We start from the raw sequence: 230686 nt of genomic DNA, 5'->3' as shown, positions 1-230686 counted from the left end.
GTGGTCGGCGACCCCGGCCCGTTCGTCGCGTTCGACGACGTGGCGGGCGACCCGGCGGCGCTCGCCGACCTGCCCCCGGTCGACCCGTCCGACGTGGCGGTGCTGCTGATCTCCGGCGGCACCACCGGCCGGCCCAAGCTGATCACCCGCACCCACGACGACTACGCCTACAACGCGCGGGCCAGCGCCGAGGTCTGCGGCCTCACCGCCGACGACCGCTACCTGGTCAGCCTGCCCGTGGCGCACAACTTCCCGCTGGCCTGCCCCGGCCTGCTCGGCGTCCTCGGGGTCGGCGGCACCGCCGTGCTGGCCCCCGCGCCGAGCCCGGACGTGGCGTTCGAGCTGGTCGAGCGGGAGCGGATCACGGTCACCGCGCTGGTCCCGCCGATGGCCCGGATGTGGGTGGACGCCGCGCCCTGGGCCCGGGCCGACCGGTCGAGCCTGCGCCTGGTCCAGGTCGGCGGGTCCAAGATGGACGCCGACCTGGCCCGGGAGATCCCGGCGGCGCTCGGTTGCCGCGCCCAGCAGGTCTTCGGCATGGCCGAGGGGCTGCTCAACTTCACCCGCGACGACGACCCCGCCGAGCTGGTGGAGACCACCCAGGGCCGGCCGCTGAGCCCGCACGACGAGATCCGGGTGGTGGACGAGGACGGGCACGACGTCGAGCCCGGCACCGTCGGCGAACTGCTCACCCGTGGCCCGTACACGCCGCGCGGCTACTACCGCGCCGACGCGTACAACGCCACGGTCTTCACCCCGGACGGCTTCTTCCGCACCGGCGACCTGGTGCGCGCGCTGCCCAGCGGCCACCTGGTCGTGGAGGGGCGGATCAAGGACGTGGTCAACCGGGGCGGCGAGAAGGTGCCCGCCACCGAGCTGGAAGACCTGCTGCTGGCCCACCCGGCGGTGGCGCAGGCGGCGGTGATCGGCCTGCCGGACGACCTGCTCGGCGAACAGGTGTGCGCGGTCATCGTCGCCGGCGAGCAGGGGCCGCCGAAGCTCAAGGCGCTCAAGGCGCACCTGACCGCGCTCGGCGTGGCCCGGTTCAAGCTCCCGGACCGGCTCGTCGTGCTCGACGAGTTCCCGCTGACCGCCGTCGGGAAGATCAGCAAGCGCGAGCTGGTCGACCGGCTGTCCGGCGACTGACCACCCCCTCCCCAGCACTCCGGCCGGGTTCCGCGCTGCGCGGAACCGGTCGCACGACCGAAAGGCACCCAGCGTGGCCACCCAGGACGGGCGAGCGGACATCGGCACACTGCGGCGCGAGCTGTTGCGGCGCAGGCTCGCCGAACGCGACCTGGCGGAGTCCCCGGTCGCGCTGCGGCGAGAGCGGTCGCTGTCCGCCGGGCAGCGGCGGATGTGGTCGTTGCAGCAGCTGGACCCGGCCACGGTCGGCTACAACGTGCGCATCGCGGTCGACCTGACCGGGCCGCTCGACCCGGCCGGGATCGCCCGCGCGGCGCGCACCGTCGTGGCGCGGCACGAAGCCCTGCGCACCACCTACCGGCTGGCCGAGGACGGCGAGGTGGCGCACGTCGTGCACGCCGACCTGCCGCCCGAGGTGGACCTGCACGACCTCGGCGGGCTGCCCGCCGACGCGCGGGAGGCCGAGGTGGACCGGCTGTGCCGGGAGCTGGGCAGCCGGCCGTTCGACCTGGCCGCCGACTCGCCGCTGCGCGTCGGCGTGCTCACCACCGGGCCGGCCGCCACGACGCTCGTCGTGGTCGCGCACCACATCGCGTGGGACGACGCCACCTCCGCCATCTTCTTCGGCGAGCTGATGGCGGTCTACGCGCGGCCGGACGCCGTGCTGCCGCCCGCCCGCCAGTTGGCCGACCTCGCGCCGCAGCCCGCGGGCGAGGCGGGGCTCGCGTTCTGGCGCGACACCCTGGGCACCCCGCCCGAACCGCTGGAACTGCCGCTGCCGCGCACCGCCGACGCCGGCGTCGACCAGCAGCGCGCGTTCACGCCGGGCGCGGCGGGGCGGGTGCGGGACCTGGCCAAGCTCGACGGCGCGTCGACGTTCATGGTGCTGCTGGCCGCCGTCGCCGCCCTGCTGCACCGCTACACCGGGTCCCGCGACCTGGTGATCGGCGCGCCGGTGGTCAACCGCGACCTGCCCGGCGGCGACGAGGTGATCGGCTACCTGGGCAACACCATCCCGCTGCGGGTCCGGGTCGACCCGACCGACACGTTCGCGGAGCTGTTGTCCCGCACCAAGCGCGCGTGCCTCGACGCCTACGCCCACCAGGACGTCGACTTGGACGACGTGGCCCGCGCGGTGGACCCGGGCCGTCGGCGCGGCGACGCCGGGCTGTTCGACGTGGTGCTGTCGCTGCGCACGCCCGTGCTGGAACCGTTGCGCGGCAACGGGTTCACGGCCACGCGCCGGCACGTGCCCGGCCCGGACGCCCGGTTCGCGCTGACCCTGGCCGTGGAGACCGACGGCGACGACCTGACCGTGGAGGCCAACCACCCGGCCGTGCCGCACGGCGTCGAGCTGGTCGCCCGCCTGCTGGGTCACCTGGACCTGCTGCTCGACGCCGCCGTCGCGGCCCCCGGCACGCCGGTCGCCGACCTGCCCGTGCTCACCGCCGACGAGCACGCGCGGCTGGCCGGGTGGAACGACACCGCCGCCGAGGTCGCCCCGCCGCTGCTGCCCGAGCTGTTCGCCCGCCAGGTCGCGGCGACCCCGGACGCCCGCGCGGTGCTGGCCGCCGGCCGCGAACTGACCTACCGCGAACTGGACGGGCGGGCGTCCGCGCTGGCCCGGCTGCTGGTGCGGCGGGGCGTCGGGCCGGAATCGGTGGTGGCGCTGGCCGTGCCGCGCTCGGCGGACCTGGTGGTCGCGGTCCTCGCGGTGGTGAAGGCGGGCGCGGCGTACGTGCCGGTCGACCCCGGGTACCCCGCCGACCGGGTCCGCTTCATGCTCGCCGACGCCCGCCCCGGCCTGCTGCTGACCACCCGGGACACCCGGTTGCCGGTCCCGCCCGGCCTGCCGACCGTGCTGGTGGACGAACCGGGCCTGCCCGCCGGCCACCCGGCCGGCGACCCGGAGGTCGCGCTGCGGCCCGGGCACCCGGCCTACGTCATCTACACCTCGGGCTCGACGGGCGTGCCCAAGGGCGTGGTCGTGTCGCACGGCGCGCTGCGCAACCACCTGGCGTGGTCGGTGCGCCGGTTCCACGGGCTGTCCGGGCACACCCTGGTGCACTCGTCCATCTCGTTCGACTTCACCGTCACGCCGCTGTTCGGCCCGCTGATCACCGGCGGCTGCCTGGAGCTGTGCGCGGACTCGCCGGACGCGATCGCCGACGCGGTCGGCGCGGCGACGTTCCTCAAGATCACGCCGAGCCACCTGCCGCTGCTGCCGTCGGTGCGGTTCGCCGACACCGGGCCGCGCACGCTGGTGATCGCGGGCGAGGAGCTGCGCGGTGAGGCGCTCGACGGGTGGCGCGCCCCCGAGGGCCTGGACGTGATCAACGAGTACGGTCCGACCGAGACCACCGTGGGCTGCCTGCTGCACCCGGTGGAGTCGGCGGACGGCGTCGTCGCGCCCGGCCCGGTGCCGGTGGGGTCGCCGGTCGACAACGTCACCTGCCACGTCCTGGACGACCGGCTGCGGCCGGTTCCGGTCGGCGTGGACGGGGAGCTGTACGTCGGCGGCGCGCAGGACGCGCGCGGCTACCTCGACCGGCCCGGCCTCACCGCGACGCGGTTCGTCGCCGACCCGTTCGGCGACGGCCGGCTCTACCGCACCGGCGACCGGGTCCGCCGGCTGCCGTCGGGCGCGCTGGAGTTCCGCGGCCGAACGGACGACCAGGTCAAGATCCGGGGCCACCGGGTGGAACCCGGCGAGGTCGAGGCCGTGCTGCGGGCGCACCCGGACGTCGACCGGGCCGCGGTGGTCGCCCGCTCGGACGGCCCCGGCGGCACGTACCTGGCGGCCTACGTGGTCGGCCGGCCGGTGGACGCCGCCGCGCTGCGCGCCCACGTCGCCGCGTCGCTGCCCGAGCACCTGGTGCCCGCCGCGTTCGTGCCGCTGGCGCGGCTTCCGCTGTCCCCGTCCGGGAAGCTCGACCGCCGCGCGCTGCCCGCGCCCGACTTCGCCGCCGCCCCGACCGCCCGGACCGCGTCGGGCGGGCTGGAGGCCGTGTTCGCCGGGCTGTTCGCCGAGGCGCTCAAGCGCGACTCGGTGGGTGTGGAGGAGTCGTTCTTCGAGTTGGGCGGGGACAGCATCGTCGCGATCCGGTTGGTGGCGCGGGCGCGCAAGGCGGGCGTGAAGATCACGCCCCGGGACGTGTTCGCGCACCCGACGCCGGCGAAGCTGGCCGCGCTGCCCGGTGTCCGGCCCGCCCCGGACGGCGTCGAGTCCCGGCTGGCCGGGTTGTTCGCCGAGGTGCTGGGGCGCGATTCGGTGGGTGTGGAGGAGTCGTTCTTCGAGTTGGGCGGGGACAGCATCGTCGCGATCCGGTTGGTGGCGCGGGCGCGCAAGGCCGGCCTGAAGATCACCCCGCGCGAGGTGTTCGCCCACCCCACGGCCGCCGAGCTGGCCCGGGTCGCGGCGGTCCAGGAGGTCGCCGCCCCGGCCGGGGACGGGGTCGGCCCGGTCGAGTCCACGCCCATCATGCGGTCGTTCGCCGCGCGCGGGCCGTTCGGCGACGGGCACCGGATGTCGGTGCTGCTGGACGGGCCCGAGGCCCTGGCCGAGGACCGCCTCCTCGTGGCCCTGCAGGCGGTCCTGGACCGCCACGACGCCCTGCGCGCCCGGCTGACCGGTGCCGGGCTGGAGTTCCGGCCGGTCGGGTCGGTCCGCGCGGCCGACGTGCTGCGCCGCGCCGGGGCCGGGGCGGACGAGCTGGAGGCCGCCGCGGCCCGCCTCGCGCCGCGCGAGGGCGTGGTGCTGCAAGCGGTGTGGTTCCCCGGCACGCCCCGGCTGCTGGTCGTCGCCCACCACCTGGTGGTGGACGGGGTGTCGTGGCGGGTGTTCGTGGAAGACCTCGCCGCCGCCTACCGCGACGAGCCGGTCCCGCCCGTGCCGACGTCGTTCCGGGCGTGGGCGCAGGGCCTGCGCGACCGGGCCGCCGACCGGGTGGGCGAACTCGCGACGTGGCGGGACGTGCTCGACGGCCCCGATCCGTTGCCCGCGTTGGGGGAGCAGACCTGGTCGGATGTCCGCACGGTCACCGTCCGGCTCGACCCGGAGACCACCGAGGCGGTCCTGACGACCGTCCCCGCGCTGTTCTTCGCCGGGGTGGACGACGTGCTGCTGACCGCGCTCGGGATCGCGGTCGGGTCGTGGCGCGGCGACGCGCGTTCGTTCAGCGTGCTGCTGGAGGGCCACGGCCGGCAGGAGGCCGCCGTGCCCGGCGTCGACCTGTCGCGCACCATCGGCTGGTTCACCAGCCAGCACCCCGTGCGGCTGGACACGACCGGTGTCGACCTGGCCGACGCGCTCGCCGGCGGGCCCGCTGCGGGCACGTTGGTCAAACGGGTCAAGGAACACCTGCGGTCGCTGCCCGACCACGGCATCGGTTACGGCGTGCTGCGCCACCTGCGCGGCGAACCGGAGGTGGCGGGGGCGCCCGAACCCCGCGTCGGGTTCAACTACCTGGGCCGGTTCGACGCGGCCGGCGAGGCGGGCTGGACCGTCCCGGCCGGCGGGCTGTCCGCCGCCTACGACCCGGACATGCCGCTGTTCGCGGGCCTGGTGGTCAACGCCGTCACCGAGACCGCCGCCGGTGGCCCGGAGCTGGTCGCGCACTGGATGCTCGCCGACGGCGTGTTCGACCCGGCCGAGGTCGCCGACCTCGCCGAGCTGTGGTGCGCGGCCGTGCGCGGCCTGGCCCGGCACGCGGCCGGCGGCGGCGCGGGCGGGCGCACCCCGTCCGACGTCCCGCTGATCTCCCTGGACCAGAGCCAGCTCGACGCCCTCGAAGCGAAATGGAAGCGTGCATGAGCCCCTCGGCGATCGAGGACATCCTTCCGCTGTCCCCGTTGCAGCAGGGCCTGCTGTTCCACTCGACGCTGGACGAGGACGGGACGGACGTCTACCTCGCGCAGCTCGTGGTCGACCTCGACGGCCCGTTCGACACCGCCCGGATGCGTCGGGCGGTGGCCGCCCTGGTCCGCCGGCACACCGCGCTGCGCAGCGCGTTCGTCCGGGACGTCGGCGACCCCGTGCAGGTGGTGCTGCGCGAGGTCGAGGTGCCGTGGACCGAGGTCGACGTGACCGGCGACGACCTCCGGGCCGCCGAACTCGTGGCGGCCGACCGGCGGACCCGGTTCGACCTGTCCACCCCGCCGCTGCTGCGGGCCATGGCGTTGAGGCTGGGCCCGAGCCGCCACCGCCTGGTGCTGACCAACCACCACCTGGTGCTGGACGGCTGGTCCACCCCGCTGCTCATGCGCGACCTGTTCGCCCTCTACGCGGCGGACGGCGGCGACCCGGGCCTGCCGGCCGCCCGGCCGTTCCGCGACCACCTGACGTGGCTGGCCGGACGGGACGCCGAGGCGTCCCGCCGGGCCTGGGAGCACGCCCTGGACGGCGTCGAGGACGCCACGCTGCTCGTGCCCGCCGCGCTCGGCCGCGAGGCCGTCCTGCCGCACGAGGTCGTGCAGACCATCCCCGCCGACCCGCCGGCGGCCGCCGCCCGCAAGCTCGGCGTCACGGTGAACACGCTGGTCCAGCTGTCGTGGGCGCTGCTCACCCGGCGGCTGACCGGCCGCGACGACGTGGTGTTCGGCGCGACGGTGTCCGGCCGGCCCGCCGACCTGCCCGGCGTCGAGGACATGATCGGCCTGTTCATCAACACCGTCCCGGTCCGGGTCGCGGTGCGCCCGGCCGAGTCGGTCGCCGACCTGGCCCGCCGCCTCCAGGGCGCGCAGGCCGACCTGCTCGACCACCAGCACGTCGGCCTGGCCGACACCCAGCGCGCCGCCACGTCCTGGTCGGGTTCGGGCGAGCTGTTCGACAGCCTGGTGGTGTTCGAGTCGTTCCCGTTCGACGCCGCCGCCATCGACACCGCGCTGGCCGCGTGCGGTCTGCGCGCCGCCCGGCCCGAACGCCCGATCTCCACGCACTACCCGCTGACGCTCATGGTGATGCCGTCCGCGACCGGCCTGGAGCTGACCCTCAAGCACCGCCCGGACGTCGTGGACGAGCGCGCGGCCCGGCTGCTGCTGGCCCGGTTCCGGCGGGTGCTCGACGCCGTCACGACCGACCCCGGCGTCGCGGTGGCGTCGGTGGACGTGCTCTCCGGCGACGAGTCGGCGCTCCTGCTCGACCGCTGCGCCGCGACCGCGCTGGACGTGCCCGCCGTGACGCTGGTCGACCTGGTCGAAGCCCAGGTGGCGCGCACCCCGGACGCCGTCGCCGTGGTGGCCGGCGACACCGCGCTGACCTACGCCGACCTGGACGCCCGCGCCGAGGCCCTGGCGGGCGCCCTCGCCGCGCTCGGCGCCGGGCCCGGCGACCTGGTCGGGATCGCCCTGCCGCGCTCGGCGGACCTCGCCGTGGCCGCGCTCGCCGTGCTCAAGACCGGCGCGGGCTACCTGCCGCTCGACCCCGACTACCCGGCCGAGCGGCTGCGGTTCGTGCTCGACGACGCCCGCCCGGTCGCCGTCGTGGCGCACGACCTCGCCGCGGACCTGCCGGTGCTGCGCCCCGACGGGCACACCGGGACCGGACCGCGCCGCCGGGCGGCCCCCGACGACACCGCCTACGTCATCTACACCTCCGGCTCGACCGGCCTGCCCAAGGGCGCGATCGTGCCGCACCGCGCCGTGGTCGCCCTGTTCGCCGCCGCGCGCGAGCGGTTCGACTTCGGCCCGGACGACGTGTGGACGCTGTTCCACTCCTTCGCGTTCGACTTCTCCGTCTGGGAGCTGTGGGGGCCGCTGCTGCACGGCGGCACGCTCGTCGTGGTGCCGCACGACGTGTCCCGCTCGCCCGAGGACTTCCTGGCCCTGCTCGAACGGCACCGCGTCACGGTGCTCAACCAGACGCCGTCGGCGTTCTACCAGCTCGCCGCCGCCGACCACGGCCGGCCGCTCGCGCTGCGCACCGTCGTGTTCGGCGGCGAGGCGCTCGACCCGGCGCGGCTGGCCGACTGGCGCGCGCGCCGTCCGGACGGCCCGGCGCTGGTGAACATGTACGGCATCACCGAGACCACCGTGCACGTCACCCACCGGGTGCTCGACGCCGCCGCCGTGGCCGGCCGGTCCAGCGTGATCGGCCACGGCCTGCCCGGCTTCGCGGTGCACCTGCTCGACAGCGGCCTGCGGCCGGTGCCCGACGGCGTGCCGGGCGAGCTGTACCTGGGCGGCCCGCAGGTCGCGCACGGCTACCTCGGCCGCCCCGCGCTGACCGCGACCCGCTTCGTCGCCGACCCGTTCGGCGGGCCGGGCGGGCGGCTCTACCGCTCCGGCGACCTCGCCCGCCGCACCCCGGCCGGGGAGCTGGAGTTCCTGGGCCGCGCGGACGACCAGGTCAAGATCCGGGGTTTCCGGATCGAGCCCGGCGAGGTCGAGTCCGCACTGGCGGGCGCGCCCGGCGTGACCGGTGCCGCCGTCGTGGTCCGCACCGACGGCCCGGCCGGCGCCCACCTGGCCGGCTACGTCGTGGGCGCGACCGCCGACGACGTGCGCCGCCACCTGGCGAGCACGCTGCCCGCGCACCTGGTGCCCGCCACGATCACCGCGCTGGACGCGCTCCCGTTGACCGCCAACGGAAAGCTCGACCGCCGCGCGCTGCCCGCGCCGGTCGTCGCCCGGCGTGCCGGGCGCCCGCCCCGCGACGACGCCGAACGCCTGCTGGCCGACCTGTTCGCGCAGGTGCTCAAGCGCGACCGGGTCGGCGTGGACGACTCGTTCTTCGAGCTGGGCGGCGACAGCATCGTGGCCATCCAGCTCGTCGGGCGGGCCCGCGCGGCGGGGCTGGCGCTCACCCCGCGCCAGGTGTTCGAGCTGCGCACGGTGGCGGAACTCGCCGCGCTCGCCCGATCCGCCGCCGAGGACGCGCGCCCGGCCGGTCCGGACGCGGTCGGCGCGGTCGGCGCGGTCGGCGCGACCCCGATCATGCGGGCGTTCCTGGCGCGCGGCGGGCCGTTCGAACGGTTCTCGCAGGCGGTGTTCGTGCCCACCCGCGCAACCTTCGCCGACGTGGTCCGCGCCGTGCAGACCTTGCTGGACCACCACGACGTGCTGCGCGCCCGGATGCCCGACACGACCGGCCTGGAGGTGCGGCCGGTCGGCGCGGTGCGGGCCGAGGACGTGGTGGCGCGGGCGGTCGGCGAGCTGCCCGAGGAGCACGCGGCGGCCGTGGCCCGGCTCGACCGCGCGGCCGGCGTCATGGTGCGGGCCACCTGGTTCGACGGGGTCGGCGTGCTGCTGACCTGCCACCACGTCGTCACCGACGGGTACTCGTGCCGCATCCTGGCCGAAGACCTCGCCGCCGCGCTGGCCGGCGAGCCGCTGCCCGCCGTGCGGACCTCGTTCCGGGGTTGGGCGCTCGGGCTGGCGCGGGTCGACCGGGGGGCGGAACTGCCGCTGTGGCAGGACGTCCTGGCCGGTGCCGACCCGGTGCTCGGCACCCGCAGGCTCGACCCCGTCCGCGACACCCGGGCGACGGTCCGGGAGACCGCGCTCACCGTGCCGGTACCGGGACTCGACGAGGTGACCGCCGCGTTCCACGCCGGTCCGGACGAGATCCTGCTGACCGCGCTCGGCCTGGCCGTCGCGCGCTGGCGCGACATCACCTCCGCGGTGGTCGCGATCGAGGCGCACGGCCGCGAGGAGCACCTGGTGCCCGGCGCGGACCTGTCCCGCACGGTCGGCTGGTTCAACACCCAGTACCCGGTTAGGCTGGACGTCTCCGGCGTCGACCTGGCCGACGCGTTCGCGGGCGGCGAGGCCGTGGGGACGATCGTCAAGCGGGTCAAGCAACACCTGCGCCGCATCCCCGACCGGGGCATCGGCTACGGCCTGCTGAGGTTCGGCCGGGACGGGGCTCCCGGCGGCGCGGTGCCGGCCGCCCCCGAACCGCAGATCCTGGTGAACTACCTCGGGCACGTCGAGCCGCGCGCCGACGACACCGGGTTCGGCGCGATCTCCTTCGGCGGCATCGCCCCGGCCGCCGACCCCGGGCTGCCCGCGGCGGCCGCGCTGGTGGCCAACATCGCGATCCGTCCCGGGAGCGAACTGGACCTGTCGCTGCGCTACCCGTCCGGCGTGTTCGCCGACGACGAGGTGGCCGGGCTGGGCCGGCTGTGGGCCGAGGCGCTGGCCGCCGTGGCCGAGCACGTCCGGCGCGGCGGCGGCGGGCGCACCCCGGCCGACCTGCCGCTGGTCCGCGTCACCCAGGACGACGTGCAGCGGTGGGAGCGCCGCTACCCGGGCCTGCACGACGTGCTGCCGCTCTCGCCGTTGCAGGAGGGCCTGCTGTTCCACGCCCGGTTCGACGCCGGCGCGGTGGACTTCTACTCCGTGCAACTGGTGGTCGACCTGCGCGGACCGCTGGACGTCGACCGGCTGCGCGCCGCCGCCGGCGAACTGGTGGCCCGGCACCCCGTGCTGCGCACCGCCTTCACCGACGACGGCGGCGATCCCGTGCAGATCGTGCTGTCCGACGTCCAGCCGGTGATCACCACCCTCGACCTCGCGGGCGCGACGGCGCTGGAGGAGTTCCTCGAAGCCGACCGGCGAGCGGGTTTCGACCTCGCCGCCCCGCCGCTGCTGCGGCTCACCCTGGTGCGGCTGGGGGAGCGGGACCACCGGTTGGTCGTCACCAACCACCACCTGGTGCTGGACGGGTGGTCGACGCCGCTGGTCGTGCGCGACCTGTTCGCCCTGTACGAGAACACCTCCGAGCCCGAACGCCCCCGCCCCTACCGGGACTTCCTGGCCTGGCTCGCGCGGCGCGACCGGCCCGGGTCACTGGCCGCGTGGGCCGAGGTGCTCGACGGGGTGGACGAGGCGACGCTGCTGGCCGGCCCCGACCGGCCGGACGGCTCGGCGCTGCCCGCCGAGGTGGTCGACGTGGTGCCGGCCGACCTCGCCGCCCGCCTCGCCGCCGTCGCCCGCGACTGCGGGGTCACCCTGAACACGGTGCTGAGCACCGCGTGGGGCCTGGTCCTGGGGCACCTGACCGGCCGCTCGGACGTGGTCTTCGGCATCACCGTCTCCGGCCGCCCGCCCGAGCTGACCGGCGTGGAAGCCATGGTGGGCCTGTTCATCAACACCGTGCCGGTGCGGGTCCGCTGGTCGCCCGCCGAGTCCGCGCGCACCGTGCTCGCCCGGCTGCACGCCGCGCAGGCCGCCGTGCTGGACCACCAGCACCTCGGGTTGACCGAACTCCAGCGGGTCACCGGGGTCGACACCGGTCGGCTGTTCGACACGCTGATGGTCTTCGAGACCTTCCCGCTGGATCACGCCGGGCTGCTCGACCCCGCCCGCAGCGGCGGACTGACCGCCGAGGTCGGCTGGTCGCGCGGCTACACGCACTACCCGATGACCCTGATGCTGATGCCCGACGACGACGTCCTGCGCATCAAGCTGGAGTACCGCACCGACCTGTTCGACCGGGCGGCCGTGGAAGTGCTGCTGCGCAAGGTCTTCACCGCGCTCGGCGCGCTGGCCTCCCGGCCGGACGCGGCGATCGCGGGCATCGACCTGCTCGACGCAGCCGAGCGCGTGCCCGCCGCTTCCGTGGCGAGCGTCCCGGACCTGGTGATCCCGGACCTCCTCGCCTCGCATGATCCGGCTGCTGTGGCGGTGGTGTGTGGTGGTGTGTCGTTGACGTTTGGTGGGTTGTCGGGGTTGTCGGATCGGTTGGCGGCGCATTTGGTGTCGTTGGGTGTGGGGTCTGAGGTGCCGGTTGCGGTGGTGTTGCCGCGTTCGGTGGATGTCGTGGTGGCGATGCTGGCGGTGTGGAAGGCCGGGGGAGTGGTCGTCCCGGTCGACCCGGCCTATCCGGCGGAGCGGATCGCGATGGTGCTGGCCGAGGCGGCTCCCGTCGTGGCCGTGACATCGCGTGACGACCTCGACGTGCCCGTGGTGCGGCCGGATCCGTTGTCGTGGAACGGGACCGGTGTTCTCCGTGGCCCGGTGGGTCCTGGTTCGGCGGCGTACGTGGTGTTCACGTCCGGGTCGTTGGGTCGCCCGAAGGGCGTCGTCGCGACTCACGGTGGCCTGGTGAATCTCGCGGTTGCGCATCGTCGTGCGGTGATGGATCCGTTGGGGCGCGCTGTTCGTGTGTTGAATGTGTTGTCGTTTGCGTTTGATGGTTCGTTGGATCCGTTGGTGTGGATGTTGGCGGGGAACGAGATGCACGTGCTGCCGGACGATCTGATGGGTGATTCGGTCGGGATCGTGGGGTACGTGCGGGCGAACCGTATCGATTTCGTGGATGTGCCGCCGTCGTTGTTGGAGTTGTTGGTGGCGGACGGGTTGTTGACCGGGACGCACCGTCCGGCGGTTGTGGCGACGGGTGCGGAGGCGGTGGGGTCGGTGTTGTGGGGGGACCTGGCCGCTGCCGCTGATGTGGTGGGGTTGAATTTCTATGGTCCTACGGAGGCGACGGTCGATGCGTTGTGGACGCGGATCGAACCCGGAACGGCTCCGCACATCGGTCGTCCGGTCGCGAATACCACGGCGTATGTGCTGGATTCGGCGTTGAACCCGGTACCGCCGGGCGTGCCGGGGGAGCTGTACGTGGGTGGCCACGGCGTCGCCCGTGGATACCTCGGGCGTCCCGGCGAGACCGCTTCGCGGTTCGTGGCCGACCCGTTCGGCTCCGGCGGGCGGCTCTACCGGACCGGTGACCTGGTCCGCCGCACGACCGCCGGCACCGTCGAATTCCTGGGGCGGATGGACCAGCAGGTGAAGATCCGCGGCCACCGGGTCGAACCGGGCGAGGTCGAGACCGTCCTGAGTGGACTGGACGGGGTCGCCCAGGCCGTCGTGGTGGCGCGCGAGGGCAGCGGCGGCGTGCGGCTGGTCGCCTATGTGACCGGCGAGGCGTCCCCGGACGTGCTGCGGGCCGCGTTGGCCGAGCGGCTGCCCGACCACCTGGTGCCGGCCGCCGTCGTGGCGCTGGAGTCCTTCCCGCGCCTGCCCAACGGCAAGCTCGACCGCCGCGCCCTGCCCGCCCCGGACTTCGCGGCCGACACCTCGCGCGCGCCGGCCACGCCGACCGAGCGCCTGCTGTGCGGGCTGTTCGCCGACGTCCTGGGCCTGCCGGAGGTCGGCGCGGAGGGCTCGTTCTTCGCCCTGGGCGGCCACTCGCTGCTGGCCACCAGGCTGATCTCCCGCATCCGCGCCGAGTTCGGCGGCGGCCTGTCGATCCGCGCGGTGTTCGACCACCCGGACGTGGCCGGTCTCGCCGCCCACCTCGACGCGCTCGCGCCGGCCGCCGCGCCCGCGCTGTCCACGATGGACCGACCGGCGCGCGTCCCGCTGTCCCCGGCGCAGCGCCGGCTGTGGTTCCTGCACCGGTTCGACGGCCCGTCGGACGCCTACCACCTGCCGTTCGCGGCCCGGCTGACCGGGGAGCTGGACGTCCCGGCGCTGCGCGCGGCGTTCGGTGACGTCGTGGCACGGCACGAGAGCCTGCGCACGGTGTTCCCGGAGTCCGACGGAACCCCGGAGCAGCGCGTGCTGCACGCCGTGACGCCCCCGTTCACCGAGGCCGTCACCACCGAGGACACCCTGGCGCACGACTTGGCGGCGGCCACCGCCCGCCCGTTCGACCTGGAGTCGGAGGTCCCGATCCGGGCGACGCTGCTGAAGCTGGGCCAGGACCACGTGCTGTCGCTCGTGGTGCACCACATCGCGGGCGACGACTGGTCCACCGGTCCGTTGCTGCGCGACCTGTCCACGGCCTACGCGGCACGCCGTGCCGGGCACGCGCCCGAGTGGCCGCCGCTGCCGGTCCAGTACGCCGACTACACGCTGTGGCAACGGGATCTGCTCGGTGACGTCTCGGACCCGGGCAGTGCGCTGGCCCGCCAGGTGGCCCACTGGACCGACGTGCTCGCCGACCTCCCGGAAGCCGTGCCGCTGCCCGTCGACCGACCTCGTCCCGCCCGGCCCGCACCGGCCGGCCGGGTCCGGACGAAGGTCCCGGCCGACGCGGTGGCCGGCCTGCGGAGCCTGCTGGCCGACACCGGCGCGAGCGAACTCATGCTCGCCCACGCCGCCGTCGCCACCCTGCTGCACAAGCTCGGCGCGGGCCACGACATCCCGTTGGGCGCGCTGGTCGCCGGGCGCTCCGACCCGGCGCTGGACCTGCTGGTCGGGTTCTTCGTCAACACCGTCGTGCTGCGGGTCGACCTGACCGGCGACCCGACCCCGCGCGAGCTGCTGCGCCGGGTCCGGGACACCGCCCTGGACGCCTACGCGCACGCCGACGCGCCGTTCGACAGCGTCGTGGAGGCGGTGAACCCGGACCGGTCGGCCGGTCACCCGCTGTTCCGGACCCTGGTCGACTACTGGAACCCGGCCTCGGACGACATGGGCCTGGCGGGCCTCGCGGTGACCGTGGTCGAGTCGGACGCGACCGCCGCCGCCAAGTTCGACCTCGGGTTCGGCTTCACCGCCGACCGCGACGGTGGCCTGCTCGGCTCGCTGGAGTACGACACCGGCCTGTTCGACCGCGCCACCGCCGAATCGCTGCTCGACCGGCTCGGCCGGGTGTTCGCCGCGCTGGCCGGCGCGCCCGACCGGCCGCTGTCCACTGTGGACGTGATGGGTCCCGGTGAGCGGGAGGGCCTGCTGGAGCGGTGGAACCGGCCGGCCGCCGCGTTCCCGGCGGTGACCCTGGTCGACCTGTTCGCCGAGCAGGTGGCCCGCGTCCCGGACGCCGCAGCGGTCGTCTGCGGTGCCGAGCGGCTCACCTTCGCCGAGCTGGACGCCCGCTCCGGGGTGCTGGCCGCGCGGCTGGCGGCGTCGGGCATCGGGGCGGAGGACCGGGTCGGGATCGTGCTGCCCCGGTCGGTCGACGTCGTGGTCGCGCTGCTCGCGGTGTGGAAGGCGGGCGGGGTGGCCGTCCCGGTCGACCCGAGGCACCCGGCCGACCGGGTCGCGACCGTGCTGGCCGAGGCCGCCCCGGCGCTCGTGCTGACCACCCGGGACACCGCCGTCGACGGCCGGGTCCTGGTCGTGGGCGAACCGTGGTCGGGCACCGGCCGGCCGACCCCGCCCCGGCCCGCGTCCGGCGCGTACCTGGTGTTCACGTCGGGGTCGACCGGGCGGCCGAAGGGCGTGCTGGCCACCCACGGGGGCGCGGCGAACCTGGCCCTGGCGCACCGCCGCGAGGTGATGGCCCCGCTGGGCCGCGCGCTGCGGGTGCTCAACGTGATGTCGTTCGCGTTCGACGGTTCCGTCGACCCGCTGCTGTGGATGCTGGCCGGGCACACCATGCACGTGCTGCCGGAGTCGCTGATGGGCGACCCGGCGGGGATCGTCGACCACGTCCGCGAACACCGGATCGACTACGTGGACGCACCACCGTCGCTGCTGGAGCCGATGGTCGCCGAAGGGCTGCTGGACGCCCCGCCCGCCGTGATCGGCACCGGGGCCGAAGCGGTCGGCGCGGCGCTGTGGTCCCGCCTCGCCGAGACCCCGGACGTGACCGCGCTGAACTTCTACGGCCCCACGGAGTGCACGGTCGACGCGCTGTGGACGCGGATCACGTCCGACGCGGCACCGCACATCGGCTGGCCCGTGCTCAACACCAGGGTCTACGTCCTGGACACCGCGCTGTCCCCGGTGCCCGTGGGCGTGCCCGGAGAGCTGTACGTGGCGGGCGCCGGCCTGGCACGCGGGTACGTGGACCGGCCCGGCGAGACCGCCGCGCGGTTCGTCGCCGACCCGTTCGGCTCCGGCGGGCGGCTCTACCGCACCGGGGACCTGGTGCGCTGGACCGCGCGCGGCACCGTGGAGTTCCTGGGCCGGGTGGACGAGCAGGTCAAGATCCGGGGCCACCGGGTCGAGCCGGGCGAGGTCGAGGCCGCGCTGACCGCGTTCCCGGAGATCTCCCGGGCCGTCGTGCTGCTGCGGGACGGCCGGTTGGTCGGCTACGTGACCGGGTCCGGGGTCGACGCGGAGCACGTCCGGGCCGGGCTGGCGAAATCCCTGCCCGACTACCTGGTGCCCGCCGCGCTCGTGGTGCTCGACGCGTTCCCGTCGACCCCCAACGGCAAGCTCGACCGCCGCGCCCTGCCCGCGCCGGGGTTCACCGGCTCGGGCCGGGCACCCCGCACCTCGGCCGAACGGCTGGTGGCCGGGCTGTTCGCCGAGGTGCTGGGCGTGCCGGGGGTCGGCGTGGACGACTCGTTCTTCGCGCTGGGCGGCCACTCGCTGCTCGCCGCGCGGCTGATCTCCCGGCTGCGCGCCGAACACGGCGGCGACGTGCCGGTCCGGCTGGTGTTCGACGCGCCCACCGTCGCCGGTCTGGCCGCGCGGCTGGAGGCGGACGGCCCGCGCCCGGCCAGGCCCGCGCCGACCCGCCGGGAACGCCCGGAGCGCGTGCCGCTGTCGCCCGCGCAGCTGCGCCTGTGGTTCCTGCACCGGCTCGACGGGCCGACCGGCACCTACAACGTGCCGTTCGTGGTCCGCCTGACCGGCCCGCTGGACACCGGGGCCCTGCGCGCCGCGCTGCACGACGTGGTGGCCCGTCACGAGATCCTGCGCACGACCTACCCGGACGACGCCGGCACCCCGTACCAGCACGTCGCCGACGAGGTGGCGGTCCCGTTCGAGGTGGTCGACGGCGGCGACCCGGCGGAGTTCGCCGCCCGGCCGTTCGCCCTGGACGCGCAGCCGCCGATCCGGCTCGCCCTGTTCCGGCAGGCCCCGGACGAGCACGTGCTCGCCCTGGTCGTGCACCACATCGCGGGCGACGAGTGGTCCAGCGGCCCGCTGCTGGGCGACCTCGCCGCCGCCTACGCCGCCCGGCTGGCCGGGCACGCGCCGGACTGGTCGCCGCTGCCCGTCCAGTACGCCGACTACACGCTGTGGCAACGGGACCTGCTCGGTGCCGCGGACGATCCGGACAGCCTGCTCGCGACCCGCCTGCGCTGGTGGGCCGGCACGCTCGCCGGGCTGCCGGAGGCCGTGCCGCTGCCCACCGACCGGCCGAGGTCGGCCGGTGGCGGCGGACGGGGCGGCGCGGTGCGGTTCACCGTGCCCGCGGACGTGGTCGCCGGGCTGCGCGCGCTTGGCCGCGACACCGGGGCCACCGACTTCATGACCGCCCAGGCGGCGGTGGCCGTGCTGCTGCACAAACTCGGCGCGGGCACGGACATCCCGCTCGGCGCGCTGGTCGCGGGCCGGGACGACGAAGCCGTCCACGACCTGGTCGGGTTCTTCGTCAACACCGTCGTGCTGCGCACCGACCTGACCGGCGACCCGACCGTGCGGGACCTCCTCGCCCGGGTCCGGGAGGCCGCGCTGGAGGTCTACGCGCACGCCGAAGCGCCGTTCGACCGGGTCGTGGAGGCGGTGAACCCGGAACGCGTCGCGGGCCGGCACCCGCTGTTCCAGACCATGGTGGACTTCCGGGCCGCCGACGCCGGGCAGCCGGGCCTGCCCGGCGTGACCGCCACCCCGGTGTCCGGCGACCGGGCGACCGGCGCGAAGTTCGACCTGGCGGTGAACTTCACGCCCCGGCCGGACGGCACGTTCGACGGTTCCGTCGAGTACGACGCCGACCTGTTCGACCAGTCCACAGTGGACACCCTGGCGGTGCGGCTGGTGCGGGTGCTGCGCACCCTGGCGTCCGCGCCCGGCACCCGGCTGTCCCGCGTCGACGTGCTCGACCCGGTCGAGCGGCACCGGCTCGTGGCGGGCTGGAACGACACCGCCGCCCCGGTCCCCGACGTCACCGTGCCCGGCCTGTTCGCCGAGCAGGCCGCCCGCACCCCGGACGCGCTCGCCGTGGTGGACGGCGGGATCCGGCTGACCTACGCCGAACTCGACCGCCGGGCCGACGTCGTGGCGCGCGTCCTGACCGCGCACGGCATCGGCGGCGAGGACGTCGTGGGCGTGCACCTCGACCGGTCCGCCGAGCTGGTCGCCGCGCTGATCGGCGTCCAACGGGTGGGGGCGGCGTTCGTGCCGCTCGAACCCGCCTGGCCCGCCAGGCGCATCGCCGACATCCACGCCACGGCCCGGCTGCGCGCCGTGCTCAGCGCGACCGGCGAGGGACTGCCCGAGCTGGACGTGCCGGTGCTCGTCGGCGAGCTGCCCGAGCCCGCCGCGCCGGCCGCCGCTCCGGCGTTGCACGGCGACGGCCTCGCCTACGTCATCTACACCTCGGGGTCGACCGGCACGCCCAAGGGCGCGATGATCCTGCACCGGGCGATCGCCGCACGGCTGTTGTGGCAGCGGGAGATGCTCGGCTTCGGGCCCGGCGACGCCGCGCTGTTCAAGGCACCGCTGGGCTTCGACATCTCCATCAACGAGGTCTTCCTGCCGCTGGTCACCGGAGCGACCCTGGTCGTGGCCGAGCCCGGCGGCGAACGCGACGTCGAGTACCTGCTGGCGCAGATCACCCGGCACCGGGTCAGCTTCACCTACCTGGTCGCCTCGATGCTGGACCTGATGCTGCAACTGCCCGGCATCGACGCCGTGCGCGGCACGCTCAAGCACGTCTGGTGCGGCGGCGAGGCGCTCACCCCGGAGCTGTTCGACCGGTTCCGCGCCAAACTGGACGCGGTGATGTACCACGGGTACGGACCGGCGGAGGCGACCATCGGCGTCAGCCACGAGTTCTACCGGGCCGGCGAGCAGCGGCACGGCATCAGCATCGGCCGCCCCAACCCCAACACCCGCATCCACGTGCTGGACGCGGCGCTGAACCCGGTGCCCGCCGGGGTGCAGGGCGAGCTGTACACCGGCGGCCTGCCGCTGGGCCGGGGCTACGTCGGCGACCCCCGGCAGACCGCGGCCCGGTTCGTCGCCGACCCGTGGACTCCCGGGCAGCGCCTGTACCGCACCGGCGACCTCGCCCGCTGGACCGCCGACGGCACGCTGGAGTTCCTGGGCCGGGTCGACCACCAGGTCAAGATCCGGGGCATGCGGGTCGAACTCCAGGAGATCGAGGCCGCGCTGGGCGAGCACGACGCGGTCCGCCAGGCCGTCGTCACCACCGTGCGCGGGCCTGGCGGCACGACGCTGCTCGCGGCCTACCTGGTGGCCCACCCCGGCCACGACCCGGCGGGCGTGGCGTCCTGGCTGGGCGACCGGCTGCCCGACCACATGGTGCCCACCTCGTTCACCCACCTCGACGCGTTCCCGCTGATGCCCTCGGGCAAGGTCGACCGCCGGGCGCTGCCCGCACCCGAGCTGATCTCCGGGACGCCCGCGCGGGCACCGGGCAGCGCGGCCGAAGCCCGGTTCTGCGCGGTCTTCGCGGAAGTGCTGGGGCGCGACGCGGTCGCGCCGGACGACTCGTTCTTCGCGCTGGGCGGCGACAGCATCGTGTCCATCCAACTGGTCGCCAAGGCCCGTGCCGCCGGCCTCCCGGTGTCGCCGCGCGACGTGTTCGAGCACCGCACGCCCGCCGCGCTCGCCGTGGTGGTCGGATCCCGGTCCGCCGACACCGCCGCGGAGCGGCTGCCCGGGGTCGGCGACGTCCCGCTCACCCCGATCATGCGGGCCGTGCTGGCGCGCGACGGGCTGCGCCGCCGGTTCGCCCAGTCCGCGGTGCTCGACGTCCCCGGAGTGGACTTCGACCGGCTGGTCCGCGCCGTCGACGTGCTGGTGCGCACGCACGACGTGCTGCGCGCCACGGTGACGCGCAACGGAGACGGGTGGGCGATGACCGTGCCGCCCGCCGGCGAGACCGCCGGTCTGGTGCGGCGCGGCGGCGGCGACATCCGGGCCGAACTCGACGCCGCCGCCGACCGCCTGGACCCCGACCACGGCGTGATGCTCCAGGTCGTCGCGTTCGACGACCGGGTGCTGGTCGTCGTGCACCACCTCGTCGTCGACGGCGTGTCCTGGCGCATCCTCGTGCCAGACCTCGCCGAGGCGTACCGGACCGGGCGGCTCGCACCGCCCGCCACGTCGTTCCGGCACTGGGCCCGCGGCCTGGTCGCCGCGGCCCGGCAGCGCGCCGCGGAGTTGCCGCTCTGGCAGTCGGTCGAGCCGTCGGACGACGTGCTCGACCCGGTGCGCGACACCATCGCCACCGTGCGGTCGGCGCGCGTCGACATCCCCGTCGACGTGTCCCGGGCGGTGCTCACCACCGTGCCCGAGGCGTTCTACGCCGGGGTCGAGGACGTGCTGCTGACCGCGCTGGCCCTGGCCGTCGCGTCCGGGCGCGGCCGGCCGGTGGTGCGGGTCGACCTGGAGGGCCACGGCCGGGAGGAGCACGTCGTCCCCGGTGCCGAACTCTCCCGCACGGTCGGCTGGTTCACCACCCAGTACCCGGTGCGGCTCGACCTGACGGCGGTCGACCTGGCCGACGCGCTCGCGGGCGGCGCGCCGGCGGGCGACGCGGTCAAGCTGGTCAAGGAGTCGCTGCGCGCGCTGCCCGACCGGGGCATCGGCCACGGGCTGCTCCGCCACCTCGCCCCCGGGGCCGACCTGCCGGACGCGGCCCCGGCGATCCTGTTCAACTACCTGGGCCGCTACGGCACCTCGGGCCGCTCCGGGCCGTGGACGCAGTCCGCCGAGTTCGCCGACCTGGCCGGTGTCGCCGATCCGGACGCGCCCGCGCCCGCGTGCCTGGAGGTGACCGCGCTGACCGAGGACACCGCCGACGGGCCCGTGCTGCGCGCGACCTGGTCGTACCCGCAGGCGCTGGCCGGCGACGACGACGTGCGGGAGCTGGCCGAGCGGTGGCGGACCGCGCTGGGCGCCCTGGTCGACCACACGCGACGGGCGGGCGGCGGGCACACGCCGTCCGACATGCCGCTGGTGTCGATCGACCAGAGCCGGCTCGACGCCTTCGAGGCCAAGTGGGGTGCGCGGTGAGTTCCAACGTCGAAGAAGTCCTGCCGCTCGCGCCGTTGCAGGAAGGGCTGCTGTTCCACGCCACGCTCGACGGCGAGGACGTCTACACCGTGCGGACCGCCGTGGACCTCGACGGCCCGCTGGACAGCGCCCGGCTGCGCGCGGCGGCGGAGGCGCTGGTGGCCCGGCACGCCGTGCTGCGCACCGCGTTCGTCCCCGATCCGGCGGGCGCGGTGCAGGTGGTGCTGCGCCGGGTGAGCGTGCCGTGGACCGAGGTGTCGGCGGAGGACGCGGTCGACGCGGCCGTCCCGTTCGTGATGGACGAACCGCCGCTCATCCGCTTCCTGCTGGTCCGGACCGGGCCGGGCCGCCACCGGCTGGTGATCTCCAGCCACCACATCCTGCTGGACGGCTGGTCCGCCCCGCTGCTGCTGCGCGACCTGTTCGCCCTCTACGCGGGCACGCCGCTGCCCGCCGCGCGGCCGTTCCGGGACTTCCTGGCCTGGCTGGCGCGCCGGGACCGGGCCGCGTCGCTGGAGGTGTGGCGGGGCGTGCTGGACGGGCTGACCGAACCGACGCTGCTCGCCGCCCCCGCGACGGCGACCGCGCCGCGCACCGGCCGGCTGCGGGTTCCGTTCCACGGCACCGACCTGGCCGGGTGCGCCCGCGCCGCCGGCGTCACGTTCAGCACCCTCGTGCACGCCGCGTGGGGGATCACCCTGGGCCGGCTCACCGGGCGCGACGACGTGGTGTTCGGCTCGACGGTGTCCGGCCGGCCCGCCGACCTGCCCGGCGTCGAGACGATGGTGGGCCTGTTCATCAACACCGTCCCGGTGCGGGTCGGGCTGCGGCCCGCCGACCCGGCGACCGCCCTGCTGCGCCGCCTGCACGACACCCAGGCCGCCACCCTCGAACACCACCACCTCGGCCTGGCCGAGGTGCAGGCGCTCGCCGGGATCGGGCCGCTGTTCGACACCCTCGTGGTGGTCGAGTCCTACCCCGTGGACGACGACGCGATCGACCGCGTGCGCGACGCGCTGGACCTGCGGGTGTCCGCCGTCGACACCGAGGACGCCACGCACTACCCGGTGACGCTGACCGCCGTGCCGGGCGAGCCGTTCGAGCTGGAGTTCCGCGCGGACCTCATCACGCCCCGGCGGGCCGCCGAGGTCGCCGAGCGGTTCGCGGAGGTGCTCGCCGCGCTCGCCGCCGACCCGGATCGGCCGGTCGGGCGGATCGGCCGCACCTCCCCGGACCGCCAGATCCGCTGGAACGACCACGCCACACCGTTCCCGTGCGTGCTCGCACCGGACCTCCTCGTCTCGCATGATCCGGCTGCTGTGGCGGTGGTGTGTGGTGGTGTGTCGTTGACGTTTGGTGGGTTGTCGGGGTTGTCGGATCGGTTGGCGGCGCATTTGGTGTCGTTGGGTGTTGGGTTTGAGGTTCCGGTTGCGGTGGTGTTGCCGCGTTCGGTGGATGTCGTGGTGGCGATGGTGGCGGTGTGGAAGGCCGGGGGAGTGGTGGTCCCCGTCGACCCCGCCTACCCGGCCCGCCGGATCGCCGACGTCCTGACCGCCGCCGCGCCGGCCGTCGTGATCACGACCCGGGATGACCTCGACGTGCCCGTGGTGCGGCCGGATCCGTTGTCGTGGAACGGGGCGGGCGTCCCGAGCGGGCCGATAGGGGCAGACTCGGCGGCGTACGTGGTGTTCACGTCCGGGTCGACCGGACGGCCCAAGGGCGTCGTCGCGACCCACGGAGGTCTGGCCAACCTGGCCGCTGCGCATCGTCGTGCGGTGATGGATCCGTTGGGGCGCAGTGTCCGTGTGCTCAACGTGTTGTCGTTTGCGTTTGATGGTTCGTTGGATCCGTTGGTGTGGATGTTGGCGGGGCACGAGATGCACGTGCTGCCGGACGATCTGATGGGTGATTCGGTCGCGATCGTCGAGTACGTGCGGGCGAACCGTATCGATTTCGTGGATGTGCCGCCGTCGTTGTTGGAGTTGTTGGTGGCGGACGGGTTGTTGACCGGGACGCACCGTCCGGCGGTTGTGGCGACGGGTGCGGAGGCTGTGGGGTCGGCGTTGTGGGGGGACCTGGCCGCTGCCGCTGATGTGGTGGGGTTGAATTTCTATGGTCCTACGGAGGCGACGGTCGATGCGTTGTGGACGCGGATCGAGGCGGGCACGGCTCCGCACATCGGTCGTCCGGTCGCGAATACCACGGCGTATGTGCTGGATTCGGCGTTGAACCCGGTACCGCCGGGCGTGCCGGGGGAGCTGTACGTCGGTGGCACGGGCGTGGCGCGCGGGTACCTGGACCGGCCCGCTGAGACCGCTTCGCGGTTCGTCGCGGACCCGTTCACGCCCGGCGGGCGGCTGTACCGGACCGGGGACCTGGTGCGGCACAACGCGTTCGGGACCGTCGAGTTCCTGGGCCGGGTGGACGAGCAGGTGAAGATCCGGGGCCACCGGGTCGAACCGGGCGAGGTGGAGGCGGTGCTGACCGGCCTGGCCGACGTCGCCAGGGCCGCCGTGGTGGCCAGGGACGGCCGGCTCGTCGCCTACGTCGTCCCGGCACCGGGGGAGACCGCGGCCGACCTGCGGCCACGCCTGGCCGGGCTGCTGCCCGACCACCTGGTGCCGGCCGCCGTCGTGGTGCTGGAGTCCTTCCCGCGCCTGCCCAACGGCAAGCTCGACCGCCGCGCCCTGCCCGCCCCCGACTTCGCCGCCACGTCGTCGCGGGCACCCGCCACCCCGGCCGAGAAGGCGCTGTGCGAGCTGTTCGCCGAGGTGCTGGGGGTGCCCGAGGTCGGCCCCGACGACTCGTTCCCGGCCCTGGGCGGGCACTCGCTGCTCGCCGCCCGGCTCGCGTCCCGGGTCCGGGCCGAACTCGGCGTGCCGCTGGGCGTCCGCGCGGTGCTGGAGGCGCAGACCCCGGCGGCGCTCGCGGCGCGCTTGGCGGAGCCGGGCGGTCGGCCCGACGCGGCGCTGGACACCGTGCTGCCGCTGCGGCGGACCGGTGGGGCACCGCCGCTGTTCTGCGTGCACCCGGCGCTGGGCCTGGGCTGGCGCTACGCCGGCCTGCTGCCGCACCTGCCGGACCGCCCGGTGTTCGCCCTGCAGGGCACCGGCTTCACCGGCCGGCCGACGCTGCGGGACGTGGCCGGGCGCTACGCCGCCGCGATCGCGGAGACCGCGCCGACCGGCCCGGTGTGCCTGCTCGGCTGGTCGCTGGGCGGGGTGATCGCGCACGCCGTCGCGGTCCTGCTGGCACGCGCCGGTCGCGAGGTCCGCGCGCTCGTGCTGCTCGACAGCTACCCGACCGGCGTCGAGGAACCCGGTGAGGACACCGTCCCGGCCGAGGTCCTGGCGGGCCTCACCCCGGCACGGGCGGGCGACCTCGCGCACAGCCTCCGCGCGGTGTCCACAGTGGACAGAGATGGTCCGCTGGGGCGCCACGCCGGAGACGTCACGCTGGTCCGCGCGGCCTCCGCCGACGAGCTGCCCGACTGGACCCCGTACGTCGGCGGACGCGTCACCGTGCGCGAAGTCGACTGGCCGCACGAAGACCTGATGACCGAAGCGGCCCTGCGCGACGTCGGCCCGATCGCGGCCGCCGCGCTCACCGACCGGCAGTACCCGGAATGAACGCAAGAGAGGTTCGCAACGACATGGTGCAACACATCGGGAATGGCGCCGCGCGCCCGCTGTCCCGGAGGTTCTTCCTGACCGCGACCGGAATCGGCGCGCTCACCGCGGGCCTCGCGGCCTGCGGGGGTGGTTCGACCGGCTCGCCGTCCACCACCTCGGCGGCGGGCGGCGGCGGGTTCCCCGTGACGCTGGACGGCGCGGAGGGCAAGGCGGTCATCCCCGCCCAGCCGCGCAAGGTCGTCACGGTCGGTTTCATGCGCGACCTGGACGAGGCGGTGGCGCTCGGCGTCAACCCGGCCGCGACCACCCCGGCCACCAACTTCGACTCCGGCCTGCCGCCGTGGGTCGAGGCCAAGCTCGGCGGCGCGAAGGTCGAGCAGCTCGACTACGAGGACAACCTGCCGTTCGAGAAGATCGCCGCGCTCGGCCCGGACCTGATCCTCGCCACGGACAGCTACACCCTGGCCGACGACTACGCGAACCTCACCGCCGTCGCGCCCACCCTGTCCTACGAGAAGGACGTGGCCGAGGACACCTGGCAGACCCGGGTCACCCGGATCGGCGCCGCGCTGGGCCGCGCCGACGAGGCCGCCAAGCTGGTCTCCGACGTGACCGCGAAGATCGACGCGGCCAAGTCCCAGCACCAGAAGGCGTTGCAGGGCAAGACGTTCACCTTCAGCCTGCTCAACGCGGAGGGCTCGCTGGCCACCATCATCCTGCCCACCGACGCCTCCGCCGCGTTCATCGCGCAGTTGGGCCTGAAGCTGTCGGACAAGGTGACCGGGCTGCCGCAGGCCGGGCCCGCCGGGCGCGCGGTCGTGGCGCAGGAGAACACCGACCTGCTCGACGCCGACGTGGTCCTGTTCTCCTTCCGCACCCCCGAGGAGCGCGCCAAGGTCGAAGGCGACCGGCTGTTCCAGGGGCTGCCGGCGGTCAAGCGGGGCGCGTACATCCCGCTGGACGTGGAAACCGCGCTGTCGCTGGCGTTCCCGTCGACCTTGAGCATCCCCTACGCGCTGGAGAAGGTCGTGCCGCTGCTCGTGCAGGCGGCGGGCAAGGCGTGATCCACCTCCACCCCCGGAAGGACCGACGATGACCGCACCGACCCTGGCCGAGCTGATCGAGGGCGACGGCCCCGTCGTCGACCGCCTGCGCCGCGACCGCGCCGCGATCCGCGACCTCCTGCACACCGAGGGGGCCGTGCTGCTGCGCGGGTTCGACATCGGCGGCGCGGACGGGCTCGCGGAGGCGGTGCGCGCGGTGTCCGGCGAACCGCTGACCTACACCGAGCAGTCGTCGCCGCGCAGCGTCATCAAGGGCAACGTCTACACCTCCACCGAGTACCCGCAGCAGGCGGAGATCCCGCTGCACAACGAGATGTCCTACCAGGCGGTGTGGCCGCTCACGCTGTTCTTCCACTGCGTCGAGCCGCCGCTGACGCAGGGTGCCACGCCGCTGGCGTCGGTCCGCGCGGTGTACGAGGCGATCGACCCCGCCGTGCGCGAGGAGTTCGAGCGCCGCCGGTGGCAGGTGGTGCGCAACTACGGCGAGGACATCGGCCTGCGCTGGTGGACGGTGTTCGGCACGGACCGCCGCGAGGAGGTCGAACGGCAGTGCCGCGCCGGCGGGCTCACCGCCGAGTGGACGGCCGACGACGGCCTGCGCACCACGGCGGTCCGCGACGCCGTGCACCGGCACCCCGTGACCGGGCTCCCGGTGTGGTTCAACCACATCGTGATCTTCCACGAGAGCAGCCTGCCCGAGGACGTCCGGGAAGGGCTGCTGGAGGTCTACGGCCGCGAGGGCCTGCCCAACAACACCTACTACGGCGACGGCGGCGTGATCCCCGACGACGTGGTGGCGCACCTGCGGGCGTGCTTCAAGGCGGCCTCGACCCGGTTCGACTACCAGCGCGACGACCTGCTGCTGGTGGACAACATGTCGGTGGCGCACGGGCGCGAGCCGTTCACCGGACCGCGCAAGATCGCCGTGGCGATGGGCGAGGCGTCGGCGTGACCGCTGCGGCCGGGGTCGGCCCCGCCGGGCCGGCCCCGGACCGGTTGGATGGACACGCGTGGAGAACTATGCCTAACCTGACTTCAGTCACCGGTCGGTGATCGTGAAACCGGTGGAGGTCTCGACGATGGCGGTGGGCACGTCGCCGCGCGCCCGACCACGGGTGCGCCGGGTGCCCGCGAAACTCGCGGCCGGGCTCGTCGTCGCGGCGGTCGTGCTGGTGGTGCTCTCGGCGTGGTCGTTGACCGTGGGGGCCAAGGACATCGGCCTCGGCACGGCGCTGCGGCTGCTCCGCCACGACGACGGCTCCGAGATCGCCTACATCGTGCGGGAACTGCGCCTGCCCCGGGTGCTGCTCGGGCTCCTGGTCGGCGCGGCCCTCGGGCTGGCCGGCGCGCTGATGCAGTCGTTGACCCGAAACCCCCTGGCCGATCCCGGACTGCTGGGCGTGGAGATCGGGGCGTCCGCGGCGGTCGTGGTCGCGATCTCGCTGCTGGGCGTCACCGCGCCCGGCGGGTACGTGTGGTTCGCGCTGGTCGGCGCGGGCGTCGTGGCGGTCCTGGTCTACCTGCTGGGTTCCCGGGGCCGGGGCTCGACGCCGGAGCGGATGGTGCTGGCGGGGGCGGCGGTCACCGCCGTGCTCAGCGCGTTCGTCGGCATCCTGCTGCTGCTCGACGGCCAGGCGTTCGACCGGTACCGGTTCTGGGTCATCGGCTCGCTGGCCGGGCGCGGGTTCGACGTGCTGTGGGAGACCGGCCCGCTGATCGTCGCCGGGACGACCGCCGCGCTCGCCCTGGGCCCCGGCCTCAACGCGCTGGCGCTGGGCGACGAGACGGGGCGGGCGCTGGGGGTGCGGGTCGAGCGGATCCGGACCGGCGGTGCCGTCGCGGTCACCCTGCTGTGCGGCGCGGCCACCGCGGCGGCCGGCCCCATCGGCTTCGTCGGGCTCGCCGTGCCGCACGTGGCCCGGCTGGTCACCGGCCCGGACAACCGCTGGGTGCTGCCCTACTCGGCGCTGCTCGCCCCGATCCTGGTGGTGGGCGCGGACATCGTCGGCCGGATCGTGTCCGCGCCGGGGGAACTGGAGGTCGGGATCGTGATGGCCTTTGTCGGCGCGCCGGTGTTCATCGCGCTGGCCCGACGACGCCGGATCGCCCAGCTGTGACCAAGGCGCTGCGTTCCCCGTCCGGCGCGTTCTCGGTGCGCCTGCGGCCCCGTGCCCTGGCGGTCGGCGTCGTGCTCGCGGCGGCCGTCGTCGCGCTCGGCCTGCTCGCCCTGACCACCGGCGACTACCCGGCGACCGTGCCGGAGGTCGTCCAGGTCCTGTTCGGCGACGGTCCGCACGGCCTGGAGGTCGTGGTCAACCGGTTCCGGCTGCCCCGGCTGCTGGTCGGCATCGCGGTCGGCGCGGCGCTCGGCGCGGCCGGGTCGATCTTCCAGAGCGTCTCCAAGAACCCGTTGGGCAGCCCGGACGTCATCGGCTTCACCACCGGCTCGGCGACCGGCGCGCTGCTGGTGCTGCTCGTGGCGCGGGACAGCGTGATCGGCGTCCCGGCCGGCGCGATCCTCGGCGGTGTGGCCTCCGCGCTGGTGGTGTACGCGCTCGCGTTCCGCCGGGGCGTGCAGGGTTTCCGGCTGATCCTGGTGGGCATCGGGGTGAGCGCGGTGCTGGCCGCGGTCAACGCCTACCTGCTCAGCCGGGCGTCGCTGAAAGACGCCCAGGGTGCCCAGCAGTGGTTGGTGGGCAGCCTCAACGGCCGCAGCTGGGACCACGCGATCCCGGTCTGGATCGCCCTGGCCGTCCTGCTGCCGCTCGTGGTCGGCCTGTCCACCCGGATGTCGTTGCTGGAGATGGGCGACGAGGCCGCGACCGCGCGCGGCGTCCCGGTCGAACGGACCAGGCTCACGCTGGTGGTGGCGGGCGTGGCGCTGACCGCCGTGGCCACCGCGGCGGCCGGCCCGATCGCGTTCGTCGCGCTGGCCGCACCCCAGCTCGCGCACCGCCTGGTCCGGACCGGGGGAGCGGGCCCGCTCGCGGCCGCCCTGACCGGGGCCGTCCTGCTGGTGGCCGCCGACCTCGTGGGCCAACGCCTGCTGCCGGTGCAGCTCCCGGTCGGCCTGGGCACGGGCGCGGTGGGCGGCCTGTACCTCGTGTGGCTGCTGGCGCGGGAATGGCGCAGGGAAGGGTGACGTCGGAGGTGGTCGAGTGCCGGGTGGGGACCGGTCGGTTCAGGGTGCGGTTGTTCCGTTCAGCCTCCCCGGCGGGTCAGTCGTGCGAGCCCGACGACCGGGTGGCCGGCACGGGGTGGTCGACGCGGGCCAGGCCGTTGACCGGGCGCAGCGACCGGTACACCGGGTCGTGCAGCGCCTCGACCGCCGTGCACCAGGTGTCGAGGTCGTGGCTCGCGTCCAGTTCCGCGGACCTGACCTTGGCGCGCTGGGACGCCTCGGCCCAGTTCGCCGGGTCGCGCAGCACACGCAGGGCGTTCTTCCACGCGTCGAGGTCGTCCCGGTAGGCGAAGATCCCGGCTCCTCCCAGGGATTCCACCAGACCCGGCGTCGGGTGGGCGATCACCGGGATGCCCGACGCCAGCGCCTCCACCGCCACCCGACCCCACGACTCGTACAGGCTGGGCATGAGGACCACCCGCGACCGGGCGTAGACGTGGGTGCGCATCCGGTCGCCCGTGACCCCGTCCACGACCTCGCAGTTGGGCAGGGTGACGGGCGGGGAGACCTGTTCGCCGTACGCGCCGCGCACCCCGAGGAACTGCCAGTCCGGCGTCCACGCCGCGATCTGCCAGAAGACCTCGCCGCCCTTGTCCCGGTTGAGGTTGACCAGGGTCGCGCGGTCGCCCGGTTCCGTGCGGTAGTCCTCCGCGATCACCGGCGGCCGGATCACGGCCGTCCGTCGCGGCTGGAACTCCGGCGGGTAGTGCGCGTAGTAGACCTCGCCGTCGCGGCGGATCCACTCGCTGTTGTAGACCACCAGGTCGGCGCCGGCCGCGTTGTGGAACGTGGTGGCGAAGTTGTCGTGGCACAGCACCACCAGCGGGAGGCCGTACGCCCGCGCCAACCCCGCCACCAGCGGCACGTTCTCGAAGTGGGAGAGCACCACGTCCGCGTGCCGCACCTCGGCCGCGAACGCGGAGCCCTCCTGCTGCGGGACCACCCGCACGCCGTCGATCTCGTAGGCGCGGTCCATCGTGCCGGGGTGCGACAGCCACACCGTCACCCGGTGGCCGCGCGCCGCCAGCGGCCGCAGCATCGAGTGCAGCATCCACTCCGAACCGGCGTTGTGCGCCGGCGGGTAGCCGTACACCCTGGCCGCGATCGACATCGGTCGCCGTGCGGGCAACTGCTGCGGGAGCCGACCGGCGTTGTCCACGCGTGGTCCTTCCTGGTCCGGGGTGGGTTCACTTCTCCACGACGGTGATGGTCGCCGAATCCGACGGCACCGGACCGACCTTGTAGGCCAGTTGGGCGTCACCGAGCGTCGCGTCCGGCCGGGCCTTGATCGCCACCCACACGTTCACCTTCGTCCCCGGGCCCGCCAGGCCGAGCGTCACCGCTTTGAACGCCAGCGTCTCGCCGTCCGGCAGCAGTTCGCCCGAGTAGTACTTGGAGGTCTTGCCGTCCGACACGGTCAGCGTGTAGGACGGGTGCCCTTCGAGGTCCGGGTCCAGCCCGCGCCCCGGCGGGATGACCACGTAGACGGCGTAGGCGTCCTGCGGTTGGACGTCGCTGCCCTCCAACGCGGTCACCTCCACCCCGGCGTAGGCGGTCGAGTCCCGCTTGAGCTGCACCGGGGCCGCCGGCGTCACCCGGTACGCGGTGTCGTCGACGACGTCGATCTCCGAGGACGGCGACGACACCGGCCCGATCTGGAACTTCAACGCGGTCTTGCCGAGGGGAGCTTCGGGACTCGCGTCCACCGCCACCCACGCGTAGCTCTTCGCGCCCTGCTCCGCCAACAAGAGGTCGACGCCGGGGAAGACCAGGGTGTGGCCGTCGGGCAGCAGGACGCCGGGCGCGGTGTGCGTCGCGTGCGTCGTCCCGTCCTGCACGGTGATCAGGTAGGTGGGGTTGCCCTCCTTGTTGGGAGCCAGGCCCGCGCCGCGCGGGATCGTCACGTAGACGTTCTGGGGCGGCACGGCCTCGAAGGCGGACAGCTGCACGCCGGGGTAGCGCGTGCCGTTGCCCCGGGTCACCCGGACGGGGGTCGAGGGCGCCAGCGCGAACTGCGCGGTGTTCAGCAGGTCGAAGTGGACCAGGGTGTCTGTCATGGCGGACTCCTTTTCCTGTTTCGGCGTGGGCACGCGGATCGCGCCCACGAGTTCGGGGGAATCGTGGCTAGTGCGGCAGGACGCGCAGGTCGCGCAAGTACGCGATCGCGCCTTGCCCGGCCGGGCTCCAGGTGGCGGTGGCGTGGCACGCGCCGGGGGCGGCACCGGCGGTGAGCGCGGGGGACACCGCGACACCGTCCGCGCCGGTCCACGCGGTCGCCTGCGCCTTCCCGCCGGGGAAGGTCGCCGGACCGGTCACCGCGAACACCACGGTCTGCCCGGCCTGCGGCACGCCGCCGGTCACCGCGCGCACTTTCAGCGCGGACGGGAACGCCTGCCCCGGCGGGACGGCCTGGTGCTCACCGGCCACCACCTCCAGCCGGTGGTCGAGCCGGACGAGGCGGCCGGTCGTCCGCAGCGCGACCCAGCACCGGCCGTCCACCAGCGCGAGCCCGGTCGGCGAGGTGCCCTTGCCCAGCGGGAAGGCGGAGACCGCCCGGCCGGCGTCGACGTGCACCACGGCGTCGGCGGCGGTCGCGGTGAACCACACGCCGCCGTCCGGCGCGACGGTCAGCCTGCTGGCCGGGAACGGCACCTCCACGGCGGAGAACTCGTTGCCGGACAACGAGTACGCGAACAGCGACGACGGGCCGCTGTCCGGTGTCGCGGCCACCCACAGGGTCTCGCCGGTCGCGTCGAACGCGATCCGCCCCGCCCGGTGCCCGGCGGGCAGCGACGCCCGCGCGGTGACCTTCCCACCGGACTCGTAGGTCGCCAGACGCCGTTGCGGACCGGGGTCGGACAGCCAGCACGTGCCGCGGTCGCGCGGGTGCACGGCCAGGCCGAACGGGGCGAAGCCGAGGTCGTCGGACAGCGTGACGACCTTGTCCCGGGCGAAGAAGTACAGCACGTCGGCCTGTTCCGGCGCGGCCGTCAACGCCTCCGCGCCGCGCGCGTCGACGGTCACGACGACGGTGTGCGCCCGTGCGCCCGCGTACCCGGCCTGGCCCTGGCTCGCCGTGTACGAGCCCTCCGGTCCACAGGAGACGAACACCGCGTTGCCGCCGTTGGAGGTGAACGTCCACACCCGGTCGCCCGGCGGCCACGTGGTGAGGCAGTCGACCGGACCGGTGTACCCCAACGACTTGGGGTGGCTTCGCACCAGGTGCTCGTCCACGTGGAAGCTGCCGAACGAGCCCTGCGCGTCGACGTGCCACAGCAGCCTGGCGGTCGGCTCGAAGACCAGGTCCACGGGTTGGGAGCCGGGGGCGAGCGGGAAGGTGTTCCCGGGCTCGTCGAGAGCCGTCACGGGGTGACCCGCAGCACGACGGACACCGGGTCTTCCACGTCGCCCAGCCCCGCCCGCACCACCACCTGCTCGGCGACGCCACCGGCCCGCACCGGCGGCACGACGACCCGGCCCAGGGCGTCGGTGATGACCACGGCCTCGGTCGAGCCGTCGGCGAACGTCGCCTGCTCGGCGTCCAGGGAGACGGTCAGCGGGATGCCGGGAACGGTGGTCCCGTCGGCGACGTACTCCACCTGCATCAGGTCGACCGTGGTGCCGCCCACGCGCACCGACCGGTCTCCCCGGTCCACGACCTGGGTGCGCCCCCGCACCCCGCCGGCACCACCGCCGCCATCACCGGGCGCGGGCACCAGGTAGCGGCCGATGCTCTTGTTCGTCGGGTCGGTGTACCAGATCTGGGTGCCCTTGGCGTCGAGCACGAGGCCCTTGGCGGAACCGTTGTTGGGCACCTGGACCCGGTTCAGCACGTCGAGGCTCTGCTTGTCGAGGCGGTAGATCCGCGCCCCGGCGGCCACCCAGAGGTCCCGGTCCGCGCCGAAGACCAACTGGCCCGGCACGTCCTCGGTGGCGATCTTGCCCTCGGTCCACTTCTGGTCGTTGAAGTCCCACCGGGCGACCATGTTCGGGTTGGTCAGCGACACCCAGAGCGACGTCTCGTCCGCCAGCACCCACAGCGGGGACTGGCCGGGCAGCCGCGTGCCCTTGCGCTGCCAGCCCTTGCCGTCCGTGTCGAGGTAGTAGAGGCCGTGGTCGGTGAAGCTCCCGGTCGCCTGCCCGGCCACCCAGTAGACGTACGACCGGCCCGAGTCCACCGTGCGGGCCGCGACCACCACCGGCCACGTGTTGAACGTCGGGCGGATCGCGTCCCCGCGCGTCTGGACCTTGCTGCCGTCCACGAGGTCGAGCGACCCGAGGTAGCCGTTGACCGGCTCGGCGAAGACGAGTTCGTACCGCGTCTCCGCCGGCTTCACCCCGGGGTGCGGCACCACCACGATGTTCTCGGCGCGGGCGTTGTTCTCCAACGCCCAGCTGTGCAGGGTGTCGTTGCGGACGTCCATGCTGTAGATCGGGTCGACCTTCTCCGGCTTGGCGGGCGAGGCGAACCAGACGTACGGCTGCGGCCGGCCGTCCGCGCCCAGCCGGGGATCGGGGACGATCCCGGCGGACAGCTCCGGCACCGTGGAGGTCTTCGGGACGGCCGACCCCGGGTCGTTCGGGTCCACCACGAGGATGGTGCTGTTCGACGTGGTGACGTACAGCTTGAGGCCCCGGCTGCTCGGTCCGTACGTGATCGAGTGCGGCACCACGCCGTTGGGCGTCGGCCATTCCTTCGGGTTGTCGTCAGCCATTGTCCCTCCCTGGGAACGAGATCCACGTGGTTGGGCGGTGCGGGACCGGACGGCCCTCCCCGGCCCGTTGCGGGACGTCCGGTGCGCGCTCATCGGACGTCGACCCCGGACGGCGCCCGCTGCCCGCCCACGGTGAACTCCAGTTCGCAGCGCCCGGCCGTGGCGTCCGCGTCGGCGGCGACCGCGACCCAGGCGCGGGTCGACGTGCCCGGTCCCGACAGGGCGAGGTCGACCGACCCGTAGGCGACGGTCCGGTGGTCCTCGGACAGTTGCCCGGTGTACTGCCTGATCCGCTTGTCCCCGCTGTCCGCCTGGACGTAGAGCGGGTACGCCAGAGCGCTCTCCGCGAAGCGCAGCCCGTGCTCCTGCGGCAGCCGGACGGCGACCGCGCGGCAGGCCGTTCCGGCGTCCGCCGGGTACAGGACCACGCCGGGATACCCGGCCGGGCCGCCGCGTTCCGCCGGTGCGGGCGCGGCCGGCTCCACCCGGAACGCACCCTGGTCCACCACGACCAGCGGGGTCGACGCCGACCCGCGACCGCCGATGGCGAAGGACAGCGCGGTCGGGCCGGTCCGGGCGTCGGCCGACGCCCGGACGGCGACCCACAGGCAGACCGTCGAACCGCTGCCGGACAGACCGAGGTCGACATCGGTGAACACGAGCGTCGACGCGTCCAGGGTGCCGGTGGCGTAACGCGTCCCGCCGGACTGGTCCTCGATGGTGAGCTGGTAGGTCCCTTCGGAACCCTCCGCGACGAACTCGATCCCGTCGCCGGGCAGGACGGCGGTGACCCGCTGCCGGGCGATCGCGGCGTCGCCCTCGGCGGTCACCAGGACGCCGGGGTAGCGCACCCCGCAGCCCTTGGCCAGGGCGACCGGCCCGAGGCCCGGTCGGACGGTGAACCCGCCGGACGCGCCGGTCACCGCCCGCACGCGGTGGTGGTCGGTGTCGCCGACGACGAGCGCGCCGTCCGGGGCGATGGCCACGCCGTGCGGGCGGGCCACCGAGAACCGGTCGGCGGGCGTGCCGTCGCCGTGCCAGTCGACCGTGCCGTCGCCCGCGACCGTGGAGATGAGCCCGGTCGCCAGGTCGACCACCCGCAGCCGGTGGTTGTCGGCGTCGGCGATGAACACGTTGCCCACGTGGTCGACGGCGAGGCCGCGCGGCCGGTCGAGCCGCGCCTTGACGGCGGGCACGTCGTCGTCGAAACCCGCCTGGTCCGTGCCCGCGACGGCGTGGACGAACCCGGACGCCCGGTCCACCACCCGGACCCGGTCGCCGTCGGCGAGGTAGACGTTGCCGGCGGTGTCCAGGGCGAGGGCGTTCGGCGTGTCGAGCTTGGCGGTGCGCGCGTCCTTGTCGTCGCCGTCGTAACCCCGGACGCGGGTCCCGGCCACCGTGCCGATCTTGTCGTCCTCCACCTTGCGCAGCAGGTAGTTGCCGGTGTCCGCGATGTAGAGGCGGCCGTCGGCGTCGATCGCCACGCCGTTGGGCTCGTTGAGCCGCGACCGGCGCGGATCGGGCTCCGCGTCGTAGCCGGGATCGCCGGTGCCGGCCACGGTGGTGAGCGTGCGGCTGCCCGCGTCGACCCGGACCACCCGGTGGTTGAGGGCGTCGGCGATGTAGAGGTTCCCGGCGGTGTCCAGGGCGAGGCCCAGCGGGTTGTTCAGCGGGGACTCGTCGGCGGGCGCGCCGTCGGGGCCCCGGCCGGGGTGGTCGGTGCCGGCAACGGTGGTGATCGTCCGGGTGGCCGCGTCGATCCGCCGCACCCGGTGGTTGGCGCAGTCGGAGAGGTAGATGTCGCCCGACGGGGCCACGACGACGTCGCACGGTCGGTTCAGCCGGGAGGTGGCGGCCTCCCCGTCGCCGGAGCAGCCGGGTTCACCGGTGCCCGCGATGGTCGTGATGGTCCAGCCGGGCCGTGCGTCGTCGCCCGCTGTGGTCATGCCCGATCCCTCCCGTACGGGGGTGTGGAAGCCAGGAATGGTGTGGGGCGGTCACGTCGTACCCCGGATGACCCGAGTCTGGAGGCCCTGGTCGGGCGGAGGAACCTGCTGTCCACCGTTCGAGGTACGGCGTCACCCCGGCAGGTGGCGGTTGGCCCGTGCAGGCCGCAGTTTGCGGAGTCCGGCCGGTGAACGCCCGGGAATTCCGACCGATCCTCATGATTTCGGAGGTCCGCGGCGTCGGTCGGGCGGCTCCGGCCGCGCGCGACTGTCGCATGTGGACAGACGGCGGGCGGGGTTCCGGGAGCTGTAGTGACTGGTTGGGTTGTCGGCGGCGTGTCGAGTTGAGGGTGGGAGGACTTCCGGGCGGGCGGCCGTTCCTCGCGGCCGCACCACAGCCCCCGCCGCACCCCCGGTCGAGGACCGCATGCCGGCCGTCCGACGGCGGGCGCGGCGGGGTCCGGCACACCTGGCCGTCCTGCTCGCCTCCGCCGTCGGCAGGGTACCGCGCCGCCGGGCACGCCCCGACCGCCGCCCCGACCGGGGGAGGCTTGCGGATGCACGGAGGCGGCGCAAAGGGTGGTGTCGCGGGTGTCCGCCGACAACGCCGAGGCCTGCCGCGTCGGCGGCACCCGGCGCGCGGTCCGCACCGCCCTCGGAATCCGCCGCCGCTTCACAGCTAGCGGGGGAAGTTGGCCACCAGGTAGTCCCGCAGCACGGCGACGCGCAGTGGCAGGTGACGGTCCGACGGGACGGCCAGGTGCAGGGGCTGGCCGGCCGCGTGGTGGTCGGGCAGCACGGGGGTGAGCAGGCCCGCGCGCACGGCCGGCGCGGAGGCCGGGTCCGGCAGCAGGGCGATGCCCGCGCCGGCGATCGCGGCCCTCCTGACGAAGGTCAGGTCGTCGGCGGTCAGCGGGCCCGTCACGGTCACGGCGGACTCGCCGTGCGGACCGTGCAGCAGCCAGCGGTCGACGTCGCGGAAGCCCAGGCACAGGTGGTCCGCCAGATCGGCGGGCCGGTGCGGGGTGCCCCGGCGCGCCAGGTAGACCGGCGAGGCGTGCAGCCGGAACCGGGTGTCCTGCAGCCGGGTCGCGCCGGGGCCGCCCGGACCGCTGCGCAGGGCTAGGTCGACCCCGTCCTCCACCAGGTCGGCCTCGGTGGACAGCACGACCTCCAGCCGCACCTGCGGGTAGAGCGCCAGGAACGCGGCGAGCAGGTCGGGCAGGACCTCCGCGCCGACGTCGGGCCGCGCGGCGAACCTGATCACGCCGTGCGGCGCCTCCCGGGCCTCGGCGGCGACGCCCGCCGCCGCGTCCAGCTCGGTCAGCGCGGCGGACACCCTGGCGTGGTAGGCGCGCCCGGCGTCGGTGAGCGCGAGCGACCGGGTGGTGCGGTGCAGCAGGCGGACGCCGAGCCGGTTCTCCAGCCGGGCCACCCGGCGGCTCACCGACGACTTGGGCATCCACAGCGACCGCGCGGCGGCGGAGAAGCTGCCGGTCGCCACGACCCGGACGAACACCGCCACGTCACCGAGTTCTTCCACCCCGCGATTGTTCCACAGGTGGAACAGTCTGTTCGGATTCTGCCCACTAGTGCGTTCGGGGCAACGCTCATAGCGTTCGGGATGTCCCCAGAAGTCCGACCGAGGAGCGCACCCGTGCCCCGAACAGCGCGAATCCTGGCCAACGTCGTCCCGGCCTACGTGATGCCCGCCGTGATGAGCTACGCCAGCGCGCTGGTGCTGGCCGACCACCGGCTGGCGGCCGCGGCGTTCGGCGCGATCGCCGTCCCGTCCGCGCTGGCGGCGCTGGCCGTCACGCTGTGGCCCGTGCGACGCGGACGGCTGGTCCGCGTGCTCGTCGCCGCCGTGTCCTGCGCGGCGGTGGCGTTCGCGGCCACCTGGGCGGCCGTCCACAGTGGACTGGCCGAACCCGCGCTGATCCTGGACGCCGTGCCGTCGGCCGTGCTGGGCGGCGTGATCACGGCCCTGCGCACCCCCAACGGAAAGAAGAACACCCCATGATCCTCGTCATCGGAGCGACCGGCACCACCGGCAGCGCGGTCCTGCGCGGTCTGCGCGATCGGGACGTGCCGGTCCGCGTCCTGGTCCGCGCGCCGATCCCCGACCAGGTCGACCAGGTGGTCGGCGACGCCGCCGACCCGGCGGCGGTGCGGTCGGCGCTGTCCGGCGCGACCGGGCTGTTCCTGTCCATGGGCAACGGCCCGAGGCAGGAGGAGATCGAACTCGGCGTGGTGGCCGAGGCCGCCCGGCAGGGCGTCGGCCACCTGGTCAAGCTGTCCGCGCCCTCGGCCGCCCCGGACTCGCCGGTCGCGGTCGCCCGCCTGCACCACCGCGTGGAGCGGGCCGTCGAGCGGTCCGGTGTGGAGCACACGTTCCTGCGGCCGTACGCGTTCTTCCAGAACCTCCTCTTCCACGCCGACCGGGTGCGCCACACCGGGTGGTTCCCGGCGGCGACCGGCGACACCCCGTTGAACATGGTGGACGCCCGTGACGTCGCGGACGTCGCCGTGGCCGCCCTGACCCGACCGGAGGCACGCGGCACCCACCTGCTGACCGGGCCGGAGGCGGTGTCCTACCCGGAGATCGCGGCCCGGCTGACGGCGCTCGGCCGACCGACCCGCTGCGTGCCGGTCACCCCGGACGAACTGCGCGCGGACCTGCGCGGCGCGCCGGACTGGCTGGTCGACCACGTGCTGGAGATCCAGGCCCTGGCCACGACCCACCCCGAACACCCCAACAACACGGTGGCCGAGGTGCTCGGCCGCGCACCCCGCCGGCTGGACGACTTCCTGCGCGACCACGTGGCGATCTTCGGCGCACCCGTCGCCGGGTGACCCGACCCGACCCGACCCGGCCCGACCCGGCCCGGCACCGCGCCGGCCGGGTCGGGCGGTGCCGAAACGTCCACAGTGGACAATCCGGTGGAATGATCTCGCCGCGCCGGCCTCGCCGCCGGGCCGGTGGATCCCGGTGCTGCCGGACGATCTGCCGGACTCCTCCGCGCCAGCGGGCCGGACTCCGGACCCAGGCCGACACCGGCGGGCACGGACGGGTTCGTCGGCGTCGCGGTGGACGGCGTGCGCTTCGCGGTGCGGGGCGTGCGGACCGTCCGTCAGTCCTGGGCCACGCGGTGCGCCAGGCCCACGAGGATCAGCGCCAACCCTGACTCGAACGCCGACTCGTGGTCGATCACGGGCAGCTCGGGCCCGTCGTCGTCGGGCCCGGTGTCGGCCTGCTCCTCCAGCACGCTGCCGACGGTGAAGCGGCTCGCGGCGAGCATCGCCATCTGCGCGTCCCGCTCGGGCACGCCCGAATCGACCAGGAACGCCAGCTTCCGGGTGATCCGGTCGAGGTCGGCCGTGGGGACGAGCCCGGCGTGCAGGCGCGCGCCGTCGCGGCGCATCAGCAGCGTTCGCCGGAAGCCGCGCGTGTTCTCCAGGAACCACTCGCGCCAGTCGTCGCCGGGTGCCGGCAGCGGGGTTCGGGCGTGCGGTGCCATCGCCGCTTCGGCCATCGCCCGCAGCAGCGCTTCCTTGTTGCGGAAGTGCCAGTACAGCGAAGGCTGCTCGACGCCGAGCCGCTTGGCCAGGCGTCTGGTGCTGACGGCGTCGAGGCCGACCTCGTCGAGCAGGTCGAGTCCTTCGGCGACGGCGGTGTCGCGGTCGAGCTTGGGCACCTTGACAGTCTATCAGTGATAGAGGAGGGTGGGCGTCAACCTATCGGTGATAGATTCGGAGGGGTGGCATGGCACTGGGAGCGGGAGGCCCGTCCTTGAAGGTCCTCGTCTGCGGCGGCGGGATCGCCGGGCCGGCGTTGGCGTACTGGCTCGCCCGAGGCGGGCACCGGGTGACCGTGGTGGAGCGCTTCCCCGCGCTGCGCGCCGAGGGGGCGCAGGTCGACCTGCGCGGTCAGGGCATCGACGTCGTGCGCCGGATGGGCCTGCTCGACGCGGTCAGGGGCAGGCTCGTGGACGAAGCCGGCGTCGCGTTCGTGGACGCGAAGGGCAGGGCGCGGGCCACGATCATGGCGAACACGTCCGGCCAGGGCCGGCAGAGCCTGACCTCGGAGTACGAGATCATGCGCGGCGACCTGGTGCGCATCCTCCACGACGCCACCAAGGACGACGTCGACTACGTGTTCGGCACGAGCGTGGACCGCTTCGAGCAGGACGACGACCGCGTCGTGGCGCACTTCTCCGACGGCACCTCCGAGGAGTTCGACCTCCTGGTCGGCGCGGACGGGCAGGGGTCGCGCATCCGCCGCGCCGTCCTGCCCGCCGGCGCGCCCGAGCCGTACCGGCGGGTCGGGGTGCACATGGCCTACTGGTTCATCCCGCGCATCGGTTCGGACGGCAACATCCGCGACACCTACATGGTCCCGGGCGGCCGGCAGATCATGCGGCGCAGCCACAACCCGGAGGAGACCCAGGTGTACTTCGTGCTGCGCGAGGACTCCGCGGCGGCCTCGGCGATCCACCGCGAACCCGTCGAACGGCAGAAGCGGTTCTGGGCCGAGCGGTTCCGCGACGCGGGCTGGCAGACCGGCCGGTTCGTCGACGGGATGCGGGACGCGCCGTTCTTCTACTCGCAGGAGGTGGTGCAGGTCCGCACCGACACCTGGTCGAAGGGGCGCGTGGTCCTGGTCGGGGACGCCGCCCACTGCGCGTCCCCGTACAGCGGCATGGGCGTGTCCGGCGGCTTGGTCGGCGCGTACGTCCTGGCCGGGGAGATCAACCGCAGCCCGCACGACCTCGCCGCGGCGTTCGCGAACTACGACGCGGTGCTCCGCCCCTTCGTCGAGGAGATCCAGTCCACCGTGAAGCCCGGGTTCTTCCGGATCTTCCTGCCCGGGAGCAGGTTCGTGATCGAGGCCCTGCGCTCGGTCGCGGCGCTCGCCTCGGCGCTGCACGTCCCCGATCTCGTCGCCCGCCGCTCGACCTCGGACCGCGGTGGCGACTGGCGGCTCCCGGACTACCCGCGACTGGTCGCGGGGTAGTGCGATCGCGCTCAGCAGACCGGCACGCCGCTGTCCACGCTCGTGAGGTACGGCCCTTCCGGCGGATCGCCGTTGCGGAAGGAGTTGGCAGGGGAGTAGTACTGCCGGTTCCACGGCGGGCTCGCGATGAGGTACCACCAGCCCGGCTGCACGCTCGGCGGCGCGTCGGGGTCGTGGAACCGGCACACCACCTGCACGAGTTGGCCGGGGGTGAGCTTCTCGCCCGCTCCCTTGAACGCCCTCGGGTCGCGGAAGGTCCGGGCGGCGGACTTGCTCGCGTACTCGGGGAAGGTGACGTTCGACGTGCAGGTCGCGCACGTGGGCAGCGGCATCTCCGGCGGCGGGCGCGGTGCCGACGGCGTCGAGGACGACGGCGTCGCGCCGGACAGCTTGTCGACGATCGTCATGCCGTCCGCGGTGAAGCTGACCAGCCCGCCGAGCAGCGCCGCGACGGCCACCCCCAGCGTGATCCAGGCGATCTTGTCGGCGGTCTTCTGCCGCGTCCACCAGCCTCGTCGGCCGGGTGCGGCGGTGGCGTGACGGCTTCGTTTCCGGGCCCCCTGGCTGCGTCCCACGTGACCAAGTGTCCCAAAACGATCACGGATTGTGACTGCCCCGAGTGGGTGGTGCTGAGCCATTCGGCGTCGCGCAATCCGTCGAATGGCGGTCTCCGGCGCTGCCGGCGACGGGGGAGCGCCGCACCCGGTCCGGTCCGCGACACCGCCCGGGACGTCGGGATATTCCGTGGCGTCGGCCAAGTGGGGTGAAATACGGTCCGCCGCATGCGCGAAGAGTCCACCTCCCTCACGTGGCGACCGCTCACCCGTGAGGACGCCAGGGTGTCGGCGGATCTCCTCAACGCCATCGAGACCGTCGACCGGATCGGCGAGAACTACACCGAGGAGGACACCCTCCAGGAACTGGTCGACCCCTACGCGGACCTGGACCGGGCGAGCCTGGCGGCCTTCGACGGCGAGGTGCTGGTCGGGTTCATGAAGGTCCGCCACAAGCCGGTCGCGGCGCAGGTGCACCGGGTCTTCCTGGACGGCGGGGTCCACCCCGACCACCGCCGCCGGGGCATCGGCACGGTGCTGGTGGAGGCCGGGGTGGCGGCGGCGAAGGTGGTGCACGCGCTGCACCACCCGGCGTCGAAGCTCGTGGTCGACGTCCACAAGGCCGAGCACATCGCCGGCGTGCCGGAACTCGCGCGCTCGCAGGGCTTCCGGCCGGCCCGCTACTTCCAGCGGATGGAACGCCCGCTCGGCGGCGGCCTCGCCGACCCGGTGATCCCCGAGGGGCTGCGGGTCGAGGCGTGGTCGGAGGACAACGACGAGGACTTCCGGTCGGTGCGCAACCAGGCGTACCAGGACTACTGGGGCGCCGCGCCGATGCCCGTCGACGCCTGGCGCAACAAGATCACCAACCAGACGTTCCGGCCGGAGACCAGTTTCCTGCTGCGGGAGGTGGCGGACGGGACTCCGGTGGGCGTGCTGGTGACCATGTCCTGGGAGGCGGACACCGCGGCGACGGGCATCCGCGACGCGCACTTCATGGTGATCGGAACGGTCCGGGAGTACCGCGGGCGCGGCGTCGCGAGCTGCCTCGTCGGGCACGCGCTGCGGACGGCCGCCGAGCAGGGCTACGACCGCGCCGGCCTGAGCGCGGACTCGGCGGACCCCTCGGGTGCGTCCGGGATCTTCGAGCGGGCCGGCTTCGAGCCCGGCATGCGGTACGTGCGCTGGGCTCTCGAAGTCTGACGCGGCACGGGGTTCCCGGCGGCGACCGGGAACCCCGCCGGGCGCCTCCGGGTGTGCGGGTGGTCGTCCCCGAGGTCGGACCAGGTCAAGATCGACTGCCGGGGCAGGTCGCGCAGGCGCTCGACCACTCCGTTCCGGCTCGCGGACTCGGCGAAGGCACCGACCCGCCCTTCCGGAGTACGCGTCAGTGGGCGGCGCGGTAGACGCGCATGGCCGCTCGGATGTGGTCTTCCGCGGCTTGGCGCGCGGCGTGCTCGTCGCCGTCGACGATGGCCTGGCAGATCTGCCGGTGCTGGTCCAGGACCGTCGTCGCCCAGTCCGCCTCGGACAGGTTGGAGACGGTCGAGACCGCGATCCGGTCCCACACGCGGTGCAGGGCGTCTTCGAGGAAGGTGTTGCCGGGGATCTGGCCGAACGCCCGGTGGAACGCCATGTTGGCGCGGGCGGAGCGCTTCGGGTCGCCGGCGGCCACGGCGTCCGCCACCTCGTCGGCGGCGTCCTGGACGGCGCGGATGACGGCGGGTGCGATCCGGCCGGCCGCCTGGGCGCGGGCCGCCTGCGCCGCCGCGAGCCCTTCGAGGACGGCGCGCACCTCGTAGATGTGCTCGATCTCGTCGGTGCCCAGCGTCGCGACGGCGACGCCGCGCGTGGTCGGCACGACCAGCTTGTCCGCCTGGAGACGGCCCAGCGCCTCGCGCACGGGTGTGCGGCTCACGCCCAGCTCTTGCGCGAGGGCGGCCTCCATCAGTCGTTCGCCCGGTGCCAGGTCGCCGTCGGCGAAGCGACCGCGCAACGTGGCGTACACGGAGTCTGCGCTGCTCGACGCTGCGTCACGAGTTCCCACGCAGTCAGCATACAGTGCATGCAAAACCGTCGGACCAGCCTTGACCATGCAGTGCATGCAATGCATGCTTTGTCCCGGCCGGGTGCCCCCGGCCGTCGAGGAGGTGGTGATCGGTGGGCGGGCTGTGGACCTGGGTGGTGCTGTCGGTGGTCGGGCTGCTCGCCGGGGCCGCCAACGCGGTCGCCGGCGGCGGCTCGATGATCTCGTTCCCGGTGCTGCTGGCCATGGGCATCCCGCCGGTCACCGCGAACGTCACCAACTCGGTGGCGGCGGTGCCCGGCTACCTCGGCGGTGCGCTGGGCTACCGGCGGGAACTGGCCGGCCAGCGCGCGCGGGTCGGGCGGCTCGCCCCGGTCAGCGTCGTCGGCGCGGTCGGGGGCGCGGCCACCCTGCTGACCGTGAGCGCGGAGGTCTTCCGGGCCGTCGTGCCGTGGCTGCTGTTCGCCGCCGCGCTGCTGCTGGCCGCGCAGCCCCGGATCGTCGCCCGGTCGGCCCGCCGGACCGGGCCGCCCGGTCGGCCGGTGGTGCTGTGCGCCCAGTTCGCGGTGGCGTTCTACGGCGGGTTCTTCGTCGCGGGGCTCGGCATCGTCATGCTCGCCGCGCTCGGGTTGCTGCTGGACGACACGACGCAGCGGCTCAACGCGCTCAAGAGCGTGCTGTCGCTGGTCGTCGGCACGGTGTCGGCCGCCGCGTTCGCGGTCTTCACCGCCGTGGCCTGGGGCCCGGCGGCGGTGCTGGCCGTGACGGGACTGGTCGGCGGGCGGCTCGGCGTGCTGGCGGCCCGCCGCATCCCGCCGGACGCACTCCGCTGGACGGTCGCCGCCTGGGGCGGGGCCGCCGCCATCGCACTGGAGGTAAGCAGGCATGTTTCCTGAACCCGATCTGCCCGCGCGCGCGGACCTGGTCGTCACCGGCCTCACCGCGGTGACGATGGATCCCGGCCTGGGAGACCTCGCGGACGCCACCGTCGTGGTCGAGTCCGGCGTGATCACCGCCGTCACGACCGGACCGGTGCCGGAGGTCCCGCCCGGCGCGCGGGTGGTCGACGGACGCGGGCTGATCGCGTTGCCCGGCTTCGTGGACACGCACTGGCACCTGTGGAACAGCCTGCTGCGCGGCACCGTCGGCGACGCGCCCGGCCGCGACTACTTCGCCGTCAAGCGCGGGCTCGGGCCCCACCACGACGTCGAGGACTTCTACTGGGCGGCGCGGTTCGCACTCGCCGAGGCGGTGACGGCGGGCATCACCACCGTGCACAACTGGGACCACAACGTCCGGTCGCCCGAGGACGCCGACGTCAACGTCCGCGCGCAGCTCGACGCCGGCGTGCGCGGCCGGTTCTCCTACGGCCCGCGCGATTCCACGCCCGCCGCCGAGCCGATGGACCTGGCCGACCTGCACCGGATCGCCGAGCGCTGGCCCGCCGACCGGTTGGACGGCCTGCTGGACTTCGGCGTGGCGTTGCGCGGCCCGTACCGCACGCCCGAGCCGGTCTACCGCCGGGAGTGGGCGACCGCGCGCGGGCTGGGCCTGCCGATCACCATGCACTGCGACCGCTGCCTGCGCGAGGACGGCTGCCGCTCGTGCGGCCTGACCCGGCTGGCCGACGAAGGTCTGCTGGGGCCGGACGTGCAGGTGGTGCACGCCGTGCACGCCTCGGCCGACGACGTCGCCGCGCTCGCCGCCACCGGCACCCGCGTCTCGCTGAGCCCGATCACCGAGCTGCGGACGATGGGCTTCCCGCTGGTGGGCGAGTTGCTGGAGGCCGGGGTCGCGGTCTCGCTGTCCACCGACACCTTGGCGATGCCCACCGCGCCCGACGTGCTCACCACGCTGCGGGCCGTGGAAGCCGTCGAAGCCGCCCGCCGCCGGTCCGCGCCCACGCCGCGCCGGCTGCTGGAGATGGCGACCATCGACGGCGCGCGCGACCTGGGGATCGACCGGGTCACCGGCTCGATCACCCCCGGCAAGCGGGCCGACCTGCTGCTGTTCGACGCCGCCGCGGCCAACCTCCGCCCGGCCGGCGACCTCGCCGAGGCGCTCGTCCGGCAGGGCCGCGCCACCGACCTCGCCACCGTCGTGGTCGACGGCCGCGTGCTGTTCGAGGACGGCCGGCTCGTCCAGCCGTCGGCCCGCGCCGCGGTGGCCGGGGCCGACGAGCGCCGTGACGCACTCGTCGCCCGCGCCCGCGCGGCGGGCGCGTGGGACTGACCCCCTCCGACCCCGGTTCGACGAAGAATGGGCGTGAAGAGATGACCACCAGCTCCGCACGGACGGGCCCCGCCGCGGGACCCGTCGCACCCCGCGCCGCGATCGCGATGTTCGGGCTGCTCCTGCTGGCCTACTCGGTGAACGCGATGGACCGCATGGTCTTCCCCGTGCTGCTGCCCGAGATCAGGGCCGAGTACGGGTTCGACCTCGACCTGTCCGGGCTCCAGGCGACGATGTTCGCGCTGGGCATGGGGATCACCGGCATCCCCGCCGGGATCGCGCTGGCCCGCTTCGGCCGCAAGGTCCCGATCGTCGTGGGCACGGTGGCCTTCTCCGTCGCGACGATCATGACGGTGGCGAGTTCCGGGTTCGCCGACATGCTGTTCTGGCGGGTGCTCTCCGGCGTGGGGGAGGCGTTGCAGCTCGCCGCGATCATCACCGTGGCGGCCGGGGCGTTCCCCCGGCACCGGGGGCTGGCGATCGGCTCGGTGAACATGGCCTTCGCGCTGGGGTCGGTCGTGGGGCCGGTGGTCGCGGCGAACCTGTTGGTGGAGCACGGGACCTGGCGCTCCCCGATGATCGTGTTCGGGGTGCTCGGCCTGGCCGTGACGGTCGCCGTCGGGCTGGCCGTGCCCCGCCGGTTCACCGAGGCCAGGAGCGTGCGGACCGAGGTGCACCACGTCGGCGGCGCGCCGTCGCTGCTGCGCCGCAACCCGGTGCTGCTGGCCTCGGTGACCGTCCTTTTCGGACTCGCCGACTTCGCCTACATCGGCCTGTACGCGACCTACCTGCGCGAGGAGGTCGGTTTCACGCCCGGCCAGGCGGGGCTCGCGGTCGGCCTGTCCGGCCTGGCCGCGTTCGCCTCCCCGCTCGGCGGGTACCTCACCGACCGGCTCGACCCCCGGCTGTGCCTGGGACTGGTCAGCGCGCTCACCGCCGGGGCCGGCGCGGCGCTGTTCCTCGGCCCGCCGGAACCGGCCTGGCACGCGGCGTTCTCGTTCCTGTTCGGCCTCTTCGCCAGCAGCGGCTGCTACGTCGTGCTCGCCGGGCTGCTGGTCAAGTCGGTGCACCCGGACGTCGCCGCGCACGCCTCCGGCGCGTTCATCACCTGCGTCTACCTCGCCGCGGGCGTCGCCGGGTACGTGTTCAGCCGGTTCGTCGGGGCGCTCGGCTGGACCGGCGCCGGCCTCGTGCAGATCGTCGGCTTCTCGGCGGCGGGCGCGCTGCTGGCGATGTTCCTGCGCCCCTCCCTGTTCAGCGCCACCGCCGCGAAGGAGATCCCGTGACACTGCTGTTCGCCCCACCGACCGCGTCGCTGCCGGTGGTCGGCTCCGCCGACCGGTTCCCGGTGCGCCGGGTCTACTGCGTCGGGCGCAACTACGTCGACCACATCCGGGAGATGAAGGAGGGCAGCGAACGCGACGACCCGTTCTTCTTCCAGAAACCCGCCGACGCGGTCGTCGGCGACGGGGCGCGGGTGCCCTACCCGCCCCGCACCGCCGACCTCCAGTTCGAGGGCGAACTGGTCGTCGCGATCGGCGCGGAAGGAGCGGACGTCCCGGTCGCCCGCGCGCCGGACCTCGTGCTCGGCTACGCCGCCGGGATCGACCTGACCCGCCGCGACCGGCAGCGCGACTGCCGCGAGCGGCAGATCTCCTGGGAGGCGGGCAAGGCGTTCGACGCCTCCGCGCCGTGCGGGCCGATCACCCGCCGCGAGGACGCCGGCGACGTCGCCGGGGCGAGCCTGCGGCTGTCGGTCAACGGCGGGATCCGCCAGCACACCCGGATCGCGCTGCTGATCTGGGACGTCGCCGAGATCATCGCCCACCTGTCCGCCGACTACCGGCTCATGCCCGGCGACCTGGTCTACACCGGCACCCCGGCGGGCGTCGGCGCGATCGGCCCCGGCGACGTCGTCCGCGTCGACGTGGACGGCCTGGCACCCCTGTCCGTCACCATCACCGAGAGCGGGAACCGTGAAACCCACTGAGCGCATCGACTACGACCCGATCGAAGGACGCCCGGCGCTGCGGCTGCCGGGCGGGGCCCGGGTCGCCGTGTGGCTGATCGTCAACGTCGAGGAGTGGTCGGACGTCGAACCGATGCCGCGCACCGTGCTCACCCCGCCCGCCGGCGGCGTGCCGACGCCCGACGTGCCGAACTGGGCGTGGCACGAGTACGGCAACCGGGTCGGGTTCTGGCGGGTGCTGCGCGTCCTGGACCGGCACGAGGTGCCCGTCGTGTTCGCCGTCAACGGCTCGGCCATCGCCGCCTACCCGCAGATCACCGAGGCGGCGCGGCGCAGGCGGTGGGAGTTCATCGGCCACGGCTTCACCCAGAAGAACATGCAGAAGGTGCCCGACGAGCGGCACGACGTCCGACGCACCCGCGACGCGATCACCGCCGCGACCGGCCACCCGCCCCGGGGCTGGCTCGGTCCGGGCCTGACCGAGACGTGGGAGACCCCCGACCTCCTGGTGGAGGAGGGCTACGAGTACGTCTGCGACTGGGTGCTCGACGACCAGCCCACCCGCCTGCGCACCCGCACCGGCCCGATCGTGAACGTGCCGTACACCCAGGAGTGCAACGACGTGGCGATGATGCTGATCCAGCACCACACCGCCGAGGAGTACCGGCGGCGCGCGGTCGACCAGTTCGACCAGCTCCTCGCCGACGCGCGGGCCGACGACTCCGCGCGGGTCATGGCGCTGGTCGTGCACCCCTACATCATGGGCGCCCCGCACCGGCTCAAGTACCTGGACCAGGCGCTCGACCACATCCGGGGGCACGACGAGGCGCTGTTCTGCACCGGCGGGCAGATCCTCGACTGGTACACCGCCGCACAGCCGGTCGAGCCGTCCGGGAGCGGGGGGTGAGCGCGGCTCGGGCGGTCACCGCCCCTGCTTTCACGATCGGGTGACACCGGGCCGGTCGGGCGTGCGGGGGCGTCCGACCGGCCTGTCCGGTCTGGTGGACCTGCCCCGGTGTGGTCGGTTTTCGGCCCCTGTCGGCGAATCGCGCGAGGTCGGTGTCCTGGAGTAGCTTCGTCGGCACTCGCGGCGACCAGGCGCGGGCACCGGACGACGAGTGGTGGCGCGATGCGGCGAGGTGCGGTGGGGGCCGGGCGGGTGCCCGGGAGCGGGCGGCCGGCGGGCGGTGGCCGTTGAGCGGGCAGCAGGCCCCGTCCGGCCTGCCGCAGGGCCCGCCGCCCGACCGCGCGATCAAGGCCCGGGTCCAGGTCGGGGTGGCGATCGCGGCCGGGGCGCTGGTCGGCGTCCTGTCCGCCTTCACCGGCTGGTCCGAACTCGCCCCGCTGATCGGCTGGGACGTCGCGACGCTGGTCTACCTGACGTGGGTGTGGGCGTCCATCCGGCACGCCGACCCCGAGCGGACCGCCCAGCGCGCGGTGAACATCGACCCCAACCGGCCGGTGACCGACGTCCTGCTGCTGACGGCGTCCGTGGCGAGCCTGGGCGCGGTGGCCCTCGTGCTGGCGCGCGCCGGGCAGAGCACCGGCGCCGAGCAGAACCTCCAAGTGGGCCTGGGCGTGCTGTCGGTCGTCCTGTCGTGGGCGGTGGTGCACACGATCTTCACGTTGCAGTACGCCCGGCTCTACTACGCCGACGACGACGGCGGCGTGGACTTCAACCAGCCCGAACCCCCGGACTACGGCGACTTCGCCTACCTGGCCTTCACCATCGGCATGACGTTCCAGGTGTCGGACACGACGTTGACCTCCAAGGACTTCCGCCGCACGGCGCTGCGGCACGCCCTGCTGTCCTACCTGTTCGGCACCGGGCTGCTCGCCACCACGATCAACCTGGTGGCCGGCATCACCAGCAGGTGACGCCGCGCCCGGCCCCGGTCGACGCGCCAACGGGCGGCTCCCGCTCGGGAAGCCGCCCGTCGTGCCCTTGAGGCCAGGTCGCGGTGCGCCTGGCGCGGGCCGCGTCAGCAGAGCTGGTCAGTCGTGGTCGTGGCCACCGTCGTGACCGTCGTGGCCCGGCGCGTGGGCGTGGGTGTGCTCCACCCAGTCCACGTCGACGTCCACTGTGGAGATCTGGTTGAAGGAGTCGTCGATCCAGGTGAGGTTGTTGGTCGTGTGCGTGTTGGTGACCGTGTTCTCGTCGCCGAAGACGACGGTGCCGGTGTCGGCCTGCGCGGCCGTGCCGGACAGCGCGAACGCGGCGAGGGACGCCGGGACGATCAGCAGGGCTCGACGGATGATCGACATACTGTGCTCCTTGTGAGATCGGGGCGCTCCACTGGCGCCTGACCTCGACGTTAGGCCGCTGCCCGATCACTATCAGGTACTCCGCGACCCACATACAGGGGTAACCCGCAGTCGCCGCCGACGGTGGTCGCGGACGCCTCCGGGGCGGTGATCGGGTGCCGCGCCCGGCCCGTCCGGACCTCCTGGACCGCCGCCGCGCGAACGCCTCTGACCTGCGGTTCGTCCCGGCGGCCGTGAGGCGGCGGCGCGGCGGTCCAGAGTGGACTCCGAGCGCCGCGCGCGGCCGGCCGGGGCGGTCGGGCGGCGGTTAAACGCGAATCGGGGACATCCCCGCTGCCAGGTGACCGGGCCGGGGGATCCGGGCACCACCGGTAGTCGCCGCCGTCCGGTCGCGCCGGCCCGGTCCGGCCTCCGGTCTCAGCCCCGGTCGGTGCCGTCGTCCGCCCGGTCCCGCTGTCGCCGCAGGCGGACCGAGGTGATCGCGTGGTGCGCCACGGCCAGCACCTCGATCCGCCAGCCCGACACGGTCACCGCCTCGCCCGGCCGGTCGGGGATCTCGCCGAGCACCGCCAGCACGAGGCCGGCGATCGTGGCGTAGTCGACCTCCGGCGCGTCCGGCAGCTCCACGCCCAGGTCGACCAGGTTGTGCACCGGGAAGGTGCCCGGCAGCAGCAGCGAGCCGTCCGCCGCCGTCCGCACGGCCGCCACGTCCCGATCGGTCTCGTCGTAGATCTCGCCGACGATCTCCTCCAGCAGGTCCTCCAAGGTCACGATGCCGGCGACCGCGCCGTGCTCGTCGACCACCAGCGCCAGCTGCTCGCGCTCCGCCTTGAACCGGCGCAGCGCGTCGGAGACCCGCACCGAGTCGGGCAGCATCATCGCCGGCCGCGCCCGCCCGGCGACGGTCCCCGCGTCGCCGAGCAGGTCGCGCAGGTGGACCACGCCCACCACGTCGTCCAGGTGCCCGCCCCGGGCGACGGGAGCGCGGGAGTGGCCCGACCGCGCCAGCTCGGCCCGCGCCGAGGCCACGTCCGACTCGGCGGTCAGCGTCTCCACCGCGCGCCTGGGCACGAGCACCTCGCGCAACCGCCGCTCGTGGATCTCCAGCGCGCCGTTGATGATCAGGCGCTGCTCGGCGTTGAGGCCGCGCTGCGCCGAGACCAGCTCGCGGAGTTCCTCCGGCGTCATCTCTCCCGACTGGGCCTCGGGTTTCCCGCCGAACAGGCGCACCACCACGTCCGTCGACGCGCTCAACGCCCACACGACCGGGCGCGAGACCACCGACACCACGTCCAGCGGCCGGGCGACCAGCCGCGCCCACCGCTGCGGGTGCCGCATCGCCAGCCGCTTGGGGGCCAGCTCCCCGAACACCAGGGTCACGAACGTCAGCACGACGGTGACCAGCGCGACCGCCGTCGCGTCGGCCGCGCCGTCGAGGAAGGACAGCAGCGGCGTGATCGGCGCGGCCAGCGACACCGCGGCCGTCGCCGAGGCCAGGAAGCCGGCCAGCGTGATGCCGATCTGGATGGTCGCCAGGAACCGGTTCGGGTCGCGGGCCAGCCGGACCAGGGTCCGCGCCCGCCCGTCGCGCTCCAGCGCCCGCAACTGCCCTTCCCGCAGCGAGATCAGCGCCATCTCGCTGCCCGAGAACACCGCGTTGACCAGCACCAGCACCGCGACCAGCGCGAGGTTGAACCCGTACCCGTCCACACCCGTCTCCGCATCCCCGACCGGACCACCACCGGACGAACCACACCCGCGCCGGGCGGTCCCGGCCCGCCGTCAGCGCGCGGGCGACGGCCCGCGAGATCGCGCGAAGCCGGGTCGGCGCACGTCCGGGCGGTCCCCGCCGGCCGTCGCGGCACCGTCCACATCGGTCACTGCGCCGTCTGGCGGCGCGGGCGCGCGGCGGTCCGCGACGGGTGCGGTGATCTCCCCGGGGTACGAGTCGTCGCTCATGCGCCCGGGTTACCCGAGCCGGTCGCCGCCACACCCCGCCGCCCTCGGCCGGCGGGCGGTCGGGTTGCGGCACCGCAGCGGGTCGGTAGTGTCGGGTCCGCACGGTTCAGCCAGCAGCCGCTGCCTTTTCTCTCGGAGAAAGGTGCGCGAATGCGGATCGCCATGGTCACCTCCAACGAGTACGACCTGCCCGTCGTCGATCTCTCCGACGCTCTCGTCCATTCCGGCCACCGGGTCGTCGTGCACCGCGCGCGGACCCCGTCGGACGAAGGAGGCCCGCAGCGCCAGTTGGAGTCGTTCGCGGCCGTCCTGCGCGAGACGTGGGCCGCCGAGCCGCCGGACGTCGTGCACGCCCACCGCTGGACCTCGGGGCTGGCCGCGTTGTTCGCCGCGCGCCCGTTGGGCATCCCGGTGGTGCACACGTTCCAGGAGGCCGCCCACGGGCCGGCCGAGCGGATCGACGTCGAGCGCGCCGTCTGCCGCAGCGCCGCCCGGGTGGTCGCCACCTCGGGCGACGAGCTGCCGGCCTTGCTGCGCCTGGGCGTGCAGCGGGCCAAGATCGCGGTGGTGCCCTACGGCGTGGACTGGCAGCGCTTCACACCGGACGGGGCACGTGCGCCGCGCGGCGCGGCCCACCGGATCGTCACCGCGGCGGCCAACGGGGTGCCCCGGGAACTCGTCGCCGCCCTGGGCGCGTTGCCGGACGCGGAGTTGGTGGTGCTCGACGGCAGGGCGCAGGTCGACGAGCACGCCACCCGGGCGGGTGTGGCCGACCGGGTGGTGCGGCTGACCGCGGTTCCCGACGACCTGCCCGCGTTGCTGCGGTCGGCCGACATCGTCGTGTGCGGGCCGTGGTGCGACCGGCCGACGATCCTGGCCATGCAGGCGATGGCCTGCGGGGTGGCGGTGGTCTCCACCACCGGCGGCGCGGGCCCGTCGGACGTCGTCGTGCACCGCGTCACCGGGTTGATCCCCGTGCAGCGCGCGCCCGGCGGGCTGGTCCGCGTGCTGCACGGGCTCCTGGCCGACCACGCCCGGAGGGAGTCCTACGCCCACGCCGGGATCGACCGGGTCCAGGCCCAGTACGGCCTCGACCGCGTCGCCGACGACATCGCCGACGTGTACGCCTCGGCGATCCGCCGCGACCTGTCCTGAGCCCGCCGGCCGCGCGGCGGGTCAGTGCTCGGCGGCGAGCGCGCGGCCGATGTAGTGCGCGCTGAGCGTGGCGAAGATGTGGGCCTGGAGCACCTGGATCAGCGCCTCCAGCAGGGTGATCCCGATGGCCGGCGCGAAGCTGATCAGCGAAACGGGTTTCAGCAGCGGTCCGGCCTGGAGGAGCAGGAATTCCCCGCCGAGCACGAACACGACCACCAGCAGGTGGCCCGCGAACATCGCGGCGAACACCCGGACGGCCAGGTCGACCGGGTCGAAGAAGAACTTGAGGATGATCTCGGTCGGGATCAGCAGGAACCAGAGCACCGGTTTCGGCTCGCCCGGGTAGATGGACTGGTTGCGCAGGTAGCCGCGCAGACCGTGCCGCCGATCTGCTCCCGCGCGATGGTGTTCCGGATCGGCCGCCGGCCGCGCGTTCCTGCCGGCGGCGCACCAGCCACCGGCCGGGCGCGACGCCGTTGCCGCCGTGCTCCGGGTGCACCAGGTAGGCGGGCGCGGTGTTCTCGAAGATCACCACGCCGAGGGCGAGCGGGTCGTGGACGTTGCCGGTCCACCGGCACGTGCCGGGGTCGGCGACGAGGGTGTGCGGGTTGTTGCCCGCGTTGCCGCGCACCAGTTCCACGCCCTCGGGCGGGACGTCCTGCCAGGGGTTCGAGCCCCAGGGGGCCACGGACACGGTGGGCACCGGCGCGAGCGGGACGATGATCAGGTCCCCCCTGGGCCTGGAGGCCGTCGACCACCGGGATGGCGATCGAGCGTTCCAGGTGGTCGAGGGCGTCCAGTCGGGTGCGGTCGAGCAGTTCTGCGAGGTTCACGGAGTCACCTGTGGTGTGTGGGGGAGCGGGGGTCAGGTCCGGCGGAGCAGCCCGGCGTACTGGGCTCCGGTGAGCCCGTACGTCCAGCCGGCGGCGTCCACCGGGTCTTCGAACCAGGGCGGCACGCGCAGGCCGTAGCGGCGGCGGGTGCCGTCGCGCTCCGGCGAGCCGTTCAGCGCGACCAGCAGCCTGCTCTGCGCGCCGCGCCACCCGGACAGGTCGTAGAGGCGCAGCTCGCCGCCGGGGTTGCCGGGGTCGGGTGCGCGGGCCGACAGGGCGAGCCCGGCCCGGTCGAGGTAGGCGTCCCAACCGATGCGCGCGATCGCGCACCGCCGCACCTCGACGTTGCCCTCGGCCGCGATGAGTTCCGGCGTGGGGTCGTCGATCACCCACGACGGCACGCGGGTGCCGTGCCACACGTGCACCGACCACCCGTCCCGGAACACGGCGGCCGGCCCGGTGTCGTGGTGCAGCCGGACGCCGTCGTCCAGCGGTTCGGTGTGCGGCTCGGCGGGCCGTTCGACCATCACGCACACGTCGTCGCGCGGCCACCACCAGCCGCACGACCGCGTGATGGCGGCCCACAGGTCCAGTTCCGCGCCGTCGACCGGGCGGTACCGGACCCGGTGGCGGTGCACGTCGTAGTGCGCCACCCAGGCGGCTTCCTGCCGGCCGTAGCAGGGTGTGCCGATCCGGTCGGGCAGCGCGCCGCGCAGGTGCCCGGCGACCGACCCCACCACCGACCGGTGCAGCGGGTGGTAGACCGGCAGGTGTTCCCGGCGGGGGTCGTCGGTGGCGCGGTCGAGCCGGGCGCGCAGCGCGGAGACCCGGTTGGCGAGGTCGTGCTGCGCGGACCGCCACGCCGGGTCCGGCGGCGGGGTGTCGGCCAGGGCCGCCACGCCCAGCGCGGGCGAGTCGACCCGGACGAAGGTCGGCGGTGGCCGGTCGAGCAGCGCGTAGAGGCCGGTGACGGCGGCTTCGGCGGTGGCGCGGTCGGCGGGATCGGTGCGCAGGGCGTGGCCGAGCAACTCGGTGCGCAGCGCGAACACGGGATCGGGTTCCGGGGAGACGCGGGGTCGAGGCCCGCGGGGAGCGCTCACCGCGCGAGGGCGTCGATGCCCTTTCGTCCTGACATGGTCGGGATGATCGCAGCCGGACGGGTGGTCCCGCAAGCCTCGCCGCGCGTTCTAGTGCTGCGTCACGCAGCCATGGTCGGGTAATCGGTCCAGGTGTGGATGGGTGAGTCGGTGGGGAAGCCGGTCTTGGGTTTCGCGGATCGCCCGACGCAACCGCACCGGGTCCTTCGCGGTCCGACCGATCCGGGCCGACTTCCGGCCCTCCTCCATGGACAACGGCCGGACGAACACCTCCGGACGACGACCCACGACCACCTCCCGCACTCGACATGGAGGACCGGCCTGGCCGGTCGGACGACCAAGCCGATTGCCGGGTCGACGTTCCGCGATGCAGCACTAGGGTGGGTGGCATGGACGCCGACAGACCGGCCCGGATCACCGAGGGCTACCGGTCGTTCTTCGCCGACGACCGGGTGGAGGGGTCCGTGCTGGACCTGTTCCACCGGGTCGCCACGACCGTGCCCGCCTACCGGGACTTCCTGGCGGGGCACGGGATCGACCCGGCGGGGGTGGTGACGGTGGAGGACTTCCGCCGGCTGCCGCTGACCGACAAGGACAACTACCACCGCCGGTACCCGCTGCCCGACCTGTGCCGCGACGGGCGGCTCGACGGGTGCGACCTGGTGGCCGTGTCGTCCGGGTCCAGCGGCCGGCCGACGGTGTGGCCGCGTTCCCTGGTGGACGAACTCGCCGTCGCCCGCCGCTTCGAGCAGGTGTTCCGCGACGCGTTCCGGGCCCACGAGCGCAGCACGCTGGCCGTGGTGTGCTTCCCGCTCGGCACGTGGGTCGGCGGTCTGTTCACCACGGCGTGCGTGCGGCACCTGGCCGCGAAGGGCTACCCGATCACGGCGGTCGCGCCGGGCAACAACAAGGCCGAGATCCTGCGGGTGCTGCCGGAGTTGGCCGGGCACTTCGAGCAGGTGGTGCTGCTGGGCTACCCGCCGTTCGTCAAGGACGTGGTCGACTCCGCCGGGTTCGACTGGGCGCCGCTGCGGGTGAAGCTGGTGCTGGCGGGGGAGGTGTTCAGCGAGGACTGGCGGACCCTGGTCGCCGGGCGGCTGGGCATCGCCGACCCGGTGCGCGACACGGCCTCGCTGTACGGCACGGCGGACGCCGGCGTGCTGGGCAACGAGACGCCGCTGTCGGTGGCGGTGCGCCGGTTCCTGGCCGCCCGGCCGGACCTGGCGCGCGAGCTGTTCGGCGGGTCGCGGCTGCCCACGCTGGTCCAGTACGACCCGGCGAGCCGGTTCTTCGAGGTGTCGGACGGGACCCTGCTGTTCTCCGGCGACAACGGGGTGCCGCTGATCCGCTACCACATCGCCGACGAGGGCGGGATCGTGTCCTCCGCGGACATGCGGGAGTTCTTGGCGCGCAACGGTTGCACGATCCCGTTCGACAACGACCAGCCGTTCGTCTTCGTGTTCGGGCGGTCGCTGTTCACGGTGTCGTACTTCGGGGCGAACGTGTACCCGGAGAACGTCTCGGTCGGCTTGGAGCAGCCGGGCGTCAGCGACCGGGTGACGGGGAAGTTCGTGCTGGAGACGGTGTCCGACGAGGACGAGAACCTCGCGTTGCGGGTGACCGTGGAACTCGCGCCCGACCGCACCGCCGACCCGGGCGTCGTCGCCGAGTCGATCCGCGCGCACCTGGTGCGGCTCAACAGCGAGTTCGCGCACTACGTCCCGGCGGAACGTCAACTGCCGCAGGTGGTCCTGCGCCCGGCGGGCGACCCGGAGCACTTCCCGGTCGGTGTGAAGCACCGCTACACCCGGCCCCGGTAGCCGTCCGACCGTCCCGGTCCGACGGTGCCGCGCCCGGTCGTCCACAGTGGTCGGTGGGATCCGCGCGCCTCGGGAGACCGGTCGACGTAGAGTCGGGGGCGGGATCGGGGCAGAGGAGGACGTGGTGGAGATCCGTCGAGGTGGACCGGCCGACCGGGCCGTGCTGCTGGCGATGCTGGACGGCGCGGTGGCGTGGCTGGCCGAGTCCGGGCGCACCGGGCAGTGGGGCAGCGAGCCGTGGTCGGCGGACGAGAAGCGGGCCGCGCGGGTCGGCGACCGGGTCCGCGAGGACGTGGTGTGGGTCGCCGAGGTGGACGGCGAGCCCGCCGGCGTGCTCACCCACTCGCCCCGGGCGCCCGAGTACGTGCCCGCCGCCGACGAGCCGGAGCTGTACGTCCGGATCCTGGTCACCTCGCGGGAGTTCGCCGGGCTCGGGGTCGGCGGCGCGCTGCTCGACCACGCCCGGGAGCAGGCCCGCGCGCAGGGCGTCGAGCTGGTGCGGGTCGACTGCTACGCGGGCGGTGACGGACAGTTGGTGCGCTACTACGAGCGCAACGGCTTCCGGCAGGTGGCGAGGTTCCTGGTGGAGGACTGGCCGGGGCAACTCCTGGCGGACCGGGTCGAGCCGGCGCCCGACACCGCGTCGGCGGGCTGAGCCGCCGACGCGCCGGTCGGGGTGCGGCGAACCCGTTGTCCGCCAACGGGACCACCTCGCCGCGTGGGACGAATCCCCTTGCGGCCACGGAAGACCGATCAAGGGCGAACACCGCGTGACGGCCCGGACCCGGTGGGTGACCGGCCCGGGGCCGTTGGGGGACTTCGGTTTGCCCGGCGCACCGCCCAGTGTGGATCCCGCCCCGCGCCGCCCGTCGTCGGGGCTCCCCCCGATCCGCCGCAGGGCGTCGGACCGGATCGGCCTCGGCGGTTGAGCCGGTTGGACGTGCCCCGCGGCGTTGTGCTTCGTCAGACCGCAGCAACCCGGGCCCGCCCCGTTCCCGTCCGGACCCGCGACGCGCATCGTCGCAGGTCGGAAAGTCCTCGCGGGCAGGGGAGTTGGTCGGCATGGCGGTTCTGGTGCTGGGACGGCCGGCGGTCCGGGTCGGCGGGGTGGTCCGCCACCCGGCGCGGCGGATGGTGCGGATCCTGCTGGGCGTGCTGGCGGTGCGGGCCAACCGGGCGCTCCCGCTGGAGCTGATCATCGACGCCCTGTGGCCGGTGCGCCCGCCCGCGTCGGCCGCCGCGAACGTGCGCAACCACCTCGCCGAGCTGCGCCGGCTGCTGGGCAAGGTCGATCCGGACGGACCGGGCATCGTCACCTCGCGCAACGGTTACGTGCTCGCCGCCGACCCGGACGTGGTGGACGTGACGCGGTTCCAACGGCTGCTCGACGAGGGCCGCGAGTTGCGCGCGTGCGGCGCGGACGCGGCGGCGGCGCGCTGCCTGACCCGCGCGGTGGGCCTGTGGCGTGGCCCGGTGATGGCCGGCGCGCCGGTGCCGGACGTGGTGCGGCCGGACGTGACCGTGCTGGACGAACAGCGGCTGTGCGCGATCGAGGACCTGGCGGAGGTGCGCCTCGCGCTGGGCTGCGCGCCCGACCTGGTGCCCGCGCTGGCCGGTCTGGTGGTGGAGCACCCGTTGCGGGAGCGGTTGTGGCACAACCTGGTCGGCGCGCTCGCGGCGGCCGGGCGGCGCACCGAGGCGCTCGCGGTCTACCACCGGCTGGTGCGGGTGCTGGACGCCGAACTCGGCGTGGCCCCGAGCGCGGCGACCGCCGAGCTGTACGAGGCCGTTCGGCGCGACGGGCGCGACTGAACGCCGGAAGGCCACTTCGCCGTGTGCGCTCCCGTGTGCACCGCATTTCTACACTCGCCGCTCCTGCTGAGGAAGGAGTACGGATGACTGCCGCACTGCTGCTCGACGCCGAGGAGATGGTGGCCCGCTGGCGGGCCGGTCTCGACGAGCCGGGCAACCCGGCCGGCCCGCTGTTCGCCAACGGCGAGTTCGCCGAGGGCGACATCGTGGCGTGCAACCCGCCGGGCAGCCGCTGCTCGTCGTGCACGGCGTCCCGCCCGGTTTACTGCTGCTGACCCCGCGATGACCCGCGACGAGGTCGGCGAACTCGACCGAACCCTGCAATGGCTGCTCGGCCCGGCGACGGACCGGCTGTCCCGGTGTCTGGCCGAGGTCGCCGGCCTCGGCGCGGCCGAGGCGCGCGTCCTGCTCGACGCCGCCCGCGAGGTACTGCTGGACGTGGTGCGGCGCAAGGTGATCCGCGTGCTGGTGCTGGAGCTGAACGCCGCCCGCGTCACCGGTGCGCTCACCGCCGGCGACCCGGCCGGCCGGTGGTCGGAGTTCCTGGCGCGCGCCGCCGACGAGTCCTACTGGCACGAGCTGACCCGGCACTACCCGCACCTGGTGACCCGGCTGCGGGCGACCGCGGCCAACCGGGTGGCCGCGATCGCGACCATGGCCCGCCGCTTCGCCGAGGACCGCCACCGGCTGGCCGCGCTGCTCGGCGCGGACGCGGGCGAGCTGCGCGCGGTCGGGTTCGGCGCGGGCGACAGCCACCGCGGCGGCCACTGCGTGACGCTGGTGCACTGCACGGGCGGCACGGTGGTCTACAAGCCGCGCCCGATGGAGGTGGACGAACGGCTGGCGGGCCTGCTCGACGTGCTGACCGCCGGCGACCGCCACCCGATCCGGGTGCCGCGCGCGATCGCCCTGGCCGACCACGGCTGGGCCGAGCACGTCGACCACCGGTACTGCGCGACCGAGGGCGAGCTGGCCGCGTTCTACACCAACCTGGGCCACTGGCTGGCCGTGATGCGCCTGGTGTCCGGGACCGACCTGCACGCCGAGAACATCATCGCCTGCGGCCCGGTGCCGGTCGTGGTGGACTGCGAGAGCGTCTTCACGCCCCGCCCGCCGCACCCGCCGACCGGCGCGGGCGAGGCCACCGACCTGGTCGCCGAGCAGCTCAACCGGACCGTGCTGCGCACCGGCCTGCTGCCCGGTCGCGGCGCGGGGCTGGGCTGGCGCGGCGTGGACGGCTCGGCGATGGGCGGCCTGCCCGGCGAGCAGCCCGACATCGGCCTGCCGGACCTGGTCGGCGCGGGCACCGACACCGCGCGGGTGGCGATCGTGCCGCAGCAGCTCCCGCCGACCCGCAACCTGCCCGACCCGCACCCCCGGCTGGCCCGCCACTGGCCGCGCGTGGTCGCCGGGTTCGACGCGATGGCCGAGCGGATCACCCGGCTGGACCGGGCGGGCGCGCTGGAGCCGCTGCTGGCGACCTTCGCCGACTGCGTGGTCCGGGTGATCGTGCGGGACACCGAGTCCTACACCGAGCTGGCCCGGATGCTGTGGCACCCGGCGGGCCTGCACGACCCGGAGGCCGCCGAGCGCAGGGCCCGCGCCCTGCTGGCCCGGCACTCGCTCAACACCAGGGGGCCCGGCGACCCGGACGTGCACGCGGCCGAGGTCGCCGAACTGCTGGTGGGCGACATCCCGGTGTTCACCACGACCCCGGCGGAGGGCTGGCTGCACACCCCCGGCGGGCTGGTCTGCGGCCCCCAGGTGGACCAGGTGGCGCTGGCCCTGGCGGACTGGCGCACCGCGGACCTCGGACTGGAACGCCGGGTCACGCACGCCGCGCTGGTCAGCGCGTACCTCAACCAGGGCGCGGAACCCGAGCTGGGCCGGCTGCCCGCGCCGGCGCCGGACCGGTCCGGGCTGGACGCGCGGCGGCGGGCGCTGGCCGCCGGCCTGGTGGGCGAGCTGATCGGCGAGGCGGTCCGGGGCGGCGACGGCACGGCCACCTGGTTCGCGCCGATCCTGGACCGCTCCGGCTGGCAGACCACCCCGCTGACGCCCGACCTGTACGGCGGGACGCTCGGCGTGGCCGTGCTGCTGGCGGGCTACCGGCACGAGGTCGCGGCGGGCCGCGCGGACGCCGTGCCCGGCGTGGCCGACCTGCTGGCCGAGACCGTGCGCACCGCGCGGCTGACCCAGCGGTGGTGGGCCGAGCAGGCCGAGCACACCCGCCGCCGCCCCGACCCGACCGGCGGCTACATCGGCCTGGGCTCGCAGATCTGGTGCTGGCTCACCCTGCACCGGCTCGGCCTCGACGACGGCTCGGGCGAGGCCGTGGCGGACGCGCTGTTCCTGGCCCGGCAGATGCCCGCCGCGCTCGCCGCGAGCGAGGGCCCGGACCTGGTCGTCGGCACGGCCGGCGCGATCGTGCCGCTGCTCCTGCTCGCCGAGCGGACCGCCGAGGACCGGTGGACCGACCTGGCCGTGCACGCCGGCCGCAAGCTCGCCGACGACGCCGTGGTGGCCGGCGGGCGGGCCCGCTGGGCGGCGCCGAACTGGCCGGACGGCATCGGCGGCTTCGCGCACGGCGCGACCGGCATCGGGTGGGCGCTGGCGCGGCTGGCCGAGGTGACCGGCGAACGCCGGTTCGCCGACCTGGCGCGCGGTGCCGCCGCCTACGAGGAGGGCTGCTACAGCGCGCGACGCCGGGCGTGGATGGACCCGCGCGAACCCGACACGATCGCCGCGGCCTGGTGCCACGGCGCGATCGGCGTCGGCCTGGCCACCGACGACCCGGAGGTGCTGCGCCGGGCGGCGGCCTCCGCGCTGCGCGACGGCATCGGCTGGACGCACACCCTGTGCCACGGCGACCTGGGCACCTGGGAGCTGCTGGCGACGGCGCTGGCGGCCGGCGTGGCACCGGACGGGCTGGACCGGGCGGGGTTGGACGCGATGGTGCTGGGCAGCGTGGAGGCCAACGGGCCGACCACGGGCCTGGCCCGCGAGGTGTACTCGCCGAGCATGATGTCCGGTTCCGGCGGCATCGCCTACCAGCTGCTGCGGATGCACCCCGCGTGCGACCTGCCCTCGGTGCTGCTGCCGGACGGCGGGCCGGTCCGGTGACCGGGGAGCCCGACCCGCGCGACGGCGCGCTGGTCACCCCGCACTGGCAGCTCGACGACGCGGACCGCGCGCCGCGCCGCACGCTGCGCGGCCTGCCCGCCGCCACGTGGCCGGTGCTGGCGCTGATCCGCCGCGCCGCGCCCGGTCCGGCGCTCGCCGTCGCGGCCATGCAGCTGGTGTCGGGGCTCGCGGCGGCGTTCGGCCTGTTCGCGACGACCGGTGTGCTCACCGGGCTGCTGGCGTCCGGGCCGACCGCCGACCGGGTCCTGGCCGCGTTGCCGCAGCTGCTGGTGGTGGGCGCGGCGTTCGGGCTGCGCGGTGCGATGGAGGTCGGAGTCTCGCTGGCCCACGCCCGGATCACCCCCGCGGTGCGGCGGCTGGCCGAGGAGCGGCTGTACGCGGCCGGCCTCGGCGCGGACCTGGCGTCGTTCGACGACGCCCGGTTCTACGACCGGATGCACCGCGCCCGCGACCGCGGCCTGTTCTTCCTGGAACGCGCCGCGGACGACCTGGTCGAGCTGATCGGCTCGCTGCTGGGCATCGCGGCGGCGGCCGGCAGCCTCGCCGTGCTGCACCCCGTCCTGCTCCCGGTGCTGCTGCTGGCGGTGCTCCCGGACGGGTGGGCGGTGCAGCGGGCCGCGCGGCTGGCGTACGCCAGCGTCGGCCGCACGGTGGCGCTGGACCGGCGGGTGCAGATGGTGTCGGACCTGGCCACCGGGCGCGAACCGGCGGCCGAGATCCGGGCGTACCGGGCGGAGCCGTTCGTGCTGCACGAGTACCGGGTGGCGGCGGATCCCCTGCGGGACGAGGAGGTCCGGCTGGCCACGGCGCAGGCGCGGGTGCGCGGGATCGGGCGCGGACTGGCCGGCGCGGGCCTCGCGGTGACCTACGCGGTGCTGGGCCTGCTGGTCGGCCGGGGCTGGGTGCCGCTGGCCGTCGCGGGCACGGCGGTGATCGCGATCCGGGTCGCCACCACCGCCCTGAACCGGCTGGTGCTGGCCGCGAACCAGTTGGTGGAGCAGGGCATGTACGTCGCGGACTACCAGGACTTCCTGGCCGCCGCGAGCACTCCCGGCGCGCAGGTCCCCGGCCCGCCGCAGGCGCTGGACCCCGGCCGGGTGGTGCTCGACCACGTCACCTTCAGCTACCCGGACAGCGCCCGGACCGCCGTCCGCGACGTCACGGTGACCATCGAGCCGGGCGAGACCGTCGCGCTGGTCGGCGAGAACGGCTCGGGCAAGACCACGCTGGCCAAGCTGATCGCGGGCCTGTACCCGCCGACCTCCGGCCGGGTCCGGTGGAGCGGGTGCGACCTGGCCGACGTGGACCGGAGGCAGGCCGCCGACCGGGTGATGATGGTGCTCCAGGACCCGATCCGCTGGCCGCACACCGCGCGGGTCAACGTCCGGGTCGGCCGGCACGAGCGCCCCGACCCGGCGGGCGCGGCGGTGCGGGCGGCGGCCGGGCAGGCCGGGGCCGACGAGGTGGTGGCGGGCCTGCCCGACGAGTGGGAGACGTTGCTGTCCAAGCAGTTCCGGGGCGGCGTGGAGCTGTCCGGCGGGCAGTGGCAGCGGCTGGCCGTGGCGCGCGGGCTCTACCGCGACGCGCCGCTGCTGATCTGGGACGAGCCGACCGCGCCGCTGGACGCCAAGGCCGAGTTCGCGGTGTACGAGTCGCTGCGCGCGCTGGCCGCCGACCGCACCGTCGTGCTGATCACCCACCGGCTGGCCAGCGTGCGGCACGCGGACCGGATCCTCCTGCTGCACCAGGGAGAACTCGTCGAGCAGGGCACGCACTCGGCGTTGCTGGCGGCCGGGGGCCGGTACGCGGAGCTGTACGAGTTGCAGAGCCGGATGTACGCCGATGCTTGACCTCGCCACCCCGGACGACGCGCGCTACGCGTTGTCCCGCAACCAGTTCATCGGCCGCCCGGTCGAGGTGCTGCCCCGGGCGGTGGCCCGCTGCGGTTCGGCGTCGGAGGTGGCCGAGGCGTTGGCGTACGCGCGGTCGCGCGGGCTGCCGTTCGCGGTGCGGGGCGGCGGGCACAGCAACGCCGGCCACTCCAGCACGCCCGGGCTGCTGATCGACGTGACGCCGGCCGACCGGATCGACGTGGCGGGCGACCTGGTCACGGTCGGCGGCGGCGTCCGGATCGGCCGGCTGGCGGCGGCGCTGGCCCCGCTGGGGCGACTGGTGCCGACCGGGTCGTGCCCGTCGGTCGGGGTGGTCGGCGCGGCGCTGGGCGGCGGGTTCGGCAGCCACGGCCGGCTGCACGGGCTGACCTGCGACGCGCTGGTGTCGGCGGAGGTCGTGCTGGCCGACGGGCGGGTGGTCGCGACGGCCGGCGAACCGGACCTGCTGTGGGCGTTGCGCGGCGCGGGCGGCGGGCTCGGCGTGGTCGTCTCGGCGGTGTTCCGCACGGTGGAAGCCCTGCCCCGCACGCACTTCCGCCTGGAGTGGGGGATCGGGCACGCGGCGGACCTGGTCGCGTGGTGGCAGCGGTGGGCGCCGGACGCCGAGGACGGGGTGTCGGCCGAACTGGTCCTGTTCGGCCCGCAGTTCCCCGACGAACCGCCGGTGGCGGTGGTGGTCGGCGCGGCACCGGACCGGGCGGCGGTGGAGGCGTTCGCGGGCGACTTCGGCCGGCCCGCCGTCGCGGAGATCGCGGACCTGTCGGCCGCCGACGCGGCGCTGCTGCACGCGACCCCGTATTCGGCCGTCGCGCACGACCCGTCGGACATCCCGCTGGTGCACGAACGTCCGGGGATGTCGACCGCGACCACCGGGTTCTTCGCCCGGCCGCTGCCCGGCGCGGCGGTGGCGGCGCTGCTGGCGCACTTCACCGCCGACCGGGTGGTGGGGGAGCTGCGGGAGGTCGCGTTCACGCCGTGGCGCGGCGGGTACGCCCGGACGCCCGGCGACGCCACCGCGTTCGCCCACCGCGACCCGCGATTCCTGGTCAAGCACACCGTCCTGGTCGGACCGGGCGGCGCTGCTCGCCGGGGCGACGCCGTGCTGGCGAGGGTCCGGCGGGGCCGGGAACTGCTGCGCCCGTGGGGCACGGGAGGTGCGTACGTCAACTTCCCCGACCCGGACCTGCCCGAGAGCGCCTACCACGGGGCGAACGCGGCGCGGGTGCGCGCGGTGCGCGCGCACTACGACCCGGACGGCGCGTTCCGCACCGGGTGAGCGGGACGGGTCCCGCCCACCCGGATCGGCTCACCTGCGGCCGGGCACCCGGTCCGCGACGATCATCAGGTAGTGGAAGCTTCCTTCGCGGTACGCGGTGAGGAACGACGACTCGACGCCCGTCGCCACCGACGACTTCTCCCGCAGCTCCCAGTACGGGATGGTGTGCGGGGTCAGGTCGACCACCTCGATCGGCACCAGGTTGTTCGCCGCCATCGCCTTGAAGTACGCGCTGCGCGGGTGGACGCTGCACGTGTACCGCTCGTCGATCTGGCTGACCGCCTTCGACCGGCCGCCGGTCAGGTCGTTGTAACAGCCGGTGATGCAGACGTAGCGACCGCCCGGCGCGACCAGTCGGGAGAATTCACCGAACAGGTCGAACAGGTCGACGTACATGGTCGTCTCATTCGTCCACACACCGCGGAAACCACCGGTCTCGAATCCGGTGTCCAACATGTTCCGGAAGTGGAACCGGACCTTGTCCGACACCCCCCACTTGGCCGCCTGGTTGTTGGCGAATTCGACCTGCTTCTCCGAGATGGAGACGCCGTCGACCCGGCAGCCGTACCGCTGGTTGGTCATGATGCTGGTGCCGCCGCGCCCCGAACCGCCGTCCAGCAGCCGGTCGTCCGGGCCGACGCCCGCGAACCGGTCGATCAGGAAGTCGGCCTGCGCGGTCTCCAGCCGGTGCAGCTCGGCGATCACCCGGGCGTCGCGGGTCTCCTCGGGCCCGGCCAGCACGGACTCGTCGTACGGACCGATCCCGTAGTGGTGGTGGTAGATCCCGTCGACCTCGCCGAGCCGGATGTTCACCGGGTCGCGTTCGGCGTTCCAGTACGCCGCGACGGACCGCTGGTAGTCGGTGCGCAGCACACCGGGAGCGACAGTGGTCATGGGCGGGTGTTCTCCTTTTTCGTTCGCGCCGATGCGCAAACACGATTGCCGGCGAATGCAATTGCGGGGTATTGCTGGAAAGGGTGGTTTATTCCTCCGGGTCGCGACCGGGGTCGACGCTAGCATCGGCTATTTGACCGTGTACAGTCACCCGAATGGGTAAGCCGGTGGGCCGAACAGGTCGACTGCTCCGGTTGGTGCGCCCGGTTTACCCGGTTCGGCCAACGGGGCCATTCCCCGGGACGCACGGTATTCGACCGGACCGGTTCGGCGGGTGCGGGAAGACCGCGACGGCGGACGACCGGACCAGTGCGGCCCGGTAGGCGGCACCGACCGTCACCCCGAGTGCTCGGCGACACCGCTGCGGCGGTCCGGACGGGACCATTCCGGCCACGCCCACTTGTCGTATCGGTTTGGCCCGCCGGCTGCCGCCCACCAGCCCGTACCCGCGCAACGCGCCGATCGCGGCCGTGGCGGGGCGCGCCGGCCGCCGCAGCCGCCGTGCGGCCGGCGCGCGCCCCGCGTTCCTGCGGGATCCCGACGTGGTCAGGCCGGCGCGGCGGCGGTGAGGAGGAAGGCGGGCGAGGACCAGTAGTCGAACAGCGGCGTGATCGTCACGTCGGTGAACCCGGCACGGGCCACCTGCGCGGCCCACGCGGAGGCGGGCTGCTCCCAGGTGGAGCGGACCGCGCCCGGCAGCAGCTGGCCGGTGAGCACCGGCATCAGGAACCCCTGCGCCACCAGGTCCCGGTCGTCGTCGTACTCCGCGAGCCCGCGTTCGTAGGTCTCCGCGAGGAACTCCAGCCGTCGACCGGGGGAGAGGTCCGGCACGTCGAACTCGACCACGGCCAACGTCCCGACGTGCGGCGCGAGCGCGGCCAGGACGCCGTCGCGCACGTCGTGCGGCAGCGCGTGCAGGGCGAAGGTCGACTGGGCCACGTCGTGCCGCCCGGGGTCGGCGAGGAACTCCTCGACCCGGGTGTTCCGCGCGTCCACCACCGACCCGCCGGGCAGGCGCTCGACCGCCGCGCCCAACAACGCCGCCGACGGCTCGACCAGCGTGAGCCGAGGGCGGTGCCCGTGCAGCGCGGGCACCAACGCCCGCCCGTCGCCACACCCGACGTCCAGCAGCGCGCCGGGCCGCACCCGGTCGTAGAGGGCGTTCAACGCCGCGCCGACCGCCTCGTACAAGCCGACGTTCCCGCCGCCGTCGATGAATGCCCGGAAAGCCGCCGGCCGGTCGTACACGGTTCCGTCCGCGCCGCTGCCCAGATATCCGGCCAATGCCCGCCCGAGCGTCGAATCGACCCCGGCCGCCAACTCGCGCGCCCGGTCCGGCTCGCCGGCCGTGAGCGCTTCCAACGCGTGGATGATCGTCACCCGTCCAGCTTCGCAAACCGGCCCCCGGCGGGCACCGCCGGTGAAGGGGTGCGCGAAGTGCGGCCGCGCGGTCGTGCGAAGAAACGACCGGTGTTCCCGCCGGCCGCTCGTCCGAGAGACCCTCGAATTCCCGGGTTCCGCGCGAACCGCGCGGAACGGTCCGGAGTGGATCAGACCGGGGTGTCCGCCGGGTGAACGCGACAATCCGATCATGCGACTCGTGGGCTTCTCCTCACCCGATCCCGGCCCGATACGGGCGCTTGTCGTCGCAGACCGCAGTTCGGCGTTCTCCGTGCTGTTGCGGACATCCCGCCCCACCTGCGGTTCGTCGTGCCGGGTTCACCCGGGTGGCGGCGGAATGGGGCTGTAGGGGGTAGTGCGCACTGGGGCGGGTGGTCCTGCGGGCCACCGGGGGAATGGCGGAAGTTGTTGTGCCGCAAGTGTTCCCGTGACGTGCTGTCCTTTGGTCCAATCGACGCCCCCGGTAACGGCCCGCTGCGCGCCACCGATGCCCGGCGTGGAACCGGGGCCGCGTGGCCTTGGGGGAGAGGCAGGAAAAAGCCATGTCCTTATCCGGTGCCTTCCGGCACAGATCCAACGCGGCGTGGACGCGGCTGCTCGTGGCCGTCGTCCTCGCCGCTCTCCTGGTCCCGGCGGTGGCGGGGCCGCGCGCGGTGGCGGAGCCGGTGGCGGCGGCGGCTCCGGCGGTCGGGTTCACCGACGTTCCCCCCGGCGCGACGGTGGGCAAGCCCTTCACGTTCTCCGGCTCGGTCGGCGAGCCCGCGTCGGTCGCCTCGGTCGAGGTGTCCACGGACGGCGGTTCGCTGTGGCGGCCCGCCGGGTGGTCGACCGGGGCGACCTCCTGGACCGCCACCTACACGCCCGCCGCGTCCGGCCCGGCGCAACTGCGGGTCCGGGCGCTCGACGCCGCGCAGAACACGTTGAGCACCGCGTCGGCCACGCCCGCCGTCGCGCCGCGCACCTGCCCGTGCGGGCTGTGGGGTGACGCCGACACGCCCCGGGTCGCGGACCTCAGCGACGGCTCGGCCCTCGAACTGGGGCTCAAGTGGCGCTCCTCCTCATCCGGGTTCGTGCGCGGAGTCCGGTTCTACAAGGGGCCGGGCAACACCGGCACGCACACCGGCAGCCTGTGGAGCACCACCGGCACCCGGCTGGCCACCGGCACGTTCGCCGGCGAGTCGGCCGCGGGCTGGCAGACGCTGCTGTTCCCGTCGCCGGTCGCGGTCGGCGCGGACCAGACCTACGTGGTGTCCTACCTGTCGCCCACCGGGCACTTCTCCGCCGACACGGGCTACTTCGCCCAGTCCGCCCGCTACCTGGAGCCGTTGACCGGTGAGCGGTCCGCCCCGGAGAACGGCAACGGCGTGTTCCGCACCGGCGGCGGCTTCCCGGACCAGACCGCGCAGAACGCCAACTATTGGGTCGACGTGGTGTGGGCGACCGAACCCGGCGTCGACACCCGCGCGCCGGCGCTGACCGGCACCGGCCCGGTCGCCGGCGCGGGCAGCGTCGCGCTGTCCACGCCGCTGACCGCCACCTACGACGAGGTGGTCGACCCGGCGACGGTCGAGTTCGCGCTGAACGGCCCCGCCGGCGCGGTCACCGGCACCACGTCGGTCGGCGCGGGCGGCCTCACGGCCCGGTTCACGCCGTCCGCCGCGCTCGCCGCCGGCACGACCTACACGGCGCGGGTGCGCGCCCGCGACGCGGCGGGCAACCAGACCGAGTCGCACACCTGGGCGTTCACCACCGGAGCGGTCCGCGCCGCGGGCTGCCCCTGCACGGTCTGGGACGACTTCGCCACCCCGGTCGACCCCGCCGTCGGTGACGCCGACGCCGTCGAACTCGGCGTGAAGGTCCAGTTCAACGGCCGGGGCGAGGTGTTGGGCGTCCGGTTCTACAAGGGCGTGGGCAACACCGGCACGCACACCGGTTCGTTCTGGTCGTCCACCGGCCTGCTGCTGGCCACCGGCACGTTCGCCGACGAGTCCACCACCGGCTGGCAGACCCTGAAGTTCCTCAACCCGGTGACCGTCCAGGCGAACACGACCTACATCGTGTCGTACTACGCGCCCCACGGGCACTACGCGGCGGACGCGGACTTCTTCCGCGACCAGGCGGGCTACGGCGGCATCCGCGCGCTGTCGACCGGCGTGGACGGGGCCAACGGCGTCTTCCGCTACGGCGGCGGCTTCCCGACCGCCAGCCACAACCAGAACAACTACTGGGTCGACGTGATCTACCGCAACGGCCTCAACGGCGACCAGAACCCGCCGACCCTGGTCTCCGCGACCCCCGCCGCGAACGCCACGGGCGTGCCGGTCGGCCGGTCGGTGTCGCTGACCTACAGCGAACCCATCGACCCGGCGTCGCCGCAGGTCTGGCTGATCGACCCGGGCGGCGCGAAGCTGTACGGCACGTCGAGGCTGTCGGAAGACCAGAAGACGGTCGTGTGGACGCCCAACGGACGGCTGGCACCGGGCACGGCGTACACCGTGAGCGCGCTCGCGGCGGACGTCAACGGCAACACCACGGCCACCGCGTCGTCGTGGTCGTTCACCACGCAGACCCAGGTCGACTGCCCGTGCTCGCTGTTCAGCACCGCGACCGTGCCGACCGTGCCGGCCGCCGTGGGCGGCACGTCGTCGGAGCTGGGCGTGCGGTTCAAGGCGTCCTACAACGGCAAGGTGTCGGGCGTCCGGTTCTACAAGAGCGCGAGCAACGACGGCACGCACACCGGCACCCTGTGGGCCGCCAACGGCACCAGGCTGGCCTCCGGCACGTTCGTGGACGAGACCAGGGCGGGCTGGCAGACGCTGGTGTTCCCGACCCCGGTGGACGTCCGGGCCGGGCAGGTCTACGTGGCGTCCTACACCGCGCCGCACGGCGGGTACTCCCTGGACACGGGCTACTTCCAGCCGCGAGGGGTCACCTCGCCGCCGCTGACGGCCGACCGGAACAACTGGGACAGCCCCAACGGCGTCTACGCCACGGCCGGCGCGTTCCCGACCACGAGCTACGGCGGCAACCAGTACTGGGTGGACGTGGTCTTCACGTTCAGCGGCGACACCGTGGCCCCGGTTCACCACAGCCACACGCCGCTCGACGACGCCACCGAGGTCGACCTCGACGGTTCGATCACCGCGTCGTTCGACGAGCCGATCGACCTGACCAACACCACTTTCACGGTCACCGACGGCGGCGGGGCGCGCATCGCCGGCAAGCTCACCCGCACCCCGGACGGCCAAACCGTCGTGTGGACGCCCGACGCCCGTCTGGCCGCCAACACCCGGCACACGGTCACCGTGCGCGCCGCCGACGAGACGGCGAACTACGAGCCCGAGGCCACCACGTGGCGGTTCACCACGACGGCGACGCGGAGTTGCCCGTGTTCGCTGTTCAGCGAGGCGGCACTGCCCGATCTCGCGTGGGAGCCGTTCGTGTCCTTCCAGCACGTCGGGATCAGGTTCGCGCCGACCGTCGACGGGACGGTGACCGGCGTGAGGTTCCACAAGACCGGGTACAACGAGGGCACGCACACCGGCTCGCTGTGGTCGACGGACGGCACCCGCCTGGCTACGGGCACGTTCGCCGGCGAGACCGCGACCGGGTGGCAGACCCTCACGTTCGAGAACCCGGTGCCGGTGACCGCCGGGACCGAGTACGTCGCGAGCTACACGCCGCGCGCCCACCCGTCGCGGAGCAAGACCTACTTCGAGGGGTACCGCGTGGACTCCCCGCCGCTCACCACCCCGACGACCGGGCCGACCTCGTACGTCGGTGCCGCCGACGCGATGCCGGCCACCCCGGCGGGGACGGTGAACTTCTGGGTGGACGTGGTGTTCCGGCCCGCCGCCCGCTGACCGGGTGAGGGGTCGCCGACCCCGTGACGTGCGGCGGCCCCGGAGGGCATCGTCCTCCGGGGCCGCTGTCGTGCCCGGGGTCAGGCGTCGACGCGGGACGGACCGCGCTGCGCCCGTTCCACCAGCACGGACGCCCCGGCCACGGCGAGCCCGGCGAGGCTCAGGGCGACCCCGACCCACGCGGTGGAGGAGTAGCCCCACCCGGCGGCGATCGCCAGGCCGCCCAGCCACGCGCCGGCGCCGTTGGCGATGTTGAGCGCCGAGTGGTTCGAGGACGAGGCCAGCGACGGCGCGTCCGGCGAGGCGTCCATCAGCCGCAGCTGGAGCGCCGAGGCGAGGATCTGCGACACGAACCCGAGCAGGAACACCAGCGCGAACGCCAGGACCGCGTTCGCCGCGGTGAGCCCGAACAGGGCCAGCACCGCGGTGACCGAGATCAGCGCGCCGAACACCGTGCCCATCACCGAGCGGTCCACGAACCGGCCGCCGATCGTCGCGCCGACCGTCATGCCCAGCCCGAACACCGCCAGCATCCACGGCACCGCGCCGCCCGGCAGCCCGGTGACCTCGGTGGTCAGCGGTGCGATGTAGGAGTAGACGGCGAACATCCCGCCGAACCCGACCATGCCCGTGACCAGCGCGAACCACACCTGGGGGCGGCGGAAGGCGCGCAGCTCGGCACCCACGCCCGCGTTGCGCGCGGCCGGCACCCGGGGCAGCCACCGGGCCAGCGCGAGCGTCGTCACGACCGCCACCACGGCCACCGCCACGTACGCCGCGCGCCACCCGATCTCGCGCCCGGCGGCGGTCGCCACCGGCACGCCGAGCAGGTTGGCCGAGGTCAGGCCGACCATCACCCGCGCGACCGCGGTGCCGCGCCGCTGCGGCGGGACCAGGCCGGTGGCCACGACCGCGGCGATGCCGAAGTACGCGCCGTGCGGCAGGCCCGCGACGAACCGGGCCACCATGAGCAGGCCCGCGTTCGGGGCGACGGCGGACAGCGCGTTGCCGGCGGCGAGCGCGACGGTCAGCGCGATCAGCAGGCCCTTGCGGGGCAGTTTCGCGCCCAGCGAGGCGATCAGCGGCGCGCCCACGACGACGCCCAGCGCGTACAGGCTGATGGCGTGCGCGGCGGTCGGGATCGTGAGTTCGAACGTCGCGGCCATCTGCGGCAGCAGGCCCATGGTCGCGAACTCGGTGGTGCCGATGGCGAAGCCGCCCAGTGCCAGGGCGGCCATCGCTGGTGCCCCGCCGCGGACGGCGGGCGCGACGGGCCCGGCGGTGGTGGCGGTCATCTCGCTCCCGTGGACAAGTCCCGTGTCGGCAGTGACCGCGACCGAATCGATTGATTGCTGCTGAAACGATTCTACCGGCTCGTTCGCGGTTTTTGGCGGTGCCGGTGCTCACAGGCCCGGCGTTCGGGTGACAGGACGGCCGGCGCACCCGAACGGGCGTCGAACGACGTCGCGGGCGGTGCCAATCTGGTCCACCCGGGACCGGGCGCGCACGGGTGCCCCCGAGGTCGGCCGGGACCGGAGGAGGGCTCATGAACCGCGCCGCCGCGACCTCGATCCCCGTCGCCCGGGGAGCCGTGCCCTTCCTCGGCCACTCGCTGTCCGTGCTGCGCGGCCCGCTCGGGTTCCTGGCGTCGCTGGTCGGGCAGGGCGACCTGGTGCGGGTCTCGTTCGGCCCGGTCGAGGCGGTCATGGTGGGCGACCCCGACCTGGCGCACCGGATGTTCCTGGACGACCGGACGTTCGACAAGGGCGGCCCGTTCAGCGACCGCGCCCGCGAGGTGGTGGGCGACAACGTCGTGGTCTGCCTGCACGCCCGGCACCGCAGGCTGCGCCGGCTGCTCCAGCCCGCGTTCGGCGTCGACCGGATCCCCGGCTACGCGCGGATCATGACCGAGCGCATCGCCGACCGCGTCCACGGCTGGCGCGACGGCGAGGTGCTGGACGTCCCCGCGCAGATGTCCCTGCTCACCACGAGCGTGCTGACCGCCACGCTGTTCTCCGACACCCTGCCGCCGGCCGAGCTGCGCCAATCCCAGCGCGACGCGGACACGCTCGCCGCCGACTTCATGTTCCGGGTGGTCATGCCCGACGCGGTGCTGCGCCTGCCGCTGCCGGTGAACCGGCGGTTCGAGCGCGCCAACGAGCGGATGCACCGCCTGCTGCGGCAGGTCGTGGCCGACCGCCGGGCCGAGGGCGTCGACCGGGGCGACCTGCTGTCCGCGCTGCTCGCGGCCTACGACAGCGAGTCCGCCGCCGCGGACCGCACGCTGTCCGACGAGGAGATCGTGAACGAGGTGATGACCTTCCACCTGGCCGGCAGCGAGACCACGGCGTCCGCGCTGGCGTGGGCGTTGCACCTGGTCGCCCGCCACCCGGAGGTCGAACGCCGCCTGCACGCCGAGGTGGACGCCGTGCTCGGCGGGCGTGCCGCCGACTACGACGACCTGCCCGCGCTGGAGTACACCGGGCGGGTCCTCACCGAGACGCTGCGGCTGTACGCGCCCGTGTGGCTGCTGACCCGGCGGGTCTCCGCCGACACCGAGCTGGGCGGCCGGCCGCTGCCCGCCGGCACCGTGGTGGCGTTCAGCCCGTACCTGGTGCACCACCGCGCCGACCTCTACCCGGAACCGACGCGGTTCGACCCCGACCGGTGGGACCCCGCCCGGCGACCCGCGCCGCCGCGCACCGCGTTCGTGCCGTTCGCGCACGGCGCGCGCAAGTGCATCGGCGACCGGTTCAGCCTCATCGAGGCCACGCTGGCGCTCGCCACGATCGCGGCGCGGTGGCGGCTGACGGACCTGTCGGCCGCCCGGGACCTGCGGTCGGGCCTGTCCGTGGTGGTCCGCCCGCGCCGGCTGCGGATGAGGGCCACCGCCCGCGCCGCCGGGTAGTCCACCGACCCGGGCAGTCCACCAATAGGGTCTGGGGTGTGCCCATCGCATTCGACACGACCGGCCTCCAACCGCAGGACCCGACCACCTGGCTCGACCCCGTCACCGGCGACCGGGTGAGCCTGCAGTACTTCGACCTGGTCCCGGACCTGCCCGCGGCGTTGGAGGACCTGCCCAGGCTCAGGCACGACCTGGCGGTGATCTACGGCGAGTCGGGTTGCCTGATCGAGGCGCACACGCTGCTGCTCGGCGGGGTGCCGGCGCTGTTCCAGGTGCTCAAGCTGCCCATCCCGAACCAGCAGAGCGGCCAGGTGTTCGTCGCGTCGTTCACCGTGCCGCGCGCCGGGTCGAGCGCGGTGCTGATGACGCAGGCGGTGGAGCGCGGGATGACCGGCGTGCGGGAGGCCGTGCTGGCGGACCGGATCGGCTTCGACCGGTGGCTGATGCCGCACCCGTACGCGCCGGAGGTGAAGGGCCGGCTGCCGTTCCACGCGGGCGACGACCCCCGGTTCGACCAGGAGTTCGCGGAGCACCCGCTGACCCGGGTCCGGGCGTGGGCGCACCACGTGATCCGGACCGGCACCGTGGACCCGCGCTTCGCCGCCCTCCCGCCGTTCCCGGGCCCCGCAGCCCAGCCACCGCCCGTCCAGCCACCACAGGCTCAGCCTCCGGTTGCCCAGCCGCCCGCAGCGGCTCCTCCCGTGCAGCAGCCGCCCGCGCCGCCGCAGCCCGTCCAGCAGCAGCCCGTCCAGCAGCAGCCCGTCCAGCAGCAGCCCGTCCAGCAGCCGCCCGTTCAGCAGCAGCCGGTGCGGCAACAGCCCGTGCCGCAGCCTGCCGTGCCGCAGCAGCCGGTCCAGCAGGCCGGTCCGGGGCCCGCTGTCGGGTCGACCCTGACCACGGTGGTGCCGGGCATCCCGATCGGCGGCTACCTGCCGCTGTGGGTCGGCGCGGAGTGCACGTTCTGGCGGATGCACAACCCGGCCGACGTGCTCGCCCTGCTCGGCCGGGGCCTGCTGGCGCGCAGCCCGCAGGGGGAGAGCCGGTTCCGCGACCTGGTCGCGCTCGACCCGGACTCCTCCAGCATCGTGCTGCTCAACCGCTACCGCTCCGACGACGGCGACATCGCGGCGGGCGTGGCCGAGCTGAGCCGGGTCAGCGGCCAGGAGGCCAGCGACGGGATGAACCAGACCACGCTGGTCGACGCGTTCCAGTGGGTCGGCCAGGTCAGCGCGGCGGCGGCCGAGCGCGGCGAGTGCGTCGCGGTCGAACCCGGTCAGCACGACGGCGAACTCCAGGAGCCTTACGTGCTGCTGGTCGTGCAGGAGTACGAGGGCCGCAAGCTGTCGGTCGTGCAGACCGCGCCCGCGCCGCCCGCCGACCTGCCGATGTGGGAGGGCCGGACGTCGATGAGCGGCCCGGCCACGCCCGAGTCGATCGTGTCCGGCGGCCTGCTCGCGATGTACGCGATGGACACCTGGGGCGTGCACCCGCTGCACCTGTGCCTGACCTTCGCGCCGGTGCCGAACCTGGTGCGCGGCGGCGGGTGATCACGAACTGGGCGGGCACCCTCGCCTTCACCCCGCAGCGGGTCGAGTCGCCGGACTCGGTGGACGCGCTGCGCCGGGTGGTGGCCGGGTCCGCCGCCGTGCGGGTGATCGGCGCGGGGCACTCGTTCAGCCCGCTCGTGGTCACCGACGGCACCCTGGTCCGCCTCGACGCCCTGCCGGACGCGTTCGCGGCGGGTCCGGGCACGGTCCGCGTCGGCGCGGGCGTCCGGCTCGCCGACCTCGCCGTCCGGCTGCACGCCCAAGGGCTCGCGCTGCCCGCGATGCCGTCCCTGCCGCACGTCACGGTGGCGGGCGCGGTCGCCACCGCCACGCACGGCTCCGGCGACGCGGTGGGCCCGCTGTCGGACCTGGTCGAGTCGCTGGACCTGGTCACGGCGGACGGCGGGCGGGCCACGTTGCGCCGGGGCGACCCGGATTTCGCGGGCGCGGTGGTGTCGCTGGGCGAACTGGGCGTGGTGGTGGCGCTGGAACTCGCGGTGGTCCCGACGTTCGACGTCGAGCAGCGGGTCCACGAGGACGTCCCGTTCGCGACCCTGGTGGACCGGTTCGACGAGCTGTTCGCGAGCGCCTGCAGCGTCAGCGCGTTCACCACGTGGCGCGGCGACGCCCGGGTCTGGGTGAAGCGCCGGGTGACGGACCCGCCCGTCGACCTGTCGTGGGCCGGGCGGCCGGCGCGCGAGCCCCGGCACCCGGTGGCCGGTCGGCCCGCCCGGCACTGCACGGCCCAGCTGGGGGAGCGGGGACCGTGGCACGAACGGCTGCCGCACTTCCGCGCCGACTTCACCCCGAGCGTCGGCCGGGAACTGCAGTCCGAGTGGTTCGTGGCGCGCGAACACGCCGCCGAGGCGCTGACGGCCGTCGCCGCGCTCGGCATCGGCGACCTGCTGCTCACCTCCGAGATCCGCACGGTCGCGGCGGACGGGCAGTGGCTGAGCCCGGCCTACCGGCGGCCGAGCGTCGCCGTGCACTTCACCTGGCGGCCGGAGGACGCGGTGCGCGCGGAGGTGGAGCGGGTCGAGGACGCCCTGGCACCGTGGTCGCCCCGCCCGCACCGGGCGAAGCTGCACCACCGGCCGGTCGCGACCCCGGAGCGGTTCGCCGCCCTGCGGGCCCGCCTGGACCCGGCCGGGAAGTTCCGCGCGCTCGCCTGAAGGCCGACGCGCACACCACCCTCCCCGCCCTGGCCGCACCGCCCGGCCTCCGGGATCAGGCGTCGAGGACGGTCAGGTCGAGGTGCCCGAGCCGGGAGGGGTCGGCGAGGATGTCCATCGCCACGATCCGGCCGCCGACGATGGTCAGGCTCATCACCGACATCGGCGTCCCGTCCGGCGCGCCGACCAGCCCCAGCGCGCCGTTGACCAGCGCCGGGCGGGCGTACTGGGAGAGCTTCGCGAACATCAGCGCCCGGCCCGCGACCTCGGGCGCGCCGCGCACCACGGACGCCATGTCGGGCTTGAGCGCGCCGAAGTCGACCCGCAGCACCACGTCCGGGTCCAGCACGGCCAGCAGGGCGTCGAAGTCGCCGCCCCGCGAGGCCGCCAGGAACGCGTCGACCACCTCGCGCTGGCGGCTCAGGTCGTCCGGCACCGGCGCGCCGGTCCGCACCCGCCGCCGCGCCCGGCTGGCGAGCTGGCGCGCGGCGGTCGGGGTGCGGCCGACGATCGGCGCGATCTCGTCGAAGGACACGCCGAACAGGTCGTGCAGCACGAAGGCGAGCCGCTCGGCCGGTTGCAGCGTCTCCAGCACGACCAGCAGGGCGAGCCCGACCGAGTCCGCCACGACCGCCTCGTGCTCGGGGTCGTCGGCACTGGCGATGACCGGGTCGGGCAGGTGCACGTCCAGCGGGTCCTCCCGCCTGGACGTGCGCGACCGCAGCATGTCCAGGCACACCCGGCCGACCACCGTGGTCAGCCAGCCGCCCAGGTTCGCGATGTCGTCGCGCTCGGAGCGCCGCAACCGCAGCCACGCCTCCTGGACCGCGTCCTCGGCCTCGCTCACCGAGCCCAGCATCCGGTAGGCCACGGCCCGCAGGTGGGGCCGGTTGGACTCGAAGCGCTCCGCCAGGAATGTGGTGTCGTCCACGGTGGTCTTCCTCCGATCGCAGTGCCGTCACCCCCCTTGACGGACGGCACCGCCCGGATGTGACCGGAGGGGATCAGATCACGTGAGTCGGGCGAACCTCCGCAGGTGGTCGAGATCCGGAACCAGGACGTCTCGGCGGTAGTGGCTGACCACCACGCCCGCCTTGCGCAGGTCGCTGAACGCCTTCTCGGCGGTGCGCGGCTTCATCCCGGCCATCGAGGCCAGCTCGACCTTGGTCAGCGGGATGCCCAGCGTCCACCCGCCGCGCTCCTCGCGCCCGTAGGAGCCGACCAGCTCGGCCAGCACGCGCGCGACGCGTTCGGCTGCGGTGTGCGACAGGAAGTCCCGGCGGCGCTTGTTGGCCCACCGCAGCTGGTCGTCGATGACGCTGATCAGCTCGACGAACATGTCGTTGCGGCGGTGCAGGAACGCGACCAGCTCGGCGCTGGTGATCAGCTTGGCCACGACGTCGCCGCAGGTCACGACGGTCGCCGAGCGCGGCTTGTGGTCCAGCGCGGCCATCTCGCCGACCAGGTCGCCCGCGACCCGGATGGCCAGCACGGCGGTGTCCCCGGCCTCGTCGGTGACCTGGACCTTCACCACGCCGTCGAGCAGCAGGAAGGCGTGCGTGTCGTGCGCGTCCTGCTCGATCAGCTCGCGGTCGGCGGCGTAGCGCACGACCGTGCCGACGGTCAGCAGCTCCTGCCGGGTGTGGTCGCGCAGCCGCCCGAGCAGGCTGTGCTCGGGCCACTGGGGGTCGGTGGCCAGGCCCGAGCCGGGCGTGAGCAGCCGCGGCGGGTACTGGCGCGGCACCGCGCCCCGGGTCAGCGGGATGGCGGGCTTGGACCGGGCGAGCAGCCGGGCGGCCTCCTCGACCGGCACGTGCACGTCCTCCAGCGCCCGCCGGGCGCCGAACTCGCCGGCCTGGGCCTCGCACGCCCGCAGCTGGCGGGCCAGCAGCCGGGCCGCCGGGTGCGACGTGCCGTGGATCGCGCAGGCCCGGCCGGCCGCGGTGCGCACGGTGTCCAGCGCGCGCCTGGCCTGGGCCGGGGCGCCTTCGACCCGGGCCACCTCCAGCTCGGCGGCGGCCAGGTTGGACTGGGCGACCAGGGCGTTGGGGTGGTCCGGGCCGAGCTTGGCGACCGCGAGGTCGGCCGCGCCGCGCAGGCTGGGCAGCACGAGCTGGGCCTGCGCCGCGGACCGCCGCACGCGGGCCAGCTCGAACTCGGCGGAGGCCAGGTTGGCGCGGGCGACGAGGGACTGCGGGTGGTGCGGGCCCAGCGCGGAGGTCGTCCGGTCGGTGGCTTCGCGCAGGTCGGCCAGCGCTTCGCCGACGCGGTCGGCCCCGCCCTGGTCCCGGGCGATCTGGAACCGCGCGGAGCGGAGGTTGATCAGCACGGTCAGCGTCTGCGGGTGGTCCGCGCCGAGCGTGGCGGTGGTGCGGCGGAGGTCGTCTTCGAGGGTGTCCGGGTCGTCCCCGAGGTCGGCGAGCAGGTCCGGCGAGGCCGGGATGTGCTCGCCCACGGCGGTGGGCATCCGCTCCGCGTGGGCGCGCGCGACGCCGACGCCGATCGCGGCCGCGAGCGGGGCGGCGGCGGGCTCGCCGGACCACTTGCCGCTCTCGGCCAGTACGTGCGTGGTGGCCATGGTGGCGGCACCGCCGGTCCACGGCCCGGCGATGTGCCGGCCGACCAGGTCGGACCGGCCGCGCGCGACCGCGACCAGCGCGCGCTGGTCGCGCACCTTGGCGGCTTCGTCGCTGCCGGGGTCGACCAGGTCGAGCATCGCGTCCAGCAGTTCCTCGCCGGCGTCGGCGGAGCCGATCCGGGTCAGCGCGGCCACGCAGCGCAGCAGCCGGTCGACGTGGCGACGGGCGGTGATGGCGTCGAGCGTGTCGGCCAACTCGACGGCCAGGTGGCGCGCCTCCCGCCGGTCCGGTGCGGATCGGGCCAGGACGGTTTCGAGTTCGACCACTCGGCTGTTCATTCCGGCACTCCAGGTGGCTGGTGGTTTGCATCCGGGGGCATGGGGGCCGAGTCGTACTGCCGGCGTGGAATCGGTCCCCATAGCGCGGATATCGCGGCGTATGACGCTTCGTTAGCCCGACCGGTGACATCGTTACGGTAAGAATGGTCGGACGTTCGTCGGGGGCCGCAATAATGCGGACGTGATCCGTCGTTATTCGTCGTCGGGGTCTGATATGGGCGATCGGGTCGAATGACACGGTCCGCATTGGTAGCGCTCCCACACAGTCTGCCCTGCGGGGCGTCGAACGCCCAGCGTCGTGGACGTCGGCCGGGTCGGGGGAATGGCGAATGGATTCGCCGGCGCTGTCACTGTCCGTGAACCGGGTCGCCGGGAGTCGGGGCCTCCGACCTCTTACCGATAGGTACTCATGAATTCTTCACCTCTTCGACGTGCGTGCATCACCCCTTCTGCCGCTGCGCCCCGTGATCGCCGGCGACCACCCCGACGGGGCATCGCGCGCCCTCGTGGCACAGTTGCCCCATGCGGGTGGGGGTGTTGGGGCCGTTGGCGGTCACCGTCGACGGCGCGCCGGTCGAGATAGGCGGCTCGCGGGTGCGCGCGCTGCTCGTCCGGCTTGCGCTCGGCGCGGGGCGGACGGTCACCGTGGAGGAACTGGCCGACGCGCTCTGGCCGGAGGACAAGCCCGCCGACGAGGTGGGCGCGGTGCGCTCGCTGGTCTCCCGGCTGCGCCGCGCCCTGCCCGACCCGGCCGCGCTGCGCTCGGCGCACGGCGGCTACCTGCTCGACCTCCCGGCGGACGCGGTCGACGCCCACCGGTTCGACCGGCTGGCCCGCGAGGCCCGGCGCGCGCTGGCCGCGGGCGACCACCCGACGGCCCGCCGGCTCGGTCGGGAGGCCCTGGACCTGTGGCGCGGGCCCGCGCTGGCCGACGTCGCGGGCCTGCCGTTCGCGATCGGCCACGTCGCCGGGCTGGACGAGGCCCGGCTGGCCGCGTTCGAGGACGTCGCCGCCGCCGACCTGGCCGCCGGCGACGGGCGGCACCTGGTCGCCGAGCTGACCGACCTGGCCGCCCGGCACCCGCTGCGCGAGCGCCTCCAGGCCCTGCTGCTGCGCGCCCTGTTCGCCGCCGGCCGCCCGGCCGAGGCGCTGGCCGGGTACGAGGAGGTCCGCCGCCGGCTCGCCGACGAGCTGGGCGCGGACCCCGGCCCCGAGCTGCGCGAGACCCACCAGGAGATCCTCCGGGCCGAACCGCCCGACCAGCCCCGCGCGGGCAACCTGCGGATGCCGCTGAGCAGCTTCCTGGGCCGCGTGGGCGACCTGGAGCGGGTCGGCGACCTGCTCGGCCGGCACCGGCTGGTCACCCTGGTCGGCCCCGGCGGCGCGGGCAAGACCCGGCTGGCGACCACCGTCGCGGGCCGGCTGCCGCAGGTGGTGTGGCTGGTCGAGCTGGCCCCGGTGACCGACCAGGGCGACCTCGCGATGGCCGTGCTCGGCGCGCTGGGCCAGCGCGAGCTGCGCACCGTGGAACGGCCGGCGCTGCGGCTGGACACCATGGGCCGGCTGGTGGAGGCGCTGGCCCGCACCGAGGCCGTGATCGTGCTGGACAACTGCGAGCACCTGGTGGACGCCGCCGCCCGGTTCGCCGACGAGCTGCTGGGCCGCTGCCCGCTGCTGCGCGTGCTGGCCACCAGCCGCGAGCCGCTGGGCGTGTTCGGCGAGGCGATCGTCCCGGTGCCGCCGCTGGACGACACCACCGCCGTGCGGCTGCTGGCCGAGCGCGCCGCGACCGTGCGGCCGGGTTTCGAGGTCACCGACGCGAACGCGCCGGCGCTCGCCGAGATCTGCCGCCGGCTCGACGGCCTGCCGCTGGCCATCGAACTGGCCGCCGCCCGGCTGCGGTCGCTCTCGCCCGACCAGCTCGCCGCCCGCCTGGACGACCGGTTCCGGCTGCTCACCGGCGGCAGCCGGACCGCGATGCCGCGCCACCAGACCCTGCGCGCGGTGGTCGCGTGGAGCTGGGACCTGCTCGACGACGCCGAACGCGACTTCGCCGAGCGCCTCGCGGTGTTCCCGGCGGGCATCGACCTGGAGGCCGCCGAGCGCCTGGTCGGCGAGGACGCGTTCGACCTGCTCACCACCCTGGTCGACAAATCGCTGCTGCACCCGGTCGACGGCGGGCGCTACCGGATGCTGGAGACGATCCGCGAGTACGGCCTGGAGCGGCTCGGCGAGCGCGGCGGGATCGGCGCGGCGCGCACCGCCCACGCCGAGTACTACCGCGACCTCGCCGAGATCGCCGAACCGCACATCCGGGGCAAGGAGCAGCTGACCTGGATCACCCGGCTGGACGCCGAGCGGGACAACGTGCTGGCCGCCCTGCACTTCGCGGCCGACCGCGGCGACGCGGACACCGCCGTGCGCATCGCGGCGGCGATGAGCATGTTCTGGACGGTGCGCGGCAACCGCTCGGAGTCGGTGGGCTGGTTCCGGCTGGCGCTGGACGTGCCGGGGGAGGCGCGGCCGGTGGCGCGCGACATCGTGTCGGCGTTCCTGCTGCTCAACAACGTGATCTCGGGCGGCTTCCAGCAGCTCGACGAGCAGGTGCCGCAGATGGTCGAGCTGGCGGCGCGGGCCCGGCCCGACCACCCCGTGCTGGTGCTGCTGGAACCGATGGTCGGGCTGTTCCTGGACCGGACCGAGGAGACGCTGGCGGCGATCGACGCCCGGCTGGACAACCCGGACCCGTGGACCCGGGCGATGCTGTGGGCGGTGCGCGGCGCGGTGCGCGAGAACACCGGCGACATGGCGGGCGCGCGCGAGGACATCGAGGTGGCGATCACCGGCTTCCGCGAGGTCGGCGACCGCTTCGGCCTGGCCCAGGCGCTGACCGGGCTGGCCGAGGCGCGGCTGGCGTTCGGCGACGCCGAGGGCTCGGAGGAGGCGTTGACGGAATCGCTGCGGATGGTCCGCGAACTCGACCCCGAGGACGACGCCACGCACGAACGCATCCAGCTCGCGTGGGCCCGCGCGCTGCGCGGCGACCTGGCGGGGGCCAAGGCCGAGGCGCTGCTGCTCACCCGGCCGTCACCGGGCCCGTGGTCGGCGCGCGGCGCGGCGTTCGCGCGGGTGATGCTGGGTGACGTGGCCCGCTACGAGGACGACCTGGCGGAGGCCGCCCGGCAGTACGAGACGGCGTCGGTGCTGCTGGCCGAGGCGCCGTTCGTGATCCCGCAGTTCATGGCGCTGATGCGGGCCGCGCAGGCCCAGCTGGCGGTGGCCCGGGGCGAACCGGCCCGGGAGCTGGTCCGCGAGGGCGCGGTGCTGGCCCGGGGCTCGCAGGACATGCCGGTGCTCGCGCGGGTGACGGTGGCCGGGGCGGCGGTGCTGTCCGCCGAGGGCGACTCGACCGGGGCGGCCAGGATGCTCGGCGCGGCCGAACGGCTGCGCGGCGCGCCGGACGGGCTGCACCCGGACGTGGTGCGGCTGTCCGGGAACCTGCGCGCGGACCTCGGCGACGCCGCGTTCGACCTGGCCTACGCCTCCGGCCGGGCACTGTCCCGCGAGGACGCGCTCGCGCTGTCCCAGCTGCCCGACTGACCGCCCGCGCGCCGGCGGACGCGTCCGATGTGGAGCGGCCGCGTCGATCCGTGGTGCCCGGGAAGGCACCGGCCGGGGTCCGTGTCCGATGTGGAGCGCGGTGCCCGGACGCGTCCGAGCCGGCCTCCCCCCGGAAGGCCGGCGCGGACGCGACGACGGTCAGGCGCGGCGGCGGTACGCGCGGACCGCGAGCGGGGCGAACACGGCCACGAACCCGGCCGACCACACCAGCGTCCACCACACCGGGCCGGCCGTCGGGCCGCCGATCATCAGGCCGCGCGCCGCGTCCATCACGTGCGTGACCGGGTTGACCTCCACCCACGACTTGAGCCACGACGGCAGCGTGCTGGTCGGCGCGATCATGCTGGTGCCGAAGGTCAGCGGGAACAGCACCAGGAACGCGATGCCCTGCACCGCCCCCGGCTCCCGGACCAGCATCCCGACCAGGACGAACGCCCAGCTCAGGCTGAACGCGAACAGGATCACCAGCAGGCACGCGGCCAGCGCCGGCAGGAACCCGGTCTCCACCCGGAACCCGATGACCGTGCCGAACACCAGCAGCGACACCACCGCGACCACGTACCGGATCAGGTCGCCCAGCACCGACCCGATCAGCGGCGCGGAGCGCCCGATCGGCAGGCTCCGGAACCGGTCGAACACGCCCTTGCCGATGTCGGTGTTGAGGTTCACGCCGGTCGCCATGCCGCCGAACAGCGTGGTCTGCACCATGATCGCGGGCAGCAGCGTCTGGAGGTAGTCGTGCGTGGAGCCCGCCACCGCGCCACCCAGCAGGTACACGAACATCACCACGAAGATGATGGGTTGCAGGGTCACGTCGAGCAGCTGCTCGGGCGTGCGCATGGTCTTGATCAGGCTCCGCTTGGCCAGCGCCAGGCTGTGCCGGGCCAGCCCGAACGGCCGGTGCTCGATCCGCGCCGGGACCGCCTGTCGTTGCGCGGTCAGCGTCATGCCGCGGCCTCCTCTTCGGTGTGGCGCCCGGTGAGCGCGAAGAAAACCTCGTCCAGGCTCGGCAGCCGCAGCGACAGCTCGGTCACCGAGATCCCCAGCACGTCCAGCCGCTTGACCACCTCGGTGAAGGCGGCGTCGCCGTCCACCGGCACGGTCACCACGCCCCGGCTGGGCGATTCCGGCTGGTGCCCGGACACCGCGGCCAGCACGGCGGCGGCGTCGGCGAGCCGGTCGGGGTCGGCCGGGCGGACCAGGATCGTCTGGCCGCCGACCACGCCCTTGAGCGACGCCGGCGTGCCGTGCGCGATGACCTTGCCGTGGTCGATCACCGAGATCTCGTCGGCCAGCGCGTCGGCCTCCTCCAGGTACTGGGTGGTCAGCAGCACGGTCGCGCCGTCGGCGACCAGCGTGCGCACCACGTTCCAGATGTCGTCGCGCTTGGCCGGGTCCAGGCCCGTGGTGGGCTCGTCCAGGTAGATCACGTCCGGCCGGCCGACCAGGCTCGCGGCCAGGTCCAGCCGCCTCCGCATCCCGCCGGAGTAGGTCTTGGCGGGCCGCCCGGCGGCGTCGGTCAGGTCGAAGTCGGCGAGCAGCTCGGCGGCCCGCGCCTTGGCCTCGGCGGTGCGCAGGTTGAGCAGCTGCCCGATCAGCACCAGGTTCTGGGTGCCGGTCAGGTCTTCGTCCACCGAGGCGTACTGACCGGTCAGCCCGATCATCCGGCGGACCTGCGCGGCGTTCTTGACCACGTCGAGCCCGCCGACGGCGGCCCGGCCCCCGTCCGGACGCAGCAGCGTCGCGAGGATCCGGACCGCCGTCGTCTTGCCCGCCCCGTTGGGCCCCAGCACCCCCAGGACCGTGCCCGTCCGGGCGGCCAAGTCGATCCCGGCCAGCGCGGTGGTCTTGCCGTACCGCTTGACCAGGCCCTCCGCCTCGAAGGCGTAGTTCATCTCTCCTCCACGTCATCTCGTCGTGGCAGAGCTTGCGCGGCGGGCATGTCATCGGGCGGGCAGGAGCATGTCAAGCCCCCGTGCGGCGTTGCCCGCTCGCCGGCACGTCCCGCCCGGCGGCGCCGGGCCCCGGGGTCCACAGTGGATGCCCGCGACCCGGTCGGGCCAGGTCACCCCGGCCGGCCGGCCGGTCGCGCCCGTCCGGGAGGTCCACATCGGCCGGATGCCGGGTGTCCCCGGAGCCCGCCGGCACTACCGTGGTGCCCGCCCGGAACCTCTCGCAGAGAAGGTGAATCGTGCTCACCACCAACTACACCCCCGGCGTGCCCAACTGGATCGACCTCGGCAGTCCCGACATCGACGGGACGGTCGCCTTCTACACCGGGGTGTTCGGCTGGGACTTCCTGTCCCTGGGGCCGGACGCCGGCGGCTACGGCTTCTTCCAGCACGGCGGGAAGACCGTCGCCGCGCTCGGCCCGCTGGCCGACGAGGGCGCCTCGTCGGCCTGGACGGTCTACTTCCAGACCCCGGACGCGGACGCCACCGCGCGCGCCGTGGCCGAGGCGGGCGGCAAGGTGCGGGTGGACCCGTTCGACGTGTTCACCAACGGCCGGATGGCCCAGCTGACCGACCCCGGCGAGGCCGAGTTCGCCATCTGGCAGCCCGGCGACACCGACGGCCTGGACCTGGTCACCGAGCCCGGCTCGCTGAGCTGGGTCGAGTTGCAGAGCCCGGACGTCGACGCGGCGCGGGCGTTCTACCGCGACGTGCTCGGCTGGACCTCGGCCGACGTGCCGGTCGGGGACGGCCAGTACACCGTGTTCAGCCCGGCGGGCGGCGGCGCGGGCAGCGAGATCGCCGGCGTGGCCGAGGTGCCGGAGGGGCACCCGCCGCACTGGCTGCCCTACTTCGAGGTCACCGACGTCGACGCGGCGGCGGCGAAGGCGGCCGACCTGGGCGGCACGGTCGTGCTGCCGGCGGTCGACCTGCCGGGCGTGGGCCGGCTGGCGTGGCTGGCCGACCAGCACAGCGCCAAGTTCGCGGTCATCACCAGCGAACCGGCCTGACCGGACGGCCGGGGACCCGCCGCCGGGGTCCCCGGGCGACCGGCGGGGCGCGGGATCCCGCGCCCGGCCCACGGCGTTGCTCCGAGCGGCGATCCGAGACACGCTCACTACTCTGCGTGTCCGCAATTCCAGGGTAGTGCGTTCAGGGGAAGTTTCTTGGTGGTCGAGACCACGCGTTGCTAGCGTGCCGACGTCGCTGCCCGGCCGGGATGGACACCAGGGTGCCGTGGCCCCCACTGGGGAGGTGCCACCGCCCTCTCCCCGACGTGTCCCGTCGGGGTGCTCTCGACCACCGCATGGAGGCAGTCGATGACCGTTGCGCACGACGACCCGCACGTGACCAGGCTGTTCGAGCAGATGGCCGCCCTGGTCACCGACGAGGTCGGCGACCCGGCGGCGATCCACGAGCAGCTCACCGAACTGGCCGCGGCGAACGCGCCGGACGTGGCGCGGTACTGGAAGCAGGTCGGCACCGGGGTGGGGGTGCCCGACACCGCGTACAAGGACGGCGGGCCGCACCTGTTCCCGGACGAGCCGCCGGTGCGGGTGTTCCGGACCAGCGGGACCACCGGGACCGTCCGGGGCACCGTCCGCTACTCCCGGCTGGGCCTCGCGCTCAAGGGCCTGACCGTGAAGGCCACCGCCCGCCGCCACCTGGTGGTCGACGGGGTCAGACCGGTGGTGGTCCGGTTCGCGCCGACCGAGCGGGCCGCGCCGGACATGGCGATCGCGTTCGACATGGCCCGCATCCAGGAGGAGTGCGGCGACCCGGAGCTGAGCACGGCGGTGCTGGGCCCGTCCGGCGTGGACTACCCGCTGCTGGCCCGGACGCTGGACGCGGCCGTCGCCGAGGGCCGGCCGGTGGTGCTGATCGGCGCGACCTTCGCCTTCGTCAACATCTGCGACCGGCTGGAGGCCGAGGGCCGGCGCTGGCAGCTGCCGGCCGGTTCCGGGCTCTACGACGGCGGCGGGTTCAAGGGCCGGTCCCGGGTGGTGTCGGTGGCCGACCTGCGCGCGGCCGGCCGCCGGGTGTTCGGCGTCGAGCGCTTCGGCAACATCTTCGGCATGACGGAGCTGGCCAACCAGCACTTCGACGCGGCCGACGTGCCGGTGGGGCCGCTGGGGGAGCGGCCCAAGGCGTGGCGGCTGGTCGGCGGGCCCAGGGTGCGCGATCCGCGCACCCGCGAGTACCGCGCGGACGGGCCCGGACTGCTGGAGATCACCGACCTGTCGCTGCTCGACCGCCCGCACGTGCTGCTGACCGGCGACCTCGGCATCGCCACGGCCGACGGCGTGGCGATCGCCGGGCGCGTCGCCGGCAGCACCAGCCGGGGTTGCTCGCTGTCGCTGGACGAGATGACCTCGGGAGTGCCGCGATGAGCGTGTCCTGGATCCCCGAGCACGTCACCGGCCCGACCGAGCCGTTCACCCTGACGTCCGGACCGCACGAGTGGCCCGGCCTGCGCCCCACCGACTGGGCCGCCGCCGGCGACGACCTGCGCCGGGCGCACGAACGCCTGCGCGAACTGCCCGTGCGCCGGATCGTCGACGCGATCGACGCCGCCGCCGGGCGCTGGGCCGACCGCGGCTTCCCGCAGCGGCGCGCGGCGGTGGCCGCCGCGACCGCGGTGACCGGGATGTCCGCCGAGACCGTGGACCGCGCGCTGGACGTCGAGGTGGGCAACCTGCGCGCCCCGTCGCTGATCGCCGCCCTGGAGCGGGAGCTGGGCGACCCCGAGGTGCTCGACGGCTTCCGGGGCGGCACCACCGCCATCGGCCCGCGCGTGGTGCTCGCGGTGTTCTCCGGCAACGTGCCCGGCCTGCCCGCCCGGTCCCTGGTGCGCGCGCTGCTGGTCAAGGCCGCGGTGATCGCGAAGATCCCGGCCAAGGAACCGAACTTCACCGCCGCGTTCGTGCGCACCCTGCACGACGTGGAGCCGGTCCTGGCCGACGCCGTGCTGGCGACCTACTGGAGCCGTGAGGACGACGTCACGATGACCGCCGCGCTGGAGCAGGCCGACGCCGTCGTCGCCTACGGCAGCGACCAGGCGTGCGCGGCGATCCGGGCGAAGGTCGCGCCGCACCAGATCTACGAGGAGCACGGCCACAAGCTGTCCTTCGGCGTGATCGGCGAGGAGTACTTCCGGCTGCACGGCCCGGTCGAGGTGGCCCGCCGGATCGCCGCCGACTGCAGCGACTTCGACCAGCACGCCTGCCTCTCGCCGCAGGTGTACCTGGTGGCGGCGGCGCACGCCCGCGCGGTCGCCGAGCACGTGGCGCACGCCATGCGCCGCGCCGCCGCCGACTGTCCACCCGGCACGGTCGGCGACCAGGACGCGACCGCGCTGCAGCACCGCAGGCTGGTCGCCGAGTGGCGGGCGGCCGGCACGCCGTCGAGCGAGGTGTGGGCGGCCGACGGTCTGGAGTGGACGGTCGTGCTGGACGACGAGCTGCTGCCGCTCAGCGGCGCGGGCAACCGGGTGGCGCGGATCGTCGCGGTGCCCGACGTGGCCGCCGCGGTGGACGTGATGCGGCCTTATGCCCGGTACCTCCAGAACGTCGGATTGGGTGCGGTGGGCGAGGAATTCCGGTACGCCGCCGGGGAACTGGCCCGCCTCGGCGCGAGCCGGCTGGCCGAGCCGGGCAGCATGAGTCGAGCCGGCATGGAATGGCGGCACGACGGCCGGCCGCGCATCGCGGGACTGCTGCGCTGGTGCGACGTCGAGCGCGGCGACTGGTCCACCGCGCCCTCGGCGGGCGTCGTACGCTGACCCCGCAATCGCGCCGGGGATTCCGGTCGCGGACGGGTCCCCGCCCGGCACGGGCGGGGACCCGGTCATCGCTGGGGGAAGGGACGAGAATGTCCACATCGGGCACCGGCGCGCGGTTCGCGCTGGGAGAGCGGGACATCCGCCGGATCGCGGAGACCGCTCAGTTCATCCGGGCGACCTCGACCGGGGACGCGCTGGAGGCCGTCGTGCCGGGCACGGACCTGGCTCGCCACCTCGATTTCGCGCACGGCGCCTTACTCGTCGCGGCTCCGTCCGCCGAGGACGTGTCGGCGGCGCTGCCGGCGCTGGGCGTGACGCCGCGCGAGCCGGGGCCCAGCGTCGTGGTGCGCGACCGGTTGGCGCGCAGGCTCGGCCGTGCCGACCTCGACGTGCGGATCGTGCGCGGCGAGGTCGGCACGGGGTCGCGCGAGCTGGAGTTGTTCGTGCTGTGCGGTGATTTCCCTGAGGTGGCGGGCGACGAGGACGAGTCGCACCTGGCGTTCCGGGCGCTCAGCGACGACGACGTGGTGCTGCGCGGGGTGTACGAGTCGCTGGTCGACGCCGGGCTGGTCGCGGACGGCGGCGGGTACAACAAGCACGAGGACGTGACGGTCCTGTACTTCCGCGGCGGGCGCCGGATGGAGCTGACCGCGCCGGGGCAGCGGGAGGCGTTGCTGCGCCGCCACCTCGGTCGGCCGGACCAGGCCAAGCGGGACATGCTCAACCTGATGAGCGGCGCGTGGCGGACCCGGTCGCTGGCGGTGGCGGCCGAACTGGGCGTCGCGGACCTGATGGCGGACCGGCCGCGCACGACCGCCGAACTCGCGGCGGAAACCGGGTCGGTGCCGGACAACCTGCGGCGGGTGCTGCGGTTCCTGGCCGCGCTCGGGGTGTTCGACGTCGACGGCGACTCGTGGTCGCTGACGCCGTTGGGCGCGATGCTGCGCAGCGACGTCGACGGGTCGCAGCGCGACCTGGCCCGCTTGTACGGCGGGATGTTCTACCGCTCGTTCAGCGCGCTGGAGCACACCGTGCGGACGGGGGAGTCGGCGTTCACGCACGTGTTCGGCGCGGACCCGTTCGACCACTTCGCGGCGAACCCGGCGGACGCGCGGCTGTTCGAGACCGCGATGGCCTCCGCCACGGCGTTCCTCAAGATCGTGCCGGCGGCGCTGGACCTGCCCGCCGAGGGGACCGTGGTCGACGTGGCGGGCGGTGACGGGCACCTGCTGGGGTTCGTGCTCCAGGCGGTGCCGGGGCTGCGCGGCGTGCTGTTCGACCGGCCGCACGTGATGGACTCGGCGCGGGCGGTGCTCGCCGGCTACGGCTGCGGCGAGCGGGTCGGCCTGGTGCCGGGGGACTTCTTCGTCGACCGGGTGCCCTCGGGCGGTGCGGTGTACCTGCTGTCGCGGATCCTGCACGACTGGGACGACGAGCGGTGCGCGGTGATCCTGGCCAACGTCCGGGCGGCGGCCGAGCCGGGCACGCCGCTGGTGATCGTGGAGCGGCCGATCCCGGAATCGCACCTCGAACTGCTGCCGCTGGCGTGGGACGTGCACATGATGGTCAACAACGTCCACGGCCGCGAGCGGACCCTGGGGGAGTACCGACAACTGTTGTGCGCCAACGGGTTCGAGCTGGAGGAGAGCCGGCCGCTGCCGTTGGACATGGCGGTCCTGGTGGCCCGCGCGGTCTGACCTTTTATTCTCTTAATGATTTCAGTGTGGAATAAAAACAACTAGTTGTCGTCCTCGGTCCGCTCACTGGCGAGCACCTCGTCCGAGACGATGAGCAGCCCCTCGTCCGCCCGCACGACGCCGTGCCGGTGCGTCTCGGTGACCCGCTGGTCGCCGGTGGTGTACTCGACGGTCACGGTGACCGCGGTCCCGTCGGCCTCCGGCGGCCCGGTGACCTTGAGCCGGTCGACGTCCTTCCAGAACCGGCGGTACTCCGACCGGCCGCCGGTCCGCAGGTCCGGGCCGAGCAGGTCCCACGCCTTGTCGCTGTGCTTGGGGAGCAGGTCGTAGTACTCGGCCACGACCCGTTCCAGCTCCTGCGGCGGCACCGGCGGCTCGGTGGTGGTCGTCGGGTCCTCAGCGGTCGTGGTCGTCGTGGGCCCCGCCGTCGACGAACCCGCCGGCGAGGCGGCCGGGTCCTCGGGGGCGAGCAGCACGGCGGCCAGCGCCGCCAGGCCGACCACGGTGACGGCGGCGATCGCGATGGCGAGCGGTCTCCGCCCGCGCGGCGGGGCCGCGCCGACCCGGGTCGGCGGCTGGTCGAGGTGCCGCGTGGCGTGGCGCTGCGGGACCGGCGGCCCGGCGGTGTCGGCGGACCCGTCGGGGGAGCGGAGCCGTTGGGCGGCCTGCGCCATGGTCGGCCGGGCCTCGGGTTCGGTGCGCAGCATCTCCAGCAGCACGTCGGTGAGCGCTCCGGCCCGCGTCGGCGGCCGGAACCGGCCGGAGGCCACGGTGTGCAGCAGGGCGATCGCGTTGTCGTCGTCGCCGAACGGCGGCGTGCCCTCGACCGCCGCGTACAGCGTCGCGCCGAGCGAGAAGACGTCGGAGGCCGGTCCGGGCCGGTCGCCGCGGGCGGCCTCCGGGGACAGGAACGCGGGCGTGCCGGCGAGCAGGCCGGTCCGGGTGACCTTCACGTCGTCGGCGGCGCGGGCGATGCCGAAGTCGGTGATCTTCGCGGTGCCGTCGTCGGCGAGCAGCACGTTGCCGGGTTTGACGTCCCGGTGGACCACGCCGACCTCGTGCGCGGCGGCCAGGGCGGCGGCGATCTGCGCCCCGACCCGCCGGACCAGGTCGGGCGGCAGGGTGCCGTGCTCGGCGAGGGTGCGGGCCGCGACGTACTCCATGACCAGGACCGGCCGGCCGTGCTCCTCGACCACGTCGTGCACGGTGACCGCGTTGGGGTGCCGGACGCGGGCCGCGACGCGGGCTTCGCGGGTGGCGCGCCGGACGGTCTCGGCGTCGTGCGCGGAGTCGCCGTCGGTGGCCGGGCGGAGTTCCTTGAGGGCCACGACCCGGTCGAGCCGTTCGTCATGGGCTGCCCAGACGATGCCCATCGCGCCGGCGCCGATGCGCCTGGTGGTGCGGTAGCGGCCGGCGATCAGGCGTCCCTCGGTCACCGGTGCTCCGTTCCTCCACGTCCGGTGGTGAGGCCACCCTACTGGTCGTCGTGGCCGCCGTGCGGGCGTTCGAGGCGGGAGCCGCGAGTTCTGCGCAGGGACTCGAAGTGGCCGTGGTTGCGCGCGGCGGTGAGCCGGTCGCGCAGCCGGGCGACGGCCAGGCGGAGCTTGGACTCGACCTCCACCGGGTCTACTTCGTGCTCGGGTTCGGTGCCTCGATGGTTCACGCGTGTGCTCTACCCGGCACGGCCGGTCGCCAAACAGACGCCGGCGTTGGTCCGTGTGACAGCGCTCACCGCCCAACCGCCGGGAATGGATTTCGCCGGGGTGGGCCTCGGTGAGCAGTATTGGGGTTGTGGTCGTCGTGACTGAATCCCTTGCCCCGTCCCGTTCCCGCCCGTTGCCGCCGTTGTTGGCGGTGGGGCTGCTGACCGGGGTCGGGTACGCCCTGGCCGGGCCGTTCCTGTCGCTGTTCCTGATCAAGGAGCTGGTGGCGGGCCCGTTCGCGGTGGGGGCGTTCCTGCTGGCCATGTCGTTGGCGGCGGTGGCGGTGAGCACCGCGGTCGGCCGGTGGTCGGACGGCCGCGCGGTGCGGCGGAACCTGATCGTGTCCGCGTCGCTGGCCGGCGCGGCGGCGTTCGGGCTGTTCGCGGTGCTGCGGAACTACTGGCTGCTGCTGGTGGTGGCGTTGTCGTTGTCGGCGGTGGCCTCCTGCCTGATGCCGCAGACGTTCGCCTACGCGCGGCAGGCGCTGGAGCGGTCGGGGTCGGCGCGTGCGTCGTTCGCGATCAGCGCGGTGCGGACGATGGTGTCGGTGTCGTGGGTGGCGGGTCCGCCGGTCGCGGCGCTGCTGATCGACGCGAGTGGGTTCACCGGGCTGTTCGCGGTGGCGGCGGGCGTGTACCTGGTGACCGCGCTGGTGACGGGGTTGCTGCTGCCGGAGTTGGGTGACGGCGAGGTGGAGGCGCGTCCGGCGGCGGGGTCGGGGGTGCGGCGGGAGGTCGTGTTCGCGGCGGTGGCGTTCGTGCTGTTGCAGGGTGCGACGTCGGTCGGTGTGTACGCGCTGCCGTTGTACCTGACGGACGTGCTGCACGGGACGACGGCGGACGCGGGCTTGGTGCTGGGGTTGTGCGCGGCGCTGGAGATCCCGTTCATGCTGGGGTTCGGGGCGTTGTCGCTGCGGATCAACCACCGGCGGCTGGTGCTGGCCGGCGGCGCGGTGGCGTTGGCGTACTACGCGGTCATGCTGGTGACGGCGCAGACGTGGCAGGTGGCGGCGGCGCAGGTGTTGCACGCGGTGGTGATCGCGGCGGTGATGGGCGTGGGGATCTCGTACTTCCAGGATCTGGTGCCGGATCGGCCGGGGTACGCGACGACGATGTTCACCAACACGGCGAAGGTCAGCGCGATGCTCGCGGGCCCGTTGTTGGCGTTGTCGCAGGTGCTGGGGTACCGGAGCGCGTACGCGATCGGGTTGGTGCTGTCGGTGCTGGGCCTGGGTTTGCTGGTGCTGGCCCGGCGCCGGCCGGTGTGACCGGCAGGACGACGGAGCGGAGGCGGCCGGCGGGCGGTGGGGTGGTCCCGGTCCTGGCGTGAATCCGGTTGTCGGCTGTCGGCGGCCGGCAATACCGTGCCGTGGTGGATCTCTTCTCGCACTCGTGGACGGCGTTGCTCGCGGCGGTCGCCGCGACTCCGGACGAGGACTTCGGGCTGCGCTGCGGCTGTGCCGGCTGGCTCGTGCGGGACCTGGTGTGCCACCTGGTGATCGACGCGCAGGACGTGCTGATCACGCTGGCCACTCCGGTCGACGCGGAGCCCACCGCGGACGCGGCCACCTACTGGGACCTGGTCGACCCGCCGACCGGCGAGGACCCGCTGGACGCGCTGATCCCCCGGCTGGCGGCGGCCTACGGCGATCCGGCGTTGCTGAGGTTCCACCTGGACGACGTCGGTTCCGCCGCCGGTCGGGCGGCCGCGCTCGCCGATCCGGCGGTCCGGGTCGGGACCAAGGACGTGGTGCTGACGGTCGGCGACTACCTGTCGGCCTACGTCCTGGAGTGGACGTTGCACCACCTCGACCTGATCGCGCACCGGCCGTGGGGGGACGGGCCGCCCGCCGAGTCGCTCGCGGCGGCGCGGGTGTCGCTGGAGGCGATCGCCGGGGTCGCGTTCCCGGCCTCGTTCGCCGACCGGGACGCGCTGGAGGTCGGCACGGGCAGGCGTCCGCCGACCGACGCGGAGGCCGTGGCGCTGGGCGGCCTCGCGGCGAGGCTCCCGTTCGTCCTGGGGTGAGTGCCGGCGGTAGTGGCCGGCCAGGTCGTCGATCGCCGAGCGGTTCGGCGTCTTCCGGGCCGCCACGCGCAGGTGGTCTGCTCGCAACCGGCGCGGCCTGCGTCCGGATGAACCGCGTCGCCGCCCATGGCGACCATCCCGGTGCGGTCTGTGCCGGGTCGGCATGATCACCGCGAGTGATCGGGTGCCGGTGTCGCCGAAGTCGCCCTGACCGGACCCCGCTCGGCGACGCGGTCGGCCCCGGCGCGCTTCGAACGCCGGTCGGATCGGCGGGCGCAGGAGCGTGGACGGCGGGCGGCGGTGTCCCCGGAGCCCGTGCCGCGACCTCGACGGCGGCCGGGAGTGGTGCGCGCACGCCGAGTGGTCGGGTTCACCCCGATGGGGGTCTACCGTTGCCGGTGAGGTGCGCGATTTCGATCGGCTTTGCCCGATTCAGGCGCGATTACCGATCGTCTGTCACCTGACATCACGTGTCAATCCGCCTGTGGCGCGATGCCCCTCACCCGTACGTACGGTTACCGTCGATCAGATCAACCTGGGGAAGAGGGGTGTGGAATGGCGACTCTGGCGTCGGTGCGCGACGGCTTGGTGGCGTGGGTCGCACGGCGTTCGGTCACGCGGTGGCTCATGGGCAGGATCGGTTCGCGCGCGTTGTCGCTGCTCCCGGACCGGGCGCTGGTCCCGCTGCGACGGGACGGGGTCGTGCCGGCCGCCGAACTGGAGCGGATGAGGGAGGCCGGTCCGATCCACCGGCTGCCGATGCCGTTCGGCGTGAAGGTGTGGTTGGTCACGGGCCAGCCCGAGGCGAAAAAGGTGCTTTCCGACACAGAAGCGTTCAGCAACGACTACGCGCGGCTCGGCGCGGCGGTCGGCATCGAGCAGACCCCGGGCGGGCTCGGGTTCGCCGACCCGCCGGACCACACCCGGCTGCGCAAGCTGCTCACCCCGGAGTTCACCATGCGCCGGCTGTCGCGGCTGGTGCCCCGGATCGACGAGATCGTCACCGAGCGGCTGGACGCGATGGCCGCCGCCGACGGGCCGGTGGACCTGGTCAAGGAGTTCGCGCTGCCGATCCCGTCGCTGACGATCTGCGAGCTGCTCGGCGTGCCCTACGCCGACCGCGACCGGTTCCAGGAACTCGCGGCGGCCCGGTTCGACCTGTTCGGCGGCGCGAACTCGGCGCTGGGCGCGATCTCGGAGTCGTTGAAGTACATGGAGCAGATCGTCCGCCGGGAGCGCCGCGACCCCGGTGACGGCCTGATCGGCATGATCATCCGCGAGCACGGCGACGAGGTCACCGACGCGGAGCTGGCGGGCCTGGCCGACGGCGTGCTGACCGGCGGGTTCGACACCACCGCGAGCATGCTGGCGCTGGGCGCGATCGTGCTGATGAGCGACCCCGCCGCGCGGGCCGCGATGAAGGACGACGACCAGGCCGCCGGTCCGCTGGTGGAGGAGCTGCTGCGGCACCTGAGCGTGGTGCAGGTGGCGTTCCCGAGGTTCGCCAAGCACGACCTGGTGATCGCCGACACCGAGATCGGCGAGGGCGACGTGGTGGTGGTCTCGCTGGCCGCCGCCAACCGCGAGGGCCTGGAACGGCTGGAGTTCGACGCGGCCCGCAAGGTCTCGGCGCACCTGGCCTTCGGCTACGGGGCGCACCGCTGCGTCGGCGCGGAGCTGGCCCGGATGGAGCTGCGCGCCGCCTACCCGGCGCTGCTCCGGCGGTTCCCGGACCTGCGCTTCGCCGAGGAGAAGCCGACCTTCCGCGCGGCCTCCATCGTGCACGGCGTGGACACCCTGATGGTCCACACCCGCTGACCGCACGTCCCAGGAAGGCGGTCCGTCGCGCGCGGCGGGCCGCCTTCCGGCGTCAGGCGACCCGGCGGGCCTCGGAGCGGTCGACGGGCGCGCCGACCCGCACCCCGTGCAGCACGTGGGCCAGCACCTCCGCGCCGCGCACCACGCGCGGGCCGGGCCGGTTGAAGTAGGACGGGCCGTCGAGCACCCAGGTCGCCGCGTCCAGCGCGGCCCACCCCGGCCGCGAGGTGAGCACGTCCAGCTCCGCCTCGGTGCGGTCCGGCGGGAACCCGCACGGCAGCACCAGCACCACGTCGGGCCGCGCGTCGACCACCGCCCGCCAGTCCACCGCCGAGGTGTGCTCGCCGGGCGAGGCCAGCAGGGGCTCGCCGCCGGCGCACGCGATCTGCTCGGGCACCCAGTGCCCGGCCGGCCACACCGGGTCCAGCCACTCGATCGCCACCACCCGGGGCCGGGGCCGTCCGGCGACCGCCGAGCGCACGGCCGCCCACCGCTGCCGCAGCGCGGCCTCGCGGCGGGCCGCGACCTCCGGCACGCCCAGCACGTCGCCGACTTGGCGCAGGCAGTCGAGCACCTCGTCCACGGTGGACGGTTCCAGGCTCAGCACCCGGGGGCCGGCGTCGAGCACCCGCACCGCCTCCGACACCCGCCGGTAGGACACCGCGCACACCTCGCACAGGTCCTGGGTCAGCACCAGGTCCGGCGCGAGGTCCGCGAGCAGCGCCTCGTCCAGCCCGTAGAGGGAGGAACCCCGGTGCGCCGCGCCGCCGCGCACCGCGTCGGAGATCTCCCGGCTGCCCATCCGGTCCTGGTCGATCCCGGTCGAGGTGACCACCGGCACGGACGCCACCGACGCGGGCCAGTCGCACTCGTGGGTCCGCCCGACCAGCGAGCCGGTGAACCCCAGTTCGGCCACCAGGTCGGTGGCGGCGGGCAGCAGGGACACGATGCGCATGACCCCATCCTCGACCATGAAGCTGAGCTTAACGCAGGTGAACAAGCCTTCACTATTCATAAAGGGATTCGTGGGGCACGGTGGAGCCGTGCTGAACCGTTCCGTGGTGCGGATGGGAGTCCTGGCCCTGCTGTGGGGGTCGGTGTTCCTGTGGATCAAGCTCGCCCTCACCGGCCTGACCCCGATCCAGATCACCGTGATCAGGTGCGCGCTCGGCACCGCCGTGCTGCTGGTGCTCGCCGGGATCGGCCGCCAGCGGCTGCCGCGCGACCGGGTGACCTGGGGGCACCTGGTCGTCGCGGCGCTGTTCTGCAACGCGCTGCCGTTCGTGCTGTTCGGCATCGGCCAGCAGAGCGTGGACTCGGGGATCGCCGGCGTCCTCAACGCCACCACCCCGCTGTGGTCGGTGCTCACCGGCCTGGCCCTGCGCACCGAACGCCGGCTCACCCCGGCCCGGGTCGGCGGCTTGGTGCTGGGCTTCGCCGGCGTCGTGCTGATCTTCGCGCCGTGGCAGCGCGACGGCCTCGTGAGCTGGGGCGCGTCGGCGCTGCTCGGCGGGGCCGCGAGCTACGCCGTCGCGTTCGCCTACATGGGCCGCACCCTGGTCGGCCGGGCCGGGCCGATGGCGATCTCGGCCGGCCAGCTCGCCGCCGCCACCGGCCTGGGCGCGTTGGGCCTGCCGCTGTCGGGGCCCGCCCACCCCAACGCCACCGCGCTGGTCGCCGTGGTCGTCCTGGGGATCTTCGGCACCGGGTTCACCTTCGTCCTCAACTACCGGATCATCGAGGACGAGGGGGCCACCAGCGCCGCCACCGTCGGCTACCTGCTGCCCGTCGTCTCGGTCGGGCTGGGCGCGCTGGTGCTCGGCGAGCCGCTCACGCCCCGGATCGTCGCCGGGATGGCGGTAGTGCTGGTCGGCGTGGCCATGACCCGGTCGGCCGCCGCCAAGCCGCCACAAGACGGGTCCGGTCCTTGCCCATCGCCGGTTTTGTCCACTGAGCGTGACGAGCCGCGCGGCCATTCGACCGAACCCCGTTGACCATGGCATAACCGCTGGTCAGGCTGCTGGGTTGGAACTCGTTCGAGTGCCTGTCCGCCCCGTCAACCCTGCGTCGGGGCGCGCTCGGCCGGGTTGCGCCGAAGGAGCCGACCGTGCGTCCTGTCCCCACGGCCCTCGCCGTGCTCGCCGCTGTCGCCACGACAGCCGGCCTCACGGCGGGAGTCGCCTCCGCAGCGCCCCACCAGGCGCGGATCGTCACCCCGGCGGTCACCGCGACCGCCACCCCCGTCCCCGGCAGCTACATCGTCACCCTCGACCGGCAGGCCCGCGCCGCGAGCGCCGCGGCGGCGGCCGGCGTCACCCCGACCCGCGTGTACGACTCCGCGTTCACCGGGTTCTCCGCGAAGCTCACCCCGGCGCAGTTGCGCAAGCTCAGCCGTGACCCGTCCGTGCGGGTCATCGAGCAGGACATGCTCGTCACCGACGCCCTCGACACCACCCAGGCCAACCCGCCGTCGTGGGGCATCGACCGGGTCGACCAGAAGAACCTGCCCCTGTCCGCCTCCTACACCTACAACGCCACCGGCGCGGGCGTGCACGCCTACATCATCGACACCGGCATCACGCCCGGCCACCCCGACTACGGTGGGCGCGCCACGTTCGACCACAACGCCATCGACACCGACAACACCGACTGCCAGGGCCACGGCACGCACGTCGCCGGCACCATCGGCTCGAACACCTACGGCGTCGCCAAGGGCGTGCGGCTGCACGGCGTGAAGATGATGAACTGCGCCGGCAGCACCACCACCAGCGCCGCGGTCGGCGCGGTCGACTGGGTCACCCGCAACGCCCAGAAGCCCGCCGTCGCCAACACCTCGTGGAACTACCCGGCCACCGCCAGCCTGGAGACCGCGATCCGCAACATGATCGCCTCGGGCGTCTTCCTGGCCACCTCGGCGGGCAACACCGGCGGCAACTCCTGCGACCGGCTGCCCCGCAAGGTGGAGACCGCGAGCGTCGTGGCCTCCTCGGAGCGCACCGACGCCCGGTCGTCGTTCTCCAGCACCGGATCCTGCGTCGACCTCTACGCCCCCGGCGGCGTGATCGTGTCCACCCTGCGGACCGGCGGCAGCGGCTCGATGAGCGGCACCTCCATGGCCACCCCGCACGTCACGGGAGTCGCCGCGCTCTACAAGGCCCGCTACGGCGACCAGCCGGCGGCGACCGTGCACGACTGGCTCAACGCCAACGCCACGCCGAACGTGGTCGGCGGCGGCGCGACCGGCGGCACGGTCAACCGACTGCTGTTCACCGCTGGCCTGTGACCGTCCCCGGCGCGCGGGCGACCGCGCCCGCGCGCCGGGGCACTCGGTGCACGACCGGCGATCAGGTCGAGGTGTGCCGCACAACGCCCGGGGCGTTGTGCGGCAGACCGGGAACCGATTCCGCGTCGCGTTCGGGACCGCCGTCGACCACCGGTTCCCCGGCGCGGACGGCACCTCGGAACTGAGTGGACTCTCAGCCGGAGCCTGCCAGTATCGACGCATGGGGGAGCTTCCACTCGTCTTGCCGTTGGCGGACCCGGGAGCCGAGCCGGCCGTGGTCGGCGGGAAGGGCGCGTCCCTGGCCAGGCTGGTCCGGGCCGGTCTGCCCGTGCCCGACGGCTTCCACGTCACCACGCACGCCTACCGGCTCGCCGGCGAGGGCCGGGAGATGCCGCCCGAGGTCGAGGCCGCGATCGCGGCCTGCCTGCCGGCGGGGCCGCTCGCGGTCCGCTCCTCCGCCACCGCCGAAGACCTGCCGGACCTGTCGTTCGCGGGCCGGCACGACACCTTCCTGGACGTGCGCGGGCCGGACGTGGTCGACGCCGTGCGGCGCTGCTGGGCGTCCCTGCGGACCGCGCGCGCCGTGGAGTACCGCGCCCGCAACGGCATCACCGACAGCGCGATGGCCGTCGTCGTGCAGCGGCTCGTGCCGGCCGACGCCGCCGGCGTCCTGTTCACCGCCGACCCGGTGACCGGCGCCCGGGACGAGACGGTCGTCAACGCCGCGCCCGGCCTCGGCGCGGCGCTGGTGGGCGGCGAGGTCACGCCCGAGACCTACGTCGTGCGGCGGGGCGTCGTGCACGCGCGCGGCGACCTGCTCGACGAGGCGCAGGTGCTCGAACTCGCCCGGCTCGGCGCCCGGATCCAGGCCCTGTTCGGCGGCCCGGTCGACGTCGAGTGGGCGCGGCACGGCGGCCGGTTCGCGATCCTGCAGGCCCGGCCGGTCACCGCGCTGCCCGAGGTCTGGAACGACACCCTGCGCGGCGACTACCTGTGGACGTGCGCCAACCTCGGCGAGGCCGTGCCGAGCGTGATGTCCCCGGCCACCTGGTCGATCGCCCGGGCGCTGGCCCAGCCGCCGATCGCGGGCCACCCGACCACCGGCAACATCGGCGGCCGGTTCTACCTCAACGTCAGCGCGGCTGTGGCGGTGGGCACCGCGCTGGGCCTGGGCCGGTTCACCCGCCGGCTCGCCGAGCACGTGTTCGGCCGCCTGCCGGAGGGGGTCGAGGTGCCCCGGCTGCCGCTGTCCCGGCCGGCGACGCTGCGCGCGGCGGTCGCCGCGATGCTCCCGTTCCTCAAGGAGAACCGCGACCACAAGCGGCGCATCGGCGGCCTGCTCGCCGTCGCGCCCGCCCGCGCCGAAGACCTCACCGCCCGGATCGCCGCCGCCGCGACGCCCGCGGACCTGCGCGCCCTGTGGACGTCGGACGTGCGGCGCCTGCTGCACGACGAGATCCGGGTCTACGACGCGGGTGCGCGCATCGGCCTGGGCGCGAACGCCAGGCTCCGCCGCACCCTCGACCGCCTGGTGGGGGAGCGGGACGCGACCGCGCTGCTGACCGGCGCGCACGGCCCGGCCGGGCAGTTGGCGAGCCTGGGCCCGCTGCTGGCGCTGTCCCGGCTGCGCCGGGGCGAACTCGACCGCGAGCGCTACCTGCGCGACTGGGGCCACCGGTTCGCCGACGAGTTCGAGGTGTCCGCGCCCCGGCCCGCCGAGGACCCGACCTGGCTGGACCGCGGGCTCGCCGAGACCGGGCCGGACCCGGAGGACCTGCTGGCCGGGCAGGCGGCGGCGCGGGAGGGCGCGTGGCGGCGGCTGGTCGCCGCCCACCCCGGCAAGGCCCCGGCGCTGCACCGGCGGCTGGCCGCGCTCGCCGAGTCCACCCGGGCCCGCGAACGCGCCCGCTCGGAGATGGTGCGCGGGTTCGCGGTGCTGCGCGCGTTCCTGGTGCGGGCGTCCGGCCTCACCGGCCACGACGCGTTCTTCCTGGCCCTGCCGGAAACCCTGGCGGTGCTGGCCGGCGACGACCGCCCGGCCGCCGCGATCCCGGCCCGCCGCGAGGCGTACCGCCGCTACCGGGCGCTGCCGCCGTACCCGACGGTGATCCTCGGCCGGTTCGACCCCGAGTCGTGGGCCGCCGACCCGGGCCGCCGCACCGACGTCCACGCCCCGTCCGCCGCACCGCCCCCGGACGGCGTGTCCGGCCACCCCGGCGCGGCGGGCGTGGTGGAGGGCGTGGCGCGGGTGATCGCCGCGGTCGACCAGGGCGCGGCCCTGCGCCCCGGCGAGATCCTGGTGACGACCGTGACGAACATCGGCTGGACGCCGCTGTTCCCGCGCGCGGCGGCGGTCGTCACCGACGTCGGCGCGCCCCTCTCGCACGCCGCGATCGTGGCCCGTGAGCTGGGCATCCCCGCCGTGGTCGGCTGCGGCAACGCCACCACCCGCATCCGCACCGGCGACCGCATCCGCGTGGACGGCACCCGAGGCACCGTGACCCCGCTCGCCTGACCCGCAGCGGGATCAGGCGGTGCGGCCGGTGTCGTGCGGCAGGCCCACGTAGTTCTCGGCGAGGCTGGTCGCGGCGGCCTCCGAGGAGCAGACGTAGCGGAGCTGGGCGAGTTGCAGCTGCTGGTCCAGGTCGTCGCCGGAGGTGTGCAGCATCGAGGTCATCCACCAGGAGAAGTGCGTGCACCGCCAGACCCGGCGCAACGCCCGTTCCTGGTAGCCGTCCAGCAGGTCCGTGCGCCCCTCCGCGAAGAACGCGCCCAGCGCCTCGGTCAGCACGGCCACGTCCGCGACCGCCAGGTTCAGCCCCTTCGCGCCGGTCGGGGGCACGATGTGCGCGGCGTCGCCGACCAGGAACAGCCGCCCGTGCCGCATCGGCGTGCTGACGAAGCTCCGCATCGGGGTGACGCCCTTGTCCACGATCGGCCCGGTGCCCAGCGTCCACCCGTCCAGGCCCAGCCGGACGCCGAGTTCGTCCCAGATCCGGTCGTCGGACCAGTCCTCGGCCCGCTCGCCGGGGGCGACCTGGAGGTACAGCCGGCTCAGCCGCGGCGACCTCATGCTGTGCATCGCGAACCCGCGCGGGTGCCACGCGTAGATCAGCTCGTCGGTCGACGGCGGCACCTCGGCCAGGATCCCCAGCCACGCGTAGGGGTACTCGCGCTCCCAGGTCCGCCCCGCCGGGATGGTCGGCCTGCTGACCCCGTGGAAGCCGTCCGCGCCGACCACGACGTCCGCCTCCACCACCCGGGGCCTGCCTTCACCATCCACAAAGGACACTCGTGGGCGGTCGGTGCCCACGTCGTGCAGCGCGGTGTCCGACACCTCGAACCACACGTCGTCGCCGCGCACCCCGAGCAGGTCCTTGACCACCTCGGTCTGCCCGTAGATCCACACCGACCGCCCGGTCAGCGCCGCGAAGTCGATCCGGTGCCGCTCGCCCGGCCACTGGAGGTGGATGCCGTCGTGCCGCATCCCGTGCTCCCGCAAGCGGTCCCCGAGCCCGGACGCCACCAGCAGGTCCACCGTGTCCTGCTCCAGCACCCCGGCCCGGATCCGCGCCTCGACGTAGGCGCGCGAGCGGTTCTCCACCACGACCGAGTCCACACCCCGCAACGCCAGCAGGTGGGACAGCAACAACCCGGCCGGTCCGGCACCGACGATGACGACCTGTGTGCGCATGGGGGAAGCCTGCGGGAGCGGCCCGGCCACGAACAGCATCCACTGCCACTGAGCGGCAATCGGTCCGACCGCGACCCGCCGGCCCGTCAGCGCAGGGCGCGGGAGATGCCGCCGGCCGCGACGCGCAGCGGGGCGAGGTGGCGGGTCGGGTCCTTCCGGGTCGCCATGACCAGGCCGATCGACGCGACCACCGCACCCTCGGCGTCCACCACCGGCACCGCGACCGAGCACGTGCCCAGCGTCATCTCCTGCACGGTCCGCGCGTAGCCGCGCCGCCGCACCTCGGCCAGTTCCCGCACCAGCCGCCCCGGCTCGGTGATCGTGTAGGCGGTCACCTTCGCCGCACCCGCCACCACCTCGGTCACGACCTCGGCCGGCGCGTGCGCCAGCAGCACCTTGCCGACTCCCGTCGCGTACAGCGGCAACCGGCCGCCCGGCCGGCTGACCAGCGGTACCGACGCCCGCCCGTGCAGCCGTTCGAGGTACAACGCCGCGTCACCGTCGCGCACCGCCAGGTGCACGTTCTCCCGCGTCGCCTCGTACAGGTCCTGGAGGAACGGCAGCGCCACGTCCCTCAGGTCGCCCTGCACCCGCGCCAGCAGGCCGAGCTGCCACAGCCGCCGCCCCACCACGTACCGCCGGTCGGGAAGGCGTTCCAGCACGTCCTGCGCCACGAGGTCGGCGGCCAGCCGCTTCGTGGTGGACAGCGGCAGCCCGCTGCGCCGGGCCAGCTCGGTGAGGGGGAGGCCGTCGCGCGACCCGTGGAACGCGCTGAGCACGTCCAACGCCTTGGCCAGCACCCCGCGCCCCGGCTGGGTCGAACCTCCGGCCATCGACGCCTCCCACCGGGCAACCTACCCCACCACCGGCGGGCCGTCCGGCGCGCACGACGCCGACCGGGCCCTTCGGTCAGCTCACGCGGAACGGCGCCAGGAGTTCCAGCAGCACGCGCGCGCGGTCCTCGGGCGGACCCCGGTTGTCCGCCACCCGGCTCACCACCAGCACCCGTGCGGGCACCCCGGCGCGGGCGTAGGCGGTGAGCCGGTGGTGGCCGTCCAGGACGACCGCGTGCAGGAAGCGTTCCGGGTGCTCGCCGGCCACCTCCCGGTCGTCGGCCCACGCGTACGGGACCGCGGTCGGGCGGGCACCGGCGGCGATCGCCTCGCCGTGGCGCGCCACGACGTCCTCGGCCGGGGCGGCCGGCGGCTGGGTCGGCACCACCACGCCGAACGCGTGGTCGTGACCCGGGATCGGTTCGGGCACCTGGAAGTGAGCGGTGCCGGGCAGGCCGAGGTCGGTCTCGTCGAGCGGGTCTTGGTCGTGCCACGCGCGCAGGGCGTGCCGGCGGGCGAACCAGGTGTCCGGTCCGGGCTCGACCCGTTCCAGCGGCAGGTCGGCGAGCAGCAGCCGGTACTGCCCGGAGCGCAGACCGGCCGGCACCGGGCGGACGGCCGCCAGGAGTCCGCCGGTCAGGCCCCGGACGTCCCGCAGGTGCGCGCGGAGGTCGGCGGCCAGTTCGGCGGCCCGGTCGACGGGCCGGTCGACGAGGTTCAGGTACGCCTCGCACGTGCCGCAGCCCGACCCGACCCCGTACACCCGCCGGCGGCCCACGAACAGCGACTGGCCCCACCGCACCCAGTCCTCGCCGGGCTCCGGCGGGTCGTGGTCGATGCGCACCAGGCCGGCGCCGAAGTCCACGATGGCCCGCGCGGTGCCGTCCGGGAGGAGTTCCGGCCCGTCGACCCGGGGCTCCGGTGGGTCGGCGGGGTCGAACCCGGCCCACGCGCGGCGGATCACGGCGGGGCGCTGCCACCCGTTCTCCGGGATCGCCGGTTCGCGCCCGGTGAGCCGGGACAACGCGTCGTGCACGTCCCGCACGTCGGCGTCGCGCGCCCCGGGCAGCCACGCCGGCAGGGGCCCGATCGCGGCGGGGTCGTCCATGAGCACCAGCGCCGACAGGAACTTCGCCGGCTGTCGAGCCCGGACCGCCCGGTCCACGATCGCGGCGGTGTACCCGGTGGCGCGCAGCCCGGCCGGCGAGCCCGCCGTGCTCGGCATCCAGGTGCCCGGCCACGGACGGAGCCAGTTCGCGGTGCCCGGACGAGCCCGCCGCGACGACCGCCGCCCGGCAGGCCCTCGGGTCCGTCAGCAGCCGCGCCAGGACCTGCGGCCCGACGGCCGACCGGCGGTGAGCCGCCAGTTGCAGCAGGCCGGACGCCTCCGCGTCGACGGCGTCGGACAGCAGGTCGCCCACCACGTCGTCGGCCCAGCCGGGAGCCGCGCGCAACACGTCGCGCAACTTCTCCCGAGAGCGCGGATCGCCTCGGTAGCGGTCGCGCAGCGCCGGTGCCGGCGCGGCCCCCGCCTCCCGGACCAGCGCGGCCGTCCTCGGAGCCCGGTCCCGCGCCCGCAGCGCCTCGTCCAGCCGTGCCACCCAGTCCCGCTCGATCTCGCCCACGGCGAACATTCTCCGAAACTCCCGGTGCGCGCGGCCGGCCGTTTTTCCGCGGCACCTCCGCCCCGGGCACGCCGGCGGTGCGGGTCAGGCGAGGTCGGTCACGGGTGTTTCGCGGCCGAGCCACGCATCCGGGCCGAACACCTCGTAGTGGATGTCGGCCGCCGGCACACCGCGCTCCAGCAGGGCGCGCCGCACGGCCCGCATGAACGGCAACGGGCCGCACAGCAGGGCCTGCGTGCCCGGTTCGACCGGGATCAGGTCCGTCTCGACCAGGCCCGTGGCGACCGACGTGCGCGGCGGGAGGGCCGCCGGCCGGCCGTCCTCGTACCAGAGCAGGAGCGAGGCGGCGGGCAGGTGCCCGACGGCGGCGAACAGGTCGGCGCGCAGCGGGTGCGTGGCCGGATCGCGGTCGGCGTGCACGACGGTCACCGGGCGGTGGTCGCGCCGCCGGACCAGGTCGCGCAGCACGGCGACGACCGGCGTGGTGCCGACCCCCGCGCCGGCCAGCAGGAGCGGGCGGTCGCCGGCGGGCAGGACGGCGTCGCCGAACGGCGGGCTCACCGCGAGCCGGGTGCCGGCCGTGACCTGGTGCAGGTGGGAGGACACCTCGCCGGCGGGGTGGTCGGGGCCGCCGGGGTGCCGCTTCACGGTGATGCGCAGGTCGTCCTCGCCCGGCGCGCCGCTGATCGTGTACTGGCGGATCTGCCTGCCCCGACCCGGCAGGTGCACCGCGACGCTGACGTACTGGCCCGGCCGGTGGACCGGGACCGGGCCGTCGACCGGGCGCAGCCACAGGCTCCGCACGTCGTCGGTGTCGCGGTCGACGGCGGTCACCACGTGCGTGCTGAACGGGCGGCCGAAGTCGTTGCCGGCCGCCTGGTAGAGCCGGGCCTCCTCGGCGACCAGCAGGCACGCGAACAGCCAGTAGACCTCCTCCCACGCGGCGACCACCTCGGGCGTGGCCGCGTCGCCGAGCACCTCGCCGATGGCGGCCATCAGGTGGCGGCCGACCACGAGGTACTGGGCGGGCGCGATGCCCAGGGACGCGTGCTTGTGCGCGATCCGGCCGATCACCGCGTTCAACGGCACGGGGCGCAGCCCGGCGAAGTGCCCGGCGACCGCCGCGACCGAGGCGGCCAGCGCCTCCCGCTGCGCGCCGCGCACCTGGTTGCCCCGGTTGAACAGGTCGAGCAGCTCCGGGTGGGCGGCGAACAGGCGGTCGTAGAGCCGGCCGGTGATCTCCGCGCCGTGCCGGACGACGGTGTCGGCGGTGGCGCGGATGATCCGCACCGAGTCTGGGGCGAGCATGGCTGGTGGCCCTCCGCTACGTGGTGATCTCGACACCAAAAAGGTATCAGCGGTACCTCTTTACGGTCGCCGTGCTCATGAACACCCGGGATCAGGGACCTTTGGACGTTGATAAACCGGCTTCGGAGACTCCTCTTGGTAGTCTCGTGGGGTGCAGTTGACCAAGGGGACCGACATCGCGCTGCGGGCGCTGATGCTCACCGCCACCCGGAGCGGTCTGTCCACCGTGGACGACTTGGCGGGCGCACTGGCGGTGCCCCGCAACCACCTGGCCAAGGTGGTCCAGCGGCTGGCCCGGCTCGGCCTGCTGGTCACGGTGCGCGGGCGCTCCGGCGGGCTGCGGATCGCACCCGAGGCGCTCACCTGGACGGTCGGCCAGGTCGTGCGCGACTTCGAGGGCGACGGCGAAGTGGTCGACTGCGACCACCCGCCGTGCCCGCTGCGCGGAGCCTGCCGACTGCGCAGCGCGCTGCGCCGGGCGCACGACGCGTTCCTGGCCGAACTCGACGCCGTCCCCCTGCACAGCCTCGTCGGCCCGCCGACCGGCGACCTCCTGCACCGCCTGCCGCTCGCCTGAGCGCCCACCCCGGGCACCACGGGATCCTCGGCATTGGATCCTCAGCATTGGATCCTCAGCGCAGCGTCGGCACCTCGCCGCCGGCCACCCGGACCACCTCGACCCCGCGCAGCCCGCCGCGCCACCGCGCCGCCAGCCGATCCAGCTCCGCCGCCCCCGGCGGCCGACGGCCCAGCCCGATCGCGAACCGCGCCACGTCCCGGTCGCGCTCGAACGGCCGGGGCCACGCGTGCACGTCCGCCACCCCGGCCGACTCCAGCGCGGTGAGCAGCGCCCGCAGCCGACCGCGCACCGGCCCCGCCTGCCCGTGCGGCACCGTCACCACAGCCCACGCCGCGTGCACCCGGTGCAGGTCCGGCGGCGTCGTCAGGCCCGCGCCGCCGGCCTCGCCGATCTCCCACCCCCGGTACAGCTCGGCGGTCAGCAGGTCCCGGAACCCCGGCCCCACCTGCTCGGTGCACGAGCGCGCGGGAGCGCCGGGCGTCATGATCGTCACCGGGGCCCCGGTGCGGCCGGGCACCTCGACGAGCCCGACAGGGTCGCGCCAGTCCCACGCGGCCCACGTCGCGAAGAACTCCCCGAGCCCGCCGCCGTCGAGCACCGTCCGGGCCGCCAGCACCGCCCACCCCACCCCCGGCACCCCGCCGAACGGTGCGGAATCCAACCCGCGCGCCCGCGCCCACGCCTTCACCGCGCGAGCCAGCCCCCGGAACTCGGCACCACGCCCACCCACCGCCGCCAAGAGGGCGTCGGCGTCGTCGACCGAACTCCACGCCAACCGGTCGCCACCCACCGCGACGGCGAGGTCGACCCCCAGCCCGTCCACCTCCCACCGCCACCCCGGCAGCCGTGCGCCGACCACCGGCCGCAATCCCGTCGTCCCCGGCAACGCCGCGCGCACCCGTTCGGCCACCGCGTCCGCGTGTTCCGCCGCTGGTACGTCCGTGGGCACTGCGACCAGGTCCAGGTCGCCGTCCGGCAGGGCGCACCCGGTGCGCCGCGATCCGACCACGTGCACCTCGCCCAGCGCCGCCGTCAGCGCGCCGACGACCCGTTCGGCCACCGCGTCCAGCGACGGACCCGGCGGCTCGGCCTCCTCCGCGCACCACCGGACCTCGCCGGTGCCCAGGGCGACCGCGAACCGGGGCCGCATCGGGCCGTCGCCGCGCCGGGACAGCACCACGACCTCGTCCACCCGGTCCGCCCGCGCGCCGACCCGCTCGGCGGCCCGCCGCGAGCGGCCGACCGTGAGGTGCGGGGTGAACCCGTCCCGGGTCGGGCACCCCGGGAAGCGCCGCCGCACCGCGTCGTGCAGCGCCGTCCACGGCTCCGCGCCGGCCGCCGCCGGGTCCAGCCACACCACGTCGCGCCCGAACTCCCGCACGCCCTCGACCCGCACCGGGAACGCCGCCACCCCGGCGACCGCCTCCGCCAGCAGCGGCGCGGCGCGGTCGAACTCCGACTCCGGCACGAAACCGAACAGCAGCGTCACGTGCGGCGGCCAGCGGTCGGCGCGCGGGTCGTGCTCCCGGCGCAGCCGCTCGACCTCCTCCCACGGCCCCGGCAGCCACACCACGGCCGTGCGCGGCGTCGCCGCCACGTCCAGCACCCCGGCCGACGCGGGCGGTGCCAACGTCGCCAGCACGCCGTAGTGGTCGGAGGCGAACAGCCCGTCCACCGGCCGATCGCCCACCAGCCCGGCCCGCGCGCCGCGCAACCGCCCGCGCACCAGTACCCGGTCCAGCCGCGAGGCCCGCCCGGTCAGCGAGGACACCGCCGCCAGCGGGTTGGCCACCGGGTCGAACGTCGGCGGCTCGTCGTCGCGCGCCTCCAGCCACGCGTCGCGCATCCCGAGCGCGGCGGCCGGCCGCCGGGAACCGTCGTTGAAGTCCCCGGCCAGCACGACCTCGCCCGCGATCGCGGCCAGCGCCCGCCCGACCCGGTCGAGCTGCGCGCGCCGCTTGCCCGCGCCGTTGGCGGTGTGGTCGCTGGTCAGGTGGGTGGCCGCGACGACCAGCGGCCCGGACGGGGTGGCCACCACGACCGCGGCCACGGCCTTGTGCGCGCCCAGCGGCAGCCGGCCCGCCTCCAGCACCGGCAGCCTGCTCAGCACCACCACGCCGGTCCGGTCCACGTCCGGCGCGGCCGGGTCGACGTCGAGCGCGTACCCCTCCCGCACCCACGGCTGCGCCATCAGCAGCGCCAGCAGGTCGGGCTCCACCTCCTGGAGCGCGATCACGTCCGCGTCCGCCGCCGCGAGCGCGGTCAGCAGCAGCGGCCGGCGGCGCGCGGTGTCGATCAGCTCCCGGTCGTACCGGTCCCACAGGACGTTCCAGGTCAGCACGCGGATCGGGGCCGGCGCGGTCCCGGCGGGGTCGGGTTCGGCGGGGTCGGGTTCGGCGGGGTCGGGTTCGGCGGGCGCCCAGCCCCGGGCCGGGTCCCAGGCGTGCGGGGTGCCGGGGGTGAACGCGGACGGGTCGAGCAGGCGCGGTGCGCGCACCCGGCCCGCCGCCGACTCGCCGACCCGGTCCAGCCCGCTCTCCCGGTCCCACACGACCTCGCCATCCGCCTCCACGAACAGCACCCGGTGCCACGGCACGTCGCCGCCGGGCGTGAACGCGGGCAGCGCGACCCGCTTGGGCCGGCCTCCGCGCTGGTGGAAACCGACCACGAACCGGGCCGGATCCAGCCGGGGGTCCCAGCGGATCTGGTGGTAGACCTGCTCGCTGGTGCGCATCACGGCTCCTCGTCGGCGATGTCGCCGGCCGCGCCGACGTACCAGGTGCGGTGCGCCTGCCACGGGTAGGGCGGGTCGAACCGGCGGGCCTGGGCGGCGAGCACGGACCCCGGCACCCGGTGCGCCCGCGCGTCGTTGCGCCGCGCCGCCTCCCGTTCACCGACCAGCAGCACGGCGTGCGTCAGCCACGCGTCGTGCCGGTGGGCGACCGCGTGCACCGCCACCCGCTGCCGGTCGGTGAGCGAGGTGGCGTCCCACACCACGGTCCGGTGCGCGCGCAGCGCCGCGTCCAGCCGGTCCAGGCCCTCCCGCAGCACGCGGGCGTTGCCCCGCTGGTCGGACCGGTCGCCGGCCTGCTCGCGCAGGTCGTCCAGCGACACCCGGACGTCCACGCCGGGCAGCCCGGCGGCGAAGGTCGACTTGCCGCTGCCGGCGACTCCGCAGGTCTGGATCAGGGTCGGGAAGTCGCCGGACCGCCACCGCCAGGTCGCGGCCCGCGCCTCGGCCACGTCCAGCACCCGCCCGGCGCGGATGCTCGCGTCCCGCGCCTCGGCCCGGCACCGGCCGTGCAGCGCGGCGCGCAGGTCGTCCCAGCGGCCGACGTCCTCGGCGTGCAGCGCAGACCACGCCACCTGCTCCCGCGCCTCGCTCCGGTCGGCGGGCAGCACCGCCGCCGACACCGCGTGCAGCACGCCCAGGTCGACCGCCGTGGACATCCGCAGCAGCCCGCGCCGGCGCGCCTCGTCCGGGAACGGCTCGTGCAGCAGCCGGTGCACGCCCACGAGATCACCGACCCGCCGGGCGACGCCGACCCCGACCACGCCCGCCAACGCCGACATCAGCGGCCCGCGCCCGGCCCGGTGCGCCGCCGCCGCGAGCACCCCGGCGAGCCGCGCGTCACCGGTCCCGCCGAGTTCGGCGGCGACCCGCTCGGCGGCACCGGCGTCCCCGGCCACGCCGACCACCTCCAGCAGGTCGGCCGAGGCGAACGGCGCGCCGGACCGCACGTCCCACAGCACCGACGCCGGGGCCAGCCCGTTCGGCACGACCGGCGCGTGCATCCAGTGGGTCCCGGTCCGCACGTGCCGCGCCCGCACCCACTTCGCCACCCGCTGCCCGAACTCCGCCCGGTCGAACCCGGCGACCGGGCGCACCACGAACCCCTCCTGCCGGTCGGTGTCGACCCGCAGCTTCCGCACCGCGCGCTCGTCGAAGACACCGCGCCACAGCACCGGGGGAGTGGGCACGCCGACGTCCCGCAGGAATCGGGTCGTGGCGTCCCAGTCGAGGCAGTGGTCCCCGTCCCACACCGAGAAGCCGTAGAACCAGCTCTCCAGGTCCGAGTACGCGAGGGAGTGGCGCGCGTAGACGTTCTCGCCGCAGATCCGCCGGCCGGGCGCGAGGTGCGGCCCGATCCGCCCCTGGAGCCCCTTCACCCACGACCGCGACGGGTGGTGCGCCGAATCCGGCGACCGCGCGTGCAGACCGTCGGAGTAGAGGGTCGTGTTCTCCCCGTCGAGCTTCTCGGTGACCACGACCTCGCGACCGAGCAGCCCGTCCAGCCCGGTGACCCGCACGTCGTCCGACGACGCGCCCGGCGACCACGGCAGGTGCGGCGTGCGCGGGTAGTGCGTGCGCATGGCGTTTCCCCCTCCCGTGGTCGCCCGGCGGAACACCGGTGCACCCTAGAGACCACGGACACGCGTGATCGACCGGATTTCCGCGACACCGCGCGGCCGGGGGTCGTTACCATCGCGGGTCGACGGTGCACGGATCGAAGGGAAGAACGTGGAAACGCTGGAGTTCCAGTCAGAGGCGCGTCAGCTGCTGCGGCTGATGATCCACTCGATCTACTCGAACAAGGACACGTTCCTGCGCGAGTTGGTGTCGAACGCCTCGGACGCGTTGGACAAGCTCAGGCTGGAGACGTTCCGGGACAAGGACCTGGTCGCGGACACCTCGGACCTCCACGTGGCCATCGAGGTCGACCGGGAGTCCCGCACGCTCACCGTGCGGGACAACGGCATCGGCATGACCCGTGACGACGTGATCGGTCTCATCGGCACCATCGCGAAGTCCGGCACGGCCGAGTTCCTGGAGAAGCTGAAGGCGTCCCAGGACTCCGCCGCGTCCCAGGACCTCATCGGCCAGTTCGGCATCGGCTTCTACTCGACGTTCATGGTCGCCGACAAGGTCACCCTGCTCACCAAGCACCCGCGCTCGGCCGAGGGCGTGCGCTGGGAGTCCACCGGCGAGGGCACCTACACCATCGAGGACGTCGCGGACGCCCCGCAGGGCACCTCGGTGACGTTGCACCTCAAGGCCGCCGACGCCGAGGACCAGCTCGCGGACTACACCTCCACCGCGAAGATCACCGAGGTGGTCAAGCGGTACGCGGACTTCATCACCTGGCCGATCCGCCTCGCGCCGGAGGAGGAGGGCGGCGAGCCCACCACCGTCAACTCGCGCAAGGCGCTGTGGGCGCGGCCCGCCTCCGAGGTCACCGAGGAGGAGTACGCCGAGTTCTACCGGCACGTCAGCCACGACTGGAACGCGCCGCTGGAAACCATCCGGATGCAGGCCGAGGGCACGTTCGAGTACCAGGCCCTGCTGTTCCTGCCCGCGCAGGCGCCGTTCGACCTGTTCATGCGCGAGCGCAAGCGCGGCGTCCAGCTCTACGTCAAGCGGGTCTTCATCATGGAGGACTGCGAGGAGCTGATGCCGGAGTACCTCCGGTTCGTCAAGGGCGTCGTGGACGCGCAGGACCTGTCGCTCAACGTGTCGCGGGAGATCCTCCAGCAGGACCGCCAGATCCAGCTGATGCGCCGCCGCCTGGTGAAGAAGGTGCTGTCCACCGTCAAGACGATGATGGCGGACAAGGCCGACGCCTACCGGACGTTCTGGAAGGAGTTCGGCGCGGTCGTCAAGGAGGGGCTGATCGCCGACACCGAGAACCGCGACGCCATCCTGGCCGTCTCGTCGTTCGCCTCGACCCACCACGACGAGGAGCCCACCACCCTCGCCGGGTACGTCGAGCGGATGAAGCAGGACCAGCGCCACATCTACTACATGACCGGCGACTCGCGGACCGCGATCGAGCAGTCGCCGCACCTGGAGGCGTTGCGCGCCAAGGGGTTCGAGGTGCTGATCCTGACCGACCCGATCGACGAGATGTGGGTCGGGTCGGTGCCGGGCTTCGGCGAGCGGGAGTTCCAGTCGGTCGCCAAGGGGCAGGTCGACCTGGAGACCGACGAGGAGAAGGCCGAGGCCGAGCAGCGCGAGAAGGACTTCTCGGGCCTGCTGGAGTGGCTGGGCGGCACGCTGGAGGAGCAGGTCAAGCAGGTGCGGCTGTCCTCGCGGCTGACCACCTCGCCCGCGTGCGTGGTCGGCGACACCCACGACCTGACGCCGCAGCTGGAGAAGATGTACCGGGCGATGGGCCAGGAGATGCCGCAGGTCAAGCGCATCCTCGAACTCAACCCGAACCACCCGCTGGTGACCGGGCTGCGCGCGGCGTTCGACGCTTCGCAGGACCGCTCCGCGCTGGTCGGCACGGCGGAGTTGCTGCTGGGCACGGCGGTGCTGGCCGAGGGCGGCGACCTGGCCGACCCGCCGCGCTTCGCCCGCCTGCTGGCCGAACACCTCCAGCGCTCGCTGTGACGCACCGCCGTCGCCCCGGGGGCCGACCCCGGGGCGACGGCGTCCGATCACCCGTCGGGTCGGCGATGATCAGCAGGCCAGGCCGGTCGGCGGGCAGCCGTCGGCGGCCCGGCCGTAATCGGCCGGGCCGGTGTCCACGGCCAGGGGCGTCTAGCCGCGTGAATCGGTCCACGCGGTGCCGAGCGCCTCGCTGAACGTCGCCACGGGCTGCGCGCCGGACACCCCGTACTTGCGGTCGATCACGAAGAACGGCACGCCGTTCGCGCCGAGCTGCCCCGCTTCGGCCTCGTCGGCCCGGACCGCGTCGAGGTACGCCTGCGGGTCCTCCAGGACGCCGCGCGCCTCGGTCGGGTCCAGGCCCGCTTCCTTGGCGAGCGCGACCAGCGACTCCGTGGTGAACAGGGACGCGCCCTCGGCGAAGTGCGACGTGAACAGCTGCTTCACCAGGCGGTGCTGGACGCCCTGCTCCTTCGCGAAGTGCAGCAGGCGGTGGGCGTCCAGGGTGCTGCCGACCTCGCGCTCGGTGCGGTAGCCGAGCCCCTCGCCGCGCGCCAGCTCGGCGACCTCGCCGTCCATCGTGGCACCGCGCGGACCGAACTTGGCGGTGAGCATGTCGGTCACCGACTCGGTCACGCCCACCTCGCGGGACGGGTCCAGCTCGAACGAGCGGTGCACGACCTCGACGTCGTCGGCGTGCTCGAACTCGGCGAGCGCGCGCTCGAACCGGGTGAGGCCGATGTAGCACCACGGGCAGACGAGGTCGGTCCAGATTTCAACGCGCATGTGGTTGTTCCTCAAAGCATGGGGGTGGTCGCGCCTCAGCCTACACTGCGGTTTCCGCAGTGCTTACTTTTACGCAGCGCTCACCGGCGGTAAGCTTCCAGGGTGAAGTTCGACGTCTTCGCCAAGGACTGCCCGTCGCGTGCGGTATTGGATCACTTGACCGGGCGGTGGGGCGTGCTGACCCTGGCCGGCCTCCGCAAGGGGCCCGCGCGGTTCAACGCGCTGCGCCGCCGGGTGGCCGGGGTCAGCGAGAAGATGCTGGCCCAGACCCTCCAGGCGCTGGAACGCGACGGTTTCGTGCGGCGCGAGGTGCTCGCGGCCATGCCGCCGAGCGTCAACTACTCGCTGACCGAACTCGGCGAGTCCACGGCGGACCACCTGCTCGCGTTCATCGGGCACGTGGAGGGGCACATGCCCGCCGTGCTCGCCGCCCGCGCGGAGGCCGGCGCGGAACAGGCCCGCTGAACAACGGTCGGTTCACCGCGAGGCGATCCGTCGACGCCGATCGTGTGGTTCCACGGGGGTGGGCGGTGCGGACGGCGACGGCCCGCACCTCATGATCGACCGGCGTGACCCGGGATCGGGTGAACTCGGCTCCGGACGGGTCGCCCGTTCGGCTGGTTCGTGCTCGCGCATCACGCGCAGGTTGCCCGGGTCGCTCTGGCGTTCCACCAGGCCCTGACCGGCCATCGCGGTGACGACCTGGGCTGATGCCGCTGCGCGACACGAAGACTGCTGCGCCGGCTCGTTCATCGGCAGCCGGTTGCCGTCCGCCGCGCCGAGCGTGGGCAGAACCTCGCCCCACGTCAGGGTGAGCCCGGCGTGCTCGCGCGTGGCGCTCTTGATCCGCTGCGCGGCCAGGGTCTGCGCCTTCCACGTGGCCATCCAGGCGAAGAACCGGTTGTCGACCAGCGTCGCCGGCGCCCGGGTGGGGGACCGGTTCGGCCGGCGGCCGGTGTTACTGGGCGGTCTGGCGGGGTTCGTGGTCGCGGCGTGCGGCGTCGTGCCCGGACCGGAGGTGCTGATCGGTGCCCGGGTGGTGCAGGGCGCGTCGGCGGCGGTGATGATCCCGCGCGTACGGGGGCGACGGCGGCGATCGGCACGGTGTCCGGGCCGCTGCTCGGCGGCCTGCTGGTCGAGGCGGACCTGCTCGGGTGGGGCCGGCGGCCGGTCTTCCTGGTCAACGTGCGGATCGGGCTGGTCGCGTTCATCGTCGCGGCGCTCGCCCTGCCCGATTCGCGCGCGCCCCGCGCCGGATGGCTGGACGTGGTCGGCACCGCGCTGCTCACGGCCGGTTTACTGCTGGTGCTGCACCCGGTGGTGCAGGGGCCGCGACCGGGGTGGCCGTGGTGGGCGGTCGTGCTGCCGGTCGCCTCGGTGGCGCTGTTCGCGGCATTCGTGGCGCGGCAACGCCGAGCGCCCTCGCCGTTGGTCCCGTTGAGCCTGCTCGGCCTGCGCGGGTTCGTGGGCGGGGCGTGCGCGCGGATCGCGCTCTGCGCACCGGGCTGTCGAGGTCTCGCTGCGGGAGGTCGGTGCCGCGCACGGCCGGGTCCGCGTCGGGGGGCGTGGCGACGGCGGGGCAGTTGGGCGGCGCGCTGGGCGTGGCCGGGCTGGGCGCGGTCCGCCCCGGTACCGGAGACCTCGCGGTGGTGCTGTGGTGCGAGATCGCGGTGTTCGCGGTGGCGACCCGGCTCATCCCGAAGGCGGACCGGGCCGGGCCCGGCCCGCCGCGAACGGCGGGCCGGGCTTCGTGCCGCTATCCGGTGCCGAGGGCGACCGGGGTCAGAACTCGACGCTCCACGCGTCGAGGTAGCCGACGTCCTGCGGGCCGACGTCCTGGAGCTTGAGCTTCCAGACGCCGTTGGCCACCTCGGACGAGGCGTTGACCGTGTAGGTGGTGAGGATGTTGTCCCCGGAGTCGGAGGACGAGTTCTTCAGCCGGTACGCGGAACCGTCCGGGGCCACCAGGTCCAGGACCACGTCGCCCCGGTACGGGTGCTTGACGTCCACGTTGACCTTGAGCCCGGCCGGGGCGTTGCCCGCCTGGCCGGACACGGTGACCTGGCTGGTCACGGCCGCGCCGTTGTCCGGGATGTCGAGGTTGTCGGTGTTCTCGAACTTCTTGCCGCCGGGCGGGGTGGTGCCGCCGGTCTGCTGGTTGATCCACGCGACGTTCGCGGCGATGCCCGTGTACAGGGTCGTCGTGGCGCATTCGCCGTTGTTGTCGCCCGGACCGTGGGTCTCGCCGACCAGCGTCCAGTTGCCGCGGGTGCCGACCAGGGCCGGGCCGCCGGAGTCGCCGTGGCACGCGGAGTGCGTGCGGTCGCCGGAGACGCAGATGTCGGTCGACGTGCCGCCGCCCGCCGCGCAGCGGCTCGACGCCAGGATGGAGAGGTCGATCTCCTGGAGCGTGGACGGGTTGGAGCACGAGGGCCAGCTCGTGCAGCCGTAGCCGATCAGCCGCACCGGGCTGCCCGCGGCCGGGTTGGCCGTGGCCATCGGCACCGGGGTCAGGGTGGACGCCTGGGACAGGTGCATCAGCGTCAGGTCCGTGCCCGAGCGGTTGACCACGCGGTCGACGCTGCGGACCTCGCCGCCGGAGCTGCGGCTGTTGGAGCCGAGCCGGGCCGAACTGGCGCTGCCGCAGTGCGTGGCGGTGACGATCCACTGCGGCGCCACCAGGCTGCCGCCGCAGCCGTTGCTCATCTGGGCGTGGAACGGGTAGACCTCGGTGGCGTTGTGGCCGCCGATGACCTGCACTTCCACCGGCGGGTCGTCGGGTGCGGCGAAGGCGTCGTGCCCCGCACCGGTCACCAGCGCCAAGGCCATGCCGATGAAGGCGGCACGGCTCAACAGGCGAGCGGTTCTCATCTGTCTGCCTCTCGATCGCGCGGCAGGGAACCTGCGCGGACACCGGGAAGGGCGGGTGCGCGCGGGCGGCCGGGGGCGCGTACCCGGTCGCCCTTGCACCTTTGCGTGCCGGCGTCCCGAAAAGGTCATTCAAGCTGGGTATCCAGCGCATTTATGGTCGGTTGCGGAGAGTGGTCGACAGGGCCGGTGGACGGGGTCTGAACTGCGGAGATCGTGTTGGTGAAAGTTGCCTCGACAACAGGTTTTCCCATAGTGCGAAACGAACTGTGAACTGGTGAAAGGGAGTGTTCGGCGGAAAAGGACATAACCGGAAAACGGCGGGTGTGCCCTGTTCGGGGACACACCCGCCGTTTTCCGTCAGGCGACTAGCCGATGGTGAAGTCGTCCGCGAAGATCGACGGCTGGCCGTACCAGCCGTGCACGTACACGGTGACCGTGCCCGAGGAGTTGGTGGTGAACGGGACGGACAGCTGCGTCCAGTCGCTCGCCGAGGTCCACGCGCTGGCGGTCGCCCCGCCGCTCACGCCGATGAACGCGTAGTTGCCGCGCACCCAGCCCTTGAGCGTGTACGCCTTGTTCGGCGTGAGGGTGACCGTCTGCGACGCCTGGCCGTTGCCCGACCCGTTCGGCGTCACCTGGAGCGCGTGCGTGCCGGAGTGGGCCGGGGTGCTGACGATCGTGTCGCCGGGGGCCGTCCACGGGGTGAGCCCGCCGTCCTCGAAGCCGCCGTTGACCACCACGCCGCCGGGCACGGCGCCCTTGACCTTCACCGCGAACGAGGCGGAGTGCGTGGCCGACGGGCTGGTGCCGGTGACGGTGAACGTGTAGTCGCCGGGGACCGCCGTGGCCGCCGCCGCGACGGTCAGCGTGGCCGAACCGCCGGCCGTGACGCTCGACGCCGACAGGGTCGCGGTGAGACCGGTACGCGCCGGTCCCGCCGTGAGGGTCACCGTCTCGGCGGTGCCGGACGCGACGGTCGTGCCGACCGTCGCGGTGGTCGACGCGCCGGGGTCGATCGCCGCCGAGGACGGGTTGACGCCCAGCGTGAAGTCGTTGACCGGGTTCGGGGTCCCGCCACCGCTGAACGGCGCGAAGATCTTGGTGAACTCCCAGGTGCTCTGCGGGATGCCGGAGCAGTTGTCCGCCGCCGAGCCGCCGGGGCAGCCGCCGTTGTCGCGCTGGAGGGCCCAGAACGACAGGGTGTTGATGCCCTTCGCGATCGCCCAGTCGTACACGGTGCGGGCGTCGGCGATCTGGAAGGTCTCGCCGGGGCCGTAGTCGTCCACGCCGATCATCTCGGTCACGCCGACCATCGCCCACCGCTGGGCTTCGGTCTTGCCCGGCCACAGCTGGCCGATCTGGTTGACCAGGCCCTGCGCGGCGGTCTTGGTGTCGTTGGCCATCTGGTGCTGCTGGCCGTCGTAGTAGTCGAACGTCATCAGGTTCACGACGTCGATGCGGGCGTTGTTGGTGACCGCGTTGCGCAGCACCGCGAGGCCGCTGGGCGCGAGGCCGGTCGGCGTGGTGGGCAGGGTGTAGGAGAACTGGATGCTGCGGCCGTTGGCCGCCGCCCAGTCCTGGGTCAGCTTGATCGCCTTGTTGCGGCGGTCGATGCCCGCCGCGTTGTCCAGCGCCTCGACCTCGATGTCGAGGTCCAGGCGGCTCACGTCGTAGGTGGTGATGACGCTCTGGAACGCGGCGGCGATCTTCGCCACGTCCGTGCAGCTGTCGGCGATCTCGGTGCCGTTGTGGTCGGCGGTGTAGCCGCCGAACGACGGAATGGCGTCGCCGCCGTTGGCGCGCAGGGTGTTGATCTCGTTGCCGAACACGCTCTGCGAGATCGGCATCCCGGCGTCGCCGTTCCACAGCGGCGTGCAGGAACCCTTGGCCGCGGTCTGGAGGAACGCGAAGGTCAGGTACTTGGCGCCGGACTGCTGGGCGAGGGTGGCCGGGTTCTCGCCGGTCCACGCCTCGAAGTAGGGCGCGAACACCCGTGCGGGCAACGGCTTGGCCGCCGCCTTGGCGGGCGCGCCGGCGGCCGTCGGTATGAAGGACAGGGAGGTGAGCAAGGCCACCAGGAGTACGAGGACTCTGGACGGACGCATGTGCGCTCCAGGCAGGGGAAGGGACGCGGGCCCGGTAGGGGTCCGGCGGTGGCGACCGGCCATCAGAATTGGACTAGACCATAAGGGTTGTCAAGACGTCTCGCGGTATGCGGCATACGTCGTGAAATGTCCGCTGTCGTGCGATAAGTCCACTGTCGAGTCCACTGTGGACTAAACGCCGACGTGGGCCGGTTCGTCGCGCCGGGCGCGCCCCAGCAGAACCTGGCGCTGGGCGGCGAGCACCACGCCGAAGTACAGCACCAGGGTCGCGCTGCCCGCGCCCGGCGTGACCAGGCGTTCCACCAGCAGGTGCTGGCCGATGCCGACCAGCCACAGCACCGCGGTGAGCCACGTGCCCTGCCGCATCGCGCGGCCGCCGTCGCGCCACAGCCGCATCGTGAACGCCCGCAGCCCGGCCAGGCCGACCCCGATGCCGAGGCTGAGCACCAGCAGCAGCACGTCGGCCACCGTGGGCGTGACGTGCGCGAAGAACTGCCCCGCCCCGATCGCGCCGACCACCACCAGCACCAGCGCCAACCGCGACCGCTCGCGCACCGGCCGCGCCGTGAGCTGCCGCACCAGCAGCCAGCCCAGCACCAGCGCCGCCACCACCAGGTTCATCTGTTCCACCGTCGTCCTCCAGTTCGAAGTTCCCGCGTTCCACGGTGCGCCGGGCCGCGCGCGGGCGGATCGGCCCGGTGGGTGGAGATTCGGGTGGAGACGCGCCGCCGCGACGGCCGCGCGCCCGGTCGGCGACGATGATGGGAACCGTGACGACACCTGTCAGGCACCAGTCGGCGGTGCAGCGCGCGCTGCGGGTGGGCCTGAACGCGGCGGCCATCGTCGCGGCCGTGCTGGCGCAGTTCGGCGGCGACCGGCCGGCGACCGCGCCCACGCTCGCCGCGCTCGCGGTGTGGGCGGTGCTCACCCCGGCCGGGCGGGCACTCCCGCAGCCGTGGCGGGCGCTCGGGTGGACCGCGGTCGTCGTGCTCGCCGCGATCGGCGTGGCCGGCGGGTCGGTGGCCGCGCCGATCGCGCTGGCGGCCGGGCTGTTCGCGGTGGCGTCGGCGGTGGACGTGCCGCCGCTGTGGCTGGCCGGCGCGGTCGCGCTCGGCGCGGTCGCGTACGTGCTCGGCGGCGGCCTGTCCGAGCCCGACCCCTACGGCGTGCTGCTGACCACGGCGGTCGCCGCCGTCATCGGGTTCCTGAGCCGGCAGAGCGCGCTGGAGCGGCGCACGCAGCTCGCGCTCGCCCAGCGCAGGGCCGACACGGCGGTGCTCGGCGAACGTGCCCGGATCGCCCGCGACCTGCACGACGTGCTCGCGCACACGCTCGGCGGCCTGGTGCTGCAACTCGACGCGCTCGACGCCGTGGCGACCGCCCGCGACGCCGGGGGCGACGTGCTGACGCGCGTGCGGCGGGCGCGGGACCTCGCGGCGGACGGCCTGGACGAGGCCAAGCGCGCGGTCGACGCGCTGCGCGGCTTCCCCGGCCCGCTCGACGTCACGCTGGCCGCGTTGGTCGACCGGCAAGCGGCGGCCGGCGCGGACGTCGCCCTCGTGGCGCACGGCGACTTCGCGGACGTGCCCGGGTCGGTGGCCGACGTGCTCGGCTCGATCGCCGTCGAAGCGCTCACCAACGCCCACAAGCACGCGCCCGGCCGGCCGGTCCGGGTGGACCTGCGCGCGGACCGCGAGGTGGTGCGGCTGCGGGTCGACAACCCCCGGACCGCCGACGCGGCCGGTCTCGGCCACGGGCTGCGCGGGATGCGCGAACGGGCCGGGCTCGTCGGCGCGACGGTGACCGCCGGGCCGGACGGCGACCGCTGGGTCGTGGCGTGCGAGGTCCGGCGTGACGCCTGACGGCCCGATCCGGGTGCTCGTCGCCGACGACCAGGCCGCCGTGCGCGACGGGCTGGTGACGATCCTGGAGCACACCGACGGGATCACCGTGGTCGGCGTCGCCGAGGACGGCGCGCAGGCGGTCGACCTGGCCGCCCGGCTCGCGCCCGACGTGGTGCTGATGGACCTGCGGATGCCGGGCGTGGACGGGGTCGAGGCGACCGCCGCCATCGTCGCCTCCGGCGGGGGAGCGGCGGTCCTGGTGCTCACCACCTACTCGGACGACGCCTCGATCGTCGGCGCGCTGCGCGCGGGCGCGTCCGGCTACCTGACCAAGAGCGCCGGACGGGCCCAGATCGTCTCCGCGATCACCGCGACCGCGCACGGCCACAGCACGTTCGCGCCCGAGGTCACCCGGACGGTCGTGCGCGGCCTGACCGCCCGGACCCGGCTGGAGGAACTGGCCCGCCGCCACCACCTGACCGAGCAGGAGACGACCGTGCTGGACCTGATCGCGCGCGGACGCGCCAACCGGGCCATCGCGGAGAGCCTGTTCATCAGCGTGGCCACGGTGAAGACCCACGTGAACAACCTGTTCGGCAAGCTCGGCGTGCGCAACCGGGCCGAGGCCGCCGCCCTGGTCGAAGGCGGGCGGTGACCGGTCAGGGCGCCTTGTCCAGCAGGTACGCGTCACGCGCGTCCAGGTCGCCCCGGTAGTAGTACAGCCGGAACTCCTCCGCCGTCCCGGCCACGCCGAACCGGTACGCGCACCCGGCCTCGACCACGACCACCAGGTCGCCGCCGACCGGCAGCCCGCCCGGTGCCCCCGCCCCGGTGCTCGGCCCGGTGTTCGGTTCGGTGCGCCAGGTCCCCTTGCCGGACTTCGGGTCGCGGTCGGCCGGGCACTCGACGCCGGTCGACTCGGCGGTCTTGTCCGCGTTGAGCACCAGCGCCGCCCCCGACTCGTCCACCCACCGCCCGACCAGCGCCGACTCCGCCACGGCGGGCGAATCCGGCAGCGACTCGTAGCGGCGGTCCAGGCACCCCGTCAGCAGCAGCACCGCGACCGCCGCCCACACCACGTTGCTCCCCACGCGACGATCATCGCGCACCGCCGCTGAGCGGATTCTCAGCCGACGTCGGCGAGCACGTAGACCCACGCCCGGTCACCGGACCGCAGCGGCACCAGGACCCGCGTGTAGTCGGCCACCTCGTACGCGTCGGCCGCCGCCAGGTCCTCGTCGGTCACCGCGAACACCGTCCCGGGCACGCCCGCCGCGCCGTCGGCCGGCACCAGCACCGGGTGCCGGTCGCTGCCGCTGGTCGCGATGACGTGCGGGTCGGTGATGACGACCTCGCCCAGCGAGTAGCCGGCGATCTCGTCGTCGCGGCCGGGCAGCTCGCGGCCGAACACGGTGCGCTGCACCTCGGCCAGGCGGAGGGTGCCGTAGGAGAACAGGAGAGCCGACATGGCGGTATCCCAGCACACCCCGGTGCTGTGACCTGCGCCGCACGCGGAGGGCAGGTTGGTGCCAACCCCTCCCGTCCCGGGCGGTCCCCGGTCGATGATCGAGACCGTGCGGTACCCGTGGAAGGTGGGGGACTCGGGGTGAAGGCAGCGCTCGTGCTGGTGCTGGGGGCGATGGCGGTCGCGTTGCTGTTCGCGATCGGCGCGCTGGCCGTGAAGGCGTTCGGCGGGCTGTCGGACGTGGTCCCGCAGGTCGTGGACGCGGTGGGGCGCGGCGAGCCGGTCGCGCTGGTGGGTGTCGGCGCGGTCGTCGTGCTGCTGGTCGTGCTGGTCGCGGTGTGGGCCGGCGCCCGGCCCGGCGGGGTGTACCGCAAGGGCCATTGGGAGACCAGGGGCGAAGACCGGGTGTGGATCCCGGACGACGAACGCTGAGGGGACGACCGTGGTCGCCGTGGGAATCCTGGTCGCGTTGGCGGCGGCGACGGCCGTGTGGTGGCTGGTCGGCCGGTCGCGGCAGGCCCGCACGCCGGAGTGCGTCGGCTGCCGGCACCCCTACCGCGCGCACTCGGTGCTCGGCGGTCCGTGCCGGGTGGCGGAGCCCGAACCGTGCCGGTGCGCGGGCTACCTCGAACTGCCGGGGCGGACCCACCGGGGCGCGGTCGTGCCGGAAGCGGCCGTGCGGCCGTTGCGCCGGCTCGCCGACCAGTACCAGCCCGGGACCCCGGCGCACCGGGTCCTGGTCGACCTGGTGGCCCGGCGGGACCGGCTGATCGGGCTCGGGCCGGACGTGGCGCCCGACGCGCTCCCCGACGACGTGCGGCGGGTGGGTTGGCTGGAAGTGCTGGGACGGCGCGACCGGTTGGCGCTGCGGTGCGTGCGCGAGGTCCTGGGGTCGGTCGGCAGCCGGGAACTCCCGTTCCGGGGGTGGCAGGAGGTCGACCCGGGCACGCCGCACGGCGCGGAGTGGGCGGCCCGCCTGCGCCCGGCCGGGCGGACGGCGGCCCACGAGATCGTCGACACCGGGCGGCGCGCGGGCCGGTGCCTGGTCGACCCGGACAGCGGCGCTCCGGTGATCCGGCGGCGCGGCGGGATCCTGCACGCCGCGGTGCCCGGACGGCTGCCCGGGGCGGAGGTGTTCGGCGAACTCGTCCTGGTGGACGTGGCGCACCTCGTGGCGGTCCGGCAGGCCATCTGGGTGCGGACGTCCTCCGGCGTGCTGCACCTCGCGCCGAGGGCGTCGGCCGGGCGGTGGTCGCCGCAGGAGTTGGCGGAGTTGGCGGGGTCACTGCTCGCCGACGCCGACACCGACACCGACCCGGCGGACCGGGTCGGTCGACGCGGACCGGCCCGGCGGGTGCCGGCCGACTTCTTCGACCGGCGATGGCTGTCCGGCGGGGTGTTCACCCGTGCGGAGCTGGCGGCCGTGCGGGATCAGAGCCGGCAGTAGTGCCTGCTGCCGCCGTCGGGCAGCAGGTCGTCGCGGGTCCAGCCCGGCACGCCGGTGCGACCGTTGCGCAGGTAGGTCCACGTGGCCGCGTCCTTGCCGCGGGTGTAGCAGTAGTAGTCCAGCTGGTCGGCCGGCTCGCTGGAACCGCGTGCGGCGCAGCCGAGGTCGGAGCCGGTGCGGATGCGCGCTCCGGCCGTCGAGCCGGTGATGTGGGAGATGGGGTCGAGGTCGCTGGGCGCCCCGCTGCCGCAGTCGGCGTGCCGGGGCGCGACCCCGTCGCCCTTCGGTGCCGCGCCGGCCGGTGCCGCGAGCAGCGCGGCGGGCACGGCGACGGCGGCCACGGCCGCGGCGACCCTGCTGATCGTGTTCATCGAATCCCCCCTGGAATTGATCGGGTCGAGTGGAATCGACCTTCCTCCCTGTGGGTGAACCTGACCAGAATGTTGCGTCCCGACGAAAGTTCGCGACAACAATGTGCCCAGGGGGAAGCTACTTCACGGGGGGAATCCGTGTTGCGCGTCATATTCACCACTGACGACCTGGTGCGCACAACCGTGGCACCGACCGCCGACCCGTTGTGGGAGGTGGTGCTGGGCGGTTGTCGGCTGCGTGACCGCGATCGCCCGGCCGCATTTCACGAGTGGGCGCTGGAAGTGCGCCGGAGACTCGATTCCCGCAGTCCGGCGGTGCGCGTGCTGCACCTGCTCTCGCCCGCTCCGGACCTGCTCACGCCACCCGAGGGGGCGGCCGGGCTGGAGGAGGGGCTGGCCGCGCTGCGGGCCACGCCGGCGCACCGGGTCCGCGCGGAATTGGGCAGGTTCGGGCCGGTGCCGGAATGGGTGAGGCCGTTGGCCACCGGTGATCGGCGGGCGCTGGGGGTGCTCGCGGACATGCTCCGCCATCTGCATTCCCGGCTGGTCGCGCCGTATTCCGAGGAGATCCGCGAAAGCGTGAACGCCGATCGCGCGCGGCGGGCCCGCGACCTGGTGGACGGGGGCGTGCACGGCCTGCTCGCCGGGCTCGGCCCGTACGCCCGGTGGCAGCCGCCGGTGCTGGAGGTCGATCACCCGGAGGAACGCGAACTCCCGTTGCGCGGGCGTGGCCTGCGGCTGGTCCCGTCGTACTTCGGCAGGCGGCGGCCGAGCACGCTGGCCGACCCGGCGGCGCCGCCCGTGCTGGTGTACCCGCTGGAGGACGGCGACCGGTGGAAGGGCGCGCAGGCGCGCAACCTCGACGCGTTGCTGGGGCCGACCCGCAGCGCGGTGCTGGAGTGCGCGCGGACCGGCGCGGGCACGACGGAACTCGCCCGGCGCGTCGGCACGTCACCCGCGTCGGTCAGCCGGCACACCGGCGTGCTGCGGGCCGCCGGACTGCTGCGGACCAGTCGCTACGGCACGCAGACCGTGCACTCCCTCACCGTGCTGGGGGAATCGCTGCTGGCAGGCCGCCAGCGGTAGCCGGGCATTCGGGGACTTGTACAGAGGGTGTTCGTCTGATCACCATGGGTGTATGGAGCCCCTGCGCCTGGACCAGCACGGCCACGACATCCACGCCGAGATCGCCCGGTTGCGCGCACGCGGCCCGGTGACCCCGGTCGAACTGCCCGGCGGCGTCCTCGCCTGGTCGGTCACCCGGTACGACCTGGTCAAGCGGCTGCTCGCCGATCCCCGCGTGTCCAAGGACGCCCGCCGGCACTGGTCGGCGTGGCGCGCGCAGGAGATCCCGGACGACTGGCCGCTGCACATCTGGGTGTCGGTGCGGAACATGTTCACCGCCTACGGTGCCGACCACAAGCGGTTGAGGTCGTTGGTGGCCAAGGCGTTCACCGTGCGCCGCACCGAGGCGCTGCGGGCCGGCGTCGAGGCGATCGCGGCCGACCTGCTCGACGAACTCGCCGCCGGGCCGGACGAGGCGGACCTGCGCGCCGGGTACGCCAACCCGCTGCCCATCGAGGTGATCTGCCGGCTCATCGGGGTGCCCGACGACGCCCGCCCGGGGCTGCGCCGGGCGGTGGACATCATCTTCGACACCGCCGCGACGCCCGAGCGGGCCGCGGCCAACCAGCTCGACGTCTACCGCATCCTGGACGGCCTGGTCGCCACCCGCCGCCGGGACCCGCGCGACGACCTCACCAGCGAGCTGATCGCGGTCCGCGACGAGGACGACGGCCGGCTGACCGAGACCGAGCTGGTGGACACCCTGATCCTGTTCATCGCGGCCGGCCACGAGACCACGGTCAACCTGCTCGACCACGCGATCGCCGCGCTGCTCACCCATCCCGACCAGCTCGCCCTGGTCCGGTCCGGCGAGCGGTCCTGGCGCGACGTGGTCCAGGAGACGCTGCGCTGGCAGCCCCCGGTCGCGAACCTGCCGCTGCGCTACGCGGTGGAGGACCTGGAGGTGGACGGCGTGACGATCCGGCGCGGCGACGCGATCCTGGTCTCCTACGCGGGGGCGGGCCGCGACCCCGCGCTGCACGGCCCGACCGCCGACGGCTACGACCTCGCCCGCGCGGACAAGGCGCACCTGTCGTTCGGGTACGGCGTGCACTACTGCCTGGGTGCTCCGCTGGCGCACCTGGAAGCCGAGATCGCGCTGCCCGCGCTGTTCGAGCGGTTCCCGGACCTCGAACTCGCCGTGCCGCCGGGGGAGTTGCGGCCGGTGCGGTCGTTCATCTCCAATGGTCACGACAGCCTGCCGGCCCGGCTGCGGCGGCGGGGCGCGGGCACCTGACCCGCGCGGGTCAGCGGAGGCGCTGTTCGAGGGCGTCGGCGATCGCGGCGGCGCTGACCCAGTGGTCGGCGGCGCGGGCGCTCGCGGGCAGGTCGATGGTGGCCAGCGGCGGTTCGGCGAGGTGGATGTCGGGGCCGGCGGGGTAGAGGCGCAGGGTGGTCGCGCCGGGGTGCAGGGGGAGCACGGCGGGGGTGTCGTCGACGGTGCAGGCCAGGGCGATGACCTGGTGGTCGTCCGCCGCCGGGTCGACCCGGACCTGGTCGGTGCGGACCTCCACGCCCTTGCCGGCCAGCAGGGCGGTGACCGCGTCGGCGAGGCCGTCGCTGGCGGCGATGAGGCGGGCCCGGCGGAGGATGTCGGCGTAGTGGGCGGTGTGCTCGTCGGCCTGGCCGTCGGGTGCCGCGGTGCGGAGTTCGGTGAAGCGGGCGCGGGCGTCCTGCTCGACGCGGGCGAGGTCGACGGTCTTGGCCATGCCGGGTGGTGCTCCTGCCTTGCGGTGCTCGTGGTGACGACAGACTGTACGTCGCCGCACCGCAAAAGTGCGGACAGGAGTGGTGTGTCGGTACACCCTTTCGGGGGTACGGGGGCGTCCGTCCGGTCAGCCGCGCGGGCCGAGGAACAGGCCCCCGCTCGCGTCGATCACCTGGCCGGTGACCCAGCGGGCGGCGTCGGAGGCGAGGAACGCGACCACGTCGGCGACGTCGTCGGGCTCGCCGAGCCGGTCGAGCGCCGTGCTCGCGGCGATGAGGTCGGCCAGGCCCGGCGCGGCGAAGGCGTCCCAGTTGGTCGCGGTGCGGGTCGCGCCGGGCGCGACGGCGTTCACCGTGATGCCCCGGACCCCGGGTTCGTTGGCCAGGGTGCGGCTCATCGTCTCGACCGCGCCCTTGGTCATGGCGTTGTCGACGAGGACGTCGAGCGGCCGGCCGGCGAGGCCGGCCTCGACTCCGGCGAAGAGGGTGTCGACGTCGCCCGCCACGCCCAGTTCCGCGCGGACGGCGAACGCGCTGCCGCCGGCGCGCCCGATCTTGGCGACGGTCGCCGCCGCGCCGTCCCGGTCCGTGCCGTAGTGCACCGCGACCGCGGCCCCCATCCCGCCGAGCCGGGTCGCGATCGCCCGTCCGATGCCGCGCGAGGCCCCGGTCACGAGAGCCGTCCGTCCGGTCAGGTCGCTTATGTTCTCCCCTGAGGTGTGAGCAGCCACCGTCATGGTAGTGACTACCACTGAGGTAGTGTCTACCAGATGACCGAGCGGCACTCCACGCTGCGGGCGCGGCGGCGGGCCGAGACCCAGCGCACGATCCAGCACCACGCGGTGCGGCTGTTCACCGAACGCGGCTACGACGCCACGACCGTGACCGAGGTGGCCGAGGCCGCCGGCGTGTCACCGATGACCGTGTACCGGCACTTCCCGACGAAGGAGGACCTGGTGCTCGTCGACCGGCACGGCGAGCTGATCGCGCGGCGCGTCGCCGCCTCGTCCGCCGCCGACCCCTTGGTCCGCCGGATCGGCGGCGCGCTGGTCGACGCCGCCGGGACGTTGACCGGCGGCCCCGGGGCGGACGGGACCGGGCCGACCGTGCAGGCCGAGTTCCTGCTGGCCCGCCTGCGGCTGATGATCTCCACCCCCGCCCTGCGGGCCAGGCACCTCGACAACCACTACGCCCTCCAGCAGGCGATCGTCGGCGCGCTGGGCGACGACGCCGGCGACCCGGACCGGGCGTTCCACGCGGGCGCGGCGGCCGGTGCCTGCCTGGCCGCCCTGCACGCGGCCCTGGTGCGGTGGGCGCAGGACGACGGGCGGACCGGGCTGGCCGACCTGGTCGCGCGGGCGCTCACCGCCGCGTTCGGCGCGGACGTCCTGGCCCGGCAGGGGTGAGCGGACGTCACCCGTCCGGTGGGATTCCGCCGCCGTCCGCGAGTCGGGCCGCACCGGGGTCGCGGGCGCGGTGAAGCATGGGCGCGGCTTGCCGGACGACGGGGTTCGCGGGCGCGTGAGGACCACAGCGGAAGGACCCACCGACTATGTCTTCGGAAGCCGCCCGGCGCATCGAGTTGTTCTTCGAACTCCTCGACGTGGACGGCAACGGCCGCATCGACGCGCACGACTTCGTGCTGCTGGCCGACCGGCTCGTCCGGTCGGTGCCCGGTGCCCGTCCGGACGCGCGGGAGGCGCTCGTGATGGCGTGCGGTTCGTTCTGGGCGGCGCTGGCCGCCGAGTCCGACGCCGACGACGACGCGACCGTCACCGCCGACGAGTTCCGCGCGTCGGTGACCTCCCCGGACCAGTTCGCCGACGTCATCGAGGAGTACGCGGAGGCGGTCAGCCGGTTCGGCGACCCGGACGGCGACGACGTCGTGAGCCGCCACGACTTCGTGGCGATGACGGCCGCGGCGGGCTTCGACCGCGAGAAGTGCGAGGAGCTGTTCGACGTCCTGAGCGAGACGCCCGACCGGCTCGCGCGCGACGTCTGGGCCGAGTGCATCCGCGACTACTACACCGGGACGAAGGAAACCACGCCCGGCAACGTGATGGTCGGCTGAAGCCGCCGGAGGGCCCTCAGCGGGCCGGGCGCTCGTAGATGATCTCCAGGCCGTCCTCGTCGTCCCACTGCTCGCCGTTCTCCACGAACCCGTACTGGGCGACCAGCCGGTACGAGGCCACGTTGTCCGGGCTGATGGTCGCCCGGACGGTGCGCACGTCGGGCTCCTCGGCGGCACGCCGCAGCAGCGCTTCGAGGGCGGCACGGGCGTAGCCGCGCCGGCGGTGCTCCGGGTGCACCGCGTAGCCGACCTCCACCATGCCGTCCTCGTCGGGCGGCCCGTGGTAGCCCGCCCGCCCCACGGCCAGGCCGTGCCGCTCGTCCCAGATCACGCCCGTCACCCACGCGGCGCTGGCCGGGTCCTGCTCGGCCTGGAGGTGCCGCATCCGCCACACGCCACGCCACTCGGGCCCGGCGAAGTAGTCCGGCAGCGCCACCGGGGCGGCGTCGTTCGCCGCCGCCGCGTCGCCCGCCGCCAGCGCCCGGAACACCGGCCCGGTCAGGTGCACGATGCGGACCTCGGGGGTCACGCCCGCCGCTTCGGCCGGTTGACCTTCATCAGGTCGACGTCCGTCGCGGACGCCCGCAGGTCGCGGAAGTCCACCCCGAACTCCTCGACCGCCCGCGCGGCCAGGGTGAGCGCGCGGTCGCACACCGCGCGGTCGGTGTCGGCGACCTCGGCCCGCAACTGCACGCGGTAGCTGAAGAAGTCGAGGCCCCGGTCGTAGGACAGCGCGCCCTGCTCGGAGAACCCGTTGGTGAGCACGCCGTGCGCGTCGACCTCGGCCAGCAGCCGGGCGCGCCCCGCGTCGTCCAGGTCGGTGAACCGGCCGCGCACCATGACCCGGTAGGTGTGTTCCGCCATCTGCTCTCCACTGTCGCCCACGTGCTCCGGTCGCACATGCTCGATCAAGTGGACTCGCGCCGCAAACGGATATCCCCCGCGACGTCGGCGGGGCGCCACACCGGGTACGGGACGCCGGCCAGCCGGTTGAGCACCCAGCCCGTCACGGTCAGCAGCACGACCCCGACCATGACGACGGCCAGGTGCGCGGGCGTGTGCAGCACCCCGAGCGCGACGATCAGCGTGGTGGCCCCGGCCGGCGGGTGCGGCAGGCCCGACCACACCATGCCGGCGCACGTCAGGGTCAGCGCCAGCACCGCCGCCCCGGCCCTGGTCCACGTCACGTGCTCCAGGTCCGCCGGGACCTCCCACAGCCCGAACGCGGTCAGCCCCACCGCGCCGGACAGCACGCCCACCAGGTGCCCGGACAGCGTGTTGCGGGGACTGGCCGCCGGGTGCGCCGGCGTGGCGAACAGCAGGTACGCGGTCGGCCCCAGGGACGGGAACACCAGCGGCACACCGGCCACCACGGCCAGCGCCCCGATGAGCAGGGTCGCGAGCAGCACGCTCACCGCCGGGCGCAGGGCCGCCCTCACCGCTCCTCCCAGCCACGCGGGGCCGGTCGCGCGGCGGGCCGGTCGTCCCGGCTGCGGTAGACCAGGTAGGGCCGCACGAGGTAGCGCACCGGCGCGCTGAACGCGTGCACCAGGCGGCTGAACGGCCACAGCGCGAACAGCGCCATCCCGAACAGCACGTGCAGCCGGTAGACCAGCGGCACGTCCCGCATCAGCGCCGGATCCGGTTGCAGCAGCAGGATTCCCCGGAACCACGGCGAGATGGTGGCCCGGTAGTCGTAGCCGCCGCCCAGACCGTTGGTGAGCACGGTCGCCGCCATGCCCAGCAGCAGCGCCCCCACCAGCACCGGGTACATCAGCAGGTCGTCGCGGCTGGTCGCCTGCCGCACGGCGGGCACCCGCCACCGCCGGTAGAGCAGCACCGCCAGCCCCGCCGCGGTGGCCGCGCCGGTCAGCCCGCCCAGGGTGAGCGACCCGAAGTGGTACGCCTCGTCGGACACCCCCAGCCACCGGGTCAGCGCGGCGGGCACGAGCAGCCCGGCGACGTGCCCGCCGACCACGAACAGCAGTCCGAAGTGGAACAGCGGGCCGCCGACCCGCAGCAGCCGCGACTCGTGCAGCTGGGAGCTGCGGGTGGTCCAGCCGAACCGGTCGTGCCGGTAGCGCCACACCGTGCCGCCGACCAGCAGCAGGATCGTCAGGTAGGGCGCGACCACCCAGAGCAGCAGGTCGAGGGTCACCGGGGCCTCCCCGCGGTCGGGTAGCCGAGCAGGACCGGTTCCCGGCCGACCTGCTCCACGCCCTCGTCGCCGGCGACCGGCCGGGCGTCGTCGCGCGCGGGCAGGGTGTCCAGCACCGCCGCCACGACCGGCGCGTACGGCGTGCCCAGCGGCACGAGGTTGCGGTGCAGCAGCGCGACGGCGGGCCGGAACCCGGCCAGCAGCCGCCGCCCGGGCGTGCCGGTGCGGGCCGCGAACTCCAGCAGGACCGGCAGGTAGTCGGGGAGTTCGCCCTCGGCGAGCAGGAAGCCGTGCCGGCGGTACTCGTGCTTGACCGAGGCCAGCGAACCGCCCCGGCGGCGGGTGTCGCCGTCGGTGTACCAGGTCAGGTGCAGGCACCGGTCGGCCTTGGTGTCGAACACCTCGACGTAGTGCCGCGCGGCCTCGACCGGCGGCACCCGCTCCAGGTGGTCGAGCAGCCCGGCCACGCCCGGCGCGGGCACCTCGTCCAGGCAGCGGCGCAGCAGCGGCAGCAGGTGGCGCACCTCGTCGGGGTAGTGCAGGCAGTGCGACGCCAGCTGGTGCAGCACCCGGCGGCGGTTCACGACGGCCCGTCCAGGGTCGGGAACATCCCGGCGGGACGTTCGCCGTCGCGCCAGACGAACAGGTCCGTGCGGCCGGCGGCGGGCGTCTTCCCGTCGTCGAGCCCGGGGACGCCGTCGAGGCTGCACGCGGTCGCGATGCCTTCGAGGTCGTGCGCCTGCCCGACCCCGGAGGTCGGGATCACGTACCGGTCGTCGTACTTCGCGATCGCCAGCAGCCGGTAGAGCGACTCGGTCGTCTCGGCGGTCATCCCCACCGCGGCCGGTCCGCGCGGGTCGGCCGGCTCGCCGAGGTTGACCGAGCGCATGTGGGACCGCATGGCCGCGAGCCTGCGCAACGCCAGCCGCACCGGCTCCTGGTCGCCCGCCGTGAACAGCCCGGCCAGGTAGTCCAGCGGGATGCGCAGGGCGTCGATCGCGCCGAAGAGGTTGTCCGCGTCCTCGCCGTCGAAGCCGGTCGACGCCACGGCGTCCACCACGGGCGAGAGCGGCGGGACGTACCAGACCATCGGCATGGTCCGGTACTCCGGGTGCAGCGGCAGCGCGATCCGGTGCTCGACGATCAGCGAGTACACCGGGGAGCGGCGCGCGGCGGTGATCCAGTCGTGCGGGATGCCCGCGCGTTCGGCCGCCGCCGCGACCGACGGGTCGTGCGGGTCCAGGAACACCCCGAGCTGCGCCTGGTAGAGCCGCTGCTCGTCGGGCTCGCTCGCGGCCTCGCCCACGCGGTCGGCGTCGTAGAGCAGGACGCCGATGTACCGCAGCCGCCCGACGCACGTCTCCGCGCACACCGTCGGCAGGCCGATCTCCAGCCGGGGGTAGCAGAACGTGCACTTCTCGGCCTTGCCGGTCTTGTGGTTGAAGTAGACCTTCTTGTACGGGCAGCCGGTCACGCACATCCGCCAGCCCCGGCAGCGGTCCTGGTCGACCAGCACGATCCCGTCCTCGGACCGCTTGTACATCGCGCCGGACGGGCAGGACGCCACGCAGGACGGGTTGAGGCAGTGCTCGCAGATCCGGGGCAGGTAGAACATGAACGACTGCTCGAACTCGAACTTGATCTCCCGTCCGAGCTTCTCCACCACCGGGTCGGCGGGCGCGTGCTCGGGCGCGCCGCCCAGGCTGTCCTCCCAGTTGGGGCCCCAGCGCACGTCGGTCGGCGCGCCGGTGACCGCCGACAGCGGCCGGGCGGTCGGGGTGTCGTCGCCCAGCGGCGCGTCGGTCAGGTTGCGGTAGTCGTAGGTCCACGGCTGGTAGTAGTCCTCCAGCGCGGGCAGGTCCGGGTTCGCGAACAGCGACAGCAGCCGGCGCACCCGGCCGCCGGAGGCGAGTTCCAGCCGGCCCCTGCGCAGCCGCCACCCGCCGTGCCAGCGGTCCTGGTCCTCGTACCGGCGCGGGTAGCCCTGGCCGGGTTTGGTCTCGACGTTGTTGAACCAGGCGTACTCGACGCCGCCCCGGTTGGTCCAGGTCTGCTTGCAGGTGACCGAGCACGTGTGGCACCCGATGCACTTGTCCAGGTTCATGACCATGGCCAGTTGCGCCATCACGCGCATCAGTAGGTCACCTCCTGGCTCCGCCGGCGCAGCACGGTGACCTCGTCGCGCTGGTTGCCGGTGGGGCCGTAGTAGTTGAGCGCGAAGCTGAGCTGCCCGTAGCCGCCGATCAGGTGGGTGGGCTTGATCTGCAGGCGGGTCAGCGAGTTGTGGATGCCGCCGCGCTTGCCGGTGGTCTCGCTCTTGGGCACGTTCACCGTGCGCTCCTGCGCGTGGTACATGAACACCGTGCCGGTGGGCATCCGGTGCGACACGATCGCCCGGGCCACCACGACGCCGTTGCGGTTGACCGCCTCCACCCAGTCGTTGTCCGACACGCCGATCGCCGCCGCGTCGGCCGGGCTGATCCAGAACGCCGGCCCGCCCCGGGACAGCGTCTGCATGATCGGGTTGTCCTGGTACTCGGAGTGGATGGACCACTTCGAGTGCGGGGTGAGGTAGCGGACGGTCACCTCCGGGCCGTCGGGTCCCAGCCGGGGTTCGCCGAACAGCCGGTGCAGGTCCAGCGGCGGTCGGTACACCGGCAGCTGCTCGCCGATCTCGGCCACCCAGTCGTGGTCGAGGAAGAAGTGCTGGCGGCCGGTGAGCGTGTGCCACGGCTTGAGCCGCTCGACGTTGATGGTGAACGGGGCGTAGCGCCGGCCGCCGGACTCGTCGCCGGACCACTCCGGGCTGGTCACGACGGGGGCCGGGCGGGACCGGGTGTCGGCGAAGGTGACCCGGTGCCCCCGGTGCCCGGCGACCATCTGCCGCAGCGGCTTGCCGACCCGCTCCTCCAGCGCGCGGAAGCCCTCGTCGGCGATGCGGCCGTTGGTCGTGCCGGACAGCGCCAGCACCGCGTCGGCGGCCTTGCGGTCGGTGTCCAGCAGCGGTCGCCCGGCCGCCGGGCCGCGCGCGGCGACGCCGTTGGACTCGGCCAGCCACGCCAGTTCCGGCCCGACCTCCACGGTCCAGCCCTTGGTGGTCACGCCCTGCTTGTCCAGCACCGGCCCGAGCGCGGCGAGCTTCGCGGCGATCGCGGTGTAGTCCCGTTCCACGACGGTGAGCACCGGGAACGTCCGGCCGGGCACCGGCTCGGTCTCGCCGGCGCGCCAGTCCCGCACCACCCCGCCGGGCTGCGCGGTCTCGCCGGGCGTGTCGTGCTGGAGCGCGGTGGCGACCAGGTCGCGCCGCACGCCCAGGTGCGTGCGGGCCAGCTCGGAGACCTTCTCCGCGATGGCGTGGAAGGCGTCGAAGTCGGTGCGCGCCTGCCACGGCGGGTCGACGGCGGCGTTGAACGAGTGGACGAACGGGTGCATGTCCGTGCTGGACAGGTCGTGCTTCTCGTACCAGGTGGCGGCGGGCAGCGTCACGTCCGCGAACAGGGTGGTGCTGGTCATCCGGAAGTCCAGCGCCAGCAACAGGTCCAGCTTCCCCTCGGGTTCCTCGTCCCGCCACCGCACGGACTTCGGCCGCTGGTCGGCGGGCGCCCGCGCGGCCCGGACCTCGGCGCCGGTGCCGAGCAGGTGCCGCAGGAAGTACTCGTTGCCCTTGGCCGACGAGCCCAGCAGGTTCGCCCGCCACACGGTCAGCACGCGCGGCCAGTTCGCCGGCGCGTCCGGGTCCTCGCAGGCGAACCCGACCTCGCCCGAGCGCACCCGGCCCAGCACGTGCGCGACCGGGTCGACGCCCGCCGCGTCGGCCTCGGCCACCAGGTCCAGCGGGTTGCGGTCGAACGTCGGGTAGGACGGCATCCAGCCCAGCCGCGCGGACCGGGCCAGGCAGTCCGACGCGGTCTGCCCGGCGAGCCCGCCCGCCGCGCCCGGCCAGGTCAGCGCGTCGGCGGTGAGCCGGTCGTAGCGCCACTGGTCGGTGTGGGTGTACCAGTAGGCGGTGCCGATCATCTGGCGCGGCGGGCGGTGCCAGTCCAGCGCGCCCGCGAGGGTGGCCCAGCCGGTCAGCGGCCGCACCTTCTCCTGGCCGACGTAGTGCGCCCAGCCGCCGCCGTTGCGGCCCTGGCACCCGGTGACCAGCAGCAGGGTCAGGAACGAGCGGTAGACCAGGTCGGAGTGGAACCAGTGGTTGGTGCCCGCGCCCATCACGATCATGCAGCGCCCGCCGGAGCGGACGGCGGTGTCGGCGAACTCCCGGGCGATGCGCGCGGTCCGCTCGGCGGGCACGCCGGTCAGCCGCCGCGCCCAGGCGGGCGTGCCGGGGGAGTCCGGGTCGTCGTAGCCGCGCGGCCACTCGCCGGGCAGTCCGTCGCGGCGCACCCCGTACTGCGCCAGCAGGAGGTCGAACACGGTGGTGACGGTCCGGCCCGCGACCACCCGGGTCGGCACGCCGCGCACGACCATGCCGGCCCGGCCGTCCGGTTCGTCGAACCGGGGCAGCGCCACCTCGACCGCCGGTCCGCCGAGGGCGGTCAGCGCGGGCACCACCCCGTCGAGGTCGAGGTTCCAGCGGCCGGGCTCGCCGTCGCGGCGGAAGCCCAGCGAACCGTTGGGCACCACGGGTTCGCCGGTCCGCTCGTCGAGCAGGACGGTCTTCCACTCGGCGCCGGGCCCGGTGTCGCCGAGGTCGGCGGCGGTGAGGAACTTGCCGGCGACCGGCACGCCGTCTCGCTCCTCCAGGGTGACCAGGAACGGCAGGTCGGTGAACTGCCGCACGTAGTCGGTGAAGAACGGGGTCGGCCGGTCCACGAAGAACTCGCGCAGCACGACGTGGCCCATGGCGATGGCGAGCGCGGCGTCCGTGCCGGGGTGCGGTGCCAGCCACTCGTCGGCGAACTTGGTCGCGTCGGAGTAGTCCGGCGAGCACACCACGACCTTCTGACCCCGGTACCGGGCCTCGGCCATGAAGTGCGCGTCCGGCGTGCGGGTCACCGGGACGTTGGAGCCCCACAGCACCAGGTACGCGGCGTCCCACCAGTCCGCGGACTCGGGCACGTCGGTCTGGTCGCCGAACACCTGCGGCGAGGCGGGCGGCAGGTCGGCGTACCAGTCGTAGAACGACAGCATGGGCGCGCCGATCAGCGCCATGAACCGGGAGCCGACGGCGTGCGAGACCATCGACATCGCCGGGATGGGCGAGAACCCGGCGATCCGGTCGGGGCCGTGCCGCGCGATGGTGTGCACGTGCGCGGCGGCGACCATCTCGACCGCCTCGTCCCAGGTGACCCGGACCAGCCCGCCCTTGCCCCGGGCGCGGTGGTAGACCCGGCGTTTGAGCGGGTCGTCCACAACGGACGCCCAGGCGGCCACCGGGTCGTCGTGCGCCCGGCGCGCCTCGCGGTACATCTCGACCAGCACGCCGCGCGCGTAGGGGTAGCGCACGCGCAGCGGCGAGTAGGTGTACCAGGAGAACGAGGCGCCGCGCGGGCAGCCGCGCGGCTCGTACTCCGGGCGGTCCGGGCCGGTCGAGGGGTAGTCGACGTCCTGGGTCTCCCAGGTGATGATGCCGTCCTTGACGAAGACGTTCCACCGGCACGACCCGGTGCAGTTCACGCCGTGCGTGGACGGGACGACCTTGTCGTGGCTCCACCGGTCGCGGTAGAACGCGTCGGCCTCCCGGCCGCCCCGGTGGAAGGCGGCGCGGAGGTCGTCGGCGACCTCGGCCTCGGTCAGGAACCGCCCCGCGGCCAGCAGCAGGTCGGCGGCCCGGACCCGGCCGGGGACCGTTTTTTCAGCGCGTTGGAATGCCGCGCACATGGGAAACTTCCTTCCCCCGATGTGATCTGCGATTGGCGCGAGTTGCCGCCATATAACTCTCGGTGATGGGGTGATCACAGGTGTATGTGATATAGATCACACTCATTCTCGTCATTTCCGCCCGGCCGTCCGGCGGCACTATTCCGGCGGCGCGGTTCGTCGGAATTGACCGCCTCGGTTCACCCGATGCGCGGCAGAGGCCGCGATGGTCGACCCTTACAATCGACAGGCGGCGCGAGACCGTGGAGAAAGGTCTGCCATGAGCGCCGAAGCACTTCTGCACGTCCGGGCCGCCGTGTGGGGCCGGTCCGAGAACAGGATCGCCGTGCTGCTGCTGGAAGGTCGCGGCAGCACGCCGTTCGACCCCCTGCGGCTCACCGCGAAGGGGCTGGTGCCGGTCACCGACGTGGCGCGGATCGCGGTGCCCGCCGTCCGCGCGTGGCGGGTTCGCGCGGAGCCGCCCGCCGCCGGGGTTCGGTGCTGGTGCTGGTGGGTGCGTCGCTGGGGGTCGTCGACCCGGAGCCGGGGAGCCGCCGCCGGCTGCTCGCGCGGGCCGCGGCCGCCGGTTCGCTGCTCGGCGGCGCCGTGCCGTTCTCCGAGGTCTCCGGAATGTAGGCGCACGTCCCGCGCCGGACTTCGCCGAACATTGTTCGCGACGTCGTCGGTGGATTCGCGGCGCTGATCCGGGCCCGCCGGAAGTCGTGGTCCGGATGGCGGTCACAAAAGGATGGCGGCCGAACGGAGGTGGAATTCCGGGTCAATCTGTCGGAATTGCCTGTTCCGTCAGGAAATGGGCGACCGCGCGCGCGAAACCGGCCGGGTCGTCGTCGTGGAGCCAATGGCCCGCCTCGGGGAACTCCACCAGCGCGGTGCCGGGACGGCGGTCGACCATTTCCCGCGCCAGCCACCCGGGCAGCAGCGGGCTCCGGCCGCCGTGCAGCACCAGCGCCGGGCACGTCGACCCGAGCCAGTCCGGCCACCAGTCGCCGACGCAGCCCTGCTGCACCGCCGCCATGTCGTCCCAGTCGAACAGCAGCCGCCAGCCGGTGCCGTCGCCGACCGCGCTCGCCATGAAGTACGCGCTGTCCGGCACGCGCGCCCCGATCGCGCGGGCCAACTCCTCGCGGGTCGGCGCGGCCGCCGGCCAACCCCGCACGTCCAGCACCGGGTGCGCGACCTCGGGCCGCCGCATCACCGGCCCGACGTCCTCCACCACCAGCGCGGACACCAGGTCCGGCCGGCGCGCCGCGAGCTGGTAGGCGGTGATCCCGCCCGACGAGTGCCCCAGCACCACCACCGGCCCGAGCCCGAGGTGGTCGAGCAGGTCGGCGGCGTCCCCGACGAAGTCGTCGCGGGTGTACCCTGCGGCCCGCCCGCTGCGGCCGTGGCCGCGCTGGTCGGGCGCGACGACCCGGGCCCGGCCCGCCAGGTCGGCGGCGAGCCGGGCGAACACCGCGCCGCGGCCGAACGTGCCGTGCAGCGCGAGCACGGGTGTCCCCGGGCCACCGGAATCGGTGTACGCCAACGCCGGTCGGTCCGCGCGCGTGAACATGAGCCCCATCGGGCCGAGGGTAGGCCCGCCGCGGTCGGGCGGCGGACCCACCCGGGTCACCACCCGGTCAGGCCGGGCACCAGACCTCCCAGGGCCAGCAGCGACAACGTGATCGCCACCGCGTAGTGCTCCAACGGCGTCAGGTCCCGCTCGCCGGTTTCCCTGCTGTGGCCCGCGAACAGGCCGAGGTACCCGCGCAGCACGGTGATCCCGTTGACCGCGACCGCCACCACCAGCGCCGCCACGACGAACGGCGCGGGGTGGTCGAGCAGCCGGTGGACGTTCGCGAAACCCGGCAGCAGCGGGAAACCCGCGAGCACCAGCCCGAACCCCAGGTACGCCACGGCGAGCCGCGGCGTCCGGGCCAGGTCGCCCGCCGGGGTGCCCAGCGACAGCGCGCCCCGCCGGGCGGTCAGCGCCGCCACCGTCATCGCCAAGCCGGTCGCGGCCACCACGGCGGCCGGCTGCGCGCCGTCCACCAGCACCACACCGTTGATGCTGACCAGCAGGAACGCCAGCGCGCGGGTCGCGTCCGCCTGGACCACCGCGAACAGCGCGCCCAGCAGCGCCGCCGCCCCGCCCACCACGGCCGCCGCCGGGACCTCCGGCACGACCAGCCCGAGCGGCAGCAGGAACGCCGCCACCACGCCCATCGGCGCGCGCGCCACGAACCACGGGAACCAGCTGTGCACCGGCACCGCCGCCGCCCGCACCGCGACCCCGAGCAGCACCAGCACCTCGCCGGCCGGCGACGGGACCAGCAGCCCCGACGCCACCAGCAGCACGCTGGGCACGTGGTACACCGCGAACAACCGGCCCTCCCGGGCCGTCGACCACGCCACGGCGGCCGTCGCCGCCCACAGCACCGCGTGCACCGCCGCCGCGTCCGCGACGGTGAACGCGCAGGCCAGACCGACCAGCACCAGGGCACGCGCCAGCACGCGCGGCGGGTGCGTGGCGACCGGGCTCAAGGCCGCCACGAGCACCCCGGCCAGGCTGAACGCGGTGCACACCAGACCACCCGGGAACGCCGCCAGCGACAGCAGGAACACCGCCGTGGCCCCGATGACGGCCTTGCGCCGCGCGGTGCGCGGGTCGGCTTCGCGACCGACCAGCACGGCCACGACCAGCCACCCGGCGACGACCGCCGCCGAGACGATCACCGGGCCACCGCCAGCCGGCGCACCAGGCGCTCGTCGGCCGCCGCGAACCGCCGCACCAGCCGGACGAAACCGCCCGTCGCCCGTTCCACCACGACCGCGTCCAGGTACCCGCGCTCCAGCGCGAACCGGTAGAGCCACAGCCGGACCGGCCGGGGCGTCAGCCGGTCCCAGAACCCGCCACCGCCCCCGACCGGCTCGCCCAGCGCCTGCTCCAGGTGGTGGTGGTCGTGCAGGAGGCTGGGGGAGCGCAGGATCTGCGCGCTGCGCAGCGCCGCGTGCCCGAGCAGGTGGACCAGCGCGAGCAGGTCCCAGCCGAGCCCGATCTCCACGAACACCAGCCCGACCTGGGTGGTGGACGCGAACGCCAGCGTCGTCTTGATGTCGGTCTGCGCCCGGCCCACCAGCGTGGCGTGCACCGCCGTCAGCCCGCCGACGACCGCGATCAGCACCGGCATCGCCGGGGCCTGCGACCACTCGGGAGCGGTGCGCAGCAACAGGTACGGGCCCAGGCTCACCGAGATCGCGCCGTAGCAGATCGCGCTGGACGGCGTCGGCCCCTCCATCGCGCGCGGCAGCCAGCCGCCCAGCGGGAACTGCGCCGCCTTGCCCATCGAGCCCCACAGCAGCAGCAACCCGACCGCGAGCGGCGGACCGTCGTGGTGCACGACCACGGCGGCGCCGACCAGGCCCACGTCGCACAGCCGGTAGGTGACGAACGCGCGCAGCCCGTGCGCGACCGGCCCCCGACGCTGGTGGAAGAACGCGATGAGCAGCGCGGAGGCCAGCCCCGTCAGCTCCCAGCCGACCACCAGCAGGTCCAGCGTGCCCGCCAGCACCACCAGCTGCACGCCCGCCACGAACAGCGCCAACAGCACGTGGAACCGCCGGTAGCCGGGGTCGCGGTGCAGGTACCGCCGGGAGAACGCGCCGATCAGCGCGCCCAGCAGCCCGGACAGCACGCCCACCGGCAGCGACAGCCCGTCGGCCACCAGCACCAGCGGGAAGCCGTCGAACCAGGTGCCCAGCGGCACCTCGACCGGCCCCGCCGTGGCCACCACGGCCAGCAGCCCGGCCGACACCGCCGCCGACAGCACGGCCACCGCCGACACGGCCCGCTCGCCCAGCGGCAGGTCGAGCCAGGCCGCCAGGCCCAGCAGCAGGAACGCGCCGAACGGCACGACCGCCGCTCCGATCAGGACGCCGTTCACGGGACCGGCACCGGCACGTCGGCCTCGGCCAGCACGTGCGCGCACCCGAGGTGGTCGCGCGAGCCCGCGTAGACCTCGACCGACCGTGCCACCACCGGGAACGCGGTGCGCTCCCGCACGTGCGGCTGGAACGCCCCGTCCTGGAACACGAACACCGCGTCCTGCTCCGGCACCCACGCGGCGAGCTGGATCCAGCCGCCGGACACCAGCCGCTCCAGCACCGGGTTCGCCGCCACGATCGCGGACAGCCGCTCCGGGCCCGCCTCCACGACCAGCAGCAGCCGCACCGGCTCGTGGATCTCGACCATCTGCCACGGCAACCCGGTGCGCAGGTCGGACGCGTGCCCGTCCATCACGCCGATCAGCCCGGTGATGTTGTGCGGCAGCTTGGTCCCGCAGCCGTACCCGGCCGGGTCCACGAAGCTGAAGTAGTACTCCAGGTTGATGCCCGCGCACACCGGGCCGACCGCCGCGAGCAGCGACGCCAGCAGCGCGCCGTCGGTGTCGGCGGCCGGCTCGTAGGAGGCCAGGAACGCCCGCCGGTCGAGGAACAGGCCCCGGGTCAGGGCGCGCCGGCCGACCACGCACACCGCGTTGGTGGCGTGCCCGTACTCCGGCCGGGGCTGGCCGAGGTCCACCGCGTGGGTCTCGGCGTGCGCCAGCGCGTCTTCCAGCGCCAGGTCCGGCGGCGCGGACTCGAACCGCCGGCACCGCTCGTGCGCGGCCAGCACGCACGCGCGGGCGAGCGCGTCCTTGGCCGCACGCAACGGTTCCACGTGCCCGGCGGGCACCAGGTCCTCGTCGTAGTAGGTCATCGTGTCGTCGCACGTGTTGTGGTAGCCGCCGACGAACCAGGTGCCCTCGGGGATCACGATCCCGCGCTCGGCCAGTCCACTCCGGACGGTCGGGTCGTTGGCCATGGCGGCGAACGCCCGCGCGTTCGGGCCGCCCCGCCCGCCGCCGGTCGCGCCGCAGTCGTGCGCGGACTCGTGCGGGTTGTTCAGGCTGGACGACCCGTGCCCGACGATCAGCACGACCGGCGCGAGCCCGCGGCTCAACCCGGTGGTGCGCAACACCGCCGACACGATGTCGGCCATCTCGGCGGGGGAGAACTCCATCACCAGCCGGGTCGGCACGGCCGGCGCGTGGCGGTGCGACCAGCGGTGCGCGGCGCGCGGGAACAGGCAGCGCCCGACCAGCGACGCGAGCCCGGCCGCGCCGAGCGCCACGCTGGCCAACCCGCCCCGGGCCAGGGTCCGGCTGCCGACCGACACCGATCGGGTCCACCGGGCCTTGAGCCGGCGGGGTTCGCGGCCGGGGTTGATCGGCTGCTCGACCACCGCGTGCCGGGGCGTGATCACCACCGGGCACAGCGGGCGCGGGCGCACGTCGTCCACGCCCCGGTAGTTCATGGCCACGCCGAAGAACCCGGCGAAGCCGAAGGTCTCCACCGAGGGGCAGCACTCCTCCAGGTGCCGGCGCACCGACTCCTCGCGCTCGTCGAGGCAGAACACCGCCTGGAACGCGGGCGTCCCGCCGGGCACGGCCAGCCGCTGGTGGGCGGTCAGGCCGTCCAGCACGCCGACCCGGTGCCGCCGCTCGTAGGCCAGGTGCAGCAGCCTGCGGCGCTCCACCTGGTCACAGCCGTCCACCACGCCGAGCCACGTCGCGGCCTGGTCGTGGTCGGCCAGCGGCACGCCCATCAGCCGGGCCAGCGTGAACGCCTCGTAGACCAGTTCCAGTTCCGGGCGGGGCACGACGTCGTCCGCCGGGGGCGCGGTGGCCAGGACGTGCCGGGTGGCGAACACGTCGAGGGTGAGCTGCACGGCCAGGTAGTCGGCCAGTGCGGCGGGGCGCGCCGCGACCGGCGCGCGGTCGGGTCTCAACTCGAACTGGCGCACCATGCCCGCCCAGCCCCGCAACGACAGCAGGGTGGCGGTGACCACCGCGCCGCGGTCCTCTTCGGACACGCCGAGTTCGTCCAGCGCCCAGGCGATCGTGGGCTCGGTCGGCCAGTCGGCCTGGTCGCGCAGGCACGCGGGCAGCCCGCGCAGGAACGGGTCCGGCGGCCCGCCCGCCCGGCCGTAGAGGGCGCGGAAGGCGGCCAGCAGCCCCCGGTCGCGGTCGGGCATCGACCAGTAGGCCACGCCCTGGTCGAGGAACGCGGCGGTGAGCCGGATCAGCAGCGGGTGCACCAGGTGGTCCGGGTCGACACCGGTCGCGGCGAGGACCCGGTCGCGCGGGCGCGGCAGGTCCGGCGCGGCGGCGGGTTCGGGCGCCGCCGCCCGCAGCAGGTCCCAGCGCGGGTCCACGGCGTCCACCGCGTCGGTCTCGGCGAGCAGCCAGTGCAGCGCCGGGCCGCGCGGCACCTCGACGTGGTGGCGCAGCCGGGTCTCGTGGAACCGGCGCAGGGTCGGCCCGCCGGGCACCACCGGCACCCCGTCGTCCACGACCTCGGCCGCCACCACCGCGTCCAGGTCGTCGGGGGTGATCCGGCCGGAGGCCAGGAAGCCGTGGAACGCGGCTTCGCTCAGGTAGGGCTCGGTGCCGAACACGTCGGCCGCGCGGGTCACCGCGTCCGGGAAGGGCAGGTGCTCGAACGCGTGCAGGGTGTTGTGGTGCACGAACGCCTGCAACGGCCCCTGCTCGGGCAGCAGCTCGGCGGCGTGCGCCACGAGGTCGGCGATGGTCATCGCGACCGCCGGCGGGTCGCGTGCGGGTCGTCGGAGGAAGCGGTGAGTTCGTCCAGACCCTCGACGGTGAGCGTGGCCGACGGGAGTTCGCGGGCCAGTTCGTCCAGCCGGGCCAGGAACGTGTGGTCGACCAGGGCCACGTCCCGGACGTCCACGATGACCTCGGTGATCTCCGGACCGGCCTGGTTGATCAGCTTGCGCACCGGCAGCAGCGCGGGGAAGATCGCCGCGTCCCGCAGCCGGATCCGCAGCACCGAGCCGACGGCGGTCGCCTGCGGCCGGGGCACGAACGCCGCCGGGCGCACGCCGCGCGCCAGGTGCAGCACCAGCTTGAGCACCAGGCCCGAGGCGACGCCGATCAGCAGGTCGGTGGCCAGCGTGACGACCAGCGTGGTGAGGAACAGCGCGAGCTGGTCCCAGCCGATCTTCGCCACGTGCCGGAACTCCTTGGGGGAGGCCAGCCGGAACCCGGTGTAGACCAGCATCGCGGCCAGCGCGGCGAGCGGGATCGTCTGCACCACGCCGGGGATCAGCGCCACGAACAGCAGCAGGATCGCGCCGTGGCAGACGTTGGACCAGCGGGTCCGCGCGCCGGAATCGAGGTTGGCCTTGCTGCGCACGATCTCGGAGATCATCGGCAGGCCGCCGATCAGCGCCGAGGCGAGGTTGCCGGTGCCGACCGCGAGCAGGTCGCGGTTGACGTTGGAGGTGCGCTTGGCCGGGTCCATCGCGTCCACCGCGAGCACGGTCAGCGTCGACTCGATGGTGCCGATCAGCGAGAACATCACGATGTACTGGATGGACGTGCCGCTGAACACCTGGGAGAAGTCCGGGAAGGTGATCGCGTCGAGCAGCGAGCCGGGCAGCCGCACCAGGTACTCCGGCCCGAGGTGGTGGTCCGCGCCGAGGAACGTGTAGTCGTGCGGGCGGTCCAGGTGCAGCCACAGGCCCAGCGGGATCGCCACGGCCAGCACGATCAGCGGCGCGGGCACGACCTTGCTCCACCGGGCGCGCACCAGCGGCAGGCCGAACAGCAGCAGCAGCGACAGCGCGCCGACCAGCAGGATGAACGGGTTGGCGTGCACCAGGCTGTGCGGGATCTCGGCGAGCAGCCCGAAGGGCGATTCGGCGGTCGGCTTCACCCCCAGCGCCACGTGCGCCTGCTTGGCGATGATGATCACGCCGATCGCGGCGAGCATGCCGTGCACCACCGAGGGCGACATGGCGATGCCGACGCCGGCGGCGCGGACGAGGCCGAACACGATCTGCACCAGCGCGGCGACCACGCCGACCGCCAGCGCCCGGCGGTAGCCGGCGACCAGGTCGCCCTGGCCGAGGTCGTGCACGCTGCCGACGGCGATCACGATCAGGCCGGCCGCCGGGCCTTTGATGGTCAGCGGCGCGCCGCCGAGCAGCCCGCCCAGGATGCCGCCGATGATGGCCGTCAGGACGCCCGCGATCGGCGGGAACCCGCTGGCCACCGCGATGCCCAGGCAAAGCGGGAGTGCGATGAGGGCGACCAGGAAACCGGACTTCAGGTCGGATTTCGGTGGCCGGCGGGTCGCCGGGGCGGACGGTCGACCGGTCTGTCTGATTCCAGGGGATTGGCCGGGCATCGGATTTGTCCTTTTTTGGGCGCGACAGGGACACCGCGGTCGCTGTTTCGACGGCGGTGCGGCTGGGGATTCAGCGCCCGTTCGGCGGCCCGCGGGCGACCCGGGTCTCGACGCGGGCGGCGGTCGGCGCCACGGGGACGGCGACGGCCGAGCGGACGTGATTCCGCTGGAGCGCGACGGCGGGTGCGCCTGGTGTGGCCTCGTCCGCGAAACCCAGGTCGGGATGGGTGTGCGTGAGGTCGAGCACCTCGACGAACATGTGCTGCCCGGCCGTTTGGCACGGACCGGCCGGTCCGACGTCCTCGACGCCGGCCACCAGGAAGGTCCCGAGCAGCGCCGCGACGAACAGGGCGAGAGCGCGCACGAAAACCTCCCCTGAAGATGTCGGTGATTTCGCAGTGCGGTCGCGCAGAATCGCTGACCGCAATCCGGGCAAGCCGTTCGATCATCGGGGACGCGTGGAACACCCGTCAAGGGTCTGAAGTCGTCAATTAACAGAACGTCGGCGACGCTACTGCGACAGGCGTAGTCCGGAACGCAGTCGATTGTTACGGCATAGGGTCGAACGGTCGGACAACCTGCCCTGTTTCGTTTCCGATAGTGCCGGCTCGGCCGCTTGGCGCACACCGGGCGGTGTGCGGTCAATGCGATGCGGAACTATGTCGAAAATCTTTCACGTGATTGGAAAACGCATTCCCGGACGCCGACCTGCGGTATCGGTCGACGCCTTCCGCAATACGTCCAATCGAGACGGGCGGGCCGCGTCCGATTCGAGAACGTCGTCCGGAATCGGACGCCGGGCTACTTCTTCGGGCGGATCTCCACCGGGATCCCGACCGGGGCGGACACCGGTCCCGCGCCGACCGTGCCGGTGATGGACCCGCCGGTCGCCTTCGGGCCGGCCAACAGGCGCAGCACGAACACCGCCGATTCGCCGCCGCCCAGCGCGCGATCGGCCGAGCAGGTCACCGTGCCCTTGCCCGCCGGGCAGCCGATTCGCGGCTGCGCGCCGTCGAGCCCCAGCAGCGGCCCGCGCCGCAGGCCGTTGCCCGGCCCGACCACCTGCACGCCGTCGGGCAGGCTGAGCACGAGCGCGGGGGCGGCCACGGGCGTCGTGCCCGCGTTGCGGACGGTGATCGGCAGGTCGGTCGGCGGCCCTCCGGTGCCCAGCGAGAATCCGGCGGGCGCGGACGGCACCAGCTCCGGCGGCCTCGACGCGACGGTCGTGGGCACGGCGGCGGACCCGGCGGGCGACCCCGTCGACGGCACCGTGCCGGAGGTCGGTGCGGAGGTGGTCGGGGCGGGGGATTCCGCGGTGGGTAAGAGGTTCGACGACGTGGTCGCGGCCGTCGTGAGGGTCGTCGTGGCGGGCGGGCGGCCCGCCTCGGCGTTCGGCGCGACCTGCGGCGCCGCGCCCAGGCTCCACACCAGGGCGGTCGCCGCCGCCGTGGTGGCCGCGCCCGCCGCGACCCAGTGCGACACCGTCGCGGCCACCGGCCCCGCCTTCGCCGCCCCGGCGGTGCCGGCCAGGTAGCCGCCCGCCCCCGCGCCCAGCACGAGCGGCGCGACGACCGCGCGCAGCGTGCCGTTCACGTCGGCGAGTTCGGCGGCCAGCCCCCGGCACTCCACGCACCCGTCCAGGTGCGCCTGCACCTGCGCGTTCTCCCGCACGGTCAGGCCGCGCCGGGTCCACGCGCCCAGCCTGGTCACCGTCGCCCGGCAGCGGCCGGACGGGTTGTGCGCCAGGTGCGCCTGCAAGTACGCCTTCTTCAGGCCCTCGCGGGCCCGGTGCGCCAGCGCCGAGACGCCGTTGCTGCTCAACCCGAGCAGCGGCGCGACCTGGGCGGGGGACTGGCCCTCGATCTCGATCTGCCACAGCACGGTCTGCCACCGCTCCGGCAGGCTCGCGAACGCCCGCGACGCCAGGAACCGCTCCAGGGTGGCCAGCGCCGGGTCGTGGAAGGGCACCGTGGTGGCCCGTTCGACACCGGCCACCGCCGCCACGTCGTCGGCCAGCCGCAGCGGCTTCTCCCGCCGGGTGCGGTCGTAGGCGGTGTGCCGCAGCGCGGTGAACAGGTAGGCGCGGAACGCCGAGTCCGGCCCGCGCCCGGCGCGCAGCACGTCGAGCACCTTCGCGAACGCGTCCGAGACCAGGTCGTCGGCCTCGGCGGTGGACCGGGACAGCGCGCGGGCCAGGTTGCGGGCCGCGTCCACGTGCCGCTCGAACAGCCGGCCGTAGGCGCTGATCGCGCCGCCGCGCACCGCCTCGATCAGCTCGGCGTCCGAGGCCGCCGGGTCGGGCGGGCCGGTCGGCGGGACGACCCGGTCGAGGTCGTCGCGCAACGCGGCCAGGTCGGCGGTCAGCCACCGCTCCAGGTCCTGCTCGTCGGGCTGGCCGATCACCGGACGTCTCCCTCGGGGCACAGTGGGTGAGCAGTGTCGTCCGGGACCATATAGACCCCGGCCGGCGCGGTGCCCGGCGGAACCGGGTTGCCCGGGACCGGGCAGGGCGACGCCGAGCACTCCGGTGGCAGGCAGGGTGAGCGGGCCGAACGCGGTGGTCAGGTCGCGGGTCGCCGCCACGACGCCCACGAGAGTCAACGCGTGCAACAGTGCGCAGCGAGCGGGTGGACGCCCCCTCACGTTTACGGTCCCGGAGTCGCCCCGACGGCGGGGATCGTTACGTCGAACGTCGCAGCCCGCGCGCTACGGTCACGCTGCGGGGTCCGCGTCCTCGGGGGAGAGGCGGTCTCGCCAGGGGCTCGTCGACGGTCCGCGCCGCTCTGCCGTTTTTTCGTCTATGGGTGTAGACTAACCCAAATTTTCGTCGCCAGTTGAGGAGTGTCCATGGGCGAGGCGCCCCGCGTTCCGGTCCGGCAGTTGGGTCCCGGCGGCCCGCAGGTGCCGCTGTTCGGCCTCGGTTCGTGGAACACCTGGGACCGGATGGAGTTCGACGACGCCGTGGCGCTCCTGCGGCACGCCGTGGACGCCGGTGTGTCCCTGTTCGACGTCGCCCACTACAACATGGGCCCGCACGCCGAGCAGGCCCGCACGGACATCATCTTCGGCGAGGCCGTGCGCGCCGCCGGCATCGCCCGCGAGGACTACCACCTGTGCGGCAAGCTGTGGCTGTGGGAGTACCCCACGACCAGCTTCGCCCAGCAGATGACCACCTCGCTGGAGCGCATCGGCGTGGCCAAGGCGGACAGCGTCGTCGTCGGCGACTACATGTCCCCGCCGGACATCCCGTCGATCGTCACCGACGTCGAGGAGCAGATCCAGGCCGGCCGGTTCGACACCTGGGGCGTCAACAACTGGGTCGCCGCCGACCTGGAGGCCGCGCTGGCGTTCGCCGACAAGGAGGGCCTCACGCCGCCTTCCTTCGCGCAGCTCAAGTACAGCATCGCCCGCCGGTCCATGGCCGAAGGTCCCTACTACGCCGACCACTTCACCTCCGGCCGGCTGGTGCTCCAGGCGTCCGACGTGTTCGAGGGCGGCATCCTCGCCGGCCGCAAGTTCCCCGAGCGCAAGATCGGCGCGGACCCCGGCGGCATCCGCGACGCCATCCGCGAGGCGGCCGACCGCGTCGCCGAGGTGGCCCGGCGCTACGACGCCACCGCAGCCCAGGTCGCCGTCGCGTTCTGCCTGACCAACCCGGCGGTCGCCAACGTCCTGTTCGGCGTCAGCCGGCTCGCCCAGTTCGAGGACAACCTCGGCGCGCTGCGCCTGGTCGCCGACCACGGCGCGGAGCTGCGCGCCGAACTCGATCCACTGTGGACCGACCGCGCGGTCAACGCCGACGGGTCCTGGTGACCCCTCACCGGACAAGGAGAAGCGGTCCCATGCCCCTCGACCCGGCCGTCGCCGAGCTGCTCGCGGCGACCCCCGCGCCGCCGGCCGACGCGCTCCCGTCGACCCCGGCGGAGATCCGCGCCGCGTTCGACTCGATGCTCGTGGTGCCCGCCGACCTGCCGCAGGTGCGGTCGGTCGCCGACCTCGCCGTGCCGGGCCCGGCGGGCGACCTGCGGGTGCGGCTGTACCTGCCCGAGGTCGCGGGGCCGGTGCCGCTGTTCGTGTGGATGCACGGCGGCGGCTGGACGTTGGGCGGCATCGAGGAGAACGAACTGGTCAACCGGCGGGTGTGCCGCGACGCGGGGGTCGCGGTCGCCTCGGTGGAGTACCGGCTGGCCCCGGAGAACCCGTACCCGGCCGCGCCGGAGGACTGCTACGCGGTGCTGACGTGGTTGGCGCGCAACGGTCACCGGCACGGCGTCGACGCCTCCCGGATCGCGGTGGGCGGCGAGAGCGCGGGCGGCAACCTGGCCACCGTGGTGGCCATGTTCAGCCGGGACCGGGGCGGCCCCCGGATCGCCGCGCAGGTGCTGGTCTGCCCGGTCACCGCGCACCCCGCCGACGACGGTCTGGACTCCTACGCGGAGTGCGCCGAGGGGTTCGGCATGACCGCCGACTCGATGCGGTTCTTCTTCCGGCAGTACCCGTCCTCGCCGCACGACCTGGACGACCCGTACCTGCTGCCCTCGCGGGCCAAGGACCTCACCGGTCTGCCGCCCGCGCTGGTGCTGACCGCGCAGTACGACGTGCTGCGCTCGGAAGGCGAGCAGTACGCGGACCGGTTGGCGCGCGCCGGCGTGCCGACGACCTACAAGCAGTACGACGGCCAGATCCACGGCTTCTACGGCCTGTACACGGATCTGCCAGTCTCCCCGGTGTCGCACGCCGACGTGGTCGAGTTCCTGACCGGCGTGTTCTGAGCCCGGTGGGAGCGGGTCGGCCCCCGACCCGGCCCGCTCCCGCCGTTCCACCTCGTCCCGACGCGATGTCCCCGTCCCGCCGCGCGGTCAGGCGGCGGCGAGCCGGGCGAAGAACGTGTCCAGGTGCTGCCGCTGGAGCTTGCGGGTCGAGAAGCGCGGCCCCACCAGGCTCATCACGTTGGCCCCGGCGGTCAGCAGCACGATCTCGTCCACCAGCTGGTCGTCCGGGACCGGGGTGCGGATGTCACCGTCCACCCGGCCGCGCCGGACGTGCTCGTGCAGGAATCCCCGCCACACCTTCAGGTGCTCCTGGTAGCGGGCGTGGAGGTGCTTGTTGGACAACGACATCTCCCAGAACGCCATCAGCACCCGGCCCGCCGTGACCCGCTTGGCGTCCAGCGGCATCGAGCCGTAGCACATGGCGCGCAACGCCTCCACGCCCGAGCTGTCGGTGAGCGAGCCGGCGATGTGCTTGTTCATCATGGACAGCGCGCGGTCGAACGTGGCCTCCACCAACGCGTCCTTGGTGGCGAAGTACCGCTTGAGCGCGCCGTTGGCGAACCCGGCGGCGGTGGCGATCTCCCGCATGGTGGCGGCTTCCAGTCCACCCCGGACGATCAGGCCCCACGTGACGTCGACGATGTGCTCGCGACGTTCGTCGTGGTCGATGACCTTGGGCATCCTGCTCCTCCGGGTGCGGCGTTTTGGTCTACGGGCGTAGTGTATCCGGCGTCGGTCGGACTTCCCGGTGTGTGAAACACCCGGTGAGACTTGGCCGACACGCTCGGTCAGGCGAGCGGGTAGTCCATCGACACGCCGTCGAGGACGACCCCGTCGGGCAGCGGGACGTCGACGCGGCCGACTTCGCGGAACCCGAACGACCGGTACAGCGGCACGCCGGGCAGCGTGGCCATCAGCACCAGCGACCCGAACCCCTCGGCACGGGCGGCTTCCGCGCACCGCGCCAGGATCGCCCGCCCCAGCCCGCGCCGCGTCCAGTCGCCCCGCACGAACATCGCGCGCACCCGCGCGGGCTCGGTCGCCGGGTCCAGCTCCCGGTCGTCGGTCGGTGCCGCCCCGGACCCGGTGTAGAGCTTGTCCCGCTTGCTCCACCCGCCGCACGCCACGATCTCGCCCGCCACCTCGTGCACGAAGTAGGTGCGGTCCTCGATGAGCACGGTGTCGGGCACGGTCAGGTACCGGGCCGCCGCCGCGGTCTCGCGCCGGTCGTGGAAGTGCGGGAACAGTTCCTCGACCGACTGCCGCATCAACGCGGCGATCCGCGGCACGTCGTCGGGCACCGCTTCGCGCAGGACTGGTGACACGGTCCCACCTCCCCAGGAGAGCCAACTCCGATCATCCTAGGCGGCCGTGCGCCGAAAAACCGTCTGGTCCTCACGAGCGAAGCGCGCGTCGTCCCGAGGAGTGAGGTCCCGGCGGGCCGCGCGCCGGATACTGGTGGCCATGCGCATCCGACCGCTCGACGTGGCCGCAGCGGTGTCCGTCGTCGTCGCCACGGTGGGACCACCCGCGATGTCGGGGCCGTGGCCCGAGATCGCCCTGGCCGCAACGGCTTCGGTGCCGGTGCTGTGGGTCCGGCGGCACCCGCTGCGGGTCGGCGGGGTCGTCGGCCTGGCCACCACGGCGTTGGCGGCCCTCTACACCGCGCCGGTTCTGCCGCTGGGGCCGCTGCTGGCCGTCTACGTGATCGCGACCGACCGGCGGGCCGCCGTGCGCGCGGCGGCCGTGGCGCTGACCGCGGTGGGCGTGACGGTGTCGCTGGTCGTGCCGGGCGAGGACCTGGCCACCTACCGCTACCTGGCGATGGCCTACGTCGCCGCGTACGCGCTGGGGGCCAGCACCCGCGCGCGGCGGGCGCAGGCGGTCGCGGTGGCGGAGGAACGGCGGGCCGCCGAGGCCCGCGAGCGGACCCGGATCGCCCGCGACATGCACGACATCATCACGCACTCGGTCGGCATGATGGTGGTGCAGGCCGAAGCCGGGCCCCTGGTGGTGCGCGGCGCACCGGAACGCGCGGTGGCCGTGTTCGACGCCATCGCGGACACCGGACGCGGCGCGGTGGCGCGGTTGCGCGAGGCGCTGACGGCGTTGCGCTCGCCCGGGGTGGCGGACCTGGCCGAGCTGACCTCGACCGTGACCGGCGCGGTGCTGGAGGTGGCCGGCGAGCCCCGGCCGGTGCCGGCCGAGGTCGACGCGACGCTGTACCGGGTCGTGCAGGAGTCGCTGACGAACGTGCTGCGGCACGCCGCCGCGCGCACGGTCCGGGTCCGGTTGCACTGGCGGGAGCGGGTGGTGAGCGTGGACGTGGTGGACGACGGCCGGGGCCCGGCCGGGGTGCCCGGTTTCGGGCTGGTGGGGATGCGGGAGCGGGTGGCCGCGTGCGGCGGCACGCTGCGCACCGGTCCGGGACCCGGCGGTGTCGGGTTCGCCGTGCGCGCGACGCTGCCGATCGGCTGACCGGTGCTGCGCGTTCTCGTGGTGGACGACCAGGACCTGTTCCGGGCCGGTTTCGCGCTGATCCTGGACGCGCAGCCGGACATCACCGTGGTCGGCGAGGCGGCCGACGGCGCGGAGGCGGTCCGGCTGGCGGCCGGACTCGCGCCCGACGTGGTGCTGATGGACGTCCGGATGCCGAACCTCGACGGGGTGGCCGCGACCGCGCGGATCTGCGCCCGGAGCGCGGCGAAGGTGGTCGTGCTGACCATGTTCGACCTCGACGAGTACGTCTACGCGGCGCTGGCGGCGGGGGCGAGCGGGTTCCTGCTCAAGGACATCCGGCGCGACGAGCTGGTGCACGCGGTACGGCTGGTCGCGGCGGGTGACGCGCTGCTCGCGCCGAGCGTGACCCGGCGGCTGATCCGCGACCTGTCCCGGCGCGGCCACGCCGTGCCCGCGCTGGCGGCGAAGCTGTCGGGGCTGACCGACCGGGAGCGGGAGACGTTGCGGCAGCTGGCCCGTGGACTGTCCAATGTGGAGATAGCCGAGGAGTTGACGGTCAGCGAGCACACGGTGAAGACGCACGTGAGCAACCTGCTGGGCAAGCTCGGGCTGCGGGACCGGGCGCAGGCCGTGGTGTTCGCCTACGAGTCGGGCCTGGTCGTGGCCGGGCGGGGGTGAGGCACCCGCGCGGGTGAGACGCGATTCCCCCTCGTCGGCGATCCGCTCGGGCACCCGGTGCGGCCAGGATCTGCGACATGAGATCACTGGCAATCCTCACGGCGGTGGTGCTGCTCGCGACACCGGTCGCGGTGAGCGCCGCACCGGAGAGCAGGAAGCCCTGCACCACAACGACTTCGCTCGGCGCGGTGGCCGGACGTGTCGCGGACGGCCTGTGCGTCTACCGAGGCGTCCCGTACGCCGAACCGCCGACCGGCGACCTCCGGTTCCGCCCGCCGCGCCCGACCGGGCCGTGGCGGGGCGCGTTCCAGGCGACGGACAACTCCAAGGTGTGCCCGCAGTTCCGGGACGACCAGTCCGTGGAGTACCCGGACGACCGCGACGTCTACACCGACGAGGACTGCCTGCGCCTCAACGTGTGGGCACCGCGCGCGGCCCGCGACCGGCCCGTGGTCGTGTTCGTGCACGGCGGCGCGGCCCGGTTCGGCAGCGGCAACGAACCCCGTTACGACGGCGCGAAACTGGCCGAGACGGGCGAGGCGGTCGTGGTGACGCTCAACTACCGGCTCGGCCTGCTGGGCTGGGCGGAACTGGGCGGGCTGGACCCGGCGTACCGGGGTTCGGCCAACAACGGGCTGCGCGACCAGATCGCCGCGTTCGAGTGGATCCGGTCGCACATCGCGGACTTCGGCGGCGATCCGGCCAACGTCACGGCCGTGGGGGAGTCGGAGGGCGCGTTCTCGTTGAGCGCACTGCTGGCCACCGACAACCCGCAGCGGCTGTTCCGCCGGGTGGTGCTGCAGAGCGGCAACGGGTACATGATCCACACGCCGGAGTACCAGCGGGCGCTCGACGCGCGCCTGGAAGGCACGACCGTGGACGCGTTGAAGGCCATGGAACCCGTGGAACTGCTGGCTTTCCAGGAGCGGCTCGCCGGGCCGGACCCGGTGCGCGGCGCGGTGTACTTCGGGCCGTCGATCGACGGGGACCTGGTCAAGGCCCCGCTGATCGACCGGGTCCGGGCCGGTCACGCCCGGGGGATCGACCTCTTGGTCGGCTCGAACCGCGACGAGATCCGGTTCTTCGCCCAGTTCGACCCGAACGTGCTGGAGATGTCGCAGCGGGACTACGACCCGCTGTTCCCCCGGGAACTCGCCGCGCGGCGGGACGAGGTGATCCGGACCTACCGGCGGGAACGGCCCGGCCAGAGCGAGGCGGACATCACCTTGGCGATGTTGACCGACCAGGCCATGCGGGTCCCCGCGACCCGGTTGGCGCAGGAGCAGAGCAGGTGGGCGCGCACCTACGCCTACCAGTTCGACTGGGCCCCGGCCGGCGGCCTGGGCGCGGTGCACACCGCCGAGCTGCCGTTCGTGTTCGGCACGCTGAGCTTCACCGGCATCCCCGGCGGAGCCGAGGCGTACCGCGCGGACCCCGGCCCGGTCCGCCGGCTGGCCGGCCGGATGACCCGGTCGTGGACGCTGTTCGCCAGGTTCGGCCACCCGGGCTGGCCGCAGTACCGGTTCGGCCGCGCCACGAAGATCTGGAACACCCCGGCGACGCTGGCGTTCGCGCCCCGCGAGGCCGAGCGGGCGGCGTGGGACGGGTTCGACTTCCCGGCGCTGACCGTGAACGGCTGAACCGCGGCGGGCCGGGTACGACGGCGGTCGCGCAGCCGGGTCAACGGGGTGGACCGGGTCCGGGCCGCGCCGACGCGCTCCAGCGTGCGGCTTTCCGACACGCGGAGGTGGGCGATGAGGGCTGGGGCCTGGGTGGCGGTCGCCTACGTGCAGCAGAACGCCGGGTGCGGGAGGGGGAGCGGCCCGACCCGGAGTCGTGGGGGCTGGACCGGATCGGCCGGCGAGCCCTGCCGCTGGACCGGGTCGACTGCTATGCCACCACCGCCGCGAACGTCACCGCGTACGTGGTCGACACCGTCACGGGCCGGCGCGGCGGTGGCCAACCTGGGCCTGGGCGGCGACGCCTGCGCGCACCCGCCGGCGCGGGTGGCGGAGGCGCTGACCGTGGGCTCGGTGGGCGACGACGACCGGCGCTGCTCCTTCTCGGACCACGGCGGGGTGCGTCGACCTGTTCGCGCCCGGCGAGTCCATCTTCTCGGCGGGCAACGGCCACGACGCCGACTGGGCGCGCCGGCCGGATCGGCACGGCGATGAGCGTCCAGCCGACTGCGGCGGGCGGGACCGCGCCGTACACGTGGACCTCCACCGCCCTGCCCGCCGGGCTCACCCTGAACCCCGCCACCGGCCTGATCTCCGGGGACGCCCACGGCGGTCGACCTGCCGGCGACGCTGACCGCGACGGGCCAGGACAAGCGCGCGGGCTCGGCGACGTTCCGGCTGTTCACCACGCCGCCGGGCTGGAGTTGCGCGGCCAGGGGCCGCCGGCCCGGTGGACGTCTTCGAGGTGAGGGCCGGGTCCGACCGGCTCGGCCGCGCTGTCGGTGGCCTGAGCCGCGTTCAGCCGGCGATCCGGGACACGCACAGCCGGCGCACGTCCCGCACGAACCGGCTCGCCCGGCCGTCGCCCGGCACCACGAGCGTCGGCAGGGCGAGCAGCCGGCCGTTGTAGCGGGTCGCCAGCAGGGCCGCGCACGCACCGAACTCCGGGTCGAACTCCGCCCACGACAGCACGGCCCGGTAGCCGTCCGCCGAGGTCGCGCACACCACGAAGTTCAGCCGGTCCATCTTGTGGCCGCGCTCGACGCGCAGCGCCACCCGCGACAGCACCGCGTGCAGCGGCACGCCCTGCACGTGGTGCACCTCGCGGGCCCGGGTCGTCACGTAGGGCACGTCGAACGGGTCCCGGGCGTGGGCGTGCAGGTCCGCGGTCGCCACCGTCCACTCGCGGTCGATGTCGCCGGTCACCAGGACTGCCCGACTGCGGTCCACGATCCGATGGTAAATCGTGCTGTCGATCCGCAGAAGCCACTTTCAGGGCGTATTCGATGCGCTGCTGCGGTTTCTGAGAGGTGTTCCGAACCGCAGGTGCGGAATTGAGTTTTGCTCGGCTCCCTGCGTTAGGGTCGGGCCGTGGCGGGGCAGGTCGAAGCGGAGTTCCTGGCGGCTATCGGGCGGTTCGCCGGACCCGTGCGCGGCGTCGGCGTGGTGCTGCTCAGCGCGTTCGGCGTGTGCTCCGCCTCCGACGACGGGCTCCCGCTCGCGTTCGCCCTGCTCGGGCTGATGGTCGTGGGCGCGGTCGCGGACTTCGCCGGCGGGCGGCGGGTCGCGCTGGTGTTCGCCGTGGTCCGGGTGGTCGCGGTGAGCGCGGCGCAGGGCGAACTCGGCGGCGAGGCCGGGCTGTGGGCGTTGAACGTGCTGACCACCACCGCCATCACCCTCCAGTGGGAGTGGAGCCCGAAGGTCGCCGCGCCGGTCACCGCCGGCCTGCTCGGCGTGCAGCTGTGGGCGACCGGCTTCGACGGCGCGGTGGTGCTGCGGGTGGTCGTGGAGTGCTCGCTGGCCCGGCTGGCGTTCCTGGTGGTCCGGCGCTCCACCCGGCAGGTCGACGAGTCGCGGGTGCGGCGGGCCGAGTCCGAGCGCGCCGAGGCGCTGGCGGCCGAGCGGCGCGCCCGTGAGCGCGAGTACCTGGCCCTGCTGCACGACACCGCGTCCGCCACGTTCCTGGTGGTCGCGACCGAGGGCATCGACGCCGACGCGGTGGCCGGCTACGCGCGCCGGGACCTGGCGGTGCTGACCGGCACGGCGGAGGCCCGCGACAGCCTGGTGGACGTCGGCACGTCGCTGCGCGCGGTCGCCGACCGGTCCCCGCTGCGCGTGGACACCCGCGCCGAACCCGCGTCGGTGCCCGCCTCCGTGGCGTTGGCGCTGGTCCGAGCCGTGCGGGAAGCGCTGGTCAACGTCGAGCGGCACGCCGGCACCGGGCACGCCGAACTGGCCGTGGCGGGTGCCGGCGACCGGGTCGTGGTGACCGTGGCCGACCGGGGACCGGGGTTCGACCCCGACCTGGTGTCCGGGCACCGGCGGGGGATCAGCGGGTCGATCGTGGCCCGGATGGCGGGGGTCGGCGGCGTCGCGGTGGTCACGTCGGCGGCCGGCGGCACCACCGTGCGGTTGGCGTGGCCGGCGTGACGGCGGGCGAGCAGGTGTTCGCGAGCATCCGGCTGGTGCTGCTCGGCGTCGTGGCGGTGCTCCAGGTGGGGCTGTCGCTGCCGCCGCTGCTGGCGCACGACCACGGGCCGGGCGCGCCGGTCGCGTTCGGAGTGCTGGCGCTGGTCACGCTGGCCTGCGCGGGCTGGATCACCCGGCGGCGACCGCTGCCGGCGGTGGTGGTCGCGGCCGGGGTGGCGGCCGTGCTGGGCGCGTCGGTGCTGGCCACCGCCGCGCTGCCGGACGACGGGCACTTCGGGGCCGCGCACTGGTCGTTCGGGCTGGTCGGGTGGCACCTGCTGATGCTGCTCGCGGACCGGGTGCCCGCCCTGCTCGCCGCGCTGGGTGTGAACCTGGTCGCCGGGATCGCGCAGTTCGCGCTGGCCGGCACCCCGGACCGGACCGGGATCGGCGCGGCGGGCGTGGTCGTGCTCGGCGTGACCAGCTTCCAGCTTGGCGTCCTGCTGCTGGCCCGGGTGCTGCTGCGCAACGCGCGCCAGGCCGCCGAGGTGGCGGCCGGGCAGGAGCGCGCCGCCACCCGCGCCGCGCTCGCCGAGCAGTGGGCGCAGGACCTGCGGGCCGGGTTCGCGGGCGGGTTGGGCACGACGCTGCCGCTGCTCGCCGACCTGGCCGACGGCGTGCTCGACCCGCGCGCCGAGGACACCCGGCGGCGGTGCGCGTTCGCGGCCACCCAGCTGCGCCGGCTGTTCGCCGAGCACGACGAGGTGCCCGACCCGCTGGTGCACGAGGTCGCGGCGTGCGTGGACGTGGCGGAGCGGCGTGGCCTGGCGGTGTCGCTGGCGGTGAGCGGGTCGGTGGTGCCGGTGCCCACCGACGTGCGGCGCGAGCTGACCGGCCCGGTCGCGTCGGCGCTGTCGGCCGCGCGGGCGCGGGCCCGGGTGAGCCTGCTGCGCGCGGACGGCGAGGTGCGGCTGGCGGTGATCGCGGACGCGGCGGTGGGCGGGACGGCGGACCCGGTGTCGGGCCGGGTCGACGTGCGGTCCGACACGTACGGTGGGCAGACCCGGACGGAGGCCCGATGGCGGACGAGTTGACCGCGGTGGTGGTGGACGACCACCCGGCCGTGCGGGCCGGGGTCGCGTACTGGCTGTCGTCCGGGGTGCCGGCGGTCCGGGTCGTCGCCGAGGGCGAGGACGTGCGGGTCGCGTGGCTGGACGAGGGCGCGGACGCCGACGTGGTGATCCTCGACCTGCACCTGGGCGGGCCGACGCCCGTGCTCGGCGACCTGCGCAGGCTGGTCGAGGCGGGCCGGCGGGTGGTGGTGTACTCGATGCGCGCCGACGACGAGATCGCGCTGCACTGCCTGGAACTGGGCGCGCTGTGCTACCTGACCAAGGCCGAGGGCGCCGAGCACCTCGTGCCCGCCGCGCACGCGGCGGCGGAGGGCCGCCCGTACACGCCGCCGTCGCTGGCCGGGGCGCTGGCCGGCGACCGCTCGGAGACCCGGCCGGCGCTGTCCGCGCGGGAGGCCGAGGTGCTGGTGGAGTGGTTCCAGTCGGAGTCCAAGGACTTCGTCGCGCGGCGGCTGGGGATCTCGGTCAGCACGGTCAACTCCCACCTGGAGCGGATCCGGATCAAGTACGCGCTGATCGGCCGGGAGGCGCCGACCAAGGCCGCGCTGGTGGCGCGCGCGATCCAGGACGGGCTGATCGGCGTGGACGACCTGTGAGCGGCTTGTGGTGCGAACGACCGACAGCGCGGACCGGGCAGCCGGGTTAGCTTGCGAGGCACATCCCTCGTCGGTAAGGAGTCATGCCTTGACGCACGCCCGTGGCGCCCTGTTCATCGCCGCCGGAGCGGCGGCCCTGCTGCTGTCCGCCTGCGGCGGTTCGACGGACGGTGTCGCCACGCCCGGCACCACCGCCGCGTCCGCCGGGACCTCCGCCGAGACCACCTCGGCAGCCTCCGCGACCACCAAGAGCGGTGCCGCCGAGATGACCGCCGAGGTCTCCGAGGACGTGACCAAGCCCGGCACCAAGCTCAAGGTGGGCGACCGCGCCGTCGTGCCGTTCAAGTACGGCACCCAGAAGACCGGCACCATCGCCATCACGGTCACCGCCGTCGAGGAGGGCTCGAACGCCGACCTGGCGAAGTTCGGCGACAAGGCCAAGGGCATCACGCCGATCTACATCCGGGTGACGGTGGAGAACGTCGGCGGCACCGACCTCGCGCACAGCTCGCTGAGCCTGCGCGCGGTCGGCTCGGACGGCAAGGGCACCGGCGTGGTCATCAGCGGCGACACCGACCAGTGCGTGTCGAAGACCGCCGGCAAGGACTTCACCAAGGCCGGCGTGAAGTACGAGACGTGCGTCTTGCAGGGCACCCGCGAGGGCACGAAGGTCGGGTCGGCGAGCTACAACAACGGCGACGGCTACGACAAGTCCCCGCTGGTCTGGCAGGGCTGAGCCGGCTTCGCGGTCCGGGCCCGCGCGGTCCGGACCGCCCGCGCGCGGTGACCCGCCGCGCGCTCAGCCGCGGGCGGCGGCGACGAACTCGCGCATCAGGCCGTGGTCCTTCACACCCCGGCTCGACTCGATGCCGCTGGACACGTCGACCCCCCACGGCCGGGCCCGGGCCACCGCCTCGGCCACGTTCGTCACGTCGAGGCCGCCCGCGAGCAGCCACCGGCCCTCCGGCCGCGCGCCGTCCAGCGCCGCCAGGTCCCAGCGGTGGCCCGAGCCCGCCTCGGGGGAGTCCAGCAGCAGCAGGTCCTCCCCGAACGCGCCCACCCGCACGTCCGTGTCGGCGGTCAGCGTCACCGCCCGGACCAGTCGCGTGCCGGCCGCCGCCACCTCGTCGAAGGCCTCCTTCGGGTACTCGCCGTGCAACTGCACCGCGGCCACCCCCGCCTCCACTGCCACCCGGAGCACCTCGGCCGCCGGCACCCCGCGGAACACGCCCACCGTCAGCACGCCGGCCGGCACCTCGCGCACCAGCCGCCGCGCGGTCTCCGGGTCGATCCGGCGCGGGCTCGCGCTGAGCACGAAACCGACCGCGTCCGCCCCGGTCTCCGCCGCGACCTCGACGTCGGCGGTGGTGCGCAGCCCGCACAGCTTCACGTACATGCGCCGACCTTATCGCCGGGACACCGCCCGCCGGTTCGCGGTCCGGGTGACCGGACTGGTCCGAAACGTCGACGCTGTCCGCAATTGGCGTGCCGGTTGTCGTCCCACGGTAGAGAACGCGTGCCGCGACCCCGCGATTTCGGGTGTCGGGTTGCGCCGATGGGGCATCGCCGATCGGCACCGGAGTGAGTGCCGTTGTCCTGCCCCGCGCCACGTTCCTACGTTTCGACTGGGGAAGGCGGGTCCCGTCCGGTTCGGTGAGGAAACGAGGCATGACCATGCGAAGAGGCAGGTCGAGAGCGTTCCGGATAGTCCTGGTGCCCCTGCTGGCCGCGGCCGGCGTGGTGGTGCCGGCCGCCACACCCGCGAGCACCCAGCCGCTGGCCGCGTCCACCCTGGCGAAGTCCGCGCGGACCGCGTCCACCCCCGCCGCCCACGGCGCGACGGCGTCGTGGACGCTGTCCTACGGCAACAACTCGCCGGCCGTCGGCGCGGCGACGATCACCGACCCGATCGCGGCCGGGCAGACCTACGTCCCCGGCTCGCTGAAGGCCCCGCAGGGCTGGACCCCGCAGTGGTCCACGAACGGGACCACCTTCCAGGACGCCGAACCCGCCTCCGGAACGGTCTCCGTGCGCGCGACCAACCCGGTGGCCCGCCCGGACGGCACGGCTCTGGCCAGCGAACTCACCCCGCCCGTGCAGGCCGCCGCCACGGCGACCGGCGGCGACGGGTTCACCCCGCTGCTGCACCGCACGTCGACCGGCGCGTTGCAGGCGTGGAACATCTTCCACCACGCGGCGACCACGCAGGGCAAGGTGGTGTGCAGCGTGCTGTCCACCGGCTCGCTGTGCGGCGGCGGCCCGTGGCCCCGGACGTTGAACACCGCGGTCGGCCCGTTGCAGGGTGCCACCAGCGGTGACATCGCCAGCCCGCTGGAGCCGCAGTACGTGCGCGACCCCGGCAACTCCGCGCTGGTCTACTACGCGGCGGTCACCGAGGACTCGGTGGGCGTCGGCTGCCTGGACCTGGAGAACGCGGCGAACTGCGGCTACTGGCCGCTGCTCGCGACCGGCGGCTCCCCGGTGGCGGTGAACAACCTGGCCGGGCTGGTCGAGGTCGCCGGCAACCTGTACGGCGTCGCCACGTCCGGCGCGGTGACGTGCTGGACGGTGTCGTCCAAGACCGCGTGCCCCGGCCAGCCGTTCGCGCCGATCGTGCCGCCCAACGGCTCGAACCCCGGCCTGCCCGCCTCGCTCTACCTCGGCTCGATGACCGTGGTGTCCGGCAAGGTGTTCGCGTCCTCGTCGCCGCAGGCCGGACTCGCGCCGGCCCTGGGCTGCTTCGACCCGGCGACCGGCGGGGCGTGCGCCGGCTGGGCTTCTCCGCGCCCTGTCGGCCCGGCCGACAACTACACCTACAACGCCTACACCGCGTACAACACCTCCGGGGCGCCGGTCGGGGCGTGCGCCAGCACGACCGGCGGCACGAACGTGACCACCTGCTACACCACGGCGGGCGGCGCGCTGGCCTCCCCGTCGGCGGTCACCGGGCTGCCCGGCGGCGTGCTGGTGTTCAACCCCGAAGTGGTCAACGGCCTGGACGGCCACACCCGCAGCTACCTCGGGATCTGGGGCGGCCCGTACGCCGGCGCGACGATCTGCCACGACTGGACGACGGCGGCCGGCTGCGCGGGCTTCCCGAACCCGGCCACCCACCCGACCGTGAACGGCGGCGCGACCCGCGACTACGGCTACGCGTTCGACCCGACCACCCAGTGCCTGATCGGCCTGGGCGACGCGGGCGTACTGTTCTCGCTGGACCCGGCCTCCGGCGCGTCGCCGTGCGTGCGCAGCGGCGCGGCGGTCACCCTGACCCCGTCGTCGTACTACTGCGACGGCGGCACGAGCCACGTCACCGGGTACGTGTCGGCGAAGCTCCAGGGGATCACCCCGGCCAACGTCGACTTCGGCGCGTCGAGCGTGTCCGTGGTCGACCAGAACGGCACGACCGTGCCGACGCCCGGGTTCGCGCCGGACGGCTCGGTCGACCTGACCGGCGTCTCGGCCACCGCCCACACGTCGCTGACCGTGACCGCGCGGCTGGTCCTCACCAGCGGCGCGGACTTCGCCGGCGGGGCCAAGCCGAACCTGGTGGTGGACTTCGCGGGCGACCCGCCGCAGGTGTGCTTCCAGACCACCCTGTCCACCACGTGCACGGTGACCGACGTGACGAACACGGCCGGCGGCGTGGACGGCTCCGGGTCGTTCACCTCGAACACGGTGTCGGTGCCGATCGCGCCGGGAGCGGCGTGCCAGCCGGTGGTGCGGGTGAACAAGGAGATCTGCGCGTCGCACACCGCGTCGAACTGCGGACCCGGTGGAGCCGGACCCTGGGTGAAGCAGACACCCGTGGGCCTGCTCGGGGCGTTGTTCGGCACGGCCCGGTGGCGCATCACGATCACCAACGACGGCCCGGTGCCGATCGACAACGCGACCGTGTACGACCTGCAGGAGCCGTCCTGCGAGACGGCGGGCGGCACGTTCAGCCTGGCCCCCGGCCAGTCGAAGCAGGTGTACTGCTCGACCTACGCGGTGCTGACCCTGTTCCCGATCGACAACTACGCGAAGGCGCAGTACACCCCGAGGAACTCGCCGCCGGGCACCCAGCCCACCTACTCGCCGTACTCGTCGGCGAAGGCGTGCGCCTTGTTGTGCAACCTGTAGACCGGATTCCGATCCGCCGCTGGACGGCCGGCCCGCGACCCTGCATCGCGGGCCGGCCGCGGCGCGTCGACCTCGCGGGAACCGTTGGCGCGCCTGCGTGCCGTGGGCGACCGACCGGCCACAATGGTCGGAGCCGCGAAATTGCGGGGTGCGAGTAGGGCGGGACTGCCTACGATAGATCGGATGATCCCCGTGCGCGGCCGATACGACTACACGGTCGAACTCGTGCCATACGAAGACGGGGTCGTCGCGCAGTACGAACAGGACCGGGCGGTGGTGTCCGGGGTGCTCGGCCTGCTCGCGCGCGAGATCGAGCCGATCGGCAGCAGACTCGTGCCGGGCATCTGGGCCAAGCCGATCATGGACCTGTTGGTGCTCGTCGGCGACCGGGACGCGCCCCGCGCGGCGTCCCGCCTCGCCCGCCGGGGGTTCCACAAGATCCCGCTGGCCGAGCTGTCGCGCACCATGCTGCGCCGCTACCGGCTCGGCACCGGCGAACCCGACCTGCACGTCCACCTGGTCGGGCCGGGCGTGTGGGCGGCCAGCCCGGAACGGGCGTTCTACCGGCTGCTGCGCGAGCGTCCGGCGGCCGCCGCCGCGTACTCCTCGGTCAAACGCCTGGCGCTGGAACTCAGCGGCGGCGACCCGCAGCGCTACAGCGCGGTGAAGGGCCAGTTCATCGAGTGGTTGGCGACTACGGTGGACCACGGCGGCTCCGGCCACCGCCCACGACCCACCGGCCGGACCCTCTGACCGACCGCGGAGGTCGCCTGTGCTGAAGGTCGCCGGCTTCGCGCCGAGTACCGGCACGCCGAGCGTCGAGCTGGACGTCTACGTGCCGCTCACGCTCACCTGGCCCGGTTACCGCCGCCTGCTCGACACGCCGGCCTACTACCTGGTCAACGGCGGTGCGAAGGCCCACCTGGAGCTGAAGTTCGACCGGTCGTCCGGGGTGCTGGTGGAGCTGGTGGCGATCTCGGTGACCGCCGTGGACGAGCGCGCCGGGAACGCGCCCTTCCCGGTGGCCCGCCCCGAGGACGTCCTGCCGGTCTGCGACCTGGCGACGATGGGCCGCAGCCTGGCCCTGAGCGAGGACCTCGGCCTGGGCTTCACCGCCTACGCGGACGCGTTCGAGATCAGCATCGGGGCCGGCGACCCGGTGTCGCGCTGCGGCGGCCCGGTCGTGTTCGGCCTGGCCGCCGACGACACGCTGGCCTCGATCGGCTTCCGCTGGACCGGTGACCAGCGCCGCGAGATCCTGCGGGACCACGGCGGCTGACCGCAGTCGCCGCCGGGCCGTCGCCGCCGGGCGGTCACCACTGCCCGAAGCGCACGACCTCCTCGAACGGCCGGCGCACCCGGGTGCGCGGCGACGCGCCCTCGGAGATCGGCTCGTCGGCGTCGTGGCCGATCGCGACCACGCCGATCGGCTCGTGGTCGGCCGGCACGCCGAACTCCTCGCGGACCGCGTCGAAATCCGCTGCGGACAACCCGAAGTACACCGCGCCCAACCCCTCGTCCACCGCGGTCTGGAGGACGAGGAGCACGGCCATGCCGGTGTCGACGTACCAGAACGGCACCGGCCACCGCTGCTCGGAGCGGTCGGTCCACCCCTTGTCGTCCTCGGCGTAGCGGTCCAGGTAGGCGTTCTTCACCGCGAACGGGATCACGACCACCGGTGCCGCCTTGACCGACGGGTGCGTCCACAGCCGCACGCGGTCGTACAGACGCGCGCGCTCCTCCCCGCGCAGCACGAGGAACCCCTGGCCCTGAGAGTACCCGGCCGACGGCCCGCGCAACGCGTTGCGCATGATCCGCCGCACGGTCTCGTCGGACACCGGCTCGTCGGTGAACTTCCGCACCATCCGCCTGCGCCGCACCACGTCCTGGAACTCCACGCGTCCCCCGTCCCTCGCCGTGCCGCCAACCTAGCGGCGGCACGCCGGCGCGCGAACCCGGGTCACGTTCGGTGATTCACCCTTCACTCACTCTTCCACCAGGTAACGGCGGCGTGTGCGGCCCGCCCAGGTGCCCCGGCATCGGTTCTTGAAGGCGTACCCACGACGGAGGAGGACTCCCGTGAGCGGCAACCATGACGAACTCGTGCTCTACGCCGACAACCAGGGGGACGAGCCCCGATTCGTCCTGGAGAACAACTCCGACCAGGACTTCGTGCTCCCCGCCGGGCAGCGGCGGGACTTCCCTGCGCCGACCAGGGCCTTTTACCAAGGGGGCCCAGCGGTCGCCCGGACCCGAGCCCCGGCACGGCGTCCTGGCGGTGACGCGCCTCGGGTGCCGGCGTCGGCGAACGGCCGACGCCGGCACCCGACGGATCAGGCGCGCGCCGTGAGCGTGCCGGCGACGAGGTCGTTCACCCAGGGCAGCACCGCGCCCCGGACGTCCACCCGACGGGGGAGCAGGCCGTTGGCCGCGAGCAGGTCGGCCGCGCGCTGCTGCTCGGCCAGGAACTCCTCGTCCACCGGGTTCACCCCGAACGGGCGGTTGCGCAGCGCGCGCTCCCACGAATCGAGGTCGGCGTCCACGCCCCGCGCCGCCGCGTCGTCGACGAAGTACCGGGCGGCCTCCCGGGGGTTCTCGGTGATCCAGCGGTCGGACTCCTGCAACGACTCGACGATCGCCGCCAGCTCCTCCCGGTGGTTCTCGGCGAAGTCGCGGCGGGTGAACCACAGCGACGGGTGGCTGAACAGCCCCTCGGTGGCGATCAGCGTGCGCAGCCCGGTCCGCGCCTCGACCCGGTCCAGGTCGGGGTAGGAGCCGGTCCACGCGTCGATGCCGCCGTCGAGGAACAGCTGGGCCGCGTTCGCCCCGGTGTTCACCGGCTCGACGTCCGCCCAGGTCAGGCCCGCCTGGTCGAGCGCGAACAGGAGCAGCGTGGTCTGCCAGGACCCGTGTGCGATGCCGACCCGCCGCCCGCGCAGGTCGGCGATCTCCTTGATCGGCGAGTCGTCGCGCACCACGATCCGGCCGTTCTCCGTGCGCGGCCCGGACACCCCGAGGTAGACCACGTCGTGGCCGGCGCCCAGCGCGGTGATCGGCGGGGTGAACCCGGTGCCGATCACGTCGTAGCCGCCGTCGGCGAACAACTGGTCACTGTGGACGGTCGGCAGCCCGGAGCGCGGGTCGGGCTGGTCGCCCTGGGGCAGCGAGCGCAGGTCGACCCACGTCACGTCGGGCAGCCTGCGCTCCAGGATGCCGTTGTGCCGCAGCACGAACAGCGAGTTGTTGTGGGGGAAGAAGCCCACCCGAACGGTCATCACGGACCTCCATGCGAGTTCGATCGACACCCGGCGCACACGCGCGCCGGGTGGAGAGGGGAAGAGGGTCAGAGCGAGGGGAGCAGCAGCGCGGCGACCCGGGTCACCCGGGCCAGCGCCTGGTCGACGAACCAGGGCACCCGGTCGTCGGTGATCAGTTCGGGCGTGGCCCGCAGGGTGAGCGCGGCGTAGCTGAAGCCGTCGGCGTCGAGCACCGGCACCGAGACCGACCGGACGCCGACCTCGCTCTCCCCGTTGTTCAGCGCGTACCCGGCCGCGCGCACCCGGACCAGCTCCGCGCGCAGCTCGTCGCGGGTGCCGATGGTCCGGTCGGTCGGCCGGACCAGGTCGGGCAGCGCGTCGAGGTCGTCCTCGCCCGGCGGCGCCCACGCCAGCAGCACCTTGCCCATGGCGGTGGTGTGCAGCGGCGCGCGGACGCCGTCGGAGAACTCCGCGCCGACCAGGCCGCCGATCAGCACCAGCGCGTCGGGCCCGCTGCGCACCGAGATGCTGGCGGAGGCCTTGGTCACCCGGGCGAGCCGGTCGAGCACCGGTTCCAGCCGGTGCAGGCCGTGCTGGAAGTAGTGCAGCTGCCCCAGCTCGGCCACGGTGGTGCCGAGCCGGTACCGCGCGGTGTCCGGGTCGCGTTCCAGGAACCCGGCCGCGACCAGCGCGAGCACCAGCCGGTGCGCGGTGCTGATCGGCAGGGTCATGGCCTTGGCGATGTCCGTGACGCCCAGTTCCGGCCCGTGGTGGCGGAAGCACTGGAGCACGCCCAGCGCGCGTTGCACGGCCTGCGCCCCCGGCGGGGCGGCACTCGTCGCCATCACCGGGCTCCCGGCGCCCGGCCGTCGACGCTAGGCACTCAGCGTCACCGGCTCGGTCCGCCCGCGCTCGCCGAGCCTGCCCCGCAGCAGCGGCAGGACGCCCTCGGCGACCCGGTAGGCCTCCTCCAGGTGCGGCCCGCCGGCCAGGATGAACGAGTCGACGCCGAGGTCGAGCAGCCCGTCCAGCCGCTCGGCGACCTGCTCGTAGCTGCCGACCAGGCCGAACGCCGGACCCGGCCGCATCAGCGCCAGCCCGGCGAACACGTTGGGCTGCACCTCGAAATCGCGGAAGCCGGTGAACGACTCGGGCTGGAACGCGACCGCCCGGCGCACCCCGAACGAGTCGCCGCCGTCGCGGGAGAGCTGCGCCCGGACCGCTTCGGGCCGCACGTGCCGCCAGCCGCGTTCGATGTCCGCCCACGCCTCCTCGGCGGTCTCGCGGGCCAGGATGTCCACCCGGACCGCGAACTTGGGCGACGCGCTGCGCGCCCGCACGGCGTCGAACTTCGCCCGCAGCGCGTCGAACGGCTCCAGCCACGACAGGTAGTAGTCCGCGTGCCGCCCGGCCGCCTCGATCGCCGCCGGGGACGAACCGGAGAAGTAGACCTCCGGGAACGACAGCCCGGCCAGCGGACCGGGCAGCCCGCCGCCCTCGACCCGGTAGAACCGGCCGTCGAAGTCGAACGGACCGCCGTCCCACACGCCGCGCAGCACGTCCAGGAACTCCGAGGTGCGGGCGTAGCGGTCGTCGTGCGCGACCTTGTCGCCCCACCACAGCTGCGGCGGGCCGCCGCCCCCGGTGATGATGTTGTAGGTGAGCCGCCCGCCCGTGGCGCGGTGCAGGCTGGCACTCATCCGCGCGGCCTGCACCGGGTTGAGGAACCCGGGCTGGAACGCGACCATGAACTTGTAGGTCGTGGTCTCCCGGGCCAGCGCGGAGGCCACCGCCCACGGGTCGTCGGTGCCGGGGAACGAGGGCAGCAGCCCGCCGTGGAACCCCAGGCCCTCGGCCGCCCGCGCGGTCTGCACCAGGTAGTCGAGCAGGCCGTAGCCGTCCGGCTCGCCGTCGCGCAGGCCCGGCGTGATGCTGTCCGGTCCCGGCGGCGCCCAGTCGCCCCGGGACTGCCGGTGCGCGGTGCGCAGCGAACTCGGGTCGCCCGCCATCCCGATCCGCCACCAGATGTCGATCGTCATGTCAGGCCCTTCCTGCGAGCAGCGGACGCACGTGCTGCGCGATCCGCAGCACCTCTTCCAACCGGGGGTCGGCGGACAGGAAGAAGGTGTCGAAACCCCGTTCGCCGTACGCCAGGATCTGGTCCGCGACCTGCGTGTACGTGCCCCGCAGGCCCGGTGCGCCGGACAGCTCCGACTCGTCTTCGCGGGTGTGCACGCCCGCCTGCAGGGCCCGCCGGACCCGGCCGTCGAGCCGGGCCAGGTGCCGGTCGAGTTCGTCGTCCGGGGCGAGGTCGAACACGTGCACGTCGGCGTGCTCGGCGGACAGCGCGAACGCCTCGTCCGACGTGCCGGACAGGTACACGGTCGGGAACGGCAGACCGGCCAGCGGCCCGGTGAACCCGCCCTTGACGACCTCGTAGAACCGGCCGGCGTAGTCGACGTCCTGCCCGTGCCACACGGCCTTCGCGACGGTCAGGAACTCCGCCGCCCGCGCGTAGCGGTCGGCACCGGTGACGAAATCGCCCTGGCTGCGCTGGACGCGCTCGTCCAGGTCGACCTCCAGCCGCCAGCTCAACCGCCCGCCGAACGCCCGTTGCAGCGTCGCGGACAGCTTCGCCGCGTAGACCGGGGTCGCGATCCCCGCCGGGAACCCCGCCACCACCTCCAGGAACCGGCTGTCGCGGCCGAGCGACCCGGACACCACCAGCGACTCCTCGCCGAGCGGGTCGTAGGGGACGTGCACGCCGCCCAGCCCGCCGAGTTCGGCGGCGCGGGAGATCTGGTGCAGGTAGTCGAACGGCGTGAACGCCGGCCCGCCCGCCCGGCCGTCCCGGATGAACGGCGGCAGCGCGGGCGCGGGCTCCCAGCCTCGGGCGCGGGGCCCGTCACCCCGGGTCGGGATGGTCCAGAGGATCTTCGGCGCGGTCATCGGCCTTCCTCCAGCAGCGCCAGCGCCTCGGCCAGCGGCTCGTGCGCCGCCCACGCCCGGACGTCCACGTCCCGCGCCAGGAACCCGTGCGTGAGCAGGAAGTCCTTCTGGCGGGTGAGCAGGTCCAGCCGCTCCTGCGACAGGTCGGGGTGCAGCGACTTGTGGAACCCGTCCCGGTAGGCGGCGACCACGCCGTCCGCGCCGGACCGGGTCTCCCGGGCCAGGATCTCGCGCACCCGGTCGAGGTTGTCCGCCGCCCAGTCCGCCGCGCGCAGCGTCCGCACCAGGAACCGGGCCACCAGGTCCGGCCGCTCGGCCAGGATCCGCTCGTGCACGGTGATCGGCCGGGGCGTGCCGTTGTTCACCCGGAACCGCCGGTCGGGGAAGGAGTCCAGGTCGATCCCGATCACCAGCCCGTGCGCCGCGGCCTGCTCGGCGGCCTGCGCGCCCTTGATGTAGACGGCGTCCACGTCGCCGGCGGCCAGCGCCTCGATCCCGAACAGCGAGCCGCCGCCGCGGGCGCCGCGACCGACGTCGCCCTGCCCGGTCGGCACCTCGACGAACGTGACGTCCGCGGTCGTCAGCCCGACCGTGCCGAGCGTGCCCGCGAACCCGTGCAGCGCCATGGCGCGCGGGAAGCTGCGGGCCCGGTCGGCGGCGAACTCGGGCAGCGCGACCCGGCGGCCCGCGAGGTGCTCGGGCGAGGTGATGCCCGAGTCCGGCCGGACCACGATCACCTGCGACTCGTCGATCCAGGTCAACCCGATCAGCCGGGTCGGCGCGCCCTCGGACTTCGCGACCAGCGCGGGCACGTTGCCGCCCTCGCGGAACAGCCCGACCAGCCGGTGGTCGAAGTGTCGGGCGGCTATGTCCGGCGGGGCGTCCTGCAGCACCCCGACGTCCAGGCCGTCGGCCGCGAACTCCTCGGCCAGCCAGCCCAGGTTGTAGGCCAGGCCGCTGGCCGTGGGCACCGGGCAGCGGGTGTACCAGATCCGGTTGTGCTCGATCGTCTGCGCGTCAAGCGTCTGCGTGCTCATGAGTGCTCCTGGGAGAACGGTCGGGGGCGACCCCGAGCGCGGCGAGGTAGTCCTTGCGGTGGGCGATCACCGCGCGATCGTCGCGGTCGCGCGGCCGGGGCACGTCGATCCGCCGGTCGAGGGCGAAACCGCCGTCCCGCAACACGATCGCCCGGTCGGCGAGCAGCAGCGCCTCGTCCACGTCGTGGGTCACCAGCAGCACCGCCGGGCGGTGCCGGGCGCACAGCTCGGCGACGAGTTCCTGCATCTGCAAGCGGGTCAACGCGTCCAGCGCGGCGAACGGCTCGTCCAGCAGCAGCAGTTGCGGCTGCCGGACCAGCGCGCGGGCCAGCGCGACCCGTTGCGCCTCGCCGCCGGACAGCGTGGCGGGCCAGCTGCGCGCCTTGTCCGCGAGGCCGACCTCGGCCAGCGCGGCCAGGCCGGGTTCGCGGGCCGCCTTGCCGCGCTGGCCGATCGTGACGTTGGCCAGCACGCGGCGGGCCTGCACCAGGCGCGGCTCCTGGTAGACCACCGTGCGGACCCGGGGCACCAGCACGGTTCCCGCGTCGGCCCGCTGCAGACCGGACAGCAGCCGCAGCAGGGTGGTCTTGCCGGTGCCGCTGGGCCCGAGCAGCGCGACGAACTCGCCCGGCGCGATGTCCAGGTCGATCCCGTCCAGGACCCGCTTGGGGCCGAAGCTCTTGCGGATGCCGCGCAACCGCACCACGGCGTCGCTCATCCGCTCGCCGTCCCGTGCCGCCGCCACGGCATGGCGGTCCGCTCCACCAGCCTGATCACCAGGTCCACCCCGATCCCGATCAACGCGTAGATCACGATGCACAGCACCATGTAGTCGTTGCGGTAGTACTGCTGCGCCAGCGTGACCAGGTAGCCGATGCCCTCGGTCGCGCCGACCTGCTCGGCCGCGATCAGGCCGACCAGGCTGATGCCCAGGCAGATCCGCAGCGCCATCAGGATGTTCGGCAGCGCGCTGGGCACGATCACCCCGACCGCCAGCCGCCAGCCGCCGAGCCCGAACCCGCGCACCGCCTCGACCACCTTGCGGTCCACCGACCGCACACCCAGGTACGTGTAGGCGTACATGGGGGAGGCGGAGGACACCGCGATCAGCGCGACCTTGAACGCCTCGTCCACGCCGAACCACGAGATGAACAGCGGCACGAGCGCCAGGAACGGCACCACCCGGATGATCTGCACGGTCGCGTCGACCAGTTCCTCGCCGAGTCGGGTCAGGCCGCTGATCAGGCCGAGCACCAGCGCGACGCTCACCCCGATGCCGACGCCGAGCCCGGCCCGCTGGAACGACGCGAGCCCGTAGTCCCACAGCTGCCCGGTGCCGACGAGTTCCCAGAACGCCCGCACCACCTGGCCGGGCGAGGCCAGCACCTCGGTGGACACCAGGCCGTGCGTGGTCGAGTACCACCACGCCACCAGGATCAGCGCGGGAACGCTGACCCGCAGCGCCAGCGACAGCCACCGGTTGCGCGTCTTCGCACCGAGGAACTCCGGTGCCTCCAACCCGGACACGGCCGGGGCCGGGCGGACCGGTGCCACCGTCACTTGGCCGCGCCCCAGTCGTAGAACGCCTTCTTCGGGTCGGCGGGGCCGGGCAGCACCTTGTTCTCGGTGAACACCGTGGACACGCCGGTCAGCCGCGCTTCGTCGTCGGGCTTGGGCAGGCGCAGCACGTTGTCGTAGCGGCCGATGGCGATGTTGTTCTCCAGTTGCAGGCCGGTCGCCGCCGAGGGTCCCTGGTCGGCGAAGACGTTCTGGAACTTCTCCGGCTCCGCCCGCTCCTTCTCGTCCAGTTCGGACAGCACCTGGACCAGGGTCCGGACCACCTCGGGGTTCTTGGCGAGCAGGTCGGTGCGCGCGACGAACATGTTGAGGTCGTCCGAGGGCAGGTCACGGCCGCGGAACACCACCCGCGCGCCCTTGGCCACGGCCTGCGGGAACGCCCGCACGATGGCCACCCACGCGTCCACCTGACCGCTGCTGAACGCCGACGCGGCCTGGTCCTGCTGCAGGTAGACGCGCTGGACCTCGCCGGCGGGGATGCCCGCCTCCTTGAGCGCGAGCAGCAGCAGGTACTCGCCGCGCCCGGCCTTGTTCACCGCGACCCGCTTGCCGCGCAGGTCCTGGACGGTCTTGATCGGACTGTCCGGCGGCACGATCAGCCCGTCACCCGCGCCCGCGCGGGGATCGGTCACCACGTCCTTCACCGCGACGATCTTGATGTCGTCCGAGGTGGCGAGGTAGCCCAGCGCGGGGGAGAAGGCGCCTTCGGCGAAGTTCACCGCGCCGGAGTGGATCGCGTCGGTGGTCGCGGTGAACGACGCGTACGTGCCGCCCCACTCGACCTTCGCGTTGAGCTTGGCCAGCGGCGCCTCGAAGCTGTTGTTCTTCTTGGCGTAGGCGAGCGGGCCGTAGTTGCCGGGGTCGACCAGCTTGACCACGATCTGCCCGGAACCGGCGTCCGCCTGGCCGCCGCACGCGGCCAGCGCGGCCGTGAGGACCGCGGCGACGCCGAGAGCGGCTGTCCGGGAAGCTTTGGAGCGCGCGAAAAAACCCATGAGTGTGCCTGCCACTCCTAGTCAGGAGGAACTGCTGCGAGGGGAAAAGGGGTTGCCGGGGTGCCGCGGACCCGGAGGGCGGGCGCGGGCTGTCGGCGTCAGGGGGAGGAGGTGTCGCTCAGCGCGGCAGACACAGCGCGCTGGCGACCCGGAGCAGGTCGACGTGCTGACGCGTGGTCAGCCGGGGCAGCCTCATGACGGGAACGCTAGGTAGGCCGACGGCCGCCGGTCAACCGCGCCGGCGAGCTTCCCGCATCATGGAAATACCTCTGACCAGGCGATATTTCGTCCAACTAGGCTGCCGTCTTCCACATCGTGGCAAACCGGCGGTGCGCCCGCCCTCGCGTGGGCGCACCGCCGGGCGGTCAGCTCTCGTCGATCACCGACCGCAGGAACGCCTTGGTCCGGTCGTGCGCCGGCGCGTCGAACAGCTCGGCGGGCGGGGCGGCTTCGATGATCCGGCCCTCGTTGAACATCAGCACGCGGTCGGAGACGTCCCGGGCGAACTTCATCGCGTGCGTCACGCACAGCATGGTCACGTCGAACGTCCGCGCCACGTCCCGCAGCACGTCGAGCACCTCGGCGGCCAGCTCCGGGTCGAGGGCGGAGGTCACCTCGTCGAGCAGCAGCACGTCCGGGCGCATCGCGAGCGCGCGGGCGATCGCCACCCGCTGCTGCTGCCCGCCGGAGAGCTGGGAGGGGTGGAAGTCGAGCTTGTCGCCCAACCCCACCATGTCCAGCAGTTCGCGGGCCCGCTCGTCGGCCTCGTCCGGGGTCAGGCCGAGCACGTGCACCGGGGCCTCGGTGACGTTGCGCAGCACCCGCATGTTCGGGAACAGGTTGTACTGCTGGAAGACCATGGTGGTGTGTCGACGCATCCTGCGCAGGTGCGCCTCGCGCGCGGGCACCAGGTCGTCGCCGCGCCGTTCGTGGAACAGGGGAGTGCCGTCGACGGTGATGGTGCCGCTGTCCGGTGCGGTCAACGTCATCAGCATCCGCAGGATCGTCGTCTTGCCCGACCCGCTGGGCCCGATGAGCGTGACCCGTTCGCCGGCCCGGATCCCGAACGACAGGTCGTCCAGCACGACGTTCGCGCCGAACCTCTTGCTCACCCCGTCGAAGGTGATGTACTGCGTCCCGGTCCCGTGCGTCCCGCTCATGCCATTCCCCTTCGGTACTTGCGCTCCACCGCCCGCACCGGCCAGGCGATGAGCAGCGCCGTGGCGAGGTACAGCACACCCGCCACCGTGATCAGCTCCAGGTACTGGAAGTTCTGCGCTCCTGCGGACTTCACCACGCTGAGCACCTCCGCCACCGTGACGACGGTGAGCTGCGGGGTGTCCTTGAACATCGCGATCGCGTAGTTGCCCAGCGCCGGCACGACCCTCGGCACCGCCTGCGGCAGCACCACCCGGGTCCAGGTCCGGCCGCGCGGCAGGCTCAGCGCCTTCGCGGCCTCCCACTGCCCGGCGGGCACTCCGTCGATCCCGGCCCGGTACACCTCGGAGGTGTAGGTCGCGTAGTGCACGCCCAGTCCGATCGCGCCGGTCGTCAGCGGCGACAGTTCGACACCGACCGTGGGCAGCACGAAGAACAGGAAGAACAACTGCACCAGCAACGGTGTGGAGCGGATGAACTCCACCACGAACGCCACCGGCAGCCGCACCCACGCCCGCCCGCTGCGCCGCAGCAGCGCGAACCCCAGGCCCAGCACCACGGCGAGGAGGTAGCCGAGCACGGTGGCCCACAGCGCGACCACCAGACCGTCCAGCAGTGCCGGCACCGCGTCCCACGCGGCTTGCCAGTCGAACGTCACTTCGCTCCCTCCCGGACCGGCGCGACCCGGCGGCCCAGCGACGCCGCCGCCCGCCGTTCGACCAGCTTCACCAAACCGGTGAGCACCAGCGCGATCACCCCGTACCCGACCAGCAGGCCGGCGAACACGGTGGCCGTGTCACCCGTGGCGGCGCGCACGATCTGGCCCTGGAACGCGAGGTCTTGCAGGAACACCAACGAAACCAGCGCGGTCGCCTTGAGCAGTTCGATCAGCAGGTTGCCCATCGGCGGCACCATCGCCACCAGCGCCTGGGGCAGCACGACGAGCCGCATCCGCTGCCACGGCGTGAAGTTCAGCGCCATCGCCGCTTCGAGCTGCGCGGCGGGGACCGACAAGACCGCCCCGCGCACCACTTCCGCGCCGTACGCGCCGATGTTGAGCGACAACGCCAGCACACCCGCGAACAGCGGCTCCAGTTGCCAACCGAGGCTGGGCAGAGCGAACACCAGCCAGAACAGCACGACCAGCGCGGGCAGACCTCGGAAGCCCTCGGTGTAGGCGAACGCGATGCCGCGCACGACGCGCTGGGGCGAGAGCCGGGCGAGCCCGGCGGCGAACGCGAACACCAGGCCCAGCGCCGCGCCGAACACGGTCAGCTCCAAGGTGACCAGCAGACCGTCGAGCAGGAGTTTCCACAGCCCGGAGGACATCACACGCCTCCCCGGCAGAGCCGTGCCGCCGTCAGGTCCGTCATCTCCGACTCGGTGAACCCGAAGGGGCGCACGATCTCCAGCAGCTCGCCGGACCTCTTGAGCGCGGCGAGTTCGGTGTTGAACGCGTCGCACAACCGGCGCTGGTCGGGCCGGAACCCGAAGCCGCCCGCGCCGTACTGCTCGACGCCGTCGAGCACCGGCACGAACGGTTCGGTGAGCTTGAGCGGCGCGGCGGGCCGGGTGGACAGGGCGTGCCGCAACGAGATCGCGGTCAGCAGCAGGCCGTCCGCGCGCCCGGCCAGCACGCCGTCGACGGCGCCCGCCTGGCTGGAGAACACCACCGAGCGGTCCGCCGGGACGCCGTAGCCCTTCGCGATGTCGGCCTCGACGCTGCCCAGCAGCAGCCCGAGCTTGAGGGTGCCGTCGCGGGCGAAGTCCTCCAGCGAGCGGATCCGGCCGGCGTCGGCCTCGCGCACCAGGACCGCCTCGGGCGCGTTGTAGTCGGGGTCGGAGAACAGGATCTGCTCGCAGCGCGCGGGCGTGATGAACATGCCGGCGGCGATCACGTCGAACAGCCCGGCGCGCAGGCCCGGGATCAACGCGCCGAAGTCGGACAGCGCGGGCACGAACCGTTCCACCCCGAGTCTGCGGAACACCGCCTTGGCGACCTCCGGCGCTTCGCCGGTCAGCTCGCCGTCGCGGTCGACGTACCCGTACGGGGCCTCGTTCGCGAAGCCCACCCGGACCTCGCCGGTGGCGCGTAGGCGGTCCAGGAGGTTGCCGCCGTCCTGCTCGGACGACAGGTCGACGGCGCTGCACCCGGTGGTGAGCGCCGCGCCGAGCCCGCCGGCGGCGAGCAGGAACCGCCGGCGGGACAGTGGAGATGCAGACACGGAGCGGGTTTCCCACCTTCGACGACAGGACGGCCCGCCGCGGCGTCGCGCAGCGGACCCGGCGACCCTAGGACGGCTTTTCCGGCCCCGTCAACACGAAGGCGATTCAAAATCGTTGCCGGTTCGAGGTTTAGACTTGGCGAAGTTGTTGCTGCACAAGGGAGTGGTGCGGTGTGCGCTCGGCCTAAATCCACAATGGACTGTCGGGAATCGCCCTTTCGGGGTGTTGTGAGACCTGTTACACCGAAGTTCTCGATCATGTCCGCTAGCACATCGGCCGTGCCGGCGTTCGCCCTGACGGTGGCGTTACCGAACTGTTGTCTGTGCAGCTCAAGCGATGTTTGCGTGGTGTCGGACGGGTGGATTCCGGCTGCCATAGCATCGGTTTTCGGTCGACCGAACGGGTTTGTGGTCGGCCTCACGGGCACCGCACCTCCCGCACCCCGCGAAGGTGGTTGCGCCGCAGGTCGTCCTGTTACGTTCCATCAGCATGTCCGTACAGCGCACGAGACAAGACGATGCCGGTGTCGCCACGCTTCCCGGTGTCCACATTGACCGCCCGACCATCCACCAAGGTGCCGCCCTGTGGCGGATCGCGGCCGAGACCCGTGTGCTGGACGTGAATTCGTCCTACGCCTATCTGTTGTGGGCACGGGACTTCGCCGACACGTCCGCCGTCGCCGTCGTGGGCGACGAGGTCGCCGGTTTCGTCACCGGCTACACCCGCCCCGACCGCCCGGACACGCTGTTCGTCTGGCAGGTCGCCGTGGCCGAGGAGCACCGGGGGCGCGGCCTGGCCCGCCGGATGCTGGACGACCTGCTCGACCGCACCCGACCGCGGGGCGTCCAGTTCCTGGAGACCACCGTGACGACGGCCAACGGCCCGTCCATCGCCCTGTTCACCGCCGTCGCGCGCGAGCACGGCGTCCGCCACAAACGCAGCCCGATGTTCCCCGCCTACTCGTTCCCCGACCCGCACGAAGCCGAGGAGCTGCACCGCCTCGGCCCGTGGCCCGCGGCACCGCCGACCGTCGCCGGAGGAGATCTGTGACCATCTTCGACACGCTCGAATCGGAAGTGCGCAGCTACTGCCGGACCTGGCCGGTCGTGTTCGACCGGGCCACCGGCAGCACGCTGCGCGACGAGGACGGCCGGGAGTACCTCGACTTCTTCGCCGGTGCCGGGGCGCTCAACTACGGGCACAACAACCCGGTCCTGAAGCAGGCGCTGCTGGACTACCTCGCGGACGACCGGGTCGTCCACTCGCTCGACATGCACACCGCCGCCAAACGGGACTTCCTCGAAGCGTTCGACGAACTGGTGCTGCGCCCGCGCGGCCTGCGCTACAAGGTCCAGTTCCCCGGGCCGACCGGCGCGAACTCCGTCGAGGCGGCGCTGAAGCTGGCGCGCAAGGTGACCGGCCGCGAGTCGGTCGTCAACTTCACCAACGCCTTCCACGGCATGACTCTCGGCGCGCTGTCGGTAAGCGGCGACTCGATGAAGCGCGGCGGCGCGGGCATCCCGCTGGTGCACGCCACGCCGATGCCCTACGACAACTACTTCGCGGGCCAGTACCCGGACTTCCTGTACTTCGAACGCCTCCTGCGCGACGCGGGCAGCGGGCTCAACGCACCCGCCGCCGTCATCGTGGAGACCGTGCAGGGCGAGGGCGGCATCAACGCCGCCCGCTTCGAGTGGCTGTCGGGCCTGGCGGAACTGTGCCGGCGGCACGAGATCGTGCTGATCGTGGACGACGTGCAGATGGGCTGCGGGCGCACCGGACCGTTCTTCAGCTTCGAACCGGCGGGCATCACACCGGACATCGTGTGCCTGTCGAAGTCCATCGGCGGGTACGGCCTGCCCATGGCGCTCACCCTGGTCCGTCCGGAGCTGGACGTGTGGGAGCCCGGCGAGCACAACGGGACGTTCCGGGGCAACAACGCCGCGTTCGTCACCGCCACGGCAGCGCTGCGCGCGTACTGGGCGGACGACCGGTTGGAGAAGGGCGTCCTGGCCAAGGGCGAGCAGATCGGACGTGCGCTCGACGACCTGGCGGAGACCGTGCCCGGCACCCGGTCGCGCGGCCGGGGTCTGGCCCGAGGGCTCGCGTTCGAGCAGGCCGAACTCGCCGGGGAGGTCGCGGCGGCGGCGTTCCGCCGGGGGCTGCTGGTCGAGACGTCCGGTCCGGAGAGCCAGGTGGCCAAGCTGATGCCGCCGCTGACCGTGACCGAGGACGACCTGGCGCGCGGGCTCGGGCTGTTCGCCGACTCCGTCCGCGAGTGCGCGCCGGCCGGGGAGGTGCGGCCGTGATCGTCCGCTCCCTGCACGACCTCGACGGCACCGACCGCGACGTGGTCACCCCGAACTGGCGCAGCAGGCGGATCGTCCTGGGCGGTGACCGGGTCGGCTTCTCGCTGCACGAGACGGTGCTGAAAGCGGGCACCGTCAACGACTTCTGGTACGCCAACCACGTCGAGGCGGTGCTGTGCGTGGAGGGCGAGGGCGAGCTGGTGGACAAGGAGACCGGCCAGGTGCACGCCCTGCGGCCGGGCTCGATGTACCTGCTGGACGGGCACGAGCGGCACCAGGTCCGGCCGGTCACCGACATCCGCGCCGTGTGCGTGTTCAACCCGCCGGTCACCGGCCGGGAGGTGCACGACGAGCACGGCGTCTACCCGTTGATCGAGGCGGCAGAACCGGAGCAGGAGGCGCGCGCATGACGACCACGACGGTCCAGGACTACTACCCGACCCGCACGGCGCGCCCCGCCGACCCGATCCGGCGGGCCGAGCCCGTGGTCCGGGGCGGCACCGGCCCGATCGACGGGTCGACCCTGAAGTCCTACGACGACAAGGGCTTCCTCACCGTCGAGGGGCTGCTGAGCCCGGCCGAGGTGGCGGGGTTGCGCGCCGAACTCGCCCGGTTGCGCGCGGACGCGGCGGTCCGCGCCGACGAGCGGACGGTGGTGGAGAAGCACTCCGACGAGGTCCGGTCGATCTTCGATGTGCACCGGACCAGCGAGCCGATCGCCCGCCTGGCGGCCGATCCCCGGCTGCTCGACCGGGCCCGGCAGATCCTCGGCTCGGAGGTGTACGTGCACCAGAGCCGGGTGAACTTCATGCCCGGCTTCACCGGGCGCGGCTTCTACTGGCACTCGGACTTCGAGACGTGGCACGCCGAGGACGGGATGCCGGGGATGCGCGCGCTGAGCGCGTCGATCGCCCTCACCGACAACTTCCCGTTCAACGGCGGGCTCATGCTGATGCCCGGCGCGCACCGGACGTTCGTCCCCTGCGTCGGGGAGACGCCCGACGGGCACTACCGGAACTCGTTGCGGGAGCAGGAGATCGGCGTGCCGAGCCGGGAGAGCCTGGCCGCGCTGGCCGACGCGCACGGCATCGAGCAGTTCACCGGACCGGCCGGGTCGGCGCTGATGTTCGACTCGAACTCCATGCACGGCTCGGGCAGCAACATCACGCCGTTCGCCCGGTCGAACATCTTCCTGGTGTTCAACAGCGTGGACAACGCCTTGGTGGAGCCGTTCGGCGCGCCCCGGCCGCGCCCGGACTTCATCGCGTCGCGGGACTTCACCCCGCTGGGCTGAGCGCTCCGGCACGGCGGAGGGGCGGTGCGCGCGTGGCACCGCCCCTCCGCCGCGTGCGGTGTGAACCGCGATCCGGAGGGTTGCGCGCGGCCGATCACGTCAGGTAGACAAATCACCAGGACAGCGGCGTGCCGGACGCGCGCTGCTGTCGAGTCCGCGAACGCAGTCCACAACCACGGAGTCGACCGATGGGGCCCTTCAGCGAACGGCGTCTGCTCATGCCGCGTGCGCTGGGCGGCTGGACTTCTCTCTGACGTCACGTCCCCGTTTCACCGCCCGCCGCCCGGTGGGCGTCCTTCACCATGCCCTGAAGGGGAAACAGCGATGACGTCGCGATTCCGCGTGACCTATGCGACCCTGAGCGCCGACAACGAAGACCTGCACACCGCCTACGAACAGGGCCTGCGGGTCGCGAAGACCTGGCTCGGCACGACGATCCCGGTGGACGTCGGCGGCACGGCCCGGACCACCGGCCCGCTGTTCGCGGTGACCAGCCCGAGCGACACCGCGACCCTGCTGTGCTCGGCGCACTCCGCCGTCGAGTCCGATGTGGACGACGCGGTGCGCGCGGCCCGGCGGGCCGCGAAACCGTGGGCGGCCACGCCGTGGCGGGACCGGGCGGCGGTGCTGCGCGCCGCCGCCGACCTGATCAGCGAGCGGGCCCACGAACTGGCCGCGCTGATGAGCCTGGAAGTGGGCAAGAACCGGTTGGAGGCGCTGGGCGACGTCGAGGAGTCCGCCGACCTGATCCGGTACTACTGCGGCCGGTTCGAGGAGCACGACGGGTTCGAGCTGGACATGGCGCGGCTGTCCGAGCGCGAGCACACCCGCAGCGTGCTGCGGCCGTACGGGGTGTGGGGTGTGATCAGCCCGTTCAACTTCCCGATGGCGCTGGCCGCCGGCCCGGCGGGCGGCGCGCTGGTCGCGGGCAACACCGTCGTGCTCAAGCCCAGCCCGCAAGGCACCTTCACCGCCGCGAAGCTGGTCGAGTGCCTGCGCGCGGCCGGTGTCCCCGCCGACGCGCTGCACCTGCTGCCCGGCGGCGACGAGGTGGGCCGCGCGCTGGTCGCGCACCCCGGCGTGGACGGCCTCACGTTCACCGGTTCCCACCAGGCCGGCATGGAGGTCCAGCGCACGTTCGCCGGCCGGTACCCGAAACCGGTGGTCTGCGAGATGGGCGGCAAGAACCCGGCGATCGTCACCCGCAGCGCCGACCTCGACCTGGCCGCCACCGGCATCGCGCGCTCCGCGTTCGGCTTCTCCGGCCAGAAGTGCTCGGCGTGCTCCCGCGTCTACGCCGACCGGTCGGTGTACGAGCCGTTGCTGGAGAAGCTCGCCGCCCGTGCGGACGAACTCGTCGTCGGCGACCCGACCCGGCGCGAGGTGTTCCTCGGCCCGGTGGTCGACGCGGACGCGGTCGCCCGGTTCCGGGACGCCGTCGAGCACGCCCGCGCCCACGGCCGCGTGGTGGCGGGCGGTGACGTGCCCAGGCCCGGGGAAGTCCGGGCGCACGGCCACTTCGTCACCCCCACCGTGGTCACCGGACTCCCACCGGACGACCGGCTGTTCCGCGAGGAGCTGTTCGTGCCGCTGGTCGCCGTCGTCCCGGTCGACTCGTTGGACGAAGCCCTCGACCTGGCCAACGACACCGTTTTCGGGCTCACCGCCGGGTTCTTCTCCGCCGACGACACCGAGGTCGACCGGTTCCTGGCGGAGATCGAGGCGGGCGTGGTCTACGTCAACCGCGCGGCCGGTGCGACGACGGGCGCGTGGCCGGGCGTGCAGCCGTTCGGTGGCTGGAAGGGCTCCGGCACCTCGGGCAAGGCCGGTGGCGGCGTGCACTACGTCCAGCAGTTCCTGCGCGAGCAGTCCCGCACGGTGGTGGCCCGATGACCGCCGTGCCGGACGTGCGCACCGAACTGCCCGGCCCGCTGGCGCGGGAGGTGCTGGCCCGCGACCTCGCGGTGACCAGCCGGTCGCTGCCCCGGGCCTACCCGCTGGTCCCGGCGCGCGGCCGGGGCTGCGTGATCGAGGACGTCGACGGCAACCTGTTCCTGGACTTCAACGCCGGTATCGCGGTCAACTCGACCGGCCACGCCCACCCCAGGGTGGTCGACGCGATCCGCCGGCAGAGCGGGGAGCTGCTGCACTACTCCGCGAGCGACTTCTACCTGCCGATCTACTCGCGGATGTGCGAGGCGCTGGCGGAGACGGCGCCGATCGACGGCCCGGTGCGGGTGTTCCTGTCCAATTCCGGCGCGGAGGCGGTCGAGGGCGCGCTCAAGCTCGTCCGCCACGCCACCGGCCGGCCGTACGTGATCGGCTTCGTCGGCGCGTTCCACGGCCGCAGCTACGGCGCCCTCACGCTCACCGCGTCGAAAGCCAAGTACCACAAGGGTTTCGGGCCGCTGCTGCCCGGCGTGCTGCACGCGCCCTACGGCTCCGACGAGACGTTCGAGCACATCGAGAACGTGCTGTTCCGCCACCAGGTGCCGGCCGACGAGGTGGCGGCCGTGTTCGTGGAACCGGTGCAGGGGGAGGGCGGGTACGTCGTGCCGCCGCCCGGGTGGCTGGCCCGGCTGCGCGAGCTGTGCGACCGGCACGGGATCCTGCTGGTCGCCGACGAGGTGCAGTCCGGTGTGGGCCGCACCGGCGAGTTCTGGGCGGTCGAGCACACCGGCGTCCGCCCGGACGTGCTGATCAGCGCGAAGGGCCTGGCTTCCGGGCTGCCGCTGGGCGCGTTCCTGGCCCGCGCCGAACTGATGGAGCGGTGGGGTGCGGGCGCGCACGGCTCGACCTACGGCGGCAGCCCGGTGCCGTGCGCGGCGGGCCTGGCGACGTTGGAGACCATCCGCGAGGAGGGCCTGGTGGCCAACGCGACCAGGATCGGCGGGCAACTCCTCACCGGCCTCGGGAAGCTCCAGGCGCGGCACCCCGGCCTGATCCGCGAGGTGCGCGGGCTCGGCCTCATGATCGGCATCGAGTTCGACACGGCGGAACACGCGGAAGCCGTGCAGCGCAACGCTTTCGAACGCGGCCTGCTGGTGCTGGAGTGCGGCTGGAGCAGCATCCGGATGTCGCCGCCGCTGGTGGTGACCGAGCAGGAGGCGGACACCGCGCTGCGGTTGTTCGCCGAGGCCGTGGACGCGGTCGCGGTCGCGGGGTGAGCGCGCACGTCTTCGGCCGGGGCCGTGGGCTGCCGGTCGCGGCGCACGGCGAGGGAGCGGTGGTCTTCGACCGCGAGGGCCGCCGCTACCTCGACGGGTCCGGCGGCGCGGTCGTCACGTCGGTCGGGCACGGTGTGGCGGAGGTCGTGGCCGCGATCTCCCGTCAGGCAGCCGAGATCGCCTACGTGCACGGGACCGCGTTCCGCACCGACGCGCTCGACGCGTACGCCGACGCGCTGGCACCGCTGCTGCCGGTCGACGACCCCCGGATCTACCCGGTCTCCGGCGGCAGCGAGGCCGTGGAGACGGTGTTGAAGATGGCCCGTGCCTATCACCTGGCACGGGGTGCGGATCGCCACGTCGTGATCGGCCGCAACGGCGCTTACCACGGCAACAGCCGGGGCGCGCTCGACGTGTCGGGACGCGCCGGGCTGCGCGCGCCGTACCTGCCGTGGCTCGGCCCGGCGCGGCACACCACCGCGCCGTACGAGTACCGGTGCGCCGCGCCGGACCACCCGCGCGGCTGCGGCCGGTGGCACGCCGCCGAACTGGACCGGCTGATCACCGACGACGTGGCCGCGTTCATCGCCGAACCTGTGGCGGGCGCGGCGCTCGGCGCGTGCGTGCCCGACGACGAGTACTGGCCCGCCGTCGCCGAGGTGTGCCGCCGCCGGGGCGTGCTGCTGATCGCGGACGAGGTGATGACCGGGTTCGGCCGCACCGGCGCGTGGTTCGCCTGCGGGCACTGGGACTTGCGTCCCGACCTGCTCGTCGCGGCCAAGGGCGCGGCGTCGGGCTACTGGCCGCTGGGCCTGGCCGTGTGCTCGGGCGAGGTCCACGAGACGTTGCTGGAAGGCGGTTTCACGCACGGCTTCACCTACTCGCACCACCCGGTCGGCGCTGCGGCCGGTTCGGCGGTGCTGAAGGTGCTGACCGAGCGCGACCTCGTCGCACGGGCGGCCGAACGCGGCGCGGAGCTGGACGCCGCGCTGCGCCACCACCTCGGTGGGCACCCGGCGGTCGGCGACATCCGCGGGCTCGGCCTGCTGCGGGCGGTGGAACTGGTCGCGGACCGGGAAACCCGCAAACCCTTTGCCCACGAGGAAAAGGTGGCCGAACGCGTGGTCGCCGCCGCGAAGGAGCACGGCCTGCTGCTCTACCACTCGACGGGCTGCGCCGACGGCCGCGACGGCGACCTGCTGCTGTTCGGCCCGCCCCTGGTGATCGACGGCGGCCAGGTCGAGGAGCTGGCCGCCCGCTGCGCCGCCGCCCTCCGCCGGGTCCTGGGCTGATCCGGCGGAGGGCGGTGCTCACGGCGTGGCGCGCTCGGTCAGGTGCCCGGCGTACGCCTTGGTGGTGAAGAACCTCGGCAGTTCCTCGGCCAGGGCGTTCGCGGTGAACAGCTCGCGCACGGCAGCACGCCGTTCCGGCCGGACGTCCAGCAGTTCCTTGTCCAGCATGGCGACCACGGTCTCCTCGGTGACCATCCCGCCCTCGGCCAGCGGCGTGATGTGGTGCAGCCACTGCCAGATCTGGCACCGCGCGATCTCGGCGGTGGCCGCGTCCTCCATCAGCCCGTCGATGGCCGCCGCGCCGGTCCCGTCCAGCCACGCGGCGAAGTACCGGGCCGCCACCGAGACGTTGGCCCGCAGCCCGGGTTCGGTGACCCGGCCCGGCGTGCGGTCCACGGCGAGCAGGTCGCGCGCGGTGACCGCCACGTCCGGCCGCAGCCGGTCGAGCTGGTCGGGCCGGCGGAACGCCCCGGCGCACACCGCGACCAGGCCGGGGTGGGCGACCCACGACCCGTCGAAACCGTCGCCCGCCTCGCGTTCCTTGTCCTCGCGGACCTTCGCGAGCACCGCCGCGTTCGCCTCGGCGTCCCGGCTCGGGATGAACGCCGCCATCCCGCCGATGGCGTGCGCGCCGCGGCGGTGGCACGTGCTCACCAGCAGTTCGGTGTAGGCGCGCATGAACGGCACGGTCATCGTCACCAGTGACCGGTCGGGCAGGATGAAGTCCGGCCGGTCGCCGAAGTTCTTGATGACGCTGAAGATGTAGTCCCAGCGGCCCGCGTTGAGCCCCGAGCTGTGCTCCCGCAGCTCGTAGAGGATCTCCTCCATCTCGAACGCGGCCGTGATGGTCTCGATCAACGCGGTGGCGCGGATCGTGCCGCGCGGGATGCCCAACGCCTCCTGCGCGAACACGAAGACGTCGTTCCACAGCCGGGCTTCGAGGTGGCCCTCCAGCTTCGGCAGGTAGAAGTACGGGCCCGCGCCCCGGTCGAGCTGCTCGCGCGCGCAGTGGAACAGGTACAGGCCGAAGTCGAACAGGCTCGCCGACACCGGGCGGCCCGCCACGACCACGTGCTTCTCCACCAGGTGCCAGCCGCGCGGCCGGACCACGATGGTCGCGGTCTGCTCGGCCAGGGCGTAGCGCTTGCCGCCCTCGGCGGTGAAGTCGATCCGCCGCCGCACCGCGTCCAGCAGGTTGAGCTGGCCGGTCACGACGTTGTGCCAGGTGGGGGAGGTGGCGTCCTCGAAGTCGGCCATCCACACCCGCGCGCCGGAGTTCAACGCGTTGACCGCCATCTTCCGGTCCGGCGGGCCGGTGATCTCCACCCGCCGGTCGGCCAGGCCCGGCGCGGGCGGCGCGACCTGCCAGTCACCGTCGCGGATTTCCCTGGTGTGCGGGAGGAAGTCGGGGGTGGCGCCGCCGGCGAACCACTCCCGGCGTTCCCGGCGGGCGGCGAGCAGGTCGGCCCGGCGGCCGGCGAACCGGTCGTCCAGCCGGACCACGAACTCGATCGCCTCCGGGGTGAGGATCTCGTCGAACCGCTCGCCCCGGGGCCCGGTGACCTCGGTCCTGCTGTGCGCGTGCACGATGGGCGTCCCTTCCGGCTCAGGCGAACTGGGCCTGCTCGGTGGACCCGGCCAGGGCGGTCGTCTCGCCCGCCGGGTTGAGCGTGGTGGCGACCAGGTCGAAGTAGCCGGTGCCGACCTCCCGCTGGTGCTTGACCGCCGTGTAGCCCTCGGCCTCGGCGGCGAACTCGCGCTCCTGCAACTCGACGTAGGCCGGCATCCCGGTCTCCGCGTAGCCCCGGGCCAGCTCGAACATCGAGTGGTTGAGCGCGTGGAACCCGGCGAGGGTGATGAACTGGAACTTGTAGCCCATGTGCCCCAGCTCGCGCTGGAACTTGGCGATGGTGGCGTCGTCGAGGTGCTTGCGCCAGTTGAACGACGGCGAGCAGTTGTAGGCGAGCAGCTGGTCCGGGTACCGGTCCTTGACGGCCTCGGCGAACCGCCGCGCCACCTCCAGGTCCGGCAGGGAGGTCTCCATCCACAGCAGGTCGGCGTGCGGCGCGTAGGCCAGGCCGCGCGCGATGCACGGCTCGATCCCGTTGCGCACCCGGTAGAAGCCCTCGGCGGTGCGCTCCCCGGTGACGAACGGCCGGTCGCGCTCGTCCACGTCGGTGGTGAGCAGGGTCGCGGCCTGCGCGTCGGTGCGCGCCACCACGACGGACGGCACGCCGGAGACGTCGGCGGCCAGCCGGGCGGCGTTGAGCGTGCGGATGTGCTGGCCGGTCGGGATGAGCACCTTCCCGCCGAGGTGGCCGCACTTCTTCTCCGACGCCAGCTGGTCCTCCCAGTGCACGCCCGCCGCGCCCGCCGCGATCATGCCGCGCATCAGCTCGAACGCGTTGAGCACGCCGCCGAACCCGGCCTCCGCGTCGGCGACGATCGGCGCGAGCCAGTCGTGGCCGGACGTGACGCCCTCGGCGTGGCTGATCTGGTCGGCGCGCAGCAGCGCGTTGTTGATCCGCCGCACGACCTGCGGCACCGAGTTGGCCGGGTAGAGGCTCTGGTCCGGGTAGGTCTGGCCGGACAGGTTCGCGTCGGCCGCGACCTGCCAGCCGGACAGGTAGATCGCCTTGAGCCCGGCGCGCACCTGCTGCACGGCCTGGTTGCCGGTCAACGCGCCCAGCGCGTGCACGTAGTCCTCGGTGTGCAGCAACTCCCACAGGCGTTGCGCGCCCCGGCGCGCCAGCGTGTGCTCCTCGACCACGCTGCCCCGCAGCCGCACGACGTCCTCGGCGCGGTAGGTGCGCTCGACCCCCGCCCACCGGGGGTCCTGCGCCCACTGGTCCGCGATTTCCCTGGCGGTCTGCATCCCCGCGCTCCTTCGTTCGAGACGTCGATCGGATTTCCTTTTCCGACCGTGGCACGCGGGCCGCCGGACTGTCGACAGACGCAATCTGCGAATTTCTGAAAAGGGCTCCCGGCGAATGTGCGAAGGTTGCGAAGACGACGATTGGCAAACCCGCCCTATGCTCGCCGCAGAGCGGAGGAGGGACATGGCCAAGACGTTCGCCGGCGCCCGGCTGCGACGGCTGCGCGAGGACCGCGGCCTCAACCAGGTGGACCTGGCCCGGATGCTCGGGATCTCGCCCAGCTACCTCAACCAGATCGAGCACGACTCGCGGCCGCTGACCGTGCCGGTGCTGCTGCGGATCACCGAGGCGTTCGGCGTGGACGCCTCGTTCTTCGCCGCGCAGGACTCCGCCCGGCTGTTCGCCGAACTGCGCGAAGCCCTGCCCGCCGCCGACGTCTCGGTGTCCGACCTGCGAGAACTCGCCACCTCACGGCCGGAGTTGGCGCGCGCGGTGATCGACCTGCACCGCCGCTGCCGCCAACTGGACGAGCAGTTGGGCGCGGTCGCCGGCGACCGCGCGACCGGGTACGCGATCGGCGCGCACGAACAGGTCCGCGACTTCTTCTACACCCACGCCAACCACTTCCCGGCGCTGGACGGCGCGGCCGAGGCGGTGGCCGGCGCGATCGGCATCCGCCCCGGGGAGGTGCGCTCGGCGCTGTCCGCGCGGCTGGCCGACCGGCACGGCGTGCGGATCGTGACCGTTTCAGGTGACGCGCCTCATGACGGCTCGCCCGGTGAGTTGCATCACTACGACCCGAAATCGCGGACGTTGCGCCTTTCGATTCACCTGAGACCCGGACAGCAGGCATTCCGAATGGCCACCCAAATCGCCCTGCTGGAATTCGCGGACGCGCTGGACGAGATCGCGGCGCGCAGCGCGGAACCGGCCGGGCCGGTGCGCAACCTGATCCGGATCGGCCTGGCCCGCTACGCCGCGGCGGCGCTGATCCTGCCCTACCGGGCGTTCCACGAGACCGCGGAGCGGCTGCGCTACGACATCGAGCTGCTGGCCGACGACTTCGCGATGGGCTACGAGACCATCTGCCACCGGCTGACCACCCTGCAACGGCCCGGCGCGCGCGGCGTGCCGTTCTCGTTCGTCCGGGTCGACCGCGCGGGCAACGTGTCCAAGCGCCAGTCCGCGACCGGGTTCCACTTCTCCCGCTCCGGCGGCACGTGCCCGCTGTGGAGCGTCTACGGCGCGTTCGCCACGCCCGGCCGGGTGCTGGCGCAGGTGGCGTCGATGCCGGACGGCCAACGCCACCTGTGGGTCGCCCGCACCGTGTCGCGCGGCCGGGCGGGCTACCGGGGGCCGGGCAAGACCTTCGCCATCGGCCTGGGCTGCGAGATCCGGCACGCCGGCCGCCTGGTCTACTCGACCGGCGTCGACCTGGACGACACCTCCGCAGCCACCCCGATCGGGCCGGGCTGCCAGACCTGCGACCGGGCGCTGTGCCCGCAGCGCGCCGCTCCGCCGATCGGGAAGCCCCTGTACGTGGACGAGAACCGCAGCACGTTCGTGCCCTACCCGCTGGACCACCGAGCCCACCGCTAGCTGTGGTAGCTCATGAAGTTGTTGGTGGCGGGTGGGGTTGAACGGTGGAGGGCCGCTGGGGGGCGGTGGGTATGTCTGAAGCGCCGATTGCGCACGCAGGGGTCGTCGTGTGCACTGTGACGCCCGCACGACGGTGCGCGTACGCCGCCTTGTGGTGACCGGTTACCGGGCCGGGTGGCCGCGCGCGGATCGCCGTGCGGTTCGGCGTTTCCCGTGCCACTGTCCACGATCGGGTCGACCGCGACGGCGGGGAGGGCGAGGCGGGTCTGGCCGGGCGCTCCTCGCGCCCGTGTACCGCCCCGTTCCGCATCCCGGTCGGGGTGGACGCGGGAACGCCGACGGCGTCGGCCACCGGGAGCGGTGGACCGACGCCGGGAGCGGGTCGGTCAGGCGGAGTGCGTGATCTGCCCGTCGCGGACGACGACCTTGCCGCGCTTGATCACCAGCGAGCGCGGGGGCGGCGTCACGACGATCTCCCCGATGGCCTCGCCGGGCAGCACGACCAGGTCGGCCGGGTCGCCCACGGACAGGTCGGAGCGCTCGAAGCCGAGCGCGTCGCGGCCCAGGCGGGTCGCGATCTCCACGGCGAACTCCAGGTCCTCGTCCCGCCGCCAGTAGCACTTGTAGGCCATGAACATCGCCCGGGACAGGATGTCGCCCTCGCCCCACGGCGACCAGAGGCTCCGCGAGGAGTCGGAGCCGAGGCACAGCCGCACGCCCATCGCGTGCAGCCGCTTCACGTCCGGCACCGGCAGGAGCCCGTGCACGCCCACCGCGATGGTGATCCCGGCGTCGGCGAGCAGCGTGCCCAGGTGTTCGAGCTGGGCCGGGGTCGGCTCGGCGAGGCTGAACACGTCGCACAGGCTGACCTTGCCCTGCATCCCGAGCGCCTTGACCCGGCCGGCGATCTGCTCGATCAGCCAGATGCCGAGTTCGCCGGACTCGTGCAGGTGGAAGTCCACCGGTACCTGGAACTTCTCGGCCAGGCCGAAGACGATGTCGAGCTGGCGGGCCGCGTCGCCGTCGACGCCCGCCGGGTCCAGCCCGCCGACCGCGTCGGCGCCTTCGCGCAGGGCCTGTTCGAGCAGTTCGGCGGTGCCGGGCTTGCGCAGCACGCCCAGCTGCGGGAACGCGACGATCTGGAGGTCGGTCAGGTCGGCGAGCTGCTCGCGCACCTCGAACAGGCCGTGCAGGCCGTCCAACCCGATCTCCGGTGCGATGTCGGTGAAGGTCCTGATCGACGTCGAACCGTAGGTGACGCACTTGCGGAGGAACGCGCCGGCGCGCTGGGCGACCGGCGTGGTGGTCGCCGCCCACTGCTTGATCGTGTCCTCGAACATCTGGTCCATGGTGATGGGCGCGGAGTCCCGGCGGACCCACGGTTCGCCCCACAGGCTCTTGTCGGCGTGCGCGTGGCCGTCCACGAAGCCCGGCAGCACGATCTGGCCGTTCAGCTCCTCGACGTGGTCGGCCGGGCCGAGGTCGGTCGGCAGGGTCGGGCCGATGGCGGCGATCCTGCCGTCGGCGATCGTCACGACCTGCGGGTCGCCGACGCCGTTGAGCCGTCCGTTGGACAGGAAGGTCCTGCTCATGCGTGATTCCTCATTCTCGGTCGATCGGTCCGGGTGGGGTGGTCATTCGAGCCGGCGCAGCGCGGAGTCCTCCAGCGCGTTCGCGATGTGGTACGCCGCAAGGGATGCGAGCAGCACCACGGCGACTCCGCCCCACACGAAGTCGTAATCGGACAGGGTGGCGGCGACGGTCATCGACGCACCCAGCCCGTGCCCGGTGGCGAGCCACTCCGCCACCATCGCCGCGCCCACCGACAGCGGCAGCGCGACCTTCACCGACGCCAGCAGCGCCGGCAACGCGTACGGGATGAGCAGCTTGGTCACCCGTTGCCGGCGGCCCGCCCCGACCGCGTCGAACAGGTCGCGGGCACCGCGCGGCACGGCCTTCATCGCCAGCAGCAGGTTGACCAGCACGGGGAAGAACGTCATCACCGCGATGAGCACCGTCACCGCGACCACGCCGCGCCCGAACATCAGCGCCAGCAACGGCATCGCCGCGACGATCGGCACCGACCGCAGGGCGATCGAGATCGGCATCAGGATCCGCTCGACCACCGGGAACTCGTGCGCCAGCACGGCCGTCACGACGGCGAGGACGAGACCGGCGGCGAACCCGATGCCGGCGTCCACCACGGTCCGCCCCAACGAGGACAGCATGTACGCCCAGGCGTCCTGCGACTCGCCGTCGGAGGTGACCAGGCGCGTCGCGCCGTCCGCGAAGTAGGACAGCACTTCCACCGGTCCGCGCGCCACGGCGGTGCCGCCGGGCACGACGAGCACCAGCAGCCACCAGCACACCACGACCCCGACGACGGTGGAGACCGCGGCCACCACCGCCCGCCGCAGCCCGGAGAACCGCCCGCCGGCCCGGCGTTCCCGGCGCTGCGCGCGGGCGCCCAGCACGGTGTCGGTGGAACGGGTCCACGGCAGCGCCAGCCTGGTCGCCACGGGCAGCACCAGGAACGCGGCGGCGGCCAGGACGGAGGTCACGATCGCCAACCCCCAGGCCCGGGGGATGTCGAACGCGCCCTGCGCCTGGATCATCGCGACGCCCAGCCCGCGCGTGCCGCCCATGTACTCGCCGATGATCGCGCCCAGGATGGCGCTCGGGGCGGCGACCTGGAGCCCGGCGACGCAGCTCGGGACGGCGGCCGGCAGCCGCACCTTGCGGATGACCGTCCACTCCGAACCGCCGGACGCCCGGATCACCTCGACCGACGTCTTGTCGACGCTGTTGAGGCCCAGCACGGTCGCGACCAGGGTGGTGAAGACGACGGCCTGGGCCGCCAGGATCACGCTGGGGACGTTGCCGGGGAAGGCGATCGCGAGCAGCGGCGCGATGGCGATCAGGGGCAGCGCGATCGCCCCGACCGCGACCCGTTCCAGGAACGCCTGCACGCGGGGGAACGGGAGCGTGCACAGCGCCAGGGCGATCGCGATCCCGTTGCCCCACAGGTAACCCTGCGCCGCCGTGGCCATGGTGGCGCCCGCGTTCTGCGGGTAGTAGTGCGCGTCGTCGCCCATCTGCCGCAGCACGTCCAGCGGCGAGGGCACCACCGCCGACAGGTTGCCGAACGACGAGGCCGCCTGCCAGATGAGGATCAGCGCCGCCACCGTCAGCAGGGGCGCGGCGACCCGGCGCAACGGCCCGGCGCTCACCGGGGCGTCCCGTCTTCGCCGCCCGCGAACAGCTTCTGGGCGAGTTCGTCGCACAGCGCGTGGAAAGCCTTGTCCAGCAGGACTTCCGCGGTCCTCGGCCGGGGCAGGTCGATCGGCACGACCTCGACGATGGTGCCGGGGCGCGGCGACATCAGCACGACGGTGTCGGAGAGCAGCACCGCCTCGGCGATCCCGTGCGTGACCAGGACGGTGGTCGTGCCGCGCTCCGACCAGATCCGCTGGAGTTCGAAGTTCAGCCGCTGCCGGGTCAGGTCGTCCAGCGCGCCGAACGGCTCGTCGAGCAGCAGCAGCTCCGGGCGGGTCACCAGGGACCGGGCCAGCGAGACGCGCTGCCGCATGCCGCCGGAGAGCTGCGACGGGCGGGCCTTCTCGAACCCGGTCAGGCCGACCAGCCGGATCAGGTCGGCCACCTCCTGGTCGTCGCGGCGGCCCGCGACCTCCAGCGGCAGGCGGATGTTCGCCTCCACCGTGCGCCACGGCAGCAGCCCCGCGTCCTGGAAGGCGACGCCGATGCCGTGCCGCTCGCGCAACTGCCGGGGCGTGTCGCCGTGCACGGTCACGGTGCCGGCGCTCGGCACCTCCAGGTCGGCGAGCACCCTGAGGACCGTGGACTTGCCGCACCCGGACGGGCCGAGCAGGCCGACGAACTCGCCCCGGCGGGAGCTGTAGGTGAACTCCCGCAACGCCTCCACCGGTGCCGAGTCGCCGAGGTAGGTCTTGTTCAGCCCCTGGACGACGATCCCGTCGCCGTCCGCCGCGCCGCCGGGCTCGGCAGCGGCCCGGGTCCTGGCTCCGATCATGGTCTGCCTCCGTTCCGGCACCGCGTCATCCCTGGAGGAGTTCGTTGGTGAACAGGGACTTGTCGGCGGTGATGCCGATGCTGCCCAGGCTCGCGATCGTCTCGTCGATCAGCGCGTCGGACATCCACAGCAGGCCCTTGGACCCGGTGTCGCCGGCGGTCACGTAGGGGGCCATCGCGGCCAGCGCCTTGAGCTGCTCCTCCAGCTTGAGGCCGAGGTCCTTGCCGTACTTCTCGATGGTCACCTCGGCCGCGCGCTGGTGGCTCTTGAGCGCGGCGTCCCAGCCGTCCCTGCTGCCCAGCAGGAACTTGCGCGCGTTCTCCCGCGCGACCGGGTCGTCCAGCGTCGCCTGCGACACGAAGAACACGCTCTGCATCCGGTTGAAGCCGTAGTCGGCCATCGCCATCACGTGCGTGTCGATCCCGCGAAGTCCGAGCGCCACCGGCTGGTTCGAGGCGAACCCCCAGAGGGCGTCGACCTCGCGGGCGGCCAGCGGCGCCGGGTCGAACTGGATCGGCACCAGCGTCACCTTGTCCGGGTCGACGCCGTTCTTCTTCAGGAACACCAGCGCGGTGTTCTTGCCCGCCAACGTGATGCCGAGCTTCTTGCCCTCGATCTCCTTGGGCGTGCGGATCGGGTTCTCGGCCAGGGAGACCCAGCACTCCGGGCTCTTGCGCAGCCCCGCGCCGACGATCTTGAGCTTCGCGCCGCCGGTCACGGCGGTGGCGACGTTCTCCGGGATCGCCTCGATGCCGACGTTGACCCGGCTCGTGGTGACCAGCGGGGCGACCGGCGAGTTCGGCCCGCCCGGGACGACCTCGACCTCCAGGCCCTGCTTGGCGTACATGCCGTCGGCGACGCCGACGAAGATGCCGGAGTACTCGATGTTCGGGATCCAGCCGAGTTTCACCGAGACCCGGCCCCCGGCGGCGCCGCCGTCGCCGCCCACGCCGCACCCCGCCAGCCACAGGCCGGCCGCGACGGACGCGCCCCGCCCGGTGGTCCGGAGGAACGAGCGGCGGCTCATCCCGTGGCGGCTCATCCCCTGCTGCAAAAGGATCTGGGTCATCTGTGCTCCCGAACGATGTGCATCCCGCTCACCCGGGTGGGCGGGACGGTGGTGTCACGTGGACTCGATCTCAGCGAGCACCGCGTGGATGACGTGGGCGTTGCCCGTCTCGGCGAACAGCTCGGTCTCCCGGATCATCCCGTCGAGGTGGACGACCATCAGGCGCTCGGCGCGGTCCGGGTCCCGCTCCGAGATGGCCGCCACGATGGCGCGGTGCTCTTCGTCCCACCGCACCAACGCTTCCTGCTTGATCCCGATCAGCACCAGCAGGTGCTCCAGGGGGTCGAGCCGTTCGTCGAACAGCGTCGTGGTGATGGCTTGGATCTGCCTGTTGTGCGACGCCTCGCCGATCGAGCGGTGGAAGCCGAGGCGTTCCTGCCAGCGGCCCGAGCCGGAGGACTCGACCATCGCCCGCAGCTGTGCCACCTCCTCGGGGCGGGCGCGCAGCGCGGCGGCCCGTGCCGCCTCCCGCTCGATGCCCCGCCGGCCCACCAGGTGGTCGACGAGGTCCTGGGCGTCGCGCAGGTTGAGGGCGTCGGCGAAGTTGGACGCGCGCCGGCTGTCCAGCAGGAGGTTGGCGGCGGCGCGCCTGCCCTCCTCGGTGAGCACCCGGCCCTTCTTGCCCAGCGACCGGGTCAGCGCCTGCTCGTCCAACTCCCGCAGCAACCGGCTGATCGTCGACTCGCTGACGTCGAACCCCTTCTCCCGCAGGTGACCCAGCGCGGCGCGGGCACCCATCGGGCCTGCTTGCGCGCTCATGGCCGCCAGCAGCGCGGATTCGATCGGTGGCGTGTGGTGCACGCTCCGTCTCCCTCTTCGTCAAGTTGTTGTGGGGAAGGTAATAGCCGCCTACTGTGTCCGTCAATACTGACGAACGTGCGTGATTCCTGACTGTGTTGCGTTGATCGTGACGCACCCCCTTGGAGGAACGATGTCCGCGGACGGCCGCGCCCACCACCTGCTCCTCACCACCGCCGACGTCGGCGGGTACGCACTGCTGCCCGGCAACCCCGAACACGTCGCGGCCATCGCCGCGCACCTCGACGACCCCGTCTTCGTGGCCCGCAACCGCGAGTTCGAGACCTGGCGCGGCACCCTGGCCGGCGAGACGGTCGTGGTCACCTCGACCGGCGTCGGCGGCCCGTCGACCGCCCTCGCGGTCGAGGAACTGGCCGCGCTCGGCGTGACGACGATGATCCGGCTCGGCGTCTCCGGGTCGTTGCGGCCCGACATCGGCAACGGCGAACTCGCCGTCGTCACCGCGGCGATCCGGGACGAGGGCACCACCCGGCAGTACCTGCCCGTCGAATTCCCCGCCGTGGCCTCGATCGACGTCGTCCGGGCGCTGCAGGAGGCGGCGGCCGACGGGGGAGTGCCGCACCGCTGCGGGCTGGTGCACACCAAGGACTCGTACTACGGCGAGATGGAACCCGAGCGGATGCCGCTGGCCGCGACGTTGGTGGAACGGCTCGACGTGTGGCGCAGGGGAGGGGCGATCTCCTCGGAGATGGAGAGCGCCGCCGTCTTCGTCGTCGGGTCCGTGCTGAACGTGCGGACCGGCAGCGTGGTGCTGATGTGGAGCGGCGACGCGGTCCGCGACAACGGGCCCGCGCCGGACGTGGAGCCGCTGTTCGCCACGGCGGTCGAGGCGATGCGCCGGCTGGTGTCCGCCCGGGTCGGGGCGGGAGCGGTCGGTGTGGCCTGACCGCGTCCGCGCCGGCCGCCGATGAACCGGCCGCCGACCCGGGGCCTCGCGGTGCTGGCCGGTGTCGTGCTGATCGCCGCGAACCTGCGGCTGGCCGTCACCAGCCTCGGCGCGGTGCTCGACCAGGCGCGCGCCGACCTGGGGATGTCCTCGGTCGTCGCGTCGACCCTGGCGACCCTGCCGGTGCTGTGCTTCGGGGTGGTCGCCGTCGCCACGCCCCGCGTGGTGCGGGGCGTCGGCGCCGCCGCCGGGCTGGGGCTCGGGGTCGGCGCGCTGCTGGTCGGGCTGCTGGTCCGGGTCTGCGGCGGCGAGGGCACGCTGCTGGTCGGGACGTTCCTCGCGTGCGCCGGCATCGCCACGGCGAACGTGCTGGTCCCGGTGGTGGTCAAGACCGAGTTCCCGGACCGGGTCGGCGAGGTCACCGGCGCGTACAGCGCGGTGATGTCGGTCGGCGCGGCGGTCGGCGCGGCGGCGACGGTGCCGGTCGGCGCGGTCGCGGGCGGCTGGCGGGGCGGACTGGCCGTCTGGTCCGTGCCCGCCGCGGCGGCCCTGCTGGCCTGGCTGCCGAGGGTCCGCCGCGGCGGCCGGGCCGCCGGGTCCGCGATGTCGGTGCGGTCGGTGCTGCGCAGCCCGGTCGCGTGGTGGGTCACCCTGCTGTTCGCGACCCAGTCGCTGCTCGCGTTCGTGGTGATGGCCTGGCTGCCCGCGATCTACCACGACGCCGGGTTCACCTCGGGCCAGTCCGGCGCGCTGCTGTCGGTCAGCGTCCTGGCCGGGGTCCCGGTGTACTTCGCGGTCCCGGTGCTGGCCACCCGGCTGCGCGCCCAGGGCCGGCTCGGCGCGGCCCTCACCGCGTGCCAGGTGCTCGGCCTCACCGGGCTGCTCACCGCACCGGCCGCGCTGCCGTGGCTGTGGGCGCTGCTGATCGGCGTGGGCGGCGGCGTGTTCCCGTTGACGCTGGCGCTGTTCAGCCTGCGCACCCGCACCCCGGCCGACACCGCCGCGCTGTCCGCGCTGGCCCAGAGCGGCGGCTACCTGCTGGCCGCCGGCGGGCCGTTCCTGGTCGGCGTGCTGCGTGACGCCACCGGCTCGTGGTCGGCCCCGATCCTGCTGCTGATCGGGGTGTGCGCGCTCCAGGTGGTCATGTCCTTCGCGGCCGGCCGGCCCCGCTGGGCGGAGGCCGGACCCGCCCCGGTGCGGTGACGCCGGGCCCGCGGTGGCGGGAGGTTGGTCGTGAGCGCATCCTTCTTGTCCGGTGCCGCACGGCGCGCGGCGGGGCCGTTCCCCGGCGGCTCCGGCGCGCCAAGACTGCCGGGGTCAGCGGAGTGCGGAGCCGCGTTCCCGGGTGCTCGCGGCGCGGGTCCGACCTCCGACTTTCCGCCCTCGGCGGGCGGGGACGGCGCCGCCGCCCGCCACCCGCCGCGACCCGACCGGGAGTGCCCGTACCTTGGCAGCCGATCTGATCCTCACCAACGCGACGGTCTACACGGTGGACGGCGCGCGGCCGCACGCCACGACGCTGGCCGTCGAGGGCGGCCGGGTGCTCTCCCTCGACGAGGTCGCGCCCGGACCGGACACCGAGGTCCGCGACCTGGGCGGCGCGTTCGTCCTGCCCGGCCTGGTCGACGTGCACAACCACCACGCGCTCGCCGGGCGGGCCGCGCTGTTCGAACTCACCTTCGGCGGCGACCACGGCTTCGAGGCCATCCTCGACGCGGTCCGCGACTGGTCGCGCGACCTGGGCCCGGACGAGTGGGTGGTGGGCGGCGCGTGGGCGTCCACGCTGGTGGAGACGCTGTCCCGGGAGTCCGCCCGGCACGCGCTGGACGCGGCCTCGGGCGGCCGGCCGGTCATGCTCACCGACGACAGCAGGCACAACCGGTGGGTGAGCAGCCGGGCGCTGGAACTGGCCGGCGTGACCGCGGCCACCCCGGACCCGGCGGGCGGCGTGATCGTCCGCGACCCGGAGACCGGCGCGCCCACCGGGGTGCTGCTCGAAGCCGCCGGCGTGCAGGTCGAGCGGGCGGTGCGGGAGACCAGCACGCTGACCGAGGAGCAGCACGCGCGGGCGTCCCGGCACGCGATCGGCGTCCTGCACTCCTACGGCATCACCGCGTTCCAGGACGCCGGCGTGTCCGTCGACATCCTCAACGCCCTCAAGTCGCTGGACGACGCCGGCGAACTGGCCGCCTGGGTGGTCACGTCGCTGCTGGTCAACGACCCGATCTTCGGTTTCGACCCGATCGGCGCGGCGCTGCTGGACCTCGGCGGGCGCTACCGCAGCGAGCACCACCGGCCGGACTTCGTCAAGATCTTCCTCGACGGCGTGCCGCCCACCCGGACGGCCGCGTTCCTCGACCCGTACCTGCCCGACGACGTGCACGGCGCGTGCTTCCACGGCGCGCCGACCATGCCGCCCGCCGAACTGGAGGGCTGGCTGCGCACCGCCGCCCGGGCGGGGCTGTCCGCCAAGATCCACTGCACCGGGGACGCCGCCGTGCGCGCGACCCTCGACGCGGTGGAGAAGCTGCGCGGCGAGGGCCACGCCGACACCCGGTTCCAGGTGGCGCACGGCCAGTTCGTGCACCCCGACGACCTGGCGCGGTTCGGCGCGCTGGGCGTCGCGGCCGACATCTCGCCGTTCCTCTGGGTGCCGGGGGTGATCCCGTCGGCGATCGCGAACGTGCTGCCCGCCGAGCGCGCGTCCCGGATGCAGCCCAACCGGTCGCTGCTGGACAGCGGCGCGCTGGTCGCGGGCGGGTCGGACTGGCCGGTCAGCGAGTCGCCCAACGCGTGGGAGGGCATCCAGGGCCTGGTCACCCGGCAGGACCCGGCGGGCGCGCACCCCGGCGCGCTGTGGCCGGAGCAGGCCATCACGCTGGCCGAGGCGGTCGAGGCGTTCACCCTGTCCGGGGCGCGCGCGATGGGCGTGGACGACGTGACCGGGTCGCTGACCCCGGGCAAGTCGGCGGACTTCGTGGTGCTGGACCGCAACCCCTTCGAGTCGCCCGTCGACGAGCTGTACACGACGGTGGTCACCGAGACCTGGTTCGCCGGCCGTCAGGTCTTCAAGCGCCCCTGAACCCCGGGCGACGCCCGAACCTGAAGCGACTCCTGAACCCGGCCACGCTCCCCGTGGCCGGGTTCAGCCGAGCAGGGCCGCCGGTGCGGGGCGAAAAACCGTCGACTTGGCGGACGAAACCGTTGTCGCCCAAGTCTTCCGGCAACAACAGCGCCCGGTCGTGCCGGGGCAGCAGCTCCGCCGCGTGCAACGCCTTCTGGACGGACCGGGCGTCCGGCAGCCCGACCACGCCGCCCGGTATCACGGGCAGGGGGTCAGGGTCCGTTCCAGCGCGGCCCGCTCCGGGGTGCTGACGGTCAGGCCGAGGTCGGCCTTGACGCCCACGTAGATGCGGGCGTACGCGCAGGCGTAGCCGGGGCTGGGCGGCATCCACTCGTCGGGGGTCTTGTCCCCTTTGGACTGGTTCGCCTTCCCTTGCACGGCAACGAGGTTGCGCAGGTCGTTGGCGGCGGCCGTGCGGCGTTCCGCGGTCCACCCGGCCGCGCCGCTGCGCCACATCTCGGCCAGCGGCACCACGTGGTCGATCTGGATCTTCGACACGCTGGTGATCGTCTCGCCGGTGTAGGGGTCGTACAGCGTGCCGGAGGTGACCGCGCAGCGGCCTTCCTTGCGCTTGACGTCCACCAGGTCGCGGGCCAGCACCTGGCTGCGCTGGTCGCACCCGTCGCCGTCCACGTCGGACCAGGGCTGCCCGAACACGCACCCCGCGCCGTGGTCGCAGTCCCGGACGTACCCGTCCAGCCGGCCGGGGTCGGCCACCGGGATCTCGACCAGCCGGGTGCGGGCGGTCGCGGCGTCGGGGGTCCCGTCGGGGACCTTCTCCGCGCCGGATCCCCCGGTGGCGGCGGGGAACGTGCCGCAACCGGTCAGCAGTACGGCGAACAGCACGATCAGCGCGCGCCGGGACATCGGCTCCTCCGAGGGGTGGGTTCCGCACCCACCGGGTTCCCGGAGGAGCCGGTCGCCGAACTCCGCCGAACGGCCGATCACGTTGCGCCGCAACGACGCGCGGTGACCGGCCGACCGGTCAGCGGCGGCCCTGCAACGCCTTCACGTTGCGGCCGAACGTCCAGCCCTTCGAGCCGTCCCAGTTGATCGACCAGGTCATCAGGCCCTTGAGCTGGCCGCCGAAGGCGTTGTACGCCTGCGAGACCAGACCGGTGGACATGTACCCGCCGCCCGCGCCCGGCTGGGCCGGGAGTCCGGGCACCTGCTTGTCGAACGGCACCTTGATCGTCGTGCCCTGGATGACCAGCCCCTTGTTCAGGCAGTTGGTCTGGGCGGTGAAGCCCTGCACGGTGCCCGCCTGGTACGAGTCGCCGCTGCAGCCGTACATGCTGCCGTTGTAGTACTGCATGTTCAGCCACCACAGCCGGCCGTTGTCCGCGTACTTCTTGATGATCGGCAGGTACGCGCCCCAGATCGAGCCGTACACCACGCTGCCGCCGGTCACGTACGCGGTCTCCGGCGCCATGGTCAGGCCGAAGTTGGACGGCATCCGGGCCAGCACGCCGTCGATGATCCGGATCAGGTTGGACTGCGACGCGGACAGCGTGTTGATGCTGCCGCCGCCCACCAGGCCGGTCTCCACGTCGATGTCGATGCCGTCGAAGTTGTACTTCTGGAGGATCGGCACGACGGTGTTGATGAACTTGTCCGCCACGGCGGTGGAGTTGAGGTCGATGCCGGCGGTCGCGCCGCCGATCGACATCAGGATGGTCAGGCCCGCCGCCTTGGCCGCGCACATCTCGGCCGGCGTGGCGACCTTGACCGTGGCGTCCATGCCGTCTTCCCACAGCACCGTGCCGTCCGAGCGGATCACCGGGAACGCCGCGTTGATGACGTTGTACCCGTTGTCCCGGATGCGCTGGTCGGTGATCGGGATCCAGCCCAGCGGCGGGTGCACGCCGTTCTTGGCGCCGTCCCAGTTCTCCCAGTAGCCGTGCAGCACCTTGCCGGTGGGCTTGGACTTCACCGGGCAGGTGTCCTCCGCCGCGGGGGCCGCGCCCGCGGACGTGGTGAGCGAGGCGGTGAGCAGCACCGCCGCACCGACGGCGAGCAGTCGTGCAAGCCGACGAATCATGTTCCCGACTCCTTCTCGGCGGACCGTTTCCGCAGGGCGGAACCGCCAATGGTCGTTTTTCGGCGAGGTTCGACCGCCCGTGGCGTCGTCAGGGCCGCGACGGGCTGTGCCGTGGTGCCGGAGAGGGGATCTCCTGGGCAGCGCTCGAACCTCCGGGGTTCTCGCTGTCTGGCCCCCAGCGGAGTCCGCTGGTTTGCGCCGCCAGAAGTGATCTATCGGAAACCCCATGGAAGCAGGCCGGCGGGGTAAGTCACAACCCGGCGATCGGCGGAACCTGCCGGGCCGCGCCGGCTGGTACGACGGTCACATGGGCGACATCGCGGTGGTCGGCGGCGGGGTGATCGGGTTGACCTGCGCGCTGCGGTTGGCCGAGGCGGGGCACCGGGTGGAGGTGGTCGCCGACCGGGCTCCGGGCGACACCGTGTCGGCGGTGGCGGGCGGGCTGTGGTTCCCGTACCTGGCCGCGCCCGCCGACGCCGTGCTGCGCTGGGCGCGGGTGTCGCTGGCCCGGTTCGCCGAACTCGCCGACCTGCCCGGGACCGGCGTGTGGTGGCGCGAGGGGATCGTCCTGCACCGCGACGACGACCCGGACCTGTCGTGGACGGCCGTGGTGCCCGACTGCCGCCCGGCCACGGGTGCCGAGCTGCCGCCGGGCGTCACGTCCGGGGTGGTGTGCTCGGTGCCGGTGGTCGACACGGGGGCCTACCTGGAGTGGCTGGCGGATCGGTGCGCGCGGGCCGGCGTCGCGTTCCGGCGGGTGCGGGTGTCCGAACCCGCCGAGCTGCCGCAGCCGACCGTGGTGGTGGCGGCCGGGCTCGGCTCCGGCGACCTCGTGGGCGACCCCTCGGTCGAGCCCGTGCGCGGCCAGGTCGTGCGGCTGGCCAACCCCGGCCTCACCCGGTGGGTGGTGGACGACGACAACCCGGCCGGCATGACGTACGTGATCCCGCGCGGCCACGACGTGGTGTGCGGCGGCACCGCCGAGCGGGGCGAGCGCGGCACGGCCGTCGACCCGGCCGTCGAGCGGGCGGTGCTGGACCGGGTGGTCGCGCTGGTGCCGCGGCTGCGCGACGCGCCGGTGGTGTCCCGGGCGGTCGGGTTGCGCCCCGCCCGGCCCGCCGTGCGCCTCGACCGGGTGACGCGCTCCGGCCAGGCGCTGATCAGCTGCTACGGGCACGGTGGCGCGGGTGTGACACTGTCCTGGGGCTGCGCGGCCGACGTGGTCGGTTTGAGCGGCCCCTGACGCGGGAAGTGTCGTGGTGGCGGGAAGGGGACGCGCGTGGGCGTCGGTGGGGTGGTCGTGGCGGCGGCGATGGCCGGTGCCGTGGCCGTGGGCGCGAACAGCGTCGCCGGCCGGCCCGACGACGAGGCATGGCTCGGCCTGGGCCTGAAGGTCGTCGACCAGACCAGCCGCAACGACCAGGACTGCGCCGCCAACTCGTTCGGCCAGGTGCGGGACCTGCTGGCGGCGTCGCCGTGCCGGACGATGAGCCGGGAGCTGTTCACCCTGGCCGACGACAAGGGCTCGCTCGTCGCGGTGTCCGTGGCGTGGGTGGAGTTCGGCGACCGCGCCGTGGCCACCGAGTTCAAGCGGGTCGAGGACGTCTACGGGACCGGCGACATCACGCCGCTGTCCGCGCGGCTGCTGCTGATGAGCGACATCACCTTCACGGCCCACCACTACGACTCGAAGCTGCTCAACACGACGGTCGTCGTCGCCGAAGCCGAGAACGTGAAGGGCGAGGCAAGCCCGGAGTTCCTGCACAAGGTCACCGAGGTCGCCGTCCTCACGCCGCGCCGCTAGCCGATCTTGCCGGAGCGGCAAGAAAGTTGGCCCGCCCGCGCCGGCCCGGTGCACAGTGCGGCCATGACGACGACCGAGCAGTTCTGGGAGGGCTTCTACCTGGACCGGGACCAGGTGTGGAGCGGTCGACCCAACCCCCTGCTGGTGCGCGAGGTCACCGGGCTCGCCCCCGGCACCGCGCTGGACCTCGGGTGCGCCGAGGGCGGTGACGCCATCTGGCTCGCCGAGCAGGGCTGGCGGGTGCTGGGCGTGGACGTGTCCGGGACGGCGCTCGGCCGGGCGGCGGAGCGGGCCGCGCGGGCAGGTGTCGCGGACCTGATCGCGTTCGAGCGGCACGACCTGCACGAGACGTTCCCGGAGGGCTCGTTCGACCTGGTGTCCGCGCAGTACCTGCACTCGCCGGTGGAGCGGGACGGCGAGCGCGACACCATCCTCCAGCGCGCGGCCGACGCGGTCGCGCCCGGCGGCGTGCTGGTGGTCGGCGGGCACGTCGGCTGGCCGTCCTGGGTGACCGACCACCCGCACAAGGACCTGCCGATGCCGACCAACGCCGAGGTGCTGCGGTCGCTGGTCCTGGGCGAGGGCTGGCAGGTGGAGACCGACGAGGTGGTGCGGCGGGAGATGCCCGATCCCGAAGGCCGGCCCGGTCACCGCGACGACACCGTGCTGCGGCTGCGCCGAGGGGCCTGACCGAGGGGCCTGACCGGGCCGGGGCTACTTGGTGCGCGCGCGGACGTGCGCCCGTTCGCCCTGCTGGCCGAACAGGGTCAGCAGTTCGACGGGCGTCGCGTCCGCCGCGTTGAACCAGTGCGGCACGTGCGTGTCGAACTCGGCCGCCTCGCCCGGCTTGAGCAGCAGGTCCTGGTCGCCGAGCAGCAGCCGGAGCGTGCCGTCGAGCACGTAGAGCCACTCGTAGCCCTCGTGGACGCGCAGTTCCGGTTCGATCCGCCCCCGGACCCCTGGGATGATCATCTTGTACGCCTGCACCCCGCCCGCGCGGCGGGTCAGCGGGATGATCGTGCGGTCGCCGCGCCGCAGCGGTCGCATGTGGACCCGGGGATCGCCGGTGTTCGGCGCGCCCACCAGTTCGTCCAGCGGCACGCCGTGCGCGCGGGCGAGGGGCAGCAGCAGCTCCAGGTTGGCCCGCCGCTGCCCGCTCTCCAGCCGTGACAGGGTGCTCTCCGAGATGCCCGTCGCGCCGGCGAGGTCGGCGAGGGTCACCCCGCGCTGCCGCCGGATGGCCCGCAGGCGCGGGCCGACCGCCTTGAGCACGTCGTCCAGGTCGTCCATGTTCCCAGCTTGCCGAACCGGCAAGCCATCTTGCAACCGGTCGGGCGAGCCGCGCCATCGGCGACCCGAACCCGACCGGCGTCGCGGCGTGGCCGCGAGCCCGCCTTCAGGACCAGGCGGCGGCGGTGGCGAACTCGGTGAAGTCCCGGGCCGGGCGGCCCAGCGCCTGCCGCACGCCGTCCGAGAGGTGGCTGTCCAGGCCGTCGCGCACGGCCGTGACCACCAGGCCGAGTTCGTGCGCGTCCTGCGCCGGCCATCCGGTCGCGACCAGTTCCGAGGTGTAGTCCTCGACCGACAGCGGCGTGTAGCGGACGTGCCGACCCGACGCGGCCGAGATCTCTGCGGCGGCCTCGGCCATGGTCAGTGCGCGCGGGCCGGACAGCTCGTAGGTGCGGCCGGCGTGCCCCGGTCCGGTGAGCGCGGCGACCGCGACGTCCGCGATGTCGTCGGCGTCCACGAAGGTGACCGCGCCGTCGCCGGCCGGCAGGCGCAGGTCGCCCGCCGCGACGGCGTCCCGGAAGAAGCCCTCGGTGAAGTTCTGCGCGAACCACGTCGGCCGCAGCACGGTCCACGCCAGGTCCAGCGCCCGGACCGCCGCCTCGCCGTCGACGTGCGTCGCGCCGGCCGTGATCTGCGGGTACCGCGGCTCGTCCAGACCTCGACCGGACAGCAGCACGACCCGTTCGACGCCCGCTTCGACCGCGCGGGCCAGCAACGGCCGGGTCAGCAGCAGGCCGTCGAACGGCACTACGAACACCGCCCGCGTCCCGGCGAGCGCGGCCGGCCAGGTGGTGTCGTCGGTCCAGTCGAACGGGAGCGCGCCGGAGCGGGCGGGCACGCGGACGGGCACGTCGAGCGCCCGCAGGCGGGTCGCGACGCGGCGGCCGGTCTTGCCGGTGCCGCCGAGGACGAGGATCGGGTTGCTGTTCACGACGCCCAGTCAAGCCCGCCTCGGTGAGACTGGCGATGGTTCAGACGGCCGGATCGATGTCTCGGCGTCTAACCTGGCGGCCGTGGATGTGCTCGCCGACCTGCTCGACGGTGTCCGGGCGCGCGGTGCGGTGTTCAGCCGCTCGGCGCTGCAACCGCCGTGGTCCCTCAAGTTCACCGCCCGCGCCGAGCTGACCGTGGGCGCGGTGCTCGCCGGCGAGGCGTGGATCGTGCGCGGCGAGCCGGTCCGGGTGGCCGCCGGGGACATCGCGGTCTTCCGGGGCGGCACGCCGTTCGTCATCGCCGACGACCCCGCGACCCCGCCGCGCGAGGAGGTGGGGGAGGACCGGTACTGCGACTGGAGCCCCGGCGACGGCCCGGCCGTGCTGGTCAGCGGCGCGTTCGCGGGCCCGCTGCCGGAACGGCTCCGGCGCGCCCTGCCGGACGTGCTGGTCGTCACCGACTGCCCGACAGCGCTGGTGGACGCCGTCGCCGCCGAGATCACCGCCGCCCGGCCCGGCCGCCAAGTCGTGCTGGACCGGCTGCTCGACCTGGTGCTGGTGTCCGCGCTGCGCGCCTGGTTCGACGGCCGGGGCGCGGTGCCCGCCTGGTACCGGTCGACCGGCGACCCGGTGGTCGACCAGGCGCTGGACCTCCTGCACGACGATCCGGCGCACCCGTGGACGGTGGCCGGGCTGGCCGCCCGCTGCGCCGTCTCCCGCGCGGGCCTGGCCCGGCGGTTCGCCGCGCGGACCGGCGTGCCGCCGATGGCGTACCTGGCGGACTGGCGGGTCTCGCTGGCCGCCGACCTGCTCGCCGGCACGGACCTGACCGTCGGCGCGATCGCCCGCCGGGTCGGCTACGGGACGACGTTCGCGCTCAGCGTGGCGTTCAAGCGGCTGCGCGGCCGGTCGCCCAGCGAGCACCGGGAGTCAGTTCGCGCCGCTGTGCTCCGGTGACCCGACCGGCTGGAGCCGCAGCGCCCGCACCTCCTCGCGCAGGGCCCGGAGTTCGGCGAGCACCAGGTGGTCCGAGGACGGTGGCGGCGGGGGAGCGTCGGAGTCCATCGCGCTGCACACCACGGCGATGAACAGGTTGAGCATGGTGAACGTGCCCACCAGCAGGTAGCAGACGAAGAAGATCCAGGCCAGCGGCTGGGACTCCATCAGGTCCCGCATGACGTCCGACCAGCCGTCGCCGGTGGTGATCTGGAACAGCGTGAGGACGGTCGAGCCGAGGTCGTCGAACCGGGCGTCGCCGCTGGAGCGGAACAGGTTGATCGCCACCACGCCGCCGACGTAGAGCAGCAGCACGAGCAGACCGGTCAGCGACAGCAGGCCGGGCACCGACCTGACCAGGGCGCTGACCACCCGGCGCATGCTCGGCACCATCGCGACCAGCCGCAGCGCGCGCAGGATCCGCAGCGACCGCACCACCGACAGCGGTCCGGCGGCGGGCAGCAGCGAGATGCCGACCACGGCGAAGTCGAACAGGTTCCACGGGTCGCGGAAGAACGCCAGCCGGTGGGCGTAGAGGCGGGCGGCCAGTTCGAGCACGAAGACGGTCAGCGCGACGCGGTCGACGGCGGACAGCAGACCGCCGTGCGCGGCGACCACGGCGGGCGAGGTCTCGCAGCCCAGGGCGACCGCGTTGACCACGATCACCACGATGATCATCCGCTGGAACCGCTTGCCGTCCACGATCCCGGCGATCCGGTCGCGCAACACCATCAGTCTCAGCACTCCTCGCCGGCCTGGCACAGAACGGGGCCGGCGAACCAGTTCCCACCGCGTCCGCCCCCCGTGGACACCGACAGGTATCGGCGGGCCGGTGAGGGTGCTTGAGCGGGTTCACCCCGACGGGTGATCAACTAGCGGCAGTCTCCCGTTCGACGCCGTGCGCTTCACCCTCGGTGGCGCGACGGACGTTGAAAGGTCGCCACCGAATGCTGCCCGACCTCGGGAATCCGGTGACGGAACGACTGGCGGACATTCTGGCGGAATGGGGGAGTGATTTTTGTGGGCACCGACTCTCCGTCGGTCTCGACGTGCTCATGTCACCCGAGCAGGCACGGACCCATGTAGCTCCACATGCCGATGCCCGAGGTCCTGGGGTAGTAGTCGTGGTTGTACCAGTTGGAGTGCCAGTTCTTCGACTCCCACTGCACCTCGTCCCCAGGTGCGTAGTAGACGGCCGCCGACCATGCATCCCGGCACGGGGGGTCGGTGAGCGCGGCAGCCGGCACAACTCCGGCTGAAATGAGCGTCACTACTGCACCGGCGACCGCGATCGATTTGATCAGCACAAACTCACCCTCGCATTCCGGTGCGAACCGGTGGATTCGATGGAAATCGCGAAAAGGTTGAACTCGATGACCTTTCGTGATCGTAGCCCAGGTCGCCCGACGAGGTCGTCGGCTGTTCGGGTGCCGTTCCCAGGGTGGCGCGTCGTCGGTGTGCCGGTCGCCTTCATAACGTGCCCGAGTCGTTCCGGTTAATCGAATCGGCGGTCGCCGGAGCGCGAAACCGCCCGACGCGGTCACTTCTTGGGAACGAGTGGTGCCGTCCGCGTGCTCGGCGGCCGAAACCACGTCTTTCGCTCAGCCCTGGACGCGCGGTCCGGGCGCAGAGGGGGTGGTCGGGAAGCCCCCACGACCGGGCCGTGCCGGTGGGTGCGGCGCGGCCCGGTCGGGGCTTCAGCCCCGGGTCTGGAACGTCACGTCCAGCGTGGCCAGTCGGCTGCCCAGCGGTGGGGTGGTCACGCGGTCCGGGGTGTCGTAGGCCGGGCGGAGGTCGGGGATCCGGTCGAGGATGGTGGTGAAGGCGACGTCGGTCTCCATCCGGGCCAGCGCGGCGCCCAGGCAGTAGAACGCGCCGAGGCCGAACGCCGTGTGCCGGTTGGGTTTGCGGGCGATGTCGAACCGGTCCGGGTCGTCGAAGACCTCGGGGTCGCGGTTGCCGGCGGCCATCGCCAGGTAGACCAGCCGGCCGGCCGGGATCTCGTGGCCGCCGACCTCGACCGGCTCGGTGGTGACCCGGACGATCGTGCTCGCCGGCCCGCCGCAGCGCAGCATCTCCTCGACCGCCGTCGACATGAGTTCGCGGCGCTCCTTGAGCAGCGCGAACTGGTCCGGGTTGGCCAGGAGCAGCACCAGGCCGTTGGCGATCAGGTTGGCGGTGGTCTCGTGGCCGGCGAACAGCAGCAGCACGCAGTTCGCCACGATCTCGTCCTCGTTCACCACGCCTTCGCGCTCCGCCGCGACGAACATGCTCAGCAGGTCCTCGCGCGGCTCGGCCCGCCGCTGCGCCACCAGCCCGCGCAGGTAGTCCTGCATCTCCAGGACGCTGCGCTGGCACTGCCGCAGCCGCTCGACATCGGCCGGCTGGAAGATCGCCAGGATGTCCCGCGACCACGCCTGCAACCGCTCGCGCTCGCTGGTCGGCATCCCGAGCATCTCGGCGATCACGTTGGCGGGCAGCGGGTAGGCCAGGTCGGCCACCACGTCCATCCGGCCGGACGCGGCCGCGGCGTCGACGAGTTCGTCGGCCAGTTCGCGAACCCTGGGGCGTAACCGGTTCACCGTGGCCGGGGTGAAGTAGCGCTTGAGGAGCTGCTGGAACCGGACGTGGTCGGCTTCGTCGGTGTGCCCCATCCACAACGCGATCGACTGGAGCACGGGTTTGAGCTCGTCGCGCTCGGCCTGGCTGAGCCGGTCCAGGCCCTGGCCCAGGTTGGCGGTGGCGAACCGGCGGTCCTTGAGGGTGGCGACGATGTCGGCGTGCCGGGTGAGCAGGTAGCCGTGCAGCTGCGGCACCCAGGTCACCGGGTTCTCCGCGCGGATCCGGTGCAGCAACGGGTGGGGGTCGGCGGCCACGTCCGGCGCGAACAGGTCGTAGGACGGCTCCGCGATGGCTGAATCGCTCATGATCGCAGTCTCTCCGAACAACCTTCGTGTTTCTGCGGGCCAGTCGAGGTAATCCGGGCGCATCCGGACCAACGGACACGCCCGGATCCCGGGTCCGGACTACGGCGACAACCGCAATTCCGACGAATGGGTCGGCGTCCACCCCGCGCCGCACGGGCGTCGTCACCCGTCGAATCCCCCGGGCCGGTCAGCCTCCACGACCTGTCGCGGCCCGTCCGGGTGGGGCTCGTCTGGCCGATGCCGGGCCGGTTTGCGACGCTGTCCGCCATGGCGAAGAAGACCACGACGAAGCGGTACCCCAAGGCGCTGTACGAGAACGAGCTGCTGCGGCTGCAGGGCGGGCTGGTGCAGTTGCAGGAGTGGGTGAAAGCGTCCGGCGCGCGGGTCGTGGTGGTCTTCGAGGGCCGGGACGCGGCGGGCAAGGGCGGCACGATCAAGCGGGTCTCCGAGCACCTCAACCCGCGCGTCTGCCGGATCGTGGCGCTGCCCGCGCCGACCGAGCGCGAACGCACCCAGTGGTACTTCCAGCGCTACGTCGACCACCTGCCGGCGGCCGGCGAGATCGTGCTGCTGGACCGCAGCTGGTACAACCGCGCGGGCGTCGAGCGGGTGATGGGGTTCTGCACGCCGCAGGAGTACCAGCGGTTCCTCCGGCAGTGCCCGATCTTCGAGGAGCTGCTGGTGGAGGACGGGATCCTGCTGCGCAAGTACTGGTTCTCGGTGAGCGACACCGAGCAGGAGAAGCGGTTCCGGGAACGGCAGGAGAACCCGCTCAAGCAGTGGAAGCTCTCGCCGATGGACCTGGAGTCGATCACCCGCTGGGAGGACTACTCGCGGGCCAAGGACGACATGCTCGTGCACACCGACACCGAGATCGCGCCGTGGACCGTGGTCGAGGCCGAGGACAAGCGCAAGGCGCGGCTGAACATGATCGCGCACCTGCTGGACACCATCCCGTGGGAGCCGGTGCGGCGGCCGAAGCTGGAGCTGCCCAAGCGCCCGAAGGTGCGGGGCAACTACGTCCGCCCGCCCCGGGAGCTGGAGCGGGAGGCACCCGACCACGCGGCGAAGGTCCTTCAGGAGGCCGAGTAGGTCTCCAGCGCCTCACCGGCGGTGTCGAAGTAGGCGTCGGGCGCGACGCCGTAGCGGGCGAGCTGGTCGCGGACCGGCCCGGCCACCGCGGACATCACCAACCGCGCGCCCGCGCCGTGCAGCCGGGCGCGGACCTGGCCGAGCACCGCGCCCGCCGTGTAGTCGACGTCGCCGATCGCCGCCGCGTCCAGGCAGAACCACCGGACCGGCGGACCGGACCCGGTGATCAGGGCGATGTCCTCGGCCAGCCGGGAGGCGTTGGCGAAGTACAGGCCGCTGCCGAACCGGTAGACCACCAGCCCGTCGGCGGTGCGGGCGCCGGCGGCCACCTGTGCGGAGTGCCAGTGGCCGCCGGCCGCCTTGGTCAGCACCGAGCTGAGCGGCGTGTAGCTGTGCCGCAGGTGGTCGACCACCGAGGCGGCCACGGCGACCAGGACGCCGGTCTCCACCCCGAGCACGACCACCGCGCCGGCGGTGAGCAGCGCGACCACGAACTCACCCCGGCGCACCGCGTAGACCCGCCGGAACCCCTTGAGGTCGACCAGCTCCACGCCGATCAGCAGCACCACGGCGGCCAGCGCGGCGAGCGGCAGGCCGGCCAGCGCGGGCGCGAGCACCAGCACCGCGACCAGCGACACGGCGGCGGCGGCCAGGTGCGCGACCTGGCTGCGCCCGCCCGCGCCGTCCACCATCTGGGTCTTGGTGGGGCTGCCGTTGACCACGAACGCGCCGGTCACCGCCGCCGCCAGGTTCGCGCCGGCCAACCCGACCACGTCCCGGTCGGTGTCGGCGGTCTCGTCGTGCCGCGCCGCGTAGGCACGGGCCGTGGCGGCGCTCTGCGCCAGGATCACCACGAGCATCGACAGCGCGATCGGCAGCACGTCCCGCAGGTCCGACCAGGCCAGGGCGGGCCGGGCGAACCCCGGCAGGCCGGCGGGCACCGGCCCGAGCACCGGCACGCCCAGGTCCACGACGTGCGCCACGACGATCGCGCCCACCACGGCCACCAGCGCCGCCGGGATCCGCAGCCGGGCCCACCGCGCGGCCGACACCACGACGACCACGGCGGCGGCGGTCGCCGCGGACGGCCAGTCGATCCCGCCGTGCAGCACCGCGACCAGCTTCTCCGGTGTCGAACCGGACGCGGGCGGCTGCCCCAGCGCCTCCGGCAGCTGCCCCACCGCCACGGTGATCCCGACGCCGGTCAGGAACCCCACGAGGACCGTGCGGGACAGGAAGTTCGCCAGCGCGCCCAGCCGGATCGCCCGCGCCACCACCAGCAGCACCGCGACCACCAGCGCGGTCGTCCCGGCCAGTTGCACGTACCGGGGCGAGCCGGGCGCGGCCAGGCCGGCGAGCCCGGCCGCGAGCATCGCCGCGGTGGCGGAGTCCGCGCCGACGACGAGCTGCCGCGACGCGCCCAGCACCGCGAACGCCACCATCGGCAGCAGCAGCGTGTAGAGGCCGGCCTCCACCGGCATCCCGGCGATCCGCGCGTACCCCAGCACCTCCGGCACGGCCAACGCCGCCAGCGTCACGCCCGCGAGCACGTCGGGCAGCAGCCGGGCCCGCCGGAAGTCCAGGCCCAGACCCAGCCGCACGCTAGTCGTCCGCGGCGTTCGGGTCGTCGGTCCCGTTCTCCGGCGCGTCCGCGGCGTCCCGGTCCGCCCACTCCAGCAGCGGTTCCAGCGAGAACACCGCGTCGTCGATGCCCGCGTGCAGGTCGCCCAGCTCGGCGAACCGCGCCGGCACGGTGGCGATCGTGAACTCGCGCGGGTCGACCTCGGCGACCTCGTCCCACCGCAGGGGCGTGGACACCGTCGCCTCCGGCACGCCGCGCACCGAGTACGCGCTGGCGATCGTGTGGTCGCGGGCGTTCTGGTTGTAGTCGATGAACAGGCTGCGCGGGTCGCGGTCGCGCCGCCACCACGTCGTGGTCACGTCGTCGGGCGCGCGCCGCTCGACCTCCCGCGCGAACGCCAGTGCCGCCCGCCGCACGTCCCGGAACCCCCACTCCGGCTTGATCCGCACGTACACGTGCAGCCCGCTGCCACCGGAGGTCTTGGGCCACCCGACCGCGCCTATCTCGTCCAGCACCTCGTGCACGACGCCCGCGACCCGCCGCACGCGGGAGAACGGGCAGTCCGGCATCGGGTCGAGGTCGATGCGCCACTCGTCGGGCTTCTCGGTGTCGGCCCGCCGCGAGTTCCACGGGTGGAACTCCACGGTCGACATCTGCACCGCCCACACCACGTCGGCCACGTCCGCCACGCACAGCTCGTCGGCGTGCCGGTTGTACCGGGGGAAGTGCACCCGCACGGTCGGCACCCACGGCGGCGCGCCGCCCGGCAGCCGCTTCTGGTGCACCTTCTCGCCGGTCACCCCGGACGGGAAGCGGTGCATCATGCACGGCCGGTCGCGCAGGGCGCGGACGATGCCGTCGCCGACCGACAGGTAGTACCGGGCGAGGTCCAGCTTGGTCTCGCCGCGCGCCGGGAAGTAGACGCGATCCGGGTTGGAGATCCGCACGGTGCGGTCCCCGACCTCCAACTCCACCGCAGGCGACTGGCCCATGCCGGGAAACCTAACCCGGATCGGGCCGGTCAGCGCGATCTCGTCGGCGCACCGGCGGCCAGACCGGTGCGCCGACTCCCCACTCGGGGCGTGGTCCGGCACGGTGGCGACGGAAGCCGAGACGGCCACCGTGCGGATCCGGCGGGGCTCAGGTGACCCGCCGGACCACCCGGACCACGCCTTTCACCGGTGTCGGCACACCGGCCGCCACCAGCAGCGCGCCGACGCCGAGCAGCGCGCCGACCAGCGGCACGGCGGACACGGAGGCGACCGACGCCACCGCTCCACCGAGCACTCCCGCCCCCGCGATGCCGAGGTAGATGGCCGACGCGTTGAGCGCCAGCAGCACCCCGGCCCGCTCCGGGCAGACCTCCACCAGCAGGGCCATCAACGGCGGGTTGAACGCCCAGAACAGCGCGCCCCACGCGGCCATCGCCACGGCCGCCGTCGCCGGTGACGCCAGCGCCGGCGGCAGCAGCGCCAGCACCGCCGCCGAACCGGCCAACGCCACCAGCAGCGGCGTGCGCGGCCCGAACCGGTCGGCCGCCACCCCGCCCGCCACGTTGCCCACGACCCCGCCGACCCCGTACGCCAGCAGCAGCCACGGCGCGGCGGCGTCGTCCAACACCGGGTCGAGGTAGCCGTAGACGCTGAACGTCGCCAGGCACGCCAGCAGCGACACCACCAGCAGCCACCGCACGGGCGGGTCCCCCAACGCCCGCGCGCGGTCGCGGAGCCCGGCCGCCGGGCCCGGCGGGACGGCCGGGACCGCGACCCGGATCACCACCGCGGCGATCACGCACAGCGCCGCCACCATCAGGAACGCCCCCTGGTAGCCGCCCTGCCCGGCGACCGCCCGCCCGGCCGGGACCCCCAGCATGGTGGCGGCGGTGAGCCCCCCGGTGACGACGGCCATCGCCCGCGCCCGCGTGCCCGGCGGGTGCAGGGAGGCCGCGACGGCCGTCGCCGCGGGAGTGGTCGACGCCGCGCCGCACGCCGCGACCACCCGGAAGGCGAGCAGCAGCCCGAAGTCGGGCGCCCACGCCGAGCCCGCGTTGCCCACCGCCGTGACCAGCAGGGCGGCCACCAGCAGCGCACGGCGTGGCACCCCGGCCGTGGCGACCGCCAGCAGCGGCGAGCCGACCGCGTAGGCCAGGGCGAACACCGTGATCACCTGCCCGGCCACCGCGATGGACACGTCGAACCCCCCGGCGATGTCACCCAGCACCGCCGCCACCACGTACCCGCTGGTGCCCGCCGCGACCGTGCCCGTGGCGAGCGCGTACGTCCGGGCGGACACGGCGGGCATCAGAGCACCGCGCGGAAGTCGGAGAGGGACATGCGCGGCACCTTCCGGAGAGCCCGTGAGGGCATCTGGTGCGCCGTTGAGGCGTCCCACCACGATGAATCCGCGCGAGCGCGGAAACATCGGTCGGGTGACGTAGATGAAACCCCGGTCGGGCTCAGCCGAGCGCGGCGAGCACCTGCCGGGCCTCGTCGTGGTCGCCTACGCCGTCCCACAGCCGCGCCGACTCGCGCAGCGCGTCCCGCGCCTGGCCGGTCTCGCCGAGCGCGAGCAGGGCCAGCCCCAACGAGTGCTGCACGCTCGCCACGCCCTGCGGCCGGCCGAACTCGCGCAGCAGCGGCAGCGCGGCGCGCAACGCCTCGGCCGCCTCGCCGGCGCGGTCCAGCGCGAGCAGGCCCTGCCCGATCCACATCCGGGCGTACGCCTCGGTCATCCGCCCCACCTGCGGCGACGGCGCGCGCTGCGGGTCGGCCATGGTCGCCATCATGTCCTCGAACAGGGCGATGGCCTCCTCGTGCCGGCCCGCCTCGCGCAGCACCCGGCCCAGCAGCGCCTGCGACTGCGGCAGCCCGTCCCAGTCGCCCGCCCGCACGAACAGCGCGGACGCGCGGGTCGCGGCGCGCACCGCGAGGTCGGTTTCCCCCAGCTGCCACCGGGCGCGCGCGGCGTAGTCCAGCGCCCACGCCTGCTGGCGCACGTCACCGGCCTGCTCGGCCAGCCGGTAGGCCTCCTCGGCGTGCTCGACGCTCTCCCGGTGCCGCCCGCCGCACATGGACAGCGCCCACGCCAGGTAGTTCAGGTGCTCGGCGGTCAGCGACCGGTCGCCGAGCGCTCCGGCGGCCTCGTAGGACATCCGGTAGACCTCGATCCAGTGCACCCAGTGCGTGAACCGGTCGGAGAACCAGTGCATCGCGTCGGCGACGTCGACCACCAGCCGGTGCTCGCCGGCCGCCGCCGCGGCGCGCAGCGCGGCCAGCCAGTGCGTGCTCTCGGTCTCCAGCCAGTGCTGCGCGTCGGCGGGCTTGGCCAGGTCCACCAGGCCGTCGCCGGGCCCGGTCGGCGCGCCGTGGCCGGGCTCGAAGCAGCGGCCCGCGCGCAGCGCGTTGTCCAGCAGCCAGCGTCGCACCCGGGCGCGGTGGGCGTCGAGTTCGGCCGGCGTCTCCTCCTCGGCGAGCCGCTCCCGGGCGAACAGCCGGATCAGGTCGTGGAACACGTACCGGCCGGCCGCGAACGACTGGAGCAGACCGAGTTCGACCAGTTCCTCCAGCGCGTCGTCGGTCGCCGCCAGGCCGGCCTGCGCCAGCACGGCGGCCAGCGGCACGCCCGTGTCGTGGCCGGCGATCAGCCCGAGCCGGCGGAACACCCGGCGCGCGGGCGTGGACAGCTGCCGGTAGGACAGCGCGAACGCGGCACCCACCTCCAGGTCGCCCGCGGTGAGCGCGGCCAGCCGGCGCTCCTCGTCGCGCAGCCGGCCCGCGAGGTGCGCGACCGTCCACCCCGGACGGCTCAGCAGCCGGTTGCCCGCGATCCGCAGCGCCAGCGGCAGGTGCCCGCACAGCGCGGCCACCCGGTCCACCTCGGCGGCGTCGCGGCCGATGATCACCCGCAGCAGGGCGGCGGACTCGTCCGGGGTCAGCGGGTCCAGGGCCAGCCGGTGCACCGATTCCAGGCCGGTGAGCGGGCGGCGGCTGGTGATCAGCATCCGGACCGGGCCGGCACCGGCCAGCAGCGGCCGGACCTGGGCCTCGTCGGTGGCGTTGTCCAGCACGATCACGCACCGCCTCGCGGCGACGGTCGAGCGGTACCGCGCGATCCGCTCCTCGACGTCGCGCGGGATCCGCCGCTCGGGCACGCCCAGCGCCCCGAGTAATCGGGCCAGCGCGTCCTCCGGGCGCACCGGTTCGGCGTCCAGGCCGCGCAGGTCCACGAAGAACCGGCCGTCCGGGTGCCCGGCGGCGACCTGCCGGGCGGCGTGCACGGCGAACGAGGTCTTGCCCAGGCCGGGCGCGCCGGAGATCACCGTGATGCCGCGTTGCCCGAGGATCGCGGCCAGTTGCGCGGTGCGCCCGGTGAAGTCGGCCGCGCCGCGCGGCAGGTCGCACGCGCCGGGGGCGGGCGTCCGCCTCCGGCCGGCTTTGGCGGCGGCCAGCAGGTCCGCCAGGTCGTCGTCGGCCACGGACAGGGCGGCGGCGAGCGCGTCGAGGGTGCGGCGCTGCGGCGCGCGGCTGTGCCCGCGCTCCATGTCGCTGATCGCGCGGGCGCTCACCCCGGACCGCTCGGCCAGCTCCTCCATGGTCAACCCGGCCGCGTGCCGGTGCGTCCGCAACAGCTCGCCGAAGCCCGCCATGCCGTCCCCAGTTCTGCGTGTCGTTCTGCGTGGATCGAGCCGCGCGCCGTTGTTTGACTGTCGTGGCAAGGCTTCTCCTACCGCAGCCCGCTCGGGCTTGTCCAACCTCCGGAGTCCCGCGCGCCCGTGCTCGCCGCCGCCGAGGGCGTCGACCTGCACTACGAGGACCACGGTGACGGGCGTCCCGTGGTGCTGTCGCACGACTGGCCGCTGAGCGGGCGCTCGTGGGAGCGCCGGCTCGTGCCGCTGGTCGAGGCCGGCTACCGGGTGATCGCCTACGACCGGCGCGGGTTCGGGCGCTCGTCGCAGCCGTGGCGGGGCTACGACCTGGACACCCTGGCGGCCGACCTGCACGCGTTGCCGACCGCGCTGGACCTGGTGGACGCGACCCTGGTCGGGCTCGGCATGGGCGGCGCGGAAGTCGTGCGCCACCTCGGCCGGCACGGCGCGGCGCGGGTGTCCGGCGCGGTGCCGGCCTCGTACCTGCGGCGGGGCTACGACGACCCGTCGGGGGCGTGGACGACGAGACGATCGCCGGCGTCGAGGCCGGGCTGCGCGCCGACCGGGTGGCGTTCGTCGACGCCCACCTCGCGCGGGCGTTCGGCGGCCGGGTGGGCTCGGCGGAGCACGCCTACCACCGGGCCATCGCGGCCGGGGCGTCACCGAAGGGCACGGCGGACTGCGTGGACGCCTTCGCCCGCACCGACCTGCGCACGGACCTGGCGGCGGTGACCGTGCCGACGCTCGTGCTGCACGGTTCGGCGGATGTGATCGCACCCCTCGACGCGACCGCCTTGCCGACCCACGACCTGCTGCCGAGGAGTTCGCTGGTGGTGCTCGACGGCGCGCCGCACGCGGCGAACACCACCCACCCCGACGACTTCAACCGGGCGCTGCTCGGATTCCTCCGGTCCCGCACCGACCCCGCGCCCGCGCCGCGGCGGACCGCGACGCCCCCTTGCCCCCTGTGGTGCCGATCACCTACTGTCCAGTAAAGGTGAAACGGATTCGCGTAACTGGGGGGCGATGCATGCGGTCGACTGTCGCGTCCGTGGTGGCCCGCCTCGCCGCGGCGGCCTGCCTGGCCGGGGCGCTGGTGCTGCCCGGCCCGCCCGCCGCGCAGGCCATGCCCGAGCCGTACCTGGTCGGGCGGGGGATCTCCGACGTGACCGGCGCGGCCGCCGAGAACGGCATGATGGGCTACTCCAAGTTCGACCAGAAGACCAGCGGCATCCACCAGCGGCAGCGGTCGCGGGCCTACGTCGTGGTGGAGCGGGCGACCGGGCGGCGGGTCGCCTACGTCAACGCCGACCTCGCCATGGTCTTCCGGGCCGTGCAGGACGCCGTGCTCACCAAGCTCCAGGCCCGCTACGGCAGCCTGTACACCCGGGAGAACGTGCTGCTCTCCGCGACCCACACGCACGCCGGACCCGGTGGCTTCTCGCACAACCTCGCCTACAACCTGTCCATCCTCGGGATGCAGCGCCAGACCCTGGACGCGATCGTCGACGGCATCACCGAATCGGTCGTGGCGGCGCACGAGGACCTCAAGCCCGGCTCGCTCTCGCTGGGCCGGGGCGAGCTGACCGATGCCGGCGTCAACCGCTCGCGCGTCGCGTTCGAGCGCAACCCGGACAAGGCGCGGTTCCCGCAGGCGATCGACCCGGCGATGACCGTGCTGAAGTTCCGCCAGAACGGCCGCGACGTCGGCGCGATCAGCTGGTTCGCCACCCACAACACGTCGATGACCAACGAGAACACCCTGATCAGCCCGGACAACAAGGGCTATGCCTCCTACCAGTGGGAGCACGACGACCAGGGCGTGCGCTACCTCGACGGCCGGCCCGGCTTCGTGGCCGCGTTCCCCAACACCAACGCGGGCGACATGTCGCCCAACCTGAACCTGCGCCCCGGCTCCGGGCCCACCGAGGACGAGGTGGAGAACACCCGGATCATCGGCGAGCGCCAGAACCGCAGGGCGCAGCAGATCTTCGCCGGCCCGCAGACCGCCGTCACCGGCGGCGTCGACCACCGGATGCGGTTCGTGGACATGGGATCGGTCGCCGTGGACGGCCGCTACACCACCGACGGGCGCGCCGGCACGACGTGCTCCGGTGTCGTCGGCGCGTCCACCATCGCGGGCAGCGTCGAGGACGGCCCGGCCATCCCCGGCTTCACCGAGGGGATGGTGAACCCGCTCAAGGCGTTGCTCGAACCGCTGCACGTCGAGGTGCCGCAGTGGCTCAAGGACTGCCAGTACCCCAAGGCGTCGCTCGTGCCCACCGGTCTGGTCCAGGCCACGCCGAACGTGCTGCCGCTGCAGATCGTCAAGCTGGGGCAGCTGCACCTGGTCGCGGTGCCCGGCGAGGTGACCATCGTGGCCGGCCTGCGGATCCGGGGCAGCGTCGCCGCCGAACTCGGCGTGCCGCTGGAGGACGTGCTGATCCAGGGCTACGCCAACGACTACAGCCAGTACGTCACCACGCCCGAGGAGTACGACGCCCAGCAGTACGAGGGCGGCTCCACCCTGTTCGGCCGCAACACCACACCCGCCTACCAGCAGGAGTTCGGCGCGCTGGCGGCGGCGCTGCGCACCGGCGCGCCGGTCGCGGCCGGTCCGACGCCCGGCAAGCCGCCGTTCACCGACCTGAACCTCCAGACCGGCGTGGTGTTCGACGACAAGGCCCTGTGGCAGGGCTTCGGCCAGGTGCTCACCGAGCCCGCCGCGTCCTACCGGCGCGGTGAGACGGCGACGGCGGTGTTCGTGACCGGCCACCCGAAGAACGACCTGCACCGCAACGGCACCTTCCTGGAGGTGCAGCGGCTGCTGGACGGCCGGTGGACCCGGGTCGCCGACGACGGCGACTGGTCCACCCGCTACCGGTGGCAGCGCGTCGGGGTGGCGAACTCCGAGGCCACCGTCGCCTGGACCATCCCGCCCGGCACCCCGGCGGGTACCTACCGGCTGGTCCACCACGGCGACTGGAAGAGCGGCTGGACCGGCGCGATCAGCCCGTTCACCGGCACCAGCCGCACGTTCACGGTGGGGTGACGCCGGGTCGACCACGACCCGGCGCGGCCGATCACCCGGCGGCACCACTCGCCTACTTTCGTAGGTGTGCGCGCCCGTTTTCGGGAGCTAGCGTGACGGCAGTCCGGAGAATTCGCCGGACACCTGCCGCCCGGTGAACTCCGCAGTTCTTTCGGGCGTATTTCCGCGATGTGCTCCGCATGTCAATTTCGTCAACCCTGCGATGAAAGACGACAAAAAATGAAGATCCGCACCATCGGCGTCCTCGCGACCGCGGGCGCCGCGTTCGCGGCCGCCCTGCTGGCCCCGAACGCCTCCGCGACACCCGAGTACGACCCGGCCATGCTCGCCGCGCTGGCCGCCGACCTGGGCTCCTCGCCCCGCGCCGCCGCCGCCCGGCTCGACCGCGAGCACGACCTGGCCCGCGCGCTGTCCGACCTGCGCGCGCGGGGCGTGCAGGTCGACGGCGCGTTCTACGACCGCGCCGGCAACCTGGTCGCCAACACCTCCGACCCGGCCGCCGTGGCGGCCGCCGGCCTCACCCCGCGCACGGCCGCGCGCGGGGAACGCGCCCTCGACGCCCTGGCCGGCCGGGTCGAGCGGGCCATCGGCGCGGACCTCGGCCAGGTCCAGGCGTGGGGCCCGGACGTGGTCGGCGACCGCGTGCTGGTCACCGTCGAGCCGGACGCCACCCCCGCGCTGGTCGCGAAGCTGGCGAAGATCGACGGCGTGGCGGTCGAGCGCGGCGCCGCGCGGGTCGCCCCGCAGGCCGACGTGGTGCCCGGCCGGATCATGGACCTGGTGCCCGGCACGAACTGCTCGCTGGGCTTCCCCGGCACCCGCAACGGGGCGAAGGTGCTGCTCACGGCCGGCCACTGCGTCGAGGGCAACCCCGACATCCTGGACGCCAACGGCACCCACATCGGCAAGGGCGTCGCCACCCGGTTCCCGTCCGCCGACATGGGCCTGATGAGCATCGACCCCGAGGACACCGGGCGCGGCTACGTCGACACCCGGATGGGCACCACGGTCGCCGTCAAGGGCATGTCCAAGGCGTCGGTCGGCGCGACGATCTGCAAGGCGGGCAACACCACCGGCTGGACCTGCGGCAAGGTGTCGGCCTACAACCAGACCGTCCGCTACTCCGGCGAGTCCACCTCCACCAAGGGCCTGGCCAAGTCGACCGTGTGCACCGAGGGCGGCGACAGCGGCGGCGCGTACATCTCCGGCAACACCGCCCAGGGCATGACCTCCGGCGGCCCGGCGGACGGCCACGACTGCGGTTACAACCAGGGTGCCAACGCCACCGGTTCGTATTCCTACTACCAGCCGGTGGTGGACGCCGCGAACTACTACGGCGTCACCCTCACCACTTCCTGACCAGGGTCGGTGAAATGCGGTGGCACCCTCGGGTGTCACCGCTTTCCGGCATTTCCGGAATACCTCGCGGCCGGTTCCGCGCCGCCGACCGCGCGCCGCCGGCCGGTCGCGCCCGCGCTGCGGCCCGGGGTCCGCCGCCGACCCCGGGCCGGAGCCCCCGCCTGCGCCGAACGCACCACCGCCGGATGGGCCGGAGCGTTGCCGGGCCCGTCGTACGAGCGGTACCCGGGCCGCCCGGCGGCGATCACCCGCGGATGCCCGCGACCCCGCCGTGTGACCAGCGGATTTCCACGTCGCGGCCCAGTCGCGCGGAACGCGTCCTGGGAGCGCTACCCGTGGCTACACTCCCGCTTTTCACAGTTCCGGCGGGAGGGCGTGGTGGTGGCAGCGGCGAGCATCCGGGACGTGGCGTCGAGGGCGAACGTGTCGGTCGGCACGGTGTCCAACGTCCTGAACCGGCCCGAGGTGGTCGCGCCCGCGACCCGCGACCGGGTGCTGGGCGCGATCGTCGAACTCGGCTTCGTCCGCAACGACGCCGCCCGCCAACTCCGCTCGGGCACGCCCCGCGCCATCGGCCTGGTGGTGCTCGACGTCGGCAACCCGTTCTTCACCGACGTGGCGCGCGGCGTGGAGGACACCGCCAGCGACGCCGGGCACGCGGTGATCCTGTGCAACAGCGACGAGTCGGCGCAGCGCGAGACCCGGCACGTCGAACTGCTGGCCGAGCAGCGCGTGCACGGCGTGCTGATCACCCCCGTGGGCGCGGACCTGGCCCCGGTGCACCGGCTGCGCGAACGCGGCGTCTCCGTGGTGCTGCTCGACCACCCCACCGACGACCCGGGGCTGTGCTCGGTCGCCGTGGACGACCGGGCCGGCGGCGAACTCGCGGTGAACCACCTGCTGGCCCGAGGCCACCGCCGGCTCGCGATGGTCAACGGCCCGTCGCGCCGGCACCAGGCCCGTCAACGGCACCGCGGCGCGACCGACGCCGTGCACCGCGCCGGTCTCGACCCGGCGCGCCTGCAAGAGGTCCGGATGCCGGCGATGACCGTGGCGTGCGGCCGGCAGGCGGCCCAGGACCTGCTGGCCCGCCCGGTGCGCCCGGACGGGGTGTTCTGCGCCAACGACCTGCTCGCGCTCGGCGTGCTCCAGGTGTTGGTGCGCGCGGGTGTCCGGGTGCCCGAGGACGTCGCGGTGGTCGGCTACGACGACATCGACTTCGCCGCGGCGGCGGCCGTGCCGCTCACGTCGGTCCGCCAGCCGCGCGAACTGATCGGCCGCACGGCCGCGAGCCTGGTGCTGGCCGAGACCATGACCCCGCACGAGCACGAACACCGCCAGGTCCTGTTCACCCCGGAACTGGTCGTCCGCGAGTCGAGCTGAACCACGTCAGCGGTTCTGCTCGAACAGGGTGTTGACCGCCGCTCTCAGCCGCAACCAGGTCGGGTCCGCGTCGGTCGCGGTGCCCACGCCGTCCAGGTCGTCCGGGTCCCAGGTCCGGTCGCCGTCGGTGACCGTGAGGTGCGACCACAGGGCGCCCTCGTCCGGGACGTCGGAGGTGGAGTCGAGGAAGGCCGTCGCCGCAGCGCGCGCGGCGTCCGCGTTCGCGGTGCCGGCCGGGCCCGCCGCCACCGACAGCAGCACGACTTCGGTGCCGTGGGCGACGACGAGTTCGCCGGTCGCGGTGGCGGCCAGCGCGGTCACCGGGGCGCGGCCGGGGATCTCGTGCTCGGCGGCGCTGCGGCCGTCCAGGTCGATCCCGACCAGGGTCCCGGCGGGCGTGCCGACCCAGAGCACCCCGGGTCGGGTCCCGAACGCGATGTTGTGCCGCGACCACGCGCGCATCCGGTCCAGCCACTCCTGCGGGTACGGGTAACCCGGGCTCGGCTCGCCGAGCGTGGTGGACAGCACGGCGTCGAGCGAGGGGAACCCGAAGACCTGCAGCGTGTTCTCGTAGGCGTTGCCCCGGATCGCGAGGTGGCGGCCGTCGGCGCTGAAGACGGGGGTCTGGTAGCCGTCGACGTCCAGGATCAGCGCCCGGCGGAGCACCCGCATGGCCCCGGTCCCGGCGTCGACCCGGGCGAACAGCCCGTGCGTCGCACCCTGGTCGCTGCTCAGCGTGGCGACCACGGCACCGGCCGGGTGCACGGCGACCCCGGTGTCCCAGGCCGGCCCGACCCCGAGGTGGCCGGAGACCGGGTCGACGACGTCGGAGTGCTGCCACGACCCGTCGCCGCCGGGCGCCGACGGCGAGGCCCAGAGGGCGTCACCGCCGGGGCTGAACGCGAGGAACCGGTAGCCGGTCGGGACGCCGTCGAGGTCCGAGAGCCCGGACGGGGTCCACCGCACCACGCCGCCCTCGCCCGCCACCAGTAGCAACGGCCGCTCGGGGTGCCACGCCGCGGCGGGCGTCCGCTCGACCCGGTCCCGGCCGGTCGTGTCGCCGTAGGGGGCCGATTCGGCCCCGACCGTCCCGGCCGGGCGCAGCCGCCCGTCGCCGAAGTCCCAGACGTGCACCGCCGGGCGGGTCGCGTCGAAGCCCGCCACCAGGGGCAGGCGCGGATGGCACACCAACCGCTCGACCGGCGACCCGCTGTCCACTCGTGCCACGGTGTCGATCACGACGACACCGTAGCCACCGGGCGGTGGCGGCCGGCGATCAGTAGGCGGCGGCCCGGTCGGCGAACTGCGGCGCGGGCCGAGCGCCCGACGCGGCCGGGTAGGCGATGCGGCCGGCCACGCCGTCCGAGGTGTAGCGGGCGGCGGGGTTCGCGGCGAGCTGGTCCAGCCACGACGTCGAGCCGAACTTGGCGTCCTCGCCGGACGGGTCCTGGGAACGGATGCGCGGCACGTTGAGCGGGTCGAAGTCGTGCGCGTAAGGCGACGGGGCCGGGTTCGAGCCCACCAACAGCACGCAGACGTGTTCGTAGGACGTGCCGTCGTGCGACCCGCGCAGCGCGAGCGGCCCGTTGTCGGGGATCGCGCCGAACGGCAGGGCGAGGCTGGCGACCCGGTACCCCGGCACGGCGCGCTCGATCTCCCGCTGGCCCGAGGCGATCGCCTCGCGCACCTGGTCGTCACCGGCGGCGGCCAGGTTGGTGTGCTGCCGGGTGTGGTTGCCGACCTCGAAACCGTGGTCGCGCAGCCAGGCCAGCACACCTTCACCGGCCGGTGTGCCGAACGGGGCGGCGTTGACGTACATGCTCGCCACCGGGCGGAAGCCGGGGTGGCGGGCGGCGACGTCCAGCAGGATCGCGATCGCCGTGCCCGGTACGGGCGCGGCGTCCGGGCCGAGGGCGAACTGGGTGGGGTCGCCGTCGTCGAACGTCAGCACCACCGGGTGACGTCCGGCCGGGATGTCGATGCGGCCGGTGGCGTACTCGGCGGCCGTCACCGGGACGTAGCCCTCGGCGGCCAGCCGCTCCAACTCCGCCCGGAACCCGTCCGGGGTGCGGTCGTAGACCGACGTCGGCTGCGTAGTCAGCCGGTGGTACATCAGCACCGGGACCTGGCCCAGCTCGTCGGCGCCGACCGACGCCGGGTCGGGGGCGGCGGGGGACGACGCGGGCGAGGACACCGCGGCGGCCGCAGCCGGGGCGGCCGGTGCGGAACCGGCCGGCTCCGCCGCGGGCTGCGCACCGCACGCGCAACAGGCGGCCGCGGCGAGGGCGACGACGAGCGGGCTCCGACGGGTGGGCGCGGGTGCGGCGGTCACACACAGATAGTGGCGGGTGACAGGCGGTCGGAAGGTGAGGGAGCCGCACATTACCCACCATCGGATGATGTTGCGTTTACCAGGCCGCTCGGCGGGCTAGTCGCTGATTGACTGTGCCGGACCCGGACCTAGGAGTTGCGCGGTGTCGCACACACCTTCCAGGGCCAAGCGCGTCCTGGTGCCACTCGTCGCGGTCGCGGTGCTGTTGCTGGTGGCGGGCACGGCCACCACGGTCGTGCACAGCCGCGATGTCAGCCTCGCCGTCGCCGACCTCGCGGACGGGACCTCGATCACGCCGGAGGGCGTGCGCCGGGTCGCCGTCACCACAGCCGACCCCGCCGACCTCGACGAGGTGTCGGTGCGGCTCGACGGGCAGCCCGTCGAGGTGAAGCACGACGGCGGCCGCCTCACGCTCGCCGGCGTCGACCTGGCGGAGGGCGCGCACACCCTGGACGCCCGCGTGGCCAACCCGCTGCCGTGGCTGCCCGACCAGACCGTCGAGCGGACCTTCACCGTCGACGGCACCCCGCCCGCCGTCGCGGTCGAGCCCGCCGAGGCGAAGTCGCCGCGCGGCCCGGTGACCGTGCGCGGCACCGTGCGGGGCGCGGACTCGGTCCGGCTCGGCGACCGGGAGGTGCCGGTGCGCGACGGCCGGTTCGAGGCGTCGCTGGCCGCCGTGCCCACCAGCCTGCGGGTGCGGGCCGCCGACGGGGCCGGCAACACCGCCCAGCAGGACGTGGCCATCAAGGTCACCCACCCGGGGATGCGCGCGGTGCACCTGAGCGCCACCGCGTGGGCCACCCCGGAGCTGCGCGACCCGGTGCTGGCGCTGGCCCGCGAGCACCGCATCGACACCGTCCAGCTCGACATCAAGGACGAGAGCGGCGAGATCGGCTACGACTCGCAGGTGCCGCTGGCCCGGCAGGTCGGCGCGAGCCGGGGCTACTACGACGCCCGCGCCGCGCTCGACCAGCTGCACGCCGCGGGCCTGCGGGTGGTCGGCCGGCTGGTGGCGTTCCGCGACCCGGTGCTCGGTCGCGCGTCGTGGGAGTCCGGCGCCCGGGACCGGGTCACCCAGGACACCTCCGGCGCGGCCTGGTCGGCGCACTACGGCGAGTACGCGTTCACCAACTTCGCCAACACCGAGGTGCGCGACTACAACATCGCGATCGCCAAGGAAGCGGCCCAGCTGGGCTTCGACGACGTCCTGTACGACTACGTGCGCCGCCCGGACGGCCCCATCGGCCGGATGGTGTTCCCGGGCCTCGCGGTCACGCCCGAGCAGTCCATAGTGGACTTCCTGCGGGACAGCCGCGCCGCCGTCCGCCCGCTCGGGGCCTACCTCGGGGCATCGGTGTTCGGCATCGCCGCGCACAGCCCCGGCGACGTCGCCCAGGACATCCCCGGCATGGCCCCGCACGTCGACTACGTCGCCCCGATGGTCTACCCGTCGCACTGGGGTCCCGGCGAGTACGGGGTGGACAACCCCAACGCCAAGCCGTACGAGATCGTGCGCGCGTCGGTCGCGAACTTCACCGAGCTGACCAGGGGCACCGGCACGGTCGTCATCCCGTGGCTCCAGGCGTTCTCGCTGGGCCACCACTACGGGCCGGGCGAGGTGCAGGCGCAGGTGGTGGCGACCCGGGACGCGGGCGCGCCGTCGTTCCTGCTGTGGAACGCGGCGTGCGTCTACGGCGACTCCGGCCTGGAGCCCGCATGAGACCGGTGCCCGTCGCCTACCTGACCGGCCTGTGCCTCGCCGTGACGGCGGTGCTGGTGCTGGAGTCCGGCGCGCAGCCGAGGACGGTGGCGGTGCGGTGGCCCGCGACCGGCGTGCCGGTCGTGTCCGGGACGACCCCGCCGCCACCGCCGGTCGGCACCGGGGTCGCCGAGCTGCCGCCGGGGCCGCCGTTCGCGGAGCGCGGCACGGGCACCTGGCGGGTGATCCCCGGCGCGTTCGGGACCGCCGGCACGTCGTACTCGGTCGAGGTCGAGGACGGGGTGGCACTGTCCCGCGACGACGGCGACTTCGCCGCCGTGGTGGACTACGCGCTCGTCCACCCGCGCGGCTGGACACGCGCCGGCCACGCGTTCCACCGCGTCGGCGGCTCCGTCGAGCCGGACCTGCGCATCCGGCTCGCGTCGCAGGACACCGCGCGCCGGCTGTGCGGCTTCGACCTGCCCTACGACACCTCGTGCCGGATCGGGTCGGAGGTGTACCTCAGCGTGGCGCGGTGGGTCCGGGGCGCGCACGCCTACGGCAGCGAGTTGCGCGGGTACCGGCTCTACGTGGTCAACCACGAGGTCGGCCACTACCTGGGCCACGGGCACGAGCCGTGCCCGGCGGACGGAGCGCCCGCGCCGGTGATGATGCAGCAGACGTTGAGCACCGACAACGACGAACTGGCAGCCATCACCTCCGGCCTGGACCAGGGCGTGACGATCACCGCCGACGGCAAGTCCTGCACCGCCAACCCGTGGCCCGCGCCCTGAGCCGACCGGCCGGGCGGCGGCTCAGTCGAGCAGGGGGTCGGCGACCGCCGGGCGCACCTGCCGGGGCACCGGTCGCGCGCCCTGCCAGAAGGTCGGGTCGCCGTGCGCGCGCAGCGCCGACTCGACCTCGGCCGGGTCGAGCGCCGGTCGGAGCGCGGGTCCCGCCGGGTGCTGGAGGTTGACCAGGACCGGGTGCCCCTCGGTGTCGAACTCGATCACCCCGGACTGCCCGGACATGAGAGCCCGGTCGACCTCGGCGAGGATTTCCAGCAGCACGAGCTGGGCGTGCTCCAGCGTGTCGGCGTGGGTGACGACGTACTCGTGACCCCGCCCGCACTGCCCGTCCACGTCGCCGTGCAGCTGGACGACGACCCCGTACGGCCGAGGCGGGTCGGGGGTGAGCAGCAGCGCCGCGCCGACCCGCAGCAGCAGATCGGCGCGCACCAGACCACGGTCGTAGGTGGGGAGCCACACCTGCGGAGTACCAGCCTGAACGGTGGTCACCGTTCCACTGTAAGAGCCCCGCGACCGGCCCGAACGTCCCCGGATCCGCAAACTCCCGGATCGAGTGAGCCCTGCTCGCGTACGCCGTGACGAGTGCGACGCGCAGTACCTCCGTCCCACGATCGGGCCGCCGCCGAACCGGAGCCCGTCGCCGGGGGACGCCGCTCCCTCCGCCTTGGCCCGATGTCCGGATCGGCCGGTGCGCCACCGTGCGACCGGGCACGGGTGCGGCCGGTGGCCGCCCGCCGCCGACCGCACCCGCACAATTCATTCCGGTGTTCTCCGTAAACCGTCAGTAGACTTCCAGGCCGATGATGATGCCGTCGAAGTCGTAGCTGTCGGCGTCCAGCGCGAAAGCGCTCTTGCCGCCGCCCTGGCTCGCCCACCTGGTGTAGGCGGGGGAGCCGGAAGCGCCCTTGTCGACCACCTCGATCGAAAGGCGGAAATCGGTCAGCTCGTACGGCGCGGTCCACGGCCGGACTTCGAGGAAGACGCGGTACTGGTCGGGGTCGTAGCCGTCGGAGTCGGTCACCAGGTCGGTGACGCCGCCGCCCTCGCTGGCCCACGCGGTGTAGAGCACCGGGCCGTCGGCGCCGTAGCTCTCCCGGGCCTGGGCGCCGATGCGGAAGTCCTTGCCCACCAACGCGCCGCTGGGCGTCGCGGCCAGGTCGATCAGCGCGCCGTCCGGGTCGTAGTTGTCGCTGTCGCCCGCCCACTGCGACGCGCCGCCGCCGAACGTGGCGGGACCGGTGAGGCGTTCGACGCCGACCCCGTAGGTGCCGCCGCCGTCGGCGAACTGGATGCCGACCCGGAAGTTGGGCGTCGCCGCCGCGGTGCCGGGATCGGGCGTCGCACCCGCCGTGGAAAACGTCCCGCCGGTGAGCGCCGCACTGGCCAGGAAGGCCAGGGACAGCGTCGCGAATCTGCGCATTGTGCTCTTTCCTGGGAAATCGGGAGGCAGGTTGTCGGAGGGAATATGGCGCACCTCCGCGACGGTCGCAAACTGCCTCTCGGGGGAAAGGTGCTGCGCGGAACGGGCCAGTCCCGGGAATGTGGAACCGGTGGTTCCGGGTGGCCGCCGGGAGTTGTTCGACTGGAATATTCACGGTGCTCCGGCCCTGCGGGGCGCACTGGGGTCCCGGGTTCGGTCGAGTGGCGCAGCGCCGGGATCGCGTGGCGGACGGCCGAGCGGTGGTGCGGTACCGGCGATCGCGTCGATCCGCAGCCATCCGACAGACCGCGCACCCCGGCGACCGCACCGCCGGGGGTGTTCGGCTTCCCGATCTCCGGCGGTACGGGCGAAGCCGGTCACGTGGGCGGCCCGGTCCGACCGCGATGGGCTGCCGTGCGGCCGGTGACCGGTTCCGGCCCTGGTCGCTGTCACGGTGTGCGACCGGCTCGGCACGGTCGCGTGAATCGTCGTCTGTCGTTCATCAAGCGTTCACGGTGTGCTGTCCCGATCCCGCGTCAAAGGAGTGGAACGGGCTGGATGATCACACCCGAATGGGGGACGAGGGGTCAGGTGAACGTCGTGAAGCGCCAGGTGTCCATCGGCTTGGCGGTGGTGTTGCTGCTCGCCGTCGTGGCCGTCGTCGTGTGGGGCCGGGGGGAGGACGGCGCGACCGCCGGGAACCTGACCACGGTCCGGGGCACGATCGGGTCGGAGAAGCAGGCGTTCTTCACCGACCAGCGGGTGGTCGACGCGTTCGCCAAGCACGGCCTGAAGGTCGAGGTCGACACCGCCGGGTCCCGGCAGATCGCGACCACCGTCGACCTGGGCAGGTACGAGTTCGCGTTCCCGTCCTCGTCGCCCGCCGCGCAGAAGATCCAGCGCGACCGCAAGGTCACCACGGTCTACACGCCGTTCCAGTCGCCGATGGCCGTGGCCACGTTCGAGCCGGTCGCCGACCTGCTGACCACCGCCGGCGTGGTGCGCAAGGGCGCGGGCGACTACCAGGTGCTCGACGTCGCGAAGTACCTGGAGCTGGCCGCGGCCGGCACCCGCTGGGACCAGCTGCCCGGCAACACCGCCTACCCGGCGCGCAAGAACGTCCTGGTCACCACGACCGACCCGCGCGAGTCGAACTCCGCCGCGATGTACCTGTCGATCGTGTCGTTCGTGGCCAACGGCAACGCCGTGGTGAGCAGCCCCGAGCAGGAGGCCAGGGTGCTGCCCGAGGTGTCCAGGCTGTTCCTGGACCAGGGGTACACCCAGAACAGCACCGAGGGTCCGTTCGAGGACTACCTGTCGGCGGGCATGGGCAAGACGCCGCTGGCGCTGATCTACGAGTCGCAGTTCCTGGGCCGCCAGGTGCGCGGCGACGGCTCGATCCGGCCGGACATGCGGATGCTCTACACCGCCCCGACCGTCTACTCCAAGCACACGCTGGTCCCGCTGTCCGGCAACGGCGACCGGGTCGGGCAGCTGCTGTCCACCGACCCGGAGCTGGGCCGGCTGGCCGCCGCGTTCGGGTTCCGCACCAACGACCCCAAGCTGTTCGCCGACGCGGTGGCGCAGGCGAAGGCATCGGCCCCGGCGGACCTGGTGGACACCGTGGAGCCGCCGTCGTTCGAGACCCTGGAACGGATGCTCGACGAGGTGAAGAAGCGCTACTGATGGACGACTTCACGCTGACCCCGCCGGACCCGGTGGAGGCGATCCCGGTCGAGCGCGCGGCCGGGCTGATCGCCCTGGACCAGGCCGCCCGCGACGACATCGCGCGCCGCGCCGAGGAGTTCGCGACCCGGCTGGAACGCCTCGACGTGCGGTCGCCGGAGTTCACCGAGGCGCTGGACGACCTGCTCGCGGTCGGCGAGGCGGACATGCGCGCGGCGGCGGGCGTGGCCGGCGCGATGCTGGACCGCTCGGTCCGCGCGCTGCGCGACACCGCGTCGCCGCAGGAGCACGTGACCACGAGCCTGTCCGGGCTGCGCCGCACGGTCGCCGGACTGGATCCGGCGAAACTGCCGCTGACCGGCCGCAAGCTGCTCGGCGTGTTCCCCGCCGCCAACGCCGCGAAGAAGGCCCTCGACCGCTACCGCGCCGCGAACGAGCCGGTCAACGCGCTGGTCGTGGACCTGCGGCAGCGCCAGGACGTGCTACGCCGCGACAACGCCGCGATCAAGGGCG

The 230686-nt window shown here is 73.9% G+C and carries 185 protein-coding genes (2 of these 185 only partly in view); 91 read left to right on the top strand and 94 right to left on the bottom strand.

Annotated elements, in window-relative coordinates; genetic code table 11:
* The 8 genes from AC0HI0_RS13000 to AC0HI0_RS12965 form a co-directional block, all read left to right on the top strand.
* Nucleotides 1–1146 carry the 3' portion of a (2,3-dihydroxybenzoyl)adenylate synthase gene (locus AC0HI0_RS13000; RefSeq protein WP_480932582.1) on the top strand. Its footprint begins 462 nt before the window's first position, so the window shows 1146 of its 1608 coding nt (coding positions 463–1608); the start codon falls outside the window, past its left edge; the stop codon is at nt 1144–1146.
* A gap of 73 nt (nt 1147–1219) precedes the next feature.
* Nucleotides 1220–5959: an amino acid adenylation domain-containing protein gene (locus tag AC0HI0_RS12995; RefSeq protein WP_480932581.1), complete on the top strand. Its 4740-nt coding sequence runs from the start codon at nt 1220–1222 to the stop codon at nt 5957–5959.
* Nucleotides 5956–20982 carry an amino acid adenylation domain-containing protein gene (locus AC0HI0_RS12990; protein WP_480932580.1) on the top strand — a complete coding sequence of 5009 codons (15027 nt, stop codon included), beginning with the start codon at nt 5956–5958 and terminating at the stop codon, nt 20980–20982. Before AC0HI0_RS12995 ends, AC0HI0_RS12990 begins: the two co-directional genes overlap by 4 nt.
* A complete protein-coding gene (locus AC0HI0_RS12985) occupies nt 20979–24611 on the top strand; it encodes an amino acid adenylation domain-containing protein (RefSeq protein WP_480932579.1) in 3633 nt (1210 codons plus the stop codon). The genes AC0HI0_RS12990 and AC0HI0_RS12985 overlap by 4 nt, the downstream gene beginning before the upstream one ends.
* Nucleotides 24612–24634: 23 nt before the next feature.
* Nucleotides 24635–25678 carry an ABC transporter substrate-binding protein gene (locus tag AC0HI0_RS12980; RefSeq protein WP_480932578.1) on the top strand — a complete coding sequence of 348 codons (1044 nt, stop codon included), beginning with the start codon at nt 24635–24637 and terminating at the stop codon, nt 25676–25678.
* A gap of 28 nt (nt 25679–25706) precedes the next feature.
* On the top strand, nt 25707–26630 hold the full coding sequence (locus AC0HI0_RS12975; protein WP_480932577.1) for a TauD/TfdA family dioxygenase: 924 nt from the start codon (nt 25707–25709) through the stop codon (nt 26628–26630).
* Nucleotides 26631–26733: 103 nt separating this feature from the next.
* The gene (locus tag AC0HI0_RS12970) at nt 26734–27795 is read left to right on the top strand and encodes a FecCD family ABC transporter permease (protein WP_480934296.1); all 1062 of its coding nucleotides are present in this window, start codon (nt 26734–26736) and stop codon (nt 27793–27795) included.
* Nucleotides 27792–28820 (top strand): FecCD family ABC transporter permease, encoded by a 1029-nt coding sequence (locus tag AC0HI0_RS12965; protein WP_480932576.1) that lies wholly within the window; start codon nt 27792–27794, stop codon nt 28818–28820. Before AC0HI0_RS12970 ends, AC0HI0_RS12965 begins: the two co-directional genes overlap by 4 nt.
* Nucleotides 28821–28896: 76 nt before the next feature.
* On the opposite strand, the gene AC0HI0_RS12960 is transcribed toward AC0HI0_RS12965, so the two are convergent.
* The 6 genes from AC0HI0_RS12960 to AC0HI0_RS12935 form a co-directional block, all read right to left on the bottom strand.
* Nucleotides 28897–30018: a glycosyltransferase family 4 protein gene (locus AC0HI0_RS12960; protein ID WP_480932575.1), complete on the bottom strand. Its 1122-nt coding sequence runs from the start codon at nt 30016–30018 to the stop codon at nt 28897–28899.
* Between the two features lie 28 nt (nt 30019–30046).
* On the bottom strand, nt 30047–30916 hold the full coding sequence (locus AC0HI0_RS12955) for a hypothetical protein (RefSeq protein ID WP_480932574.1): 870 nt from the start codon (nt 30914–30916) through the stop codon (nt 30047–30049).
* 67 nt (nt 30917–30983) lie between these two features.
* Complete coding sequence (locus tag AC0HI0_RS12950) at nt 30984–32225, bottom strand: NHL repeat-containing protein (protein WP_480932573.1); 1242 nt, start codon at nt 32223–32225, stop codon at nt 30984–30986.
* On the bottom strand, nt 32222–33574 hold the full coding sequence (locus AC0HI0_RS12945; protein WP_480932572.1) for an NHL repeat-containing protein: 1353 nt from the start codon (nt 33572–33574) through the stop codon (nt 32222–32224). Before AC0HI0_RS12945 ends, AC0HI0_RS12950 begins: the two co-directional genes overlap by 4 nt.
* A gap of 89 nt (nt 33575–33663) precedes the next feature.
* Nucleotides 33664–35520, bottom strand: coding sequence for an SMP-30/gluconolactonase/LRE family protein (locus tag AC0HI0_RS12940; RefSeq protein ID WP_480932571.1), 1857 nt, complete (start codon nt 35518–35520; stop codon nt 33664–33666).
* 679 nt (nt 35521–36199) lie between these two features.
* Nucleotides 36200–37063, bottom strand: coding sequence for a LysR family transcriptional regulator (locus AC0HI0_RS12935; protein ID WP_480932570.1), 864 nt, complete (start codon nt 37061–37063; stop codon nt 36200–36202).
* Between the two features lie 114 nt (nt 37064–37177).
* Between AC0HI0_RS12935 and AC0HI0_RS12930 the strand changes: the two genes are divergently transcribed.
* Nucleotides 37178–37543 carry a hypothetical protein gene (locus AC0HI0_RS12930; RefSeq protein ID WP_480932569.1) on the top strand — a complete coding sequence of 122 codons (366 nt, stop codon included), beginning with the start codon at nt 37178–37180 and terminating at the stop codon, nt 37541–37543.
* Nucleotides 37540–38376 (top strand): NAD(P)H-binding protein, encoded by an 837-nt coding sequence (locus AC0HI0_RS12925; protein ID WP_480932568.1) that lies wholly within the window; start codon nt 37540–37542, stop codon nt 38374–38376. Before AC0HI0_RS12930 ends, AC0HI0_RS12925 begins: the two co-directional genes overlap by 4 nt.
* A 278-nt stretch (nt 38377–38654) precedes the next feature.
* Here the strand turns inward: AC0HI0_RS12925 and AC0HI0_RS12920 are convergent, their stop codons facing one another.
* Nucleotides 38655–39218: a TetR/AcrR family transcriptional regulator C-terminal domain-containing protein gene (locus tag AC0HI0_RS12920; protein ID WP_480932567.1), complete on the bottom strand. Its 564-nt coding sequence runs from the start codon at nt 39216–39218 to the stop codon at nt 38655–38657.
* Nucleotides 39219–39286: 68 nt separating this feature from the next.
* Between AC0HI0_RS12920 and AC0HI0_RS12915 the strand changes: the two genes are divergently transcribed.
* On the top strand, nt 39287–40537 hold the full coding sequence (locus AC0HI0_RS12915) for an FAD-dependent oxidoreductase (protein ID WP_480932566.1): 1251 nt from the start codon (nt 39287–39289) through the stop codon (nt 40535–40537).
* 11 nt (nt 40538–40548) lie between these two features.
* Here the strand turns inward: AC0HI0_RS12915 and AC0HI0_RS12910 are convergent, their stop codons facing one another.
* Nucleotides 40549–41112 (bottom strand): hypothetical protein, encoded by a 564-nt coding sequence (locus AC0HI0_RS12910; RefSeq protein WP_480932565.1) that lies wholly within the window; start codon nt 41110–41112, stop codon nt 40549–40551.
* Between the two features lie 207 nt (nt 41113–41319).
* Here AC0HI0_RS12910 and AC0HI0_RS12905 point away from each other — a divergent pair, with 207 nt between their 5' ends.
* Entirely contained in the window at nt 41320–42294 is a 975-nt protein-coding gene (locus AC0HI0_RS12905) for a GNAT family N-acetyltransferase (RefSeq protein WP_480932564.1), read from the top strand.
* A gap of 184 nt (nt 42295–42478) precedes the next feature.
* Here the strand turns inward: AC0HI0_RS12905 and AC0HI0_RS12900 are convergent, their stop codons facing one another.
* Nucleotides 42479–43138 carry a GntR family transcriptional regulator gene (locus AC0HI0_RS12900; protein ID WP_480932563.1) on the bottom strand — a complete coding sequence of 220 codons (660 nt, stop codon included), beginning with the start codon at nt 43136–43138 and terminating at the stop codon, nt 42479–42481.
* 113 nt (nt 43139–43251) lie between these two features.
* On the opposite strand from AC0HI0_RS12900, the gene AC0HI0_RS12895 reads away from it, so the two are divergent.
* The 6 genes from AC0HI0_RS12895 to AC0HI0_RS12870 all read left to right on the top strand — a co-directional run bounded on the left by AC0HI0_RS12895 (nt 43252) and on the right by AC0HI0_RS12870 (nt 49196).
* Complete coding sequence (locus AC0HI0_RS12895) at nt 43252–44013, top strand: sulfite exporter TauE/SafE family protein (protein ID WP_480932562.1); 762 nt, start codon at nt 43252–43254, stop codon at nt 44011–44013.
* On the top strand, nt 44003–45349 hold the full coding sequence (locus AC0HI0_RS12890) for an amidohydrolase family protein (protein ID WP_480932561.1): 1347 nt from the start codon (nt 44003–44005) through the stop codon (nt 45347–45349). Before AC0HI0_RS12895 ends, AC0HI0_RS12890 begins: the two co-directional genes overlap by 11 nt.
* Before the next feature lie 41 nt (nt 45350–45390).
* The gene (locus AC0HI0_RS12885) at nt 45391–46635 is read left to right on the top strand and encodes an MFS transporter (protein ID WP_480932560.1); all 1245 of its coding nucleotides are present in this window, start codon (nt 45391–45393) and stop codon (nt 46633–46635) included.
* Nucleotides 46632–47339, top strand: coding sequence for a fumarylacetoacetate hydrolase family protein (locus AC0HI0_RS12880; protein ID WP_480932559.1), 708 nt, complete (start codon nt 46632–46634; stop codon nt 47337–47339). The genes AC0HI0_RS12885 and AC0HI0_RS12880 overlap by 4 nt, the downstream gene beginning before the upstream one ends.
* Nucleotides 47326–48225, top strand: coding sequence for a polysaccharide deacetylase family protein (locus AC0HI0_RS12875; protein ID WP_480932558.1), 900 nt, complete (start codon nt 47326–47328; stop codon nt 48223–48225). The genes AC0HI0_RS12880 and AC0HI0_RS12875 overlap by 14 nt, the downstream gene beginning before the upstream one ends.
* 152 nt (nt 48226–48377) lie before the next feature.
* The gene (locus AC0HI0_RS12870; protein ID WP_480932557.1) at nt 48378–49196 is read left to right on the top strand and encodes a DUF1345 domain-containing protein; all 819 of its coding nucleotides are present in this window, start codon (nt 48378–48380) and stop codon (nt 49194–49196) included.
* A gap of 117 nt (nt 49197–49313) precedes the next feature.
* Here AC0HI0_RS12870 and AC0HI0_RS12865 read toward each other — a convergent pair whose 3' ends face one another.
* From AC0HI0_RS12865 to AC0HI0_RS12855, 3 genes are all read right to left on the bottom strand, one after another.
* The gene (locus tag AC0HI0_RS12865; RefSeq protein WP_480932556.1) at nt 49314–49583 is read right to left on the bottom strand and encodes a hypothetical protein; all 270 of its coding nucleotides are present in this window, start codon (nt 49581–49583) and stop codon (nt 49314–49316) included.
* Nucleotides 49584–50000: 417 nt separating this feature from the next.
* The gene (locus tag AC0HI0_RS12860) at nt 50001–51293 is read right to left on the bottom strand and encodes a hemolysin family protein (protein ID WP_480932555.1); all 1293 of its coding nucleotides are present in this window, start codon (nt 51291–51293) and stop codon (nt 50001–50003) included.
* Nucleotides 51294–51365: 72 nt separating this feature from the next.
* Nucleotides 51366–51542 carry a hypothetical protein gene (locus AC0HI0_RS12855; protein ID WP_480932554.1) on the bottom strand — a complete coding sequence of 59 codons (177 nt, stop codon included), beginning with the start codon at nt 51540–51542 and terminating at the stop codon, nt 51366–51368.
* A 150-nt stretch (nt 51543–51692) separates the two neighbouring features.
* Between AC0HI0_RS12855 and AC0HI0_RS12850 the strand changes: the two genes are divergently transcribed.
* Nucleotides 51693–52697 carry a glycosyltransferase gene (locus AC0HI0_RS12850; protein ID WP_480932553.1) on the top strand — a complete coding sequence of 335 codons (1005 nt, stop codon included), beginning with the start codon at nt 51693–51695 and terminating at the stop codon, nt 52695–52697.
* A 21-nt stretch (nt 52698–52718) separates the two neighbouring features.
* On the opposite strand, the gene AC0HI0_RS12845 is transcribed toward AC0HI0_RS12850, so the two are convergent.
* Both AC0HI0_RS12845 and AC0HI0_RS12840 read right to left on the bottom strand, forming a co-directional pair.
* Entirely contained in the window at nt 52719–53072 is a 354-nt protein-coding gene (locus AC0HI0_RS12845) for a F0F1 ATP synthase subunit A (protein ID WP_480934295.1), read from the bottom strand.
* Between the two features lie 490 nt (nt 53073–53562).
* The gene (locus tag AC0HI0_RS12840; RefSeq protein WP_480932552.1) at nt 53563–54630 is read right to left on the bottom strand and encodes a DUF6745 domain-containing protein; all 1068 of its coding nucleotides are present in this window, start codon (nt 54628–54630) and stop codon (nt 53563–53565) included.
* Between the two features lie 386 nt (nt 54631–55016).
* On the opposite strand from AC0HI0_RS12840, the gene AC0HI0_RS12835 reads away from it, so the two are divergent.
* From AC0HI0_RS12835 to AC0HI0_RS12805, 7 genes are all read left to right on the top strand, one after another.
* Entirely contained in the window at nt 55017–56447 is a 1431-nt protein-coding gene (locus AC0HI0_RS12835) for a phenylacetate--CoA ligase family protein (RefSeq protein WP_480932551.1), read from the top strand.
* A 124-nt stretch (nt 56448–56571) separates the two neighbouring features.
* Nucleotides 56572–57102: a GNAT family N-acetyltransferase gene (locus AC0HI0_RS12830; RefSeq protein WP_480932550.1), complete on the top strand. Its 531-nt coding sequence runs from the start codon at nt 56572–56574 to the stop codon at nt 57100–57102.
* A gap of 407 nt (nt 57103–57509) precedes the next feature.
* Nucleotides 57510–58259, top strand: a complete 750-nt coding sequence (locus AC0HI0_RS12825) for an AfsR/SARP family transcriptional regulator (protein WP_480932549.1) — start codon at nt 57510–57512, stop codon at nt 58257–58259.
* A gap of 83 nt (nt 58260–58342) precedes the next feature.
* Nucleotides 58343–58534 (top strand): DUF6229 family protein, encoded by a 192-nt coding sequence (locus AC0HI0_RS12820; RefSeq protein ID WP_480932548.1) that lies wholly within the window; start codon nt 58343–58345, stop codon nt 58532–58534.
* 7 nt (nt 58535–58541) lie between these two features.
* The gene (locus AC0HI0_RS12815) at nt 58542–61382 is read left to right on the top strand and encodes a type 2 lanthipeptide synthetase LanM family protein (protein WP_480932547.1); all 2841 of its coding nucleotides are present in this window, start codon (nt 58542–58544) and stop codon (nt 61380–61382) included.
* Complete coding sequence (locus tag AC0HI0_RS12810; RefSeq protein WP_480932546.1) at nt 61379–63253, top strand: ABC transporter ATP-binding protein; 1875 nt, start codon at nt 61379–61381, stop codon at nt 63251–63253. The genes AC0HI0_RS12815 and AC0HI0_RS12810 overlap by 4 nt, the downstream gene beginning before the upstream one ends.
* The gene (locus tag AC0HI0_RS12805; protein ID WP_480932545.1) at nt 63246–64571 is read left to right on the top strand and encodes an FAD-binding oxidoreductase; all 1326 of its coding nucleotides are present in this window, start codon (nt 63246–63248) and stop codon (nt 64569–64571) included. Before AC0HI0_RS12810 ends, AC0HI0_RS12805 begins: the two co-directional genes overlap by 8 nt.
* A 30-nt stretch (nt 64572–64601) precedes the next feature.
* Here AC0HI0_RS12805 and AC0HI0_RS12800 read toward each other — a convergent pair whose 3' ends face one another.
* Both AC0HI0_RS12800 and AC0HI0_RS12795 read right to left on the bottom strand, forming a co-directional pair.
* On the bottom strand, nt 64602–65465 hold the full coding sequence (locus AC0HI0_RS12800; protein ID WP_480932544.1) for a geranyl diphosphate 2-C-methyltransferase: 864 nt from the start codon (nt 65463–65465) through the stop codon (nt 64602–64604).
* 546 nt (nt 65466–66011) lie between these two features.
* The gene (locus AC0HI0_RS12795; protein ID WP_480932543.1) at nt 66012–66845 is read right to left on the bottom strand and encodes a class I SAM-dependent methyltransferase; all 834 of its coding nucleotides are present in this window, start codon (nt 66843–66845) and stop codon (nt 66012–66014) included.
* Between the two features lie 563 nt (nt 66846–67408).
* Here AC0HI0_RS12795 and AC0HI0_RS12790 point away from each other — a divergent pair.
* Nucleotides 67409–70729 carry a DUF4082 domain-containing protein gene (locus AC0HI0_RS12790; RefSeq protein ID WP_480932542.1) on the top strand — a complete coding sequence of 1107 codons (3321 nt, stop codon included), beginning with the start codon at nt 67409–67411 and terminating at the stop codon, nt 70727–70729.
* An 80-nt stretch (nt 70730–70809) separates the two neighbouring features.
* On the opposite strand, the gene AC0HI0_RS12785 is transcribed toward AC0HI0_RS12790, so the two are convergent.
* Nucleotides 70810–72024 carry an MFS transporter gene (locus AC0HI0_RS12785; RefSeq protein ID WP_480932541.1) on the bottom strand — a complete coding sequence of 405 codons (1215 nt, stop codon included), beginning with the start codon at nt 72022–72024 and terminating at the stop codon, nt 70810–70812.
* Between the two features lie 251 nt (nt 72025–72275).
* Here AC0HI0_RS12785 and AC0HI0_RS12780 point away from each other — a divergent pair, with 251 nt between their 5' ends.
* Genes AC0HI0_RS12780 through AC0HI0_RS12770 form a run of 3 tightly spaced genes read left to right on the top strand, consistent with a single transcriptional unit; the run spans nt 72276 to nt 76356 of the window.
* A complete protein-coding gene (locus AC0HI0_RS12780; RefSeq protein WP_480932540.1) occupies nt 72276–73637 on the top strand; it encodes a cytochrome P450 in 1362 nt (453 codons plus the stop codon).
* Between the two features lie 38 nt (nt 73638–73675).
* A complete protein-coding gene (locus AC0HI0_RS12775; protein ID WP_480932539.1) occupies nt 73676–75184 on the top strand; it encodes a hypothetical protein in 1509 nt (502 codons plus the stop codon).
* Nucleotides 75181–76356, top strand: a complete 1176-nt coding sequence (locus tag AC0HI0_RS12770; RefSeq protein WP_480932538.1) for an FAD-binding protein — start codon at nt 75181–75183, stop codon at nt 76354–76356. The genes AC0HI0_RS12775 and AC0HI0_RS12770 overlap by 4 nt, the downstream gene beginning before the upstream one ends.
* Before the next feature lie 55 nt (nt 76357–76411).
* Here the strand turns inward: AC0HI0_RS12770 and sigJ are convergent, their stop codons facing one another.
* Nucleotides 76412–77287, bottom strand: coding sequence for an RNA polymerase sigma factor SigJ (gene sigJ / locus AC0HI0_RS12765; protein ID WP_480932537.1), 876 nt, complete (start codon nt 77285–77287; stop codon nt 76412–76414).
* 78 nt (nt 77288–77365) lie between these two features.
* Complete coding sequence (locus AC0HI0_RS12760; protein ID WP_480932536.1) at nt 77366–79273, bottom strand: Crp/Fnr family transcriptional regulator; 1908 nt, start codon at nt 79271–79273, stop codon at nt 77366–77368.
* Between the two features lie 522 nt (nt 79274–79795).
* Here AC0HI0_RS12760 and AC0HI0_RS12755 point away from each other — a divergent pair.
* The gene (locus AC0HI0_RS12755) at nt 79796–82873 is read left to right on the top strand and encodes an AfsR/SARP family transcriptional regulator (RefSeq protein WP_480932535.1); all 3078 of its coding nucleotides are present in this window, start codon (nt 79796–79798) and stop codon (nt 82871–82873) included.
* Nucleotides 82874–83032: 159 nt separating this feature from the next.
* Here the strand turns inward: AC0HI0_RS12755 and AC0HI0_RS12750 are convergent, their stop codons facing one another.
* Together AC0HI0_RS12750 and AC0HI0_RS12745 are read right to left on the bottom strand one after the other, a co-directional pair.
* Nucleotides 83033–83842, bottom strand: a complete 810-nt coding sequence (locus AC0HI0_RS12750; RefSeq protein ID WP_480932534.1) for an ABC transporter permease — start codon at nt 83840–83842, stop codon at nt 83033–83035.
* Nucleotides 83839–84789 carry an ATP-binding cassette domain-containing protein gene (locus tag AC0HI0_RS12745; RefSeq protein WP_480932533.1) on the bottom strand — a complete coding sequence of 317 codons (951 nt, stop codon included), beginning with the start codon at nt 84787–84789 and terminating at the stop codon, nt 83839–83841. Before AC0HI0_RS12745 ends, AC0HI0_RS12750 begins: the two co-directional genes overlap by 4 nt.
* A 296-nt stretch (nt 84790–85085) precedes the next feature.
* Between AC0HI0_RS12745 and AC0HI0_RS12740 the strand changes: the two genes are divergently transcribed.
* The 4 genes from AC0HI0_RS12740 (at nt 85086) to AC0HI0_RS12725 (ending at nt 90324) form a co-directional block, all read left to right on the top strand.
* The gene (locus AC0HI0_RS12740) at nt 85086–85856 is read left to right on the top strand and encodes a VOC family protein (protein WP_480932532.1); all 771 of its coding nucleotides are present in this window, start codon (nt 85086–85088) and stop codon (nt 85854–85856) included.
* A 309-nt stretch (nt 85857–86165) separates the two neighbouring features.
* Complete coding sequence (locus tag AC0HI0_RS12735; protein ID WP_480932531.1) at nt 86166–87236, top strand: long-chain-fatty-acid--protein ligase; 1071 nt, start codon at nt 86166–86168, stop codon at nt 87234–87236.
* The gene (locus tag AC0HI0_RS12730; RefSeq protein ID WP_480932530.1) at nt 87233–88627 is read left to right on the top strand and encodes an acyl-CoA reductase; all 1395 of its coding nucleotides are present in this window, start codon (nt 87233–87235) and stop codon (nt 88625–88627) included. The genes AC0HI0_RS12735 and AC0HI0_RS12730 overlap by 4 nt, the downstream gene beginning before the upstream one ends.
* An 89-nt stretch (nt 88628–88716) precedes the next feature.
* A complete protein-coding gene (locus tag AC0HI0_RS12725; RefSeq protein WP_480932529.1) occupies nt 88717–90324 on the top strand; it encodes a methyltransferase in 1608 nt (535 codons plus the stop codon).
* 41 nt (nt 90325–90365) lie between these two features.
* On the opposite strand, the gene AC0HI0_RS12720 is transcribed toward AC0HI0_RS12725, so the two are convergent.
* Together AC0HI0_RS12720 and AC0HI0_RS12715 are read right to left on the bottom strand one after the other, a co-directional pair.
* The gene (locus AC0HI0_RS12720; RefSeq protein WP_480932528.1) at nt 90366–91760 is read right to left on the bottom strand and encodes a serine/threonine-protein kinase; all 1395 of its coding nucleotides are present in this window, start codon (nt 91758–91760) and stop codon (nt 90366–90368) included.
* Between the two features lie 38 nt (nt 91761–91798).
* Nucleotides 91799–91987: a hypothetical protein gene (locus AC0HI0_RS12715; RefSeq protein WP_480932527.1), complete on the bottom strand. Its 189-nt coding sequence runs from the start codon at nt 91985–91987 to the stop codon at nt 91799–91801.
* Nucleotides 91988–92124: 137 nt separating this feature from the next.
* Here AC0HI0_RS12715 and AC0HI0_RS12710 point away from each other — a divergent pair, with 137 nt between their 5' ends.
* From AC0HI0_RS12710 to AC0HI0_RS12700, 3 genes are all read left to right on the top strand, one after another.
* Nucleotides 92125–93294: a sugar efflux transporter gene (locus AC0HI0_RS12710; RefSeq protein ID WP_480932526.1), complete on the top strand. Its 1170-nt coding sequence runs from the start codon at nt 92125–92127 to the stop codon at nt 93292–93294.
* A 104-nt stretch (nt 93295–93398) separates the two neighbouring features.
* Nucleotides 93399–94052, top strand: a complete 654-nt coding sequence (locus tag AC0HI0_RS12705; protein WP_480932525.1) for a maleylpyruvate isomerase N-terminal domain-containing protein — start codon at nt 93399–93401, stop codon at nt 94050–94052.
* A gap of 555 nt (nt 94053–94607) precedes the next feature.
* Entirely contained in the window at nt 94608–95870 is a 1263-nt protein-coding gene (locus AC0HI0_RS12700) for a cytochrome P450 (RefSeq protein WP_480932524.1), read from the top strand.
* A gap of 52 nt (nt 95871–95922) precedes the next feature.
* Here AC0HI0_RS12700 and AC0HI0_RS12695 read toward each other — a convergent pair whose 3' ends face one another.
* Nucleotides 95923–96825, bottom strand: a complete 903-nt coding sequence (locus AC0HI0_RS12695; protein ID WP_480932523.1) for a cobalamin-binding protein — start codon at nt 96823–96825, stop codon at nt 95923–95925.
* Between the two features lie 112 nt (nt 96826–96937).
* Here AC0HI0_RS12695 and AC0HI0_RS12690 point away from each other — a divergent pair, with 112 nt between their 5' ends.
* The 3 genes from AC0HI0_RS12690 (at nt 96938) to AC0HI0_RS12680 (ending at nt 101668) form a co-directional block, all read left to right on the top strand.
* A complete protein-coding gene (locus tag AC0HI0_RS12690; protein ID WP_480934294.1) occupies nt 96938–97864 on the top strand; it encodes a DMT family transporter in 927 nt (308 codons plus the stop codon).
* A gap of 113 nt (nt 97865–97977) precedes the next feature.
* Nucleotides 97978–99153 carry a S8 family peptidase gene (locus AC0HI0_RS12685; protein ID WP_480932522.1) on the top strand — a complete coding sequence of 392 codons (1176 nt, stop codon included), beginning with the start codon at nt 97978–97980 and terminating at the stop codon, nt 99151–99153.
* Nucleotides 99154–99373: 220 nt separating this feature from the next.
* The gene (locus AC0HI0_RS12680; protein ID WP_480932521.1) at nt 99374–101668 is read left to right on the top strand and encodes a PEP/pyruvate-binding domain-containing protein; all 2295 of its coding nucleotides are present in this window, start codon (nt 99374–99376) and stop codon (nt 101666–101668) included.
* A gap of 12 nt (nt 101669–101680) precedes the next feature.
* Here AC0HI0_RS12680 and AC0HI0_RS12675 read toward each other — a convergent pair whose 3' ends face one another.
* The 4 genes from AC0HI0_RS12675 to AC0HI0_RS12660 form a co-directional block, all read right to left on the bottom strand.
* Nucleotides 101681–102847 (bottom strand): 4-hydroxybenzoate 3-monooxygenase, encoded by a 1167-nt coding sequence (locus AC0HI0_RS12675; protein ID WP_480932520.1) that lies wholly within the window; start codon nt 102845–102847, stop codon nt 101681–101683.
* 86 nt (nt 102848–102933) lie between these two features.
* A complete protein-coding gene (locus AC0HI0_RS12670) occupies nt 102934–103680 on the bottom strand; it encodes an IclR family transcriptional regulator (RefSeq protein ID WP_480932519.1) in 747 nt (248 codons plus the stop codon).
* A 76-nt stretch (nt 103681–103756) separates the two neighbouring features.
* Complete coding sequence (locus tag AC0HI0_RS12665) at nt 103757–104905, bottom strand: hypothetical protein (RefSeq protein ID WP_480932518.1); 1149 nt, start codon at nt 104903–104905, stop codon at nt 103757–103759.
* 484 nt (nt 104906–105389) lie between these two features.
* Entirely contained in the window at nt 105390–106613 is a 1224-nt protein-coding gene (locus AC0HI0_RS12660; RefSeq protein WP_480932517.1) for a globin domain-containing protein, read from the bottom strand.
* Between the two features lie 151 nt (nt 106614–106764).
* On the opposite strand from AC0HI0_RS12660, the gene AC0HI0_RS12655 reads away from it, so the two are divergent.
* Nucleotides 106765–107190 carry an RrF2 family transcriptional regulator gene (locus AC0HI0_RS12655; RefSeq protein ID WP_480932516.1) on the top strand — a complete coding sequence of 142 codons (426 nt, stop codon included), beginning with the start codon at nt 106765–106767 and terminating at the stop codon, nt 107188–107190.
* 55 nt (nt 107191–107245) lie between these two features.
* On the opposite strand, the gene AC0HI0_RS12650 is transcribed toward AC0HI0_RS12655, so the two are convergent.
* Together AC0HI0_RS12650 and AC0HI0_RS12645 are read right to left on the bottom strand one after the other, a co-directional pair.
* Entirely contained in the window at nt 107246–109927 is a 2682-nt protein-coding gene (locus AC0HI0_RS12650; RefSeq protein WP_480932515.1) for an RNA repair domain-containing protein, read from the bottom strand.
* Nucleotides 109927–111567, bottom strand: coding sequence for an RNA ligase family protein (locus AC0HI0_RS12645; RefSeq protein ID WP_480932514.1), 1641 nt, complete (start codon nt 111565–111567; stop codon nt 109927–109929). The genes AC0HI0_RS12650 and AC0HI0_RS12645 overlap by 1 nt, the downstream gene beginning before the upstream one ends.
* Nucleotides 111568–111715: 148 nt before the next feature.
* On the opposite strand from AC0HI0_RS12645, the gene htpG reads away from it, so the two are divergent.
* On the top strand, nt 111716–113587 hold the full coding sequence (gene htpG / locus AC0HI0_RS12640) for a molecular chaperone HtpG (protein WP_480932513.1): 1872 nt from the start codon (nt 111716–111718) through the stop codon (nt 113585–113587).
* A 150-nt stretch (nt 113588–113737) separates the two neighbouring features.
* Here the strand turns inward: htpG and AC0HI0_RS12635 are convergent, their stop codons facing one another.
* The gene (locus tag AC0HI0_RS12635; protein ID WP_480932512.1) at nt 113738–114370 is read right to left on the bottom strand and encodes a DsbA family oxidoreductase; all 633 of its coding nucleotides are present in this window, start codon (nt 114368–114370) and stop codon (nt 113738–113740) included.
* A gap of 102 nt (nt 114371–114472) precedes the next feature.
* Between AC0HI0_RS12635 and AC0HI0_RS12630 the strand changes: the two genes are divergently transcribed.
* Nucleotides 114473–114835 carry a winged helix-turn-helix transcriptional regulator gene (locus AC0HI0_RS12630; protein ID WP_480932511.1) on the top strand — a complete coding sequence of 121 codons (363 nt, stop codon included), beginning with the start codon at nt 114473–114475 and terminating at the stop codon, nt 114833–114835.
* Nucleotides 114836–114847: 12 nt separating this feature from the next.
* On the opposite strand, the gene AC0HI0_RS12625 is transcribed toward AC0HI0_RS12630, so the two are convergent.
* From AC0HI0_RS12625 to AC0HI0_RS12610, 4 genes are all read right to left on the bottom strand, one after another.
* Nucleotides 114848–115255, bottom strand: a complete 408-nt coding sequence (locus tag AC0HI0_RS12625) for a hypothetical protein (protein WP_480932510.1) — start codon at nt 115253–115255, stop codon at nt 114848–114850.
* Nucleotides 115256–116152: 897 nt separating this feature from the next.
* A complete protein-coding gene (locus tag AC0HI0_RS12620; RefSeq protein WP_480932509.1) occupies nt 116153–117241 on the bottom strand; it encodes a trypsin-like serine protease in 1089 nt (362 codons plus the stop codon).
* A gap of 365 nt (nt 117242–117606) precedes the next feature.
* Nucleotides 117607–119346 carry a carbohydrate binding domain-containing protein gene (locus tag AC0HI0_RS12615; protein ID WP_480932508.1) on the bottom strand — a complete coding sequence of 580 codons (1740 nt, stop codon included), beginning with the start codon at nt 119344–119346 and terminating at the stop codon, nt 117607–117609.
* 171 nt (nt 119347–119517) lie between these two features.
* Nucleotides 119518–119967, bottom strand: a complete 450-nt coding sequence (locus tag AC0HI0_RS12610) for a hypothetical protein (RefSeq protein WP_480932507.1) — start codon at nt 119965–119967, stop codon at nt 119518–119520.
* Between the two features lie 149 nt (nt 119968–120116).
* On the opposite strand from AC0HI0_RS12610, the gene AC0HI0_RS12605 reads away from it, so the two are divergent.
* Nucleotides 120117–121208 carry a sensor histidine kinase gene (locus tag AC0HI0_RS12605; protein ID WP_480932506.1) on the top strand — a complete coding sequence of 364 codons (1092 nt, stop codon included), beginning with the start codon at nt 120117–120119 and terminating at the stop codon, nt 121206–121208.
* A complete protein-coding gene (locus AC0HI0_RS12600) occupies nt 121198–121845 on the top strand; it encodes a response regulator (protein WP_480932505.1) in 648 nt (215 codons plus the stop codon). The genes AC0HI0_RS12605 and AC0HI0_RS12600 overlap by 11 nt, the downstream gene beginning before the upstream one ends.
* Before the next feature lie 4 nt (nt 121846–121849).
* On the opposite strand, the gene AC0HI0_RS12595 is transcribed toward AC0HI0_RS12600, so the two are convergent.
* A complete protein-coding gene (locus AC0HI0_RS12595) occupies nt 121850–122281 on the bottom strand; it encodes a hypothetical protein (RefSeq protein ID WP_480932504.1) in 432 nt (143 codons plus the stop codon).
* Between the two features lie 35 nt (nt 122282–122316).
* Complete coding sequence (locus AC0HI0_RS12590) at nt 122317–122658, bottom strand: gamma-glutamylcyclotransferase family protein (RefSeq protein ID WP_480932503.1); 342 nt, start codon at nt 122656–122658, stop codon at nt 122317–122319.
* Nucleotides 122659–122796: 138 nt separating this feature from the next.
* Between AC0HI0_RS12590 and AC0HI0_RS12585 the strand changes: the two genes are divergently transcribed.
* Both AC0HI0_RS12585 and AC0HI0_RS12580 read left to right on the top strand, forming a co-directional pair.
* The gene (locus AC0HI0_RS12585) at nt 122797–123087 is read left to right on the top strand and encodes a hypothetical protein (RefSeq protein WP_480932502.1); all 291 of its coding nucleotides are present in this window, start codon (nt 122797–122799) and stop codon (nt 123085–123087) included.
* A gap of 10 nt (nt 123088–123097) precedes the next feature.
* On the top strand, nt 123098–124102 hold the full coding sequence (locus tag AC0HI0_RS12580; protein WP_480932501.1) for a hypothetical protein: 1005 nt from the start codon (nt 123098–123100) through the stop codon (nt 124100–124102).
* Here AC0HI0_RS12580 and AC0HI0_RS12575 read toward each other — a convergent pair.
* Nucleotides 124087–124473, bottom strand: a complete 387-nt coding sequence (locus AC0HI0_RS12575) for an SH3 domain-containing protein (protein WP_480932500.1) — start codon at nt 124471–124473, stop codon at nt 124087–124089. The two genes, AC0HI0_RS12580 and AC0HI0_RS12575, sit on opposite strands and share 16 nt — an antisense overlap.
* Before the next feature lie 171 nt (nt 124474–124644).
* On the opposite strand from AC0HI0_RS12575, the gene AC0HI0_RS12570 reads away from it, so the two are divergent.
* Nucleotides 124645–125559, top strand: coding sequence for an ArsR/SmtB family transcription factor (locus tag AC0HI0_RS12570; protein WP_480932499.1), 915 nt, complete (start codon nt 124645–124647; stop codon nt 125557–125559).
* A gap of 52 nt (nt 125560–125611) precedes the next feature.
* On the top strand, nt 125612–126835 hold the full coding sequence (locus AC0HI0_RS12565; protein WP_480932498.1) for a cytochrome P450 family protein: 1224 nt from the start codon (nt 125612–125614) through the stop codon (nt 126833–126835).
* A 10-nt stretch (nt 126836–126845) separates the two neighbouring features.
* Here AC0HI0_RS12565 and AC0HI0_RS12560 read toward each other — a convergent pair whose 3' ends face one another.
* Together AC0HI0_RS12560 and AC0HI0_RS12555 are read right to left on the bottom strand one after the other, a co-directional pair.
* The gene (locus AC0HI0_RS12560; protein WP_480932497.1) at nt 126846–127307 is read right to left on the bottom strand and encodes a hypothetical protein; all 462 of its coding nucleotides are present in this window, start codon (nt 127305–127307) and stop codon (nt 126846–126848) included.
* A 126-nt stretch (nt 127308–127433) separates the two neighbouring features.
* A complete protein-coding gene (locus tag AC0HI0_RS12555) occupies nt 127434–128042 on the bottom strand; it encodes an SDR family oxidoreductase (RefSeq protein WP_480932496.1) in 609 nt (202 codons plus the stop codon).
* A gap of 33 nt (nt 128043–128075) precedes the next feature.
* Between AC0HI0_RS12555 and AC0HI0_RS12550 the strand changes: the two genes are divergently transcribed.
* On the top strand, nt 128076–128711 hold the full coding sequence (locus AC0HI0_RS12550) for a TetR/AcrR family transcriptional regulator (protein ID WP_480932495.1): 636 nt from the start codon (nt 128076–128078) through the stop codon (nt 128709–128711).
* A 146-nt stretch (nt 128712–128857) separates the two neighbouring features.
* Complete coding sequence (locus AC0HI0_RS12545; protein WP_480932494.1) at nt 128858–129376, top strand: EF-hand domain-containing protein; 519 nt, start codon at nt 128858–128860, stop codon at nt 129374–129376.
* Between the two features lie 16 nt (nt 129377–129392).
* Here AC0HI0_RS12545 and AC0HI0_RS12540 read toward each other — a convergent pair whose 3' ends face one another.
* Genes AC0HI0_RS12540 through AC0HI0_RS12510 form a run of 7 tightly spaced genes read right to left on the bottom strand, consistent with a single transcriptional unit; the run spans nt 129393 to nt 137357 of the window.
* Entirely contained in the window at nt 129393–129905 is a 513-nt protein-coding gene (locus AC0HI0_RS12540; protein WP_480932493.1) for a GNAT family N-acetyltransferase, read from the bottom strand.
* Nucleotides 129902–130240, bottom strand: coding sequence for a DUF6204 family protein (locus AC0HI0_RS12535; RefSeq protein WP_480932492.1), 339 nt, complete (start codon nt 130238–130240; stop codon nt 129902–129904). Before AC0HI0_RS12535 ends, AC0HI0_RS12540 begins: the two co-directional genes overlap by 4 nt.
* A 44-nt stretch (nt 130241–130284) precedes the next feature.
* On the bottom strand, nt 130285–130815 hold the full coding sequence (locus AC0HI0_RS12530) for an HPP family protein (RefSeq protein WP_480932491.1): 531 nt from the start codon (nt 130813–130815) through the stop codon (nt 130285–130287).
* Nucleotides 130812–131534, bottom strand: coding sequence for a respiratory nitrate reductase subunit gamma (gene narI, locus AC0HI0_RS12525; RefSeq protein WP_480932490.1), 723 nt, complete (start codon nt 131532–131534; stop codon nt 130812–130814). The genes AC0HI0_RS12530 and narI overlap by 4 nt, the downstream gene beginning before the upstream one ends.
* The gene (narJ, locus tag AC0HI0_RS12520) at nt 131531–132118 is read right to left on the bottom strand and encodes a nitrate reductase molybdenum cofactor assembly chaperone (RefSeq protein ID WP_480932489.1); all 588 of its coding nucleotides are present in this window, start codon (nt 132116–132118) and stop codon (nt 131531–131533) included. The genes narI and narJ overlap by 4 nt, the downstream gene beginning before the upstream one ends.
* The gene (narH, locus tag AC0HI0_RS12515; RefSeq protein ID WP_480932488.1) at nt 132115–133668 is read right to left on the bottom strand and encodes a nitrate reductase subunit beta; all 1554 of its coding nucleotides are present in this window, start codon (nt 133666–133668) and stop codon (nt 132115–132117) included. Before narH ends, narJ begins: the two co-directional genes overlap by 4 nt.
* Nucleotides 133668–137357 carry a nitrate reductase subunit alpha gene (locus AC0HI0_RS12510; RefSeq protein WP_480932487.1) on the bottom strand — a complete coding sequence of 1230 codons (3690 nt, stop codon included), beginning with the start codon at nt 137355–137357 and terminating at the stop codon, nt 133668–133670. The genes narH and AC0HI0_RS12510 overlap by 1 nt, the downstream gene beginning before the upstream one ends.
* Before the next feature lie 438 nt (nt 137358–137795).
* Here AC0HI0_RS12510 and AC0HI0_RS12505 point away from each other — a divergent pair, with 438 nt between their 5' ends.
* Nucleotides 137796–137972: a hypothetical protein gene (locus AC0HI0_RS12505; protein WP_480932486.1), complete on the top strand. Its 177-nt coding sequence runs from the start codon at nt 137796–137798 to the stop codon at nt 137970–137972.
* A 142-nt stretch (nt 137973–138114) separates the two neighbouring features.
* On the opposite strand, the gene AC0HI0_RS12500 is transcribed toward AC0HI0_RS12505, so the two are convergent.
* From AC0HI0_RS12500 to AC0HI0_RS12470, 7 genes are all read right to left on the bottom strand, one after another.
* Nucleotides 138115–138918, bottom strand: coding sequence for an alpha/beta fold hydrolase (locus AC0HI0_RS12500; RefSeq protein ID WP_480932485.1), 804 nt, complete (start codon nt 138916–138918; stop codon nt 138115–138117).
* A 47-nt stretch (nt 138919–138965) separates the two neighbouring features.
* A complete protein-coding gene (locus tag AC0HI0_RS12495; protein ID WP_480932484.1) occupies nt 138966–140072 on the bottom strand; it encodes a hypothetical protein in 1107 nt (368 codons plus the stop codon).
* Nucleotides 140069–141280 (bottom strand): proton-conducting transporter transmembrane domain-containing protein, encoded by a 1212-nt coding sequence (locus tag AC0HI0_RS12490; RefSeq protein ID WP_480932483.1) that lies wholly within the window; start codon nt 141278–141280, stop codon nt 140069–140071. Before AC0HI0_RS12490 ends, AC0HI0_RS12495 begins: the two co-directional genes overlap by 4 nt.
* Nucleotides 141277–143973, bottom strand: coding sequence for a YbcC family protein (locus tag AC0HI0_RS12485; RefSeq protein ID WP_480932482.1), 2697 nt, complete (start codon nt 143971–143973; stop codon nt 141277–141279). The genes AC0HI0_RS12490 and AC0HI0_RS12485 overlap by 4 nt, the downstream gene beginning before the upstream one ends.
* Nucleotides 143970–145589, bottom strand: coding sequence for a SulP family inorganic anion transporter (locus AC0HI0_RS12480; protein ID WP_480932481.1), 1620 nt, complete (start codon nt 145587–145589; stop codon nt 143970–143972). Before AC0HI0_RS12480 ends, AC0HI0_RS12485 begins: the two co-directional genes overlap by 4 nt.
* A gap of 70 nt (nt 145590–145659) precedes the next feature.
* Nucleotides 145660–145953, bottom strand: a complete 294-nt coding sequence (locus AC0HI0_RS12475; protein WP_480932480.1) for a hypothetical protein — start codon at nt 145951–145953, stop codon at nt 145660–145662.
* Nucleotides 145954–146390: 437 nt separating this feature from the next.
* Nucleotides 146391–147992, bottom strand: a complete 1602-nt coding sequence (locus AC0HI0_RS12470) for a sigma-70 family RNA polymerase sigma factor (RefSeq protein ID WP_480932479.1) — start codon at nt 147990–147992, stop codon at nt 146391–146393.
* A 444-nt stretch (nt 147993–148436) separates the two neighbouring features.
* On the opposite strand from AC0HI0_RS12470, the gene AC0HI0_RS12465 reads away from it, so the two are divergent.
* Entirely contained in the window at nt 148437–149402 is a 966-nt protein-coding gene (locus tag AC0HI0_RS12465) for an aldo/keto reductase (protein ID WP_480932478.1), read from the top strand.
* A gap of 29 nt (nt 149403–149431) precedes the next feature.
* A complete protein-coding gene (locus AC0HI0_RS12460; RefSeq protein ID WP_480932477.1) occupies nt 149432–150361 on the top strand; it encodes an alpha/beta hydrolase in 930 nt (309 codons plus the stop codon).
* A gap of 87 nt (nt 150362–150448) precedes the next feature.
* Here the strand turns inward: AC0HI0_RS12460 and AC0HI0_RS12455 are convergent, their stop codons facing one another.
* Both AC0HI0_RS12455 and AC0HI0_RS12450 read right to left on the bottom strand, forming a co-directional pair.
* Entirely contained in the window at nt 150449–151042 is a 594-nt protein-coding gene (locus AC0HI0_RS12455; RefSeq protein ID WP_480932476.1) for a TetR/AcrR family transcriptional regulator, read from the bottom strand.
* A gap of 107 nt (nt 151043–151149) precedes the next feature.
* A complete protein-coding gene (locus AC0HI0_RS12450; protein ID WP_480932475.1) occupies nt 151150–151686 on the bottom strand; it encodes a GNAT family N-acetyltransferase in 537 nt (178 codons plus the stop codon).
* A gap of 139 nt (nt 151687–151825) precedes the next feature.
* On the opposite strand from AC0HI0_RS12450, the gene AC0HI0_RS12445 reads away from it, so the two are divergent.
* From AC0HI0_RS12445 to AC0HI0_RS12430, 4 genes are all read left to right on the top strand, one after another.
* Nucleotides 151826–152839: a sensor histidine kinase gene (locus tag AC0HI0_RS12445; RefSeq protein WP_480932474.1), complete on the top strand. Its 1014-nt coding sequence runs from the start codon at nt 151826–151828 to the stop codon at nt 152837–152839.
* A 3-nt stretch (nt 152840–152842) separates the two neighbouring features.
* Nucleotides 152843–153499 (top strand): response regulator, encoded by a 657-nt coding sequence (locus AC0HI0_RS12440; RefSeq protein WP_480932473.1) that lies wholly within the window; start codon nt 152843–152845, stop codon nt 153497–153499.
* A gap of 77 nt (nt 153500–153576) precedes the next feature.
* A complete protein-coding gene (locus AC0HI0_RS12435; RefSeq protein ID WP_480932472.1) occupies nt 153577–155139 on the top strand; it encodes a carboxylesterase/lipase family protein in 1563 nt (520 codons plus the stop codon).
* A gap of 530 nt (nt 155140–155669) precedes the next feature.
* On the top strand, nt 155670–155927 hold the full coding sequence (locus AC0HI0_RS12430) for an Ig domain-containing protein (protein ID WP_480932471.1): 258 nt from the start codon (nt 155670–155672) through the stop codon (nt 155925–155927).
* A 49-nt stretch (nt 155928–155976) separates the two neighbouring features.
* Here the strand turns inward: AC0HI0_RS12430 and AC0HI0_RS12425 are convergent, their stop codons facing one another.
* Nucleotides 155977–156408 (bottom strand): molybdopterin-binding protein, encoded by a 432-nt coding sequence (locus tag AC0HI0_RS12425; protein ID WP_480932470.1) that lies wholly within the window; start codon nt 156406–156408, stop codon nt 155977–155979.
* A gap of 141 nt (nt 156409–156549) precedes the next feature.
* Between AC0HI0_RS12425 and AC0HI0_RS12420 the strand changes: the two genes are divergently transcribed.
* The 4 genes from AC0HI0_RS12420 (at nt 156550) to AC0HI0_RS12405 (ending at nt 160052) form a co-directional block, all read left to right on the top strand.
* Nucleotides 156550–157608, top strand: coding sequence for a sensor histidine kinase (locus tag AC0HI0_RS12420; RefSeq protein WP_480932469.1), 1059 nt, complete (start codon nt 156550–156552; stop codon nt 157606–157608).
* Nucleotides 157596–158681: a hypothetical protein gene (locus tag AC0HI0_RS12415; RefSeq protein ID WP_480932468.1), complete on the top strand. Its 1086-nt coding sequence runs from the start codon at nt 157596–157598 to the stop codon at nt 158679–158681. Before AC0HI0_RS12420 ends, AC0HI0_RS12415 begins: the two co-directional genes overlap by 13 nt.
* Complete coding sequence (locus AC0HI0_RS12410; protein WP_480932467.1) at nt 158666–159316, top strand: response regulator; 651 nt, start codon at nt 158666–158668, stop codon at nt 159314–159316. Before AC0HI0_RS12415 ends, AC0HI0_RS12410 begins: the two co-directional genes overlap by 16 nt.
* Before the next feature lie 88 nt (nt 159317–159404).
* The gene (locus tag AC0HI0_RS12405; RefSeq protein WP_480932466.1) at nt 159405–160052 is read left to right on the top strand and encodes a hypothetical protein; all 648 of its coding nucleotides are present in this window, start codon (nt 159405–159407) and stop codon (nt 160050–160052) included.
* Nucleotides 160053–160115: 63 nt separating this feature from the next.
* On the opposite strand, the gene AC0HI0_RS12400 is transcribed toward AC0HI0_RS12405, so the two are convergent.
* Nucleotides 160116–160712: a phosphoribosylanthranilate isomerase gene (locus AC0HI0_RS12400; RefSeq protein WP_480932465.1), complete on the bottom strand. Its 597-nt coding sequence runs from the start codon at nt 160710–160712 to the stop codon at nt 160116–160118.
* Between the two features lie 272 nt (nt 160713–160984).
* Between AC0HI0_RS12400 and AC0HI0_RS12395 the strand changes: the two genes are divergently transcribed.
* From AC0HI0_RS12395 to AC0HI0_RS12385, 3 genes are all read left to right on the top strand, one after another.
* Nucleotides 160985–163438 (top strand): DUF7617 domain-containing protein, encoded by a 2454-nt coding sequence (locus AC0HI0_RS12395; protein WP_480932464.1) that lies wholly within the window; start codon nt 160985–160987, stop codon nt 163436–163438.
* 183 nt (nt 163439–163621) lie between these two features.
* Nucleotides 163622–164191, top strand: coding sequence for a GrpB family protein (locus AC0HI0_RS12390; RefSeq protein WP_480932463.1), 570 nt, complete (start codon nt 163622–163624; stop codon nt 164189–164191).
* A gap of 19 nt (nt 164192–164210) precedes the next feature.
* Nucleotides 164211–164717: a hypothetical protein gene (locus AC0HI0_RS12385; RefSeq protein WP_480932462.1), complete on the top strand. Its 507-nt coding sequence runs from the start codon at nt 164211–164213 to the stop codon at nt 164715–164717.
* A 34-nt stretch (nt 164718–164751) separates the two neighbouring features.
* Here the strand turns inward: AC0HI0_RS12385 and AC0HI0_RS12380 are convergent, their stop codons facing one another.
* The 14 genes from AC0HI0_RS12380 to ehuB form a co-directional block, all read right to left on the bottom strand.
* Nucleotides 164752–165336 carry a nitroreductase family protein gene (locus AC0HI0_RS12380; protein ID WP_480932461.1) on the bottom strand — a complete coding sequence of 195 codons (585 nt, stop codon included), beginning with the start codon at nt 165334–165336 and terminating at the stop codon, nt 164752–164754.
* Nucleotides 165337–165771: 435 nt separating this feature from the next.
* Nucleotides 165772–166713, bottom strand: coding sequence for an ABC transporter substrate-binding protein (locus tag AC0HI0_RS12375; RefSeq protein ID WP_480932460.1), 942 nt, complete (start codon nt 166711–166713; stop codon nt 165772–165774).
* 68 nt (nt 166714–166781) lie between these two features.
* Complete coding sequence (locus AC0HI0_RS12370; protein ID WP_480932459.1) at nt 166782–167540, bottom strand: IclR family transcriptional regulator; 759 nt, start codon at nt 167538–167540, stop codon at nt 166782–166784.
* A gap of 30 nt (nt 167541–167570) precedes the next feature.
* A complete protein-coding gene (locus AC0HI0_RS12365) occupies nt 167571–168734 on the bottom strand; it encodes an LLM class flavin-dependent oxidoreductase (RefSeq protein ID WP_480932458.1) in 1164 nt (387 codons plus the stop codon).
* Nucleotide 168735: 1 nt separating this feature from the next.
* A complete protein-coding gene (locus AC0HI0_RS12360) occupies nt 168736–169644 on the bottom strand; it encodes an LLM class flavin-dependent oxidoreductase (protein WP_480932457.1) in 909 nt (302 codons plus the stop codon).
* Entirely contained in the window at nt 169641–170681 is a 1041-nt protein-coding gene (locus AC0HI0_RS12355; protein WP_480932456.1) for an ABC transporter substrate-binding protein, read from the bottom strand. Before AC0HI0_RS12355 ends, AC0HI0_RS12360 begins: the two co-directional genes overlap by 4 nt.
* Entirely contained in the window at nt 170662–171399 is a 738-nt protein-coding gene (locus tag AC0HI0_RS12350) for an ABC transporter ATP-binding protein (protein ID WP_480932455.1), read from the bottom strand. The genes AC0HI0_RS12355 and AC0HI0_RS12350 overlap by 20 nt, the downstream gene beginning before the upstream one ends.
* Complete coding sequence (locus tag AC0HI0_RS12345) at nt 171396–172241, bottom strand: ABC transporter permease (protein WP_480932454.1); 846 nt, start codon at nt 172239–172241, stop codon at nt 171396–171398. Before AC0HI0_RS12345 ends, AC0HI0_RS12350 begins: the two co-directional genes overlap by 4 nt.
* On the bottom strand, nt 172238–173254 hold the full coding sequence (locus tag AC0HI0_RS12340) for an NrtA/SsuA/CpmA family ABC transporter substrate-binding protein (RefSeq protein ID WP_480932453.1): 1017 nt from the start codon (nt 173252–173254) through the stop codon (nt 172238–172240). The genes AC0HI0_RS12345 and AC0HI0_RS12340 overlap by 4 nt, the downstream gene beginning before the upstream one ends.
* A gap of 118 nt (nt 173255–173372) precedes the next feature.
* Nucleotides 173373–173450, bottom strand: a complete 78-nt coding sequence (locus AC0HI0_RS12335) for a putative leader peptide (protein WP_360946510.1) — start codon at nt 173448–173450, stop codon at nt 173373–173375.
* Nucleotides 173451–173619: 169 nt separating this feature from the next.
* The gene (gene ehuA / locus AC0HI0_RS12330) at nt 173620–174414 is read right to left on the bottom strand and encodes an ectoine/hydroxyectoine ABC transporter ATP-binding protein EhuA (RefSeq protein WP_480932452.1); all 795 of its coding nucleotides are present in this window, start codon (nt 174412–174414) and stop codon (nt 173620–173622) included.
* A complete protein-coding gene (ehuD, locus tag AC0HI0_RS12325; protein ID WP_480932451.1) occupies nt 174411–175070 on the bottom strand; it encodes an ectoine/hydroxyectoine ABC transporter permease subunit EhuD in 660 nt (219 codons plus the stop codon). The genes ehuA and ehuD overlap by 4 nt, the downstream gene beginning before the upstream one ends.
* Nucleotides 175067–175741 carry an ectoine/hydroxyectoine ABC transporter permease subunit EhuC gene (gene ehuC, locus AC0HI0_RS12320; RefSeq protein WP_480932450.1) on the bottom strand — a complete coding sequence of 225 codons (675 nt, stop codon included), beginning with the start codon at nt 175739–175741 and terminating at the stop codon, nt 175067–175069. The genes ehuD and ehuC overlap by 4 nt, the downstream gene beginning before the upstream one ends.
* Complete coding sequence (gene ehuB / locus AC0HI0_RS12315) at nt 175741–176637, bottom strand: ectoine/hydroxyectoine ABC transporter substrate-binding protein EhuB (protein WP_480932449.1); 897 nt, start codon at nt 176635–176637, stop codon at nt 175741–175743. Before ehuB ends, ehuC begins: the two co-directional genes overlap by 1 nt.
* A 490-nt stretch (nt 176638–177127) precedes the next feature.
* On the opposite strand from ehuB, the gene ectA reads away from it, so the two are divergent.
* The 7 genes from ectA to AC0HI0_RS12280 all read left to right on the top strand — a co-directional run bounded on the left by ectA (nt 177128) and on the right by AC0HI0_RS12280 (nt 184700).
* Nucleotides 177128–177688 carry a diaminobutyrate acetyltransferase gene (gene ectA, locus AC0HI0_RS12310; protein ID WP_480932448.1) on the top strand — a complete coding sequence of 187 codons (561 nt, stop codon included), beginning with the start codon at nt 177128–177130 and terminating at the stop codon, nt 177686–177688.
* Nucleotides 177685–178947: a diaminobutyrate--2-oxoglutarate transaminase gene (gene ectB / locus AC0HI0_RS12305; RefSeq protein WP_480932447.1), complete on the top strand. Its 1263-nt coding sequence runs from the start codon at nt 177685–177687 to the stop codon at nt 178945–178947. Before ectA ends, ectB begins: the two co-directional genes overlap by 4 nt.
* The gene (locus AC0HI0_RS12300) at nt 178944–179357 is read left to right on the top strand and encodes an ectoine synthase (RefSeq protein ID WP_480932446.1); all 414 of its coding nucleotides are present in this window, start codon (nt 178944–178946) and stop codon (nt 179355–179357) included. The genes ectB and AC0HI0_RS12300 overlap by 4 nt, the downstream gene beginning before the upstream one ends.
* On the top strand, nt 179354–180241 hold the full coding sequence (gene thpD / locus AC0HI0_RS12295; protein ID WP_480932445.1) for an ectoine hydroxylase: 888 nt from the start codon (nt 179354–179356) through the stop codon (nt 180239–180241). Before AC0HI0_RS12300 ends, thpD begins: the two co-directional genes overlap by 4 nt.
* Before the next feature lie 324 nt (nt 180242–180565).
* A complete protein-coding gene (locus AC0HI0_RS12290) occupies nt 180566–182134 on the top strand; it encodes an aldehyde dehydrogenase family protein (RefSeq protein WP_480932444.1) in 1569 nt (522 codons plus the stop codon).
* Nucleotides 182131–183408: an aminotransferase class III-fold pyridoxal phosphate-dependent enzyme gene (locus AC0HI0_RS12285; protein ID WP_480932443.1), complete on the top strand. Its 1278-nt coding sequence runs from the start codon at nt 182131–182133 to the stop codon at nt 183406–183408. Before AC0HI0_RS12290 ends, AC0HI0_RS12285 begins: the two co-directional genes overlap by 4 nt.
* Entirely contained in the window at nt 183405–184700 is a 1296-nt protein-coding gene (locus AC0HI0_RS12280; protein WP_480932442.1) for an aminotransferase family protein, read from the top strand. Before AC0HI0_RS12285 ends, AC0HI0_RS12280 begins: the two co-directional genes overlap by 4 nt.
* A gap of 18 nt (nt 184701–184718) precedes the next feature.
* On the opposite strand, the gene aceB is transcribed toward AC0HI0_RS12280, so the two are convergent.
* Both aceB and aceA read right to left on the bottom strand, forming a co-directional pair.
* Entirely contained in the window at nt 184719–186287 is a 1569-nt protein-coding gene (gene aceB, locus AC0HI0_RS12275) for a malate synthase A (RefSeq protein ID WP_480932441.1), read from the bottom strand.
* A gap of 19 nt (nt 186288–186306) precedes the next feature.
* Nucleotides 186307–187575, bottom strand: a complete 1269-nt coding sequence (gene aceA / locus AC0HI0_RS12270) for an isocitrate lyase (RefSeq protein ID WP_480932440.1) — start codon at nt 187573–187575, stop codon at nt 186307–186309.
* 184 nt (nt 187576–187759) lie between these two features.
* Here aceA and AC0HI0_RS12265 point away from each other — a divergent pair, with 184 nt between their 5' ends.
* Nucleotides 187760–189175, top strand: coding sequence for a short-chain fatty acyl-CoA regulator family protein (locus tag AC0HI0_RS12265; RefSeq protein WP_480932439.1), 1416 nt, complete (start codon nt 187760–187762; stop codon nt 189173–189175).
* Nucleotides 189176–189561: 386 nt separating this feature from the next.
* Here the strand turns inward: AC0HI0_RS12265 and AC0HI0_RS12260 are convergent, their stop codons facing one another.
* Genes AC0HI0_RS12260 through AC0HI0_RS12240 form a run of 5 tightly spaced genes read right to left on the bottom strand, consistent with a single transcriptional unit; the run spans nt 189562 to nt 195096 of the window.
* Nucleotides 189562–190767: an amidohydrolase gene (locus tag AC0HI0_RS12260; RefSeq protein ID WP_480932438.1), complete on the bottom strand. Its 1206-nt coding sequence runs from the start codon at nt 190765–190767 to the stop codon at nt 189562–189564.
* Between the two features lie 42 nt (nt 190768–190809).
* Nucleotides 190810–192405, bottom strand: a complete 1596-nt coding sequence (locus AC0HI0_RS12255) for an ABC transporter permease (protein WP_480932437.1) — start codon at nt 192403–192405, stop codon at nt 190810–190812.
* The gene (locus tag AC0HI0_RS12250; protein ID WP_480932436.1) at nt 192402–193226 is read right to left on the bottom strand and encodes an ABC transporter ATP-binding protein; all 825 of its coding nucleotides are present in this window, start codon (nt 193224–193226) and stop codon (nt 192402–192404) included. Before AC0HI0_RS12250 ends, AC0HI0_RS12255 begins: the two co-directional genes overlap by 4 nt.
* 25 nt (nt 193227–193251) lie before the next feature.
* Nucleotides 193252–194295 carry an ABC transporter substrate-binding protein gene (locus AC0HI0_RS12245; RefSeq protein ID WP_480932435.1) on the bottom strand — a complete coding sequence of 348 codons (1044 nt, stop codon included), beginning with the start codon at nt 194293–194295 and terminating at the stop codon, nt 193252–193254.
* A 54-nt stretch (nt 194296–194349) separates the two neighbouring features.
* Nucleotides 194350–195096, bottom strand: a complete 747-nt coding sequence (locus AC0HI0_RS12240; protein ID WP_480932434.1) for an FCD domain-containing protein — start codon at nt 195094–195096, stop codon at nt 194350–194352.
* 130 nt (nt 195097–195226) lie between these two features.
* Here AC0HI0_RS12240 and AC0HI0_RS12235 point away from each other — a divergent pair, with 130 nt between their 5' ends.
* From AC0HI0_RS12235 to AC0HI0_RS12225, 3 genes are all read left to right on the top strand, one after another.
* Nucleotides 195227–196000: a nucleoside phosphorylase gene (locus AC0HI0_RS12235; RefSeq protein WP_480932433.1), complete on the top strand. Its 774-nt coding sequence runs from the start codon at nt 195227–195229 to the stop codon at nt 195998–196000.
* A gap of 21 nt (nt 196001–196021) precedes the next feature.
* Nucleotides 196022–197203: a CynX/NimT family MFS transporter gene (locus AC0HI0_RS12230; RefSeq protein ID WP_480932432.1), complete on the top strand. Its 1182-nt coding sequence runs from the start codon at nt 196022–196024 to the stop codon at nt 197201–197203.
* Between the two features lie 244 nt (nt 197204–197447).
* Nucleotides 197448–199082 carry an amidohydrolase gene (locus tag AC0HI0_RS12225; RefSeq protein ID WP_480932431.1) on the top strand — a complete coding sequence of 545 codons (1635 nt, stop codon included), beginning with the start codon at nt 197448–197450 and terminating at the stop codon, nt 199080–199082.
* Nucleotides 199083–199322: 240 nt separating this feature from the next.
* Here the strand turns inward: AC0HI0_RS12225 and AC0HI0_RS12220 are convergent, their stop codons facing one another.
* Complete coding sequence (locus tag AC0HI0_RS12220) at nt 199323–199991, bottom strand: HNH endonuclease family protein (RefSeq protein WP_480932430.1); 669 nt, start codon at nt 199989–199991, stop codon at nt 199323–199325.
* A 118-nt stretch (nt 199992–200109) separates the two neighbouring features.
* Entirely contained in the window at nt 200110–201165 is a 1056-nt protein-coding gene (locus tag AC0HI0_RS12215) for a chitinase (protein ID WP_480932429.1), read from the bottom strand.
* 307 nt (nt 201166–201472) lie between these two features.
* On the opposite strand from AC0HI0_RS12215, the gene AC0HI0_RS12210 reads away from it, so the two are divergent.
* From AC0HI0_RS12210 to AC0HI0_RS12200, 3 genes are all read left to right on the top strand, one after another.
* The gene (locus AC0HI0_RS12210; RefSeq protein ID WP_480932428.1) at nt 201473–202408 is read left to right on the top strand and encodes an NAD(P)/FAD-dependent oxidoreductase; all 936 of its coding nucleotides are present in this window, start codon (nt 201473–201475) and stop codon (nt 202406–202408) included.
* A gap of 36 nt (nt 202409–202444) precedes the next feature.
* On the top strand, nt 202445–202969 hold the full coding sequence (locus tag AC0HI0_RS12205) for a hypothetical protein (protein ID WP_480932427.1): 525 nt from the start codon (nt 202445–202447) through the stop codon (nt 202967–202969).
* A 63-nt stretch (nt 202970–203032) separates the two neighbouring features.
* Nucleotides 203033–203659, top strand: coding sequence for a class I SAM-dependent methyltransferase (locus AC0HI0_RS12200; RefSeq protein ID WP_480932426.1), 627 nt, complete (start codon nt 203033–203035; stop codon nt 203657–203659).
* A gap of 24 nt (nt 203660–203683) precedes the next feature.
* Here AC0HI0_RS12200 and AC0HI0_RS12195 read toward each other — a convergent pair whose 3' ends face one another.
* Together AC0HI0_RS12195 and AC0HI0_RS12190 are read right to left on the bottom strand one after the other, a co-directional pair.
* A complete protein-coding gene (locus AC0HI0_RS12195; RefSeq protein ID WP_480932425.1) occupies nt 203684–204259 on the bottom strand; it encodes a helix-turn-helix domain-containing protein in 576 nt (191 codons plus the stop codon).
* A 106-nt stretch (nt 204260–204365) separates the two neighbouring features.
* Nucleotides 204366–205190, bottom strand: coding sequence for an NmrA family NAD(P)-binding protein (locus AC0HI0_RS12190; protein ID WP_480932424.1), 825 nt, complete (start codon nt 205188–205190; stop codon nt 204366–204368).
* Nucleotides 205191–205272: 82 nt separating this feature from the next.
* Between AC0HI0_RS12190 and AC0HI0_RS12185 the strand changes: the two genes are divergently transcribed.
* Nucleotides 205273–206148 carry an AraC family transcriptional regulator gene (locus AC0HI0_RS12185; RefSeq protein WP_480932423.1) on the top strand — a complete coding sequence of 292 codons (876 nt, stop codon included), beginning with the start codon at nt 205273–205275 and terminating at the stop codon, nt 206146–206148.
* Here the strand turns inward: AC0HI0_RS12185 and AC0HI0_RS12180 are convergent.
* From AC0HI0_RS12180 to AC0HI0_RS12170, 3 genes are all read right to left on the bottom strand, one after another.
* On the bottom strand, nt 206122–206919 hold the full coding sequence (locus tag AC0HI0_RS12180) for an ion transporter (RefSeq protein ID WP_480932422.1): 798 nt from the start codon (nt 206917–206919) through the stop codon (nt 206122–206124). The two genes, AC0HI0_RS12185 and AC0HI0_RS12180, sit on opposite strands and share 27 nt — an antisense overlap.
* 326 nt (nt 206920–207245) lie before the next feature.
* The gene (locus tag AC0HI0_RS12175; protein WP_480932421.1) at nt 207246–207494 is read right to left on the bottom strand and encodes a hypothetical protein; all 249 of its coding nucleotides are present in this window, start codon (nt 207492–207494) and stop codon (nt 207246–207248) included.
* Between the two features lie 390 nt (nt 207495–207884).
* Nucleotides 207885–209114, bottom strand: a complete 1230-nt coding sequence (locus tag AC0HI0_RS12170) for a cytochrome P450 (protein WP_480932420.1) — start codon at nt 209112–209114, stop codon at nt 207885–207887.
* Between the two features lie 267 nt (nt 209115–209381).
* On the opposite strand from AC0HI0_RS12170, the gene ppk2 reads away from it, so the two are divergent.
* A complete protein-coding gene (gene ppk2, locus AC0HI0_RS12165; RefSeq protein ID WP_480932419.1) occupies nt 209382–210206 on the top strand; it encodes a polyphosphate kinase 2 in 825 nt (274 codons plus the stop codon).
* Here the strand turns inward: ppk2 and AC0HI0_RS12160 are convergent.
* The 4 genes from AC0HI0_RS12160 to AC0HI0_RS12145 all read right to left on the bottom strand — a co-directional run bounded on the left by AC0HI0_RS12160 (nt 210191) and on the right by AC0HI0_RS12145 (nt 216433).
* Entirely contained in the window at nt 210191–211807 is a 1617-nt protein-coding gene (locus AC0HI0_RS12160) for a SulP family inorganic anion transporter (protein ID WP_480932418.1), read from the bottom strand. The two genes, ppk2 and AC0HI0_RS12160, sit on opposite strands and share 16 nt — an antisense overlap.
* Nucleotide 211808: 1 nt before the next feature.
* Nucleotides 211809–212780 carry a non-homologous end-joining DNA ligase gene (ligD, locus tag AC0HI0_RS12155; RefSeq protein WP_480932417.1) on the bottom strand — a complete coding sequence of 324 codons (972 nt, stop codon included), beginning with the start codon at nt 212778–212780 and terminating at the stop codon, nt 211809–211811.
* A gap of 148 nt (nt 212781–212928) precedes the next feature.
* The gene (locus AC0HI0_RS12150; RefSeq protein WP_480932416.1) at nt 212929–214089 is read right to left on the bottom strand and encodes an MFS transporter; all 1161 of its coding nucleotides are present in this window, start codon (nt 214087–214089) and stop codon (nt 212929–212931) included.
* A 154-nt stretch (nt 214090–214243) separates the two neighbouring features.
* Nucleotides 214244–216433, bottom strand: a complete 2190-nt coding sequence (locus tag AC0HI0_RS12145; protein ID WP_480932415.1) for an ATP-binding protein — start codon at nt 216431–216433, stop codon at nt 214244–214246.
* Nucleotides 216434–216559: 126 nt separating this feature from the next.
* Here AC0HI0_RS12145 and AC0HI0_RS12140 point away from each other — a divergent pair, with 126 nt between their 5' ends.
* From AC0HI0_RS12140 to AC0HI0_RS12120, 5 genes are all read left to right on the top strand, one after another.
* On the top strand, nt 216560–217165 hold the full coding sequence (locus AC0HI0_RS12140) for an alpha/beta fold hydrolase (protein ID WP_480932414.1): 606 nt from the start codon (nt 216560–216562) through the stop codon (nt 217163–217165).
* On the top strand, nt 217117–217428 hold the full coding sequence (locus AC0HI0_RS12135) for an alpha/beta fold hydrolase (protein ID WP_480932413.1): 312 nt from the start codon (nt 217117–217119) through the stop codon (nt 217426–217428). The genes AC0HI0_RS12140 and AC0HI0_RS12135 overlap by 49 nt, the downstream gene beginning before the upstream one ends.
* Before the next feature lie 35 nt (nt 217429–217463).
* Nucleotides 217464–219485, top strand: coding sequence for a neutral/alkaline ceramidase (locus AC0HI0_RS12130; RefSeq protein WP_480932412.1), 2022 nt, complete (start codon nt 217464–217466; stop codon nt 219483–219485).
* 219 nt (nt 219486–219704) lie between these two features.
* Complete coding sequence (locus tag AC0HI0_RS12125; RefSeq protein WP_480932411.1) at nt 219705–220844, top strand: S1 family peptidase; 1140 nt, start codon at nt 219705–219707, stop codon at nt 220842–220844.
* Nucleotides 220845–221240: 396 nt separating this feature from the next.
* A complete protein-coding gene (locus AC0HI0_RS12120; protein WP_480934293.1) occupies nt 221241–222227 on the top strand; it encodes a LacI family DNA-binding transcriptional regulator in 987 nt (328 codons plus the stop codon).
* A gap of 6 nt (nt 222228–222233) precedes the next feature.
* Here AC0HI0_RS12120 and AC0HI0_RS12115 read toward each other — a convergent pair whose 3' ends face one another.
* The gene (locus AC0HI0_RS12115) at nt 222234–223466 is read right to left on the bottom strand and encodes a TolB-like translocation protein (RefSeq protein WP_480932410.1); all 1233 of its coding nucleotides are present in this window, start codon (nt 223464–223466) and stop codon (nt 222234–222236) included.
* A 37-nt stretch (nt 223467–223503) separates the two neighbouring features.
* A complete protein-coding gene (locus AC0HI0_RS12110; RefSeq protein WP_480932409.1) occupies nt 223504–224559 on the bottom strand; it encodes a polysaccharide deacetylase family protein in 1056 nt (351 codons plus the stop codon).
* Nucleotides 224560–224701: 142 nt separating this feature from the next.
* On the opposite strand from AC0HI0_RS12110, the gene AC0HI0_RS12105 reads away from it, so the two are divergent.
* Nucleotides 224702–226279: a putative glycoside hydrolase gene (locus AC0HI0_RS12105; RefSeq protein ID WP_480932408.1), complete on the top strand. Its 1578-nt coding sequence runs from the start codon at nt 224702–224704 to the stop codon at nt 226277–226279.
* Nucleotides 226276–227052 (top strand): DUF3152 domain-containing protein, encoded by a 777-nt coding sequence (locus AC0HI0_RS12100; RefSeq protein WP_480932407.1) that lies wholly within the window; start codon nt 226276–226278, stop codon nt 227050–227052. The genes AC0HI0_RS12105 and AC0HI0_RS12100 overlap by 4 nt, the downstream gene beginning before the upstream one ends.
* 21 nt (nt 227053–227073) lie before the next feature.
* On the opposite strand, the gene AC0HI0_RS12095 is transcribed toward AC0HI0_RS12100, so the two are convergent.
* Together AC0HI0_RS12095 and AC0HI0_RS12090 are read right to left on the bottom strand one after the other, a co-directional pair.
* Nucleotides 227074–227556 carry a hypothetical protein gene (locus tag AC0HI0_RS12095; protein ID WP_480932406.1) on the bottom strand — a complete coding sequence of 161 codons (483 nt, stop codon included), beginning with the start codon at nt 227554–227556 and terminating at the stop codon, nt 227074–227076.
* A gap of 292 nt (nt 227557–227848) precedes the next feature.
* Complete coding sequence (locus AC0HI0_RS12090; protein ID WP_480932405.1) at nt 227849–228487, bottom strand: hypothetical protein; 639 nt, start codon at nt 228485–228487, stop codon at nt 227849–227851.
* Between the two features lie 600 nt (nt 228488–229087).
* Between AC0HI0_RS12090 and AC0HI0_RS12085 the strand changes: the two genes are divergently transcribed.
* Together AC0HI0_RS12085 and AC0HI0_RS12080 are read left to right on the top strand one after the other, a co-directional pair.
* Entirely contained in the window at nt 229088–230173 is a 1086-nt protein-coding gene (locus tag AC0HI0_RS12085; protein ID WP_480934292.1) for a hypothetical protein, read from the top strand.
* A protein-coding gene (locus tag AC0HI0_RS12080; RefSeq protein WP_480932404.1) for a toxic anion resistance protein crosses the window boundary here: on the top strand, nt 230173–230686 show its 5' end (the start). The gene runs 641 nt beyond the window's last position; only the first 514 of its 1155 coding nucleotides appear in the window; the start codon lies at nt 230173–230175; the stop codon falls past the right edge of the window. Before AC0HI0_RS12085 ends, AC0HI0_RS12080 begins: the two co-directional genes overlap by 1 nt.

The sequence above is a fragment of the Saccharothrix sp. NBAS 001 genome (assembly GCF_056640475.1).
Note: the sequence above shows the minus strand (reverse complement) of the source record. Positions and strands in the feature narration are given on the sequence as shown.

Bases quoted from the DNA above. Each gene is read 5' to 3' on its own strand.
- AC0HI0_RS12990 (WP_480932580.1), top strand. From the start codon at position 5,956: ATGAGCCCCTCGGCGATCGAGGACATCCTTCCGCTGTCCCCGTTGCAG.
- AC0HI0_RS12980 (WP_480932578.1), top strand. From the start codon at position 24,635: ATGGTGCAACACATCGGGAATGGCGCCGCGCGCCCGCTGTCCCGGAGG.
- AC0HI0_RS12975 (WP_480932577.1), top strand. From the start codon at position 25,707: ATGACCGCACCGACCCTGGCCGAGCTGATCGAGGGCGACGGCCCCGTC.
- AC0HI0_RS12955 (WP_480932574.1), bottom strand. From the start codon at position 30,916: ATGACAGACACCCTGGTCCACTTCGACCTGCTGAACACCGCGCAGTTC.
- AC0HI0_RS12945 (WP_480932572.1), bottom strand. From the start codon at position 33,574: ATGGCTGACGACAACCCGAAGGAATGGCCGACGCCCAACGGCGTGGTG.
- AC0HI0_RS12940 (WP_480932571.1), bottom strand. From the start codon at position 35,520: ATGACCACAGCGGGCGACGACGCACGGCCCGGCTGGACCATCACGACC.
- AC0HI0_RS12925 (WP_480932568.1), top strand. From the start codon at position 37,540: ATGATCCTCGTCATCGGAGCGACCGGCACCACCGGCAGCGCGGTCCTG.
- AC0HI0_RS12915 (WP_480932566.1), top strand. From the start codon at position 39,287: ATGGCACTGGGAGCGGGAGGCCCGTCCTTGAAGGTCCTCGTCTGCGGC.
- AC0HI0_RS12905 (WP_480932564.1), top strand. From the start codon at position 41,320: ATGCGCGAAGAGTCCACCTCCCTCACGTGGCGACCGCTCACCCGTGAG.
- AC0HI0_RS12890 (WP_480932561.1), top strand. From the start codon at position 44,003: ATGTTTCCTGAACCCGATCTGCCCGCGCGCGCGGACCTGGTCGTCACC.
- AC0HI0_RS12885 (WP_480932560.1), top strand. From the start codon at position 45,391: ATGACCACCAGCTCCGCACGGACGGGCCCCGCCGCGGGACCCGTCGCA.
- AC0HI0_RS12865 (WP_480932556.1), bottom strand. From the start codon at position 49,583: ATGTCGATCATCCGTCGAGCCCTGCTGATCGTCCCGGCGTCCCTCGCC.
- AC0HI0_RS12855 (WP_480932554.1), bottom strand. From the start codon at position 51,542: ATGAGCGACGACTCGTACCCCGGGGAGATCACCGCACCCGTCGCGGAC.
- AC0HI0_RS12850 (WP_480932553.1), top strand. From the start codon at position 51,693: ATGCGGATCGCCATGGTCACCTCCAACGAGTACGACCTGCCCGTCGTC.
- AC0HI0_RS12835 (WP_480932551.1), top strand. From the start codon at position 55,017: ATGGACGCCGACAGACCGGCCCGGATCACCGAGGGCTACCGGTCGTTC.
- AC0HI0_RS12825 (WP_480932549.1), top strand. From the start codon at position 57,510: ATGGCGGTTCTGGTGCTGGGACGGCCGGCGGTCCGGGTCGGCGGGGTG.
- AC0HI0_RS12820 (WP_480932548.1), top strand. From the start codon at position 58,343: ATGACTGCCGCACTGCTGCTCGACGCCGAGGAGATGGTGGCCCGCTGG.
- AC0HI0_RS12815 (WP_480932547.1), top strand. From the start codon at position 58,542: ATGACCCGCGACGAGGTCGGCGAACTCGACCGAACCCTGCAATGGCTG.
- AC0HI0_RS12805 (WP_480932545.1), top strand. From the start codon at position 63,246: ATGCTTGACCTCGCCACCCCGGACGACGCGCGCTACGCGTTGTCCCGC.
- AC0HI0_RS12800 (WP_480932544.1), bottom strand. From the start codon at position 65,465: ATGACCACTGTCGCTCCCGGTGTGCTGCGCACCGACTACCAGCGGTCC.
- AC0HI0_RS12790 (WP_480932542.1), top strand. From the start codon at position 67,409: ATGTCCTTATCCGGTGCCTTCCGGCACAGATCCAACGCGGCGTGGACG.
- AC0HI0_RS12785 (WP_480932541.1), bottom strand. From the start codon at position 72,024: ATGACCGCCACCACCGCCGGGCCCGTCGCGCCCGCCGTCCGCGGCGGG.
- AC0HI0_RS12780 (WP_480932540.1), top strand. From the start codon at position 72,276: ATGAACCGCGCCGCCGCGACCTCGATCCCCGTCGCCCGGGGAGCCGTG.
- AC0HI0_RS12760 (WP_480932536.1), bottom strand. From the start codon at position 79,273: ATGAACAGCCGAGTGGTCGAACTCGAAACCGTCCTGGCCCGATCCGCA.
- AC0HI0_RS12755 (WP_480932535.1), top strand. From the start codon at position 79,796: ATGCGGGTGGGGGTGTTGGGGCCGTTGGCGGTCACCGTCGACGGCGCG.
- AC0HI0_RS12750 (WP_480932534.1), bottom strand. From the start codon at position 83,842: ATGACGCTGACCGCGCAACGACAGGCGGTCCCGGCGCGGATCGAGCAC.
- AC0HI0_RS12745 (WP_480932533.1), bottom strand. From the start codon at position 84,789: ATGAACTACGCCTTCGAGGCGGAGGGCCTGGTCAAGCGGTACGGCAAG.
- AC0HI0_RS12735 (WP_480932531.1), top strand. From the start codon at position 86,166: ATGACCGTTGCGCACGACGACCCGCACGTGACCAGGCTGTTCGAGCAG.
- AC0HI0_RS12730 (WP_480932530.1), top strand. From the start codon at position 87,233: ATGAGCGTGTCCTGGATCCCCGAGCACGTCACCGGCCCGACCGAGCCG.
- AC0HI0_RS12725 (WP_480932529.1), top strand. From the start codon at position 88,717: ATGTCCACATCGGGCACCGGCGCGCGGTTCGCGCTGGGAGAGCGGGAC.
- AC0HI0_RS12700 (WP_480932524.1), top strand. From the start codon at position 94,608: ATGGCGACTCTGGCGTCGGTGCGCGACGGCTTGGTGGCGTGGGTCGCA.
- AC0HI0_RS12695 (WP_480932523.1), bottom strand. From the start codon at position 96,825: ATGCGCATCGTGTCCCTGCTGCCCGCCGCCACCGACCTGGTGGCCGAA.
- AC0HI0_RS12690 (WP_480934294.1), top strand. From the start codon at position 96,938: ATGGGAGTCCTGGCCCTGCTGTGGGGGTCGGTGTTCCTGTGGATCAAG.
- AC0HI0_RS12680 (WP_480932521.1), top strand. From the start codon at position 99,374: ATGGGGGAGCTTCCACTCGTCTTGCCGTTGGCGGACCCGGGAGCCGAG.
- AC0HI0_RS12675 (WP_480932520.1), bottom strand. From the start codon at position 102,847: ATGCGCACACAGGTCGTCATCGTCGGTGCCGGACCGGCCGGGTTGTTG.
- AC0HI0_RS12670 (WP_480932519.1), bottom strand. From the start codon at position 103,680: ATGGCCGGAGGTTCGACCCAGCCGGGGCGCGGGGTGCTGGCCAAGGCG.
- AC0HI0_RS12665 (WP_480932518.1), bottom strand. From the start codon at position 104,905: ATGCCGAGCACGGCGGGCTCGCCGGCCGGGCTGCGCGCCACCGGGTAC.
- AC0HI0_RS12660 (WP_480932517.1), bottom strand. From the start codon at position 106,613: ATGCTCGCCCCAGACTCGGTGCGGATCATCCGCGCCACCGCCGACACC.
- AC0HI0_RS12650 (WP_480932515.1), bottom strand. From the start codon at position 109,927: ATGCGCACCAGCGAGCAGGTCTACCACCAGATCCGCTGGGACCCCCGG.
- AC0HI0_RS12645 (WP_480932514.1), bottom strand. From the start codon at position 111,567: ATGCGCACGCACTACCCGCGCACGCCGCACCTGCCGTGGTCGCCGGGC.
- AC0HI0_RS12635 (WP_480932512.1), bottom strand. From the start codon at position 114,370: ATGCGCGTTGAAATCTGGACCGACCTCGTCTGCCCGTGGTGCTACATC.
- AC0HI0_RS12625 (WP_480932510.1), bottom strand. From the start codon at position 115,255: ATGGCCACGTGGAAGGCGCAGACCCTGGCCGCGCAGCGGATCAAGAGC.
- AC0HI0_RS12620 (WP_480932509.1), bottom strand. From the start codon at position 117,241: ATGAGAACCGCTCGCCTGTTGAGCCGTGCCGCCTTCATCGGCATGGCC.
- AC0HI0_RS12615 (WP_480932508.1), bottom strand. From the start codon at position 119,346: ATGCGTCCGTCCAGAGTCCTCGTACTCCTGGTGGCCTTGCTCACCTCC.
- AC0HI0_RS12610 (WP_480932507.1), bottom strand. From the start codon at position 119,967: ATGAACCTGGTGGTGGCGGCGCTGGTGCTGGGCTGGCTGCTGGTGCGG.
- AC0HI0_RS12590 (WP_480932503.1), bottom strand. From the start codon at position 122,658: ATGTCGGCTCTCCTGTTCTCCTACGGCACCCTCCGCCTGGCCGAGGTG.
- AC0HI0_RS12575 (WP_480932500.1), bottom strand. From the start codon at position 124,473: ATGAACACGATCAGCAGGGTCGCCGCGGCCGTGGCCGCCGTCGCCGTG.
- AC0HI0_RS12565 (WP_480932498.1), top strand. From the start codon at position 125,612: ATGGAGCCCCTGCGCCTGGACCAGCACGGCCACGACATCCACGCCGAG.
- AC0HI0_RS12560 (WP_480932497.1), bottom strand. From the start codon at position 127,307: ATGGCCAAGACCGTCGACCTCGCCCGCGTCGAGCAGGACGCCCGCGCC.
- AC0HI0_RS12555 (WP_480932496.1), bottom strand. From the start codon at position 128,042: ATGACGGTGGCTGCTCACACCTCAGGGGAGAACATAAGCGACCTGACC.
- AC0HI0_RS12550 (WP_480932495.1), top strand. From the start codon at position 128,076: ATGACCGAGCGGCACTCCACGCTGCGGGCGCGGCGGCGGGCCGAGACC.
- AC0HI0_RS12545 (WP_480932494.1), top strand. From the start codon at position 128,858: ATGTCTTCGGAAGCCGCCCGGCGCATCGAGTTGTTCTTCGAACTCCTC.
- AC0HI0_RS12535 (WP_480932492.1), bottom strand. From the start codon at position 130,240: ATGGCGGAACACACCTACCGGGTCATGGTGCGCGGCCGGTTCACCGAC.
- narH (WP_480932488.1), bottom strand. From the start codon at position 133,668: ATGCGCGTGATGGCGCAACTGGCCATGGTCATGAACCTGGACAAGTGC.
- AC0HI0_RS12510 (WP_480932487.1), bottom strand. From the start codon at position 137,357: ATGTGCGCGGCATTCCAACGCGCTGAAAAAACGGTCCCCGGCCGGGTC.
- AC0HI0_RS12500 (WP_480932485.1), bottom strand. From the start codon at position 138,918: ATGGGGCTCATGTTCACGCGCGCGGACCGACCGGCGTTGGCGTACACC.
- AC0HI0_RS12485 (WP_480932482.1), bottom strand. From the start codon at position 143,973: ATGACCATCGCCGACCTCGTGGCGCACGCCGCCGAGCTGCTGCCCGAG.
- AC0HI0_RS12480 (WP_480932481.1), bottom strand. From the start codon at position 145,589: ATGCCCGGCCAATCCCCTGGAATCAGACAGACCGGTCGACCGTCCGCC.
- AC0HI0_RS12465 (WP_480932478.1), top strand. From the start codon at position 148,437: ATGGGCGAGGCGCCCCGCGTTCCGGTCCGGCAGTTGGGTCCCGGCGGC.
- AC0HI0_RS12460 (WP_480932477.1), top strand. From the start codon at position 149,432: ATGCCCCTCGACCCGGCCGTCGCCGAGCTGCTCGCGGCGACCCCCGCG.
- AC0HI0_RS12455 (WP_480932476.1), bottom strand. From the start codon at position 151,042: ATGCCCAAGGTCATCGACCACGACGAACGTCGCGAGCACATCGTCGAC.
- AC0HI0_RS12445 (WP_480932474.1), top strand. From the start codon at position 151,826: ATGCGCATCCGACCGCTCGACGTGGCCGCAGCGGTGTCCGTCGTCGTC.
- AC0HI0_RS12435 (WP_480932472.1), top strand. From the start codon at position 153,577: ATGAGATCACTGGCAATCCTCACGGCGGTGGTGCTGCTCGCGACACCG.
- AC0HI0_RS12430 (WP_480932471.1), top strand. From the start codon at position 155,670: ATGAGCGTCCAGCCGACTGCGGCGGGCGGGACCGCGCCGTACACGTGG.
- AC0HI0_RS12410 (WP_480932467.1), top strand. From the start codon at position 158,666: ATGGCGGACGAGTTGACCGCGGTGGTGGTGGACGACCACCCGGCCGTG.
- AC0HI0_RS12400 (WP_480932465.1), bottom strand. From the start codon at position 160,712: ATGTACGTGAAGCTGTGCGGGCTGCGCACCACCGCCGACGTCGAGGTC.
- AC0HI0_RS12395 (WP_480932464.1), top strand. From the start codon at position 160,985: ATGACCATGCGAAGAGGCAGGTCGAGAGCGTTCCGGATAGTCCTGGTG.
- AC0HI0_RS12390 (WP_480932463.1), top strand. From the start codon at position 163,622: ATGATCCCCGTGCGCGGCCGATACGACTACACGGTCGAACTCGTGCCA.
- AC0HI0_RS12375 (WP_480932460.1), bottom strand. From the start codon at position 166,713: ATGACCGTTCGGGTGGGCTTCTTCCCCCACAACAACTCGCTGTTCGTG.
- AC0HI0_RS12370 (WP_480932459.1), bottom strand. From the start codon at position 167,540: ATGGCGACGAGTGCCGCCCCGCCGGGGGCGCAGGCCGTGCAACGCGCG.
- AC0HI0_RS12365 (WP_480932458.1), bottom strand. From the start codon at position 168,734: ATGACGATCGACATCTGGTGGCGGATCGGGATGGCGGGCGACCCGAGT.
- AC0HI0_RS12360 (WP_480932457.1), bottom strand. From the start codon at position 169,644: ATGACCGCGCCGAAGATCCTCTGGACCATCCCGACCCGGGGTGACGGG.
- AC0HI0_RS12355 (WP_480932456.1), bottom strand. From the start codon at position 170,681: ATGAGCACGCAGACGCTTGACGCGCAGACGATCGAGCACAACCGGATC.
- AC0HI0_RS12350 (WP_480932455.1), bottom strand. From the start codon at position 171,399: ATGAGCGACGCCGTGGTGCGGTTGCGCGGCATCCGCAAGAGCTTCGGC.
- AC0HI0_RS12340 (WP_480932453.1), bottom strand. From the start codon at position 173,254: ATGGGTTTTTTCGCGCGCTCCAAAGCTTCCCGGACAGCCGCTCTCGGC.
- AC0HI0_RS12335 (WP_360946510.1), bottom strand. From the start codon at position 173,450: ATGAGGCTGCCCCGGCTGACCACGCGTCAGCACGTCGACCTGCTCCGG.
- ehuA (WP_480932452.1), bottom strand. From the start codon at position 174,414: ATGAGCGGGACGCACGGGACCGGGACGCAGTACATCACCTTCGACGGG.
- ehuC (WP_480932450.1), bottom strand. From the start codon at position 175,741: ATGTCCTCCGGGCTGTGGAAACTCCTGCTCGACGGTCTGCTGGTCACC.
- ectA (WP_480932448.1), top strand. From the start codon at position 177,128: ATGTCCGTACAGCGCACGAGACAAGACGATGCCGGTGTCGCCACGCTT.
- thpD (WP_480932445.1), top strand. From the start codon at position 179,354: ATGACGACCACGACGGTCCAGGACTACTACCCGACCCGCACGGCGCGC.
- AC0HI0_RS12290 (WP_480932444.1), top strand. From the start codon at position 180,566: ATGACGTCGCGATTCCGCGTGACCTATGCGACCCTGAGCGCCGACAAC.
- AC0HI0_RS12285 (WP_480932443.1), top strand. From the start codon at position 182,131: ATGACCGCCGTGCCGGACGTGCGCACCGAACTGCCCGGCCCGCTGGCG.
- aceA (WP_480932440.1), bottom strand. From the start codon at position 187,575: ATGCAGACCGCCAGGGAAATCGCGGACCAGTGGGCGCAGGACCCCCGG.
- AC0HI0_RS12265 (WP_480932439.1), top strand. From the start codon at position 187,760: ATGGCCAAGACGTTCGCCGGCGCCCGGCTGCGACGGCTGCGCGAGGAC.
- AC0HI0_RS12260 (WP_480932438.1), bottom strand. From the start codon at position 190,767: ATGAGCAGGACCTTCCTGTCCAACGGACGGCTCAACGGCGTCGGCGAC.
- AC0HI0_RS12250 (WP_480932436.1), bottom strand. From the start codon at position 193,226: ATGATCGGAGCCAGGACCCGGGCCGCTGCCGAGCCCGGCGGCGCGGCG.
- AC0HI0_RS12245 (WP_480932435.1), bottom strand. From the start codon at position 194,295: ATGACCCAGATCCTTTTGCAGCAGGGGATGAGCCGCCACGGGATGAGC.
- AC0HI0_RS12235 (WP_480932433.1), top strand. From the start codon at position 195,227: ATGTCCGCGGACGGCCGCGCCCACCACCTGCTCCTCACCACCGCCGAC.
- AC0HI0_RS12230 (WP_480932432.1), top strand. From the start codon at position 196,022: ATGAACCGGCCGCCGACCCGGGGCCTCGCGGTGCTGGCCGGTGTCGTG.
- AC0HI0_RS12220 (WP_480932430.1), bottom strand. From the start codon at position 199,991: ATGTCCCGGCGCGCGCTGATCGTGCTGTTCGCCGTACTGCTGACCGGT.
- AC0HI0_RS12215 (WP_480932429.1), bottom strand. From the start codon at position 201,165: ATGATTCGTCGGCTTGCACGACTGCTCGCCGTCGGTGCGGCGGTGCTG.
- AC0HI0_RS12210 (WP_480932428.1), top strand. From the start codon at position 201,473: ATGGGCGACATCGCGGTGGTCGGCGGCGGGGTGATCGGGTTGACCTGC.
- AC0HI0_RS12200 (WP_480932426.1), top strand. From the start codon at position 203,033: ATGACGACGACCGAGCAGTTCTGGGAGGGCTTCTACCTGGACCGGGAC.
- AC0HI0_RS12195 (WP_480932425.1), bottom strand. From the start codon at position 204,259: ATGGACGACCTGGACGACGTGCTCAAGGCGGTCGGCCCGCGCCTGCGG.
- AC0HI0_RS12180 (WP_480932422.1), bottom strand. From the start codon at position 206,919: ATGGTGTTGCGCGACCGGATCGCCGGGATCGTGGACGGCAAGCGGTTC.
- AC0HI0_RS12170 (WP_480932420.1), bottom strand. From the start codon at position 209,114: ATGAGCGATTCAGCCATCGCGGAGCCGTCCTACGACCTGTTCGCGCCG.
- ppk2 (WP_480932419.1), top strand. From the start codon at position 209,382: ATGGCGAAGAAGACCACGACGAAGCGGTACCCCAAGGCGCTGTACGAG.
- ligD (WP_480932417.1), bottom strand. From the start codon at position 212,780: ATGGGCCAGTCGCCTGCGGTGGAGTTGGAGGTCGGGGACCGCACCGTG.
- AC0HI0_RS12150 (WP_480932416.1), bottom strand. From the start codon at position 214,089: ATGCCCGCCGTGTCCGCCCGGACGTACGCGCTCGCCACGGGCACGGTC.
- AC0HI0_RS12145 (WP_480932415.1), bottom strand. From the start codon at position 216,433: ATGGCGGGCTTCGGCGAGCTGTTGCGGACGCACCGGCACGCGGCCGGG.
- AC0HI0_RS12130 (WP_480932412.1), top strand. From the start codon at position 217,464: ATGCGGTCGACTGTCGCGTCCGTGGTGGCCCGCCTCGCCGCGGCGGCC.
- AC0HI0_RS12125 (WP_480932411.1), top strand. From the start codon at position 219,705: ATGAAGATCCGCACCATCGGCGTCCTCGCGACCGCGGGCGCCGCGTTC.
- AC0HI0_RS12100 (WP_480932407.1), top strand. From the start codon at position 226,276: ATGAGACCGGTGCCCGTCGCCTACCTGACCGGCCTGTGCCTCGCCGTG.
- AC0HI0_RS12090 (WP_480932405.1), bottom strand. From the start codon at position 228,487: ATGCGCAGATTCGCGACGCTGTCCCTGGCCTTCCTGGCCAGTGCGGCG.